The 228556-nt window shown below is 67.9% G+C and carries 218 protein-coding genes, 7 pseudogenes and 1 riboswitch (1 of these 226 cut by a window edge); of the genes and pseudogenes, 106 read left to right on the top strand and 119 right to left on the bottom strand.

All coding sequences use genetic code 11. The features are described from left to right. On the top strand, positions 1–253 hold the final stretch of the coding sequence (locus HGB39_RS10375; protein WP_005573685.1) for a GMC family oxidoreductase. 1370 nt of this gene lie to the left of the window's left edge; only the last 253 of its 1623 coding nucleotides appear in the window; the start codon falls outside the window, past its left edge; its stop codon occupies positions 251–253. Here HGB39_RS10375 and HGB39_RS10370 read toward each other — a convergent pair. Beyond that, on the bottom strand, positions 162–1337 hold the full coding sequence (locus HGB39_RS10370; RefSeq protein ID WP_064080653.1) for an alpha/beta hydrolase family protein: 1176 nt from the start codon (positions 1335–1337) through the stop codon (positions 162–164). The two genes, HGB39_RS10375 and HGB39_RS10370, sit on opposite strands and share 92 nt — an antisense overlap. 105 nt (positions 1338–1442) lie before the next feature. On the opposite strand from HGB39_RS10370, the gene HGB39_RS10365 reads away from it, so the two are divergent. The 3 genes from HGB39_RS10365 to HGB39_RS10355 are packed head-to-tail and all read left to right on the top strand — an operon-like array spanning position 1443 to position 4376. Beyond that, the gene (locus HGB39_RS10365; RefSeq protein WP_005252409.1) at positions 1443–2297 is read left to right on the top strand and encodes a tryptophan 2,3-dioxygenase; all 855 of its coding nucleotides are present in this window, start codon (positions 1443–1445) and stop codon (positions 2295–2297) included. Continuing rightward, positions 2294–3529, top strand: a complete 1236-nt coding sequence (locus tag HGB39_RS10360) for a kynureninase (RefSeq protein ID WP_043790132.1) — start codon at positions 2294–2296, stop codon at positions 3527–3529. The genes HGB39_RS10365 and HGB39_RS10360 overlap by 4 nt, the downstream gene beginning before the upstream one ends. Continuing rightward, on the top strand, positions 3513–4376 hold the full coding sequence (locus HGB39_RS10355) for a PaaX family transcriptional regulator (protein WP_005567327.1): 864 nt from the start codon (positions 3513–3515) through the stop codon (positions 4374–4376). Before HGB39_RS10360 ends, HGB39_RS10355 begins: the two co-directional genes overlap by 17 nt. A 4-nt stretch (positions 4377–4380) precedes the next feature. On the opposite strand, the gene HGB39_RS10350 is transcribed toward HGB39_RS10355, so the two are convergent. The 10 genes from HGB39_RS10350 to HGB39_RS10305 all read right to left on the bottom strand — a co-directional run bounded on the left by HGB39_RS10350 (position 4381) and on the right by HGB39_RS10305 (position 19959). After that, positions 4381–4830, bottom strand: coding sequence for a flavodoxin domain-containing protein (locus tag HGB39_RS10350; protein WP_005253993.1), 450 nt, complete (start codon positions 4828–4830; stop codon positions 4381–4383). Between the two features lie 34 nt (positions 4831–4864). Beyond that, on the bottom strand, positions 4865–6634 hold the full coding sequence (locus tag HGB39_RS10345; protein ID WP_005567329.1) for a sulfite reductase subunit alpha: 1770 nt from the start codon (positions 6632–6634) through the stop codon (positions 4865–4867). Further along, positions 6631–12123 carry a glutamate synthase-related protein gene (locus HGB39_RS10340; protein ID WP_064080746.1) on the bottom strand — a complete coding sequence of 1831 codons (5493 nt, stop codon included), beginning with the start codon at positions 12121–12123 and terminating at the stop codon, positions 6631–6633. The genes HGB39_RS10345 and HGB39_RS10340 overlap by 4 nt, the downstream gene beginning before the upstream one ends. A 326-nt stretch (positions 12124–12449) precedes the next feature. Continuing rightward, a complete protein-coding gene (locus HGB39_RS10335; RefSeq protein WP_005571262.1) occupies positions 12450–12845 on the bottom strand; it encodes a nitroreductase/quinone reductase family protein in 396 nt (131 codons plus the stop codon). Between the two features lie 43 nt (positions 12846–12888). Further along, entirely contained in the window at positions 12889–14268 is a 1380-nt protein-coding gene (locus tag HGB39_RS10330) for a dicarboxylate/amino acid:cation symporter (protein WP_005253997.1), read from the bottom strand. A gap of 191 nt (positions 14269–14459) precedes the next feature. Continuing rightward, entirely contained in the window at positions 14460–15446 is a 987-nt protein-coding gene (locus HGB39_RS10325; RefSeq protein ID WP_005571264.1) for an isopenicillin N synthase family dioxygenase, read from the bottom strand. Positions 15447–15477: 31 nt separating this feature from the next. After that, positions 15478–15606, bottom strand: a complete 129-nt coding sequence (locus tag HGB39_RS39575) for a GNAT family N-acetyltransferase (RefSeq protein WP_257237506.1) — start codon at positions 15604–15606, stop codon at positions 15478–15480. A 329-nt stretch (positions 15607–15935) separates the two neighbouring features. Beyond that, positions 15936–17432 carry an aldehyde dehydrogenase gene (locus HGB39_RS10315; protein ID WP_210461095.1) on the bottom strand — a complete coding sequence of 499 codons (1497 nt, stop codon included), beginning with the start codon at positions 17430–17432 and terminating at the stop codon, positions 15936–15938. A 35-nt stretch (positions 17433–17467) separates the two neighbouring features. Beyond that, the gene (locus HGB39_RS10310; protein ID WP_005571269.1) at positions 17468–17833 is read right to left on the bottom strand and encodes a cupin domain-containing protein; all 366 of its coding nucleotides are present in this window, start codon (positions 17831–17833) and stop codon (positions 17468–17470) included. 8 nt (positions 17834–17841) lie between these two features. Then, positions 17842–19959, bottom strand: coding sequence for an oxidoreductase (locus tag HGB39_RS10305; protein WP_043792376.1), 2118 nt, complete (start codon positions 19957–19959; stop codon positions 17842–17844). Positions 19960–20346: 387 nt separating this feature from the next. Between HGB39_RS10305 and HGB39_RS10300 the strand changes: the two genes are divergently transcribed. Both HGB39_RS10300 and HGB39_RS10295 read left to right on the top strand, forming a co-directional pair. Beyond that, entirely contained in the window at positions 20347–21888 is a 1542-nt protein-coding gene (locus tag HGB39_RS10300; protein ID WP_005571271.1) for an APC family permease, read from the top strand. A 68-nt stretch (positions 21889–21956) separates the two neighbouring features. Then, the gene (locus HGB39_RS10295) at positions 21957–22883 is read left to right on the top strand and encodes a LysR family transcriptional regulator (protein WP_005254006.1); all 927 of its coding nucleotides are present in this window, start codon (positions 21957–21959) and stop codon (positions 22881–22883) included. On the opposite strand, the gene HGB39_RS10290 is transcribed toward HGB39_RS10295, so the two are convergent. Then, a complete protein-coding gene (locus tag HGB39_RS10290) occupies positions 22880–24088 on the bottom strand; it encodes an enhanced intracellular survival protein Eis (RefSeq protein WP_064080745.1) in 1209 nt (402 codons plus the stop codon). The genes HGB39_RS10295 and HGB39_RS10290 overlap by 4 nt on opposite strands. 119 nt (positions 24089–24207) lie before the next feature. Between HGB39_RS10290 and HGB39_RS10285 the strand changes: the two genes are divergently transcribed. After that, positions 24208–24885, top strand: a complete 678-nt coding sequence (locus HGB39_RS10285; RefSeq protein WP_005571273.1) for a YrhK family protein — start codon at positions 24208–24210, stop codon at positions 24883–24885. Here HGB39_RS10285 and HGB39_RS10280 read toward each other — a convergent pair. Then, the gene (locus HGB39_RS10280) at positions 24843–25748 is read right to left on the bottom strand and encodes a dienelactone hydrolase family protein (RefSeq protein ID WP_064080747.1); all 906 of its coding nucleotides are present in this window, start codon (positions 25746–25748) and stop codon (positions 24843–24845) included. The two genes, HGB39_RS10285 and HGB39_RS10280, sit on opposite strands and share 43 nt — an antisense overlap. Positions 25749–25941: 193 nt before the next feature. Here HGB39_RS10280 and HGB39_RS10275 point away from each other — a divergent pair, with 193 nt between their 5' ends. From HGB39_RS10275 to HGB39_RS10255, 5 genes are read left to right on the top strand one after another with little or no spacing between them, the layout of a single operon-like run. Further along, complete coding sequence (locus HGB39_RS10275) at positions 25942–26562, top strand: flavin reductase family protein (RefSeq protein WP_005254010.1); 621 nt, start codon at positions 25942–25944, stop codon at positions 26560–26562. Beyond that, positions 26559–28019 carry a 4-hydroxyphenylacetate 3-hydroxylase family protein gene (locus tag HGB39_RS10270; RefSeq protein WP_005571278.1) on the top strand — a complete coding sequence of 487 codons (1461 nt, stop codon included), beginning with the start codon at positions 26559–26561 and terminating at the stop codon, positions 28017–28019. Before HGB39_RS10275 ends, HGB39_RS10270 begins: the two co-directional genes overlap by 4 nt. Further along, the gene (locus HGB39_RS10265; RefSeq protein ID WP_005571280.1) at positions 28016–28429 is read left to right on the top strand and encodes a RidA family protein; all 414 of its coding nucleotides are present in this window, start codon (positions 28016–28018) and stop codon (positions 28427–28429) included. The genes HGB39_RS10270 and HGB39_RS10265 overlap by 4 nt, the downstream gene beginning before the upstream one ends. Next, a complete protein-coding gene (locus HGB39_RS10260; RefSeq protein ID WP_005571282.1) occupies positions 28426–29097 on the top strand; it encodes a DUF1028 domain-containing protein in 672 nt (223 codons plus the stop codon). The genes HGB39_RS10265 and HGB39_RS10260 overlap by 4 nt, the downstream gene beginning before the upstream one ends. Continuing rightward, a complete protein-coding gene (locus tag HGB39_RS10255; protein WP_005571283.1) occupies positions 29094–30248 on the top strand; it encodes a M20 family metallopeptidase in 1155 nt (384 codons plus the stop codon). The genes HGB39_RS10260 and HGB39_RS10255 overlap by 4 nt, the downstream gene beginning before the upstream one ends. Here HGB39_RS10255 and HGB39_RS10250 read toward each other — a convergent pair. Both HGB39_RS10250 and HGB39_RS10245 read right to left on the bottom strand, forming a co-directional pair. Beyond that, positions 30245–30652 carry a VOC family protein gene (locus HGB39_RS10250; RefSeq protein ID WP_005571286.1) on the bottom strand — a complete coding sequence of 136 codons (408 nt, stop codon included), beginning with the start codon at positions 30650–30652 and terminating at the stop codon, positions 30245–30247. The two genes, HGB39_RS10255 and HGB39_RS10250, sit on opposite strands and share 4 nt — an antisense overlap. A gap of 163 nt (positions 30653–30815) precedes the next feature. Next, on the bottom strand, positions 30816–32228 hold the full coding sequence (locus HGB39_RS10245) for a purine-cytosine permease family protein (RefSeq protein ID WP_005571287.1): 1413 nt from the start codon (positions 32226–32228) through the stop codon (positions 30816–30818). A gap of 144 nt (positions 32229–32372) precedes the next feature. Here HGB39_RS10245 and HGB39_RS10240 point away from each other — a divergent pair, with 144 nt between their 5' ends. Then, positions 32373–33116 (top strand): DUF429 domain-containing protein, encoded by a 744-nt coding sequence (locus HGB39_RS10240; RefSeq protein ID WP_043792373.1) that lies wholly within the window; start codon positions 32373–32375, stop codon positions 33114–33116. A gap of 112 nt (positions 33117–33228) precedes the next feature. Beyond that, entirely contained in the window at positions 33229–33684 is a 456-nt protein-coding gene (locus HGB39_RS10235) for a tellurite resistance TerB family protein (RefSeq protein ID WP_005254018.1), read from the top strand. A gap of 43 nt (positions 33685–33727) precedes the next feature. Here HGB39_RS10235 and HGB39_RS10230 read toward each other — a convergent pair whose 3' ends face one another. The 3 genes from HGB39_RS10230 to HGB39_RS10225 all read right to left on the bottom strand — a co-directional run bounded on the left by HGB39_RS10230 (position 33728) and on the right by HGB39_RS10225 (position 37900). Next, entirely contained in the window at positions 33728–37000 is a 3273-nt protein-coding gene (locus HGB39_RS10230; RefSeq protein WP_005571291.1) for an arabinosyltransferase domain-containing protein, read from the bottom strand. 111 nt (positions 37001–37111) lie between these two features. After that, positions 37112–37234 (bottom strand): hypothetical protein, encoded by a 123-nt coding sequence (locus tag HGB39_RS39570; RefSeq protein ID WP_257014924.1) that lies wholly within the window; start codon positions 37232–37234, stop codon positions 37112–37114. Positions 37235–37321: 87 nt separating this feature from the next. Continuing rightward, the gene (locus HGB39_RS10225; protein WP_005254020.1) at positions 37322–37900 is read right to left on the bottom strand and encodes a DUF4232 domain-containing protein; all 579 of its coding nucleotides are present in this window, start codon (positions 37898–37900) and stop codon (positions 37322–37324) included. Positions 37901–37922: 22 nt separating this feature from the next. Here HGB39_RS10225 and HGB39_RS39565 point away from each other — a divergent pair. Both HGB39_RS39565 and HGB39_RS10215 read left to right on the top strand, forming a co-directional pair. Then, positions 37923–38864: pseudogene (locus HGB39_RS39565) on the top strand (aldehyde dehydrogenase family protein). 129 nt (positions 38865–38993) lie between these two features. Beyond that, the gene (locus HGB39_RS10215; protein ID WP_005570226.1) at positions 38994–39791 is read left to right on the top strand and encodes an SDR family NAD(P)-dependent oxidoreductase; all 798 of its coding nucleotides are present in this window, start codon (positions 38994–38996) and stop codon (positions 39789–39791) included. Here the strand turns inward: HGB39_RS10215 and HGB39_RS10210 are convergent. The 4 genes and pseudogenes from HGB39_RS10210 to HGB39_RS10195 form a co-directional block, all read right to left on the bottom strand. Further along, positions 39785–41167, bottom strand: coding sequence for a flavin monoamine oxidase family protein (locus HGB39_RS10210; protein ID WP_005570224.1), 1383 nt, complete (start codon positions 41165–41167; stop codon positions 39785–39787). The genes HGB39_RS10215 and HGB39_RS10210 overlap by 7 nt on opposite strands. 211 nt (positions 41168–41378) lie before the next feature. Continuing rightward, positions 41379–42041, bottom strand: coding sequence for a methionine ABC transporter permease (locus HGB39_RS10205; protein ID WP_005570222.1), 663 nt, complete (start codon positions 42039–42041; stop codon positions 41379–41381). Continuing rightward, a pseudogene (locus tag HGB39_RS10200) lies at positions 42038–43058 on the bottom strand (methionine ABC transporter ATP-binding protein). Before HGB39_RS10200 ends, HGB39_RS10205 begins: the two are co-directional and overlap by 4 nt. Then, positions 42955–43725, bottom strand: a complete 771-nt coding sequence (locus HGB39_RS10195; protein ID WP_005570217.1) for a MetQ/NlpA family ABC transporter substrate-binding protein — start codon at positions 43723–43725, stop codon at positions 42955–42957. The pseudogene HGB39_RS10200 and the gene HGB39_RS10195 overlap by 104 nt, the downstream one beginning before the upstream one ends. A 198-nt stretch (positions 43726–43923) precedes the next feature. Here HGB39_RS10195 and HGB39_RS10190 point away from each other — a divergent pair, with 198 nt between their 5' ends. Then, on the top strand, positions 43924–44436 hold the full coding sequence (locus HGB39_RS10190) for an NAD(P)H-dependent oxidoreductase (RefSeq protein ID WP_043791671.1): 513 nt from the start codon (positions 43924–43926) through the stop codon (positions 44434–44436). Beyond that, the gene (locus tag HGB39_RS10185; protein ID WP_005252482.1) at positions 44433–44933 is read left to right on the top strand and encodes a flavin reductase family protein; all 501 of its coding nucleotides are present in this window, start codon (positions 44433–44435) and stop codon (positions 44931–44933) included. Before HGB39_RS10190 ends, HGB39_RS10185 begins: the two co-directional genes overlap by 4 nt. Positions 44934–44943: 10 nt before the next feature. Here the strand turns inward: HGB39_RS10185 and HGB39_RS10180 are convergent, their stop codons facing one another. Then, positions 44944–45504: a P-loop nucleotide/nucleoside kinase family protein gene (locus tag HGB39_RS10180; RefSeq protein ID WP_081276475.1), complete on the bottom strand. Its 561-nt coding sequence runs from the start codon at positions 45502–45504 to the stop codon at positions 44944–44946. Positions 45505–45664: 160 nt separating this feature from the next. Next, the gene (locus tag HGB39_RS10175; RefSeq protein WP_005570213.1) at positions 45665–46492 is read right to left on the bottom strand and encodes an alpha/beta fold hydrolase; all 828 of its coding nucleotides are present in this window, start codon (positions 46490–46492) and stop codon (positions 45665–45667) included. A gap of 245 nt (positions 46493–46737) precedes the next feature. Here HGB39_RS10175 and HGB39_RS10170 point away from each other — a divergent pair, with 245 nt between their 5' ends. Then, on the top strand, positions 46738–47334 hold the full coding sequence (locus tag HGB39_RS10170; RefSeq protein WP_043791664.1) for a C40 family peptidase: 597 nt from the start codon (positions 46738–46740) through the stop codon (positions 47332–47334). 70 nt (positions 47335–47404) lie between these two features. Here the strand turns inward: HGB39_RS10170 and HGB39_RS10165 are convergent, their stop codons facing one another. Both HGB39_RS10165 and HGB39_RS10160 read right to left on the bottom strand, forming a co-directional pair. After that, a complete protein-coding gene (locus HGB39_RS10165; protein WP_005570209.1) occupies positions 47405–48994 on the bottom strand; it encodes a GMC family oxidoreductase in 1590 nt (529 codons plus the stop codon). A gap of 48 nt (positions 48995–49042) precedes the next feature. Continuing rightward, positions 49043–50788: an aldehyde dehydrogenase family protein gene (locus HGB39_RS10160; protein ID WP_005254033.1), complete on the bottom strand. Its 1746-nt coding sequence runs from the start codon at positions 50786–50788 to the stop codon at positions 49043–49045. A gap of 198 nt (positions 50789–50986) precedes the next feature. On the opposite strand from HGB39_RS10160, the gene HGB39_RS10155 reads away from it, so the two are divergent. Continuing rightward, on the top strand, positions 50987–52168 hold the full coding sequence (locus HGB39_RS10155; protein ID WP_005570208.1) for a PucR family transcriptional regulator: 1182 nt from the start codon (positions 50987–50989) through the stop codon (positions 52166–52168). Between the two features lie 27 nt (positions 52169–52195). On the opposite strand, the gene HGB39_RS10150 is transcribed toward HGB39_RS10155, so the two are convergent. Further along, positions 52196–52993, bottom strand: coding sequence for a carbon-nitrogen hydrolase family protein (locus tag HGB39_RS10150; RefSeq protein ID WP_005570206.1), 798 nt, complete (start codon positions 52991–52993; stop codon positions 52196–52198). A gap of 52 nt (positions 52994–53045) precedes the next feature. On the opposite strand from HGB39_RS10150, the gene HGB39_RS10145 reads away from it, so the two are divergent. Further along, a complete protein-coding gene (locus HGB39_RS10145; RefSeq protein ID WP_005254036.1) occupies positions 53046–53708 on the top strand; it encodes a GntR family transcriptional regulator in 663 nt (220 codons plus the stop codon). Here the strand turns inward: HGB39_RS10145 and HGB39_RS10140 are convergent. Beyond that, positions 53680–55050 carry an MFS transporter gene (locus HGB39_RS10140; RefSeq protein WP_005570205.1) on the bottom strand — a complete coding sequence of 457 codons (1371 nt, stop codon included), beginning with the start codon at positions 55048–55050 and terminating at the stop codon, positions 53680–53682. The genes HGB39_RS10145 and HGB39_RS10140 overlap by 29 nt on opposite strands. Positions 55051–55250: 200 nt before the next feature. On the opposite strand from HGB39_RS10140, the gene HGB39_RS10135 reads away from it, so the two are divergent. Next, positions 55251–55940, top strand: coding sequence for a DUF2848 domain-containing protein (locus HGB39_RS10135; RefSeq protein ID WP_005254038.1), 690 nt, complete (start codon positions 55251–55253; stop codon positions 55938–55940). Positions 55941–56046: 106 nt separating this feature from the next. On the opposite strand, the gene HGB39_RS10130 is transcribed toward HGB39_RS10135, so the two are convergent. Genes HGB39_RS10130 through HGB39_RS10110 form a run of 5 tightly spaced genes read right to left on the bottom strand, consistent with a single transcriptional unit; the run spans position 56047 to position 62375 of the window. Further along, positions 56047–57243, bottom strand: a complete 1197-nt coding sequence (locus HGB39_RS10130; RefSeq protein WP_005570204.1) for an acetyl-CoA C-acetyltransferase — start codon at positions 57241–57243, stop codon at positions 56047–56049. Then, complete coding sequence (locus HGB39_RS10125) at positions 57240–58034, bottom strand: enoyl-CoA hydratase/isomerase family protein (RefSeq protein ID WP_005254040.1); 795 nt, start codon at positions 58032–58034, stop codon at positions 57240–57242. Before HGB39_RS10125 ends, HGB39_RS10130 begins: the two co-directional genes overlap by 4 nt. Further along, the gene (locus HGB39_RS10120; RefSeq protein WP_005570203.1) at positions 58027–59421 is read right to left on the bottom strand and encodes an MFS transporter; all 1395 of its coding nucleotides are present in this window, start codon (positions 59419–59421) and stop codon (positions 58027–58029) included. The genes HGB39_RS10125 and HGB39_RS10120 overlap by 8 nt, the downstream gene beginning before the upstream one ends. Positions 59422–59464: 43 nt before the next feature. Beyond that, positions 59465–60214, bottom strand: coding sequence for an SDR family NAD(P)-dependent oxidoreductase (locus HGB39_RS10115; protein WP_005570202.1), 750 nt, complete (start codon positions 60212–60214; stop codon positions 59465–59467). 40 nt (positions 60215–60254) lie between these two features. Beyond that, on the bottom strand, positions 60255–62375 hold the full coding sequence (locus tag HGB39_RS10110) for an acetate--CoA ligase family protein (protein WP_005570201.1): 2121 nt from the start codon (positions 62373–62375) through the stop codon (positions 60255–60257). A gap of 131 nt (positions 62376–62506) precedes the next feature. On the opposite strand from HGB39_RS10110, the gene HGB39_RS10105 reads away from it, so the two are divergent. From HGB39_RS10105 to HGB39_RS10095, 3 genes are all read left to right on the top strand, one after another. Then, entirely contained in the window at positions 62507–63397 is an 891-nt protein-coding gene (locus HGB39_RS10105) for a LysR substrate-binding domain-containing protein (protein WP_005254044.1), read from the top strand. A gap of 82 nt (positions 63398–63479) precedes the next feature. Next, complete coding sequence (locus tag HGB39_RS10100; protein ID WP_064080066.1) at positions 63480–65423, top strand: acyl-CoA thioesterase/bile acid-CoA:amino acid N-acyltransferase family protein; 1944 nt, start codon at positions 63480–63482, stop codon at positions 65421–65423. Next, a complete protein-coding gene (locus HGB39_RS10095; protein ID WP_064080065.1) occupies positions 65423–66718 on the top strand; it encodes a type I glutamate--ammonia ligase in 1296 nt (431 codons plus the stop codon). Before HGB39_RS10100 ends, HGB39_RS10095 begins: the two co-directional genes overlap by 1 nt. 1 nt (position 66719) lies before the next feature. Here HGB39_RS10095 and HGB39_RS10090 read toward each other — a convergent pair whose 3' ends face one another. Beyond that, complete coding sequence (locus tag HGB39_RS10090; protein ID WP_005252532.1) at positions 66720–67940, bottom strand: fatty acid desaturase family protein; 1221 nt, start codon at positions 67938–67940, stop codon at positions 66720–66722. Positions 67941–68134: 194 nt separating this feature from the next. Between HGB39_RS10090 and HGB39_RS10085 the strand changes: the two genes are divergently transcribed. The 6 genes from HGB39_RS10085 (at position 68135) to HGB39_RS10060 (ending at position 73126) form a co-directional block, all read left to right on the top strand. Beyond that, positions 68135–68539, top strand: coding sequence for a hypothetical protein (locus HGB39_RS10085; RefSeq protein WP_005564495.1), 405 nt, complete (start codon positions 68135–68137; stop codon positions 68537–68539). Then, positions 68536–70887: a WXG100 family type VII secretion target gene (locus tag HGB39_RS10080; RefSeq protein WP_005564497.1), complete on the top strand. Its 2352-nt coding sequence runs from the start codon at positions 68536–68538 to the stop codon at positions 70885–70887. The genes HGB39_RS10085 and HGB39_RS10080 overlap by 4 nt, the downstream gene beginning before the upstream one ends. Positions 70888–70904: 17 nt before the next feature. Next, complete coding sequence (locus HGB39_RS10075) at positions 70905–71627, top strand: hypothetical protein (protein WP_005564498.1); 723 nt, start codon at positions 70905–70907, stop codon at positions 71625–71627. Between the two features lie 99 nt (positions 71628–71726). Continuing rightward, positions 71727–72206: a MaoC/PaaZ C-terminal domain-containing protein gene (locus tag HGB39_RS10070; protein ID WP_005564499.1), complete on the top strand. Its 480-nt coding sequence runs from the start codon at positions 71727–71729 to the stop codon at positions 72204–72206. A gap of 96 nt (positions 72207–72302) precedes the next feature. Beyond that, positions 72303–72626, top strand: a complete 324-nt coding sequence (locus tag HGB39_RS10065) for a hypothetical protein (RefSeq protein WP_043788671.1) — start codon at positions 72303–72305, stop codon at positions 72624–72626. Positions 72627–72793: 167 nt separating this feature from the next. Further along, positions 72794–73126, top strand: coding sequence for a hypothetical protein (locus HGB39_RS10060; RefSeq protein ID WP_005252545.1), 333 nt, complete (start codon positions 72794–72796; stop codon positions 73124–73126). A gap of 55 nt (positions 73127–73181) precedes the next feature. On the opposite strand, the gene HGB39_RS10055 is transcribed toward HGB39_RS10060, so the two are convergent. Continuing rightward, positions 73182–73544 carry a VOC family protein gene (locus tag HGB39_RS10055; RefSeq protein WP_054245693.1) on the bottom strand — a complete coding sequence of 121 codons (363 nt, stop codon included), beginning with the start codon at positions 73542–73544 and terminating at the stop codon, positions 73182–73184. Between the two features lie 224 nt (positions 73545–73768). Between HGB39_RS10055 and HGB39_RS10050 the strand changes: the two genes are divergently transcribed. The 3 genes from HGB39_RS10050 (at position 73769) to HGB39_RS10040 (ending at position 76355) form a co-directional block, all read left to right on the top strand. Continuing rightward, positions 73769–74737: a glycoside hydrolase family protein gene (locus HGB39_RS10050; RefSeq protein WP_240482693.1), complete on the top strand. Its 969-nt coding sequence runs from the start codon at positions 73769–73771 to the stop codon at positions 74735–74737. Positions 74738–75179: 442 nt separating this feature from the next. Continuing rightward, the gene (locus tag HGB39_RS10045) at positions 75180–75881 is read left to right on the top strand and encodes an alpha/beta fold hydrolase (RefSeq protein WP_005254054.1); all 702 of its coding nucleotides are present in this window, start codon (positions 75180–75182) and stop codon (positions 75879–75881) included. A gap of 33 nt (positions 75882–75914) precedes the next feature. Further along, on the top strand, positions 75915–76355 hold the full coding sequence (locus tag HGB39_RS10040) for an SRPBCC family protein (protein ID WP_005252560.1): 441 nt from the start codon (positions 75915–75917) through the stop codon (positions 76353–76355). Positions 76356–76396: 41 nt separating this feature from the next. Here the strand turns inward: HGB39_RS10040 and HGB39_RS10035 are convergent, their stop codons facing one another. Continuing rightward, positions 76397–78157 carry a plasmid pRiA4b ORF-3 family protein gene (locus tag HGB39_RS10035; protein ID WP_005564505.1) on the bottom strand — a complete coding sequence of 587 codons (1761 nt, stop codon included), beginning with the start codon at positions 78155–78157 and terminating at the stop codon, positions 76397–76399. Positions 78158–78286: 129 nt separating this feature from the next. On the opposite strand from HGB39_RS10035, the gene nhaA reads away from it, so the two are divergent. Beyond that, positions 78287–80155, top strand: coding sequence for a Na+/H+ antiporter NhaA (gene nhaA / locus HGB39_RS10030; protein WP_005564506.1), 1869 nt, complete (start codon positions 78287–78289; stop codon positions 80153–80155). On the opposite strand, the gene HGB39_RS10025 is transcribed toward nhaA, so the two are convergent. Next, on the bottom strand, positions 80156–80503 hold the full coding sequence (locus HGB39_RS10025) for a GNAT family N-acetyltransferase (protein WP_005564507.1): 348 nt from the start codon (positions 80501–80503) through the stop codon (positions 80156–80158). It lies immediately after the preceding gene. Between the two features lie 110 nt (positions 80504–80613). On the opposite strand from HGB39_RS10025, the gene HGB39_RS10020 reads away from it, so the two are divergent. Continuing rightward, positions 80614–81522 (top strand): LLM class flavin-dependent oxidoreductase, encoded by a 909-nt coding sequence (locus tag HGB39_RS10020; RefSeq protein WP_005564508.1) that lies wholly within the window; start codon positions 80614–80616, stop codon positions 81520–81522. Between the two features lie 16 nt (positions 81523–81538). Here the strand turns inward: HGB39_RS10020 and HGB39_RS10015 are convergent, their stop codons facing one another. Then, positions 81539–82726, bottom strand: coding sequence for a serine/threonine-protein kinase (locus tag HGB39_RS10015; RefSeq protein ID WP_005564509.1), 1188 nt, complete (start codon positions 82724–82726; stop codon positions 81539–81541). Between the two features lie 61 nt (positions 82727–82787). Here HGB39_RS10015 and HGB39_RS10010 point away from each other — a divergent pair, with 61 nt between their 5' ends. The 3 genes from HGB39_RS10010 (at position 82788) to HGB39_RS10000 (ending at position 85970) form a co-directional block, all read left to right on the top strand. Continuing rightward, positions 82788–84185, top strand: coding sequence for a plasmid pRiA4b ORF-3 family protein (locus HGB39_RS10010; protein ID WP_052023945.1), 1398 nt, complete (start codon positions 82788–82790; stop codon positions 84183–84185). A 223-nt stretch (positions 84186–84408) separates the two neighbouring features. After that, on the top strand, positions 84409–84861 hold the full coding sequence (locus HGB39_RS10005) for a hypothetical protein (protein WP_005564514.1): 453 nt from the start codon (positions 84409–84411) through the stop codon (positions 84859–84861). A 65-nt stretch (positions 84862–84926) separates the two neighbouring features. After that, on the top strand, positions 84927–85970 hold the full coding sequence (locus tag HGB39_RS10000) for a DNA polymerase IV (protein WP_005564516.1): 1044 nt from the start codon (positions 84927–84929) through the stop codon (positions 85968–85970). 42 nt (positions 85971–86012) lie between these two features. Here the strand turns inward: HGB39_RS10000 and HGB39_RS09995 are convergent, their stop codons facing one another. From HGB39_RS09995 to HGB39_RS09985, 3 genes are read right to left on the bottom strand one after another with little or no spacing between them, the layout of a single operon-like run. After that, positions 86013–86387 (bottom strand): hypothetical protein, encoded by a 375-nt coding sequence (locus tag HGB39_RS09995; RefSeq protein WP_259465692.1) that lies wholly within the window; start codon positions 86385–86387, stop codon positions 86013–86015. A gap of 26 nt (positions 86388–86413) precedes the next feature. Beyond that, positions 86414–87136 carry a hypothetical protein gene (locus tag HGB39_RS09990; protein WP_043788679.1) on the bottom strand — a complete coding sequence of 241 codons (723 nt, stop codon included), beginning with the start codon at positions 87134–87136 and terminating at the stop codon, positions 86414–86416. Further along, the gene (locus HGB39_RS09985; protein ID WP_005564520.1) at positions 87136–87453 is read right to left on the bottom strand and encodes a type VII secretion target; all 318 of its coding nucleotides are present in this window, start codon (positions 87451–87453) and stop codon (positions 87136–87138) included. Before HGB39_RS09985 ends, HGB39_RS09990 begins: the two co-directional genes overlap by 1 nt. A gap of 349 nt (positions 87454–87802) precedes the next feature. Between HGB39_RS09985 and HGB39_RS09980 the strand changes: the two genes are divergently transcribed. Then, a complete protein-coding gene (locus tag HGB39_RS09980) occupies positions 87803–88096 on the top strand; it encodes a hypothetical protein (RefSeq protein ID WP_005254066.1) in 294 nt (97 codons plus the stop codon). A gap of 57 nt (positions 88097–88153) precedes the next feature. On the opposite strand, the gene HGB39_RS09975 is transcribed toward HGB39_RS09980, so the two are convergent. Further along, complete coding sequence (locus HGB39_RS09975; protein ID WP_043788682.1) at positions 88154–89152, bottom strand: MBL fold metallo-hydrolase; 999 nt, start codon at positions 89150–89152, stop codon at positions 88154–88156. Positions 89153–89383: 231 nt separating this feature from the next. Between HGB39_RS09975 and HGB39_RS09970 the strand changes: the two genes are divergently transcribed. Then, complete coding sequence (locus HGB39_RS09970) at positions 89384–90262, top strand: glycine-rich protein (RefSeq protein ID WP_052023946.1); 879 nt, start codon at positions 89384–89386, stop codon at positions 90260–90262. Between the two features lie 101 nt (positions 90263–90363). Here HGB39_RS09970 and HGB39_RS09965 read toward each other — a convergent pair whose 3' ends face one another. Beyond that, entirely contained in the window at positions 90364–90879 is a 516-nt protein-coding gene (locus tag HGB39_RS09965) for a CarD family transcriptional regulator (protein ID WP_043788687.1), read from the bottom strand. A gap of 109 nt (positions 90880–90988) precedes the next feature. On the opposite strand from HGB39_RS09965, the gene HGB39_RS09960 reads away from it, so the two are divergent. Next, positions 90989–91624: a TetR family transcriptional regulator gene (locus tag HGB39_RS09960; RefSeq protein WP_005564526.1), complete on the top strand. Its 636-nt coding sequence runs from the start codon at positions 90989–90991 to the stop codon at positions 91622–91624. 26 nt (positions 91625–91650) lie between these two features. Here the strand turns inward: HGB39_RS09960 and HGB39_RS09955 are convergent, their stop codons facing one another. The 7 genes from HGB39_RS09955 to HGB39_RS09925 form a co-directional block, all read right to left on the bottom strand. Beyond that, a complete protein-coding gene (locus HGB39_RS09955) occupies positions 91651–92061 on the bottom strand; it encodes a YjbQ family protein (RefSeq protein ID WP_005564528.1) in 411 nt (136 codons plus the stop codon). 95 nt (positions 92062–92156) lie between these two features. Then, on the bottom strand, positions 92157–92453 hold the full coding sequence (locus HGB39_RS09950; RefSeq protein ID WP_005564530.1) for a hypothetical protein: 297 nt from the start codon (positions 92451–92453) through the stop codon (positions 92157–92159). After that, positions 92450–92677 (bottom strand): hypothetical protein, encoded by a 228-nt coding sequence (locus HGB39_RS09945; protein WP_241769473.1) that lies wholly within the window; start codon positions 92675–92677, stop codon positions 92450–92452. Before HGB39_RS09945 ends, HGB39_RS09950 begins: the two co-directional genes overlap by 4 nt. A 139-nt stretch (positions 92678–92816) precedes the next feature. Next, complete coding sequence (locus tag HGB39_RS09940) at positions 92817–94181, bottom strand: WXG100 family type VII secretion target (protein WP_005564532.1); 1365 nt, start codon at positions 94179–94181, stop codon at positions 92817–92819. Further along, the gene (locus HGB39_RS09935; RefSeq protein ID WP_248949695.1) at positions 94181–94474 is read right to left on the bottom strand and encodes a hypothetical protein; all 294 of its coding nucleotides are present in this window, start codon (positions 94472–94474) and stop codon (positions 94181–94183) included. Before HGB39_RS09935 ends, HGB39_RS09940 begins: the two co-directional genes overlap by 1 nt. Positions 94475–94660: 186 nt before the next feature. After that, positions 94661–95350, bottom strand: coding sequence for a TerD family protein (locus tag HGB39_RS09930; protein ID WP_005564542.1), 690 nt, complete (start codon positions 95348–95350; stop codon positions 94661–94663). A gap of 113 nt (positions 95351–95463) precedes the next feature. Next, entirely contained in the window at positions 95464–95883 is a 420-nt protein-coding gene (locus HGB39_RS09925) for a CoA-binding protein (RefSeq protein WP_005564543.1), read from the bottom strand. Positions 95884–96071: 188 nt separating this feature from the next. Between HGB39_RS09925 and HGB39_RS09920 the strand changes: the two are divergent. The 3 genes and pseudogenes from HGB39_RS09920 to HGB39_RS39840 all read left to right on the top strand — a co-directional run bounded on the left by HGB39_RS09920 (position 96072) and on the right by HGB39_RS39840 (position 97840). After that, a pseudogene (locus HGB39_RS09920) lies at positions 96072–97184 on the top strand (tyrosine-type recombinase/integrase). Further along, positions 97181–97509: pseudogene (locus tag HGB39_RS39845) on the top strand (helix-turn-helix domain-containing protein). Before HGB39_RS09920 ends, HGB39_RS39845 begins: the two co-directional pseudogenes overlap by 4 nt. Before the next feature lie 112 nt (positions 97510–97621). Then, positions 97622–97840 (top strand): hypothetical protein, encoded by a 219-nt coding sequence (locus tag HGB39_RS39840; RefSeq protein WP_043788690.1) that lies wholly within the window; start codon positions 97622–97624, stop codon positions 97838–97840. An 853-nt stretch (positions 97841–98693) separates the two neighbouring features. Here the strand turns inward: HGB39_RS39840 and HGB39_RS40175 are convergent. Next, a pseudogene (locus tag HGB39_RS40175) lies at positions 98694–99785 on the bottom strand (NHL repeat-containing protein); the annotation flags it as partial. 565 nt (positions 99786–100350) lie between these two features. On the opposite strand from HGB39_RS40175, the gene HGB39_RS09900 reads away from it, so the two are divergent. Continuing rightward, on the top strand, positions 100351–101484 hold the full coding sequence (locus HGB39_RS09900; protein WP_081276474.1) for a BTAD domain-containing putative transcriptional regulator: 1134 nt from the start codon (positions 100351–100353) through the stop codon (positions 101482–101484). A 197-nt stretch (positions 101485–101681) separates the two neighbouring features. Here the strand turns inward: HGB39_RS09900 and HGB39_RS09895 are convergent, their stop codons facing one another. Both HGB39_RS09895 and HGB39_RS09890 read right to left on the bottom strand, forming a co-directional pair. Then, the gene (locus HGB39_RS09895) at positions 101682–102035 is read right to left on the bottom strand and encodes a DUF732 domain-containing protein (protein ID WP_005562623.1); all 354 of its coding nucleotides are present in this window, start codon (positions 102033–102035) and stop codon (positions 101682–101684) included. 266 nt (positions 102036–102301) lie between these two features. Next, positions 102302–102754, bottom strand: coding sequence for a hypothetical protein (locus tag HGB39_RS09890; RefSeq protein WP_005562625.1), 453 nt, complete (start codon positions 102752–102754; stop codon positions 102302–102304). A 478-nt stretch (positions 102755–103232) separates the two neighbouring features. Here HGB39_RS09890 and HGB39_RS09885 point away from each other — a divergent pair, with 478 nt between their 5' ends. Next, positions 103233–105092 (top strand): serine/threonine-protein kinase PknD, encoded by a 1860-nt coding sequence (locus tag HGB39_RS09885; RefSeq protein ID WP_005562629.1) that lies wholly within the window; start codon positions 103233–103235, stop codon positions 105090–105092. Between the two features lie 25 nt (positions 105093–105117). Here HGB39_RS09885 and HGB39_RS09880 read toward each other — a convergent pair whose 3' ends face one another. Both HGB39_RS09880 and HGB39_RS09875 read right to left on the bottom strand, forming a co-directional pair. Next, positions 105118–106362 carry an LCCL domain-containing protein gene (locus tag HGB39_RS09880; RefSeq protein ID WP_120661433.1) on the bottom strand — a complete coding sequence of 415 codons (1245 nt, stop codon included), beginning with the start codon at positions 106360–106362 and terminating at the stop codon, positions 105118–105120. Between the two features lie 552 nt (positions 106363–106914). After that, positions 106915–107586, bottom strand: coding sequence for a hypothetical protein (locus HGB39_RS09875; protein ID WP_005561927.1), 672 nt, complete (start codon positions 107584–107586; stop codon positions 106915–106917). A gap of 362 nt (positions 107587–107948) precedes the next feature. On the opposite strand from HGB39_RS09875, the gene HGB39_RS39835 reads away from it, so the two are divergent. Further along, positions 107949–108086 (top strand): hypothetical protein, encoded by a 138-nt coding sequence (locus tag HGB39_RS39835; protein ID WP_005561925.1) that lies wholly within the window; start codon positions 107949–107951, stop codon positions 108084–108086. Positions 108087–108318: 232 nt separating this feature from the next. Further along, entirely contained in the window at positions 108319–108723 is a 405-nt protein-coding gene (locus tag HGB39_RS09865; protein WP_005561924.1) for a hypothetical protein, read from the top strand. Here HGB39_RS09865 and HGB39_RS09860 read toward each other — a convergent pair. Then, positions 108710–109519, bottom strand: coding sequence for a HugZ family pyridoxamine 5'-phosphate oxidase (locus tag HGB39_RS09860; protein ID WP_064079918.1), 810 nt, complete (start codon positions 109517–109519; stop codon positions 108710–108712). The genes HGB39_RS09865 and HGB39_RS09860 overlap by 14 nt on opposite strands. A gap of 139 nt (positions 109520–109658) precedes the next feature. Between HGB39_RS09860 and HGB39_RS09855 the strand changes: the two genes are divergently transcribed. The 3 genes from HGB39_RS09855 (at position 109659) to HGB39_RS09845 (ending at position 112062) form a co-directional block, all read left to right on the top strand. Then, positions 109659–110126 carry an NfeD family protein gene (locus tag HGB39_RS09855; RefSeq protein WP_005570922.1) on the top strand — a complete coding sequence of 156 codons (468 nt, stop codon included), beginning with the start codon at positions 109659–109661 and terminating at the stop codon, positions 110124–110126. Further along, positions 110123–110995 (top strand): slipin family protein, encoded by an 873-nt coding sequence (locus HGB39_RS09850; RefSeq protein WP_005570923.1) that lies wholly within the window; start codon positions 110123–110125, stop codon positions 110993–110995. Before HGB39_RS09855 ends, HGB39_RS09850 begins: the two co-directional genes overlap by 4 nt. A 137-nt stretch (positions 110996–111132) precedes the next feature. Then, positions 111133–112062 (top strand): phosphodiesterase, encoded by a 930-nt coding sequence (locus HGB39_RS09845; RefSeq protein WP_005570924.1) that lies wholly within the window; start codon positions 111133–111135, stop codon positions 112060–112062. Here HGB39_RS09845 and HGB39_RS09840 read toward each other — a convergent pair whose 3' ends face one another. After that, positions 112063–112416: a helix-turn-helix domain-containing protein gene (locus HGB39_RS09840; RefSeq protein ID WP_005570925.1), complete on the bottom strand. Its 354-nt coding sequence runs from the start codon at positions 112414–112416 to the stop codon at positions 112063–112065. Positions 112417–112472: 56 nt separating this feature from the next. On the opposite strand from HGB39_RS09840, the gene ppk2 reads away from it, so the two are divergent. After that, the gene (gene ppk2, locus HGB39_RS09835) at positions 112473–113417 is read left to right on the top strand and encodes a polyphosphate kinase 2 (RefSeq protein WP_005570926.1); all 945 of its coding nucleotides are present in this window, start codon (positions 112473–112475) and stop codon (positions 113415–113417) included. Here the strand turns inward: ppk2 and HGB39_RS09830 are convergent, their stop codons facing one another. Next, positions 113418–115112 carry a stealth family protein gene (locus HGB39_RS09830; protein WP_248949628.1) on the bottom strand — a complete coding sequence of 565 codons (1695 nt, stop codon included), beginning with the start codon at positions 115110–115112 and terminating at the stop codon, positions 113418–113420. It abuts the gene before it with no gap. Positions 115113–115151: 39 nt separating this feature from the next. Here HGB39_RS09830 and HGB39_RS09825 point away from each other — a divergent pair, with 39 nt between their 5' ends. After that, positions 115152–115679 (top strand): flavin reductase family protein, encoded by a 528-nt coding sequence (locus HGB39_RS09825; protein WP_005570929.1) that lies wholly within the window; start codon positions 115152–115154, stop codon positions 115677–115679. Then, on the top strand, positions 115679–116416 hold the full coding sequence (locus tag HGB39_RS09820; protein ID WP_005570932.1) for a pyrimidine reductase family protein: 738 nt from the start codon (positions 115679–115681) through the stop codon (positions 116414–116416). Before HGB39_RS09825 ends, HGB39_RS09820 begins: the two co-directional genes overlap by 1 nt. Before the next feature lie 8 nt (positions 116417–116424). Here HGB39_RS09820 and HGB39_RS09815 read toward each other — a convergent pair whose 3' ends face one another. From HGB39_RS09815 to HGB39_RS09805, 3 genes are read right to left on the bottom strand one after another with little or no spacing between them, the layout of a single operon-like run. After that, complete coding sequence (locus HGB39_RS09815; RefSeq protein ID WP_005570933.1) at positions 116425–116856, bottom strand: hypothetical protein; 432 nt, start codon at positions 116854–116856, stop codon at positions 116425–116427. 44 nt (positions 116857–116900) lie between these two features. Next, on the bottom strand, positions 116901–117317 hold the full coding sequence (locus tag HGB39_RS09810; RefSeq protein ID WP_043792190.1) for an acyl-CoA thioesterase: 417 nt from the start codon (positions 117315–117317) through the stop codon (positions 116901–116903). 46 nt (positions 117318–117363) lie between these two features. Beyond that, entirely contained in the window at positions 117364–120576 is a 3213-nt protein-coding gene (locus HGB39_RS09805) for a DEAD/DEAH box helicase (RefSeq protein ID WP_005570935.1), read from the bottom strand. Positions 120577–120711: 135 nt separating this feature from the next. Between HGB39_RS09805 and mddA the strand changes: the two genes are divergently transcribed. Then, a complete protein-coding gene (gene mddA, locus HGB39_RS09800) occupies positions 120712–121494 on the top strand; it encodes a methanethiol S-methyltransferase (RefSeq protein ID WP_005570936.1) in 783 nt (260 codons plus the stop codon). Between the two features lie 2 nt (positions 121495–121496). Here mddA and HGB39_RS09795 read toward each other — a convergent pair whose 3' ends face one another. After that, positions 121497–122225 carry an SDR family NAD(P)-dependent oxidoreductase gene (locus HGB39_RS09795; RefSeq protein ID WP_005570937.1) on the bottom strand — a complete coding sequence of 243 codons (729 nt, stop codon included), beginning with the start codon at positions 122223–122225 and terminating at the stop codon, positions 121497–121499. A gap of 95 nt (positions 122226–122320) precedes the next feature. On the opposite strand from HGB39_RS09795, the gene HGB39_RS09790 reads away from it, so the two are divergent. Then, a complete protein-coding gene (locus HGB39_RS09790; protein ID WP_043792193.1) occupies positions 122321–122803 on the top strand; it encodes a VOC family protein in 483 nt (160 codons plus the stop codon). Between the two features lie 6 nt (positions 122804–122809). Here HGB39_RS09790 and HGB39_RS09785 read toward each other — a convergent pair whose 3' ends face one another. Both HGB39_RS09785 and HGB39_RS09780 read right to left on the bottom strand, forming a co-directional pair. Next, a complete protein-coding gene (locus HGB39_RS09785; RefSeq protein ID WP_005570940.1) occupies positions 122810–123286 on the bottom strand; it encodes a hypothetical protein in 477 nt (158 codons plus the stop codon). 87 nt (positions 123287–123373) lie between these two features. After that, positions 123374–124885 carry an ATP-dependent DNA ligase gene (locus tag HGB39_RS09780; protein ID WP_064079919.1) on the bottom strand — a complete coding sequence of 504 codons (1512 nt, stop codon included), beginning with the start codon at positions 124883–124885 and terminating at the stop codon, positions 123374–123376. A gap of 92 nt (positions 124886–124977) precedes the next feature. Here HGB39_RS09780 and HGB39_RS09775 point away from each other — a divergent pair. Continuing rightward, a pseudogene (locus HGB39_RS09775) lies at positions 124978–126184 on the top strand (LLM class flavin-dependent oxidoreductase); the annotation flags it as partial. A 15-nt stretch (positions 126185–126199) separates the two neighbouring features. On the opposite strand, the gene HGB39_RS09770 reads toward HGB39_RS09775, so the two are convergent. Both HGB39_RS09770 and HGB39_RS09765 read right to left on the bottom strand, forming a co-directional pair. After that, positions 126200–126982, bottom strand: a complete 783-nt coding sequence (locus HGB39_RS09770) for a DUF427 domain-containing protein (protein WP_043788226.1) — start codon at positions 126980–126982, stop codon at positions 126200–126202. Positions 126983–127026: 44 nt separating this feature from the next. Next, positions 127027–127767: a DUF998 domain-containing protein gene (locus tag HGB39_RS09765; RefSeq protein WP_043788221.1), complete on the bottom strand. Its 741-nt coding sequence runs from the start codon at positions 127765–127767 to the stop codon at positions 127027–127029. Between the two features lie 57 nt (positions 127768–127824). Here HGB39_RS09765 and HGB39_RS09760 point away from each other — a divergent pair, with 57 nt between their 5' ends. The 5 genes from HGB39_RS09760 to HGB39_RS09740 all read left to right on the top strand — a co-directional run bounded on the left by HGB39_RS09760 (position 127825) and on the right by HGB39_RS09740 (position 134695). Continuing rightward, entirely contained in the window at positions 127825–130734 is a 2910-nt protein-coding gene (locus HGB39_RS09760) for an FAD-binding and (Fe-S)-binding domain-containing protein (RefSeq protein WP_005563529.1), read from the top strand. A 1-nt stretch (position 130735) separates the two neighbouring features. Then, positions 130736–131164 carry a pyridoxamine 5'-phosphate oxidase family protein gene (locus HGB39_RS09755; RefSeq protein ID WP_064079920.1) on the top strand — a complete coding sequence of 143 codons (429 nt, stop codon included), beginning with the start codon at positions 130736–130738 and terminating at the stop codon, positions 131162–131164. 141 nt (positions 131165–131305) lie between these two features. Beyond that, positions 131306–132901, top strand: a complete 1596-nt coding sequence (locus HGB39_RS09750; protein WP_005563533.1) for an FAD-dependent oxidoreductase — start codon at positions 131306–131308, stop codon at positions 132899–132901. Next, entirely contained in the window at positions 132898–133236 is a 339-nt protein-coding gene (locus HGB39_RS09745) for a 4Fe-4S dicluster domain-containing protein (protein WP_043788228.1), read from the top strand. The genes HGB39_RS09750 and HGB39_RS09745 overlap by 4 nt, the downstream gene beginning before the upstream one ends. Positions 133237–133333: 97 nt before the next feature. Further along, positions 133334–134695: an MprF family protein gene (locus HGB39_RS09740; RefSeq protein ID WP_043788223.1), complete on the top strand. Its 1362-nt coding sequence runs from the start codon at positions 133334–133336 to the stop codon at positions 134693–134695. Between the two features lie 9 nt (positions 134696–134704). On the opposite strand, the gene HGB39_RS09735 is transcribed toward HGB39_RS09740, so the two are convergent. The 3 genes from HGB39_RS09735 to HGB39_RS09725 form a co-directional block, all read right to left on the bottom strand. Continuing rightward, positions 134705–134857 (bottom strand): hypothetical protein, encoded by a 153-nt coding sequence (locus HGB39_RS09735; protein WP_005254109.1) that lies wholly within the window; start codon positions 134855–134857, stop codon positions 134705–134707. Positions 134858–134982: 125 nt separating this feature from the next. Further along, the gene (locus HGB39_RS09730) at positions 134983–135393 is read right to left on the bottom strand and encodes a YybH family protein (RefSeq protein WP_005563539.1); all 411 of its coding nucleotides are present in this window, start codon (positions 135391–135393) and stop codon (positions 134983–134985) included. Then, complete coding sequence (locus HGB39_RS09725; protein ID WP_005563541.1) at positions 135386–136837, bottom strand: purine-cytosine permease family protein; 1452 nt, start codon at positions 136835–136837, stop codon at positions 135386–135388. The genes HGB39_RS09730 and HGB39_RS09725 overlap by 8 nt, the downstream gene beginning before the upstream one ends. A gap of 121 nt (positions 136838–136958) precedes the next feature. On the opposite strand from HGB39_RS09725, the gene HGB39_RS09720 reads away from it, so the two are divergent. Next, the gene (locus HGB39_RS09720) at positions 136959–138470 is read left to right on the top strand and encodes a PucR family transcriptional regulator (RefSeq protein WP_064079921.1); all 1512 of its coding nucleotides are present in this window, start codon (positions 136959–136961) and stop codon (positions 138468–138470) included. Positions 138471–138473: 3 nt separating this feature from the next. Here the strand turns inward: HGB39_RS09720 and HGB39_RS09715 are convergent, their stop codons facing one another. Then, a complete protein-coding gene (locus tag HGB39_RS09715; protein ID WP_005252717.1) occupies positions 138474–139529 on the bottom strand; it encodes a 2,3-butanediol dehydrogenase in 1056 nt (351 codons plus the stop codon). Positions 139530–139720: 191 nt separating this feature from the next. Between HGB39_RS09715 and HGB39_RS09710 the strand changes: the two genes are divergently transcribed. After that, positions 139721–140362 carry a restriction endonuclease gene (locus tag HGB39_RS09710; RefSeq protein ID WP_054248182.1) on the top strand — a complete coding sequence of 214 codons (642 nt, stop codon included), beginning with the start codon at positions 139721–139723 and terminating at the stop codon, positions 140360–140362. A 66-nt stretch (positions 140363–140428) separates the two neighbouring features. Here HGB39_RS09710 and HGB39_RS09705 read toward each other — a convergent pair whose 3' ends face one another. Further along, positions 140429–140890 (bottom strand): 6,7-dimethyl-8-ribityllumazine synthase, encoded by a 462-nt coding sequence (locus tag HGB39_RS09705; RefSeq protein ID WP_005252720.1) that lies wholly within the window; start codon positions 140888–140890, stop codon positions 140429–140431. Between the two features lie 23 nt (positions 140891–140913). Next, on the bottom strand, positions 140914–141426 hold the full coding sequence (locus tag HGB39_RS09700) for an Lrp/AsnC family transcriptional regulator (RefSeq protein WP_005252722.1): 513 nt from the start codon (positions 141424–141426) through the stop codon (positions 140914–140916). Between the two features lie 138 nt (positions 141427–141564). On the opposite strand from HGB39_RS09700, the gene HGB39_RS09695 reads away from it, so the two are divergent. Both HGB39_RS09695 and HGB39_RS09690 read left to right on the top strand, forming a co-directional pair. Continuing rightward, positions 141565–145077, top strand: a complete 3513-nt coding sequence (locus HGB39_RS09695) for an indolepyruvate ferredoxin oxidoreductase family protein (protein WP_310794457.1) — start codon at positions 141565–141567, stop codon at positions 145075–145077. Between the two features lie 6 nt (positions 145078–145083). Further along, positions 145084–146178, top strand: coding sequence for a Glu/Leu/Phe/Val family dehydrogenase (locus HGB39_RS09690; protein ID WP_005570551.1), 1095 nt, complete (start codon positions 145084–145086; stop codon positions 146176–146178). A gap of 68 nt (positions 146179–146246) precedes the next feature. On the opposite strand, the gene HGB39_RS09685 is transcribed toward HGB39_RS09690, so the two are convergent. The 7 genes from HGB39_RS09685 to HGB39_RS09655 all read right to left on the bottom strand — a co-directional run bounded on the left by HGB39_RS09685 (position 146247) and on the right by HGB39_RS09655 (position 151762). Then, on the bottom strand, positions 146247–146660 hold the full coding sequence (locus HGB39_RS09685; RefSeq protein WP_037203123.1) for an ester cyclase: 414 nt from the start codon (positions 146658–146660) through the stop codon (positions 146247–146249). Between the two features lie 83 nt (positions 146661–146743). Continuing rightward, positions 146744–147217 (bottom strand): winged helix-turn-helix transcriptional regulator, encoded by a 474-nt coding sequence (locus tag HGB39_RS09680; protein ID WP_005570550.1) that lies wholly within the window; start codon positions 147215–147217, stop codon positions 146744–146746. 85 nt (positions 147218–147302) lie between these two features. Further along, complete coding sequence (locus HGB39_RS09675) at positions 147303–147878, bottom strand: TetR/AcrR family transcriptional regulator (RefSeq protein ID WP_005252730.1); 576 nt, start codon at positions 147876–147878, stop codon at positions 147303–147305. 54 nt (positions 147879–147932) lie between these two features. Further along, on the bottom strand, positions 147933–148517 hold the full coding sequence (locus HGB39_RS09670; protein WP_005254118.1) for a TetR/AcrR family transcriptional regulator: 585 nt from the start codon (positions 148515–148517) through the stop codon (positions 147933–147935). 4 nt (positions 148518–148521) lie between these two features. After that, complete coding sequence (locus HGB39_RS09665; protein ID WP_005254119.1) at positions 148522–149715, bottom strand: acetyl-CoA C-acetyltransferase; 1194 nt, start codon at positions 149713–149715, stop codon at positions 148522–148524. A 72-nt stretch (positions 149716–149787) separates the two neighbouring features. Continuing rightward, on the bottom strand, positions 149788–150975 hold the full coding sequence (locus tag HGB39_RS09660; RefSeq protein WP_005570549.1) for an acyl-CoA dehydrogenase family protein: 1188 nt from the start codon (positions 150973–150975) through the stop codon (positions 149788–149790). 43 nt (positions 150976–151018) lie between these two features. Then, positions 151019–151762 carry an SDR family NAD(P)-dependent oxidoreductase gene (locus HGB39_RS09655; RefSeq protein ID WP_005570547.1) on the bottom strand — a complete coding sequence of 248 codons (744 nt, stop codon included), beginning with the start codon at positions 151760–151762 and terminating at the stop codon, positions 151019–151021. Between the two features lie 300 nt (positions 151763–152062). Here HGB39_RS09655 and HGB39_RS09650 point away from each other — a divergent pair, with 300 nt between their 5' ends. The 6 genes from HGB39_RS09650 to HGB39_RS09625 all read left to right on the top strand — a co-directional run bounded on the left by HGB39_RS09650 (position 152063) and on the right by HGB39_RS09625 (position 159750). Then, positions 152063–153352: an MFS transporter gene (locus HGB39_RS09650; RefSeq protein WP_005570545.1), complete on the top strand. Its 1290-nt coding sequence runs from the start codon at positions 152063–152065 to the stop codon at positions 153350–153352. Then, positions 153352–155019: an AMP-binding protein gene (locus tag HGB39_RS09645; protein WP_005570543.1), complete on the top strand. Its 1668-nt coding sequence runs from the start codon at positions 153352–153354 to the stop codon at positions 155017–155019. Before HGB39_RS09650 ends, HGB39_RS09645 begins: the two co-directional genes overlap by 1 nt. After that, on the top strand, positions 155007–155981 hold the full coding sequence (locus tag HGB39_RS09640) for an NADPH:quinone oxidoreductase family protein (RefSeq protein ID WP_005570542.1): 975 nt from the start codon (positions 155007–155009) through the stop codon (positions 155979–155981). The genes HGB39_RS09645 and HGB39_RS09640 overlap by 13 nt, the downstream gene beginning before the upstream one ends. 83 nt (positions 155982–156064) lie before the next feature. Next, complete coding sequence (locus HGB39_RS09635; RefSeq protein WP_005570541.1) at positions 156065–157198, top strand: methyltransferase; 1134 nt, start codon at positions 156065–156067, stop codon at positions 157196–157198. Positions 157199–157277: 79 nt separating this feature from the next. Continuing rightward, on the top strand, positions 157278–158864 hold the full coding sequence (locus HGB39_RS09630; protein WP_005570540.1) for a glycosyltransferase family 39 protein: 1587 nt from the start codon (positions 157278–157280) through the stop codon (positions 158862–158864). Between the two features lie 331 nt (positions 158865–159195). Beyond that, positions 159196–159750: a TIGR03086 family metal-binding protein gene (locus tag HGB39_RS09625; RefSeq protein WP_005570539.1), complete on the top strand. Its 555-nt coding sequence runs from the start codon at positions 159196–159198 to the stop codon at positions 159748–159750. Between the two features lie 118 nt (positions 159751–159868). Here HGB39_RS09625 and HGB39_RS09620 read toward each other — a convergent pair whose 3' ends face one another. Beyond that, the gene (locus tag HGB39_RS09620; RefSeq protein WP_005570538.1) at positions 159869–160465 is read right to left on the bottom strand and encodes a helix-turn-helix domain-containing protein; all 597 of its coding nucleotides are present in this window, start codon (positions 160463–160465) and stop codon (positions 159869–159871) included. On the opposite strand from HGB39_RS09620, the pseudogene HGB39_RS38535 reads away from it, so the two are divergent. After that, positions 160465–160545, top strand: a pseudogene (locus HGB39_RS38535) (citrate/2-methylcitrate synthase); the annotation flags it as partial. The gene HGB39_RS09620 and the pseudogene HGB39_RS38535 overlap by 1 nt on opposite strands. A 51-nt stretch (positions 160546–160596) precedes the next feature. Here HGB39_RS38535 and HGB39_RS39560 read toward each other — a convergent pair. From HGB39_RS39560 to HGB39_RS09595, 5 genes are all read right to left on the bottom strand, one after another. Beyond that, on the bottom strand, positions 160597–160731 hold the full coding sequence (locus HGB39_RS39560) for a hypothetical protein (protein WP_005254130.1): 135 nt from the start codon (positions 160729–160731) through the stop codon (positions 160597–160599). 95 nt (positions 160732–160826) lie between these two features. After that, complete coding sequence (locus HGB39_RS09610) at positions 160827–162185, bottom strand: T3SS (YopN, CesT) and YbjN peptide-binding chaperone 1 (RefSeq protein ID WP_005254131.1); 1359 nt, start codon at positions 162183–162185, stop codon at positions 160827–160829. Between the two features lie 70 nt (positions 162186–162255). Continuing rightward, positions 162256–162921: an ESX secretion-associated protein EspG gene (locus HGB39_RS09605; RefSeq protein ID WP_037203156.1), complete on the bottom strand. Its 666-nt coding sequence runs from the start codon at positions 162919–162921 to the stop codon at positions 162256–162258. A 14-nt stretch (positions 162922–162935) separates the two neighbouring features. Continuing rightward, a complete protein-coding gene (locus HGB39_RS09600) occupies positions 162936–163853 on the bottom strand; it encodes a PPE domain-containing protein (RefSeq protein WP_005570537.1) in 918 nt (305 codons plus the stop codon). A gap of 126 nt (positions 163854–163979) precedes the next feature. After that, positions 163980–164534: a hypothetical protein gene (locus HGB39_RS09595; RefSeq protein ID WP_005570535.1), complete on the bottom strand. Its 555-nt coding sequence runs from the start codon at positions 164532–164534 to the stop codon at positions 163980–163982. A gap of 289 nt (positions 164535–164823) precedes the next feature. Between HGB39_RS09595 and HGB39_RS09590 the strand changes: the two genes are divergently transcribed. Genes HGB39_RS09590 through HGB39_RS09585 form a run of 3 tightly spaced genes read left to right on the top strand, consistent with a single transcriptional unit; the run spans position 164824 to position 166543 of the window. Beyond that, entirely contained in the window at positions 164824–165927 is a 1104-nt protein-coding gene (locus HGB39_RS09590) for an FAD-dependent oxidoreductase (protein WP_005570533.1), read from the top strand. Then, positions 165924–166202, top strand: a complete 279-nt coding sequence (locus HGB39_RS40505) for an L-aspartate oxidase (RefSeq protein WP_005570531.1) — start codon at positions 165924–165926, stop codon at positions 166200–166202. The genes HGB39_RS09590 and HGB39_RS40505 overlap by 4 nt, the downstream gene beginning before the upstream one ends. After that, entirely contained in the window at positions 166199–166543 is a 345-nt protein-coding gene (locus HGB39_RS09585) for a 4Fe-4S dicluster domain-containing protein (protein ID WP_005570529.1), read from the top strand. The genes HGB39_RS40505 and HGB39_RS09585 overlap by 4 nt, the downstream gene beginning before the upstream one ends. 14 nt (positions 166544–166557) lie before the next feature. Here HGB39_RS09585 and HGB39_RS09580 read toward each other — a convergent pair whose 3' ends face one another. Then, positions 166558–167547: an alpha/beta hydrolase gene (locus HGB39_RS09580; RefSeq protein WP_043791921.1), complete on the bottom strand. Its 990-nt coding sequence runs from the start codon at positions 167545–167547 to the stop codon at positions 166558–166560. Between the two features lie 177 nt (positions 167548–167724). Between HGB39_RS09580 and HGB39_RS09575 the strand changes: the two genes are divergently transcribed. Continuing rightward, positions 167725–169080, top strand: a complete 1356-nt coding sequence (locus HGB39_RS09575) for a WS/DGAT/MGAT family O-acyltransferase (RefSeq protein ID WP_039952828.1) — start codon at positions 167725–167727, stop codon at positions 169078–169080. Positions 169081–169093: 13 nt separating this feature from the next. On the opposite strand, the gene HGB39_RS09570 is transcribed toward HGB39_RS09575, so the two are convergent. The 5 genes from HGB39_RS09570 to HGB39_RS09550 all read right to left on the bottom strand — a co-directional run bounded on the left by HGB39_RS09570 (position 169094) and on the right by HGB39_RS09550 (position 173269). Beyond that, on the bottom strand, positions 169094–169906 hold the full coding sequence (locus tag HGB39_RS09570; protein WP_005570526.1) for an ABC transporter ATP-binding protein: 813 nt from the start codon (positions 169904–169906) through the stop codon (positions 169094–169096). Then, the gene (locus HGB39_RS09565) at positions 169899–170720 is read right to left on the bottom strand and encodes an ABC transporter permease (RefSeq protein WP_005570525.1); all 822 of its coding nucleotides are present in this window, start codon (positions 170718–170720) and stop codon (positions 169899–169901) included. Before HGB39_RS09565 ends, HGB39_RS09570 begins: the two co-directional genes overlap by 8 nt. Further along, positions 170698–171738 carry an ABC transporter substrate-binding protein gene (locus HGB39_RS09560; RefSeq protein WP_005570524.1) on the bottom strand — a complete coding sequence of 347 codons (1041 nt, stop codon included), beginning with the start codon at positions 171736–171738 and terminating at the stop codon, positions 170698–170700. Before HGB39_RS09560 ends, HGB39_RS09565 begins: the two co-directional genes overlap by 23 nt. Beyond that, a complete protein-coding gene (locus HGB39_RS09555) occupies positions 171723–172445 on the bottom strand; it encodes a TenA family protein (protein ID WP_005570523.1) in 723 nt (240 codons plus the stop codon). Before HGB39_RS09555 ends, HGB39_RS09560 begins: the two co-directional genes overlap by 16 nt. Further along, positions 172439–172534: riboswitch (TPP riboswitch) on the bottom strand. (Overlaps the previous gene by 7 nt.) Before the next feature lie 57 nt (positions 172535–172591). Next, the gene (locus tag HGB39_RS09550) at positions 172592–173269 is read right to left on the bottom strand and encodes an NUDIX hydrolase (RefSeq protein ID WP_054248573.1); all 678 of its coding nucleotides are present in this window, start codon (positions 173267–173269) and stop codon (positions 172592–172594) included. Positions 173270–173381: 112 nt separating this feature from the next. On the opposite strand from HGB39_RS09550, the gene HGB39_RS09545 reads away from it, so the two are divergent. Then, complete coding sequence (locus HGB39_RS09545; protein ID WP_005566683.1) at positions 173382–174935, top strand: carboxylesterase/lipase family protein; 1554 nt, start codon at positions 173382–173384, stop codon at positions 174933–174935. On the opposite strand, the gene HGB39_RS09540 is transcribed toward HGB39_RS09545, so the two are convergent. The 6 genes from HGB39_RS09540 to HGB39_RS09515 all read right to left on the bottom strand — a co-directional run bounded on the left by HGB39_RS09540 (position 174928) and on the right by HGB39_RS09515 (position 180315). Further along, positions 174928–176169, bottom strand: a complete 1242-nt coding sequence (locus tag HGB39_RS09540; RefSeq protein WP_005566684.1) for an MFS transporter — start codon at positions 176167–176169, stop codon at positions 174928–174930. The two genes, HGB39_RS09545 and HGB39_RS09540, sit on opposite strands and share 8 nt — an antisense overlap. An 83-nt stretch (positions 176170–176252) precedes the next feature. After that, positions 176253–176780, bottom strand: coding sequence for a DUF3558 domain-containing protein (locus tag HGB39_RS09535; protein ID WP_005566685.1), 528 nt, complete (start codon positions 176778–176780; stop codon positions 176253–176255). Next, the gene (locus tag HGB39_RS09530) at positions 176777–177319 is read right to left on the bottom strand and encodes a DUF3558 domain-containing protein (RefSeq protein ID WP_005566686.1); all 543 of its coding nucleotides are present in this window, start codon (positions 177317–177319) and stop codon (positions 176777–176779) included. Before HGB39_RS09530 ends, HGB39_RS09535 begins: the two co-directional genes overlap by 4 nt. Next, positions 177303–177578 (bottom strand): GNAT family N-acetyltransferase, encoded by a 276-nt coding sequence (locus HGB39_RS09525; protein WP_005252788.1) that lies wholly within the window; start codon positions 177576–177578, stop codon positions 177303–177305. The genes HGB39_RS09530 and HGB39_RS09525 overlap by 17 nt, the downstream gene beginning before the upstream one ends. 65 nt (positions 177579–177643) lie before the next feature. Beyond that, positions 177644–178759, bottom strand: coding sequence for a glycoside hydrolase family 183 protein (locus tag HGB39_RS09520; protein ID WP_043943812.1), 1116 nt, complete (start codon positions 178757–178759; stop codon positions 177644–177646). A gap of 182 nt (positions 178760–178941) precedes the next feature. After that, a complete protein-coding gene (locus HGB39_RS09515; RefSeq protein ID WP_005566688.1) occupies positions 178942–180315 on the bottom strand; it encodes an FAD-binding oxidoreductase in 1374 nt (457 codons plus the stop codon). Positions 180316–180828: 513 nt separating this feature from the next. Between HGB39_RS09515 and HGB39_RS09510 the strand changes: the two genes are divergently transcribed. Further along, complete coding sequence (locus tag HGB39_RS09510) at positions 180829–181158, top strand: hypothetical protein (protein ID WP_005566689.1); 330 nt, start codon at positions 180829–180831, stop codon at positions 181156–181158. A gap of 29 nt (positions 181159–181187) precedes the next feature. On the opposite strand, the gene HGB39_RS09505 is transcribed toward HGB39_RS09510, so the two are convergent. Together HGB39_RS09505 and HGB39_RS09500 are read right to left on the bottom strand one after the other, a co-directional pair. After that, a complete protein-coding gene (locus HGB39_RS09505) occupies positions 181188–181871 on the bottom strand; it encodes a Type 1 glutamine amidotransferase-like domain-containing protein (RefSeq protein ID WP_005566690.1) in 684 nt (227 codons plus the stop codon). Between the two features lie 5 nt (positions 181872–181876). Continuing rightward, positions 181877–182695, bottom strand: a complete 819-nt coding sequence (locus HGB39_RS09500) for a maleylpyruvate isomerase family mycothiol-dependent enzyme (protein WP_005566691.1) — start codon at positions 182693–182695, stop codon at positions 181877–181879. Between the two features lie 167 nt (positions 182696–182862). On the opposite strand from HGB39_RS09500, the gene HGB39_RS09495 reads away from it, so the two are divergent. Next, the gene (locus tag HGB39_RS09495) at positions 182863–184404 is read left to right on the top strand and encodes an AMP-binding protein (RefSeq protein WP_005566693.1); all 1542 of its coding nucleotides are present in this window, start codon (positions 182863–182865) and stop codon (positions 184402–184404) included. Positions 184405–184414: 10 nt separating this feature from the next. Here HGB39_RS09495 and HGB39_RS09490 read toward each other — a convergent pair whose 3' ends face one another. Beyond that, entirely contained in the window at positions 184415–184579 is a 165-nt protein-coding gene (locus tag HGB39_RS09490; RefSeq protein WP_005566695.1) for a hypothetical protein, read from the bottom strand. Next, positions 184576–184977, bottom strand: a complete 402-nt coding sequence (locus HGB39_RS09485) for a DUF488 domain-containing protein (RefSeq protein ID WP_005566697.1) — start codon at positions 184975–184977, stop codon at positions 184576–184578. Before HGB39_RS09485 ends, HGB39_RS09490 begins: the two co-directional genes overlap by 4 nt. A 269-nt stretch (positions 184978–185246) precedes the next feature. On the opposite strand from HGB39_RS09485, the gene HGB39_RS09480 reads away from it, so the two are divergent. The 3 genes from HGB39_RS09480 to HGB39_RS09470 are packed head-to-tail and all read left to right on the top strand — an operon-like array spanning position 185247 to position 188110. Then, entirely contained in the window at positions 185247–186359 is a 1113-nt protein-coding gene (locus HGB39_RS09480; RefSeq protein WP_005566699.1) for a Re/Si-specific NAD(P)(+) transhydrogenase subunit alpha, read from the top strand. Beyond that, positions 186360–186686 carry an NAD(P) transhydrogenase subunit alpha part 2 gene (locus tag HGB39_RS09475; RefSeq protein WP_005566701.1) on the top strand — a complete coding sequence of 109 codons (327 nt, stop codon included), beginning with the start codon at positions 186360–186362 and terminating at the stop codon, positions 186684–186686. It begins immediately after the preceding gene. Next, the gene (locus HGB39_RS09470; RefSeq protein WP_005566703.1) at positions 186686–188110 is read left to right on the top strand and encodes an NAD(P)(+) transhydrogenase (Re/Si-specific) subunit beta; all 1425 of its coding nucleotides are present in this window, start codon (positions 186686–186688) and stop codon (positions 188108–188110) included. The genes HGB39_RS09475 and HGB39_RS09470 overlap by 1 nt, the downstream gene beginning before the upstream one ends. Positions 188111–188177: 67 nt before the next feature. On the opposite strand, the gene HGB39_RS09465 is transcribed toward HGB39_RS09470, so the two are convergent. The 6 genes from HGB39_RS09465 to HGB39_RS09440 all read right to left on the bottom strand — a co-directional run bounded on the left by HGB39_RS09465 (position 188178) and on the right by HGB39_RS09440 (position 194071). Then, positions 188178–188810, bottom strand: coding sequence for a hypothetical protein (locus HGB39_RS09465; RefSeq protein WP_007300562.1), 633 nt, complete (start codon positions 188808–188810; stop codon positions 188178–188180). An 86-nt stretch (positions 188811–188896) separates the two neighbouring features. Next, on the bottom strand, positions 188897–190045 hold the full coding sequence (locus tag HGB39_RS09460) for an MFS transporter (RefSeq protein WP_005566706.1): 1149 nt from the start codon (positions 190043–190045) through the stop codon (positions 188897–188899). 61 nt (positions 190046–190106) lie between these two features. Next, positions 190107–191351 carry a dihydrolipoamide acetyltransferase family protein gene (locus tag HGB39_RS09455; protein ID WP_005566707.1) on the bottom strand — a complete coding sequence of 415 codons (1245 nt, stop codon included), beginning with the start codon at positions 191349–191351 and terminating at the stop codon, positions 190107–190109. Between the two features lie 30 nt (positions 191352–191381). Next, positions 191382–192365: an alpha-ketoacid dehydrogenase subunit beta gene (locus tag HGB39_RS09450; protein ID WP_005262606.1), complete on the bottom strand. Its 984-nt coding sequence runs from the start codon at positions 192363–192365 to the stop codon at positions 191382–191384. Then, positions 192362–193459 carry a pyruvate dehydrogenase (acetyl-transferring) E1 component subunit alpha gene (pdhA, locus tag HGB39_RS09445; protein ID WP_043789858.1) on the bottom strand — a complete coding sequence of 366 codons (1098 nt, stop codon included), beginning with the start codon at positions 193457–193459 and terminating at the stop codon, positions 192362–192364. The genes HGB39_RS09450 and pdhA overlap by 4 nt, the downstream gene beginning before the upstream one ends. A gap of 243 nt (positions 193460–193702) precedes the next feature. After that, complete coding sequence (locus HGB39_RS09440) at positions 193703–194071, bottom strand: DoxX family protein (protein WP_005262604.1); 369 nt, start codon at positions 194069–194071, stop codon at positions 193703–193705. Between the two features lie 115 nt (positions 194072–194186). On the opposite strand from HGB39_RS09440, the gene HGB39_RS09435 reads away from it, so the two are divergent. Continuing rightward, positions 194187–195215 (top strand): phosphotransferase family protein, encoded by a 1029-nt coding sequence (locus tag HGB39_RS09435; protein ID WP_037206299.1) that lies wholly within the window; start codon positions 194187–194189, stop codon positions 195213–195215. A gap of 22 nt (positions 195216–195237) precedes the next feature. Here HGB39_RS09435 and HGB39_RS09430 read toward each other — a convergent pair whose 3' ends face one another. Then, a complete protein-coding gene (locus tag HGB39_RS09430; RefSeq protein ID WP_043789860.1) occupies positions 195238–195699 on the bottom strand; it encodes an acyl-CoA thioesterase in 462 nt (153 codons plus the stop codon). 58 nt (positions 195700–195757) lie between these two features. On the opposite strand from HGB39_RS09430, the gene HGB39_RS09425 reads away from it, so the two are divergent. Genes HGB39_RS09425 through HGB39_RS09415 form a run of 3 tightly spaced genes read left to right on the top strand, consistent with a single transcriptional unit; the run spans position 195758 to position 198739 of the window. After that, positions 195758–196948, top strand: a complete 1191-nt coding sequence (locus tag HGB39_RS09425) for a benzoate/H(+) symporter BenE family transporter (RefSeq protein ID WP_155755992.1) — start codon at positions 195758–195760, stop codon at positions 196946–196948. A 7-nt stretch (positions 196949–196955) separates the two neighbouring features. Then, positions 196956–197465 (top strand): O-acetyl-ADP-ribose deacetylase, encoded by a 510-nt coding sequence (locus tag HGB39_RS09420; RefSeq protein WP_005566675.1) that lies wholly within the window; start codon positions 196956–196958, stop codon positions 197463–197465. Continuing rightward, a complete protein-coding gene (locus HGB39_RS09415) occupies positions 197462–198739 on the top strand; it encodes a cation:proton antiporter (RefSeq protein WP_005262594.1) in 1278 nt (425 codons plus the stop codon). The genes HGB39_RS09420 and HGB39_RS09415 overlap by 4 nt, the downstream gene beginning before the upstream one ends. 44 nt (positions 198740–198783) lie before the next feature. Here HGB39_RS09415 and HGB39_RS09410 read toward each other — a convergent pair whose 3' ends face one another. From HGB39_RS09410 to HGB39_RS09385, 6 genes are all read right to left on the bottom strand, one after another. Beyond that, positions 198784–200217, bottom strand: a complete 1434-nt coding sequence (locus HGB39_RS09410; RefSeq protein ID WP_005566673.1) for a nucleobase:cation symporter-2 family protein — start codon at positions 200215–200217, stop codon at positions 198784–198786. A 10-nt stretch (positions 200218–200227) separates the two neighbouring features. Beyond that, a complete protein-coding gene (pucL, locus tag HGB39_RS09405) occupies positions 200228–201121 on the bottom strand; it encodes a factor-independent urate hydroxylase (RefSeq protein WP_005566671.1) in 894 nt (297 codons plus the stop codon). A gap of 2 nt (positions 201122–201123) precedes the next feature. Then, positions 201124–201468 (bottom strand): hydroxyisourate hydrolase, encoded by a 345-nt coding sequence (gene uraH / locus HGB39_RS09400; protein WP_005566669.1) that lies wholly within the window; start codon positions 201466–201468, stop codon positions 201124–201126. Then, positions 201465–201974 carry a 2-oxo-4-hydroxy-4-carboxy-5-ureidoimidazoline decarboxylase gene (gene uraD / locus HGB39_RS09395; protein ID WP_005566668.1) on the bottom strand — a complete coding sequence of 170 codons (510 nt, stop codon included), beginning with the start codon at positions 201972–201974 and terminating at the stop codon, positions 201465–201467. Before uraD ends, uraH begins: the two co-directional genes overlap by 4 nt. Before the next feature lie 197 nt (positions 201975–202171). After that, the gene (locus HGB39_RS09390) at positions 202172–202639 is read right to left on the bottom strand and encodes a DUF6328 family protein (RefSeq protein WP_005566666.1); all 468 of its coding nucleotides are present in this window, start codon (positions 202637–202639) and stop codon (positions 202172–202174) included. Position 202640: 1 nt separating this feature from the next. Continuing rightward, the gene (locus HGB39_RS09385; RefSeq protein WP_005264949.1) at positions 202641–203456 is read right to left on the bottom strand and encodes a shikimate 5-dehydrogenase; all 816 of its coding nucleotides are present in this window, start codon (positions 203454–203456) and stop codon (positions 202641–202643) included. Between the two features lie 85 nt (positions 203457–203541). Between HGB39_RS09385 and HGB39_RS09380 the strand changes: the two genes are divergently transcribed. Further along, the gene (locus HGB39_RS09380) at positions 203542–205116 is read left to right on the top strand and encodes a molybdopterin-dependent oxidoreductase (protein ID WP_005566663.1); all 1575 of its coding nucleotides are present in this window, start codon (positions 203542–203544) and stop codon (positions 205114–205116) included. Between the two features lie 20 nt (positions 205117–205136). Here HGB39_RS09380 and HGB39_RS09375 read toward each other — a convergent pair whose 3' ends face one another. The 3 genes from HGB39_RS09375 to HGB39_RS09365 form a co-directional block, all read right to left on the bottom strand. Continuing rightward, on the bottom strand, positions 205137–205841 hold the full coding sequence (locus tag HGB39_RS09375; RefSeq protein ID WP_005566660.1) for an HNH endonuclease family protein: 705 nt from the start codon (positions 205839–205841) through the stop codon (positions 205137–205139). Positions 205842–205905: 64 nt separating this feature from the next. Continuing rightward, positions 205906–206223: a hypothetical protein gene (locus HGB39_RS09370; protein WP_005252838.1), complete on the bottom strand. Its 318-nt coding sequence runs from the start codon at positions 206221–206223 to the stop codon at positions 205906–205908. A gap of 71 nt (positions 206224–206294) precedes the next feature. After that, positions 206295–207197, bottom strand: coding sequence for an NADP-dependent oxidoreductase (locus HGB39_RS09365; RefSeq protein ID WP_064080126.1), 903 nt, complete (start codon positions 207195–207197; stop codon positions 206295–206297). A 373-nt stretch (positions 207198–207570) separates the two neighbouring features. On the opposite strand from HGB39_RS09365, the gene HGB39_RS09360 reads away from it, so the two are divergent. From HGB39_RS09360 to HGB39_RS09330, 7 genes are all read left to right on the top strand, one after another. Then, positions 207571–210402, top strand: coding sequence for a DEAD/DEAH box helicase (locus HGB39_RS09360; protein WP_120660597.1), 2832 nt, complete (start codon positions 207571–207573; stop codon positions 210400–210402). Then, on the top strand, positions 210399–211172 hold the full coding sequence (locus tag HGB39_RS09355) for an SWIM zinc finger family protein (RefSeq protein WP_005563047.1): 774 nt from the start codon (positions 210399–210401) through the stop codon (positions 211170–211172). Before HGB39_RS09360 ends, HGB39_RS09355 begins: the two co-directional genes overlap by 4 nt. 59 nt (positions 211173–211231) lie before the next feature. Beyond that, the gene (locus HGB39_RS09350) at positions 211232–214255 is read left to right on the top strand and encodes an ATP-binding protein (RefSeq protein WP_054248055.1); all 3024 of its coding nucleotides are present in this window, start codon (positions 211232–211234) and stop codon (positions 214253–214255) included. Positions 214256–214304: 49 nt separating this feature from the next. Continuing rightward, entirely contained in the window at positions 214305–215738 is a 1434-nt protein-coding gene (locus HGB39_RS09345; protein ID WP_005563045.1) for an FAD-binding oxidoreductase, read from the top strand. 10 nt (positions 215739–215748) lie between these two features. Beyond that, complete coding sequence (locus tag HGB39_RS09340) at positions 215749–216180, top strand: YkvA family protein (RefSeq protein ID WP_005563044.1); 432 nt, start codon at positions 215749–215751, stop codon at positions 216178–216180. A 69-nt stretch (positions 216181–216249) separates the two neighbouring features. Beyond that, positions 216250–216729, top strand: a complete 480-nt coding sequence (locus HGB39_RS09335) for a DUF1990 domain-containing protein (RefSeq protein WP_005563043.1) — start codon at positions 216250–216252, stop codon at positions 216727–216729. A gap of 113 nt (positions 216730–216842) precedes the next feature. After that, positions 216843–217586, top strand: coding sequence for a GntR family transcriptional regulator (locus HGB39_RS09330; RefSeq protein ID WP_005563042.1), 744 nt, complete (start codon positions 216843–216845; stop codon positions 217584–217586). A gap of 19 nt (positions 217587–217605) precedes the next feature. On the opposite strand, the gene HGB39_RS09325 is transcribed toward HGB39_RS09330, so the two are convergent. Both HGB39_RS09325 and HGB39_RS09320 read right to left on the bottom strand, forming a co-directional pair. Continuing rightward, positions 217606–218070 carry a PTS sugar transporter subunit IIA gene (locus HGB39_RS09325; protein WP_005563041.1) on the bottom strand — a complete coding sequence of 155 codons (465 nt, stop codon included), beginning with the start codon at positions 218068–218070 and terminating at the stop codon, positions 217606–217608. After that, positions 218067–218297 (bottom strand): PTS sugar transporter subunit IIB, encoded by a 231-nt coding sequence (locus HGB39_RS09320; protein WP_005563039.1) that lies wholly within the window; start codon positions 218295–218297, stop codon positions 218067–218069. The genes HGB39_RS09325 and HGB39_RS09320 overlap by 4 nt, the downstream gene beginning before the upstream one ends. A 249-nt stretch (positions 218298–218546) precedes the next feature. Here HGB39_RS09320 and HGB39_RS09315 point away from each other — a divergent pair, with 249 nt between their 5' ends. The 10 genes from HGB39_RS09315 to HGB39_RS09270 all read left to right on the top strand — a co-directional run. After that, positions 218547–219812 carry a PTS transporter subunit EIIC gene (locus HGB39_RS09315; protein WP_052023922.1) on the top strand — a complete coding sequence of 422 codons (1266 nt, stop codon included), beginning with the start codon at positions 218547–218549 and terminating at the stop codon, positions 219810–219812. Beyond that, entirely contained in the window at positions 219809–220084 is a 276-nt protein-coding gene (locus HGB39_RS09310; protein WP_005563035.1) for an HPr family phosphocarrier protein, read from the top strand. Before HGB39_RS09315 ends, HGB39_RS09310 begins: the two co-directional genes overlap by 4 nt. Beyond that, on the top strand, positions 220084–221763 hold the full coding sequence (gene ptsP / locus HGB39_RS09305; protein WP_064080700.1) for a phosphoenolpyruvate--protein phosphotransferase: 1680 nt from the start codon (positions 220084–220086) through the stop codon (positions 221761–221763). Before HGB39_RS09310 ends, ptsP begins: the two co-directional genes overlap by 1 nt. After that, positions 221760–222944 (top strand): N-acetylglucosamine-6-phosphate deacetylase, encoded by a 1185-nt coding sequence (locus HGB39_RS09300; RefSeq protein WP_064080701.1) that lies wholly within the window; start codon positions 221760–221762, stop codon positions 222942–222944. The genes ptsP and HGB39_RS09300 overlap by 4 nt, the downstream gene beginning before the upstream one ends. Continuing rightward, on the top strand, positions 222932–223711 hold the full coding sequence (nagB, locus tag HGB39_RS09295; protein ID WP_005265206.1) for a glucosamine-6-phosphate deaminase: 780 nt from the start codon (positions 222932–222934) through the stop codon (positions 223709–223711). The genes HGB39_RS09300 and nagB overlap by 13 nt, the downstream gene beginning before the upstream one ends. Beyond that, a complete protein-coding gene (locus HGB39_RS09290; protein ID WP_005563032.1) occupies positions 223712–224425 on the top strand; it encodes a copper homeostasis protein CutC in 714 nt (237 codons plus the stop codon). Between the two features lie 299 nt (positions 224426–224724). Then, on the top strand, positions 224725–226017 hold the full coding sequence (locus tag HGB39_RS09285; RefSeq protein WP_064080702.1) for an HNH endonuclease: 1293 nt from the start codon (positions 224725–224727) through the stop codon (positions 226015–226017). Positions 226018–226053: 36 nt separating this feature from the next. Beyond that, entirely contained in the window at positions 226054–226545 is a 492-nt protein-coding gene (locus HGB39_RS09280) for a pyridoxamine 5'-phosphate oxidase family protein (RefSeq protein ID WP_005564062.1), read from the top strand. 113 nt (positions 226546–226658) lie between these two features. Further along, complete coding sequence (locus tag HGB39_RS09275) at positions 226659–228161, top strand: CoA-acylating methylmalonate-semialdehyde dehydrogenase (RefSeq protein ID WP_005564060.1); 1503 nt, start codon at positions 226659–226661, stop codon at positions 228159–228161. A gap of 10 nt (positions 228162–228171) precedes the next feature. Beyond that, a partial coding sequence (locus HGB39_RS09270; protein ID WP_210752633.1) for an acyl-CoA dehydrogenase family protein occupies positions 228172–228556 on the top strand: 385 nt, incomplete at its 3' end.

Below are 228556 nucleotides of genomic sequence, written 5' to 3'. Positions count from 1 at the left end.
CAACACGGTGTATCACCCCGCGGGCACGGCACGTATGGGCGGTGTCGACGATCCGATGGCGGTGCTCGACCCGGAACTGCGGGTCAAGGGGGTTCGAGGACTGCGAGTGGTCGATGCGTCGGCGATGCCGAAACTGCCGCACGTCAACCCGAACATCACGGTCATGACGATGGCCGAGAGGTGCGCGGATCTGCTCCGCGGCCGGGCCGGGGCCGGGCTGCGGGCGGCGGAGTCGGCGTTGTCCGAGGTCTGATCCGGGCGTCGATCGCCTCGGCGGTCCTTCGCCAGATCTCGCTCTCCGGATCGACGACGGTGAAGTGATCGCCGGGCCCCTCGATCCGGACGATGTCGTCGGGGGTCGCCGCGGCGGCTTCGTGGTACTCCCTGCTCATCTCCAGCATGTCCGGCTCGTCGTCGACGGCGCACACCACCAGCTGAGGGATGCCCAGCGGCAGTCGAGCGATCGGCGACGACCGTTCGTACGTCGCACGGTCGCCGGCCCAGTCGCTGCCGACGGCGTCCGCCACCGCGCCCTCACCGAGGTGGCGTTCGCCGGCGAGTCGCAGATTCAGCACCCCGGCGAGGCTGACGGCCAGTGCCGGACGAACCGCTGCCTCCTCGGCAGCGGCGTCGGCGGCGGCGCGGAGCGCGAGCTGAGCACCGGCCGAGTGGCCGAGGATCACGAGACGCTCCGGGTCCGCCGACGGGACGGTCGCGACGGCCTGCACAGCGTCGGCGACATCGGACGCCATTGCGGCCCAACGGTTCTCCCCGCCTCGCCGGTACTCGACGTTGCAGGTGACGTACCCGCGGGCCGTCAGGTCGACTGCCAGCGCGTCCATCAGGTCGGACTCCCAACGAGGACGCCAGAATCCGCCGTGGATCAGCACGACGACGGGGAAGGGGCCGTCGCCATCGGGGATCCGCAGTTCCACTCGCTGATCGGGGTGGTCGCCGTACCGGACGATCCGCCCGGGGTGGAAGCGGTGGTGGTACCAGCTGTCGACGGCGTAGCGGAGTCCGTCGAGTCCCCGCCCCCGGATGTGGACCCGGGCGCCCGCCGAGCGGTCGGCCTCGCACTCTCCGAAATCGACGCGGATCGCCCCGCCGGCCGGGGCGGTGAAGGATGCCCCGGCGCCGGGCACGACGACGAACTCGCCTCGCCGCGCCGCCGACCGCACGGCCCGCTCCAGCCCGGCGGTGTCCGCGGCGAACGTCAACTCACCGGTCAGGCCGCGTGCATCCAGCGCCCGGCCCACGAGTTCCTCCGCGGTTCCGCGGTGTGCCACCACGCCGGGGGCGAAGACGATGTCGACTCTGCGCGCTGGTTCGGTCACGAGCCCACCGTACTTTTCGCTGATGACATCTGTATAGCGGTCGCCACGATTATGTAATATGAAGGTCGGGAGCCCGGTACTCGAATACCAGCAGTGAGGACGGTCATGGGCGTGCAGGCCAACACCAGAGCCATCGAGAAGGACATCGTCACCGACTTCAGCGAGCGGATGAGCTACGGGTCGTACCTCGACCTCGACACCCTGCTCAGCGCGCAGAAACCCGTGAGCCGTCCGGAACATCACGACGAACTGCTGTTCATCATCCAGCACCAGACCACCGAACTCTGGCTGAAGCTCGTCCTGCACGAAACACTCGCCGCCCGAGCCGCTTTCGACGAGGACGAGATCGGCCGGGCGCTCAAGTGCGTGGCGCGCGTCAAGCACATCCAGAAGACGCTGACCGAACAGTGGTCGGTCCTGGCCACCCTGACCCCCACCGAGTACTCGGAGTTCCGCCAGTTCCTCGGCAATTCGTCCGGGTTCCAGTCGTACCAGTACCGCGCCGTCGAGTTCGTGCTCGGCAACAAGAACGCCGGAATGCTGACGGTGTTCGACGCCGATCCCGCCGCCCACGATCTGCTCGAACGGCTCCTCACCGAGCCGAGCCTGTACGACGCGTTCTGGCAGTGCCTGTCGCGGCTCGGGTACGACGTGCCGGCCTCCGCACTGGACCGTGACGTGACCACCGCCTACACGCTGAACGAAGACCTGCTGCCCCTGATCAAGTTCGTCTACGAGAACCACGACGAGCACTGGGCCGTCTACGAGGCCTTCGAGGAGTTCGTCGACCTCGAAGAGAACTTTCAGCTGTGGCGCTTCCGCCACATGCGCACGGTGCTGCGGACCATCGGGATGAAATCCGGAACGGGAGGATCCAGCGGAGTGGGTTTCCTGCAGAAGGCACTGGACCTGACGTTCTTCCCGGAACTGCTGGCCGTGCGCACCGAGATCGGACGATGATGACTACCTCGACCGATGTGCCGGCCGCCCGCGCCGCCGAACTCGACGCCGCGGACCCGCTGCGCCCGTATCGCGACCTGTTCATCGGCGCCGACGACCCCTCGGTGCCCGCCTACCTCGACGGCAACTCGCTCGGACGGCCCACCAAGGCGAGCGCCGAGCAGGTCACCGCCTTCGTCACCCAGTCGTGGGGCGGCCGGCTCATCCGCGGGTGGGACGAGGAGTGGTACGACCTGCCGATCACAATCGGTGACACCCTCGCAAGGGTGGCGCTCGGCGCGGCCGCCGGACAGACCACCATCGGCGACTCGACGACGGTCCTGCTGTACAAGCTGGCACGCGGTGCGCTCGCGTTGCGCCCGGACCGCACCGAGATCGTCGTGGACCGCGACAACTTTCCGACGGACCGCTACGTACTCGAGGCCGTCGCCGGAGAACTCGGGCTCACGCTCCGGTGGATCGAGTCCGATACCCGGGGCGGCGTCACCGTCGACGACCTGAAGTCCGTGGTCTCCGAACACACCGCGCTCGTCGTGCTCAGCCACGTCGCCTACCGCTCGGGTTACCTGGTCGACGCCGCCGGCGCCGCTCGCGTGACACACGAGACCGGTGCGCTCCTGCTGCTCGACCTGTGCCACTCCGTCGGCTCGGTTCCCCTCGAACTCGACACGTGGGGTGTCGATCTGGCGGTCGGGTGCACGTACAAGTATCTGAACGGCGGGCCGGGCTCACCGGCGTTCGCCTACGTTCGTGCAGACCATCAGCAGGACTTCGTGCAGCCGATCTGGGGCTGGATGGGCCGCGACAACCCGTTCGCGATGGAGCAGGGCTACCGACCGGCGCCCGGCATCCGGCGCGTGATCAGCGGAACGCCGTCGGTCCTCGGCATGATCGCGCTGCAGGACACCCTCGCACTCCTCGACGACGTCGGCATGGACGCCGTGCGCGCCAAGTCGATCGCGCTCACCGAGTACGCACTGGACCTCGTGCGCGAATTTCTGGTGCCGCTGGGTGCGGAGATCGGGTCGCCGGAGGATTCCGCCGAACGGGGTGGTCACGTCATCATCGACCACCCGCGGTTCGAGGCGGTCGTCGAGCGACTGTGGACGAAGGGTGTCATCCCCGACTTCCGGGCCCCGCAGGGCCTGCGGCTCGGCCTGAGCCCGCTGAGCACGAGCTTCGGTGAGGTGTGCACCGGGATACTCGCGATCCGTGATGAACTCACCGACTGAACCGGCGAGCGCGATCCTCGACGACTTCGATTCGCGGCCCGGCAGCGCGACGTCCCTGATCCGCACCGTCCTCGGCGCGTATGTGCGCGACCTCGGCGGGTGGGTGGCGATCGCCGACTTCGTGGAACTGATGCACGCCGTCGGTATCCCGTCCGAATCGACGCGCATCGCGGTGGCCCGCCTCAAGAAGAAGGGGGTGCTGCGGCCGCTGACCCGCGACGGGCGGAGCGGATACGAGGTGACCGAGCAGGCCGAGGCGATGTTCAGACGCGGCGATCCGCGGATCTTCGGCTTCCGTCAGATGGCGGACACCGATCCCTGGCGGCTGATCTCGTTCACCATCCCCGAATCCCAACGGGCGGTGCGGCACCAGTTGCGCAGACGGCTCGGCTGGATCGGTTGCGGAACCGTGTCGCCCGGCCTGTGGATCGCCCCCGAGTACCTCGCCCGCGAGGTCGACGACATCGTCGCCGCGCTGGGCCTGTCCGAGTACGTGACCACGTTCGTGTCCACGTCGGTGTTCGTCCCCGATTCGATGGGGGACGCGGCGACGCGGTGGTGGGACCTGGATGGCATCGCCGCGCGGCACCGCGACTTCCTGGACCGCCACCGGGCCGCTCTGTCTGCCGCAGAGGAGGTGTCGCCGCGCGACGCATTCGTCCGCTTCGTCCCGTTGCTCGACGAATGGCGCATCATCCCGTACATCGACCCGGGCCTGCCTGCCGGGATGCTGCCCGGGGCCTGGCCCGGCGCCGACAGTGTCCGCCTGTTCGCGTCGGCGCGGGACCGCTACCTCGACGGGAGCCGCGACTGGGTGCGGAGCGTGCAGTCGCGGCTACCCGTGTGAGGTGCTATCCGAGGAATTCCTCGCCGATGTTCTTGGCCCACTCCTCGGCCTGATCCTTCGGGCGGATCGAGCTGGACCCGTCGTGCCTGCCGTGTTCGCCGACCTGGACCGCGCCGAGGGAGACGAGCTTCTCCGCGATGATCTCGCCGCCGCGGTTGTAGGTCTCCTCGTACACCTTGTCGCCGAGGCCGAACAGCGCGAACTGCATCCCGGTGAGGTCGGGTTCGTCCTCCTCGAGGCCCTCGAAGAAGGGTTCCGCGCCGGTGGGCAACTCGCCCTCACCGTAGGTGGAGCACACGATGACGTGGAAGTTCTCGGGGTCGAGGTCGCCCGCGTCGAATTCCATCATGTCGTACAGGGACGTGTCGCCGTAGTCGCCGAGCACGTCGGCGATGTTGTCGGCCACCAGTTCGGAGGTTCCGCCCTCGCTGCCGTACAGAATCACCACTGCCATTGTTCTTGCTCCTCGTGGGTTGCTGCCGACGTGGTCAGTACACGTCGCGCAGGTAGCGCTTTTCCTTCTTGAGCGTGGTCACGTAGTCGGCGGCCTGCTCGGGGGAAAGGGTGCCATGGGTGGCGATGACCTCGTGCAGGGCCCGGTCGACATCCTTCGCCATCCGCGTGGCGTCGCCGCAGACGTAGAAGTGGCCGCCGTCCTCGAGCCAGGCGAACAACTCCGCGCCGTTCTCGACCATCCGGTTCTGCACGTAGATCTTCTCCGCCTGGTCGCGGGAGAAGGCGAGGTCGAGGCGGGTGAGGAGACCGCTGTCGCTCATCGCGGCAATCTCGTCCTCGTAGATGTAGTCCGACGCGCGGTGCTGGTCGCCGAAGAACAGCCAGTTGCGTCCCGACGCGCCCCGCGCCTGCCGTTCCTGCAGGAACGCGCGGAACGGCGCGATGCCGGTGCCGGGGCCGACCATGATCATCGGTGCGTCGTCGTTCGCGGGGACGCGGAACGACTTGTTCTTCGACAAGAAGATCCCGCCGCTGCCGCCGTCGGCGATCCGATCGGCGAGGAACGTGGAGCACACGCCGCCGCGGTCGCGTCCGGCCGAGCTGTGGCGGACGCTGGCGACGGTCAGGTGCACGCTGCCGGGGTTGGCGAGCGGGCTGGACGAGATGGAATACGCCCTGTGCTGCAACGGCTTCAGCAGCCCGACGAACTCGTCCGCGGTCAGGGTCACCGACGGTTCGAGGAGCAGCAGGTCGAGCACGTCCTTGCCCCACAACCAGGCGTCGAGGGCTTCCTTGTCGCCGTGCCGCAGCACGTGGCTCAGTTCTTCGTCGCCGGCCCGCTTCTCGATCTCGTCGATGAATTCGTGGCTCGGCGTGGAGATCTCGTAGCCGTGCAGCAGGAGATCGCTGAACGGCCGCTCCTTGCCGGTGACAGCGGCATCCGCCGGGATGCCCAGCCGGGACACCAGAGCGTCGACGAGCGCGGGATCGTTGATCGGCATCACACCGAGCGCGTCACCGGCCTCGTACTCGAGACCGCTGTCGGCGAGCGCGAACTCGTAGTGCCGGATCTCCTTCGCGGACGTGTCGCTCGACAGCCGACGGTTCACGGAGAGCGTGGACGCGTAGGGGTTCTTGCGGTTCCACTGCGACCGCTTGCGGGCCGGCTTCGTCTCGGGCTCGGCGACATCGGCGACGGGGGACTCGCCGCGAATGCCCTCGACGGCCGCGAACAGGGGGAGGGTGTCGGCGACCCACGCGGCGGCCGTGTCCTCGTAGTCGACGTCGCAGTCGACGCGCGGAGTGACGCGGCGGGCACCGAGCTGCTCGAGCCGGGTGTCGATCATCTTGCCGGCCTGGCAGTACCCGTCGTAGCCGGTGTCGCCGAGCGCGAGCACGGCGAAGTCGGTGTTCTCCAGTCGTGGCGCGGTCTCCGCGGACAGTGCCTGCCAGAACAGTTCCGCGTTGTCGGGCATCTCACCCTCACCGTAGGTGGAGGTGACGACGAGGACGCGGTGCATGGCGGCGAGGGCGTCCGTGTCGACGTCGTCGAGGGCGCTCACGACCGGCGCGAAGCCCTGTGAACGTGCCGCGGCCGCAGCGTCCTCCGCGACACCCTCGGCGTTCCCGGTCTGGCTGCCGTACAGCACGTGCATGGCGGGCAACTGCCCACCGCCCGCCGCGGCGGGCGCGTCGGAGCCGCCGACGACCAGACGCGAGCTCATGCCGGCGAGGAAGCCGGTGAGCCACACGCGCTGGTCCTCGCTGAACGGGGCGTCCTGGGGGATGTAGGGCAATTTCATGAGGGGACCACGTCTCTCGTGGGGATCAGATCGGGGAGAGCGTGCTGCGCGAACAGCTCCTCGAAACCGGGCAGCCGGCCGATCTTGTCGACGTTCTTGGCGTCCTGGTGCAGGATCCAGCCGTACGTGCCGGGGGCGTCGATGGACCGCACGTTGCGGCGGCGCAGCGCATCCTTGTAGTCGGCGAGACGCTTGGCCGCCACCATCACGGCCAGGTCCTCGTCGCTGTAGTCCTTCAACGCTTCCCGCGCGTACCGCTGCAACCGCTGCACGAGGAAGAAGTCCTCGGTGAGCAGCAGGTTGCGGACCGCCTTGTCGACCGCCGGATCGGACGGATCCGCGGCACCCGGCAGCTTGGACAGCGCCATCTCCTGCGCCGCGTTCAGCACCGTGTAGTTGTTCAGCAGCGCGAACATGGCTTCGGTGTCGGCCTCGCCGTAGCCGGGCACGGCGCCGTCCAGCACCGCGTGACCGTCCCGGTAGTCCAGCTTGAACTTGCGCACCTGGTGCGCGACCAGTGCGGCGGCGAGTTCGTCGGCGAGCTCCTTGCGGGGCTTGGCCTTCAGGATCTCGTCGCTGTCCTGGTACTGCAGCAGTGCGCGCGGCATGCCGTACACGAAGTGGTGCTGTTCGGTCTCCCAGTTCTCGAGCAACCAGGCCGCCTTGGCGGAGCCGGTGGCCTCGAGGTGCCACCCGAGCAGCACGTGCACGGCCTGACGGTGCAGCGCCGCGTGCTCGTCGTCGCCGGTGATGGAGCCGAGCAGGATCGAGTCCGCGCTGGCCTTGCCGGGCAGCTTGCCCTCGGGGTCGTACTGGTAGACGAAGCCACCGCTCATGCCGTTGCCGACGCCCTTGCCGAAGCCGCCGAGGTTGAGGACGGCGCCGTTGGTCATGTACTCGCAGGCGAAGTCGCCGACGCCCTCGACCACCGCGGTGGCACCCGAATTGCGGACGGCGAAACGGTCACCCGCCTGGCCCTCGACGAACGTGCGCCCACCGGTGGCGCCGAACAGTGCGAAGTTGCCGATCAGCACGTTGCCGCCGTGCAGGTCGGAGCCGCCACCGGGCGAGCGCACGACGATGCTGCCGCCGTTGGCGCCCTTGCCGACGCCGTCGTTGGCGGTGCCGGTGTGGACGAGGGTCATGCCGTCGTTGCAGAACGCACCGTAGGACAGGCCCGCGGACCCGGACGTGGCGATCCGGACGCTGCCCTCGCGCAGATAGCCGCGGCCGCGCTCGTCGCGGAGCACGGCAGGCAGCTCGACATCGGTGAGCTCGTGGTTCAGCATCCGCTCGATATCGACCGCCAGCTGGGCGCCGACGCTCTTGTTGCGGTTGCTCAGGTGCACCCCGTCGCCGAGCTCGATCGTGGCCTCGCCCTGCTCGATCAGAGCGGCGCGCAGCTGCACGAGCCAGCCGTCGTCGAGGGTGTAGTCCTTCTCCAGGTACACCGGATCGCCGATGGTCACTTCCTCGACCACGGCGAGCATCGCGCGCAGGTCGAGCTGGCCGACGCTCGACGGGTGGTCGAGGAGCTGCAGCAGATCCGAGCGGCCCCGGGCCTCGCGCAGCGAGGACATTCCCAGCTCGGCCAGCACCTCGCGGGTCTCGTGCGCGATGTTCAGCAGGTACTGCGCCATCGCCCGCGGATCACCGTCGAACAGCTCGGGATTGGTGGTCAGACCGGCCGGGCACTTGACGTTGCAGTTCTTGGCCATGACGCACTTGAGCATCATCAGCGCGGTGGTGCCGAACTCGAAGCTGTCGGCGCCGAGCAGCGCCGACTTCACCACGTCGCTCGCCGTCTGGTGCGCACCGGAACACCGGAGCAGCACCTTCTGCCGCAACCCGTTGGCGCACAACGCCTGATGGACCTCGGCGACACCGATCTCCGCCGAACGTCCGGCGTACTTGAGGCTGGTCACCGCGGCGGCACCGGTGCCGCCGGTGTTGCCCGCCACGTTGATGACGTCGGCGCCGGCCTTCGCGACACCCACCGCGATGGTGCCGATGCCCTCCGAGGACACGAGCTTGACGATGACGCGGACCCGCGCCGCCTTGCAGTCGTGGATCAGCTGCGCGAGGTCCTCGATGGAGTAGGTGTCGTGATGCGGTGGGGGAGAAACGAGTTCGACACCGGGGGTGCCGCCACGCGCGGCCGCGATCTCGACGGTCACCTTGGGTGCGGGCAGCTGCCCGCCCTCGCCGGGCTTGGCGCCCTGCGCGATCTTGATCTCGAGTTCCTCGAGCATCGGGTCGGCCAGGTACCCGGCCCACACACCGAAGCGGCCGGACGCGAACTGCTTGATCTTGGAACCGCGGATGGTGCCGTAGCGGGAGATGTGCTCGCCGCCCTCACCGCTGTTCGACATGCCGCCGGCCATGCTGGTGCCGTGCGCGACGGCCTCGTGCGCGTTGGAGTTCAACGCGCCGTGGCTCATGGCGCCGGACGTGAGGAACGGGGTGATGTCGCTGGCCTTCTGCACCTTCTCGATCGGCAGGCTCGCCGGAGCGGTGCGCAGCAGCGACAGACATCGCAGCGCCTCACCGGACGTGCGCACGACAAGAGCGTCGCCGTCCACGCTGTGCTCGCGGAGGTCGTCGCCGAACCGCATCGCCAGCGATTCGCCGAGCGCCGCCAGCACGCGGGCCTCGCCCGCGTGGGGGCCGGTGAGCCGGAGCCGGAACCGGTCCTCGCCGACGGCCTCGGATTCGAGTCCGCGCACCGCGAAGCTGTTGTTGCCCTTGCGGGAGAAGCGGCCCATCTGCTTGCGGAACTCGGCTGCCGTGGTGAGGAACGTGACGTCGGCAGGCAGATCCAGCACGTCCCGCAACGCTGCGGGACGACGGGTGCGCTCCTCCGCCATCGTCCGCGCGAAGGCGCGGTAGCCGGGGGTGATCTCGAAGCGGTCGATCGCCTCGGGGGTCAGCTTCTGGAAGCCGGCGTTGCGGTAGGCGTCGTCGTCGAGACCGAACGCGTCCTCGAGCCGGTTCAGCGGCAGCAGTCGCAGCGATTCCGTGTGGTCCTGCGTGCCCGCCGTGTCGAACGAGATGGGCTCCTCGGTGAGGTCGACGAAGCCACGCACGGCCGCCGTGCCGTACGAGTGACCGGCGCCTTCCGCGCGCTCCTTGAACAGGCCGAGCAGCGGGACGTCCTTCTCCCCGGTGACCGTCAGGGCGCGCTGGTGCCAGTCGGCGACGGCCTGCGCGATGACGGCGAACCCGACACCACCCACCGGCGTCTTCACGTTCGCGAAGTAGCGGCGCAGCACCCGGTCGTCGGTGTCGAGGTAGTTGGGTTCGAAGAACTCGCCGCCGATGTAGCTTTCGGCGGTGCACAGGCCGACCCGGCCCATCGTCTTCATCAGCGACTTCTCGGCGGCCTTCGCGAACCGCTTGAACGCCACATCCGCCTCGTCGGCGAACTTCTCCTCGGCGCGCAGACGGACGGCGAGCGGGTAGATCGCGGCGGCGCCGAAACCGAGGGCGGCGGCCACATGGTGCGACGACGAGATCTGACCGCTCTCCGCGACGACGGACACCCGCAGGCGCAGGCCCTCCTCGATCAGCCGCTGGTTGACAGCGGAGATCGCCACGATCATCGGCAGCGCGGCGCGGTCGGTGGCCACGTGACGGTCGGTGACGATCGCGATGCCGCCCTGCTCGCGGGCGAACGCCTCCACCTCGTCGCAGAGCCCGTCGACCGCGGCCTCGAGTGCGGCCGCGTTGGCGGCGGAGTCACCGTGGACGGGGGTGTACAGCATCGGGAAACGCTGCACCGGCGTCTCGGACTGCTTGCGGATCCGCAGCATGTCCATGTGGGTGAGAATCGGCGACGGCACCACGATCTGCGGCGCCGACCGCGCCCCGCTGTTCGGCTTGGCGCCCAGCGCGACGCGCAGCGTCATGCCGTCGGCCTCACGGATGCTGTCGAGCGAAGGGTTCGTGACCTGAGCGAAACGCTGCGAGAAGTACTTGGCCACCCCGCCTTCCTGATCGGAGAGCGCGTTGATGGCGTTGCCGTAGCCCATCGCGGAGATCTTCTCCTGACCCGACGCGAGCATCGGGTCCATCATGAACTTGAAGCTTTCCTGGTTGTGCGAGTACGCGACGTAGCGCTGGGTGCGCTCGAGGTCGCCGTTGTAGCGCAACGGTCCCGGCTCGGCCTCGACCTCGGGCAGCGCCTCGATGGTCCGGCGAGCCTCGGCGACGAGCGTCGGGTAGTCGTTCCGGGAGGCGAGCAGCTCGAGTGCCTCGTCGGTCGAGTACGAGCGGCCCTCGCGGTGGTCGAAGTACAGCATGCCGCCGGCCTCGATGCGTCCGCGACGCAGGACGGTGTCGGGGTCGAAGTCGATCTGCCCGGCCTCGGACGTGACGCACAGGTACTCGTCCGTCTCCACCGAGCGCAGCGGACGCAGTCCGAGCCGGTCGAGGCGGGCGCCGACGACGGTGCCGTCACCGAAGATCAGCGCCGCCGGGCCGTCGTTCTTCTCCTCGTACAGCGAGAAGTACTCGAGCATCGCCCGGACCTCGGGCGACAGGGTGGAGTCGTTCTCCCACGCCGGCGGCATCATCGACACCACCGCGGTCACCAGGTCGAGTCCGTCCTCCACGACACGGCTCTGCAGCGTCTGGTCCAGGCGGCAACTGTCGGACTGGCCGTGCGGGCGGACGATCTCCCGGTTACGGGCACGAGCGAGCGCCGTCTCGGACAGGCGGTTCTTCTTGTCCGTGTTGAGCTCGCCGTTGTGCGCCATCAGACGGAACGGCTGCGCCATCGTCGGGTGCGGGTCGGTATTCGTCGAGAACCGGGTGTGGAAGTACAGGGTGTGCACGGCGTGGGCCGGGTCCACCAGGTCCTGGAAGTAGGGCATCACCTCGTTCGAGTTGAGACGGCCCTTGAGCACCTGGGTGCGGGCGCTGAGCGACAGCGGGTACAGCCCGGCCAGATCCGGCTGGGTGTACGCGACGGCCTCGATCGCGAGCAGGGCGTCGTGGATGCGACGGTCGAACTCGGTCTCGTCGGCGCACGCGTCGGGCGCGGTGAACACCCACTGCCGGATCGGCAGCTGGTGCCGGATCGCGGCGGGCCGGAGCACGGTCGCGTCGACGGGCACGTCGCGTTCGAGCAGCACCTCGAACCCCTGCTCGGCGAGAGCCCGCTCGATGACGGCCTCCGCGTCGCCGTGGAACGCCACGTCGGTGGGGAGGAAGAAGTTGCCGACACCGAAGCGGCCGGCCTCGAGATCACCCTGACCGGTCAGGGTGCGGAAGAACGGCACCGACAGGTCGACGCAGACACCGGCGCCGTCGCCGACACCCTCGGCCGACATGCCACCACGGTGAGGAACCGCACACAGGGCCTCATGGCCCCGGGTGAGGACGTCATGGGTCTGAATGCCGTCCTTGCGGGTGATGAAGCCCACGCCGCAGCTGCTCTTGTCGAGCGTCCTGTCGTACAGGCCGGACTCGGTGGCACTCGTGTTCAACCGACTGTCTCCTCGCGATACTCGCCGAATATGGGGCCGTGCTGGGCGCACGGGTGGCGTCGGCGAGAGGATCACGGCAGAGAACCGGCCCCGAACCGATACGCCGGTGAGGCAGACGTCGTTGTCTGAGGTGCGGAACTGTCGCAGGTCCGCGCGAAATCGCAGATTAGCCGAGGCTAAGTCTCGAGAGCAAGTAGCTCGATCCGCAGCCGACGAGCGGTACCAAATCCGCGCCGAGCGTGCAGGCAGAACGCGTAGTCGCGAACATCACACCTGGCCAGGCTGGTATGTGACGTTGTTCATCCGGGCGTGTGCGGGGGCTGATCTCAGTCGGTGAGATCGATGCGGACGGTCAGCAGGTCGGTGCCGACGGCCCGGACGGCGGCGCTGTTCATCCGGGGGAGCTGCGCCAGGCGGGCGCGGGCGTCGTCGTCGGGCAGCAGCGTCGCGGTGCCCGTATGCCACGTGCCGTGGATCCGCAGGCGAACGGCATTGTTCGCGCGGATGTTGCGGATGTAATTCGACCGCTCACCGAACTCGGACACCAGCCAGAATTCGGTGCCCGTGCGCCGGCCACCGATCGGGGTGAGGCGGGGCTGCCCGCTGACGCGGCCGGTGGTCTCGAGGAGTGTCTGGCTCGACAGTCGCCTGGAGAGCGGGTTGGCGACGTGCCGCTGGAATTGCATGACGATCCGTCGTTTGATCGCGTCGAGGTCGGCCATGACGAGAGCCTTCCACGTGGGAAGGCTCTCGTCGAGCGTTTCGCTACTTCGCTGCGACCGGTTCGTCGTCCTGGAACGGGTCGCCGGTCCGTTCGGCGTTGTAGCGGGCTTCGTCGAGGATGCCTTCCCGCTTCGCGACGATCGTCGGGACGAGAGCCTGGCCGGTGACGTTGACCGCGGTGCGGCCCATGTCGACGATCGGTTCGACGGCGAGCAGCAGGCCCACCCCGGCGAGGGGCAGTCCCAGCGTCGACAGCGTGAGCGTGAGCATGACCGTCGCGCCGGTGGTGCCCGCGGTGGCCGCGGATCCGATCACGGAGACGACGATGATCAGCAGGTAGTCGGTGAACGACAAAGGCACACCGTAGAACTCGGCGACGAAGATCGCGGCGATCGCGGGATAGATGGCAGCGCAGCCGTCCATCTTGGTGGTCGATCCGAGCGGCACCGCGAACGACGCGTACTCGCGGGGGACACCGAGATTGCGTTCGGTGACCCGCTCGGTGAGGGGCAGGGTGCCGATCGACGAACGGGACACGAAGCCGAGCTGCGTCGCGGGCCAGACGCCGGAGTAGAAGGCGCGCACCGACAGTCCGTGCGCGCGGATCAGGACGGGGTAGACGACGAGGAACACGACGGCCAGGCCGATGTAGACGGCGGCGGTGAACCAGCCGAGCGAGCCGATGGCGTCCCAGCCGTAGGTGGCGACGGCGTTCGCGATCAGCGCGGCGGTCCCGATCGGTGCGAGGCGGATGATCCACCACAGCACCTTCTGCACGATCGCGAGGAGTGACGCGTTGAACTGCAGGAACGGTTCGGCCTTTGCCCCGACCTTCAGTGCGGCGATGCCGATCGCGGCCGCGACGACGAGCAGCTGCAGCACGTTGAAACTCAGCGACGTGCTGGCGGCGCCCTCGGTGAGGGTGGTCTTGGCGTTCAGGCCGAGGAAGTTGCTGGGCACGAGGCCGGTGACGAACGCCCACCACGACCCGGTGGTGGCCGGTTCCTTGCCGGCGCCGGTGACGGTCGTGTGCGATCCGGGCTGGGTGACGAGTCCGATGACGATTCCGATGACGACGGCGATGAACGCGGTGATCGCGAACCACAGCAGCGTCTGCACGGCGAGGCGCGCGGCGTTGGCCACCTCACGCAGGTTGGCGATCGAACTGACAATGGCGGTGAACACCAACGGGATCACCGCGACGGTAAGCAGTTTCACGTAGCTGGAGCCGATGGTGTGGACGGTTCCGACGAGCCAGTTCTCGTTGCCGTCGGCGGCGACGGGCATGGCGCGGGCGACGAGTCCGAGGATGACGCCGACGACGAGTCCGGTGACGATCTGGGGGCCGAAGGAGGTGGCCCACTGGGGTAGCCGGCGTCGAGAGGTGGTCTCGGCGCGCGTGGACAGCGCGGGACTGGGCATGGGTGTGCCTTTCGCATGGGGGCCGTGGAACGTCGCCCGGTGGGGCGGATACGGCGAGAGAGAGTCCTGAGTGGAGAGGTGCGTCAGCGCGAGCGCGGACAGATTGCGCTCGCCTGCAGGCGGAGGTCGACGTAGCGCCGAGAGGTCAGGAACAACACTGCGGGAACAATACTCCCGGCGGCGGCGCGCGTTTACTCCGGTTCCGCCTCGCCGGGATACCAGCGGGCGTAGACGTCGGGGTGCGCGCGGGTCCGGCTCTTCCACGCGTTCTCGCCGTACGTGCGATAGAGCGGATTCGCCGGGTCGAGTTCGATGCCGCGGGCACGTTCGGCCAGGTGCGGCGGCAGCTCGATGGTCGGGACCGTGGCGTCGAGAGCGGGATTGAGGAAGTACGGCACCGACAGTCGCTCGGGCGCACCGGCCGGGGTGAGCACCCGGTGCCGGGTGGCCCTGAGGTACCCGCCGGTCGCGACCTCGAGCAGTTCGCCGATGTTGACCACGAACGAGCCGGCGCGGGCCGGTGCGTCGATCCAGTCGCCGTCCTCGGTTTCGACCTGGAGTCCCGACGAGCCGGGTTCGAGGAGCAGCATCGTCAGTACGCCCGAATCCTTGTGGGCGCCGACGCCCTGCTCGCCGGTGTGGTCGGCGCTCGGCCGTTCCGGGTAGCGGACGACCTTGATCAGCGTGGCGGGGGCGTGCGCGAAGGCGTCGTCGAAGATCGCCGGATCGGCGTCGAGTGACGCGGCCCAGTGCCGCAGGAGCCGCATCCCGACGTCGGTGAGCGCGGCGTCCAGGGCCTCGATCGTCTTCTCGAGGTCGGGGAGGTCCGCGGGCCATTGATTGGGACCCTGCAGTCTCAGGTAGCCGTCGGCGCCGGGGATCGGTTGCCGTTCGGGGCCGATGTCGATCTGTTCCCGCCAGTCGGTCTCGCCGTTGGTCAGTTCACCGCCCACCCGGTTGTAGCCACGGAAGTGGGGGCTGTTCAGCATCGCGATCGACTGCTTGGAGTCGTCGGGCAGGGCGAAGAACTCCCGGGCGACGGTGAATACCCGATCGAGCAGCTCCCGGTCGACGCCGTGCCCGTCGAGGTAGAAGAACCCCACGTGATGGGTGATCTCCCGCAGCCGTTCCCGCCCGGCCGGTGTGTCCAGTTCGGCGAAATCGATGACGGGGAGCATTCCTCCACGGTATCCCCGGGTGGTCGCAATGTCAGGTGTCCCGGCGGCGCTCGAGTAGCACACTGTCGTGCCAGACGCCGTCGATCTGCGCGAGGCGTTGCCGCACCCCGACCGTCCGGTAGCCGACCGCGTGGTGCAGTGCGATGGACCCGGTGTTCATGGCCAGCACCGACGCGCCGCGAGGACACGGGGGACAGGGCCGCCCACCCGGCGACCGTTCCGTCCACCTCGACCACCCACCGGTGGCCGTCCAGCCAGCGCGCGTCCAGTTCCGACTGCGTCGGGGTCTCGGTATCGAAAGTGGCTAGCCCGCCGACGATGCCCTCCGAATAGATTCGGAGCACCAACCCCCAGTCCCTCGCTTCGAGCCGGCGCACGGTGATCGGCGAAATCGTAGAAGTATCGCCATGAAGTGCTGTTTCGGGGCGAATGTACCTTCGGGCGCCTCGGCAGCGCCGACGGGTACATTCGCCCGGCGAGGTCGGGAGCTCACTGTCGTAGCCGGATCCACGTCGTCTTCAGTCCGGTGTACTTGTCCAACGCGTGTACGGAGAGGTCACGGCCGAACCCGGACTGTTTGAACCCGCCGAACGGGGTCTGCGCGCTGATGGCGTCGACGGTGTTGACGGAGACGGTTCCCGCCCGCAGTGCCGCGGAGACGCGGTGCGCCCGGTTCAGGTTCTCGGTCCACACCGAGGCGGCCAGCCCGTAGATGCTGTCGTTGCCCATCCGGACGGCGTCGGCCTCGTCGGTGAACGTCTGGACGGTGAGGACGGGTCCGAACACCTCCTGGGTCACCACCTCGGCCGTGGGTGCGAGGTCCGCGAAGATCGTCGGTTCGACGAAGGATCCGCGGCCGTCGACGGTGGTCCTGTTGCCGCCCAGCAACACCCGGCCGTCGGACCGGGCGCGGTCGATGAACCCCGCCACGGTGCGAGCGTGGTTCTCGTCGACGATCGCGCCCAGCGTGGAGGCGGGATCGAGCGGATTGCCGGGGCGGATCGACGACGCCCGGCGGACGAGGGCCTCGGTCACCTGTTCGGCCACCGACTCCTCGACCAGCAACCGGGAGTTGGCCGAGCACACCGCACCCTGGTTGTAGAACGCACCGAAGACGGCTTTCTCCACCGCGTCGTCGAGGTCGGCGTCCGCGAAGACCAGGTTGGGACTCTTGCCTCCGCATTCGAGCCAGACCTGCTTCAGATTCGAGTCCGCCGCATACCGGAGGAACCGTTTCCCGGTCTCGGTCGAGCCGGTGAAGGCGACTACGTCGATGTCGGGATGCAGGCCCAGCGCCGCCCCGGCGGTGGCGCCGAGCCCCGGGACGACACCCAGGACGCCATCGGGCAGCCCCGCCTCGGCGGCGAGCTCGGCCAGCCGGAGCACCGACAGCGGAGCCTGCTCGGCGGGTTTGAGGACGACACTGTTGCCGGCCGCGAGGGCCGGCGCCAGTTTCCACACCGCGAGGTCGAGGGGGAAGTTCCACGGGACCACCGCCCCGACGACCCCGAGGGGTTCACGGGAGACGAGCGCGAGACTCCCGGGATCGGTGGGCGCGATCTCCCCGCCGATCTTGTCGAGGGCCTCGGCGTAGAACCTGAAAAGCTCGGCGGCCGAGGGGACGTCGACGGTCAGCGCCTCCACCACGAGCTTGCCCATGTCGAGGGAGTCGAGCAGGGCGAGCTCGTGCCGGTGTTCGAGGATCAGCTCGGCGAGCCGGAGCAGGACCCGCTTGCGGTGGGACGCCGGGCTCCGCGACCAGACGCCCGAGTCGAACGCCTCGCGCGCAGACCGTACCGCGGCGTCGACGTCCGGGGCGTCGGCGGCCGCCACCCGTGCCAGCAGCTCACCGGTGGCCGGGTTGATCGAGTCGAACGTCTCGTCCGACTTGGCGGGACGGAACGCGCCGTCGATGAAAAGCTCCCGGCGCAGCGTGATCGTCGCGGCGAGCCGGGTCCAGTCGGCGAGTGTGGTCGGATCAGGCATCGTCATCCCTCGGGCTCGAAAGTGGTGGTGTGCGATCAGGGAACATAGATGGCGAACTGTTTGAGCAGGGGCTCGTCGACGCGGTACTCGCCGCGCCACCCCTTGGTCAGGGTGAACGCGTCGCCGGGTCCGAAGGTGTGTGCGACGCCGTCGTCCGCTGTCAACGTCACCGAACCCTCCAGCACCCGGGTGTATTCGTCGCCCGGGTACGACTCGATGTACTCGCGATACGGCTCCGCACGCCACGAGCCGATGGTGAACTTCTCGTCCCCGCTGCTCAGGTGGACCATTTCGTGTTCCTTCGGATCGCCTGCCTGGAGCGTGTCCGCGGTGACGTAGGCGCTGGGTGTCATCGCCGCGATGTTCCGGGCGTCGGTCGGGATCGGGTGCACTGCGGTCATGGTGTTCCTCAGTTCTGTGCGGTGGCGAGCGGGGCGACGGAGAATTTCTCGACGGGTTCGATGGACAGTCCGGTGACTTCGCGTCGGAAGGCGACCGGACCCGGGGCGGGTGGTTCGTCCAGTTCCTCGGCGTACCGGTGCCCGGACCAGACCGCCGCCGCGATGGTGGACGGCGCCCAGGCGTCGCCGATGCCGCGGACACTGCGCAGGTCGGCGTCGGCCCATTCGGATTCGCGGGACTGCAGTTCGTGGAACAACCCGTCGTGCGGGAGTCGGGCGGTGACGAGGACGACGCTGTCCGCGTCGACGAACTGCTCGTCGCCGGTGAACGCGCACACGGTGCGCACGCCCTGGGGGGTGACCGCGGTGACGGCGCGGTTGACCTGAACGTGCACGCCGGCCTTGATGATTCGCTTGCGGATTCGGACCACCTCCATGGTGTTCGTCGTCCATTGCGACACGTGCGCGGCCGGGGTGATCAGGGTGACGTCGAATCCCTCCTTCGCGAGGAGTTCGGCGACGACCGCGCCGAGGTAGTAGTGGTCGTCGTCGAAGAGCACGACCTTGTTGCCCCGGGGGCGGAGCCCCGCCATCACGTCGTCGGGGGTCAGGACGTCGGCGTGCTCGTCGACGGGGACGGCGTGGGTGTGCCACCGGCCGACGCCGTCGCGGCGCCAGTGCGAGCCCGTGGCGACGACCACGTGATGGAAGTCGTTCTCGATGACGTCGTCCGCGGTCATCTCGCTCTCCATGAACACGTCGACGTCGGGGAGCTTGCGGAGTTGCTGTTCGCGGTAGTCGACCACGCGGATCCACGCGGACAGGCCGGGCAGCTTGGACTCGCGGGTCACACGGCCGCCGAGTTGCCTGCTCGCCTCGGCGAGGCTGACGTGGTAGCCGCGTTGCCCGAGCGCGCGCGCCGCCTCGAGTCCGGCGGGGCCGGCGCCGACCACGAGGACGTTCGAATCGGTCGAGCGGACCTTGATCCGCTCCGGGTGCCAGCAGCGCCGGAACTCCTCGCCCATCGTCGGGTTCTGGGTGCAGCGGATCGGGGACATCGTGAAGTCACCGGACACGCAGATGTTGCAACCGATGCACTCCCGGATGTCCTCGAGGTTGCCCTCCTCGATCTTGCGGGGAAGGTACGGGTCTGCGATCGAGGGGCGGGCCGCCCCGATGAAGTCGAGGATGCCGCTCTTGACCTGGTGCAGCATCGTGTCGGGCGAGGTGAAGCGGCCGACGCCGACGACGGGTTTCGTGGTGAGTCGCTTCAGCCCGCGGACATACGGTTCCTGCTCCGCCTCGGGACCGAACCGCGAGGTGACGGAGTCGTCCTCCCAGCTGCCCAGCACGAAGTCCCACAGATCGGGGGTCTCGCCGAGCAGGCCGATCACGTCCTCGATCTCGCTGCGGGTGATCCCTTCGTCGCCGAGGAGTTCGTCGACCGAGATGCGGCACGCCACGGCGGCCTTCCCGTCGGCGACCTCACGCGAATCCTCGAGGATCTCGCGGAGCAGGCGAACCCGGTTGGTCAGGCTGCCGCCGTACTCGTCCGACCGGTTGTTGTAGCGGCGGGACAGGAAGTGGTGCAGGCCGCCGATCGCGTGCCCGGCGTACACGTAGACGATGTCGTATTCGGCCTTCAGCGACCGGCGCACCGCCTCCTTGTGCCAGTGCCGGAGGTCGGCGATGTCCGACTTGGTCATCGCCCTGGCCTGGACGGGGTCGTAGTTCCAGGAGACGACGGGCAGATTCTGCGGGCCGAGTGGGGTCTCGCGGCTGATCAGGTTGGGGCTGTTCAGGCCGTTGTGGGCGAGTTCGATGCCTGCGAGGGAGCCGCCCTCGTGAATCTTCTCGGAGATCCGGGTCAGGGCGGGCAGGTCCTGGTCGTCCCACAGGCGTAGTTCGATGAACGGGCCGATGTCCGAGGTGGGGTGGATCTCGACCTGCTCGGTGCAGACGACGGCCCAGCCGCCCTCGGCCTTGACGCGCCGCATGTACGCCTCCCCGGAGGGGTCGCGGTAGCCCATGCCGTTGCAGTGCGGGACTTGGAAGAATCTGTTGCGGGCGGTGACCGGTCCGATCTTGACCGGTTCGAAAAGGATGTCGTATCGCGGATCACGCACGGTGGGTTCCTCACGCTGTTCGGGTTCGTGCAGTGCCAGAATCGTCGGTCCGCCCGACCACAACAGTCAACAGGATCTTTCCGTGCCACTGCATCAGTTATTCAGATGCCAACCCGGCGGCCTCCGCATCTGGAGAACTGATGCAGTACCCCGGATCTTTGTGCTGTACAGATTTGCCGGGTGCGGACGACAGTAGTGACCGGCATCACTGCAACGAGAGAGACGTCATGACCACAGATTCGACCGCAGCCGCTGAAACAGGGTGCATCTTCGGCGCCGCCGACATGGTGGAGGGGCGGACCGTCTACCGCGCCGACTGAAACCGGCCGACTGAAAACCGGCAGCGCGCAAGCACATTCCCATCGGCTCCAGCAACGAGGTACATCGATGAGCGACAACACCCCCACCGCCCTGGCGGACGAACAGACGCAACATCTCCAGAAGTCACTCGGCCGTTTCGACATCGTCTTCCTCATCGTCGCGGCGGTCGTGTCGGTCGAGGTTCTCGGTCAGGTCTCCACCTTCGGCGCGGAGACATTCACCTGGGCATTGGTTCTCGCGGTGTTCTTCCTGCTGCCGTACGGCCTTATCTTCGCCGAGATCGGCAGCACGTTCACCGGCGAGGGCGGTGTGTACGTGTGGGTCCGGAGAGCGTTCGGCCGGCCCCTCGCCGCCCTCGCATCGCTGCTGACGTGGGTGACCCAGCCCGTGTGGGTCGGCGGGTCCATGGCGTTCATCGCCGCGGAGACCTGGAACCACTACGTCACCGCGTTCGAGGAAGGATCGGTGACGGACTACCTGTTCAAACTCGTCTTCATCTGGCTGACGGTGCTCGCGGCCGTCGTGAGTCTGGCCCGCGGCAAATGGATTCCGACGGTCGGTGCGTTCCTCAAGATCGTCTTCCTGCTGTTCTTCCTCGTCACCACCGGCATCTACGCCGCGAAGAACGGATTCGCCGGCATCTCGGCGGGCGACTTCAGCCCCACCCTGACCGGGCTCCTCGGCGTGACGCCGCTGCTGCTGTTCTCCTACCTCGGGTTCGAATCCGGAAACAGCGCCGCCGGGGAGATGAAGAACCCCGCCCGCGACGTCCCGATCTCGATCGCCCGCGCCTGCGCCATCGCCGCCGCGTCCTACCTGCTGCCGATCTTCGCCATCCTGCTCGTCGTCCCCGCAGACGACATCACCGGTGTCGGCGGACTTCTCGAGGCGGTCGCGACCGTGTACAGCGTCTACGGTCCCGCCGCACCCGCCATGCTCACCGTGACCGGGGTGATCTTCGCGGTCATCCTGATGACCCAGGGCGCGGCGTGGATGATCATCAGCGACCGCATGCAGGCCATGGCCGCGGCCGACGGCGCGTTCTTCGGCGGGTTCTTCGGCCGCTTCCATCCGCGTCTCGGAACGCCGGTGCGCGTCAACTTCCTGTCCGGACTCGTCGCCACCGTCTTCATGATCGCGGCCATGCAGATCACCGGCTCCGGTGGTTCCATTTTCGCGGTCGTGCTCACCATCTCGATCTCGACGTTCCTGCTCAGCTACCTGATCGTCATCCCTTCGGCGGTCCGCCTGCGCACACGATTCCCGGACGTCGTGCGGCCCTTCCGGGTTCCCACCGCAAACGCGGGCTTCCGCGTGCTCGGCATCCTCTGCTTCGCATGGGTGCTGCTCGGCTCCTGGGTGGCCGTCTTCCCCGGAACCCTGGAATCGGTGTTCGGCCTGGACTACGACTTCGAGGAGATCTGGGGAGTGAGCCAGGGGACGTTCGAACTGTTCACCCTCGGAACGCTGGCCGTGCTCGCGCTCCTCGGCGCCGTCGGATACGTGCGCGGCAAGTCCGTGCGGTCCGCGAGCGGCCCGCGCCCCGCCCGGGAGGACGGCCCCGGATCGGAGCAGGACCCCGACCTCGTGAAGGCAGACATCCGCTGACGGTGTCGCGGGTGGCTCCCCGGTCGGAGACCTGCGATCCTGGTGGCCTCAGATCCCGAGGAGAGCGCATGCAACGACGACCCGACGTGACGTTCACCCAGCTCAGGTATTTCGTCGAGGCCGCGAACTTCTCCAGCATGACGAAGGCAGCCGACGAACTGATGGTCGCGCAGTCGGCGGTCTCCTCGGCGATCTCCCAACTCGAGCACCAGATCGGCACTCAGCTCTTCATCCGGCAACGGTCCCGCGGACTGGTCCTCACCGCGGCGGGGGAGGAGATGCTCCGCGACACCCGCAGCGTCCTCGCCCACCTCGGTGAGGTTCTCGACGCGGCCCGCGGCCACGAGGACAACGTCCGGGGAACGGTGCGCCTGGCCTGCTTCGTCACCCTCACCCCGTTCATCCTCCCGACACTGATCTCGGACCTGCGTGATCAGCACCCCGACCTGGAGGTCGAGGTCGTCGAGACGCAGGCGGAGGCGGTGCGGGCGGCGCTGCGCAACGGCACCGCGGAACTGGCCCTGACGTACGACCTCGCGCTGGGCGACGACATGGAGACGGAGACGCTCGGGGTCGCCCGACCGCACGTCATCCTTCCGCCCGACCACCGGCTCGCCGGCCACGACGCGATCACGCTCGCCGAGCTCGAAGGCGAACCCATGGTGTTGCTGGACCTGCCGAGCAGCCGCGACTACTTCCTGGCGATGCTGTCCGCCGCGGGGGTCACGCCGGTGGTCCGGTACCGGTCCGCAAGCTACGAAACGGTGCGCGGGCTCGTCGCCCGCGGCCACGGCTTCTCGATCCTCAACCAGCGGCCCGCCGAGGGCCGGACCTACGACGGCGGACGCGTCGCGACGCTGCCGATCGCCGACGACGTTCCCGGCCTGCCCGTGGTGCTCGCCCGGCTGAAGGGTGTGCGGAGCACGGCGCGGGCCCGGGCCGTCGCCGAACGGGCGCGGGCGGTGTTCGCGAAACAGGCCGGTTCGGGCCGTTAGAACGGCCACCCCATCTGGGCGTCGCGGTCGGCGCCGAAGGCGTGATCGACACGGTCGAGGACGTCGGGGTCCGCAGCCTGCAGCCGGTTCGCGGCCGCGAACGTGCGTGCCCGGTGGGCGCCGAGATACAGGCTGCCCAGCACGTCATGGTCGAGCACCACCTGCGGGGCGGAGTCGGTCGGGGTGCACATCGCGGTGCCGTCCCGCACGGTCAGCGCGAACCGCCCACCGGCGTCCAGGAATCCGTCGTCGACCTGGATCACGACGTCGATGTCTGTTCGGTACCTGCGGGCCTCGAGCGCGGCGGGCACGTCCATGATCCGGACCCACAGCTCGTCGTGGCGCGAGGTGGTGCGCACCAGCCGGCCGTCGGTCAGCAGATACGGCAGCGGGTCCTCGGGGGTGAGGTGCGCCTCGATGCGGCGCACGAGGTCCAGGCCGAGCAGTGCCCGCCACAACGCCGCGTGCGCGTCCCGCGTGACCGTGCGGATCTCCTCCACCCGGGCGACGGTTCCGTTGTCGCCGGACACGCGACGGTAGAGCACGTAACCGTCGTCGTGCACGAGCCCGAACAGGCTTGTGCCGCCGCCGCGCTCGCTCTCGCGGTCGGCGAAGATCCGATTCCACACGATCCCGGGCCGGACCTGCGCCCCCGGGGTCACCCGTTGCCAGCGGTCGTAGAGGTCGGTGAACGCCACCCGGGCCTCCGCGGGATGGACCATCCGCACACCACCCGGGTCCGGTGCCTTCGGGTGCGGCACGGCGAACCGGCGGTCGATGCTCGACGTGGTCTCGACGGTCGCGGGTCCGTACCCGAAGCGTCCGTAGATCCCGCCCTCGCTGGCCGTGAGGAGTGACAGCGGGACACCCGACGTCCGGATGCGGGCGTGATGTTCGGCGTAGAGCGCGCGCAGGAGGCCGCGGCGTCGATGGGTGGGCGCGACCGTCACCGCGGTGACACCCGCCGCGGGAACGCCTTCGCCACCGGGAACGGTGACGGTCATGGGGATGTCCATGGTGGCGCCGACCACCGAGTCCTCGTCGAGCGCGATGATCGGCGGCGCGCCGCTGACGAGTTGCTTCCAGTGGGCGGTGAACTCCTCGGTCTGCGGTGTCACGAAGCAGATCTCGTTGAGCAGGGTGATCTTCGGCCAGTCCTGTTCGGTCGCCGTTCTGATCGTGATGCCGGCGGTGGTCGTCGTCATGTCCCGACACTGGCACACCCCACGTGGACTCGCAGCCGAATTTCGGCGTCCGACCTTGACCCGGTGCGTGTCTTCGGAGAGTCTGAGACCTTGCCGACCGGTGAGGGGGTGACGTCACGGTGTCGAGTGACCACACCTCGTCCGCACCTCGCCGAACGCTCCGGCTGCGCCGGGAGTCCTGGGGATTCGTCATCGGCTCCTTCCTGTTCGGGATGGCGGCCACGCGGGTGTACGGGCAGGCGGTCGGCCCCGAGATCGACAACATCACCTACTTCGTCGGGTCGCTGTTCTTCACCACCGCCGGATTCATCCAGTTGCGGCTCAGCGGCAGGCCGGTGCCCGGGGAGGAATCCGCGACGGTCGAACGCTACGACTGGTGGGCGGCGCTGATCCAGTTCGTCGGCACCCTGCTGTTCAACGTGAGTACCGGGGTCGTGCTGATCCAGAGCCTCACCGTCGAAGAGGACCGGGTGTGGGGGTGGCGTCCCGACCTCTTCGGGTCGACGGCGTTCCTCGTCGCCAGCGGTCTGGCGGTGGTGGCCACCACCGAAACCGACAAGCTGTGGGATCCGCATGCCCGCAACTGGCGCAGCACCTGGCTGAACATGATCGGGTCGATAGCGTTCGGGGTGTCCGCGGTGGGCGCGTACATCGTGCCCGGCACCGACGCGCTGAAGAACGCGACGATCGCCGATCTGGGCACGTTCGTGGGAGCCGTCTGCTTCCTCGTGGCCGCACTGCTGATGCGCCCGCCTCACCCCAGGTATTCGCCGAACCAGGCGAGGACACGTTCGTAGGCCTCGGCTGCCGCGGTCGCGTTGTAGCGGGGCCCGGTGTCGTTGAAGAACGCGTGATCGGCGCCCGGAACCGTGACGATCTCGTGCGGTAGCCTCGCCTTCGCGAGTGCGGCGGCCGCGGCGTCGCGGGACGCGTTCACCCGGGCGTCCAATTCCGCGTACAGGGCGAGGACCGCGGCCTTCGACCCGGAGAAGTCGGCGCCCTCGGGCAGGGGACCGTAGAAGGGGACCGCCGCCGCCAGCCGCGGCTCTCCGGACGCGAGGAGTCGCCACACCATCCCGCCGCCGAAGCAGAACCCCACCGCCGCCATCTTCTCGTCCGGCACCCGACGCCCGAGTTCGTCGATCCCGGCCTTCATGTCGGCGACGAAGCGTGCCGGCGGCACGGTGGCCAGCGCGGCGGTGGCCTGCGCTTGATCGGTGAACGTCGCGGTCCCGCCCTCTTCCGAGAGCAGGTCGAGGGCGAGCGCGGAGTAACCGGAACCCGCGAATCGTCCCGCCACCGAACGAATGTGGTCGGTGAGGCCCTTGTTCTCGTGTATGACGAGGACCGTTCCGCGGGGCGCGGCGGCGTCGGCCCACGCGCCCTGCAGGACCCGGCCGTCCGGGCCGGGGAACGTGACCGCTTCGGTCTCGACTGCCTCGGCCGCTCCCGGTGGCGGCGGCGTCGCCCCGCCCGGCGTCACCGGCGCCGAGGTCGGCGACTCGTCGCTGTCGGTGGCGCACGCGGCGAGCAGCGAGGACGCCGCCGCCACGCCGAGGCCGATGAGTCCGAGTCTTCGCAACGCCTCCCGGCGGGACAGCAGCCCGTCGGCATGGTCGATCGCGATCTCTTCGGCGATATAGCGTTGCAGTGGCGTCATGATCGTCCCCGTCCGCATCGGCTGATGTAGGGAATTATCCCTGGTCGAAGCCGTGATCGGCATCGGTTCCCACTTCATCACTTTTCCTTATGCAGTGCGCCACTTATCTGTGTTGTACAGATTTCGCCGGGCACCTCAAGATTGGTGCAACGGCACGAACTCCTCGCTCACCGCACACAGAAAGGAGCCCGTCATGCCGATCGCTGACCGTCACGCCGCCGTCGAAACGACGGCCCGAACATCGGTGGCCGCACCGATGCCGGACAGCTCGACCGTCAACTTCGTCGCGGCCATGGGCGCCGTCGCCACCGGAGTCACCGTCGTCGCGACCGACGGCCCCGGCGGGCGCGCCGCGCAGACCGTGAGCGCGATGTGCTCCGTCTCGGCCGACCCGGCGCTGGTGCTGGTCTGCCTGCACGGACGAAGCCCGGTCAACGACGCGATCTCCGAGAACGGCGTCTTCTGCGTCAATGTGCTTGCCACCCAGCACGATCACGTCGCCGACACCTTCGCCGGCCGCCCCTGGCCCGGCAAGCAGCGGTGGGACTTCACCTGCGGGCACTGGACCGTGGCCGAATCCGGCTCACCCCGCGTCCACGACGCGATCGCGTCGTTCGACTGCACCGTCCACGACGTCATCGAGGCCGGCACCCACCGCGTCTACATCGGGCGCGTCGCCGCCGTGGAGGCGCACCCCGGTGAACCGCTCGTGTACGCCTCCCACACCTACAGCAAGCCCGCAGCGTTCGAACCTTCCACCTTCCCCGACTACCCGGACGCACACCCCGCGCCGAGGACCAGGAGCACGAAATGATCCGCACCGGAGACGAATACAGGGAGTCCATCAGGGACGGCCGCGAGGTCTGGGTCGACGGGGAACGCGTCAAGGACGTGGCCAACCATCCCATGTTCAAGCCGATCGTCGACGTGCGGGCACGCATCTACGACCTCGCACACGACGAGGCCACGCAGGACGCGATGACCTACGTCGATCCCGAATCCGGCGAACGCAACGCCATCGCCAACAAGCTTCCCCGCACGCAGCAGGACTGGCTCGACAAGCGCGCCGCCGTCGACCTGGTACTCGAGGACACCCGGGGCGTGGTCACCCGCGTCGGTGACGAGACCATCGGTGAGATGTGGTCGCTGTTCGACGGCCAGGACGTCCTCAACGAGGTGGACCCGCGATTCTCGGAGAACATCCGCCGCCACCTGGACCGGTCGGTCCGGGAGGACCCGTTCCACGTGTCGGCGAACACCGACCCCAAGGGCGACCGGTCCAAGGCGCCGCAAGATCAGGACCCCGACATGCTCCTGCACGTCGTGAAGGAGACCGACAACGGCATCGTCGTGCGCGGCGCGAAGTACGAGACCGCCGCCGCCTACTCCAACCAGGCGTTCACCAAACCCACCATCGCCAACTGGGGCAACAGCGAACTGTCCGACTACGCCGTCGGATTCGTGCTCGACATGGGTGCGCCGGGGCTGAAGTACATCTCCCGCAACGGGTTCGCCGGCCGTGCGCCGTCCGCCGACTACCCGCTCGCCAACCGCGTCGACGAGGTCGAGTCCCTCGTCGTGTTCGACAACGTCGAGATCCCCTGGGAAGGCGTGCTGTTCTACCGGCACACTCGGGCGGCCACGTTCATCCGCTCCACCCTGCACCGCTACAGCGCATTCCCGTTCGTGCAACGCACCCTGCACCTCGCCGATCTGATGATCGGATCCGCACTCTGGAACGTCAAGCAGAGCGGGCTCGAGAAGCAGCAGGCGGTGCAGGAGAAGCTCGCTCAGCTCGCCTGCTACCGGGAGACGATCAACGCCCACCTCACCGCGGCCATCTCCCTCGCCGAGCCCAGCCCCGGCGGCCTGCTCATGCCCAACCAGTCCCTGCTCTACACCGGCCGGGTGATGGCGCTCAGCCAGCTGCCCGCGATGATGCACATCGCCCGCGAGCTGTGCGGCGGCCAGATCTGCATCACCCCGGACGCCGCCACGTTCGCCGACCCCGACGTCGCGCCGTGGCTGGAGAAGTTCTACTCCATCAACGACAACTGGGTGGCCGACGACCGTCGCAAGCTCCTCGCGTTCGCCCGCGACCTGCTCAACAGCGATTACGCGGGACATCGCCTGACGTTCCAGCTCTTCGCCCAGTCGCCGCCTTTCGCGCAGCTCGCCGCCGTCTACCGCAACTTCGACTTCGACGGTCCGCTCGGGCTGGTCAAGGCCGCAGCGGGACTGTCGGACAACGTCGACGGAGGTGCGGCATGACCACCCACACCCGCATCCGCTCGTTCAACACCCGCGACACGTACCCGGAACAGAACCTCGACAACGACCTCGCCCAGGCCGTCGTCGCCGGCGGAGTCGTGTATCTCCGCGGGCAGATCGGACAGGACCTCGACACCCGGGAGTCGGTGGGAATCGGCGACGTCGAGGCCCAGGCCGAGAAGGCGATGGCGAACATCGCGATGCTGCTGAAGGAATCGGGCAGCCGGCTGGAGGACGTCGTCAAGGTCACCATCTACCTGGTGGACGTCCGGTACCGCGAGACCGTCTACCGAGTGGTCGGACGCTGGCTGAAGGGCGTGCACCCGGTGTCCACCGGCATCGTCGTCGACGCCCTCGCCCGGCCCGAATGGCTCGTCGAGATCGACGCGACGGCCGTGATCAGCTCATGACGTTCTCACTCGTCGCCCGTGATCCCGGGGGCGCGTTCGGGATGGTCGTCTGCTCCTCGAGCCCCGCCGTGGCCGCACGCTGCCTGCACGTGCGGTCCGGGGTCGGCGTCGTCGCCTCCCAGAACGTGACCAACCCGCAGCTGGGGCCGATCGGTCTCGACGCACTCGCCTCGGGTGCGAACGCGGAGACCGCACTGAAAACCGCACTCGCGCAGGAGAAGTTCCCGGACTACCGCCAGGTCGTCATCGTCGATGCGGACGGCGGCACCGCGGTGCACTCGGGCGCGCAGACGCTGGGCATCCACAGCAGCGCGCAGGGCAACGGCGCCGCCGTCGCCGGCAACATGCTTCGCGACGAAGGCGTCATCCGGTCGCTGCTGTTCGGCTACGTGTCGAGTACCGCCCCGACGTTCGAGGGCAGACTGCTCGACGGACTCACCGCGGCCGTCACCGCGGGCGGGGAGGCGGGGCCCGTGCACTCGGCGGGAGTCCAGGTGGTCGAGGACGTGCCCTGGCCCGTCACCGATCTGCGCGTCGACTGGCACGACGACCCGGTCGGCGAACTGCGCCGGCTGTGGACGGTGTGGGAACCGCAGAAGCGGGACTACCGGGTGCGCGGTGTCGACCCGACGGCCGCCCCGTCCTACGGCGTGCCGGGGGACCTGTGAGCGCCGACGCCGCGGTTCGTGACGGAGCCAGGAGGGCGGAAGACCGGATCCTGGCTCTGTCGCACGACCTCCACGCCCACCCCGAGGTCGCGTGGGAGGAGGAACGCTCGTGCGTCCGGGTGGCCGGGGTGCTTTCGGACGCCGGTTTCACGGTCGAGCAGCAGTACGTCGGACTGCCCACTGCGTTCCGCGCACACGTCGGCTCCGGACCGCTGCACCTCGCGGTCTGCGCGGAATACGACGCGCTCCCCGGGCTCGGACACGCGTGCGGGCACAACGTCATCTCCGCCATCTCGGTGGGGACGGCGTTGGCCCTCGCCCCGCTGGTCGACGACCTCGGCATCACCCTGTCGGTGCTCGGCACCCCCGCCGAGGAAGGCGGGGGCGGCAAGATCGACATGCTGAAACGCGGTGCGTTCGAGGGCGTCCATGCCGCCGTCATGGCCCACCCCGGCCCGGTCGACGTCGCCCGGGCCGAACCGTACGCGGTGTCCCACAGCCACATCCGGTACGACGGCAAGGCGGCACACGCCGCGGCGTACCCCGAACGGGGTGTCAACGCGGCCGACGCGTTCACGGTGGCGCAGGTCGCCATCGGGCTGCTCCGCCAACAGCTTCCGTCGAGCACGCGAGTGCACGGAATGATGACCCGCGGGGGAGAGGCGCCCAACGCCATTCCCCAGCGCACCGAAGGTCGCTGGTACGTGCGCGCGGAGACGCTGGAGGAACTGGCCCGCATCGAGCCCCGCGTGGCCCGCTGCTTCGAGGCCGGCGCCGTCGCAACCGGCTGTGAACTGACCATCGCCCCGGAAAGCGAACCGTACTCGGAGTTCCGCACCGACGAGGCGCTGCTCGCGTCGTACGTCCGGCACGCGGAGGGACTGGGCCGCGTGTTCCGCACCGGCGCGGACTCGCTGATGAACCGGGCCTCCACCGACATGGGCAACGTCTCGCAGGTGATTCCCGCGATCCACCCCTATATCGGAATCGACTCGGCGCCCGCGGTCAACCATCAGGCCGAGTTCGCCGCGGCCAGCGCCGCGCCCGCTGCAGACCGGGCGGCCGTCGACGGCGCGCTGGCCCTCGCCCTGACACTGCTCGACGCCTGCGGCTCCGCCGCCCGTGAGTACTTGTTAACCGCCCGACGTTAAGAAGTACTCACGGGTGGGGCAAAGAATTCGAGCGCGATGTTGTCGGGGTCACGGAACGAGATGCCCGAACCGTAGTGCGCTGTCTTGATGCCCCCGTGCTCGATGCCGAGGGCATCGAGCCGCTCCACCCACCGGGGCAGTGTGTCGGGGGAACACTGGAACGCGATGTGGTCGAGTCCGACCTGCCGTTCGTCGAATCGTGCGGGAGCGCCGGCGTCGGGGTGCGTGTGCAGGCCGAAGAGCATGCCGCCGTCGAGCGCGAACACCGTGTGGTGGAAGGTCCCCGATTCCTCGTCCTCGTCGAGGACGGGGGCCGATCCGAACAGTGCGGTGTACCAGGCGGTGCTGGCCGGTAGGTCGGACACGGTGATCGCGACGTGGGTGAGGCCCGGGAAATTGGACATCTGCGACAACTCTCTCTCCGGCGGAACGGTCTCTTTTTTCGACCCTAACGAGCAGGCACCGCCGGGTGGTGGACAACGGCGAATCCTGCCCGAGCGGACAGGGGCGGTCGCCACGCAGACCGCCCGAGCCTGTAACAGGCTCGGGCGGTGCGGTGTTCGGGGACTACTGCCGGGCGGGCACAGGTGTGGCGCCGGAGGTGGTCTTCGCTCCGGTCGAGCCGCGCCGCGCGAGGAGCAGGTAGATGGGCCCGGTCACCACCAGCCCGGCGACCCAGGACAGGTCGGCGCCGCCGAGGAACGCGGACACGGGCCCCGTGTAGAGGGACGTGGCCATGAACGGAATCTGGACGACGATGCCGAGCAGGTAGGCGGTGACGGCCGTCCAGTTGAAGCGGCCGTAGATGCCGCCGTCGAAGCGGAAGATCGACTCGAGGTCGTAGACGCCCTTGTGGATGAGGTAGAAGTCGATGAGGTTGATCGCCGTCCACGGCACCAGCACGACGAGAAGCACGACCACCAGATCGACGAAGTGCGACACGAAGTCGGCCGACAGCGCGATGGCGACGACGGAGGCCGCGACGAGGATGATCGTCGAGAGGATCACCCGGGCGCGGGCGGTCGGAATCCAGCGGGCGCGGAATGTCTGGACGGACGTAATGATGGCGAGGACGGCGCCGTACAGGTTCAGCGCGTTGTGGCTGATGACGCTGAGCAGGAACAGCACCAGCATGATGCTGCCGAGGCTTCCCGTCGTCGCCTTGACGCCGTCCATGGTGCCCATGCCGATCGGTGCGGCGAGCGTGACGACCGCACCGAACGCGAAGGCGAGGAACGAGCCGAGGGTGCAGCCGAGGTATGTCGCCCAGAACGTCGACGGCACGCCGACGTCCTTGGGGAGGTACCGCGAGTAGTCGGACACGTAGGGCGCGAACGCGATCTGCCAGAGCGCGCCGAGTGACACGGTGGCCAGCCAACCGGCGAAGTTGAAGTCGCCCCGCGTGAGGAAGTCCGACGGCAGGTCGCCGGTGAGGATGGCGAAGAAGCCCACCAGGATTCCGATTCCGAGGACCCAGGTTCCGATGCGGTTGAGGATGTGGATCAACCGGTAGCCGATGACGCAGATGACGGCGGAGCCGAGAGCGCCGGCCACGATCCCCACGTCCACGGGTATGCCGTTCACGATCCCGTGCATCGACTGGCCGGCCAGGACGATGTTCGACGAGAAGAAGCCGAGATACATCACGGCGGCGATCACCACGATGATGAGCGCCCCGAACGTGCCGAACTGTCCGCGGCTCTGGATCATCTGGGGGATCCCCATCTGGGGTCCCTGCGCCGAATGCAACGCCATCAGGGCGCCCCCGGCGAGATGTCCGACGACGAATGCGACGAGGCTCCACCACAGCGAGAGTCCGAACAGGCTGGGGCCGAGGGCACCGGTCACGATCGGTAGCGGGGCGAGGTTGCCGCCGAACCACAGCGTGAACAGATCGCGAACCTTGCCGTGGCGATCGGATTCCGGGACGAACCCGATGGTGTGCTTCTCCAGCATCGGGGCGACGTGGGTGTCGGGCATCAATCCTCCGAACGGCGCAAGTGCGCCACTTCTAGGTCGAGTAGTGGAGACCACAATGGTCGGAGGCAGTGAATCTGTACAGAACAACTAACTGATGTGTTGCATCACTTATTCTGATTCAGCAGGTCGGACTAGCCTGGGTCGATGCGTACCGTGGGAGTCGACCTGGCGGCCGAACCGAAGAAGACCGCCCTGGCGATCATCGACTGGTCCGGCGGTGTGGCCCGCGTCGAGTCCGTCCGGCTGGGAGCCGGGAACGACGCCGTGATCGAGGCCGTGCTGGCGTGCGACAGGACCGGTATCGATGCACCGTTCGGCTGGCCCGACGCGTTCGTCCGGATGGTGTCCGAGCACCACGCCGGCCGACTGTCCGCGGCCAACGGTCTCGCCAACCGCGACGGGCGTCGACCGCTGACCAAGCGGCGCACCGACCTCGTGGTGCAAGCCGCGACGGGGATATCCCCGCTCAGTGTGTCGGCCGATCTCATCGCGCACGTCGCGTTACGCTGCGCCGGAATCCTCGCGGAACTCGGTGACCTCGGCGTCGATGTCGGACGCGTCGACGGCCGCGTGGTCGAGGCGTATCCGGCGGCCGCGCTGCGCACCTGGGGCCTGGTGTCGCGCGGATACAAGAGCGCGCAGAATCGGGTGACGCTGGGGGAGTTGGTCGACGCGCTCCTGGCGGCCGCGGACTGGATGGATCTCGGTGCATTCCAGCCGATCTGCCGCGAATCGGACGATGCTCTCGACGCCGTGCTGGCCGCCGTCATCGCGCGGGCAGCGGCCGTCGGCTGCACAGCGCTACCCGAGGGCGACGACCGCGCCATTGCCGAACGGGAGGGGTGGATCCACGTGCCGACGGGAGGCCTGCAGGCGTTGCGGCCCTAGCGGCGGATTCCTGTGACTGCGCTGGTAGACCGACCGCGGCGACGCCCTCGGGTGAAACCTGGCAAATTGGACACCACACGCACCGTGCGTGGGCACACGAAGAAGGAGTCCAATGGCTTTCTGGGATCAGCTGAAGGCAAAGGCGTTCGAGATGAACGGCCAGCTCAAGACCAAGACGGCACAGTTCCAGAACAAGGAGTTCGCCAACGCCAGCATGGCCATGTGCGCCCTCATCGCCGCGGCGGACGGGACCATCGACCCGTCCGAGCGTCAGAAGACTGCGGCGCTGATCACCAGCAACGAGGCGCTGAGTGTGTTCCCGTCGGACGAGCTGAGCCAGAAGTTCGACTGGTACTGCAGCAAGCTGCAGTCCGATTTCGAGTTCGGCAAGATCGAGGCCACCGCCACCATCGCGAAGCTGAAGTCCAAGCAGGATCAGGCACGTGCCGTCATCCAGATCGGCATCGTCATCGGTGGCGCCGACGGCAACTTCGACCAGCACGAGCGAAACGTGGTGCGCGACGCCTGTTTCGCCGTCGGCATCGCTCCGGCGGAATTCGAACTCTGAGGTGATCGGTGACGCGCCCGGCTCAGGGGCGCGTCACCGACGCTCAGTAGGCCGTGATGATCGGCGCCGGGTTCCACATGCCCGAACGCTGAATCCGGGTGGTGTCGATCTCCGCGGTCTTCGCGTCGGGGTCGAGCGGGGAGTACTGCTCCACTCCGCCCCAGTCACGGTCCCAGTCGTCCCTCAGGTACGACGGTATGGTGCGGCTCGCCCGGGTCATCTCGATCCAGCCCAGCGGGCCTCCGCCGTACCGGTCCTGCCACAGGCTGGTCATGATCGCGCCGGGACGGTCGGGGAGGATCCGGTATTCGGGCGCCTCCGCGACACCCGTGCGGTGGTCGAACGGTCGCTGGCACGGAAATGCAAGTCCCACAGCCCAGTCGATCATCACGGGCGAGTCGGATCCGATCACGTCGTTCAGTGTCTGCGTCCGGGGAACACGCGGCGGCGTCACCGCCAGCCACTGCTGCGGATCACTGTCCGAATCCGACGCCACGAGTCGGATGACATCCGAATCGTCCGGCAGGGAATCGAGCGGGACGCGCAGATTCCGCCAGGACGGTGCCGGGCCGATATCGATCGGCGTCACGCGTCCCGACACCGCGACCGCGCCGTCCGGTTGTGCGGTGCCGTACTCCACCTCGAGGTTCTGCCCGTAGGTGACGACGCCGTCCGCGTCGACGGAGCGGATGCGGCCCGCTGCGGCGATGGAGACGATGTCACCCGCCCCCGCGTCCGATTCGGGGTTCGGCAACCGGTACCAGCCCGTGGTCAGTGACGCGTCGCCGTCGCTGCCGTCGCTGCCGAGGACGGGCGTGCGGTCGGGGTCGAGGCCGAACGGCAGAGCCACGGCGCTGCCGTTGACACCCACCGCGCCGGCGCCGCCGCCGGTGCCCGCGGCGTTGCTCGACGCCGTCTGCTCGGTGTTGTCGGTCTTGACGGAGTTGGCGACGCCCGCATCCGACGATTCCTCGTCGGCACTGAGGTCGCCGGCGACGCCGTTCGGCGTGAAGCCGACGGTGCCCGTACCCGCGAGAGCGGTCGCGGCGTCACCGGACAGTGGTTGCAGCAGCGACGCGTTCGGATCGGTTTCGAGCAGGACGTCGTTGGCGAGACCGCACGGTGCGCCGGTGACGGCATCGACATTGGAGCGGGCGAGGGAGAACGCGGGGTACTGCGCGACCGCGCCCTTCGCCATCGACAGCACCTCGAACAGCACCATCGCGGCGGCCGCCACCGTCAACGGCGGAATCGCCCACAACCGGCGTCGCCGCACGGATTCGGTCCGGGTGTAGGGCTCGCGGAAGTAGCACCACGCCGCGATCAGCAGCATCACCAGCGTGGCGCCGAGCAGGATGGTGCCCGCACCGAGGCCGGCGATCGACACCGGCTTGTCCCACCACGGGACGCTGTAGCTGGACACGTACCACCACCCGTTGGTGCTGGTGAAGCACATCGCCAGCAGGAACAGCACGGCGGCCGCGAACAGGGCGCGGTTGCGCGGCGAGCGCACCACGGCGGTGCTCACCGCCACGGACGCCAGGACGGCGAGCGACCCCGCGAGGCCGGCGTAGATGCCGAAGTGATGCGTCCACTTGGTGGGCGTGAACATCATCAACCCCATCGCGGCGAGCGTGATGCCGATGAGCCGCCGCGACGGTCCGGCCGCCGTCCCGGGAATCCGGCCGCCCTTGCGGAGCATCACGAAAACCGTCACGGCCAGGCTCAGCACCATCACGAACACGCCGAACCGGCGCGACAGCGAACCGTCGACGGAGATGTTCAGCAGGTACTGGTAGCGGAGGTATTCGTCGAACCAGGGGACGTTGGGGCCGATCGCGTGAACGTGCTGCATCTCCATGACGGCGGCGAGGGTCTGGTCGGCGAACACCGCCACCAGGATCACGGTCCCCGACGCGACGAGCGGAGCCAGCAATGCGATGTATCCGACCGTCTTGGCCCGCGCGATCACGATCTGCAGGATCGGCCGGGCGCCCGCGACCAGGGCGCCGAAACAGATCAACCCGGACGGGCCCGCGGTCAGCGTGGCCGCACCGACCAGAATCGCCACCGCGGCGGGCAGCAGTCGCCGGGTCGCGACGGCACGTTCCACCGAGCACCACGTGAGCAGCACGCCCACCGCGACGATCGGCTCGGGCCGCAGACCGTTGTTGTACGGAAGCCAGAACGCGAGGAACACCAGTCCGCCGGTCCACAGCGCGAGCCGGTTGCCCCGGACCGCGGCGCCGAGTCGCGGTGCGACTTCACGGCTGATCACCAGCCACGCGACGACGCCGGCGAGCAGCGCGGGCAGACGCACGAACGGGCTCGCCGGGGTGATGTTCGCCAGCACCGCGAGGACGTCGTAATACGGAGACCCGAACGGCGCCTCCGGGACGCCGTACCAGCGGAAGTAATTGGCCATGTAGCCCGCCGCCGCGGACGTGCGGGCCATGTTGAACTGATAGCCGTCGTCGGAGGTGGAGGCGCCGATGAAGTGCCACAGCACCAGCGTGCCGATGACGACGGCGTCGACGACCCCGAACGACCACCAGCGGGTGGGAAGGAATCGTCGTGCCCGGCGCCCGTCCACGTTGTCGAGACGGTGCAGCGCCACCAGCGCCAGAATCGTCGCGAGCGCGCCCACCACCATGGCGACGAACTTGAGGGTCGAGGGCGTCGACGAAAAGCGGCTGTCGATCTGGGCCGTCACCTGCAGTCCGTCGGGCGCCGCACCGTCGAGGTCGCTGAAGATGCCCACCATCTGCGGGCGGAGGTCGCCGTCGACGACGGTCGGTGCGTCCTGGCCCGCCGCGACGAAACCGGCGCTGGTCCGCGTGGAATCCGACGACACCACGAGCGCGCAGTCTGCGGGTAGCTGGTCCAGCGGCGACGACAGCAGCACCTTGTTCCGCAACAGCACCTCGACGCCGGCGGGACCGTCCGGGGTCGCGGGATTCACCCTGGCGACCAGTCCATACCTCCCGGCGTCGGCGGCGCCCGCGGGGGCGGTGGAGGTCAGGATCCCGCCGCGGTCGGCGAGTTCACCGACCGCCGAACAGGGGATCTGCACGTCGAGGCTCAGCGGCGCGTAGGTGACGAGCGGTGCCTCGACGCTTCCGGTGCTGCCGTTCTGCGGCCAGGTGAGGGTCGCGCTGTCCTGCTCGACCGGAAGGAACGGGAGCGACAACGTGAGCAGCACTCCGACGACGGAGGCGATGATCGCGAGAAGGCGGGCGGAGCGGACCGACTGATCGAGGCGAGACGACTGGGGCGGGGTCCCGATCGGCGACTCGTCCGAGTCGTCTCTGGACACTTTCGCCGATTCCAGCCTGCTGTCAGTCACGACGTCGGATAGTACCCATCCGCGCCAATTGTTAGCGAAGGCAAGAACAGGCCCGGTCGGAGGGCCGGCCGCCCCGGCGGATCACATGTGGAAGTGCTTCAGGATCCGCGACCGGCGCTCCGCTCGGGTGAGGAGATGGTGGTGGTGCCGCGGACCGCGGCGGTGCCGAACCTCGGAATGCACTTCGCGAATGATCTCGAACATGCCTCCGCCTTCCTCCGACGCGAGCCGATAGCCCGACGGTAGGCCGCGAACAGGGTGAGCCGACTCACCCGGGGCGGGTGAACCAGGTCACCCGATCACGGGCTGTACCGACAGCTGTTTCACGCCGGTCTGCGAACAGCCGGTGGTGGGGTAGGGGAGGAATACCGACCCGGTGTCGTCGGGTGGGTACACCCGGAATCCCGCTACCGGAGTGGGGCCACACGTCTCGGCGGGATAGTTCTGCACCACCGTGGCACGCACCGCTGCGGTGGCCCGTGCGCCCGGGGCGACCGTCACCGGTTTCTCGGTGCCGCCGTCCCGATCGGCCGCGGCACCTACCTGCGGACCGTCCGGGGCGGCGACGTACGAGACCCCCGGGTATCCGTGGAGAACGCAGCTGCGGGTGCCGGTGTTGGTGAAGACGAGCGGGATCTCCTGAGATCCGGCGGCCCCACTCGCCTGTCCGAGCGTCACCTGCAGTTCGCCGATCAGGCAGCGGTCGGGGTGCGGTGCGGTCGTCTCGGTGGGCGCGGATCTCGTGAAGGTGATGTCACGCGAGGGTTCGGCGGTCCCCGTGTCGTCCGTCGAGCCGCACGCCGAGGCGGTGAGCACGGCGGCGATTCCGAGTACGCCGAGAAGGGTGCGTGCCGGTGACTGCGTGCGCATCTGATCGCTCCTCTTCGCCGATGTGCTGCCGTACGTCGATGGTCCGCGATCGGTGCCGTCCCGGTGCGTGGTTCGGGGAGATCTCATTCGCCCTTGCCGGAGGAATCCGGTCGTAGGCTGCGGGGCGCAGGTGGTCGCCGAGGGCACCGCCGACGACGTCGATCGCGCCGCGAAGGCCGCGCGAGCAGCCTTCCCCGCATGGTCCGCGCTCAGCGGCAAGGAACGTGGCGAGTACCTCCAGGAAGCGGCTGCCCTGATCCAGGAGCGCCTCGACGACTTCACCGCCCTGATGTCCCGCGACATGGGCATGCCGCTGGGATTCGCGAAGCCCATCCAGATCGGCATGCCGCTCGCGAACCTCGCTGCGTTCGCCGAACTGGCCGCCACCTCCGACTTCGACGTCCACGAGGTGGGCAACTCCCTGATCGTGCGCGAGCCGGTCGGTGTCGTCGGGGCGATCACCCCGTGGAATTTCCCGCTCCACCGGGTGGTGCTCAAGGTCGGCGGTGCTCTGGCCGCGGGATGCACCGTCGTGCTCGAGCCGACCGAGGTGGCACCGCTCGCCACGTAGGCGCTCACCGACATCTTCGACGAAATCGGTCTGCCGGCAGGCGTGTTCAACCTCGTCAGCGGATTCGGGCCCGTCGTGGGCGAGGCGATCGCCGGACATCCCGAGGTGGTCGCCAAGGAGGAGATCTTCGGCCCCGTCCTGTCGATCATCGGGTACCGGGACGAGGACGACGCGGTGCGGATCGCCAACGCAACGGAGTACGGACTCGCCGCCGGCATCTGGTCCGGGGACCAGGACCGCGCCGACCGCGTCGCGCGACAGTTGCGCGCCGGCCAGGTCGAGGTGAACGGCGGGAGGTTCGACACCAACGCCCCGTTCGGCGGGTACAAGCAGTTCGGCATCGGCCGCGAGGCCGGCGTAGGCGGCTTCGCCGCCCGTGCGCCTTTTTGGTAGTGACTGCTACCAAAAAGGCGCACGGGCGCGGAGCGCAATTGGCCTCACGCTGAACCGAATCGGTGACTCCCGACCGTCGCGGTCCTACCCTCGAACCGAGGGGCGGACAGCGGAGATGAGGAGAACGACATGGATCTCGGTCTGGGCGGCAAGCGGGCCGTCGTCACCGGCGGCAGCCGCGGAATCGGTTTCGCGATCGCGCGCAGCCTCGCGTCGGAGGGGGTCGACGTGGTGCTCGCGGCCAGGGGCGTCGAGGCGCTGGAACTGGCGGCGAAGACGCTGTCGCAGGAGACCGGGCGGCGGGTGATCGGAGTACCCACCGACACCGGCGACGATGATTCGGTGCGCGCCCTCGTGCAGCGGACGGTGGACGAACTCGGCGGCGTCGACATTCTCGTGAACGCCGCGGCCACACCGTGGAGCGCGGGCAAGCCGAGCGACTTCGCGTCCACCACCGACGACGTGGTGCGCGCCGAACTCGAGATCAAGGTGCTCGGCTACCTGCGGACCGCCCGCGCGGTGGCACCGCACCTCGTGGAGCAGGGGTGGGGACGGATCATCAATATCAGCGGGCTCGGTGCACGCCAGGCCAATTCCATCGCGCAGACCGTGCGGAACGTCGGTGTGTCGGCGCTGACGAAGAACCTCGCCGACGAACTGGGACCGCACGGAATCAACGTGACGGTGGTGCATCCGGGGCTGACGCGGACGGAACGGCTCGTCGACCGGCTGGCGGCGCAGTCCGAGGCGGAAGGTGTGCCGGTCGCCGAGTTGGAGTCGCGGCTGGCTACCAACTCGATCCACCGGTTGATCGACGCGAGCGAGGTCGCGGACGTCGTCACGTTCCTGGCGTCACCGCGCAGCGTCGGGATCACCGGCGACGCGGTTGCCGTCGGCGGGGGTGCTCCGGGCGCCGTCTATTACTGAGCGCGGGCGGGTGACAGCGCGCCGTCGTGTTCGGTGACTTCCCGGGCGGCGCGCTCCCCGGACCGGATGGCCCCGTCGACCCAGCCGCACATCACGGACGAACTCTCCGTGCCTGCCCAGTGAATGCGACCGCACGGCTTGCGGAGGGCGTGGCCGAACTGGGTGAGCACTCCCGTCGGCGCATGGCTGAGCATGCCGCCGCCGGAGTACCGCTCGACGCTCCAGTTCTGCTCGATGTAGTCGACGGGGGAGGCAGCTTTGGCTCCGAACCTCGCGGTCAACTCGCCGAGCACCGCTTTCTTCCGTTCCGCTTCCGACAGCGTCCCCAGCGTGCGGGCGATCGGTCCCTCGACGATCACGCACAGAACACCGGGGCGCCCCGTGTCGGTGCTCGCGTCGATGGTGACGGTCGCGGGGGAGTCGGGTGCCGCGGACTGCCCGGACAATCCGTCCGCGCGCCAGAAGGGTTCGTCGTAGACGACGGCGATCTTCATGACCGCGCCGCTCGGCATCCTCTGGTGCAGGAAGGACCGATCCATCGGCAGGAGCGGCTCGTAGAGGATCTGGCTCGCGATCGCGAGGGGGACCGCGACGATGGCCCTCCGGGCCCGCACCGCCATATCCGCGGATCGGACGGTCACGCCGTCGCCGTCCTGCGCGATGTCCCGGACGGGTTGTGACAGATGGAGTGCGTCGCCGATCGCGGCCGCCATCGGACGGTAGACGGCACCCATTCCGCCGACCGGCCGCGCGTCCTCGGCCGCGTCCTTCACACCGAGAACGAAACTCGGACCGCCGCCGGACGCCATCTGGTACAGGACGAACAGCATCGACACCTCGGACGCCGCGGACGTGTAGCAGCCGGCGATGGCGGTCTCGAGAAGGTCGTGGGCCGGCTTGGACAGCGTGTTGTCGCCCAGCCATTTGGCGAGGCTGATCGCGTCCCACTTCGCTGCCTTCTTCGCCTCCCACGGCGCCTCGAGCGGAATCGTCTTGCACATCTCGCCGAGTTCGACGAACACGGCGCCGAGATTCGCGGCCGCCCAGGGACTCATCGTCAGGGGAATCGTCCCCTTGTACCGGTACTGCTTGCCGTCGACGACCATCATCGCCTCGCCGTCGGTGTACTGCTTGTAGCTCTTGACGCCGAATTCGTCCATCAGGGCGTAGATCCGGTCCTGTCCCGGCCCGATCCACGCACCGCCCCGATCGATCCACGAACCGTCCTCGCGGACCATGGTGAACGTCCGCCCGCCGATCCGGTCACGCGCCTCCAGCAGCGCGACCGATTGTCCGGCCTGTTTCAAGCGCAGTGCCGCCGTCAGTCCGGCGAATCCGGCGCCTACGACGCAATAGTCGACTTCGATGTCTGCCATGACACATCCCCTCGCGCTCTGCGCGCGGCCCTCGTGCGGCCGTAGGTAACGGGTGCGCCGCCATTGGTCATGGGGGTGTGAATTCCTCTCTCCGGGAATGACATCGCCGCGCACAGAACATATTCATCCTTACTCGCGGCGAGTATCCCGGTCAAGGGCGTCCCGCCCGTGAGTACTTGTTAACCGCGGGCGGTTAACAAGTACTCACGGGTCAGCGGCGCAGCACCTTTCGCGCCAGCCAGTTGCCGAAGAACTGGGAAGCCTGGACGAGCAGGATGATGACGAGGGTGGCGACAAGGGTCACCTGCCAGTTGAAGCGCTGATACCCGTAGACGATGGCGAAGTCGCCGAGCCCGCCGCCGCCGATCGTCCCCGCCATCGCGGACATGTCGACGATGCCGATGAGGACGAATGTGTAACCGAGGATCAACGGGCCCAGGGCTTCCGGGATCAGCAGGGTGACGATGATCCGCAGGGGTCCCGCGCCCATCGCGCGGGCAGCCTCGATCACGCCGGGGTCGACGGTCACCAGATTCTGTTCCACGATGCGTGCGATGGCGAACGACGACGCGATGATCATCACGAAGATCGCGGCCTCGGTTCCGATGGTCCGGCCTACCACGGCAAGGGTGACGGGCCCCAGTGCGGCGAGCAGGATGATGAACGGAATCGGCCGGACGATGTTCACCAGGATGTTCAGCACCGTGTAGGCCGCCGTGTTCTGGAGAATCCCGCCCTTCCTCGTGGCGTACACCAGTGTTCCCACCACGAGCCCGATCAGCCCGCCGACCACCAGCGTGATCACCACCATGTAGATGGTCGTGCCGATGGATTCGAACAGTACGGGGCGCAGCTTGTCCCAGTTCGTGGTCATGCCTGTACTTCCTCGACGTCGGTGACGGTCCGCAACCGGCGGATCACGTCGTCGATGCCGTCGTCCGGACCGACGAGCTCGAGCGTGAGACTGCCGAACGAGCGGTCCTGCAGGGTGGTGATGCCGCCGTAGACGATCTCGAACCGCACACCGTGCCCGCCCGCGTCGGAGAGAACGTCGCCGATCCGGCTGCCGTCGCGCACGTCGGCGGTGACGATCCGGCCGCCGAAACGCGAGCGCAGCCGTTCCAGGTCGGCGGGCTCCGGGCGGTTGCGCAGGATCGTGCTCACGAAGCTCTTCGACGCCGGCGCCTGTGGTTCCGAGAAGACGTCGAACACCGTGCCGAGCTCCACGACGCGACCCTCCGCCAGGACGGCGACACGATCCGCGACGGCCCGGACGACGTCCATCTCGTGCGTGATCACCACGATCGTGACCCCGAGTTCCCGGTTCACCTTGCGGAGCAGACTTAGTACGTCCCGCGTGGTTTCCGGGTCCAGGGCGCTGGTGGACTCGTCGGCGAGCAGCAGGTTCGGCGACGTCGCGCGCGCGGGCGATCCCGACCCGCTGCTTCTGCCCGCCGGACAACTGGTCGGGGTAGACCCGTGCCTTGTCGGAGAGGCCCACGAACGTGAGCAGTTCGGCGACGCGTTCGCGGCGCTTCTGCCGCGGCCACCCCGTCACGACGAGGGGGTATGCGACATTCCCGGCGACGGTCCGCGAGCGGAACAGGTTGAACTGCTGGAAGATCATCCCGATCTTCGCGCGTACGTGTCGGAGTTTCGATTCCGACAGCGCGGTGATGTCGACGTCGTCGACGACGACGCGCCCACTCGTCGGGCGTTCCAGGCCGTTGATCAGCCGAACCAGCGTGCTCTTCCCGGCGCCCGAGTAGCCGATGACCCCGAAGATCTCACCCCTCTCGATGGTGAGATCCAGGGCGTCGACAGCGGTGAGCGTCTTCTTTCCCGACTGGAAGGTTTTCGTGACGGATTCGAATCGGACGATCGGTGTCATCTACGGCGGGACTCGACGGGTCGTCCTTGTAGAGAGCGGATGTGGGGTCGATGCCCGAACGCTCGAGGAATGTGTTGTTGACGATCGCGCCGTCGACGGATGCGAGCGACAGCGCCGTCTGCGCGGCGTCGACCGGGGTCACCTTCACCTTGGACGCAGTCGTGTCGATGTCGGCGGGCGTGGGGGACGGGTTGTCGCCGGTCAGCGTGAGCGGGCCGGCGCCCTTCAGCACGAACAGGGCACGAGCCTGGTTGCTGGGGTCGTTGGGGATTGCGATCTCGCCGCCCTGCGGAATGTCGGCGAGGCTCCGGTGCTTCTGCGAGTACAGGCCGAGGGGCACGATCTGGGTGGCGCCGATCGGGGTGAGGTCGTCGTCGGCGCCGGTGTTGTACTCGCCGAGGAACTGCAGGTGCTGGAAGAGATTGGCGTCGATCTGCCCCTGTGACAGGGCGATGTTCGGCTGCGAGTAGTCGGAAAAGTTCACGACGTCGAGCGTGATACCCGCGTCCTTCGCCTTGTCCTCGAAGATTTCCCACGAGCGGTCGCTGGCCTCGGTGGTTCCGATCCGGACCGTGTCGCCATCGGCGCCGCCGGATCCACCGGAGCACGCTGTCAGTGCCGCCAGGAGAGGAACGGCGGCAAGGGCGAGAGAACGGCTGAACTTCACGGAAAATCCCCACGATCGATCGAATGGCCACGGAGTGCGGCCACTGGCAAGGTAGCGCCTCCGGGCGCCGCGCGGAATGGTTTGGATCGCCCTGATTCGAAGGACCGTGTCTCGACTTCCGTTCCTGCCCTACAGTATTCGACCGGAACCACCGAGTGCTCTAGGGTGGCGGGAAAGCATGCGAGAGGTGATGAAGCAATGAAGGTAACGGTAGTGGCGGGCAATCCCAAGCCCGGTTCACGGACGCTGGACGCGGCCGGTCTGGTCGCGACCGCGGTGACGGGTGCCGCCGCGGATTTCACGGTCGATGTGATCGAGCTCGGGGCGGGACTGCTCGGGTGGGGGGACGAGAAGGTGGTCGCGGCGGCCGTGGAGACGGTGGCGTCGTCGGATCTCGTCGTGTTCGCCAGCCCGACGTTCAAGGCCTCGTACACGGGCGTGCTGAAGCTGTTCCTCGACCAGTTCGCGACCGGCGACGGCCTGAAGGACGTCGTGGTGGTGCCGCTGATGCTCGGGGCCGGGCCCGCCCACGCCATGGCGCCGGACCTGCTGCTCAAGCCGGTGCTCGTCGAACTCGGCGCGACGGCCCCGGCGCCGGGCCTCTACCTCATCGACACCACTTACACGACCGACACACGTATCGCCGACTACGCCGAGCGGTGGGGTCCGATCCTCACCGCGGCGGCCCGGACCCGGACGGAACTCTCATGACGCAGGCAGACGGCACACTGGACAAGACTTCGCTCCGGGAGGCGTTCGGACATTTCCCGAGCGGTGTCGTCGCCGTCTGCGCCGAAGTCGACGGTGAGCGCGTCGGGATGGCGGCGAGCACGTTCGTGCCCGTGTCGCTGGAGCCGCCGCTGGTCGCGTTCTGCGTGCAGAACACGTCCACCACGTGGCCGAAACTCGCGGGCCTCGCCCACGTCGGGATCAGCGTGCTCGGTGAGGCGCACGACGCGGCCGCCCGCGTGCTGGCCGCGAAGACCGGCGACCGGTTCGCGGGCCTCGACACCGAAACCACCGACGGCGGTGCGCTGTTCATCGACGGAGCGTCGGTGTGGCTGGACACCACCGTCACCCAACAGGTGCCTGCCGGGGATCACGCGATCGTGGTCCTGCGGATCAACGAACTGAGGGTGCAGTCCGAGATCGAGCCGATCGTGTTCCACCGCAGCCGGTTCCGCTGGTTGCGCACCGTCGCGTCCTGACCCGGTCCCGCTACCGCGGGCGCCCCACGGCGCTGACCACGGCCAAGGCTTCGTCGATGCACGCGGTCGCGTCCCGGCCTGCCGTGTCCAGGACGTGCACGGAAGAATCGACGGGCTGGTATTCGCGTCGGACGACGTCCGACCAAGTGGGAACCCGCAGACCTGCCACATCGACGACGCGGGTCTCGACGCGACGCCGGTGTTCCTGCTCGTCCGAGCAGACGACCTCGATCTCGGCGAGTGACGCATCGAGGTCGCGCGCGACTGTCCGCCACGCATCTCTGGTCACGTCGATCGGATTGACCGAGTCGGCGACAACGGAGACGTTGCCGCGCAGGATGTCGCGGGCCACGGCGTATCCCACCCGGTAGCCGGCCTCTGCGACCGACGGTGCTGCAAGAGACGAGTCGAGAATGGCCTGTTCGATGCTGTCGATGCGCACGTGTGCTGCACCGAGTGATTGCGCCAGCCCCCGTGCGATCGTCGACTTTCCCGATCCCGGCAGTCCGGCAAGGACGACGAGAACTGGACTTCGCCGCGCAGAACTGCGGCGGGGTTCGCGCGGGGTCATGGAGCGAGGTTACGGCCGACGCGGAGGCTTGTGGCACCACGCGTCGAAATCTGCGTACTCGCAGTTCCCATGGCGGCCGAGCGCTTCATCGACCCGGCTGGTCCGACCGGTGGCTTCGTCGCCCGTGCGTGGTTAGCGAGTCTCTGGACTCGTCAACCACTCACGGGCTGCGGAGTGCCCGGCGGACGGTGTCGGCGAACGAGGTGGGGTCGTGGATCAGCCAGCCGTGACCGCCCGGCACGGTGAGGACGGTCGGATTGCGGAGTGCCTTCCGCATCGACTCGAAGCTGGCGAGCGGAATAGTCCGGTCCCCGCGACCCCAGACGAGGGAGACCGGTAGGCCCCGGTCGGCGAGGACGCCGAGTTCGTGGCGCAGGTCCGCCTGTCTGGCCAGGTGCGCGGTGCGCCAGACCGCACGCGGATCCCGCAGCGTGTTGGGCAGGAACCCGTTGACGAGCGACGCCGTCGTGTGCGCGATGGTCCGGATCGACAGCGCCTCACCCAGCGCCGAAGCGCCCCAGTCCCACAGCGGCCTCTCGCCGATGGGCCGGATTCCCCAACCGTCGGACGACCAGGCGCCACCGCCGACGGAGTTGACGAGCACCAGGCGCGCGACCCGCTCCGGAAGGTCGTGGGCGGCCTGAATGGCGACGCCCCCGCCGAAGGAGTGGCCGACCAGTGTCACCGGTTCGCTGATTCCCGCCTCGTCGAGGAACCGTCCCAGCCAGGCCGCGTAACCCGCGAAGGTGCGGGCCTCGGGCGGATGGTCGGGAGTTCCGCCGAAGCCGGGGAGCGTCGGAGTGACGACGCGATGCCCCTGCTGGGCGAGCATCGACAGGCTGCGGCCGTACACCCGCGGGGTGAGCCCCCATCCGTGCAGGAAGACGACGGGTGAGCCGCGCCCTACGACAGTGAGGGTCGCGGCGTCCGCATCTGCGGGTTCCCCGAAGATCTCGGGTTCTGAATTCTGGATCAGTGACACGCCCAACAGCGTGGACGACGCGCATGCCTTCGGTAACGGGCCGAATTGCCTGAAGGCATACCTGTTTCTGAAGTTTCGTGACTGACCGGTCGGTTCGAGATCTGATCGTTATATACCTGGATTGCGAAAATAGGTATGTGTATGGGCCATTCGGCCGTTGTCCGCTGAGTCCGTGACCGGGATGTTATCTAACGTCTCGTCCGAGCGGCGCTGATGTCGCCGGAACCTCATGAATTGAAGGACTCAGCTCAATGGCCAAGCATAGATTGCGTCGGGGCAATCGTCTGCAGTTTTCGACCGGCGGTCTTCTGATCGCCGCCGGTGTGGGAGTGGGAGCATTTCTGCTTCCCGTTGCTCCCGCTGCAGCGGAGCCGATCACGATCCCAGGGATTGGGACGTTCGAGGTACCAGGCGTGCCGCCGGTGCCGCCGGCTCCGGCTCCGGCTCCGGCTCCGAACCCTGGGCCTCTCCCGGGACCGTTGCCTGCCCCGCCGGCGTTGCCGTCCACCCACGGCGCGCAGGCTCTCGCGGCCGCCGAATCGAAGATCGGATCGCCGTACGTCTGGGGCGCAACGGGGCCGAACGCCTTCGATTGCTCGGGTCTGGTGCAGTGGGCGTACAAGCAGGCGGGCATCTCCGTGCCTCGCACCACCTACGACCAGGTGAACGGTGGATCGCCCGTCGACAAGGGCAGCCTGCAGCCGGGTGATCTCGTCCTGTTCAACGGGGCGAACCACGTCGGGCTCTACGCCGGGAACGGCACGGTCGTCCACGCGCCCACCGCCGGGCAGCCGGTGAAGGAGGCGCCCCTCGATTCGATGCCGTTCTACGCGGCGCGCCGGTACTAGGCGGCTCCGCCGCCCGTGCGCCTTTCTGGTTGCCAGCGCTACCAAAAAGGCGCACGGGGCGCGAAGCGCCCTACGAGTTGCGGATCAGATCCGACGCCCGCTCACCGATGAGGACGGAGGGTGCGTGGGTGTGCCCGCGGATGATGGCCGGCATGATCGACGCGTCGGCGACGCGCAGTTTGTCGACCCCTCGCACCCGCAGGTCGGGCGTGACGACGCTGGCGTCGTCGTTGCCCATGCGGCACGTCCCAACCGGGTGGTAGAGCGTGTGGGCGTTCTCCTGCAGTGCCCGGGCGAGAATCTCGTCGAGTGGCGTGCTCGGCGTGACGGCCGGGCGAATCATGTTGCCGAGCCGCGACTTCAGCGCCGGAGCCGATGCGAGGGTGTCGCACAGGCGCAGTCCTTCGAGCATCGCCCGCCGGTCGACTCCGCCGCTGTCGCTGAGGTAGCGGGGATCGATGATCGGCTTGGCGAGGGGATCGGCCGACCGCAGCGAGATCTCGCCTCGACTCTCGGGTTTCACGAGGATGGTGCCGATCACCGCGGCGTGACCGGTTGCCGGGATGAGGCCCTCGTCGAAGAACGGCGCGGGCCCGAAGATCATCTCGAGGTCGGGCAGTGCCAGATCGTCCCGACTGCGCGTGAAGCCGTACGCCTCGGCCACGTTCGACGTGAGCATGCCCCGGCGACGGGTCAGGTAGTTGAGCAGCTCGGGGATCTTCTCGGCGGCGAACAGCGAGTCCGAGTCGACGCTGTAGCCGAGGAACGACACCAGATGGTCGAGCAGATTCTTCCCGACCTCCGGCAGGTGCTGCTGCACCGCGATTCCGTGCTCGCGCAACTGTGCCTCGTCGCCGATGCCCGACAGCATGAGGAGTTGCGGGGAGTTGATCGCCCCGCCGGCGAGGATCACTTCCTTTGCGGCGCGGATGGTGCGTCGCACCCCGTCCTTCTCGTACTCGACGCCGACGGCCGCGGAGCCCTCGAACAGAACCCTGGTGGCCTGGGCGCCGGTGAGGACGGTCAGATTCTTCCGTTTCAGCGCCGGTCGGAGGTAGGCGTCGGCGGTACTCCACCGAGCACCCCGCTTCTGCGTCACCATGGTCTGTGAGAAACCGTCGGGTCGAGTGGCGTTCGCCCGCTCGACGGGATAGCCGGTCTCCTCGGCCGCCGCCAGGAACGACCCGGTGAGAGCGCGCGGGCTCCGCTGCTGCGAGACGACGATCGGTCCGCCGGTTCCGCTGTCGGCGTCCGACGCGTCCTGCACGTTCTCGATGCGGCGGAAGTACTTGACCACTTCCTTGAACGACCAGGAGTCGTCGGTGAGTTCGGCCCACTCGTCGTAGTCGGCGGCGAATCCGCGCACCCACATCATCGCGTTCATCGACGACGAGCCGCCGAGCATCTTGCCGCGCGGCCAGTAGATACTCCGCCCACCGAGCCCGGGTTGCGGCTCGGTCAGGTAGTCCCAATCCATCTCGCTGCGAAACAGTTTCGAGAACGCGGCGGGGATGTGCGCGAACTTGTCCTTGTCCTCACCACCGGCCTCGAGGACCGCGACCTCGCTGCCGGAGTCGGCGCTGAGCCGGTCGGCCAGCACGGCACCTGCCGAACCCGACCCCACGATCACGTAGTCGGCCACAGACAGTTCCTGATTCATCGTTCATCTCCACTTCGACGGGGGTGAGGGATAGAGGACACGCAGCCCTCATCCACGCAGCGCGGACGCGAAGATCGCCGGCAGCCGGGTCCATGAGGGTGCACCGGCAAATCCTGTCAGCAATCGGCCTGTCGTGGCCGCGGTTCGGTTGGTGACGAACCACGGGGGTTTGGGCGAGATGGACATCTCACGGTTCAGGATCGACCGCGGCGACGGACGGAACGGGCCTCGGACGACGGTGCGCTCCGGCCGGTCGATGAGCAGGGCGTTGTGCACCACGCCGATGCCGCTCTGGACGTCGTTGAGGGTGTGGCCGGGGAAGGCTCCCCAGGTCGCGGTGGCGGTGAGGTACCCGACGCCGGTCCACGCGTTCACGGCGATGGTTCCGTAGCGGAGGCTCTCGAGCAGTGAGTCGAACTCCGCGCCCAGCTCGCGGATGGTCTGCGGGGCGGCGACGATGTTGACCCCGAGGGTGCCGATGAAGTCCTCGTTCACGAGGTCCGCGGCGTGTGCCGCGAACTCGGCGCCGCCGTGGGGAAGGTCGATCACGCCGAGCACCGGGGCGAAGTACTCGGTCTGCAGGAGCGGGGCATATGCGCCGGGCTCGAGATCGGTGACCAGGACGCGTCCGCCGTTCTCGCCCAGGCGTGCGGCGGTGGGGAACGACGCTTTGGCGCCGGCGACCCGGGAGTCGCTGCCGGGGTAGTACGCGGCGCGGTCCGGTGCCGTGTCGAGGGCCTCCTTCAGGGCTGCGACGAACTCGTCGCGCTGCTTCCACTCGGACGACACGACCACCGCCTGCGCCGCGACACAGTTGTAGCCGCCGTTGTGGAGTCGTTGCGTCGCAATGTGTTCGGCCTGGAACTTGATGTCGGCGCGGCTCCATTCACCGGGCAGCACGATGGTGGGGGACACACCGCCGAGTTCACTGGAGATGGCCTTGCCGAGGATCGGCTCGTTCGCAGCCTTGCGCCGCGCGCCCTCCTCGCCGGTCCCGAACACGATCGCGTCGTGGGTGAGCGCGCTGCCCGTCATGTGCACGTGGTCGACGAGGTCGTGGTGCACCAGATACGTCCCGACCTCCGCGCCGCCGGTCAGCAACCGGACCGCGCCGATCGAGATGAGCGGTTCCAGGACACGTGTCAGCACGGGCAGCAGGCGGTCGGTGATGGGGTTGAGCTTGAGCGCGACGACGCGGTTGTGCGCGATCAGTTCGTACAGGGTGTCGAGCGGGGCGATCGAGGTGATGTTGCCGGCGCCCAGGACGACGCCGATGCCCTGTGTCCGCGACGGGTCACGCTGGGCGAGGCCGGCGTCGCGCTGTGCCGTCGCACGATCGATTCCCGGCTGCAACCACACGTCCGCGCTGAATCCGCTGAGCAGCAGCTTGTCGAAGATGTTCAGGGGCAGCGCCTTGACCGTGGTGCGGCCGCCGGGGGCCGTGCCGAATGTGGCACCGTCCAGCGGGCTGGTTCCGGCCTCGAGTTTCGCCAGGCTCGCGGACAGCGCCGCGGTGCCGGTGGCCAGCGGGTACGGTCCGGACATCCATTCCTCGCCGACCAGCGGCGACTTCGGGTCCAGGCCCTTGATCGCGACCGCGGCGTCCACCCAGTCGGCGGCGTGCTGCACGGTGAGGTCGTGCACCGTGTCGAGAAGTTTCCTGCGATCGGCGAGGGAGAGGTCGGCCCAGGTCTTCTCGCCCTCGGCGAGGTCGGCGAGGGCCGCGTCGACGTCCGGATGTGGGGAAGTCGCGCCGGGGGTGTTGGAGGTGGCCTCGGGTTCTGAAGTGCTCACTGTGGACAGCTCCGCTCGGGTCGAGTGCATGAAGGACCGCGCCGCAGAAAGGACAAACTACTGTGGCGTAGATTACTGATTCTCGTCCCAGTTCCGGGCGCCGCGCCATAGGCAGCGGCTGTCAATGTGAACATCCGGGCTATGCCGTCGCACAAAAAGGGTATGGCGCGGACCACGCCCGGTGGATAGTCTTGCCGGATGACTGTCAGCTCGGATGTCGCGCCGTCGCCCACCGATCTTCTGGGATCGATGCTGGAGTCCGTGGACCAGTTGTCCGAGGAACTCGTCTCGCGCATCCTGTCGGCCGAGCACGGCTACGTGGAGGCGACCCTCCTCACCCCCGAGCAGTTGTACGCGGCGTGCGTCGACAATCTGACGGCGATGCTGGGCAACCTCGCGGGTAGCGCTCCGGTACGGCTCGAGGCGGCGCGTGCGGCCGGACAGTTGAAGGCCGAACAGGGTGTGCCGCTCGCGGCATTGCTCCACGCGTTCCGGCTCGGCGGCCGCCTGATCTGGGACGAACTGATGGACCGCTCGGAGGGTCGCGCCACCAACGCCCTGCTCGACATGGCCGCCCAGGTGTGGGCGCTCGTGGACGTCTACTCGGACAGCGCCGCGGAGGCATACCGGGAGACCGCCGACCTGCGCGCCCGTGAGGACGCCGAGTCGCGCGGTCGGCTGATCAGAACGCTGTTCGGTGACCACACCGCCAACCCGGCCGGCGCCGCCGACGCGCTCCGCACGTTCCGGATTCCGGAGAACAGCACCTTCCTCGTCGTGTCCGTGGAAGCGGCGGCGTCCCCGTCCGCCGCGGACGTCGTCCAGTCGGACCTTCGCGGTGTGGGTGTCGACTCGGTGTGGGACACGGAGGTCGACGGCCGGATCGGACTGCTGTGGGCGGCCACCGCCGAGGTGCTCGAATCCGCGCTGGACCTCCTCGGCCGCACCGGTCACGGATGGATCGGGGTCAGCTCGGTGTTCGGACGTCCCGGCGGGACGGGACGGGCCGTCGAGCAGGCACGGATCGCCCGTCGCTGCGCCGGACACGGCGGATGCACCGTCACCCGCTACGAGTCGGTGCCGGTGTCGCTGCTGCTGGTCAGCGTGCCCGACGCCGGCAAGCTCGCATCGAACCAGATCCTCGGACCGGTGCTGGCCCTACCCGCCGAGGAACAGGAGAGTCTGCTCGCCACCCTCGACGCGTGGTTCTCCTGTCGCGGCTCCACCACCGCGGCGGCCACCCAGCTGCACTACCACCGCAACACCGTCCTGTACCGGCTACGCAGGATCCACACCCTCACGGGACGCGATTTCTCCGATCCCATCGACGCCGCCGAACTGTACGTCGGTCTGCGGGCGCATCAGCTGCTCGGACGGTAACCGCGCCGATCGCGCGACCCGGGTGTATCAGAACTGCCGATTGGCGAGGACCGGCAATGCCTTTCGCACCTGCGCGACGACGTCCGTGTCGATGTCCACCGTGAGCATCCCCGGGCCCGAGTCGAGTTGGCCCAGAACAGCTCCCGTGGGTGATACGACGATGCTGTGCCCGACGCCGAGCGGCGTCGTGCCGTGGACTTCCTCGCCGGATGCTGCCGGGTCGGCCTGATCGCAGGCAGCGATGAACGTCGTGGAGTCGAGGGCGCGTGCCCGGGCGAGGAGTGTCCACTGGTCGACCTTGCCGGGGCCGCTGCCCCAGGACGCGGCGACCACGGTCAGGTCCGCACCGCGATCGGCGAGCGTTTGGAAGAGCCCGGGAAAGCGGATGTCGTAACAGGTGGCGATGCCGACTCCGACGCCGTCGACGGTCACGACGAGCGGCTCGGTTCCCGGTGCGACCGTGTCGGATTCTGCGAACCCGAAGGCGTCGTAAAGATGAATCTTGTCGTAGTGCGTGTCGACGCCGCCGCCGGTGACGAGCAGTGTGTTGCGGACCCTGCCGTCGTCGGAGGGGGTGAACATACCGGCGACCACGGTGACGCCGGCTCGGGCGGCGCACTCGCGGACGGCGTCGGCCCACGGCCCGTCGAGCGGTTGCGCGACGTGGGTGAGCGGTCCGCCGAACCGTTGCATGGCGGCCTCGGGAAACACCACCAGACGCGATCCCGCGTCCATGGCGGCCGCCACCTGCTTGTCGATCACTGCCAGGTTGGCCTCGGGGTCCATCGAACTGGTGATCTGGGCGAGGCTGATGCGTAGCGTCACTATATTGCTCCTAGCTGCTGGTGATGTGGTGTATACATGTTGTATGCAAGAAATGGGTGGGACCGAGGGTCCAGCTGTCGAGTTGTCGGGTCGAGAGAAGGCCTATCTGTACGTCAGGGATCAGGTGCTGACGTCGCCGGCGGCAACCGGTTCCTTTCTCAACGAGCAGGAACTCGCGACGCGGGTCGGCGTGTCCCGCACTCCCGTTCGTGAGGCGCTGCTCATGCTTCAGGCGGAGGGCCTCGTCGAAATGGTGCCCAAGCGCGGGGCGCACGTCCCCGCGATGTCGGGCCGGCAGATCGCGGAACTGATGGAGTTGCGCGGTGTCCTCGAACGTCACGCCGCCAGCCGCGCCCTGGAGGAGGGGCGGGTACCCCTCGAAGTGATGCGTTCGGCGCTGGCGGAGCAGGAAGCGTTCGCGACCGATCCGAGCGCAGAAGCGGCCCGTGCCTTCATCGACTGGGATGGCCGTTTCCATCAGTTCCTCATCGATGCGGCCGGGAGCGAGTTGCTGTCGCGCACCTACTCCGGACTCCGGGCGCGCCAGCTCCGTGTCGGTCTGACGGCGCTCTTCAGTGCGTCCGATCGGCAACATCGGGTGTGCGCCGAGCACCAGGCCATCATCGACGCGCTCGAAGCCGGCGACGAGAGCCTGGTGCACGAGAAGATCAACACTCATCTCGAGGTTACGCTTCAGATTCTCTTGCGTGCCTAGCGTTCTCGCTGGCCAGTAGTGCGTAGTGCTCGTCCTCGGTCGGGTCGGGGTTGCGCCCCAGCGCGAGACCGATCAGGGTCAGCACTCCGACGATCAGCACGTAGACGGCGATCGGCACCCAGCTGTCGGTCCTGCTCAGTAGGTAGGTGAAGATCAGCGGTGCCATCGCACCGCCGAACACGCCGGCAATCGTGTAGGCGAGTGAACTGCCGGTCGAGCGCAAGGCGACCGTGAACTGTTCGGTGACGAACGCCGCCTGGGGTCCGTACATGAACGAGTGGAACGCGAGCCCGACGACCACCCCGACGATGAGCAGCGGGAATGAGCCGCCACCGATGACGAGGAAGAAGAGGGCGCTCCAAACGACACCGCCGACAGCGGCGACGGCATAGACCAGGCGGCGGTTGATGCGATCCGAAAGTGCCCCGGCAAGGGGGATCAGGCCCAGCTGGAATGCCGAGCCGACCAGGATTGCGGTGAGTACTTCGCCACGCTCGAAGCCGAGTTCACGGGTGCCGTACGTGATCGCGAAGACCGTGAAGAGTGCGTAGATCACGTCCGGGGCGATACGCGACAGGATCGCGGCGACGAGTGGCCGGGTCTGCTTTGTGAGTACGTCGCGGATGGGGGCTTCGGCGCGGTCGCCGGACTCCTGCAGGGCCTTGAAGACAGGGGTGTCTTCGAGCTTCAGGCGAATCCACAGGCCGAAGCCGACGAGTAGCGCGGACAGAAGGAAGGCGAGACGCCATCCCCAGGACTCGAATTGGGCCTCGGTCATGGAGATGGTGAGGAGGGCGAGCGCTCCGTTGGCCATCAGGTTGCCTGCGGGAGGTCCTATTTGAGCTGCGGATGACCAGAAGCCGCGTTGGCGTGGGTTGCCGTATTCGCTCGACAGGAGGACGGCGCCGCCCCACTCTCCGCCGACCGCCACGCCCTGCGCGAACCGCAGGATCACGAGAATGGCGGGTGCCGCGATACCGATACGGTCGTAGCCGGGAAGCAGGCCGATCGCGAAGGTCGTCACACCGATCAGGAGCAGGGTGATCACCAGCAGTTGTTTGCGTCCGATGACGTCGCCGAGGCGTCCGAAGACGAACCCTCCGATCGGCCGCGCCACGTAGCCGACGGCGTAGGTGGAGAACGCGAGCAAGGTTCCCGTGAGGGGGTCGCTGTCCGGGAAGAATATCTGCGGAAAGATCAGGGCGGCCGCCGCCGAGTAGACCGCGAAGTCGTACCACTCCAATGCGGTACCCGTGAGACTGGCGGCGAAAGCTTTCGCCAGTCCCTTCCTGTCTACGGGTGCCGACCTGCCGGCATCGACGGAGGTGGACTCTCCGATCATGACAACTCCTTGTGGGTTGAATTCTGGTCCCGCACGGCCCGGTTCTTCTGTGGTTCAGCTCACCGCTGCCGTTGTACTAGACATATACTTGCTGTATACAAGACGTATGCGCAAGCCCTCGGCGCAGAAAAACCAAGAAAGTAACAAAACGCCCTGATCTCGAGAGGGAACCGGGGCCAGAACTTCAGGAGACTCTCCAAATGTCGCAGCTCACGTTCACCCTGCCGGACGGCACCGTCGACACCGTTGAGGTCACCACCCTCCTCAACGCCGGTTATGCCGGACGCAACCAGGAAGAGGTTGCGTCGCACATCGCCGAACTTGCAGAACTGGGCGTACCGGCGCCTACGACCATCCCTGCGATGTACCCCATCTCGCCCTACCTTGCGCAGCAGACCACCGAGGTCTTCGTCCAGCACGACCGGACCTCCGGAGAGGCCGAGTGGGCCCTGGTGATCACCGAGGACGACGTACTGCTGACCGTCGCCTGCGACCACACTGACCGCGACCTCGAGGTACACAGCGTGGCGTGGAGCAAGAACGCCGCACCCGACGTTCTCGGGTCCCGCGCCTGGCGGTTGTCGGATATCGCCGACCGCCTCGACGACATCACCCTGTCGGCATGGGTCGGCGAAGGCGACGGCGAACCGTCCACCCTGATCCAGACCGGGACGCTCGCCGACCTGCTCGCACCGAAGTACTGGCTCGACGTCCTTCGCGAGAGGGGACTGCACACGCCGGGCACCGTTCTCGTGTCGGGGACGATCTCGATGCGGCACGGCGTGAACCAGTTCGCCGACTCCTGGAAGGTCGCTCTGCGTGATCCGTCCACCGGTGACGAAATCAGCTGCAGCTACCGAACAGTCCGGATGCCGCAGCCGATCGGCTGATCGAGGGGCGAGTTCGCCGAGACCCGGCGCGCATCGTCGATCCGGGGCGAGACCGTGAAGCTGTCCCCGGTATGCGCGCCGAGTTCAGGACGACGAGCGCGAATGCTCACGCGGATTCGAAGACGGCGGCGATGCCCTGCCCGCCGCCGATGCACATCGTTTCCAGTCCGTAGCGTCCGCCGCGACGCTTCAGTTCGTGGAGCAGTGTTGTCATGATCCGGGAACCGGTGGCGCCGACGGGGTGGCCGAGGGAGATTCCGGAGCCGTTGACGTTGACCTTCGACTCGTCTTCGTACCCGAAGCCCTGCAGCACGGCGAGGACCTGAACTGCGAAGGCCTCGTTGACTTCGACGAGGTCCATGTCGCCGAATCCCAGTCCGAGTTTTCGGAACAGCTTCCGCACCGCCGGGACCGGGCCGATTCCCATTTCGGCGGGTTCGCATCCGACGGCTGCCCACCCGTGCAGGAAGCCGAGAGGTTCGAGATCGAGCCGGCCCAGCTGATCCTCGGCGACCACGAGACACGCCGCGGCGGCATCGTTCTGCTGGCAGGCGTTGCCTGCCGTGACGGTGCCGTTCGGCATGACGGTGCGCAGCGTCGCGAGCTTCTCGACGCTCGAGTCGGCCCGGATTCCCTCGTCTCGGTCGAAGATCACGGGCTCGGCTCTGCGCTGCGGAACCTTGATCGGCACGACCTCGTCCGTGAAGCGTCCCTCGTGCCACGCGGCGGCGGCACGGTGATGACTCTGAGCGGCGAAGGCGTCGGCGGACTCGCGGGAGATGCCGTATCCGGTCGCGAGGTTCTCCACCGTCTCGATCATCCCGGAGATGTAGCCGAATCGTTCGACGGGCTGAGACCGTTCCCGGCCGCGGTCGAGGCGGTCGTGCAGTTTCACCGTTCCCTGACGGGAACCCCAGCGCATGTCGGTGGTGTAGAACTCGACGTTGCTCATGCATTCGACGCCGCCGGCCATCACCACGTCTGCGGCGCCGCTCTGCACCATCATGGCCGCGGTGGCGATCGACTGCAGGCCGCCACCACATCGGCGGTCCAGCTGCATTCCGGCGACGTCGACGGGGAAGCCCGCCTGTAGCGCGATCCAGCGTCCGACGCACGGTGTCTCACTGTTCGCATACGACTGCGCGAACACCATGTCCTCGATCAGTGCGGGGTCTATGCCGCTGCGCTCGACCACGGCTGTGGCCACCGCGGCACCGAGATCCTCCACGGTGACGTTCTTCAGGGCACCGCCGAAGGCGCCGATGGCGGTCCGGGACGGGGCGACGATCGCGGCTCTTCTCATGAGTGCTCCTGAATTCGAAAATCGGGGGTCGTCTTGGCGAAGAAGGCACGCACCCCTTCGCGGCATTCGGGGGAACTGAACACACGGTCGCTCGCGGTCAGGGATTTCTGCACGAGCTGATCCTCGTCCAGGTCGCCGGCCGCATTGATCACCGATTTGCACAGCTCCAGAGCGAAAGCGGGTCGACGGGTGAGGATCCCGGCCCAGCGCCGCGCCTCGGCAAGTGCGGTGCCCCGGGGAACCACAGCGTCGACCAGACCCCAGTCGAGTGCGGTCGGGGCATCGATCGGGTCACCGAAGAACATCATCCGCTTGGCACGGCCGATCCCGATCCGCCGTGTGGTGCGGAACGTTCCGCCGCTGCTCGGGAAGACCCCGAGCTTGATCTCCGGTAGCGCCAGCGAGACGTGTTCCTCGGCGATCAACAGGTCGCAGCAGCAGGCGATTTCGAGTCCGCCGCCGAGGGTGAGACCGCCCAGGGCCGCCACCGTGGGCTTCGGGAAGTGTGCGAGGAACTGGAAGATCTCATTCTGCCGTCGCAGCTTCTTCTCCACCACCTGGCCCGGTTCCATCATCTCGTGGAACTCGGAGATGTCTGATCCGGCGCAGAACGCCCGGCTTCCGGCACCGGTCACGACGACGGCGCGCACCGTGTCGTCGATCGCGAGGGCGTCGAGGCGGTCGCCGAGCTGCCGTGTCAATTCCAGGGTCACGACGTTGAGCGGTGGATTGTCGAGGGTCAGTATCGCGACACCGTTCTCGATCGTGAGATGCACGTGCACGTCAGGCATGGCGGACTCCGTTCCGATCCGGAGTCAACTCGACTCGGGTGATCTTGCCCATGATGAACAGGAAGCTGCAGACCGCCAGTGCCGCACTGACACCGACGAAGATCAGCGCTCCGTCGTACGAGCCGGTGGTGTCGACGATGTAGCCGATGGCGATCGGGGTGGTGATACCCGCGGCATTCGCGAATGTGTTGAACAGGCCGCCCGACAGTCCGGCCGCCTCCTTGGGGGAGGTGTCCGAGACGATGGTCCAGCCCAGGCTGCCGAGTCCCTTGCCGAAGAACGCCAGCACCATGAAGAGGATGACGGCGGTCTGCGAAGTGGTGAAGTTGCACAGGACGATGACGGTCGACAGCGTGAGACCGGTGATGATCGGAATCTTGCGGGCCCATGTGAGGGACACGCCCCGGGTGAGCAGGCGGTCCGACAGGACTCCGCCGAGGATCCCGCCCAGGAAGCCGAAGATCGCGGGGATGGACGCGGCGAGTCCGGCGTCGAGCAGGGGCATGCCGAGTTCCTCGATGAGGTAGATCGGGAACCAGGTGAGAAAGAAGTACACGATGGTGGTGATGAAGAATTGGCCGGCATACAGCCCGAGCATCATCCGGCTGCCGAGGAGCTGACGAATCGCTTCCCAGGTGTTGATTTTCGGGGCGTCCGGTGCCGAACTCGCCTCCTCGATGTCGACCAGCGCACCGCCGTCGGCGATGTACTCGATTTCGGCGTCGTTGGCCATTCTGTGCTTGCGTGGCTGGTCGTAGAACTTCAGCCACACTGCGCTCAGCGCCATGCCGATGGCGCCCATGACGAGGTACGCGGAGTGCCATCCGTGCGCGTGCGTGAGCCACGCCATGAACGGGGTGAACACCACCGCCGCCGCGTACTGAGACGAATTGAAGATGGCGGACGCGGTGGCCCGTTCGGACGACGGGAACCAGGTGGCTACCACGCGGCCATTAGACGGGTAGGCGGGCCCCTCCGCGATGCCGACACCGATGCGCAGGGCGAACAGCGCGGCGACCGCGGCGCCGAGCCCCATGAGCGGGACGAAGCCCTGCAGCAGGGTGAAGAGTGACCAGACGAAGATGCTGATGGCATACATCCGCTTGGCGCCGAAGCGGTCGACGAGCCGTCCGCCGGGGATCTGCGCCAGCATGTACGCCCACGCGAACGCGGAGAACAGGTAGCCGAGGGTGATGGCGCTGATACCGAGATCGGCCTTGATCTCGGTGCCGGTGATCGACAGGATCGCACGGTCGGCGTTGTTGAGTGTCGACACGATGAAGAGCAGTGCGACGATCAGGAAGCGGATTCTGGTGCGGCCGGGTGGGGGTGCGTCGGTGTGGCGCGTGCGGCTCGCCGAACTGGGGTGGGTCTCCGAGAGGGGCATGGTGTCTCCGAGGTCGAGGGGTGGGGGAGGAAGTCGAGTCGGGTCAGCCGAACCGGCCGCCGGTCACGTGCAGCGTTTCGCCGCTGACGAAGCTCGCGCGTTCGGACGCGAGGAAGGCGACGGCGTCGGCGATGTCCTCGGGCGTCCCCACGCGGCGCAGGGGTGTGCTCTCGATCGCCTTGTCCTTGATCTTCTCGAAGTGTCCGAGCGAGCGGACCGCCTCCGTGGCAACGAAACCGGGCGCGACGGCGTTCACGGTGATTCCGAACCGGCCCTCTTCGAGTGCGAGTGCGCGGGTGAGCCCGAGGAGGCCGGCCTTCGCGCTGGCGTAGTTGGCCTGACCGGGGTTGCCGAAGTGGGCGCGTGAGGAGATGTTGACGATCCGGCCCCACCGCTGCTCGATCAGATACGGCAAGACCGATTTGCAGGTGAAGTAGGCGCCTTTGAGGATTACGTCGACGACGTCGTCCCAGTCGCTTTCGCTCATCTTGGTGAGAACGCCGTCGCGCGGAAACCCGGCGTTGTTGACCAGGATGTGGATTCCGCCGAAGCGGTCGACTGTCTCCACGACCAGAGCGTCGACGTCGGTGGACTTGGTGATGTCGCCGCGGATGCTGTGCGCGCTGTGGCCCTGCGCGACGATATCCTTGGCGGTCAGTGCCGCTGCCTCCCCGTCGATGTCGGTGACGACGACGTGCGCGCCCTCCGCGGCGAGCCTTCGGGCGGTGGCTTCGCCGAGTCCGCGGGCCGAGCCGGTGACGATGGCGACCTTGCCGGTCAGTTCCAGATCCATGGGATTGCTCCTGCCTTCGTTGTCGGGGTGATGCCTGTGATCACGAGGTGGTCCGCACCGTGATCAGTGCGTCGAGGGCGAGCGCGCCGCGGCCCTCCTCGAGAATCAGCACCGGGTTGAGGTCGAGGGAGTCGAGTTGGTCGGCGTGGGTGACGGCGAACCTCGACACGGCGACCAGGAGGTCCGCGAGCGCGTCGACATCCGCGGGGGCAGCACCGCGAAACCCCGTGAGAAGGGGATAACCCTTGATCTCCCGGATCAGATTCACAGCTTCGGCGTGGTCGAGTTCACCGACGCGGAACGCGACGTCGCGGAACAATTCGGCCTGCATGCCACCGAGCCCGAACATGACGGTGGGGCCGAAGGCGGGATCGTTGGTCACGCCCACGATGGTTTCGACACCCTTCGGGCACATCACGCCGAGGAGCACACCCTCGATGCGGGCACCGGGCACCGCTGCGTTCGCGCGTTCGAGAAGCGTCAGATAAGCCGCGCTCGCCTGGGCCTCGTCCTCGACGTCGAGGATGACACCACCGATCTCCGTCTTGTGTGCGATGTCGGGCGAGACGATCTTCATGACCAGGGGGAAACCGAGATCGGCGGCCGCCTTCGCGACGTCGTCGGGGTGGGTGACCACGGTCGAGGCGGGGAAGGGGATGCCGGCGTCGGCCAGGATCTGCTGGGCGGCGTGTTCCGACAACGGCTCTCCGCCGAGGTCGACTCGCGTGGTGCGCTTTCGGTGGCTGGCTATCGGGGTGTCGAAATGCTCGACGAAGTATGCGAGGGCGGCGAGCGCGGTGACGGCACGCTCGGAGTCGTCGAAGACGAGGAAGCCGTCGCTCTCGTACGCCCGGACCACCTCGGGGCGCGCCTCCATGCACAGCGCCGTCGGACGGTCGAGGAATTCCCTCGTCCCCGCTCCGATGGCCGTGCGGATCTCCGCGCCGTAGGTGAGGGAGTCGGGCAGCATGGTGAACGATCCGATGATGCTGTCGTAGCCGCCGTCGGAGTACATGACGTCGAATGTCTTGGTGATCAGGCTCATGTCGTTGAGCCAGCCGGCGGTGGTGTCGCAGGGATTGTCGTCGCTGCCCATCGGATTGAGCGCGCGGAGTTTCGCCCGCCCCGATTCGGCGAGGGGCGTGACTTCGAGGACGCCGCGTTCGGCGGCGTCGCACAGCTGCACACCGAAACCGCCCGAGACGGTGATGATTCCGAGGCTGCGGCCGGACGGAAAGCGTCCGCGGACGGCGGCGTAGGCGACATCCACCTGTTCCTGCGTGGTCTGCGCGCGGTAGACACCGTATTGCGCGCAGAGTCCGTCGAACACCGCGTCGGCGCCGGCGAGACTCGCCGTGTGGGATTGTGCGGCGGTCGCGCCTGCCGCGGACTGCCCGACCTTCATGAACACGACAGGCTTGCGGTGATCGTGTGCGGCGCGCAGTGCGGCCCGGAACGAGTCGCCGTCGCGGATTCCCTCGGCGTATGCCAGGATCACGCTCACGTCGTCCTGGAGGGCGAGCCAGTGGATGCAGTCCGCGACGTCGGTGCCCGCCTCGTTGCCGGTGGACACCCAGTAGCCGACACCGATTCCACGCTTCTCGCACAGATACGCGAGATGCCCCCCGTAGGCGCCACTTTGGCTGACGATGGCTGCGCCACCCGGAGTCGGCAGGGCTTTGTCGAACGCGCTGCTGAACGTGCCCGTGAATCCGCTGTCGGTGTGGAGCAACCCGAGGCAGTTGGGGCCGAACAGCCGGATGTTGCCCGCCGCTGCGATGGCGGCGAGCCGGTCCTGCAGCGCACCGCCGTCAGACCCGGTCTCGGCGAAGCCCGCCGCGTAGACGACCGCCGCGCCGACGCCGTGTTCGACGCAGTCGGTGAGGGCGTCCTCGAGCAGTCGCGACGGAAGGGCGATCAACGCGATGTCGGGGGTCCGGGGGACGTCGGCGAGGGTGGGATAGGCGCGGAGCCCCTGCACCGTGGCGCGGCGGTGGTTGACCGGGTAGATCTCCCCGCGATAGCCGGCGCGGATCAGGTAGTGCAGGGCGCGCCCGGAGATGCGAGTCGCGTCGTCGGACGCGCCGATGACCGCGACGGATCGGGGGCGGAACGCCTTCTCGAAATTGGCGAGTGCGGGAACGTTGTTCGCAGGTGTCATAGAGGGCCTCGGCGGTGATGTGGGGGACGAATGCTCGAAGACTGTTGTCTGAGTCACAGTGCCGACGGGGATGTGTTTAATACAAGGGAAGCGCATTGATCGGCATCACTTGATTCGGATGGGATATCACCGTGGACCTACGTCAGCTGCAGCAATTCGTCGCCGTCGCCGACACCCTGAACTTCCGCGCGGCAGCGGAACGCCTGCATATGACGCAGCCGCCGCTGTCCGTGTCGATCCGCAAACTCGAAGAGGAGATCGGCGCGGAACTGTTCGTCCGGTCCACCCACCGGGTGCGGTTGACCACGGCGGGAGAGGCAGCGCTGACCGATGCCCGGGCCGCGCTCTTCCACGCCGAGGAAGTGGCCAGGGTCGCGCGGTCCACGGCGCACGGATTCAGCGGCGGGCTGCGCGTGGGCTTCGTCGGTTCCGCCAAGAACATCCTGCTCCCGCGGCTGCTGCCGGCATTCCAGAAGCAGTATCCGGACATCGTGTTGAAGTTCTCGGAGCTCACCAACGCCGAACTGATCGACTCGCTCGAGCAGAATCACCTCGACGTCGGGATCGTGCGCTCACCGCTGTCCCGGCGCAGCGACATCCGCAACATCACCGTGGAACGTGATCACTTCGTCGTCGCGCTTCCCGTGCGACACCGGTTGGCGGCAAAGGAGGGGGTCTCGCTCGACGACCTGCGCGACGAGCCGTTCATCGACTACACGACATCGGGGCTGCCCGGGCTGCATGCGCTGACCTCGATCCTGTTCGAGGAGGCGAAGTTCTCGCCGCGAGTCACCCAGGAGGCAGTGCAGGTGCAGACGGTGCTGTTTCTGGTGGAGAGTGGCTTCGGCTGGGCGCTCGTCCCGTCGAGTTCGTCGAAGCGTGCCGGCTCCGGTGTGCGGTTCCGGCCGCTCGTTCCCGCAGCGCTGCGCCCGGCGATCGGTTTGGCGGTGGCGTACAACCCGACGTTCGCCGGGGTCACGGTGCAACGCTTCTGCGAACTGGCGGAATCGCTCGCGCATTGACCCGCACCGACCTTCGGTGAATCGGCATCCCGCGCCCGCCCGAGGGCCGACAATATGGTGAGTCGACCAGTGGGGCAGGGCAATGGGATTCATCATCGGATTCGCACCGTGGATCGTCTACTGGATCCTGGTGGGCAACACGGGATTCGTCGCTGCCGTCGCGATCGCGTTCGGAATTGCGGCGGTAGGCCAGGTGTTGCAACGGTTGCGGGGCCAGCCGTGGCGGACCCTCGAGGTCGGCACCGTCGCCGTCTTCGCACTGTTGCTGATCGCGGCACTCACCCTGGACGACGCCGTCCTCGAACGCTGGCTTCAGCCGCTGAGCAACTTCGGGTTGTTCGCGATCGCGGCGGTGGGCGCTCTGATCGGGCGGCCGTTCGTGCGCGAGTACGCGGCGGCAACCGTGGACGCCCGGACGGCGGCGAGCGGCGGATTCCGATACATCACCACGGCCATGACGTGGATGTGGGTGGCCGCGTTCGGACTGATGACCGTGTTCTCGCTGATCCCACCCATCGTCGACGGCGACGCCACCATGCGCGACGCCGGCGACACCCTGTCCGTCGTCTGCTACTGGGTGCTGCCGTTCACCCTCATGGGCGTCGCGGGCCTCGTGTCCGCGGTGTTCCCCGGATGGTTCGAGAAGCGGTCGCAGCTGCTGGAGACCCACACTTCGGCGGAGCCCGCGGTAACCGAGCAGCCCGCGCCGGCCGCGGACCTGTCGGCAGGGTCCCTCGAACTCGACGTTCCGGCGTCGTCGCGTCACGACGAGGCGTTCTCGCTGATCGTCCGCGGCGCCCGGCCCGGATCGTCGGTGACCGTCCGCACCACCGGAACCGACCTGTTCGGTGGACAGTGGCGGGCGGAGGCCACGTTCACCGTCCCGGCCGACGGAATCGTCGACGTCGCCGGACAGGTTCCGGACCACGGTGACTGGGACGTGGCGGACGCCGACGCGCCGCTGTGGGCCATGCGTTTCGTGTCCGAAGGCCGGGTTCCCGACCTCTTCGTGCCGCCGCCCGACGCCTGGCTGGTCACCGTCGAGGCGGGCACTCCGGACGGAACGTCGCGGCGGACGGTGACGCGTCACGTGAGCGCCCCGGGAGTGTCCGTCCGTTCCCTCGATGTCGGCGACCGACCGGCGCTGCTCGCACTGCCCGCCGGCGACGCTCCGAGCGGCGGTTGGCCGGGCGTCGCCTGCTTCGGCGGCTCGGAGGGCGGCGTCGACTCCCAACGTTCCACCGTCGGAATGCTGGCTGCCAACGGGTATGCCGCACTGGCCTATTCGTGGGTGGACGAATCGAACACCGACGCGACGCTGGTGAACGTTCCGCTCGAGCGGTTCACGTCCGCGGTCGAGGCTCTCGGTGCGCAGCCGTCGGTGGACGCGAATCGCGTGACCGCGATGGCCATTTCGCGGGGTGCGGAGGGCCTGTTGGCGTCTGCGTGCGTCGGCGACCTCCCCGTCGCCGGGCTGATCCTGATCAGCCCGAGTTCGGTGTCGTGGCAGGCGATCGGCCCCGACGGCGAGGTCGCCGACACCCCGTCGTGGACGTGGAACGGCCGGCCCGTGCCGTGGGCGCCGCTGCCGGGTGGGATGCTGATGCCCCAGCTGATCCGCAACGCGTGGCGGGCGCACCAGGACGTCACCGCGCACCGCCCGAGCCTGCTGCGCCTGGGTGCCGCCTACCGGGCCGGGCTCGCGGCCGCACCGGCCGAGGCGACGCTGCGGTCCGAACGGGCGACCGCGCCGGTGCTGTGTCTGACCGGTGCGGACGACCAGTTGTGGCCGTCGGACGAGATGGCCACGGCAGTTCTCGGGCGTCGATCCGGCACCCGCGACGAACACCGGACGTTCGACGGCGCCGGCCACCTCCTCCGCCTCGGAATGTTCCCCGCCGACGCGCAATGGACCGGCGGCATCGCGTTCGGCGGCGGGGGCGCAGGTCAGGGCCGTGCGCAACGCGAATCGGTGCACAGCGTGCTCGGGTTCCTCGCGCGGACCACCGCAGTGGCGAGGGCCTGATGCCCGGCGCGGAGGATGGTTTCTGCCACACGGACCGCATCGTCGGCTCGATCGTCGACATGGCCGGGGTCTCCCGGGCGAAGGTGCTGCCGATCTCGAGACTGCCCACCTTCGTCGACTCCGGAGCAGGCGCATCGCCGAGCTGGACTGTGTTCTGCGTCGACGACCACCTCGCATTCACGCCATCCTTCTCCGTCGTCGGCGACCTCCGGCTGCGGATCGACGGCGACGACGTGCGAGACCTGGGCAACGGCACGTACTGGGCGCCGGCGTGCCTGACCGAGCAGGACGGGACGCCGTCGCTCGCCTGCACCCGGTACGCGCTGCGGCGGGTGACGGCGCGGCTGGCGGAGTCCGGGCTGACCGCACGAATCGGCCACGAGATCGAGTTCGCGCTGTTCGACGCGGCGACCACGGAAGAATGGTCCGCCTACGGCCTCAATGCCGTTCTCACGCAAGAAGAATTCATCGAGCGCCTGCTCGCGGCGGCGTCGACGGCCGCCCTGCCGATCGAACAGGTCCACGCCGAGGCCGGGCTCGGCCAATTCGAGGTGTCGCTCGCCCCCGCGGATCCCGTCGAGGCGGCCGACAACGCGGTGCTGGCCCGCGCCCTGATCAGCCGGATCGCACGCGCCCAGGGACTGCGGGCGTCGTTCTCACCCATGCCCGTCGCGGGCGGGGCGGGTAATGGTGCCCACCAGCACGTGTCGTTCACCGAGGGTGACCTGCCGATCCTGTCGGGAGGCCCGGGCCCGCACGGACTGACTCCTGCCGGTGGCGCCGCGGTCGCCGGGATTCTGCGGGCGCTACCCGAGTTCACGGCCGTTCTCGCCGGATCGGCGCTGTCGCACCTGCGGTTGCGCCCGGGCATGTGGTCGGGCGTGTTCCGCTGCTGGGGCCTGGAGAACCGCGAGGCAGCCGTTCGCCTCTGCGCGGACACCGCCGGGAACCCGCACGGCGCGAACCTGGAGATCAAACCCATCGACCCGTCCGCGAACCCGTATCTGAGCAGCGCCGCCATTCTCGGCGCCGCGCACGACGGCATCGCCGGTGCGCTTCCCCTCCCGGACGAGGTGTCGGTCGATCCCGCGGACCTGACCGGCGCCGTGGATCTCCTCCCGACCCTGCCGTCCGACGTGCTCGGAGCGTTCGAGTCGTCGGCGCTCGCGCGCGACCTGTTCGGACCGCTGATCATGGAAGCGCTCGCGGCGGTCAAGGGTTACGAGCACGCCGAATACCGGGAGAAACCGGTCGACGAGGTCGCGCAACGCTTCCGATACGCGTGGACGTCCTGAGTCAGTTGCGGATCATCGCCAGCGCCGTACGCAGTCCGCGCCGCTTCCCGGTCGCAGGGTCGACGCCGAACACTTCCTTCATCCCGCCCCGGATGCGGAAGCGGAGTTCCGAGGCCGTCTCCGGTGCGTCGTCCGCGGACGCCGACAGGAAGCGGTTGGGCAGGGCGAGCTTGAAGATGGTGCGGAGGGTGAGTCCGTACTGGTGGGGCAGCGAACCCGTCGTATAGGGGAGGTCGTACTTGTCGCACAGTTCCCGCATCTTCACGCCGATCTCGGCGTAGCGGTTACTGGGCAGGTCGGGAAACGCATGGTGCTCGATCTGGTAGCAGAGGTTGCCACTCATGAACGCCAGCACCGGGCCGGCGTTGAAGTTGGCGGAGCCCAGCATCTGGCGCAGATACCACTCGGCCTTGGTTTCCTTCTCGAATTCCTCCTTGGTGAACTTCTCCGCGCCGTCCGGGAAGTGGCCGCAGAAGATGACACCGTAGGCCCACAGGTTGCGGATCACGTTGGCGGTGATGTTCGCTGTCAGCGTGCTCTTCCATGCCGGGCCGGTGAGCGCCGGGAACACCACATAGTCCTTGCCGACCTGCCGCGCGATCTTACGTCCCACCTCCTTCGCGTTGCGGAGGGTTTCGGCGCGGTCGTAGTCGCCGCGCCGGATGCTTTCCACGTCGAGGTGGTGCAGCGCGACACCCCACTCGAACAGCAACGCCAGCAGCACGTTGTAGAACGGCTGCGCCAGGTACACCGGCGACCACTTCTGGTCGCGGGTCATGCGCAGGATCCCGTAACCGACGTCGCTGTCGAGACCGACGATGTTGGTGAACTTGTGATGGACGTAGTTGTGCGAGTGCTTCCACCCCGACGACGGGCACGTGTTGTCCCACTCCCAGTTCGACGAGTGGATCTCGGGATCGTTCATCCAATCCCATTGGCCGTGAATGACATTGTGGCCGAGTTCCATGTTCTCGATGATCTTCGCCGCACCCATCAAGGCGGTACCCAGGATCCACGCCGGTCTCTTCCGGCTGCCGAACAGGACGACCCTGCCCGCGATCGCCAGCGACCGCTGCAGTTTGATCGTCCGGTCGATGTACCGCGCGTCGCGGGCGCCGCGGGACTCCTCGATGTCTGCCCGGATCGCATCGAGTTCCGCGCCCAGCGCCTCCACATCCGCATCGGTGAGGTGGCTGTACTCCTTGATATCGGTGATGGCCATCTGGTCTCGATACCCGGTTCACCCGATTCTCAATCTGCGAATCCGCCCAACCGTTGCACAACCGTGTTGTGGTCACACGTCCGTGTGACGGCGTCCGCTATTCTCTCCACGGTCGCCGAGCGTGTCGGTGACCCGGATCCGGGGGTGGATCTCGATGCGGCTATCAGGGGGAGATGTAGATGTCAGAGGGCGATATGACGTGGCCGGAAAGTGTCATTGCGTCGCTGGACGGGACCGGTGCGACGCAGCCTCCGCTGGCCGCCGTCCCCGGGCTGGCGCCGGTGCTCGGTGGACCGGACGTCGCGGTCGTCAAGGTCGATCCCGACATGCTGCGTGCGATGTCCACCGCTCTCGGCGCCATTGCGCGTGAGGTCGAGGCGTTGGGCGGCCGCCGGAGCTTCGAACACGCGGTGCGGGCCGTCGAGGGGTCCGACACCGCGGCGGCGTGCCAGGAAGCCGGCGACATGCTCGCCTCCGCGCTGGGAGTCGCGGCCAGTCGCATCGACGAGATGGCGTTCATCGCGGGTGGCGGGGCCGAGAACTACGAGGTCACCGACACGTCGTTCGCGTCGCAGCTGTCGGCGATGGGGGAGATGTGATTCCGCGTCGGTCGCAACTGCACGTCTGGAACCCGCGGGATCTGACACTGGCGGGCGAGGAGATCGGACGGACCGCCGAGGACACACGGGGCCGGGCGGACGACGTCCAGCGTGCTGTCGCAGATCTGGGCCGACACGACGACTGGCGCGGTCCGGCGCAGGCGGCCGCCGAGCAGAGGGCGAACAGTGAGCGCATGGAAATCCGCCGGCTCGCAGACGATCTGGAGGATCTGTCGAACGCGCTCGTCGGTGGGGCCGATCGCCTCGGCCATGCGCGGGACTACGTCGCCACCGTGATCGACAAGGCGGCAACCGACGGATTCACCGTCTCCGACGACTGGCAGATCGTCAGCCGGCCGACGACGATGAGCGAGGCCGAGGCCGCCGAGCATGCCGAGCTGATGGAGTACTGGCGCAGCCAACTCGGTGGAGCACTGACGGAACTCGACAATGCCGATCGGGACATGGCGACGGCGATCCGGGACGCGCTGCGCGCCGTGGCGGCGAGTGCCCCGGCGACCACGGGTCTGTCGGGGCACGAGGGCACCGCGCTGGGCGAGCAGGTGGTGCGAGGCGGTTCCGACATTCCGCAGGACGTCCGTGACCGTGTCGCCCGGGAGATCGCGGCGGCGGGACTTACTCCCGCACAAGTGCAGACGCTGGCCGACGGCGGCAAGGTCACCGATCTTCCACAGGGAACGATCGACTTCCTGCAGCAGTTCTATACCGCGGCCGGCAAGGACGGCTTCCTCGCCCTGTCCGAGCAGTACAGCGAGAACGGACGCACCGAGGCCGCGAGCGCGCTGTCCAACGGCCTCGCTGTGGTGTCGAACTACAACGTCGGCAGTGCCAGCGGCGACGTCGGCGGTCAGAGCCACATTCCGGAAAGCCTTCGAGGACTGTTCGAGGGACCGGTGACGTCGACCGGCAACCTGACGAAGGGCGCGCACGACGCACCGCAACCGTCGGTGGTCGTCAACAACGGCGACGACCTGGCACGATTCACCAAAGCCTTCGGTCTGGCGGACCCGGCCGTGCAGCAGGGCAGTGAGCTGAGCGAGAGCCTCCTCTCCCGTGCCGGGGAGATCGCCTCGGCCACCAACGACAAGAGCCTCCTGATCGGGGACTCCTTCGACCACAACGCTCTGGGCCGCGACAGCGTCGACACCCTCCTGCAGGACATGGTCGGCGTCGGTGGCCGCGACCATGCCGCCGTCCACAACATCCTGTCCGGCGACGGCATGCCGGCCGGCTACAACCGCGACGACGTCATCATGCCCCTGCTCCAACGCGATTGGGCCGACGGCGGCGAACAGAACGTCGCCGCGATGTTCGACTGGATCGCCGACGACGCCCGGCCCTCCGATCCGTCCGATCCCGGAGAAATGTTCCGGTCGCGACAAGCCGGCGAATCGGCATTCGGGCTCGCACAAATCCTCGCTGCGAAAGACGCCGAGCTACTCGACATCCCAGGGACGAAGGGGCAGGCAATCGGTGAAGTGAACCCCGACATCACGCAGGCGTTGGGCACAACGCTCGCCCCGTACATCGGCAATATGGTGGGGGTGCCCGAGTCCTTCACGGGAACCAACTCTTTCACCGGCCTGACGGGCCATGAGTACCTCCGACTCGAGGATGCGCCGAGAATATTCTCGGTGATCGATTCCAACGCCGACGGTGCCTCGTATTTCAATGCGCACGCCTTGGGGCTGTCTGCTCAATTGGAGCAGGCGTGGGCTGTCGACGGCCAGACACCGCAGAACCCCCACTACCAGTACGGGACGTGGGCAGGCAATCTTCAGGGCGTTGTGGACAAGGGGCTCGACCTCGAGTTCGCCGACCGACTCGGCGACGAAACATCCCAGAACGCTGCTGGTTTCGAAAGTAAGGGCGTTGCCTACGACACCATCAGAACAGTGATCGGCAAGGGCGTCGAGTTCATTCCTGTAGCGGGCCCTCTGATTTCAAGTGGTATCGATCTCGCCGACCCGTCGTTCAAGAGCGCGGTCATGGGTTCAATACCGGACAGCACGCTGCAGGCGAATGCGGATTTCGCCGACAACGCGTTGTTGACCAATCAGTACTACCAGATTGCATTGGGCCTTCAGGCTGCAAATGGGGGAGTACTGGATTCATATTCAGGGCTCGATCTATTTCGAGACGGTACTGACGGACCGCTGCTGCCATACGATCAAATTGCGGCTGAGAATCCGTATCAGCGGCTCCCTCTCCTGCAGTCGGGCTTGGCCGGATACTTGACGGACTCGGGATTGACGGGGCTGGGCCATTTTATTGATGCCTTGAACGCCGGCCGTGACCAAGTGAAAGACATGAGGTACGGGCAGTGAGGCGGCCGGTCTTCCCTATGATCGCGGCGATGTTGGTCATGTCGGCCTGCGGGACCGATGCAGCGAGCGAAGCACCGGAGCCGCCGGTGGTCGCGTCAGCGCTGTACTCCGTGCCCGGCAATGCCGCTTATAACTATCGCTGGTCGGCAGATCCGGGTATCGATTTGTTGACTCCCGAAGTGACGGTAATCAGGGCGTACGTCGAGTCCTACTACCTCACGGTCCGGGCGCTCACACCGGCTGCGGGATACCCGGGTTTCTCTGAAGCCGTGGACGAGCGTCTCCTGACCGACTACGGCAACCCCGATCAGCTGAAGAAGAGCCACTTTGTGGGAACGCAGTTTCAGCATCTGCTGTGGATGACGCCGACCGAGCGCGGTTGGTTTGCGACCGTGTGCACGGGCGATTATTCGGTAATGCGCGAAGGCCCAGACGGACGGTTCTTCAACGTCGGATCGACGAATATTGTTGCGGAAACCGTGGAGATCGAGGCGCCCGACGCGAGAGCTTTCAGTCAGTCGTCGGAAGGCCCCGAACGCGCTCCGGTCGCCGATGTCTTCGGGGGCTGGAAGGTGGTCGACCACGTATACAGTGCACGAAACCAAACGGCGTTCCTCGAATGTCGAAACCGGATGCCGGACGAGGCGTCGAATCGGCCGGCGAAGTGGGACCTCCCGCACGACACCCCCTACCCGACGCTTGCTCCGTATCCGGGCTGGCCGCGCTACGACGAGAACTGACGCCCTCTTCCCACCGTCGGCGGAAGGGCACTGTCACCGCCGCCGTCGTCCGGTCATATCCTCGACGTCAGCCTCCGTGTTCGGTGGAGGCGTGGGCGAATGATCGGACGGTTGGTAGTGGACAGCAAATGTGACGTCGTGTATGCGGACGACCTCCGGGCGGGCGAGAAGTTCGAGCTGGGCTCATACACGGTGACGGAGGAGGAACTGGTCGAGTTCGCGGGGCAGTGGGATCCGCAGTCCTTCCACATCGACCGCGAGTCTGCAGATGGCGGCTATTTCGGTGGGCTCATCGCGAGTGGTGTGCACACGATCGCGGTGTGCCAGCGACTGTCCGCGACCACTCTTTATGCAGGCTGGAGCGTTATTGCGGGGGTGCGGATGCGCGACGTCAACTTTCTCCGGCCGGTGAAGCCGGGTGATGTGCTCACCGGAAAGCTGGTCGTGGAGGATGTGGTGCCCGACGATCGCGGACGGGCCTTGGTGACCGTCGCGGCGGAGATTTTCAACGGATCCGGCAAGCAGGTCTTGACCTCGGTGACCGAGATGTACATGCGCTGCCGACCGGAAACCGACTGATCGTCGAATTTCTTGGACGAAACGCTCTCTTCGAGGATTGTTTTCCGGGTTTCTGGGTACCGCCCCGAAAGGCCAGGTAACCAACGGAGGGCAGTCATGAGAATGGGCAGGAGAGTGGCCGCGGTGGCGGTATTCGCGGCTTCGATCGGATTGGGAGCATCCGGTGTCGCCTGGGGCGGCAGTCTCGACTCGGCCGTGCCGGTGCGCCGGCCGGATGTCGTTCAGCCGATGCCACCCGGATTCCCGCAGAACGGTCCGATCGGATGCGACGACTGGGCGGAACCCTACGAGAACAACGTGCCGCAGTGGGGCACCGATCCGTACAACCAGTTCGACAACTGGTGCGACGGCCCCGAGGACAGCCTTTCCGCGCAGCAGCCGCCGGTCAATGACGAGCAGGGCCGGATCGTCAATCCCTGATTCGACGGTGAGTGTTCGCACGAGGCATGTGGGCGTCGTGTAGCCCGGTCGTGAACTGAAACCGACCGTCGGCCGAATTTCATTCACGAAATTCGCTCTTCGAGGATTGTTTACGTTGTCTTTGGGTACAGCCCTTAGGCAGCGTTATTCACCTATGGGAGGCAACGATGAAGGTCGGCTCGAGATTGGCTGCGGTCGCTGTGTTCGCGGCCTCGATCGGTTTGGGAACATCAGGTGTCGCCTGGGGTGACGCGCTCGACTCGGCAGTCGTACCGGTGCGCGCACCGGACACGGTTGCACCACTGCCTCCTGGTGTTCCGCCGACCGGCCCGGCCGGTTGCGACGACTGGGCGGAACCGTACGAGAACAACGTCCCGGCGTGGGGCACAGACCCGTACAACCAGTACGACAACTGGTGCGACGGACCCGAGGACGGTCTGCCGCAACCGGCCACCTACAGCGGTGACGAGGGTGGAGGCGACTCGCCGAACGAGCCGTAAACCGACCGATCCGAATCAGCGCGCCCCGGGAGTCTCCGTTCCGGGGCGCGCTGATTCAGTTGCCGGAGGGCGGTTCGTGCAGTCCGAAGGAGGAACCCTGGTCGTCGTGGCACAGCTTGAACCGCCCGAACTTCGCCACCGAATCGGGGTCTTCGCCCAGCTCCACGGCGTCGACAGTGCCGCCCAGCGCCAGTACCTGCTCGACCGCGGCGTCGAGGTCGGGCACCCGGAAGAAGACATACGGGCCGGCGCCCTCGTCGCCGCCGTGGATCCCGCCTGGGACGTTCGGTGTGTTGATGGAGTAGCCCGACCCGCCGGGCCCGGATTCGAATTCCCAGCCGAACAACGCCGAGTAGAACTTTCGGCCCTGCTCGGTGTTGGCCACACCCAATTCGAAGAATGACAGTTCGCCCGACATGAGCACTCCTCCGTCGACAGTGTCCCCGAGACGCTACGCCGAGATGCCGTCACGCATAAGGCTCGCGCGTAGACCGACCGCGCCGCAGGAGTATTGATCGCCGCTGCTGCGGGTGGCGCCCTCGGGTTCGTATACGGCGTCACTGCACGGCCGTCGATAACGATCCGCTGCCTGCGGCCAAAGTTACGCATGGTGCGCCTGCTGTGATAGATACTGCACCGGTGATGCTGCCCAAACGAACCTGCTTTTCCGCCATATCGATGGTGATGCTCGCTGTCGCAGGCTTGCTGGCCGCCGCCCCGGGGAGCAGCGGCGCCGCACCGCTCGCCTGGCGAACCACGATGGTGGCGTTCAGCAACGTCAGCGACCGCGACCTGGATGTATACGAGTCGGAGGACGGCACGGGGTTCCAACCCCTCCGACTGTCTGCATATCGGCCTCCGTCAGGGGTGGTGCGTGACCCGAGCATCTTCCGGCACACGGACGGGTTCTACTACCTCACCTACACGACGATCGACGGGGCGAACATCGGCTTCGCACGCAGCAGTGACCGCATGGACTGGAAGTTCCTTGGGGCCTGGCCGGTCCCGTTCTGCTGCGCCTTCCTGCCGGGCACGGGAGACGGAACGGGCTCAGCGAGCCCGCCGGGTTCCTCGGGGTCGGCCGGGTTCAGCGACGGACCGTCGCTGTCGCCGTTCACCACCAAGGCCTGGGCACCCGAATGGTTCGTGGACGGCGACCGGGTCAACGTCATCCTGTCGCTGTCGACCGGTGGTGGTTTCGTGCCGTATCTGATGACGGCGCTGGAACCATCGCTCAGGTTGTGGAGCCCGCCTGTTCCGCTCGCCGGGATCGGCGCGGACCATATCGACACCACCGTGGTCAAGGTGGGATCGACCTATCATGCGTTTACCAAGAACGAGACGAAGAAGGTCGTCGAGCATGCGGTCGCGTCGTCGGTGACGGGGCCCTATTCATTCGTCCCGCCCGGAAATTGGGGCTCGCTGGTGGAGGGTCCAGCCCTGGTTCAGTTGCCGAGTGGCGCCTGGCGGATCTATCTCGACGCCTATACCGAAGGAAAGTATCTCTATTCCGACAGCACGGATGGGCTGCGCACCTGGTCGCCTGTGCAAGAGCTTCCAGGCCTTTCCGGGACGGTGCGCCACGTCGGCGTGATGAGAGAGCCGGCATAACGACGACTCCCGCGACGCCGCCGATGGCGGCAACCTCGAAGCGCAACGACACCGATACCGCTGTGCGGAAGGGTTCACCGGGCGACCGGTGTTGAGCATGAACGTAACTCGTAGGTGAGTGGCGCAGCGTGCCGGGGTGCACATCGCCACTCGCGTGCGAAGGAGCTACCTCAGGCCGCCAGCTCGTCGGCGATCTCGATGTCGATTTCCTGTTCGGTCATTCCGCCGAAGAGATGGTTGGTGAACATGTCAGCTCAGTTCTCGTAACGTGTGGTGGATCCCGGCACGGTCGGACTTTCTTGTCCGACCTACTGGGTGTATCGCCCTCGGCGGCGCTTCCGTTTCACGACGAGCAGGTGAGGGGGCGCGCATTCGCGCGCACGTAGCGCTTAGGCTCGACTCGACCGTTCGTTCGTGTCCCGGAAACAGGAGATGAGTCGAGATGCCCGCAACCTTCGTTCTGCTGCCCGGCGCCGGCTCGGACTCGTGGTACTGGCACCGCGTCGCCCCGATCCTGGAGGGAAGCGGGCACTCGGTGATCGCCGTCGACCTTCCGTACGGCGACGACGACGCGGGCCAGTACGAGTTCGCCGACGTCGTCGTCGATGCGGTCGAGGACGTCGAGGGTTCGATCGTGCTGGTCGCGCAGTCCATGTCCGCGTTCACCGCGGCGATCGTCTGTCAGCGCGGTGAGGTCGACGTCGACCTGCTGGTTCTCCTGGCACCGATGCTGCCCGCGCCGGGGGAGGCACCCGGGCAGTGGTGGGAGACCACCGGTCAGCCGGAGGCGAAACGGGCGTTCGACGTGCTGGAGGGTCGCGACCCGGATGCGCCCGACGACCTGCGGGTGCTGTTCTTCCACGACGTGCCCGACGACGTCACCGAGGAGGCGTTCAGCCAGGAGGAGCCCGTCATGTCGAACACCCCGTTCGAGACGGTGTGGCAGGCGGACGGGTGGCCGCACGTGAAGACGCGGGTCGTCGCCGGGAGGCGCGATCGGCTGTTCCCGCTCGACTTCATGCAGCGGATCGTCCGGGAGCGGCTGGGCATCGCACCGGACGTCATCGACACCGGTCATCTGGCGGCACTCGCGCGCCCCGGCGAACTTGCTGCCATGCTGGAGCGCTACGCGTCCGAACTGTAGGGCATGTACAACCGACGAGAAGGAGAGCAATCGATGGCGTTGTCGGTATCGGGCGAGTTCGAGATCGAGGCGCCCCAGGAGCAGGTGATGGCTGCGCTGGCGGACGTCGAACGCATCCCCGAGTGGTCGGTGGTGCACAAGAAGGTGGTCGTCGAGTCCCGATTCGACGACGGACGCCCCCGCACCGTGCGGATGACGCTCGCCGTCCTCGGGGTCGCGGACACGCAGCTGGCCGAGCACAAGTGGCTCGGGGACGAGCAGATGTCGTGGACGCTCCTCGAGAGCGAGAAGCAGAAGTGCCAGGAGGGCGAGTATCGGCTGACCCCCACCCCGCGCGGGACGTCGGTGCACCTCACCATGTCGGTCGAGCCGAAGGTGTGGGTGCCGAAGTCCGTGCTGCGTCAGGGGCAGAAGCAGGCCGTGCGATTGATCCGCAAGGGATTCACCAAGTTCGTTCTCGAGAACTATGTCTGAGTCGGGGTCCGCGCGTGCTGCGCGGACACCCGCCAGACGCTCTACCCGAACAACGTCGCGAAGGCCTCATTGATCCCGTCTCGATCGAACGATGTCGGATCGAGTTGCTGATCGGGGCGCAGACCCAGCCAGTCCCGAATCTCCGAGTGTTCCTGGTGATGCGGATCAGCGCTGGCTTCGATCATGTTCGCCCAACCCCACGAACCGCCGGAATCTTCGTACGGCGCCATATTGCGCCCGTCGAGGCATAGCGCTACAGGGGATTCGGGAGCGGGGTTGTCGACCGATTCGACGACGATGTGATGGATCCAGTCGTCACCGAAATCGTACAGGTAGGTGAGACGGTCGCCGACCGAGCTGAGCAGCGAACCGACGGGGACCTCTTCCTCCGCGACGGCGGGGCCTACGAGGTCGCGGTGCGCGAAGTCTTCATTCGGAATGAATACCCTACCGCCTGAGTACGCGGGCCCGGCAGAGAACTCGTGTAGATGGCAGTCTTCCCAGCCGAACGCGGACTGGATGATGTCGTGGAGAGCGGAAAGCGGTAGTGAGGCGTCGAGTCGAACGCGGCGCCAGACGGGAATGTGGGTGCCTTCCAATGAAATCCGCAATGTAACGTGCGAATCCACCATGTCGGATAGTGCGTACTCGCTCTCTGCGCCAGCGAGTTGGACGGCACGAAGAACGGCAGGCTGCAGCGCGGCCGGAACCCGGTATGCGTCATCCTTGGTCAGCCACTTCTGTTCCACCAGCCTGTCCAGTCGGTCATAGACGAAGGCATCCAGGAGCGATTGCTCGTCGCCGGATGGCGCGTCTTCCGAGTCGGCGACAGGCGGCTCCGATGTCATCCCCGCCAAGATCACCTGCGTCACGACCACATCGGTCAATTGCGTGAGGTCGAGTGGGTGATGTTGCGTCGATACGAGTTGGCTGCGGACGAATTCGGTGACAGCTGCACGAATCAACGGCAGCGCCCGGGTCGTCCGGTCGGCGATCAGCTCCGCGTTCGGTCCGCGGACCGCGCGTGTGGAGTTGACGGTGATGAGGCCGATCTCTTCCGCAGTTTCCCAGTAGGTCAGCATCTCGGGCACGTCGCGCATCGAGCGGATTCGGCGCGCACGCGGAAACCCCTCCGAGTCGAGGTCGAGATCGACACCCAACGCGTCAGCGAGACCGGGGATAGAGGCGGGTTTGGGCACCTTGGTCGAGGTGACGGCCGCACCCTTCCCAACCCAGTCCACGAGTGCGACGAGGGAGGCGATCAGCGGAAGGGAGCTGAGTGCGCGTAGTTCGTCCTTCTCGTCCACGGCGGGTAGTGCGATGTCTTCGGGAAGGACGACGGGTGGTTGCGGCTCGACGAAATGGATGAGGTCCTCGATGCAATGTATGAGGTTCTCTTCGGTGCCGGTCCACAGCCGATTTTCGTCGAGAAAGTTGAGGAACGTCAGTGCCGAGGCGACAATCGTCAATGCGATGTCATCCATGTCCTCGGAATTATCTGCGGTTAGCTCGTCAGCGGCATCGAGGAGGGTATGCGCGTCCGCGGGGAGCCAGCCGGTGGCACGGAAACCGGGGTGGGCGTGCGCGAGGTTCGTGAGTGTCGACTCCACGAGGTGTGCGAAGAGTTCCGCGTCCTCGGTCAGATCGCCCCTGCGCAGCCACTGAACGAAGCTGTCGATAAGCGCTGGGTCGACGGCGGAAGCGGGAAACAGCGGTGCGACTGTTGAGCGGTTCCTTCGTTGGCGTGCCTGCTGTTTTGCCGCACGCTTCTGGCCCGGATTTCTACTCCGCTTCGATCCCATGGCGAGATGATAACGCGACCGAGAACAGGTGCCTGGGCGCCGCCGGATCGGAGTTGATCGGACAGCGGGGCGGCTCATGTGCAGGGGCATTAGGCTGACCTGCGGCAGAAACTGTGAGCGAGGGGACAGATGACGGTCGAGCAGAGCAGCCCCACCACACTTCGGCGACTGTCGGCGCGGTTGGCCCTGATCCGCGACGACACCGACGACGACAAGCTGTCGGCCGGTTTCCTCCTCGTCGCCACGATCCTGGCGTTGGTGTGGGCCAACATCGGTGATTCGTACGAGTCGTTCTGGCACACCCCGGTGACCATCCAGATCAGCGACTACGGCATCAGCCTCGACCTGAAGCACTGGGTCAACGACGGGTTGATGACGCTGTTCTTCTTCGTCGTGGGGCTCGAGGTGAAACGTGAGCTGACGATGGGCGAACTCACCGATCGCGCCCATGCCGCCGTCCCACTTCTCGCCGCGATCGCGGGTCTGGCGCTGCCCGCCGTCCTGTTCCTGATCCTCAACCCCAGCGGCGCCGAGGCCAGTGCGTGGGGCGTCGTCGTCTCCACCGACACGGCGTTCGTGCTGGGCGCACTGGCACTCGTCGGACCCCGATGCCCCGCCCGGTTGCGCGTGTTCCTCCTGACCCTGGCCGTCGCCGACGACATCGGTGCCCTGGCCATCATCGCCTTCTTCTACACCGACAACCTCCGGCTCGGACCGCTGCTCCTCGGGTGCGTCGGACTGCTGCTGATCATCCAGTTGCGCAAGCTCGAGGTGTGGCGTGGCGTCGCCTACTTCATCGTCGCGGCGGGCACGTGGGTCGCGTTCTACGAGTCCGGCGTCCACCCCACCCTCGTCGGTGTGCTGATCGCGCTGATCCTGCCCGTGTATCCGCCGCGGCGCAGCGAGGTGGAGCGGGCGGGTGAACTCACGCGCGCGTTCCGGCAGTCACCCAACTCCGACTACGCCCGCGCCGCCCAGCTCGGTGTGCTGCGCGCGGTGTCCGTCAACGAGCGGTTGCTGCGCTTCTACCAGCCCTACACGGCGTTCCTCGTCGTCCCGATCTTCGCGCTCGCCAATGCCGGTGTGGTCATCACCGGGCAGACCCTCGCGGACGCGGTCCGGTCTCCGCTGGCGTGGGGCATCGTGCTCGGCCTGGTGGTCGGCAAGCTCGTCGGCATCACCGCGGCCACGGCCCTGTTCTCGAAGCTGCGGCCCGGCAGCCTGCCGCGCGGGCTGACGCTGTCCCAGATCGCCGGTGGCAGCGCGCTGGCCGGCATCGGCTTCACGATCTCGCTGTTCATCGTCGACCTGGCCATCGACTCACCCGAGCTCGCCAACGACGCTCGGGTGGGTGTCCTGACGGCGGCGGTCATCGCCACCGTCCTCGGTTGGGCACTGTTCCGGCTGTCGGACTGGGTGCACCCGCCGACGGAGGCCGTCGGGCGCACCCTGCTCCGGCCCGTCGACACCGGCCGCGATCATCTGCGCGGGCCGGTGGATGCGCCGCTCACCCTCGTCGAGTACGGCGACTTCGAGTGCCCGTTCTGCAGCAAGGCCACCGGCAGCATCCGGGACGTGCGGGCGCATTTCGGGGACGAGCTCCGCTACGTCTTCCGGCATCTCCCCCTCGACGCCGTGCATCCGCACGCGCGTTTCGCCGCCCAGGCGAGCGAAGCGGCGGCCGCGCAGGGACGGTTCTGGGAGATGCACGACCACCTGTTCGCCAACAGCGACGCCCTCGCCGAGGACGAGATCTTCGGTTACGCCGCCGAGCTGGGGCTCGACATGGACCGGTTCGAGGAAGACATCCGCAGGGGCACCTACGTTCACCGCATCGACGACGACGAACTCGACGCCGAGTCGAGCGATTTCCGGGGGACCCCCACGTTCTACCTCGGCGCGACCGGCACCGACCTCGCCCGGCACAGCGGCCCCTACGACGCCGCCACCCTCATCCGGCAGCTCGAAGAGGCGCGCGCTGCCGACGGCGCACCCTGATCAGCCGCGCGAATCCTTCACAGCATGGATCGCGGCCGGCGTGACCGGGTCGACGTCGTCGGCGAAGTCGTCGTGCTTCTTCAGGTAGCCGGCGACGAACGGGCAGATCGGCACGATCCGTTTGCCGTCCGCGACGGTCTCGGTGAGTGCGCTGCGGATCAGGGTGCTGGCGAGGCCGCGCCCCGCGAACTGGTCGCCGATCTCGGTGTGGAAGAAGATCCGTTGATTCGCGTCGTCGAGGTACTCGGTGAACCCGGCGAGTTCACCATCGACGCGGACCTCGAATCGGTGTAGTTCGGGGGCGTTCCGGACGTCGGGTGCGGGGCCGGCTTTCGTGTCGTCTGTCATGAACCCACTATGCCGCCCGGCGGGGTTCCGGCTGCGCGGCGGGTGTTCCCGGACGTCGCGGAGGTGGATGATCGAAGGAGTTCAGCGATCCGAGAGGGGACGCGACCGCCATGACCGATTACGGCAGGGCCGTGCAGTTCGGGGCGTTCGTGACCCCGTCGGTGGAGTTGCTGGCCAACACGTTCGAACTCGCCGCCCTCGCCGACGAGACCGGACTCGACCTGATCGGCGTGCAAGATCACCCGTACCAGGCGAAGTTCCTCGACTGCTGGTCGCTGATGGGTATGTTGCTGGCCCGGACCGAGCGGGTGCGCGTGTTCCCCGACGTCGCCTGCCTGCCGCTTCGCCCGCCGGCGACGATGGCGAAGGCCGCGGCCAGCCTCGACGTGATGTCGGGAGGCCGATTCGAACTGGCGTTGGGTGCGGGCGCGTTCTGGGAGGCGATCGGGGCGATGGGCGGTGACGTGCGCACGCCCGGTCAGGCCGCGACGGCGTTGGAGGAGGCGGTCGAGGTGATCCGCCTGATGTGGTCCGGTGAGCGTGCCGTGTATTCCGAGGGTGAGCACTATCGCCTCGCGGGCGTGCATCCCGGACCGGTCCCGGCGCACCGGATCGGGATCTGGCTGGGCGTCGGCGGCCCCCGGCTGCTGCGGGCGCTGGGACGCTCGGCGGACGGGTGGGTCCCGTCGAGTTCGTACTTTCCGCCCGAGGTCCTGCCCGGCATGCACGCGCGGATCGACGCGGGCGCGGCGGATGCGGGCCGGGATCCGAGCTCGATCGTCCGCGCCTACAACGTGTTCGGCCGGGTGAGCGACACACCGTCGGACACGTTGTTCCACGGAACCGCCGAGCAGTGGGTGAGCCAACTGACCGAACTCGCGGTGGACGCGGGCATGGACACGTTCGTCTTCGGCACCCACGGCGACGATCTCGCCCAGGTCCGCACGTTCGCGACCGACGTCGCGCCCGCCGTTCGGGCCGCCGTGGATGAGCGCCGTGGAACGGGTGCCCGCGCTTGACCCGACCGCGACTCGCTCAGTTGCCGTCCTTCTCCTTGTCCTTGTCCTTGGGCTTGTCGTTCCCGTTGCCGTTGTTGCCGTTGTTGTTTCCCGGGCCGGTCTTCGGTGCCGGGGCGCCGGTCGGTGGGGGAGGCGCAACCGGGTTGACCTCGACCGCACTGCTCGGGACGGAGACGGGCGCCGGAGCGGGGACGACCGCGGTGGTGCTCGGCCCGGGACCGACCGTGCCGTCCCGATTCTGAGACGCGATGGCCAGCGCCGCCACGACCACGGCCACCAGCACCGCGGCGATCGCGGCGACGATCAGGCCGGTCCGCCGTGGTCGCCGTGGCTCGGGCGGCAGCTGAGGGACGGAGGTGGTGGGTGTGAATGCTCTCGTCGGCGGCGGATGCGGGCCGGACGCTCCGAGGACGGCATTCCGCATGGCTTGGGCGTCGGCGTACCGCTGCTGAGGGTCGCGGGCCATCGCCCGCTCGATCGTGTCGGCGAGGTTCGGATCGGCGTCCGGACGGGCTTCGCGCAGCGGTCGGGTCGCGCCGTCGATGATCGCCCGGGCGAGGGACAAGATGTTGTCGCCGGCGAACGGCCGGTGCCCGGCGACGGCTTCGTAGCCGACGACGCCGACGGCATAGAGGTCGTCGGAGGTCGTGGCGGGTGTGCCCATGATGCGGTCCGGGCTGAGGTAGGCCACGGTGCCCAGCACCTGTCCCGTCGCGGTGTGGTCGGACGCGGCGCTCTTCGCGATGCCGAAGTCGGCGACCTTCACCGTGCCCGCGGCGGTGAACAGCACGTTTCCCGGTTTGATGTCGCGGTGCAGGATTCCCGCTCCGTGGGCGGCGCCGAGGGCGGCGAGCACGTCGGCGAGGATCGACCGCACCCGCGCGTCCGGGACGGGACCGGCGGCGATCTCGTCGGCGAGGGTCCGCCCGGGCAGGCGCTCCATCACGATGTACGCCATTCCGGCGTCCTCGCCGCAGTCGTGCACCGCGACGACGTTGGGGTGATTCAAGGTGGCGGCCAGCCGGGCCTCGGCCTCGAACCGGCGGCGGGTGTCGGGGACGGAGGCGAGCTCCGAGCGCAGCACTTTGATCGCCACGGGTCGCTGCAGGCGCAGGTCCCATCCGTCGTGGACGTCGGCCATTCCGCCGCGCCCCAGCACTCCCCGCAACTCGTACCGACCTGCGAGAACTGCGGACACCGACATGAGCTCACGCTATCGTCAGCACTTGTGCCGGACACCGCTGCCTCCCACCTAACATGACGCCATGACCGCTTCAGGTAAACGCCGACACCTGTCCGTCGTTCCCGACGTGCCGGTGATCGTCCGGCCGTCCGAGCGACCGGGTCGCCGAGACGTGGCGAGTTTCCACCTGCGGATCGAGCTCGACGACGTGTCGCCGGCCATCTGGCGGCAGTTCGTCGTGCCCTCGAACTTGCGGCTGAACGAGCTGCATCCGATCGTGCAGACGGTCATGGGCTGGCAGGACAGCCACCTGCATTCGTGGGTCGGCGGCGAGCCCCCCGCCTCCGAGCGGTACGAGATGCGCGAGAGCATCGAAGAGGGCTTCGCCGGCGAGGACGACGAGCTGTGCGAGGACGCGGTCCGGCTCGATCAGGTTCTGGCCGAACCCGGCGAGCTCCTGTCGTATCAATACGACTTCGGCGACGGCTGGGACCATACGATCGTCCTCGAACGGATCGAGGCCGACGGGCCCGCGCCGACGGTGACCTGCCTCGCCGGCGCCCGCGCCTGCCCGCCCGAGGATTGCGGCGGACCGGGGGGATACGCCGACCTGCTGACGGTCCTGGCCACCCCGTCGCACCCCGGTCATCACGACGCCGGGGCATGGGTCGGGCCGGGGTTCGCGCCCGAATCGTTCGGCGTCGACGCCGTGAACCGTAATCTGCGGATCGAAGTCGTGATCCGTGACCACGGTCCGGTGACGGATTCGAAATTCGCCGAACTGCTGCGACGAATTCCCCATCAGGCTGCCCCGCACGTCTTTTCGCTGCTCGAGCATGCCCAGCTCACCACGCGGAAGGGTGACTTTCCCGCGGCCCAGGAAGCGGCGACGTTTCATCTGCGGTGGTTGTTGCAGCGCATCGGATCCGACGGCATCACGCTGACTCAGGCGGGCTACCTGCCCCCGGCGGTGGTGGCCGAGATGCGGCAGGCGCTACCGGGCTTCGACGACTGGCCCGCCACCAGCAACCGCGAGACGGATCAACGGCCCGTCCACCTGCTCCGTGAGTACGCCAAGACACTCGGACTGGTGCGCAAGTACAAGGGAAAACTCGTTCGAACCAATCTCGGAACGGCGATGGCGGACAACGCGACACAGATGTGGCGTCTTCTGCTCGATCGCCTGCCGCTGGGCACCGAGCAGATCGAGCGGGAGGCCGGATACCTCGTGCTTCTCACCCTCGCCGCGGGCACGTCGTCGGACGAACGCAGGGACGTGATCGCCGAGGGACTCGCCGCCCTCGGCTGGCAGACCAGCGACGGGACGATCGTCGGCCGGGAAGAAGTGTTCTGGATGGGACGTCCCACGATCTCGTTCCTCGAACTGATCGGCGCAATGGTCGAGGGCTACGTCCAACGCGACCAGCCCATGGACCCCGAATGGGGTCGACTCTTCGCGCAGATGGTGCTGTCGATGTAGGTCGGTGTCACCGCAGCAGCACCGGACTACGGCCGAACCTCCTTGGGCGCAGCTGCTTTCGACCCGCACGGCAATCGCGCGGTGCCGATTCGTCCAGGACTCGCCGGACGGTCACGCAAACGACACTCTTCGATGCAGAACGATTTCGGGCCACATGTGTCGGAATCTTCTGCTTTGATACGTCCATGCAATCGTCGGTCGCGAGCGAGGGAGGTTGACGACGATGGTCGATTCCACCGAGGTGCCCGAGGTTTCGTGGGCGGGAATGGTCGAGTGGTTGACGGGTTCGCTGGTCGATCAACCGGTCGCGCTCATCGTCGAGATCGGCCCGAACAGCTACGTCAGTGAGGACGACGACGAAGAGGTCGTCTGCGCGCAGATTCAGGTACTGGCCGACGGTGTGTTGATGCTAAGGCGATCACGCGTCGAACTCGGGCACCTGCTGCTCGCCGACTATTCGGCCGAGCACCTGACCCTCGACAGGTGGCATTTCGACGGCCACTTCGAAGACTGTACGGACGGCTATCTCTTCAGTCGCGATGTGAACCTGATCGCGAACACCTGCGTGGCCTGGTTCCGGGACAATTGGGGCACCCGGTCCACCAGTGAACTCGGATGCTCGTATCGGTTCCCCGACGAGTTGATTCCGTCTGTCGACGCCGACGACGTGTTCTGACCTCCGCCGCCGCAGAAGTCGAGGATTCGAGGGTCGCGGTACGACGATTCCGGCACACTGGTTCCATGAGCATTCCGCCGCGTCGTCGGTGGGTGTTGCATGTCGATCTCGACCAGTTCATCGCCGCCGTCGAGGTGCTGCGGCATCCTGAACTGCGGGGACGTCCCGTCGTCGTGGGCGGTCGCGGGGATCCCACCGAGCGCGCGGTGGTGTCGACGGCGTCGTATGAGGCGCGTGAGTTCGGTGTCGGTTCCGGAATGCCGATGCGGATTGCGGCGCGGAAGATCCCTGACGCAGTGTTCCTACCTGTCGACGCCGAGGTCTACACCGAGGTGTCGGGCGTCGTGATGGACACGTTGCGAAAACTGGACGTCGTCGTCGAGGTGATGGGCTGGGACGAGGCGTTTCTGGGTGTCGAGACCGACGACCCGGAGGCCTTCGCGCGAACCGTGCACGACGCCGTCCTCGACGCGACCGGGCTGCACTGCTCAGTAGGTATCGGCGACAACAAGTTACGAGCCAAGATCGCGACCGACTTCGGCAAACCGCAGGGCATCTATCGGCTCACCGAGGAAAACTGGTTCGCCGTCATGGGGGAGCGCCCCACCGACGCGCTGTGGGGGATCGGAAAGAAGACAGCGAAGAAGCTTACCGCGCTGGGCATCAGCACCGTGCAGGAACTCGCCGACGCCTCGGATCAGGAATTGGCCGCGACCCTCGGTCCGAACATGGGACCGTGGTACGCCAGGATCGGTCGCGGCATCGACCTCTCCCCGGTCTCGGCGGAACCCTGGGTGGCCCGGTCGCACAGCCGGGAGACGACCTTCCAGCAGAACCTCGCCGGCCGGGAGGCCGTCACCGAGGAGATCCGTCGTCTCGCCGCCCGGGTCCGGGAGGACATCCTCGCGGAGAACCGCCGGGCGGTGCGAGTGGCGTTGAAGGTGCGCTACGCCCCGTTCGATACCCACACGACGAGCAAGCCGCTGCCGGAGCCGACATTCGACCCGGACGTGATCGCCGATGCGGCAACAGCATTGGTCGACAGGCTCGACCACGAGCGGGAAGTGCGACTCCTCGGTGTGCGGCTGGAAATGACCCCGCCGACGTGAGTGGCAAGGCGTGCTCGGGCACGCTTTGCCACTCACGTGGGGTCACCAGTCGGAACTCAGAATCCCGCCCTGCTGATTCCAGTCCTCGTCGGCCGGTTCATCTGGGTTCGCCCCCTGCGCCACTGCGTCGTCGCGAGCGCCCATGGAGCCGGCGAGAGAGTCCATCCGCTCGCGAGTTTCTGCGGCAAGTCGCTCGCGCTGCTCGTCAGAAAGTGATTCGAGGTCGGCCAGGGCCAATGGGATCACCCTGTCGAGAGTGGCGTTGAAGGCCTCTGATGCTACGAGGTCGCGCACGCCCAAGGCACCCGACAAGACGTCTGCAGCGAGGCGGCGAAAATCCGGATCCGGCGACTTCGCCGCGAGGACGGTCAACGACTGCTTCAGGTGAAGGGACACCCCGAGGTCGTCCCGTGCCACGTCGAATGTGCGTTCAGGCTGATCCATCACGCCCCCGGATGGTCGTAGGAAGTTTCGGGAAGGCTGGGCAGATCGATGAACTCGCTGCCGGCAAGTGATCCGGTGATACCACTCATAAGGGCCTGGACGACGGACCATGTTGTTGTCCAGTACTGGAGGACCTCACCCCACTTTTCGAGGATCATCAGAACCTGCAGCGTGGCCGCGCCCATCGCTGCGCCTGAACCGACAACGCCGACACCAGTCAGTGTCAGCGCCTCTGCGGCGGCAATCTCGATGAGGGCGATGATTGCCATGTCGGTAATGGCGGAGAGGGCATCCCCTACGGCCTTCGACAGCTCATACATGGCAAGGGAAATCTGGTCGATCTGTTCTGCAATGGAACGAAGCGGTGACGCCTGGCTACCGACCGCGTCACCAAACTTCTGAAAGTAGCCGCGCGCGTTGTCGGCCGCGATGCCTCTCCACGGCTCGACGCCACGAAGACTCTCGTGGATTGCTGCGGAGAAGTGGTCGTTGTAGTCGGCCAGATTCTGGACGCTGTTCCCTGCGCGCTTCACGCCATCCCAGTCGCCCGAGAGCTGTTCCGCCGCCCAGTCCCACGGATTGGACTTGATCACTGAGGTGCAGAACTGCTGGATGTAGAACGAGGGACTCAGGAACGACAGCCCAACGGCGTTCTCGAGCATGTCGGGAACAGGGTCGGACCCATCGGGTTCGGTCAGTGCATCGACTGGATTGCTGCTCATCACTTCTCCCCGACAAGAGTGCGATCGAGCTCAGCCGCGTATGCGTGATCGGTCGTCCTGTACATAATCGCGGTCGACTCCAACTCCGTCGCGGAGCGATCGGAGAGGCTCCCCAGCGCCGCATAGTTCGCATCGAGTCGATCACGAACCTCTGCAATGGACTTCGTGACCTCGAAGAACGCCCGACCACTTGCTGTCGATAGACCTAACCACCTGTTGAGGTAGGTCCTGGCCGGTTCAGTCTGGGCCGACAGTTCCATCAGGTTGCGCGCAAGCCCGTCCAGAGTGGCCGGATCGACCTGCAATTCCTCTGACATGGTTCCCCCCGAACGATTCTTGGATGTGCGCCAGAATTACAACACACGATCCGTCCACGCCGGCCCGTCGGGTGAATCGGCCGACTGCGATAATCCGCGCATGAATAGTTCGGGGAGGGTTGACGTGTTGCTCGGCGTGCGGGCGGGCGAAATCGATATCGACAGCGCCGGTCCATTGACCGCGAACTGGGCAGATCACCTGCTTCAGTTGGAGCGACCCGTTCCGCATGTGTGTGCCGTACACGGTGAGCCGGAGGTAGATCGCAGGGAGACGACTCTACTGTCCGGCAAGAAGTCGAGGTCGCTAACGGGCGGGGATGTCGCCTCGGCGGGAAGATACACAGTGTCCATGGACTGGCCTGTCTGCGCGCAGTGCATCGAGCGCCAGAGGCGATGGCGCGGGGCGGCACTGGCAACCCTCGTGGGGTTTCTTGTTGCGGTCGTCGTCCTCTTCATCGCGGCCCAATCTGCCGAGAAGAACGAAGCGGTGCTGTCTCTCACCTTCTTCGCCGCCTTCGGGCTGCTGCTCGGTGCAGCCAAACTCAACCAGCGTGCGACTCTGTTCACCGGTGCCACGCTGAACGCCGACGGGACCGCGGTCGTTGTGGCACAGGCGCATCCAGAGTTCGCACGTCAGGTATAGCCAGGCTAACCCACGTGAGTGGCAAAGTGTGCTCGGGCACGCTTTGCCACTCACGTATCAGCGGCGGGCGAAGACGGCGGGTTCGCTGTCGGGGACCTGGGCGACGAGGTCGCGGGCGACGAGGTGCCGAAGGTGGGCCGCCGCCTCGGACAGGGCCATGCCCTTGCCCATGGGGGAGATGTCGGCCCACGGCTTGTACCACTTCATGCGCTCGGCGACCTGCCACACGGTGATCTGATCGTCGCCGAAAGCCTTGTACAGGTGGTCGAGTCGCTCCTCGTGGTGCTCGATCAGTTCGCCGGCGCGACCCGCGACGTCGTCGATGGGGATGCCGTGGGCGCCGAGTCCGCGGGTGATGTTCATGGTCTGGACGCGGCGCAGCGAGTCCATGAACTCTGCCAGGCCGTCGCGCTCCTCGAGCGGGTACACGAAATTGCCGACGTGCGGCGTCGTCTTCTGCAGGACGTGGTCGCCGGTGAACATCACGTCGGCGTCTTCGAGGTAGAAGCAGACGTGGCCCGGGGTGTGCCCCGGGGTGTAGACGGCGCGCAGGTTACGGCCGGCGAGGGCAATGAGTTCGTCGTCGACGAGAACACGATCGGGCGCCGACTCGGGACCCGCCGGCGGCTTCCCGCTCGATGCGTTCTCGAATGCCTCGAGATCTGCCGGGGCGGCACCGGCGCGCGTCATGTTGGCCTTCTGGAAATCCAACCACTCGGGTCCGTGACCGGTCGACATGTGCTCGAACATTTCGTGATCGGATTCGTGCATCGCGATCCACGCACCGGACGCCTCCCGGACTCGCCCACACAGACCGGTGTGGTCGGGGTGGAAGTGGGTGAGTACGACGCCTTCCACATCCTTGACCGAGTGCCCGATGGCCTCGAGTCCGGAGGTGAGGCCGTTCCAGGCGTTGTCGTCGTCCCAGCCGGCGTCGACGAGGATCAGACCGCCGGGTGATTCCATCGCGTACACCAGGGTGTGACCGAGGGGGTTGTCCGTGATCGGCACCGGAATCTGGAAGATCCCGTCACCGATGGGTGCTGCGTCGCTCATGTGCATACCTCGTTGCCTAGATGAACAAATTAGTTCTACTTACCTTCATACTGACCTTTCGGCGCGCATTGCGATACCGCGGGTCCCGATTAGCGGAACGGCATGCCCCGTGACCAGGTGCTTTGGTGTGTAAGCCGACCGCGAGACCGGAACACTCACTGGACGCCGGACGCTGTGGAATGCTCCACTCGGACCAGCTTTCACGTGCTCGCTCTGCGACAGGAGACTGCTTTGACCACGAACCTCGTTCGATCACGCCGCCGGTGGTACACGACCGGGATGTGTGGCTTTGCCGTAGTGGGTGCCTCGGGACTCCGTGCCCCCAGTGTGGCGGTTGCCGCGCCGGCGGCGTTGCCTGCCGGCTGTGTGCAGGGCGCCGGCACGCAGGTGACCTGCACGTTCACGTTTACCGGCAGTGCGCAGTCGTTCACGGTTCCCGAGGGCATCACCAGCCTGTCGGTGACGGCAACGGGCGGTCGTGGTGGAAACAGTGAAGACATCCTCGGCGGTGCCGCGGCCGTCGCGACCGGGCAGCTGACTGTCGCCGCAGGTGACGCGCTGTACATCCAGGTCGGCGGCAACGGTGGCGACGGCAACGGCCAGGCCGGATACAACGGCGGTGGGGCCGGCGGCACCGGCGCAAGTGGCGGAGGCGGTGCCGCCGACGTTCGCACCGGGACGGGTGAGCTGGCGGATCGTCAGATCGTCGCCGCGGGTGGAGGCGGCGCGGGTGACCTCTATATCGGCGGCGCGGGCAACAACCTGATGGGACCTGCCGGCGGACCCGGTGGCGGGGGTGGCGGTGGTGGTGGCGGCACGGACGTCGCTGGCGGCATCGGAGGCAACGGTGGATCGGAACCACATGGCTCGCCGGGTGAGGCCGGTGTCGGTGGTGCCGGTGCAGGAACGGGCGGCGGTGGCGGCGGAGGCTGGTTCGGCGGCGGAGGTGGCGCCGAGAACTACGGCGGTGGCGGCGGCGGTGGCGGATCGTCCTACGCGCCCGGCGGAACGTTCAGCGTCGCTGGGGCGGATGCTGTTTCGTCGGTAGTCATCACGTACGGAGCCGGTTCGGGAACAGGGTCACTCGGAAACCTCTTCGGCAGCAGCTGATCTCGACTCCCGCGCTGGAGACGTCGTCACGGGCCGCGAAGTGGCACACGAAATCGGCAGCAGCCCCGAACTTTCGTCCGGGGCTGCTGCCGATCGTGTCGTCAGACTGCGACAGCCACCGGCGCAGAGGCGGCGGCGGATTCGTAAATCGCTTCGATGCGGCGCCGAGTCTCGTCGGGGTCGGACTTCATCGCGAGGACGAGTTCAGATATGACGAGCTGCATTGCGTGCTCGAGCTGCCGCTTCTCGCCGGCCGACAGTGGCTTGACCTGCGAACGCGTCATCAGATCGCGGATGACTTCACTTACCGTGAAGATCCCGCCCACGGTCAGCTTTTCCTGGTTGGCCTTGAATCGCCGAGACCAGTTCGACGGGTCGTCGACCGTCGGACCGCGCAGGATGTCGAAGACTCGACCGACTTCGTCGTTGTTGATCGCATTCCGCACGCCGATGGATTCGGCTTTCGCTACCGGAATCTCGATGGACAGCCCGTTCTGGGCGACTTCGAACTGTACGTATTCGGTGGGCAAATCGTTGAACATCCGGGTCGTGAGCTTTGTGACAGTCACCGACCCATGGTGCGGGTACAGAAAAATATCACCGATATTGAGATTCATAGATTACCTACCCTTCCCCAACATTATGGCACACGCTGCCATATTGACAACCGGTGACCACGTGAGGACCATCGCGGGGGTGTGCTCCTACCGATAACGAAGGCCCTTGATGACCAGACCCGAAGCGTTCTCCGTGTCGCCTGACCTGCCCGCCGGCCCGCTGGGGCTGCGGGAGCGACGACGCGAGCAGACGAATGTCGAGATCAGCGAGACCGCACTCACGCTTTTCGAACACAAGGGTGTCGAGGGCACGACCGTCGGCGAGATCTCGCAGGCTGCGGGAGTGTCCCAGCGAACCTTCTTCCGATATTTCGCTACCAAGGAAGAGGCCGCGCTCCGGGACCACTGGGCGTTCGAGGCGGTCTTGGCGGGCGGGCTCGACCAGCTCGACTCGGAGGTCTCACCGAGGCTCGCGCTGGAAAGGGCCTTCGCTGCTGCTCTGACGATGTACCAGGACAGTTCGTCGATCGCGTGCCGGCGATTGCTGCGGGTGAACCGTCTCATCAAGAAGGAGCCGGCGCTGCGGGCTGAGCTGGCGCGCGAGAGTGTGCGTCGGACCGCGGCGCTGGTCGAGGTGGTGTCGACGAGGTTCGACTGCCCCGACTTGCAGATTCGACTGGCGGTCGATGTGTCGATCGCCGTGCTCCGGGCGGCGTTGGAAACGTGGGTGGACCAATCGTCCACCGACGAGACGGCGAGTCTGCCCGAAATCTATTCCTCGGCAAGGGGACTCGCGAAGGCCTGATCGGAGATGACTCCGCGGGCGCCGGTTCAGCCTTCCAGGAAGCTGAATCGGACGTGTCGCACCGGGTTGTCGACATTGGTGTCGACGAGGCACACGGATTGCCAGGTGCCCGTCGCGAGTGCGCCGTCGAAGACGGGCACGGACGCGTAGGGCGGCAGGAACGCCGGCAGTACGTGGTCGCGGCCGTGCCCATGGCTGCCGTGACGATGGATCCACCGGTCGTCGCGCGGAAGCACTTCGTCGATCGCGCGCAGCAAGTCGTCGTCGCTTCCCGCGCCGGTCTCGATGACGACGAGTCCCGCAGTGGCGTGCGGCACCCACACATGCAACAGGCCGTCACCGGCGCCTGCTGAGGCGAGGAACTTCTCGATCTCACGGGTCAGGTCGTACACCACCGGCTCGGCGCCGGTCCGCACCTCGATCTCGGTACTGAACATAGTTCCGACGGTAGCGCCATGCCCCGTGACAGTCGATCGGAACGTGTGCGGCCTTCGCCGACGCGGCTGTGCCAGTCGGTGACATGTGCCGGTGGCTATCCGAAGACTGCACCCAATACGTAACCTATCCCTGCCACGATCGGAATCGCCAACAACGCACAGAGCGGAGTCAGCAGCCCGATGAGTACTCCAAACGCGATGCGCCGATAGATCTGGCCGGCAACAAAGAACGCAATCATGATGACGAGCCCGACAACAAGAGCGGCCCATGCCCAGGCCGGTGTGCCCGAATCGGTCGACGGATTCACGATTCCGACGACAAGGAGCACGAGCGTAATCGCCATCGACAGATAGGTGGCGGCACCGAACCAGGTGTCAGTCTTCTCGGTCACGGAGCCACCGCATACTGTGCATCAATGTTGATCGCGAAGTGAATCGCCGCGAACTCCACGCCGACTATCGCCGCGGTGACAATGCCCAGTGCGAGTCCACGCCGGGCCGCCGATCCGCTCGCAAACAGCGCGACCGCAACCAGAATGCTGATGACAGCTTCGGTGCCGATGGCGGCGAACTCGACGGCAACGTCGGCCGGATCGCCCGGGAAGAGGGCACCCACGATGGGAGCCACAGCAAAGAACCCTGCGACGACGAGTGCGAGCCACGACGGAGTGCCTAGAGTCGCAGCTCTCCAATAGCCGGGGCCGGTTGTCGTGGCCCTTCTCAACACATTCATCAACCTTCGACCCGTCTCCTGGTCACTTCACGCGTGGCGGATTGTCGGTGCTGCCCAGGGACGTGCTGGGAAGATCGGACACGGTGGGAGGGATGCGCCCAGCCCATTCCTGAACGTGCTGAAACTGTTCCAGCGCACGTTCGCCGCTGCCGATGTCATGGTCGGTCCAGAGGTTGAGCGCCGGACCCCATGGTTGACCCGAGGCCGCGGGATCAACCGCTACCGTGTGCGTCGCGCCGGTGGGATCGTCTTGATACACCTCGAAAGACGGATAGTCGGCGCGCGTTCCATTGACCGTCACACCAGTGGAACCGGGCATCCCGGGCTGCCCCTGCCCTGGCGTGATCACCACATCGCCGTGCACGGTGGGCATTGCATCGCCGGGTGCTTCGAATGGTCCGACTTTCGGATGGAAGGGGTTCGCTGCTTCATACTTCAGGCGCACTGACCCGTCGTCCGCCTGCCACACCTCGGCGTCCGGAGACCCGACCTTCACCTCACCGTTGGTAGCGACCGACGGGTTCTGCCGCATGACGACGATGCCGTTCTCATAGTCGACATATGTGGTTACTCTGCTGTTTTCGGGATCGAAGTCGAGACTGTTCGGGCGATTGTCTCCCAGGTCGTAGTACGGCCGGTTGAACACCGAGTACTGCTCGATGAAGCTACTCGTCCGAACGACCCCCTGGCCCGGTACCGGATCGATGTGCACAACCTTGATCTCCGGCTGCACTCCTTGGTACCTCTCTGTGTAGCTGTTCGGGTTCAGCACGGTGGCGGTTTGCCAGTCACTTGGCGAGAGCGGGTATCGCCCGAACATGTCATTGAACGCTTCAGCTGAAACTTGATCGCGGGCTTCCTGCGTGCCGACAACATGTTCTGCGCCCGAGGGATCGAGTCCCTCAGGTAGTTGATCTCCGCACGCCCGGATCTCGACGGCGGCGTCGCGAATCTTCTTCGCGGTGTCATCCGCGACCACCATGAGCTCGCGCAACGCGACAGCGATGGCGGATGAATGTTGCTCGGCTTTAGCGGTATCGCCGGAAACGGACCAGTCATCGGCCACAGTGCACTGGTCTGCCTCGGCCTCAGCTGTTCTGGTGTTGACAACAGTCAGATGAGAAACAAGATTGTTCGCACCCTGATCGAGCACATCGATGAGCTCCAAGATCTCGCGTGATGTCCGTGCACCGATATCGCAGTCGGTTCCGATGCGGTCGTATGCCGCATCGTACGATTCGCCGTGCCAGTGACTTCCCACATTTTGGATCCCCGAGCGCATTCGATCGAGCTGACCTGCGTAGTCGGCGTCCCCGACGCGCAGGCGCGCGGCGACATCGAGGAGTGCGGCCGGCTTCCATCGTTCGATCTCGCTGCGGGTCGGCATCAGGGCCGAGCTCCGATTGCGTTCAGTTGCGACCGGAAGTCGTCCTCCGAAACTTCGAACTCGTGCGCGTTTCCGGTCGCGACAGCCGCGATTCGCCTCGCTCGCTGCGCCATTCGCAGATATGCGCCTTCGATGAACTCGCCGGCCTCGTCGAGTGCAGCAGGGACATCGCAGCCCGGCATGAAGTCGCCCACCGTGATGATCGAGCCACGGAGCTCGATGTCATCGATCGCTTCACCTACGTCATACATAGATGAAGCGAGCACGCGCAGTTCTGTTGGATCGACCTTCACAATTCCCCCCGAAGCGTCCCCTCACCTCACGCTATCTGGATCCCCTCGATCCGACTCCGCAAGGCCGCGAAGAGTATATTCGACGCCCACCTCCGGCGCCGACTGCGGGTGGACGCGGCACCTGGTTACGAGTACACGTGCGCGCCGTTCAGCATGAGGCGCCAACGTCTGCCGCCGCAGGCGCCGTTACTTGCGGCCGGCCGCCCACTTCATGCCCCAGCTGTAGGTCTTGTCGAGATCGGCCTGGCTGCCCTCGATGTACTTCACCTCGCGGGTGACGGTGATGCCCTGCCCGGTGTTCTGCAACATCGCGATGGCGCAGATGCGAGCGGAGCTGTTCGACGAGTCCAGTCGTACCTCCACCTCGGGGCCGCTGGTCGGGTAGAGGGTGACGACGCCGTCCACGGCCGCCCAGTTGGGTGCGCCGTCGTAGATCATCGCGAAGATGAGGATCCGCTTGAACATCTCCGGTCGGTCGAGATTGATATGCATATTCTCGCCCCCGGTCACGGTGCCGGTGCGGTCGTCGGCGTCGAGCTTGACGAATGGCGGGTCCTGCAGCGATCCGAAACTGTTGCCGAGTGCCTGGACCACACCCTTCGACCCGTCGGCCAGTTCGTAGAGGCAGCCGAGGTCCAGGTCGATGCCGTTGGTGCCGCCCGCGGCTGCCGCGAGCTTCGCGAAGAAGCCGGTCTTCTTCGGTTGCGGTGTCGCGCCCGTCGACCAGTTGAGGTTGACCCGCATCGCGCCCTGTCGCTCACCCGACTTCGTGAGGCTGACGGAAGGCGCGGCCTTCGACAGGGTCACCTTGCTCAGGTTGACTCCGTCCTGCGGTGCGGCAGGAGTGGAGGGGCGTCGGGTGTAGTCGATGGCCACAGGTGGGAACCTTCCGATTGGCTGAGCGGCTCGCGTCAGACCGTTGTCCGATTTGCACGATTTCGGTCCAGAGTAGCGGCAGTCGCGCGCGGCGGACTACAGCCCGACCATGGTCACGCTGAATCCCGTGCACTCCACTCGATCGCTGGGCAGGTGTCCATCACCATCGCGACGCCCGTTGCGATCGTTCGCTGGAAGGCGGCCTCGTCGATGACGCCCAATTGGAACCAGACACCCTTCGCACCGATCTCGACGGCCTGGTCCGCAAACTCGCCGGCGGCCTCGGACTTGCGGAAGACATCGACGACGTCAATGGCGAACGGGACGTCCGCGAGGGTGGCGTAGCCCTGCTCGCCGAGCACCGTCGGGGCGTCAGGATGGATCGGGACGATGCGTTTCCCGCGGCGCTGCAACAGCTCCGCGATCCGGTACGCCGTCCGGTCGGGATTGCCGGAGAGCCCGACAACTGCCCACGTGTCCCAGTCGTCGAGCATCGACGACACGGCCTTGGAGTCCTGCCACTTGGTATCCACATCGCCAAACTACTACTGACCGAACTAGGCGGAATTGCATTCGATGACGCACTCGACGCGCTGCGAAGTAGGACGCAGTCGCAGCGTACTTGCTCGGGTTCTAGGCGAGGAACCCAATGGCGTTGTGGCCGTTCGACCTTGCATTTCGGGTGTTGCCTTACACGCCGCAATGATGCATCCTATGCATCGTGGCCGACACGGCGGACCGCCCCGGTGTCGCCCACCGCGTCCTCGCAGACGGCGTCGCGCATCTGGATCCGGAGACGGCGGTGTTCGATGCGATGTTGGACGGGTGGGCGGTGCAGCAACGCGCCCGGTTCCTCCAGCCCGCGATGATCGAGTCGCGGCAGACGTTGCTGCGGTGGCTTGCCGAATTCACCAACGACTATCCGTAGAACTGGCAGTGTGCGGACATCGAGGACATTCATCACCAGCCGCCGCCAGGGTGCGAAATCGATCGTGGTGTCGACGGCGTGGATTTACGAGATCTCGCTGCGACAGTTCCTCGCATTTGTCACCGATCCCCGCTACGGATGGCCGCCGGAATGCCGGGAGCGCTTCGGTGTGACACCGACACAACTGCTGCACGAGTCGAACTCGATCGTGCACGTCACCGAACACGAGGGCAATCCGCACCGGCGGCCGCTGACCTATGACGAGATCCACGCCCTGTTCGACGCCGCCGACGCTCGCGTCGAACAGATCCGCGCGCACCACCGCAAGGGTGTGACGGCCGCGATGCGGGATGCCGCCCTGCTCAAGACGATCTACGCGTTCGGGATTCGTCGTCGCGAAGCCTGGGGTCTGGACCTGGCCGACCTGCGGCACAACCCGACGGTTCGGCCGGTTCGGCCGGTTCGGTGCGCTGTTCGTGCGCTGGGGCAAGTCCTCCCGCGGCAGCCCACCGAAACGCCGCACGGGTTCTCACCGTCCCGGAGATGGACTGGATCGTGCCCGTGCTCGAACAGTGGTGCAGCGAGGTACGGTCGCGCTTCGGCGCCGACAGTCATCCGGCGGTGGGTGACCGAACGCGCCGACCGGATGTCGCTGCGCCGGATCAACGACGCCTTCACCGCCGCCCGCGCCGCCGGCCTCGACCCGTCCCTGGATCTGCATTTCCTGCGGCACTCCTAATCACCCACCTCGTCGAGTTCGACTATCCGGAGAAGTTCGTCTCCGCCCAGGTGAGACATTCCTACGCGGCGTCGACCGCGATCTACACCGGGGTCTCCGACGAGTACCGCAACCGGCTGCTGCAACGATCGCTGGCGAAACTTCCCGACCTCTGGGGGCAGACGTGACCAAGAAACTGGGCTGCCGTTGGCACCTGCGCAATGTCATGGCCGAACACGACATGTTCGCCACCACCGATCTCGTTCCCCTCCTCGCCGAGCGCGGGGTGCACCTGTCCCGCGAACAGGTCTACCGCCTCGTCACCAAAACCCCGCAACGGCTGAGCCTAGAGACCCTCGCCGCACTGTGCGACATCTTCGACGTCGGAGTCGAGGACCTCATCGAAGTTGCTGTTACCGAGGAACCGGTTCACAAGAAGGCCCCGGCTCCCATGCCGCGGCACCGCCGCCGCCCGTGCGGCGCAACACCATCCGACTGCCCCGGCGACTGTGACCCCCCGCGCCGACACCGAGAAGCGGCAGGAGGCGGTCGCCGACCTCGCCGCAGTCCTTGCGGCGCGGCTGCACGATGCGACCTCGAGGAGTTCACCGAACAGGTCGCGGACGTGCTCGATCCCGGTCGGCTTACCCTCCTGCTGCACGGCCGGGTTCGCGGTGCGGTCCGCCCGTGGGGCGGCGCTGGGGCACTGGCCGTCGACCTGCCCGCGCCGGTGCTCGCCGACCTCCTCGGCATCTCCGTCAGTGCCGCGACCCGGTGGAGTGCACTCGCCGCCCGCGACCACGCCGACTACCACGCCGCGCGCATCGCACACCCGCCCCAGTGACATCACCTGCGGCTCAGGGTCTTCACCCGATGTTTTGTGTCGGGACCTCCCCTTGGCCTCACCGGTAACAGCACCGACGAGCCCGAGACCGGAGGTACCTCATGGTCACCGCCGCGCCGATGCTGCCCGGGATGCCCGCCTCCACGACGGGCCGCGAGGTCGAGCAACTCGCCCTGATCGGCCAGCCGCTACCGATCCGGGACCCCGAACGGCTGTGACCGGCCCTGGCTCGACGACCCCGCGGTCGTGGCGCGGTTCGAAGCGAAGACCTACTGACACGCCCGGGTCGTCGGGGCACGGTTGTCTCGGCAGTGTCTCGTCCGCCGGGCACGGCTCCTTCCGGCCGGCCGGCCTGCCCGGCCCGTCCCGCCGCGGCATCGTCCCCGCGCACCTGTTCGCGTACCAGCTCGAATACGGGATCATCCCGCGGCTGGGGTGGTCCGGGGCCGACGACACGGTGCTGTGCCACCAATCCGACTTCGCCGGCTGCACCAACCCCGCGCACATGCGGTTGGGCACCAACGCCGACGACCGCACCGAATACAACCTGCGCCGGCGCAACCTGACCAGCCCCCTCGCCGACGTCCGCGGCCCCGCCGGCCGCATCCGCGCGGTCGCCGCCGTCATCCGCACCGGACTCGCGCTCGGCGGATGCCGAGGCAATCGAAACCCCGGATCCACGGCGCCGAGGACGAGGGCTTACCCCTGGCCCTGTGGTAGATCGACTCTGAACGAGTCGAGGGAGGTCGCAGCGTCTCAAATGTCCCGGCAGCGAGACCTAGGAACCAGGTTGCGGCAAGCTCACCTGTCTACCCGGCCGCCAGCTTCAACACCCGGCCGCCGTTGGCGGTGCGGTGACGTACACGTTTCCCGCGGTGTCCACCGCCACCCCTTCGGGGCCGAGGAGGCCGGTGAAGGGCAGCTCGACGTGGGTGGTCGACCCGGCGGCCAGCTTCAGCACCCGGTTGTTGTCGCTGTCGGCGACGTACACGTTTTCTCTCGCGTCCACCGCCACCCCCCCGGGGGTGGTCGAAGCCGGTGAACAGCTCGGTCTGCGAGTTCGACCCGGCCGCCAGCTTCAACACCCGGCCGTTGTCGGAGTCGGCGATGAACACGTTGCCCGCCGCGTCCACCGCCACCCCCGTGGGGGCATTGAGGCCGGTGAACGGGAGGGTGGTCTGGGTCTGGGTCGCGCTCTCGGTCTGGGTCGCGCTCTCGGTATGGGTGGGGGTCCGGGTCTGTTTGTACACGACCACTCCGACGGCGACCACCGCCAGGAGGGTCAGGAGCCCGGCGATCACCATAGTGGACGTCCCGCGCCACCAGCGGACTTGCGCGGGCGGGTGCCAGAGCCGGTCGAGGGTGGAGTCGGCGGCCCCGGCCAGTTCGGGCGGTGCGGCATGGGGTGCGCGCTGGGTTTCTTCCTCCTGCCATGGCGCGGGCGGGGCGGCGGGCCGGGGGGACGGTTCGGGCTTGACGGGTGCGGGTGCCGGGCGGTCCGTCTCCGGTTCCTCCCGCACCGTCGGGATGTCGGCCTCCACCGCGTCGGGATGACGGCCTCCGCCGGCCCGAGTGCGTGCTGCGCGGCCGCCGCCAGGGCCCCGCAGCTGGGGTAGCGTTCCTCCCGGTCCTTGGCCAACGCCCGCGCGATGACCTCGTCGAACCCGGCTGGCAGGCCCGCCCGAAGGGCGGCGGGTCGGGGGATCGGCGAGTTCAGGTGGCCGGCCATCAGCGGGGCCAGGGGCGATCCGGGATACGGCTGCTGGCCGGTCAGCAGCCGGAACAGGGTGCAACCCAGCGAGTACACATCGGCCCGGGCATCCAACGGGAGGTTCGCGAACTGTTCCGGCGCCGCGTACTGCAGGGTCGCCACCAACATCCAGGTTTTGGTCACGTGCTGGGTCTGCTCGAGCGCCTTGGCGATCCCGAAATCGGCGAGCAGCACCCGCCCGGGATCACCCCGGTGACCCGGCCGGGGGTGTTCGACGAGGATGTTCGCCGCCGAATCGAGGGGACCACCCTCGCCGGCGGTCGCGGCGTCGGTGCCCTCGACGTATTGCATCGCGATCCACAACCGGTCGCCCTCCCGGCCGCGGTCGTACACCGCGACGATGTTCGGGTGCTCGAGCCGGGCCGCGTGGTCGGCCTCCCGCTCGAACCGGGCGCGGGCGTCGTCGTCCTCGGCGAGGGCCGGGTGCAGCACCTTCAGGGCGATCCGCCGCGGCAACCGCGGATGCGCCGCCGCATACACGGTGCCCATCCCCCGACCCCCAGCACGCGTTCGATGGTGTACCCGGCGAACACCTCCCCCGGCCTCAAGATGCCGTGCTCGCCCATGCCGTCACCACCTCACCCGGATGCCTCGCCGACCTCAGTCAACACCGACCACGTCAGGGCATCAGCCAACCGTTGTCCGCGGGTCAGGGCGGACAGGCTTTGTGTCAGCGCCGCGACGGTCCCCGACGACGGGACGGCACCGGAGGGGCCACCGGGGTAGGGTCATCGGTGTAGTGGACGGCACACAGCCCGGGACGGGACTGCACTTCGACGTGCTCGGACCGGTGCAGATGACGATCGACGGGATCGCCCCACCGCTGGGTGGCCCCAAGCAGCGTGCCGTCCTCGCGGCCCTGATCATCAACCGCAACCACCCGGTGTCCGCCGACGCGCTCGCCGACCGGGTGTGGAATCATCGGCCGCCACCCGAGGCCCGGGCGAGCCTGCAGGTGTTCATCTCGAATCTGCGTCGAATTCTGCGCCATGCCGGGATCGATGCCCGGGCGGTGCTGGCCAGCGCGCCGCCGGGGTACCGGCTCATCGTGCCGGACCAGGGTTGTGATCTGGGACGATTCCTCGCCGAGAAGAGGGCCGGGATCCAGGCCGCCGCCGCGCGGCGATTCGAGGAGGCGAGCGGGCACCTGGCCGCCGCGCTCGCCGAGTGGAAGGGCCCGGCACTCGACGATCTCCGGGATCTGGAGTTCGCCGAGACGTTTGCCGCCGCGATCGAGGAGGAGAAGGTGTCGGCCCTCGCCGCCCGCGCGGAAGCCGAGATCGCGTGCGGACGAGCCGAGGCGGTGATTCCCGAGTTGGTGTCCCTCGCGTCCGTCTACCCGCATCGCGAGCCGTTGTGGGGTCAGCTGATCACCGCGCTGTATGTGTGTGGCCGGCAGTCCGACGCCCTCGAGGCGTGTCGCCGGCTGCGCTCGAACCTGGCCGAGGAACTCGGCATCGATCCGGGCCGTGACCTGCTAGAACTGGAGGGCCGCATCCTGCGGCAGGAATCATTGGCGGTGGCCGAGACCGCGCTGGCGACCGCCGCCCATACGGTCACCGTCCTCGAGACGCTCGAACGCGCCCTGGCCGCGCAGCTGCGGGATCGTCAGGGCCGTGTCTTTCGGATCGGATCGGCGGGGGTCAGGATCGGCCGGATGCCCGACAACGACATCGTGCTCGCTCAGGGCAAGGTCAGTCGCCACCACGCGATCATCGTGGATACCGGGATGAACTTCGTGTTGCGGGACCTGCGTTCCTCGAACGGTGTATACGTGGGCGGCAACCGCGTCGTCGACAGCGTCTGGCTCGTCGATGGTGACATCATTCGGATCGGCGACACCGAGCTCGAATTCCAGATCGTGGTCGAATAGCGCAGCGCCTCCCCACCCCCGACACGTGCGTCGTCGTGCTACCGACCGATGTTCCGCCTCGTCGGCATCACCACCGGGCCCAGACGCTCCGGGTGCCGGTCGCGGAGCCACCGTGGGGACCGCACCGACGGGCACACCCCACCGACCGGTTCGTCTCGGGTGCGGCAACCGACTCGGTGGGGCGTGTGGCGGGTGAATCAGGCCGGGAGCGCGTAGGTGTATTGCGGGCAGTACACCGTCACGGCGTCGGCGATGATGAAGCCCGCCTCGTACGGCGAGTGGGAGGACTCGCTCAGGAAATCCAGTCCGATGTCGTAGAAGTCGTAGCCGCTCTCGAAGTCCCCGCAGACCGCGTAGCCCAGCGCCACCGCGTAGTAGGCCGAGTCGTAGGGGATGCCTTCTTCGTCGAGGGCGGTGAGGTAGACCTCCTCCGGCGCATAGCTGGTGGCGTTGGCGACCCCGACCCCACCCATGGCGGCGACGCCGAGCACGGCGGTGACGGCGGCGACGCGAGCGGCGGACTTGACGGACTTGACGGTCTTGGGGAACATGGCGGGTCCTTTTCTTTGAGTTGCCATTGGCTGGTATGAAAAGGATCTGGGATGTCGCTTGTCGGATTCTGAACGAAATCTTGTGATGGTCTCCGCGAGCTCGACGCGGCCTGGCGCCGGTCACAGCGGGAGGACCGCTGCATCGACGGGTTCGGGTGTGATGCCGCCTCGGCTCCGCGGACTCGACGGTCTCGGAGGATCCCGAGCCGATCCGACCCGGGTCGGATGTCCCGCTCGGCCGGGTCGGTCTAAGTGAAACTGGCGGCCTAAGTGAAACTGGCGGCGCGCGTCCACTTCATGGTGCGCAATGCCGACGACAACGCCGGGACGATCGGACCGATTCGTTTCGAGAAGGACACGATTTGGTCGTCGTAGTCACCTTTAAGTTGGAAGTGTTTGCAGCGGTAAGGGATTCGCGTTGCCAGGGCGGCGTACACGGCGTCCGTGTCGGTGACCGCGCATCCCTGACCGCGCGGATGGGAGGCGCGAAGGCTGGACTCGGCCCGCTCGCGGAGTTCGGCCAGCAGTTCACGCTGCTGTTTGCGGGGGAGGGACTTGGCATCGTCCGGCAGCATCGACAGGGCGCCCTGCGCGACGCGTGTGATGGCGTCGTGGTCGGGCTCGTCGGCTTTGGCCGCGCGCAATGTGTCCTCGACCGCCGCCCGCAGCCGTGCCGTCAACTCCAGGTCGGACGCCCGGTAACTCGTATAGGGGACCATGCCGAGGGCCCGGCGCCGTTTCGTGGTCGCCCACGAGTTGGTCCCGGGCCAGCCTCTCGGTGGGCCGCGGGTCGGTGCCGATCCAGTGTTCCCAGGTGCGCGGGCATGAGGCGGAGATCTGCGTGATCAGATGTTGCTCCAGCGCGCCCGGAAGCACCGGGGTGGACTCGATGACCGCGCGGCCTTGCGATCGGTACCGCGCCGGTCAGGTAGAGCTCGGCAAGAACCCCCGCACGGACGAGTGCACCGAGTTCGTCGTACTCGGCGATCAGGCCGTCGGGGCGTGTGCAGAGCAAATACAGGCGCTTCCACAGCGGGAGGGGAGGCACATAATCGATGCTAGCCCGTTGCGGCCGAAGGTGGATGGCGTGGACGACCGACTCTGCAGCCCCATGAGTGTGCCCCGTGAGTCTGCGGAGTCATACACTCCGATTGGCTCACAGACGGCGTAGCGGTCCGACCGAAGGCGGTGTTGCCGATGGGTCGTGCGGAACTCGAGCCGGGTGACGTGTTCGCCGGCTACACCATCCAACGTGTGTTGGGCGTCGGTGGGATGGGCGCTGTGTACCTCGCTCGCGATCCTCACCTGCCCCGGAACACCGCCCTCAAATTGCTGGACCGCAGCCTGACCACCGACGACTGCTTCCGCTCCCGCTTCGAGCTCGAGGCCGACCACGCGGCGCGCCTGGAACACCCGAACATCGTGTCCGTCTTCGACCGAGGCCGGGAAGCACATCAACACTGGATTGCGATGCAATACGTTGCCGGAACCGATGCCGCGGTGGCGCTGCGTGAGGGTCCGATGGACCCATCGCGCGCCGTGCACATCATCGCCGAAACGGCGAAGGCCCTGGACTATGCACACGAGAACGGCGTGCTGCACCGCGACGTCAAACCGGCGAACATTCTGTTGGGCACGTCCGGCGCCGAGCAACCCGAGCGGGTACTGCTCACCGATTTCGGTATCGCCAAGGCCCTCGACGAGACACAGCACCTGACCAAAACCGGGTCGCTGGTGGCCACCCTGCAGTACTCGGCGCCCGAGGCTTTCCAAGGCATCCCACTCGACCCCCGCGCAGACGTGTACTCGTTGGGCTGCACCCTATTTTGCCTGCTCACCGGCCGCCCACCGTTCACCGGAAGCACCCAGGAGGTCATGCGCGGTCATCTCAGTGCACCCGTACCGCGGATCAGTGCTGTGCGCGGTGATCTTCCGCCGGCCATCGACGACATCGTCTCCGCCGCTTTGGCGAAGCGGCGTGAAGACCGGCTGCCGACCTGCCGCGCACTCGCGGCCGGCGTTCAGCTTGCCCTGTCGAACGCGCAGTCCTCGCACACGGCCCAGCCCACCAGTTTGCGGTCGCAGACGACAATGCACGGCGCACCCCATGCCCAGACGACTCGGCAGCCCACCTCACCACCGCATGGGCGGCCGCCGCCCCGGCCGGTACCGCAACCGCCCCCGCCGCAGATGTTCAGCGTTCCGCGTCGGCGAAATCCGGCGCGTGTTCTGCTTGCGCTCGCCTTCCTCACAGTCTTGGCCGTCGGTGCCGCAGTGGCGTTCGTGTATTGGGGCAACCGGTCATCGACGCAGACCACGTTGCCGTTCAGTGGCCTCAACTCTCCCGTCGGGGTGGCCGTCAACACTGCCGGAGATCTTCTCGTCGCCGACACCAACAACAATCGCATCCTCAAGCTGGCCGCTGACTCCGACGCCCAGGACGTCCTCCCGTTCACCGATCTCGACCACCCCGCGGGGGTCGCGACCAATGACGCCGGCGACGTCTTCGTCGCCGACACGAAGAACAATCGGGTGCTGAAACTCGATGCCGGAGCCACAACCCAGACGGTGCTCCCGTTCACCGACCTGGCCGGGCCCGCCGGAGTGGCGGTCAGCGACGCCGGACACCTTTTCGTCGCCGATAACAACAACAACAGGATTGTCGCGCTGCCCGCCGGCGCCGCGAGCCAACAGGTGCTGCCGTTCACCGACCTGCACGGACCGGTCGGCGTGGCGGTCAACTCCAGTGAAGACGTATTCGTCACCGATACCGACAACAACCGCGTGCTCTTCCTTCCCGCCGGCGGCACCGACCAGACCGTGCTGCCGTTCACAGAGCTGGCGTCCCCCACCGGTGTGGCGGTTGATTCCACGGGCGATGTGTTCGTCGCCGACTACCGAAACGGTCGCGTTGCCGAACTTCGAGCGGGTGCGGACACCGCCACTGTGGTGCCGTTCACCGGGCTGCACCGCCCGATCTGGGTAGCGGTCAGGGCCACCGGAGACCTCTACGTCACCGAGGGCAACACGGTCCTACGACTGCCGGGCGACCCTTGATGCCGTCCGTCCCGACCGGTCACGGTCAACCGCCACCGACGACTTGGAACGAGCCATACCAGCTTCCATAACCCACGGACGTGACGCCGTTCGATGTCGAACCTTCATACGAGCTGAGGCCCGGGGAGATCACGATGACCACCACGCCGCCGCCCCGCTGGGAAATCACTCCCGCATGCACACCAGCCGTGCACACGCTGGAATCATCCGTGTAGGTGCCCGAGCCCCACACGGTGCCGAACGCTCCACCCGGCGGGCACTCGAACGACGCTCGTCCTCCGTCCTGACCCCGGAAAGCCTCGGCGGTCGTACTCCAGTCGGCGGGCGGCAGCGCCTGCGTTGTCGGCGGCTGCGTTCGCGGGGGTGGCGCCACCGTGGTCCGCGGCGGCGGTGGCGCGACCGTGGTTTGGAGCGGTGGGCGTGGCGCGACCGTCGTCCGGAGCGGTGGCGGTGGCGCGACCGTCGTCCGGAGCGGTGGCGGTGGCGCGACCGTCGTCCGCGGCGGTGGGGGTGGCACCGTCGTGGTCGGCGTCCTCGTCCGCGTCGTCGTCGGTTGCTGCGGTGTCCCGCTGCCGACGTTGATCACCACAGGAGCCCCGGTGACAACGTTGATGACCGTGAACTGGGTAACCGGCGCGGGTGCGGGCTGCACGACGATGATCTTGTCCGGCGCGAAACCCGGCCACCGCTGCCCGCTGTACGTCGGGGCTGCTTTGGTGGGCTGCGGCGGCAACAGCGGGTTCCCGCACTGGCACCGAACCCGCGGCACACCGCGGTCGTCGACGAGGACTGCCGTCCCGGCCTGCAGCACGGACTGCAGCGCGGTCGGTCGGCCATTCTCGTACCCGTGATTCGTCACCCGGGTATCGGAACCGAGAATCACCGACGTGAGCGACTCGACATAGGCGCGGACGTCGGAAACACCCAACACCTCGCCGAACGCGGCCCGCTGCCCCGGATTCTGTTCGAGGAATCCGATCAGTTTCGGCTTGTCGCAGACCGACAACTCGAGGGAGCCACCGTAGATTCCGGTTCGGTCGCCCGGCACGGCGATCAATCCGGGCCGGCCCGGATCCGGCGCACCGGCAGCCACCGTCGGCATCGACTCCGGCAGCGTGGTCGGCGCATCGGGGGGCACCACCGGCGGCGTCCACGGAAACGGCCCCTCGGATGCGGCCGCCTCGAGCAACACCTCACCCTCATCCGCGTCGCCCCTCACGAACAAGAGATAGCCGCCGACGAGCACTCCGATCAGCACGGCGGCGAGCAACCCGAACAGCAGAGGCCAACGGCCACCGCCCCGCGAACGCGGAGGTGGAGGACCCGGCGGCCCCGGGGGCGGCCCATCGGCGGGCGGCCATTGTTGGGCGTGCGGTTGCCACTGTTGGCCCTGAGGTTGCCACTCGGGGCCGCGGGGTTGCCAGTGCGGACTGCCTGGCGTACCCGGATCGTCGCTCATGGTGCACCGCCGTCGACCATGTCGCCGGATTTTCGTCAACGATACCCCCGAAAACCGGGCCTCACGAGACCCGGTGGCTGTCCGGCTTGCGCAGAAGGGAAGCGACAACCCGGTCAACGGGGGTCCCCACGGTCCCGTTGACCGCGCCTTATCCCTGATTTCCCTGATTCCTGCTTCAACGACGCCGGCGGGGTGACGCGTTCACCGGACTTTGCGGCGAGGTACTCGACGTACTGGACGAACGCCTCCCGGCAACCCGTCGCTGCGGGCGGACAGTCAGGCAAGGACATCGTGTTCGGCGACGAAGGCGTCGGCGGGGATATGGGTGACCGACTGCACACCAGAATCTGGTGATGCCACCTGTCAGGTGACCGTGATCGATTGGGCGACGGCTCCACTGCTGTCGCACACCACAGTCACGGTCTGGTCGCCGGGAGGAGTACCGAAATACAGAGTGAGAGAGCCGGTGCCATCCACCACTCCGTCGAGGAAGAGTGCCTCGTTCGCATCGGTGGTGGCTATGCATGTCTCCCCGGGCGCGGCGCCCGTAATGAATATGTCGGCACCGCCGGGGCCGCCATAGATGTTGGCGTAGTAGCCCTGGGCGGGTCCGGGGGCGGGTGCTGGGGCTGGTCCCGGACCGGGGCCGGTGGGTGCGACCGTGACCCATTTGCCGTAGCCCCCGCTGCTGTCGCACGCCAGAGTCACCTGGTGGTCGCCGGGCTCAGCTGGAATAAAGATAGCCAGAAACCCCGCATCATCCACCACGTCACCAAAGGTGTAGCCGTTGTCGGTGACCAGGCAGTTCTCCCCGGGCGTACCGTCGGTTACATACACTTCGACCTCGTCGGCGCCCCCATAGACCTCAATAGTTGCGGCCGAGGCTATCCCGTGACCGAGCAGTACCAGGGGAACCGTAGCGCCGACACACATCGCGGCGCGAAGGCCGGTGTGTTTCATGATCGAACCGGTGATTCGGGGCGCCGGTGTGGCGGTGGCGACGCGAGCGGCGGACTTGACGGTCTTGGGGAACATGGCGGGTCCTTTTCTGTGAGAGCTTTTGCGGGTACGAAAAGGATCTGGGATGTCGCTTGTCGGATTCTGAATGAAATCTTGCGATGGTCTCCGCGAGCTCGACGCGGGCCCGGTGCCCGGCCCAAGCGGTGGCGACGGGCTTGGGGGTCGATGCCGCCTCGCATCGGCGCCGTGGGCTGGAAGGTCTCGGCGAAGATCCTTGACGTCAAGGATCTTCTCTGTCCGGACCACGTATGAGACGTCAATGCCACCAATGCGACTTCGCCGGCTGCACAAACCCGCGCACATGCGGTTGGGGACCAACGCCGTCAACCGCACCGAATACCACCTGCGCCGCCGCAACCTCGCCTGTATCCTCGCCGATGTCCGCGGCCTGCCGGCCGACCCGCGCCATCGCCGCCGCGATCCGCACCGGCCTCGCCCGTGGCGAAGCCATCGAGGAGATCGAGGAACGGATCCGCTGCGCGGAAGCGGCCGGGTTACCCCTCACCCTCTGGTGACTGGTCGCCGAATCGAGTACCCGCGTGAATCCACACCTCAGAGCGGAAGCTGACCACCGCGGCGTAGCGTGCGAAAGGTGTCGCGCACGGGGGCTTCTCCGCGTGCATGCGTTCATCGACGAATCGAAGCGGGGCGAGTACGCCCTGTGTGCGGTGATGGTCGCGTCCGGCGACCTCGCGGCTCTGCGGAAGCAGATGAAGGTGCTCCGCCCGCCGGGCACTCCTGCATTCAATGACCGGCGTCGGGAAGAAGCTGGCACCGAAGATAGTCGCCGAGGTCGCGCGATTGGAGGCGACCAGCCGGATCTATGTGATGAGCTCGCGGAAGGTCAACGAACGCCAGGCCCGCGACGTCACCCTGGCAGCCGCGCTGCGCGACTTGGCGCAGATGCCGGTGACGAAACTTGCACTGGTCACCGGGCTCGGCGCCGTCGGAACCGACACCTATCGGCTGCTGCAGTCGGCCGTCACCGGTCACCTGGATTTCGCCGGACGCCCGCTCGGTGCCCGACTCGCACCCGAGGTGTTGCGCGCAGGCTGGTCCCGAGAGCGGCGAGCACGAAGCTCGCCGCTCTCATCCGGGCTGGTCGGTCGGGGAGGTCGTCGCCCCAGCTGTTACGTGCTCACCGACCGGTGAGTGCCCGGGCCTGATCTGTCAAAGCGACTGTCGCCGCGCGCAACTGGTCGGCGGAGTCGAGTGGCTCTGCGTATCCGACGCGGGTCACGGCCACGCCGCGGGGGGTGATGACCCGCAGGTCCAGTCCGTAGCGATCGGCGCCCTCACAGGTGACCGTCTTCGCATCGGGGAATCCACCGAGCGCCTGGGCCATGGCGCGCAGGGCGTCCGCGTGGTCGGCGTTGAGGTGCTCGATCGCCGGGCCGGCATGCGGGGTTACGGGGTCTGCTGTCGCGGCGGCGTAGGACTCTTCGCTCGCCGAGTCCATTCGCCCGTAACCGCCGACCCAGCGCACACGCTGCACCCGCAGCACCCAGAGCGAGAAGTCGCTGAAGTCGATGTAGACGTGCGCCGCCGGGACGGCCGCCAGGTGCGCCTCCCGCGCGGCGGCGAGCTCGTCGCCTTCCGGGCGATAGACGTACCCGGCGAGGGTGATGCGGGTGCTGGCCAGTGGATCGGCGGGCGGGTTCGGCGCGACGATCGCGATGCTGGCGCGAGGATCGTGCGCGAGGTTGCGGCCGTGCTCGGCCATCTGCGACACACACAGCACTGGCGAGCCGTCGAGCAGACCGTAGGTGACGAACGACGCCCACGGGTCGCCGTCCCTGGTCAGGCTCGCGAGGGTGCCTACGTTCGTCGTGGCCGCGACCGTCCGGGCCTCCTCGGCAGCGGACGGGCGGGCCGGATTGACGACCTCCTCCAGCGGCGGCGGCACGGTCGGGGCGTCACCGGGATCTCCGTGATCAAGGTTGGTCATTCGTTGAACGGTACCCCGCCGGAAATTGCGGGTGGCATTGCCGTCGACCTGCGCTTACCGTTGAACTGAGGGCTCGATCGCGAAGAGGCTATGCGAGTGCGACCGGGTCCTCGCAAAGCGTGATCGTGGGTGATGCGAGATGACCGCGTTGGGCGTGCTGGCGCTGGTGCTGGGTGTGCTGTTGATCGTCGTCGAGGCACACGCACCCACCGCGGGTGTGCTCGGCGGGCTCGGGGCACTGTTCGTCGGGGCCGGCGTGTGGCTGCTGTTCACGTCCAGCGACACCGCACAGATGATCGCCATCCCGGCGGCCGCCGGAGTCGCGGTGGTCGGAGTGGGTCTCGCGGTGGTGGGCGGCCGGAAGGCGCTCGCCGCCGGGCACGCGCCCGTGCGCACCGGGATGCAATCCCTCGTCGGATCCGACGCCACCGTCCGCAACTGGAAAGGACGGCAAGGTCAGGTCGAGGCCGCCGGAAGCCTCTGGAAGGCGCAAACACTGTTCGGGGACGACGAGACACCGACCGCCGGCGACTCCGTCATCGTCGAGCAGATCCGCGGACTCACCCTCACCGTGCGCCGCCGCGAACCATGGGAGCTGGAGATATGACCACAATCATCGTCATCCTGTGCGTCGTCATCACCCTCCTCGCCGTCCTCGCGAGCAGCTCGATCCGGGTGCTGCGCGAGTACGAGCGGGCCGTCGTGTTCCGGCTGGGCCGGTTGGTCGACCTGAAGGGTCCGGGACTTGTGCTGCTGATCCCGGCGATCGACCGGATGGAACGGGTCAGCCTGCGGACCGTGACCCTGAAGATCCCCGTTCAGGAAGTGATCACCCACGACAACGTGCCTGCCAAGGTCACCGCCGTCGCCTACTTCCGGGTGGTCGACGCCGACCGGGCGATCGTCGAGGTCGAGGACTTCCTGGCCGCCACCCTGCAGATCGCCCAGACCACCCTGCGCTCGATCCTCGGCAAGGCCGACCTCGACGCCCTGCTGGGCGAGCGGGAACGCCTCAACGAAGACCTGCAGAAGGTCATCGACCAGCAGACCGAACCGTGGGGTGTGAAGGTCACCACCGTCGAGATCAAGGACGTCGAGATCCCCGCCAACATGCAACGGGCCATCGCCCGGCAGGCCGAGGCGGAGCGTGAGCGCCGCGCCAAGATCATCAACGCCGAAGCCGAGTTCCAGGCCTCCGCGAAACTCGTCGAGGCCGCCGACGTCATCAGCCGCAACCCGACGACGCTGCAGCTGCGTTACCTGCAGACCCTCAGCGCCATGGGCGGCGAGAACAACTCGACCGTCGTCTTCCCGATGCCCCTCGACCTGGTCCGACCGTTCCTCACCGCGGCCAAGGACGCGGCAGCGGCGGACGACGGCGACGAGCGGGTCCGGTTCGAGGCGCAGGCCAACCTCGCCGCGATGATCCCGCCCGCCGGCCCGGAGGCGCGCGCACCGCACCACGCACGAAACTGACGTCGTGCCCCACCGTTCACCGTCCGGCCACCGCGCGTGCCCCGGGAGGTGACCGGAGTGCGCTTGGCTAGGGTGGACAAATAGTGGCGTCCACCCGGGCACCTGCCCCCGTCGGGGCGAGCGGAAGCGAGAGACCGATGAGCGGCACCGAGGCAGCCGACATACGGACGGCCGAGTATCCGCGACCGTCACATTTCGTGCTGCACCTCAGCGACACCCATCTCGTCGACGACGACCTGCTGTACGGGGCCGTCGACAGCGAGGCAACCCTGCGGCAGATCTTCACCGAGATCGAGTCGTCGCACGCCCGCCCGGACGCCCTGGTGTTCACCGGCGACCTCACCGACCGGGGCCAGCCGGGCGCCTACGAGAAGCTGAGGGCGATCGTCGAACCGGTCGCCGCGTCGCTTGGTGCGCAGGTAATCTGGGCGATGGGCAACCACGACGACCGCGGCCACTTCCGGACGGAACTGCTCGGGCAGGAACCGTCGTACGAGCCGATCGATCACGTCTACGACGTCGACGGACTGCGCATCGTCACCCTCGACACGACGGTGCCGGGACATCACCACGGGGAGATCTCCGAGAGCCAATTGATCTGGCTGGCACAGCAGCTCGCGGTTCCGGCACCGCACGGAACCATCCTGGCGCTGCATCACCCGCCGGTGCCATGCGTCCTCGACCTGGCGGTGCTGGTGGAGTTGCGTGACCAGCCGCGCCTCGCCGACGTGCTCAACGGCAGCGACGTCCGGTCGATCCTCGCGGGACATCTGCACTACTCGACGACGGCGACGTTTGCGGGCATCCCCGTCTCCGTCGCGTCGGCCACCTGCTACACCCAGGACCTCAACGTCCCTGCCGGGGCGTTGCGCGGGCGCGACGGCGCCCAGGGCTATAACCTCGTGCACGTGTACCCGGAGACGATCGTGCATTCGGTGGTCCCGATGGGCAGCTACGACACCGTCGGCGAATACGTCACCGCCGAGGAAACCGAGCAGCGGCTCGCAGCCGAGGGCGTGCGGATCCCGGACGCCGGTGAACAGGCCGTCATGCGGGTGCGGGTGTAGTCAGCCCCTGCGCGGGAACTTCTCCCGGTACGCCATGACGTCGGAGAGCCGGAACCGGCGGTGGGTGCCGCGCATCTCGATGGGCAGGGCGCCGGAGTCGGCAAGCCGGCGCACGTAGGTGTCGGAGACGCCGAGGATCTCCGCGGCCTGCGACGTGGTGAGCAGGTCCGCGACCGCACCGAGCGCCACACTCTGCCCGTCGGCGAGCAGGGTGAGCAGTTCCAGCACCGCGTCGCGCGCGGGGTCGGGCAGCACCGTTCCGTCGAGGGTGACGATCGGCGACCCGTCGAGGGCGGTCCCAAGCTCGGCCGCGACCGTCGGGTCGAGCGCGGAAACGATGTGGTCGATGCTCATGGATCCACGATCTCATGAGCCCGGACGGCGACGCCTCGCGGCGGTAGTCTTGCTGTGTGGACGAATTGCACGATCCCGACGCCTTCGAACTCGCGCGTGCCGGTCAGATCGACGTGACACCGGAGATAGACGAGATCGGGGAGCTGCTGCGCAAGTCCGGCCGCAAACACGCCATCGACGACATCGACGAACCGTGGCGGCACGGGTACCCGTACGACGAGAAGATGACGCGGCGGCAGTACGAGAACCGCAAGCGCAAACTGCAGATCGAGCTGCTCAAATTCCAGGCGTGGGTGAAGGAGAACGGCGAGAAAGTCGTCGTCATCTTCGAGGGCCGGGACGCGGCCGGCAAGGGTGGCGCGATCAAGCGGTTCACCGAACACCTCAACCCTCGTGGCGCGCGGGTGGTGGCGCTGGAGAAGCCCACCGAACGCGAACGCACCCAGTGGTACTTCCAGCGGTACGTCCAGCACCTGCCCGCCGGCGGGGAGATCGTGATGATGGACCGCTCCTGGTACAACCGCGCCGGCGTCGAACGCGTCATGGGCTACTGCACCCCCAACGAGTACCTGGAGTTCACCCGGTCTGCGCCGGAGTTCGAGCGGATGCTCGTGCAGTCGGGCATCCACATCGTGAAGTTCTGGTTCTCGGTGGGCCGGGAGGAGCAGCACGCCCGGTTCGTCTCCCGCAGCACCGATCCCGTCAAGCAGTGGAAGCTGTCACCCACCGACCTCGCGAGCCTCGACAAGTGGGACGCCTACACCGAGGCCAAAGATGCGATGCTCTTCTACACCGACACGCCGCAGGCGCCGTGGACGGTCGTGAAATCGAACGACAAGAAGCGGGCCCGGATCGAGGCGATCCGCTGGGTGCTCCACAAATTCGATTACAGCGGCAAGGACCTGCGGGTGGTCGGCACCCCCGACCCGCTCCTCATCGGCTCTCCCGCAACGGTCTACGACGAGGGCGAGCGTCCGAACGACGCGTTTCCCGCCGTCTGATCAGACGCCGGTCTCCCACGGCGCCGGGATGGGGAAGTAGTTCTCCAGGAACTGCGTCACCTTCCTGGTCCGCAATTCCAGGTCGATCTCGGGTGCGCTGCCGTCGTTGAGGCAGAAGAAGTCCATCGACCGCTTCGCGAGCAACGAGTCCATGTCGCGGAGCCCCGACTTCATCGTCGTGTCGACGTACTTCACCCGCGCCGCCGTCTGCACCACCGCGCGGCCACTCATCAACGCGTAGTAGTGATACAGCGAATTCGTCACCGAAATGTTGGTGCTGGCGCGGAAAGTGCTTGCGGCCGTAGCGGCGAACTCGTCGGGGAACTCCTTCTCCATCTCCTCCATCACACTCTTGCGGAGCGGGGTGGCGGCGTGTTCGAGGTGCCGGGTGGTCATCAGACCGAAGCGGTCCTGCAGCAGCCGGCGGTTTACGCGGGCCGCGTTCTCGAATCCGCTGCGCTCGTCGTCGTTGTGGCCCAAACCGATTCGGGTGGTCGCCTCGATGAACATCGTGATGCCGCCGGGGGAGAAGAACATCTGCGGACCCACCGAGCGGCCGAAGAACATGTCGTCGTTGGAATACAGGAAATGCTCGGCGAGACCGGGGATGTGGTGCAGCTGGCTCTCGACGGCCTGCGAATTGTGGGTGGGCAGCACCGACGGGTCGGCGAAGAACTCCTCGCTCGGCATGAACGTGACCCGCGGGTCGTCGGCGAGCCACGCGGGACGGTCGGAGTCGGTGGCGACGAAGATGCGGCGGATCCACGGCGCGTACATGTGCACCGAGCGCAGCGCGTACTTCAGCTCGTCGATCTGCCGGAACCGGGCGGCGGAATCGTCGCCCTCGCCGACCACGTAGCTCTGCATCCGCTTGGCGCGCTGCGCCTGGAACTCCGCGGACGACCCGTCCACCCAGGAGAACACCAGGTCGACGTCGAAATTGATGTCCGACGCATGGTCGGCGAACATGTTCTCGATGGTGGGCCACACCCGTCCGAACCGCTCGACGGTGCCGCGGACCGCCTCCTCCGAGCGCACCACACGCCGGGTCAGGGAGTTCTCCATCGGCAGCACGATCTCGTCGTCGCTGATCGACCACAGCTCGATCTGCACCCCCGTCGACGCCCCGTAACTCAGGCCGCTCGCCAGGTGCACGCGCGGACGGAACAGCCGGAAGATGCGGGCCTTCGACGTCGCGGACAGGCTGCCGTCGGAGACCAGGACCGCGGGACCCTTGGCGTCGACGGTCTTGGAGTAGAACGGACGGTCCTCACACGCGGCGACCAGGGCCGCCCGCAACGCCTTCCGCTGCGCCCAGTTGACCGCGATGACCGGGCGTTCGTCGTTGCCCCGCACCAGCAGATACTCGATTCCGGCGCCATCGAGGACGTCGCGGACGAACAGCAGGTCCTCGACCATCGCCTCGTGCGGCGTGGTGTGCGTGATCGGCAGCGCGAAGCGGCCCTTGAACCGGACCACGTCGGCGCGGTCGCGCAATCTCGACGCCGCGGCGGCGGAGGCATGGGCGACGGCGTCCGCGGTCTCCTGCTCCGGGGGTACGAAGTAGACGTCATGCGGAGCGGAGGATTGCGTAATGTCGGGCCTTTCGGTGGCTGTCGCGAGTGCGATCCTGCCCAGTCTAGGCGCTGCGGTGCGGCTACCGCCTTCGAGTAAGCGTCGGACGCGAAGTACCACGTCGGACGCTTCCCGGCCGGAATCTGTTAGGAAGGACCCATGGCCGATCGCACCGGGGACATCGACGCAACTGATCGGGATGCCTGTCAGGCTTTCGAGGACGTCGTCGCGCTCCTGAACTATCCGATGTTCGTGGTGACCACACGGTCGGAAGACGAGATGTCGGGGTGCCTCGTCGGGTTCGCGTCGCAGGTCAGCATCAACCCGCCGCGCTTCCTGGTCGGACTGTCCAACAAGAATCACACCTTTTCGGTGGCGTCGCACGCGGAGCGTCTGGCGGTGCATCTCCTGACCCGTGACCACGTCGCGCTCGCGACGCTCTTCGGCGCGCAAACCGGGGACGAGATCGACAAGTTCGCCCGATGCGACTGGCATCCCGGCCCGCACGGGCTGCCGATCCTGGAGGACTCACCCGCATGGTTCAGCGGCCGAATCCTCGAACGACTCGAACTCGGTGACCACGTCGCGTTCCTCCTCGCCCCGGAGACCGGATCCGCCCCGGACGACCTCGGGCAGCTGGTCACCTTCTCCGACGTGCGCGACCTCGAACCCGGGCACGAGGCGTGATGCCGCAGATGCGCAAGCTGAGCAGCGGTGCCGACGAGGTGTCGGCGGAAGAGTTCTACCGCGACCCGCCGGACGGGGTACGGGTGAACATGGTTGCCAGCCTGGACGGTGCGGCGGCGTTCGGCGGACGCGTCCGGCCCCTGTCCGACCCGGTGGATCACCAACTCCTGCGTGCGATGCGTGCGTATGCCGACGTGGTTCTGGTCGGGGCCGGCACCGTCCGCGCCGAAACGTACGGACCGGTGCAGCTGACGGAGGAACAGGCTCGCTATCGACTCGAACGGTGGGGACACGACACACCACCGCCGATCGCCGTCGTCACACGAACGGGGAATCTTCCCCCCGGTTCACCACTGTTCGCGGGTGGTGTCAGGCCGATCGTCGTCACCACCCGACGGGTGGCAGAAACGCGCGGGGCAGCACTCGGGGAGTCGGCGGACATCGTCGTGGCGGGTGACGACAGCGTCGAGATGCCTGCCCTCATGGCCGCTCTGCGGGACCGCGGGTTCGGCCGAATCCTGTGCGAGGGCGGCCCCACCCTCCTCCACGATCTCGTCACACACGATCTGGTGGACGAGATGTGCTTGACCCTCGCCCCGCGATTGGCCGGTCCGCAAACACTGCCCGCATCGTCTGGCCCGACAGTGCAAGCGCCGCGCACACTTTCACTCGAGCACGCTCTGATCAACGACGACTTTCTCTACCTGCGCTACGGCCGGGGAAGGCAGCGCGGCTGACACTGCCGTCAGTCCAGGACGGTGAAGAACGAGTCGCCGTCCTCCGCGGACCCGTCGATCTGCCCCCGGTCGGTGCGCGAGTCCTGCACGATGACGCCTTCGACCACGTCGGCGTGCTTGTTTCCGAACACCGGAATGTCGATGTCCTCCTCGTCGATGACACGGTCGACGTCCTCGGTCAGCTGGTCGTCGGGGAGATCCGCCAACGACACCTCGCTCTGCTCCTCGAGCATCACGTCGGGCTCTTCCTCGGACAACTTCTCGTCGAGGGACTCACCCTCCCGCTCCTCGCGCGCCGTGGTGCCGAACTTGTCGGCCTCACTCCACCCGTCGGGCGGATCGACGACGTCGTCGCCGTCGTTGTTGCGCACGTCGTCGGAGTCCAGGCTCTCGCTGGGGCTCAGCGTGTCACCGGGCCCGTCTTCGATACTCATACGCATCAAATGCCCAGATCAGGCTTCGTTGAAACTTCGATCGATCGAGGTCAGGCGACGACCGGAGCGCTCCGCAACGCCTCGAGCGCCGCGATCTGCGCCGGCGACCACGGCGCCGAGTTCACCCGGCTCGAATCGAGGTGCACGAGTACGACGGTCAGCTCCGCGGCCGGCACGCAGTCCTGGTGGAGGGTGATCAGGAAGGTCAGCGAGGTGGTGCCGATCCGGTCCAGGGCGACGACGACGTCCGCGTCACCGGTGAACAGTTCGCGTCCGAAGTTGCTGACGACGTTCACCACGGCGGTCTGCGTGACCGGGTCGAGCAGGTCGCCGCACGCCTCGTCGAGCGCCCGATTCCACGCCGCCCCCGCTGCCTCGTGCGCGCAGTAGAACGGCACATGGCGGCTCACGGACGCCGGCGCATCAGGTGTGGCGTTGTTCCGCAGGGCGATCGTGTAACGAGGCATGGATCGGACATTACCCAGACCCCGGCGGACCGGCATGCGCAGGGGACTATTCGAACAACCCGCGGAGGTCGTCGGCGTCGAGGCTGGAGCTGAGCAGGGAGTCGGCGTCCATCACGCTCGCGAACAGCGCCGACTTCTTCGCCTTCAGTGCCATCACCTTGTCTTCGATCGTGTCCTTCGCGATCAGCCGATACACCATCACGTTCCGCGTCTGCCCGATGCGATGCGCCCGGTCGACGGCCTGAGCCTCCGTTGCCGGGTTCCACCACGGGTCGAGGATGAAGCAGTAATCGGCCTCCGTGAGGTTCAGCCCGAAGCCGCCGGCCTTGAGGCTGATCAGGAACACCGGGGCGGCGCCCTCCTTGAACTCGCGGAGCACGTCGCCGCGACGCCGGGTGCTGCCGTCGAGGTAGCTGTGCGCGATCCCGGCGTCCGCGAGTCGGTCGCGGATCTTGCCGAGGAACCCGGTGAACTGGCTGAACACCAGCGCCCGGTGACCGCCCGCGACGACGTCGGCGAGCTGCTCGAGCAGGGCGTCCACCTTCGCGGACGGAACGTCGTGGTATTCGGCGTCCACCAGTCCGGCGTCGAGGCTCAGCTGCCGGAGCAGGGTGAGCGACTGCAGGATCGTGAAGCGGTTCTTGTCGACGTCGGCGAGCAGGCCGAGGATCTTCTGCCGCTCACGCTGCAGGTGGGTGTCGTAGACCTTGCGGTGCCGCGGGTGCAGTTCGACGTCGAGTACCTGCTCCTGCTTGGCCGGAAGATCCTTCACCACTTGCTCTTTGGTGCGGCGCAGCATCAGCGGCTTCACCCGGCGGCGCAGCTGCGCCAGAAGTTCGGTGTCGCCCTGCTTCTCGATCGGCTTGCGGTAGTAGTCGGTGAACCGGGCCGGATGCGGGAACAGTCCCGGGGCGGTGATCGACAGCAGCGACCACAGCTCCATCAGGTTGTTCTCCATCGGCGTGCCGGTGACCGCCAGCTTGAACGGAGTCTCCAGCCGGCGAACGCACTGGTAGATCTTGGACTGATGGTTCTTGGTGAACTGCGCCTCGTCGAGGATCAACCCCGACCACGCGGACTCCGCATAGGCCTCGAACTCCAAACGGAACAGGGTGTACGACGTGACGACGATGTCGGCGCCCTCGACCAGCTCGTCGAAGGGAACGCGCCGCCGGGATCGGGTGTCGGAGATCGCGACGACGGTCGCGTCCGGAGCGAAGCGGGCCGATTCGGACTCCCAGTTCGACACGACGCTGGTGGGGGCGACGATGAGGAACGGCGGCGCGGCCGGATTCGACTGCCGCGCATGGCAGATCAGTGCCAGCGCCTGCAGTGTCTTGCCGAGCCCCATGTCGTCGGCGAGGATGCCGCCCAGCCCGTGCTCCCACAGGAAGGCCAGCCAGCGGAACCCCTCCAGCTGATACGGGCGCAGCTGGGCGTCCAGCGTGCTCGGGGCGTCCGCGGGCCCGATGGTGGTGGGCGCGAGCAGGCCGTCCACCTGCTGCCGCCACTGCGTCGCCTGACGTTCGACGGTGCCGAGCGCGGCGAACTCGTCCCACAGACTCGCCTGGAAACGGCTCAGCCGCAACGTCCCGTCCGCGCGGTCGCGGAGGGCGCGCGCCTCGTCGATCAGCTTGCGCAGCGTGTGGAGTTCGGGTTTGTCGAGGGAGAAGTAGGCGCCGTCGGGCAGCAGCAACTCGGTCTTCCCCGCGGCCAGCGTCGAGAAGACCTGGTCGAACGGCACGTCCCGGCCCTCCACGGTGAGGGTGACGCCGAGATCGAACCAGTCGGTGCCGCCCTCGGATGCGGTGACCGACACTCCGATGGCCAGGGAATCGCCGGCCTCCCGGTAGTCGGCCGGTTCGCCCGAAACGTCGATCGACACGTCGGACTTGCCGTGGAGCAGGGGCAGGACCTCGGTGGTGAACCGCATCGTGTCGAGTCCGCGCAGCGCCGTCGCTTCCGGACTGCCCGACCCCAACCCGTATCTGTCCCAGGCGATGTCGAGCTCGTCGAGAAGTGCGCGCTCGCGGGCGTCGTCCCGGTACTCGTCGCCGGGGGTCCGGGCAGTCAGCGGCGCACGGTGCTCGTCGTCCCCGACGGTGTACAGCCATTCCCAGTCGACGGCGACCTCGTGGTCGGGGTGATACGACGCCCGCATCACCAGAGTGGGCTCGGAGATCGCGGGTGGGACGAACGAGCCGTCCGAGGAGATCACGGTGGCCAGGTTGCGCAGCTTCGGCAGGAAGTCCGCCAGGAAACGGGGCTCTTCGGCGGCGGGCACCTCGATGGGCGTGCGGCGGCGCACCAGATCCTGCAAGGGGCCGGGTACGACGGAGTCGAGGCGCGCGAGGTGTATGCGGTCGTCCGCGTCGACGTAGAACAGGCCGTGGGCCCGGACTCCGATGAAGCCGACGGTCACTGCGTCGACGGGTTCGCCGTCGACGCGGACCACCGGCCGTACGACGAGAGCGCCGGTGGCGTCGTCGCGGGTGGCGTCGAGGCAGACCTCGGCCGAGCGGTAGGGGGCGAGTGCGCCCAAACGCTTGGAGGAGTGGATGAGCTCCACGCCGACCCGGGTCGCCTCGTCGAGCAGCGACCACAGCTGGCGGCTGGGGAAGACGCCGAGGTCGAGATCGGTGTGATTCTGGCGGCGGTAGGTCAGACCCCCGACAGACAGCAGATGGATCTCGTGCAGCATCCGGATCTGCTCGGCCGGATGCTGGAACTGGCTGCCCAGCTTGTTCCACGCCAACCCGCCGACGATCCAGCCCTTGCTGCCCGGTTGGACGGGCCGCACCAGCAACTGGGGTGCCGCGTCGGCGGCCGACGCCTGGACCCGGAACTGGATGGCGAGCGGCGAACGCCCGCCGGAGTCGCCGAAGGGATCGGCGGTGAGCAGGGAACCGAGCGAGCGTTCCCAGGTGGGCGCGACCGCCGCCTGCGCCTGGGACCTCGCCTGTTTCATCGCGGTGATCAGCAGGGCGGCGACGTGCTTGCAGTTCATGCCGACCGGACACGTGCAGATCCCGTACCGGTACACGGTGCGGGATCTGCTGGAGACGATGAACGCCGACGTGGAGTACGGCTCCCTCGCCGTGCCCGCGACCTCGCCCCACAGCTCCTTGGCTGCCGGATCCCACGACATCTGGATCACCGCGTGGTCGCGGGCGTACTGCTCGCCGCGGGTGTAGGTGGTGGTGCCGAGGACCGCCTTGATCGACGCCACGTCGATGTCGCGCAAGTCCCCGGGAAGCATGGCCACAGAGTAGTCAACCGATCCGACACGGTCGCCGGGGTGCGGTGACTCCCACCCCAGGGTTCCTTGTTCCGCACCTCGCCCGATCGGAGACTTCGGAGCGTCGGGGGAATCCCAGCGATCGGAGAGAACAGCATGGCCGAGATGGTCGAATCACCCCAGGCGCACCGCACAGGTGGTGTCGCCCGAACACTGATCACCGTGTACGGAATGGTCGTCTACGCGACGTTCCTGATCGTGTTCCTGTACGCGATCGGATGGGTCGAGGGGCTCGTGGTGCCCCACACGATCAACGATGGTCCCGACGCCCCCGTAGCCGTCGCCGTGGTCATCGACGTGGTGCTGCTGACGGTCTTCGCCATGCAGCATTCGGTGATGGCCAGGCCCTGGTTCAAGAAACGCTGGACCAGGATCGTCCCGCAACCGATGGAGCGCTCGACATACGTCCTGTTCGCCACGGCCGCGCTGGCGCTGCTGATGTGGCAATGGCGTCCGCTACCCGAGCAGATCTGGGACGTGGAGACCGACTGGGTCCGCGTGGTGATCTACGTCGTGTCGCTCGGCGGGTGGGCCCTCGTGCTGGCGGCGACGTTCGCCATCGACCACTTCGACCTGTTCGGGCTGCGCCAGGTGCTGCGGAACCAGAGCGGAAAGTCGGCTCTGCCCAGTCACTTTCGGACACCTGTGCTGTACCGGGTGATTCGGCACCCGCTGTATGCCGGTTTCATCATCGCGTTCTGGGTGGCGCCGACGATGACCTGGGGCCGATTGCTGTTCGCCGTCGGGACCACCGGCTTCATCCTGGTGGCGGTGCGTTTCGAGGAGCACGACCTGGTCGACACGTTCGGCGACGACTATCGGACCTACCGCTCGCGGGTGCCGATGCTCGTCCCGAGGGTCGGCTCGCGAGGGCGGTAGCGTCACAGACCGCCGGAAACGTCGATGGTCGTGGCGGTGACGTAGGACGCCTGGTGCGACAGCGCCCACAACACCGCTTCGGCGATCTCCTCGGGCTCCGCGACCCGGCCGAGTGGCACCTTTCCGGCCACTCGCCCGGGTCGTCCGGGATCGCCGGCGGCGGCGTGGATGTCGGTGTCCGTCGTACCGGGCGCGATACCGACGACGCGGATGTTCGCGCTCGCCAGTTCCCGCCCGAGCCCCGTCGTGAAACTGTCCACGGCCGCCTTGGAGGCCGCGTACCCGACGTATTCGCCCGGCGCGCCGGTGCGGGCCGCGATCGAACTGAGATTGACGATGACGCCGGAACGCCCTGTTCGGATCCAGTGCTCGGCCGCCGCGCGGGCGTAGGCCATCGCCCCGAAGACGTTGACGTCGAACACCTCCCGCATCACCTCGTCCGGGGTGGTGAGGAACGTGCCGAGTGGGCCGGTGGTCCCCGCGTTGTTGACCAGCGCGACCAGCTGACCGCGTTGGTCGGCCGCATCGACGACGGCGACGGCCTCATCCGCGTCGCGGACGTCCGCCCGCACGGCGGTGGCGCGGACACCGCAGTGGTGGACGAGTTGCGCGGCGGCCTCGTCGTCGTTCTGGAACGTGAACGTCACCTGATAGCCGCGATGGACGGCGAGACGCACCACCGCTGCGCCGATGCCGCGGGATCCACCGGTGACGAGGATGTGTTCGGACACGATACGAGCGTATCCGGGCGATCAAATGCGGACCGAAAATGACCGCTATCGGTTCTACGGTGAGAGAAACCGATTCGCCGACGCAGGAGGACCGCATGACCGTCGATCCGATTCCCGAGGGCTACGCCACCGTCACGCCGTGGATCATCTCCCGCGACACCGCCGCACTCATCGACTACGTGAAGGCGGCGTTCGACGGCGAGGAACTCGGTCGGATGGTGGGCGAGGACGGCACCATCGGGCACGCCGAGGTGAGGATCGGGAACGCCGTTGTGATGATGTTCGACGCGCGACCCGATTGGCCGCCGACGCCCGGGTTCCTCCGCCTGTACGTCGAGGACGCCGAGGCGGTGCTCGCGCGGGCCGTCGCCGCCGGGGGCACGCTGGTGACGAAGGCGACGCACCTGTTCTGGGGCGACGTCGTGGGCCGCGTCCGCGACCCGTTCGGCAACCTCTGGTGGGTCCAGACCCACATCGAGGACGTCGACGAAGCGGAGATGACCAGGCGCATGAGCGACCCGACGTTCACCGCCGCAATGGACTACGTGCAGAGCGCGGACTTCTTTCCCGGGCGATAGCCCGGATCAGCGATTCGGCCTGCCGAACGTGATGCTCGGCGCCGTCACGGTGACGGACGCGATCCGGACCGCCACGCCGGACGGCTTCGGCGGCTCGGCGTCGATGATCGTGGGGTGATAGTCGACCTGCTCGGACGACGGACGGGCCGGCGCGAACACGCTCCGGACGACCCCGATCGGGGTGCGGGCAATCGCGTCGGCCGACTGCTGGATCTGTTCGAGCGTCCGGAACACCGTGTCGAAATTGTCGGACTGCTGGGTGGTGCTCACCGCCTCGACCACCGGCCGCATCGTCCGCAGCAGGAACACGACCTCCTCGAGCAGTTCCTCGGTGAGCCGGAGGATGTGGAACGACGTCTTCGCGACGTCGATCGGCACGGTCACGGCGCACACGGCGACGCGGACCGGTCCCTCGGCGGCAGTGGCCACTTTCCGGACAGTGCGCTCGACGGGGGACGGCACGAAACGGAAAACGAAGTTCACCAGTCGACCCCCTCACAGCACGGCGTCCTTATCTGTGCCGGGGAGGTTACCGCGCACACGCCCGCCACGCAGGTCGAGCGAGCGCAGTCAGCCCGGCAGCAGGGCCCGCACGGCGTCGATGGTGTCGGCGTCGGCGGCGGTCTTGTCGGGGCGGTAGCGCAGGACCCGCGCGAATCGCAGCGCGAGCCCGCCGGGATAGCGCGTGCTGACCTGGACGCCGTCGAGTTCGATCTCCACGACGAGGTCGGGGTGCAGGTACACGGTGTGATCGTCGCGGCTGCGTTCGTGGCGTGGGAATTCGTCCGTCTGCCACTGCAGTAGCGCGTCGGTGAGGCCCTTGAACGTCTTGCCCACCATGATCGGTTCGCCGCCGTCCGGATCCCGCGCACCGAGGTGCAGGTTGGACAGGTAGCCGGTGCGCCGCCCGTAACCCCATTCGGCGCCGAGCACCACCAGGTCGAGTGTGTGCTCCGGTTTCACCTTCTGCCAGGCGCGGCCGCGACGTCCCGCCGCATACGGCGCGGCGAGCGATTTGACCATCACACCTTCGTGACCGGCGGCAAGGGCGTCGTCGAAATGGGTTGCGGCGCCGTCGCTGTCGGGGCGGATCAGTCCGGGGATGCGGTGTTGTGGGGCAACGCGTTCCAGGGCGTCCAGCCGCTCCTCCAACGGCGCGTCGAGAAGATCGACGCCGTCGAGGTGCAGGCAGTCGAAGAAGTAGGGGTGCAGCAGCAGGTCGCGGGCGGACTCGGCGCCGAAGCGGCTCATCGTCTCCTGGAACGGTCGGGGCCGGCCGCTGTCGGTGAGCGCCAGCGTCTCCCCGTCGAACACCGCCGACGTGCAGGGCAGGCCTGCGACGAGTTCGACGAGTTCCGGCACGCTGCCGGTGATCTCGCGCAGGGTGCGGGTGAAGATGTGCACCTCGTCGCCGTTGCGGTGCACCTGGATCCGTGCCCCGTCGAGTTTGTATTCGACGCTGACGTCGCCGTCGAGTTCGGTCCACGCGTCGGTGAGTGATTCGGCAGGGGAGGCGAGCATGGGCCGGACCGGTCGGCCCACCTCCAGCCGGAACGCGGTGAGGGCGTCCACGCCGCCGTCGAACGCCGCGACCGCGGTCGCGGGCAGCCGTCCCGACAGCATGAACGCCCGGCGCACCGGTTCGACGGGAAGGTCGGCGGCCGCCGCGATCGCGTCGGTCATCACCCCCTCCAGCGCACCCTGGCGCAGGTCGCCGGTGAGCAGCCGCAGCAGGAAGTCCCGCTCGTCGGCGGTGGTGCGGGCGAAGAGGTCCGCGAGCAGTTCGCGTCGGCGGGCGGCGGATCCGGAGCCGGAGATCGCGGCGACGGCGGTGACGGTCCCGTCGAGTTCCGACACCGTCACGGACGGCACGTCGGCCGGGGTGGCGGGGATGTCGGCGATCGTCCGCCAGCCGATCCCGATCCGGCCCTGCCGAAGCTCCCCGGACAGCCACGCCACCACCGGTTCCACCTCGGCCGGCTCCAGTTGGGTGAGGACCTCGCGCAGCGCCCCGATCTTCACCTTGCGCGACCGGGTGGCCCCCACGTCCCGGGACGTCGCGACGATCTGCGAGAACAGCACACCCCGACGGTAACCGGAACGTCCCGTGGGCGGTCAGAATCCGCCTGATCGAAACGCTGGGCCGACCCGGCCGTCGTTCCTAGGCTTCGACGATGAGCACCCCACGTCGCCGGCCGCTGAAAACGGTCACGGGAGTCAGCGGCGCCGTGAGCACCTATGCCGCCGCCATCGATCCGCAGCAGTCGACCGTCGCGGCGTCGATCGAGATCGCGAAGATCGCCGAGGCCAACAAGTTCGACGCGCTGTTCGCCGCCGACCTCCTCACTTTCGGGGCGCAGGGCGCGATCGGCGCGCAGGAACCGCTGATCTTCCTGTCGGCGCTCAGTGCCGTGACCTCGCATGTCGGGCTGATCGCGACGGTGACCACCACGTTCCACCACCCCTACAACCTCGCGCGGCTGTTCGGCACCCTCGACCACGTCAGCAACGGTCGCGCCGCCTGGAACGCCGTCACGTCGTCACTGGGCGAGGAGAACTACAGCAACCGCGACCTGCCGAGCCCCGAGGAACGCTACGCCCGCGCCACGGAATCCCTCGAGGTGATCAACGCGCTGTTCGACAGCTGGCGACCCGGGTCACTGACGTCCGACGGTGCCGGGGGAACCACGCTCGACGCCGATCGGGTGCGGCCGATCGACCACGCGGGCACGTACTTCACGGTGAAGGGACCGTTGAACATCCCGCCGCTGCCGCAGCGCCGTCCCGTGCAATTCCAGGCCGGCCAATCCGCGGCCGGCGTGGAACTCGGTGCCCGCTTCGCGGAGGTTGCCTACGGGCTGCCGCTGATCATGAGCTCCTTCCACGCAACCTACGGCGCGTCCGAGGAGGAAGTGCGCCGGCTGGTCCGGGAACAGGAGGAGGCGACGGACCTCGACGCCGGCCGGATCCGGCTGGAGGACATGCTCGGTGGCGACCTCGACCTGTCCGGGCTGCCGCTCGACAAGCCGATCCCGGCCGACATCCTGCCCGACGTCCGGTCGGTGAACCGCCGCCGCGGCCGGGTCGAAATCTTCAGCCGGCTCGCCGCGTCCGGGCGGACCCTGCGCGAGCTGATCATCGCGTCCAAGGACACCGGCCACTGGGCGGTCGCGGGAACACCCGAGCAACTCGCCGATGCCGTCCAGGAACGCTACGACGCGGGCGTCCTCGACGTCATCTCCCTCGGCGGACTCGCCGAGGGAGATGACCCGGGACTTCGTCGTCAACGGCCTGCTGCCCGAACTGCGGCGTCGCGGAATCGTCGGCAACGACTACGTGGGCGGCACGTTCCGGGACAATCTGGAACTACCCCCGCTGCCCCCCTCGGGACTGACGTCAGTTCTCCAGCTCTGTGCCGTCCACGACGATCCGCACGCGGTCGGGGTAGAACGACACGTGGTCGTCGATGCCCGACGCCTCCGCGGTGGTGAACGGGTAGAACCAGGCGGCGTCCTCGACCGGCGCGGAGCCGCCCGACCCGGTGAACGACAGATACGACGCCGTCCCCTTGTACGGGCAGGACGTCCTGGTGTCGGAGGCGGTGAAGAACTCGGACCGCACGTCGATGCGGGGCACGTAGTAGCGCACCGGCAGCGACGTCTCGAACAGCAGTCGCGGGCGGACGGTGTCGGCGACGAGCGTGTCACCGATGAACACCTCGACGTGCCGGGAGGACGGCAGCACGTCGACGCGGACATACGGGTCGCGGGCGTGGACGAACACCTGCTGATCCTCCTCGTACCAGGCGTCCATCCTGTGCCAGTAGAACGCGACGTACGGGCTGAGGTCGAGGGAGTCCTCCAGTTTGGCGTCGTATCCCCACACGGATTGCTCGGCGCGACGGTCGCCGACGACGAGATCCCAGTACCGGGCCTTGCCCTTCCACGGGCAGGTCGTGGTGGCGTCGACGGGCTCGAGGAGGTCGAAGTTCACGTCGTCGCGGGGAATGTAGTAAACGGGCAGGTGCCCCTTCTCGAACAGGTACACCGAACGGGTGGTGTCGGCAACCACCTGACCGCCGAACAACACCCGGATGCGCTTATGATTGGGTTCGATCGAGATGCGGCCGTTCTCCGCGAACTGCTGGGTGGCGGCGGCATGCGTGAGAGCTGTGGACATCACTCCATGGTGCGCCTTCGGCGGCCCGTGCGCCTTTTTGGTAGTCAGGGCGACCGGAACGGCGCACGGGTGCGGAGCGCCGCGACACCGGCGGTCACGACCCACACCGTGAACGGGTAGAGGGCCAGGCGTTCGGTGAGGCCGAACGGTTCGCCGGGGAGGAGGATCGCCGCCGTTCCGACGACCCCGACGAGGCAGCACAGACCGGTCCAGAGCGCGAAGATGCGCCAACGCGGATACAGCGCGATCGCGATGACGATCATCGCGGCGTTGCGGGCGACGAACGTCGGGGTCGCGACCAGTTGGTGCAGATGGGCGTCCACATCGATCGGAACGACTCCCGTCAGGGCCGCACTGACGGCCGCCAGACCGAGCAACGTCAACGCTGCCCGGCGCAGGCGTCCCGGTGGCAGGAACTCGCGAAGGCCCACCGCTCCCGCGAGAATGAGCACCCCGGTCAGCACGAAAGCGCTGTTGATCACTGTGTGCAGCGGTGAGCAGAGCCGGGCGGCCGCGGCCTGGGCCGCGGAGCCGTCGCAGCCCGTGACACCCAGATTGCTGACCGAGTTGGTTCGCACCTCGTACGGCCGCGGCCAGGCGCGCGCGGTCACGACCTCCGCGAGGAAATACAGGGCGATGAGTACCCAGGCCGTGGCTCCGACCCGCACAGCCAACAGTCGCTGGGCGGGTGACGGCGTTCGCACGACGCTCACCCCTCCGAACCGTACCCGGCTCACCGAGTGGATTGTTGACAATCTTCGGGAGCGGCTCGACCATGTAGCCATGGCCGCGCTGACGAGAATTCCGGTAGCTGACTCCGAAGAGACGGGACAGATCGACGCGTGGCTGAGCTGACACGTCCCGCGGCCGACCTGCATGCCGAGCTCGCCGAGCTGGGCATCGACCTCGACATCGGATCGCGGCGGCGCGCCGAATACTCCTTCGACGCCTCCAACTACCGGGTGCCGCCGCTGGCAGTCGCATTTCCGCGCAGCGCCGGCGACGTGGTGACGATCGTCCGGGCCTGCACCGACCGCGGCATCCCCATCACCAGCCGCGGCGGCGGCACGTCACTCGCAGGCAACGCGATCGGCAGGGGAGTGGTACTCGACTTCTCCCGGCACATGAATCAGGTGCGGGCCGTCGACGCGTCCGCCCGAACCGCCGTCGTCGAACCCGGGATCGTCCTGACGGACCTGCAGAAAGACGTGCAACTGGCGACGGACGGCGCGTTCACCTTCGCGCCCGACCCGTCCAGCAAGTCCCGCGCGACCGTCGGCGGTGCGATCGGCAACGACGCCTGCGGCAACCACTCCGTGCGGTACGGCCGCACGTCCGATCACGTCGTCGCGCTCGACCTCGTGACGGCGAACGGGCACCGGCTGACCGCCACCCGCGACGGGCTGCGGGCCACCGACCCGGAAGACTCATCTGCGGTGAGCGAGGCCGAACGGATCGCCGCCGGACTCGACGAGCTGACACAGGAGCATCTCGGCGACTTCCGGCTCGAGCTGGGCCGCATCCCACGACAGGTGTCCGGATTCCACCTCGCGAACCTGTTGCCCGAGAACGGCTTCGACGTGGCCCGCGCCCTGGTGGGAAGCGAGGGGACGTGCGCCGTGATCGTGGCCGCGACCGTCGCGCTGGTGCCGGTGCCGCCCGCGGCCATGCTGCTGTGCCTCGGATATCGCGACCTGGTGGACGCCGCCCGCGACAACGCGCTGATCCTCGCGTACTCGCCCGCCGCGATCGAAGGCATCGACTCGGCGATCGTCGACACCATGCGGCACCTGCGCGGCGCCGACTCCGTTGTCGGGCTGCCCGACGGCGAGGCCTGGCTGTACGTCGACCTCGACGGCGAGGACCTCGCCGAGGTGAAACTGCGCGGGGCCGAACTGGTCTCGAAGCTGCGGGCGGCCGGACGCCTCGTCGACTCACGGGTGGTCGGAGACCCGGCGGAACGTGCGTCGCTGTGGCGGGTACGCGAGGACGGCGCCGGACTGTCGGCCCGCCTCGTCGAGGGCGGCGAATCATGGACGGGCTGGGAGGATTCCGCCGTCGCACCCGACCAGCTGGCCGACTACCTCGTCGACATCAAGGCCCTGCTCGCCGAATTCGGTCTCACCGGTGTGATGTACGGGCACTTCGGCGCCGGCTGCATGCACATCCGCATCAACTTCGACCAGCGCACCGAGGAGGGCCGGGACGTGATGTCGCGGTTCATCCACCGCGCCGCGGAACTGTGCGTGCGGTTCGGGGGATCGATGTCGGGGGAGCACGGCGACGGTCGCGCGCGGTCGGCGCTGCTGCCGATCATGTACACGCCCACCATGATGGCGGCGTTCGCTACGTTCAAACGGCTCTGGGATCCGGCGGCCGTGCTGAACCCGGGCAGTATCGTCGACCCCGAACCGCTGCTGGGCAGCCTGGCCCTCGACGGCGTGAACCCGCGGGCGTGGCAGACCACATTCGACCTCACCCCCACCAGCGACGTCCCCGTCGCACCGTTCGTCCACGCCGTCCAGGGGTGTATCGGAGTGGGCCGCTGCCGGGCGTCGACGGGCGGGGTGATGTGCCCCAGCTTCCGGGCGACCGGCGACGAGAAGGACTCCACCCGCGGCCGGGCCCGCGCCCTGCAGGAGATGGTCCGCAACTCGCCGACCGTCGCCGACGGATGGCGCTCCGAGGACGTCAAGGAATCCCTCGACCTCTGCCTGTCCTGCAAGGCCTGCTCCACCGACTGCCCGGTGGGCGTCGACATGGCCACGTACAAGTCCGAATTCCTCGACCACCACTACCGCGGCCGGGTGCGTCCGCTGTCGCACTACTCCCTCGGCTGGCTGCCGGTGTGGCTGAAGATCGCCGAACGCTCCGCCCCCGTGGTGAATCGGCTCACCGCGGGCCGGCTGGCGAAGGTCGCGGCCAAGCTGGGTGGTCTCACCCCGCACCGGTCGATGCCGGAGTTTGCTTCCCGCAAGCAGATTCGACGCGAGGTCGGGGAGACGTCGCAGAACGGCACCGCGGACGTCGTGGTGCTCGCCGACACGTTCACCCGCGGATTCCGCCCCGAGGTGGTCGGCGCCGCGTCGCGGGTACTCGCCGAGGCGGGCCTCAGCTCGCAGTGCCGCAGCGACGTGTGCTGCGGGCTCACCTGGATCTCCACCGGACAGCTGAAGCAAGCGAAAAAGACGCTCGCCAAGGCGGCCGAACTCCTCGACGACGGCACCGACCGTCCGATCGTCGTTCTCGAACCGAGTTGCGCCGCCGCGTTCCGCAAGGACTTGCCCGAACTCGTCCACACCGACGCCGCCCGCCGCGTCGCCGCCCGCGTGCAGAGCTTCGCCGGCGCGGTCCTCGAGCGCGCACAGGCGGGCTGGACCCCGAGCGCGGCGCTGCCCGAGGACGTCACTGTGCAGACCCACTGCCACGAATACGCCGTGTTCGGCGCGGCCGGTCAGCGGAAGGCGCTGCAAGCGATCGGGGTCGAGCGTGTACGCGAAGCCACCGGATGCTGCGGCGTCGCAGGAAACTTCGGGTTCGAAGCCGACCACTACGACCTCAGCATGCAGGTCGCGGAACAGGCACTCGCCCCCGCACTGCGCGACAGTCCTGAAGACGCAGTCGTGCTGACCGACGGATTCAGCTGCCACATGCAGGTGCGGCAACTCGACCCGACCCGATCGTCGCAACACCTCGCCCAGCTGCTCGACCCCGCACCACCTTCGAAACCCGAACACCAGAGCGGAGACTGACATGTCGCAGTTGTCGATGACCAGTGAACAGCGCGAGAAGTTCCTCGCCGACGTGCACGTAGGGGTGATCGCCGTCGACCGCGACGGACGGGCACCGCTCGCCCTCCCCATCTGGTATGGCTATGAACCCGGCGGCCACGTGTACGTCTGGACCGGTCGCGGCTCGCTGAAGGAGCGGCTGATCCGCGCTGCCGGCCGCTTCAGCCTCGTCGCCCAGGACGAGAAGCCGCCCTACCGGTACGTCAGCGTCGAAGGTCCGGTGGAGTTCGACGAATCACCCACCGCCGACGTCGTCCGCGAACTCGCCACCCGCTACCTCCCCGCCGAGGAGGTCGACAGTTTCGTCGAGCAGTCGTACGACGACAGCGCAATCGTCATCCGAATGCGGCCGGAGCACTGGCTGAGCGTCGACTACGGCAAGGGCGCGTAGCGCCCGTGCGCGGTTGGCGAGTCCCCGGACTCGTTAACCGCTCACGGGCGTTCAGCTCACGCTGATTCTGACGATGGCGGCGCGGGCCGATGTGCGGAAGCGTTGAAGGGTAGTTGTTCCGCCTCGACAGGAGCGCCCTTCATGACCGAACTTCTCGACCTGAGCACCGACGTCGTCGTCATCGGCGGCGGCCCCGCCGGAACGTGGGCGGCGCTGCGCGCACGGCAATCCGGGGCGGACGTCGTCCTCGTCGACAAGGGGTATTGCGGAACCAGCGGCGCCACCGCGCCTTCGGGCACCGGCGTCTGGTACGTCGACCCCGACCAGTCTGCGCGGGCGAAGGCCAAGGCCAGCCGTGAAGCGCTCGGCGGCCATCTCGCCGACCACCACTGGATGGACCGCGTCCTCGACCAGACGTACGCGAACATGAACCTCCTCGCCGAGGAAGGCCGGTACCCGTTCCCCGTCGACCCCGACACCGGCAGGCAGATCCGCACCGGACTCCAAGGGCCCGAATACATGCGGCGGATGCGGGCGTGGGTGAAGAAGGCGGGCGTCCGGATTCTCGACCACTCGCCGGCCCTCGAACTGCTCGTCGACACCGACGGCCAGGTGCGCGGCGCGGCGGGCTACCAGCGCCAGGACGACCGCGACTACCGGATCACCGCGGGCGCCGTCGTGATCGCGAGCGGCGGCTGCGCGTTCCTGTCCCGCGCCCTGGGCACGAACGTCGACACCGGCGACGGCGCGCTGATGGCCGCCGAGGTGGGTGCGACGTTCTCCGGCATGGAGTTCTCCAACGCGTACGCGATCGTCCCGGCCAACTCCACCATCACCAAGACCGCCTACTACGGCTACGCCACGTTCTTCCACGCCGACGGACGGGTCCTCGAGGGCGCCGGCTCCACCAAGGGGCGTTCGGTGATCGCGAAAACGCTGCTGTCCGAGCCGGTGTTCGCCCAACTCGACCGCGCGGACGACGACGTGCAACGCCAGATGCGACTCGGCCAGCCCAACTTCTTCCTGCAATTCGACCGGCGCGGCATCAACCCGTTCACCGACCGCTTCGAGGTCAGCATGCTCGCCGAGGGGACGGTGCGCGGCACCGGCGGCATCGACGTGGGCGACGACACCTGCGCCACATCCGTCCCCGGCCTGTTCGCGGCGGGTGACGCCGCGACCCGTGAACGCATCTGCGGCGGCTTCACCGGCGGCGGCAGCCACAACTCGGCGTGGGCGATGTCGTCCGGCAGCTGGGCGGGCACGGGGGCCGCGCGGTTCGCGCGAACCGAACGTCGGGTCCGGGCGGGCGAACTGCGTCCCGCCGGCCGGGCCGGACTGCGGCCCACGGGGCGGTCGGGGCTGGAGGCATCCGCCGTTGTCGCGGCCGCGCAGGCGGAACTCATCCCGTACGAGAAGAACTACCTGCGGGACGGTGTGCGTGTGCAGGGTGCGCTCGACGAGCTGGAGTCGTTGTGGACGGCGTTGTCGCTGGGGCTCGGCGGCGACTCCGGCGACGAGCGTGTCCGGGCCCGTCAGGCCGCGGCGATCACCGCGGTGGGTCGGTGGATGTACCACTCGACGCTCGCGCGGACGGAAACCCGTGGAATGAGCAAGCGCGCCGACTACCCGGACCTCGATCCGGCGCAGCACCACCACGTGCTCACCGGTGGGCTGGACGACGTGTGGACCTCGACCGGCGCGGCACGCAGTGGGCTGTTGCGGGTGGCCTCGTGATCGAGGTGCTGCTGGCCGAGGCGTGCATCGGCTGCGACAAGTGCGTCGACGCGTGCCCCACCAACGTGTTCGACCGCACCGACACCGGGATCCCCGTGATCGCGCGGCAATCGGACTGCCAGACGTGCTTCATGTGCGAGGCGTATTGCCCGGTCGATGCGCTGTACGTGGATCCGCAGTCCACGCCGCTCGTCGACGGGCAGGACATCCCGGAGGACCACATCGGCCGGTACCGCGAGAAGCTCGGCTGGGGGAAGGGGCGTGCCGCAGGCTCACTCACGGCCATCGGGCCGTCCCTGCCGCACGGGGCACCGCCGCCCAGGCTTCGCCCGTGAGTGCGTAGCGAGTCCAGAGACTCGTCAACCACTCACGGGTGGCGGAGCCGCTAGATTGGAGGCACCGGAACAGTCGTCACCTGGGGCAGGGGTGCGGATGCAGAATTCGAAGTCGACACCGATGACCGTGCCCGGGCTGCGGGTGTACCGGCCCGAATCGCCCGCGGCGCGGATGGCGCTCGTCGGCGCAACCGTCGTGGTCGGCCTCGTGCTCCTGTGGATGGCCGGGCGGTCGGGGCCCGTTCGCACGTGGATGGTGGCGGCCGGAATCGCCGTCCTGCTGGTGGCCCGGGGTCTGCACCTGCGGCGGCCCGTCACCATGACACATTCGGCGGCCGCGGTGCTGTTCGTAGCGGCAGCGGATGTGGCGTACACCAGCGCACATTCGACTCCCGGGTTCCTCCTCCTCGTGGCCACCGGACCCGTCCTGATGCTGCCGGTGCGCAGTGTTCCGCAGCCCGAGGACCGTGCCCGTGTCTTCTCGCTGATCCAGCAGACCACGGACGACCCGTTGTCGCCGTTCGCCCTCAATTCGGCGAAGTCGTACTACTTCAACGCGTCGGGCACCGCGGCGATCGCCTACCGGGCGCGGTCCGGAATAGCGGTCGTCTCCGGCGATCCCATCGGCAACGCGTTCGAATTCGGTGCCCTCCTCGACGAGTTCTCCGAGTTCGCCGCCGAACGTGGTTGGCGCGTCGCGGTGCTCGGCGCGGGGGAGCGCGTCGCCCGGCTGTGGGAGATCGGCGGCGACACCCGGAAGCCGTTGACGGCGGTCCCGATCGGCCGCGACGTGGTGATCGACGTCGGACACTTCACCCTGCACGGCAGAAAGTTCCGCAACCTCCGGCAGGCCGTGCAGCGCACCCACAACGCCGGGCTGACCACCGAGATCGTTCCCGAAACCGCGCTCGACGAACCGACGCGGCGGGAGTTGACGGATATCGTCGACGACGCCCGTGCCGGACATCAGCGCCGCGGGTTCTCGATGATCCTCGACCACCTGCTGGACGGCGCACTCCCCGGTGTTCTTCTCGTCGTCGCCCGCGACTGCACCGGGCGCGCCGTCGCGTTCCAGCGTTACGGCACCGCCGATTCCGCCCGCGAACTGAGCCTCGACGTTCCGTGGCGCGGCGAGGGCGCGCCGAACGGCACCGACGAACGCATGACCGTCGACGTCATCCGGTACGCCGAGCGGACCGGTGCGCGATACGTCTCGCTGTCGTTCGCGGCGTTCCCCGAACTCCTCGACCCCGACGCATCCGGCGCCGGTGCCCGGCTCTTCCGTCGTGTCCTGCATCTCGGCGACGTGCTGATCTCGCTCGAGTCGCTGTATCGCTACCTCGGCAAGTTCCATTCCGTGGGGAACCGGCGCTACGTCCTCCTGCGTTTCCGTTACCTGCTGCCCGTGGCGTTCGCGTGCCTGACGTTCGAGTTCGTGCCGCACCGGGAACGGGCCTGAGGAGCGAGGTCAGAAGTCGAAATTCTTCTCGTTCGTCGCGGTGAGCGCATCGACGACGGCCGCGAGGTCGGTCTTGGAGACGTCCGGGGTCGCCTCCTTCGGTGTCGGTCGCGTCGTCTTGTCCGGTGGGGTCTGGTTCTTGCCGGGCCGTTCGTCCGTCATCTGTGCACCTTCGCGATAGGCCGAGCCGGGCAGGTTTACTGACCAGTACACCGTCGGGCGTCTGCCTCCGCAACTCGACGGGGTCCTGATGTGACGCGGTCCACGTCAAACCAGCTATCGTTCAGCTAACAGGCGGTGATCGACTGGGGCGACAAGTGCTCGTGGACGGCGATCCAGCTCGACTCTTCGCCACGCCGGAACAGGATCGTCTCCCGTTCGTCGAGCTCGACCGTTCCCGTCGAATCCCGCACGGTGGTGCCGACCCGATGCGTCAGCACCGCGACATCCGGGGCCGGGAACGTGACGATCTGCTCGCTGGAGCGGCACGCCAGGACGCGGAACCCGTCCGCCTCCCACTCGGACCACAGGTCGCGGTAGGCCTCGCGACTGGGCAGCGGCACCGGGTGGGTGTAGAAGACGAACGTCGCGTCCGGGCTGAACGCCTCGAAGTAGGCCGTCGTGTCGTGCTCGCCGAATGCCCGGATCAGCGCGTCGATCGCGTGCTGGACGTCTGCTCGCGTCGCCGTGTCAGCCATGAGCCGGGGTCTCCTCGACTGCCAGTGTGGCTTCGCTGTCTTCGATGAACCGTTCCTCGGTGTCGAGGTCCAGCGACCGGGACAGGACCCAGTACACGATCCCGGACACGGCGAGTCCGACCGCGAACGCGACGTCGACGTCACCGAGGGCCGCGGCGATCGGTCCGACGTAGAACGGCAGCACCATGAACGGCACGGACGCGACGATGCCGGCGAAGAAAGCGGTCATGCCCCGCCACGACCACATTCCGTACAGGCCGTCCGGCGTGAACAGGTCGGTGATGGCGTAGTGCCCGCGGCGCACGAAGAAGAAGTCGGTGAGATTGACGGCGGTCCACGGCACGAGGAGGTACAGCATGATCAGCAGCGTCGTGTTCAGGACGGTCGTCGAATCGGTGAACAGCAGGCTCAGCACCAGCCAGACCGCCGCCAGCGCAAGGACGGTCACCACCCGGATCCGGCGGGACGGGGTGACCTTCCGGAAGGAGTCGATGCCGGTGATCACGGTCAGCATGCCGCTGTACGCGTTCAGGCCCATGGTCGCCACCAGCACGAGCGTCGCGACGAGGGCGAGCACGCTGCCGAGGAACGGCACCACCGAGTTGCCGGCGTCGTGGATGCCTGCAAGCGCATCCGTGGCTCCGAGACGGGTGGCCATCCACGCGCCCACCGGGATCAGCCAGACCGGCGAGGCCGAGGCGCCGAGGAACACGGCCGACACGATGGCCGACGTGCGCGTGTTGCGCGGCAGGTACCGCGAGTAGTCCGACACGTACGGCGCGTAGGTGATGTTGTAGGAGGCCGCGACACTGAACTGGGCGATGAACGCCAGCAGGGTGAACCCGCCTGTCGCCGCGCCCGCGTCGCCGCCGGCGTGCCCGAACACGACGCCCCACGTGAGGATGGCCCACAGCGGCAGCGACAGCCAGAACAGCACACGGAACGACAGGTGCAGCAGATCGTGACCGTAGATCGCGAGCAGCGTCGCGACCGCGGTGATCACCACGGCGATGACGGCCGCGTTCCACCCGAAGATGCTGTGCAGGCCCGCCTTGATGATGACGACGTCCACGACGTTGAACCCGACGTACGTGAACAACGTCCCGATCAGCGCGAGGACGACACCGCGATAGCCGAACTGCGCGCGGGACTGCACCATCTGCGGGAGTCCGAGCACCGGTCCCTGCGACGCGTGGAACGCCATGAACAGCGTTCCGAAGAAGATGCCGAGAATGCCCGCGACGACCGTCCAGCCCAACGACAGGCCGAGGGCGGGGCCGACGAAGCCGATGGCCACCGTGAAGGGCTGGAAGTTTCCGACGAACCAGAAGGGGCCCTGGTCGCGGACCTTCCCGTGACGTTCGTCCTCGGGGACGTAGTCGATCGAGCGGGTCTCGATGGTGCCACCGAGGGTCGCGGCGGTGTCGCCGGAGTGATCTGACACTGAAACTCCTAGGAGGTGCTGTGGCTCTGATCACCACTCTGCGCACTGCGCCGCCCCGGCACCAGAGGCGAGATGTACAGTTCGTCTATTACGGTTGGGCAATTCGTACAAGAGGTCGCCGGTGATCACCGTCCAGGACGTCCTGTCGGCTCCCACGCTGCGGCTCACGTCGATGAGCGGGACGGCGGGAGTCGGCAACCCCATCACCGCAGCGCACGTGTCCGAACTGACGCGTCCGCGGGACTGGCTCCAGGGTGGCGAGTTACTGATGACCGTCGGCCTGATGCTTCCCACCACCGAATCCGGGTGCCGCGACTACGTGCGAGATTGCGTCGCGGGCGGGGTCGCCGCACTGTGCCTCGGTCTGGGGCACGGGCTGCCCTACCAGGCGCCACCGGCGCCCCTCGTCGCGGCGGCGCGGGAATTCGGCGTCCCGCTGCTCATCGCCCCCGACTCGGTGCCGTTCATCGCCATCACCAAGTGGATCTTCTCCCGGATCGCCGAGGAGGAGAAACGTGCGCTCGAGGACGCCATCGAACTCAGCTATCAGCTCACCGCGGTCGCGGCCGGACCGTCGCCGCTGAGCGGACTGCTCGACAAATGGCGGTCCGTCAGCGGCTCCCTCTGCGCGGTGCTGGACGCGTCCGGCGGGGTGGTCCAACTCTCCGACGGCGTCGATGCGGCGTTCCTGCAGGACGCCCAGGACCAGGTGGGTCGCTACACCACCCGGGCGAAGGGCTGGACGGCGTTCGGCGGTGCCGGTCGGCGGGAACTCGAACTGCACCCCGTTCGCATCGAGAACCCGCTCGCGTTCGTCGTGCTCGAGCGGTCGGCGGGCAACGCGCTGCGGCACGCGTCCAATGTTCTCGTCTCGCTGCTGTCGCTCGAACTCGAACGGCGTCACGTGGCCGGCGAACCCGAGCGGCAGCGGCGGGCGGCGGCGCTGGCGCAGCTGCTCAGACCCGGCCTCCGGAGGGAGCGCGCGCACCAGATCGCGGCCGGCATCGGGCTGTCCCGCGACCCCCTGCAGATCGCCGTCGTGCGCTCCACTCCCGAGGCGGTGGCCGACCTGACCGTCCGGATCGGTTCGGCCCTCCCGGATTCCGTCCTGAGACAGCGCAACTCGGACATCGAGATCGCGCACCCCGAGGTCGCCGGGCTGGCGGACCTGCTGTCGGGCGTGGCAGAGGGATGCGCGATCGGGATCGGTGCGCTGGTTCCCGTGGACGCGCTGGCCGTGTCGGCGATGCAGGCGCGATCCCTCGTCGCCGTCAGCGCCCGACTGGGCCGCGCTGTCGACGCCAAGGAAGGGGAGACCGTCCAGTTGCTGCTCCGACTCGGCTCGGCCGACGTGCTCAGCGGCTTCTCCACCGCCGTCCTCGCACCCCTCGATCAGCTCGAGCCACGCGAACGCGTCGAACTCCAGCGAACGCTCGAGGAATGGCTGCGAGCCAACGGGGCATGGGACCCCGCGGCGGCAGCCCTCTCCGTGCACCGCAACACCGTCCGGAACCGGATCGACAAGATCGCGGCACTGACCGGGCGGAACCTCGACCAGGCCGACGACCGCATGGAGCTGTGGCTGGCGCTCAAGGCCAGGGCGGTGACACCGTCTTCGGACGAACCCGACTGACGGTCACGCCCGGACCAGGATCTTCACCGCCGTGTCATTGTGCTCGATCAACGTCGTGAGGCCCTCCGAGACCAGGTTGTCGAGTTCGATCCGCCCGGTGATGAACGGGGCGAGGTCGATCACGCCGCTGCGCACCATCTCGATCACCGCCTCGTGATCGCGGACGTACGCGATGGTGCCGCGCAGGTCGATCTCCTTGAGGACGAGCTTCTGCATGTCGACCGTCGCGGGCTTGCCCCAGATCGACACGTTCACCACCACGGCTGCGGGCCGAACGGCGTCGAGGATGGTGTCGAGGACGACGTCGACCCCGGCACACTCGAACCCGAGATCGGCGCCGACACCGTCGGTCAGCTCGAGCACCCGGGCCTTCACGTCCTCCGACGACGGGTCGATCACGTGATGCGCGACGCCGCTGGACAGCGCCTTCTGCTTCCGGGCGTCACTGAGTTCCGTGACGATCGTGGTGACACCCAGACCCTTCAGCACCGCGGCCACGAGGAGTCCGATCGGCCCCGCACCGCCGACCAGCGCGACGTCGCCGGCCTTGGCCCCGCTGCGGACGACCGCATGGTGCGCGACGCTGAGCGGTTCGATCAGGGCTGCCTCGTCGAGCGGGATGTCGCCGATCTTGTGCACCCACCGGCGGTCGACCACCACCTTCTCGCTGAGTCCTCCTCCGCCACCGGCCAATCCGATGAAACCCATCTTCGTACACAGGTGGTAGTTGCCTGCCTTGCAGGACGCGCACTCGTTGCACACGAAGTACGGCTCCACCACCACGTTGTCGCCCACGGCGACATCGGTGACGCCCTCACCGACCTCCTCCACCGTGCCGGAGAACTCGTGGCCCATCGTCACCGGCGCGTTCTCGTGCGAGAGCGGATGCGGATGTCCCGGCGGGGAGATGAAAATCGGGCCCTCCAGGTACTCGTGCAGGTCGGTGCCGCAGATGCCGCACCACGCGACCCGGAGTTTCACCGCGCCCGGCCGCAATTCCGGCTCCGGGATGTCGTCGATCCGGATGTCGCGTCGCCCGTGGAAGCGTGCTGCCCTCATGTATCCGCCCTCACTACGTTGTGAACGTGCTGATTCGGGGAACGGTACGGTCGCGCGGCCGGGAGCGGGAAGAGTTGCAGTGTGTTGCAATTCGATGGCGCCGGTGTGACGTTCACCGGCGGATAGCTGGTTTCGCCCGATCTGCGGGTACCTTCGAGGGGAAAGACTGGTTCGATCTGGGGGAGTGAGGCATGGCACGCATACGCACGGCGGCTGAAGCTGAAATCAACGCCGCCGAGCAGATGCAGAAGCTCGGCTACGGCGACGCCACAGCGCTACTCGGAGGCGCGGACGGCGGCATCGACGTCTACTCGTCACGCGCATACGCGCAGGTGAAGTGGCGTGGCGGCAGTGCAGGCAAGTCGGACCTCGCGAACCTCTACGACACCCGCGGAACCAGCCACGCCCGGAAACTCCTGTACTTCTCCGGCCCCGGATACACCGACGAGGCCGTCGACTACGCGGACGCGGTGGGTATCGCCCTGTTCCGGTGCGAGCCCGACGGCGAAACCCCGCCGGTCGGCGCCCACGCCCCGACACTGGTGGCCGCCGCGCGTAACTCGACGGTTGCCGTGGCCCCGTCCCCGCCGCCCCCACCCGAGCCCGAATCGCCGGCGCGCATCGTCGCCCGCAACGCACGGGCGATGGTCGCAGGCTTCTTCGGCGCGCACTGGCGACTCCTCGGCGCCGTCGTCTGCACGATTGTCCTCATGATCGCCCCCTTCGGCGAAGGGAACGTCGGGCTCCGCGTGTTCGCGACCATCCTCGCCGTCGTCGGCGCGCCCGTGTTCTGGCTCCTCTACGTCCAGCACCGGCACGCGAACGACCGGTAAGACGAGAAACCACCGTCAGCATGTACTGACGGTGGTTTCTCGTATCGGGTTCGGAGTGGGCGAATCTCAGTTCGCGGTCGGGAGCGACTTCAGCGACGTGACGGTGGCGACGCAGGCGCGAGCGGCCTCGGCGCCCTTCTTCACGAAGTGATCGTGGAAGTAGTTGAGGTGCTCGTCGTGCTCGTGGAAGTGGTGCGGCGTCAGCACAACCGAGAACACCGGCACATCCGTGTCGAGTTGCACGCGCATGAGGCCGTCGATCACCGCGGTCGCGACGAACTCGTGCCGGTAGATGCCACCGTCCACGACGAGCGCGGCGGCGACGACGGCGTCGTAACGGCCGGTGAGGGCGAGGCGGCGTGCGTGCAGCGGGATCTCGAACGCGCCCGGCACCTCGAAGAAGTCCAGTTCGTCCTTCGAATACCCCAGCGTGTTCACCTCATCGGTGAAGCCCTCGCGTGCGCGGTCGACGATGTTGCGGTGCCACGTGGCCTGGATGAACGCGATTCGTCCCTGACTCTCACTCATGGTCTGAAACTACTGCACCGGAGCTAGCGCTGTGAACGGGGCAGTGCCGTGGACCGGCCCCACCCGGAGTCGTCGGTGAGGTGCTCGAGCAGCGGCTGAATCCGGTACGGCAGCGGGCTGGTCAGCGCGATGGTGGTGGTCGAATGCGTGATGCCGGGCAGGTTCGCGATCTTCTCCAGCAACTTCTGCAGCTCCGCGTGCGTGGACGTGGCCACCCGCACCAGCAGGTCTTCGCGGCCGGTGGTCGCGTGGATCTCGATGACCTCCGGCAGGTCGACGAGGCGGTTGCCGACGGCGGTGAGCTTGCCCTGTTCGAGTTCGAGCCCGACGAACGCCTGGATGGGAATCCCGACCTCGGCGAGGTCGAGGTTGGGGCGGAAGCCGGTGAGCAGTCCGCTGGTCTCCATGCGCTTCATCCGGGACTGCACGGTGTTGCGGGCGACGCCCAGCGAGTTGGCGAGTTCGGCCACGCTCATGCGTGAGTCCTTGCCGAGCAGTCCGAGCAACTGCACGTCGAGCTTGTCGATGCTGAGCACTTTGGGTACCTCCGGGAAGTGACGACCGTCACCTGTTGCGTGAACTGATCAGTTGATCCGATTTGCGTTGACCAAATCTTAGACCAGATACAGGATCAAGCTCACGAAATGCTCAACGCGACGGATCGGGAATCGCAGATGACTCAGCTAGACGACGCTCGCACCAGTGCAGCATCCTTTGATCTCGCCGACCGATACCGGGCCGACTCGGGCCCGGTGTTGATGACCGGTGTCCAGGCCATCGCCCGCCAGCTGGTGGAGCAGCACGAACGCGACCGCCGCGCGGGACTGAACGTCGCGACGTTCGTCTCCGGCTACCAGGGCAGCCCCCTCGCCGGCCTCGACCGCACCATCGCCGCCATCCCCACGTTGAGCACCGACCACGACGTGAAGTTCGTGCCCGGCATGAACGAGGAACTCGCCGCGACCTCCGTCTGGGGCAGCCAGGTCGACCTCCCGCAGGGCGAGCGCACCCACGACGGCGTCGTCGGCGTCTGGTACGGCAAGGGTCCCGGCCTCGACCGCGCCAGCGACTCCATCCGGCACGCCGCCATGTACGGCGCCAACGCCCGCGGCGGCGTCCTCGTCCTCGTCGGCGACGACCCCAACGCCAAGTCCTCCACCATCCCCTGCGCCAGCGAGCGGTCCATGGCCGCGATGGGCATGCCCGTGTTCTTCCCGCGCAACGCCGAAGAGGTCATCACGTTCGGCCTCTACGGTGTGGCGCTGTCGCGGATCTCCGGCTGCTGGTCGGGCATGAAGATCGTCGCCGACGTGGCCGACGGACTGTGGACCCTCGACCGGAACTTCGCCGACCTCGACATCGTGCTCCCCGAGATCGAGTGGAACGGCAAGCCGTGGTCGTACCGGCAGCGCGTGCTCGCGTCCCCGCCCGACAGTGTCTACGCCGAGGCCGACCTGTACGGGCCGCGCTGGGCGATGGTCGAGGCGTTCAACGCCGCCAACGAGATCGACAAGATCGAGGTCAACCCGCGCACCGCGTGGCTGGGCATCGCCGCCGTCGGCACCGCCTACGACTCGCTGCGCCAGGCCCTGCTCGACCTCGGGCTCGGCGACTCCCAGCTCGAGGACGCCGGCATCCGCATCCTCCGCATCGGCATGCCCTACCCCCTGGGCGCCGACAAGGTTCGCGAACTCGCCGACGGCGTCGAGCAGGTCCTCGTCGTCGAGGAGAAGATGCCGTTCGTCGAATCGCAGCTCAAGGACATCCTCTACGGCGGCGCCAGTGCGCCCGCGGTGCTGGGGAAGAAGAACACGCAGGGCAAGAACCTGATCCCCGTCGACGGTGAACTGACCGCCGCCCGTCTCACCGGACCGTTGCGCCGCGTCCTGAAGGACCGGGTCGCGCTGACGCCGGCCCCACCGCCGCGCCTCGAGCTGACCGTCCTCCCGACGTCGCGCACCCCGTACTTCTGCTCCGGCTGCCCGCACAACCGCTCCACCGCGGTGCCCGAGGGATCGATCGCGGGCGGCGGCATCGGCTGCCACACGCTGGTCACGATGTCCGGTCGCACCGACAGCGCCGTCACGATGCTCACCCAGATGGGCGGCGAGGGCGCGCAGTGGATCGGGCAGGCCCCGTTCAGCGACGTCAAGCACATGTTCCAGAACGTCGGCGACGGCACCTACTTCCACTCCGGTCAGCTCGCCGTGCAGGCGTGCGTCGCCGCCGGCGTCAACATCACGTACAAGGTGCTCTATAACTCCGCCGTCGCGATGACCGGCGCGCAGGACGCCGAGGCCGGGCTGACCGTGCCGCAGCTGACCCACAAGCTGGCGTCCGAGGGCGTCAAGCAGATCATCGTGTGCGCCGAGGATCCCAAGCGGCACAAGGGCGCCCACTTCGCCGCCAACACGCTGCTGTGGGACCGGACCCGGCTCGACGAGGCGCAGCGCGTCCTGCGCGACATCGAGGGTGTCACCGTGCTGATCTTCGACCAGCAGTGCGCCGCCGAGGCCCGCCGCAAGCGCAAGCGCGGCAAGCTGCCCGCCCGCCGCACCCGCGTCGTCATCAACGAGGCCGTCTGCGAGGGCTGCGGCGACTGCGGCGTCAAGTCCAACTGCCTGTCCGTGCAGCCCGTCGACACCGAATTCGGCCGCAAGACCAAGATCGACCAGACCAGCTGCAACACCGACTACTCCTGCCTCGAGGGCGACTGCCCGTCGTTCGTGACGGTCGAGCTGCCCGAGGAAGGCGCGCCGAAGACGTTGCGCGAGATCCCGGTTCCGCCGGAGGTCGGCGACCCCGATCCCGCCGTGTGGACCGGAACGCACAACCTGTTCATGGCCGGTGTCGGTGGTACCGGCATCGTCACCGTCAACCAGGTGCTGGGCATGGCCGCGCTGCGCGCCGGGCTGCACGTCGAGGGACTCGACCAGACCGGTCTCAGCCAGAAGGCCGGACCCGTCACGTCGCACCTGCGGCTCAGCGATCAGAAGACGCGGTCGGGGAGCTCGGCGCCGTCCAACCGGATCAGCCCCGCGACCGCCGACTGCGTCCTCGCATTCGACCTGCTGACCGCGGCCGACGCCAAGTACGCCGGCTTCGGCAGCTCCGACCGCACCATCACCGTCGCGTCGACCAGCCAGACCCCGACCGGCGACATGGTCTACGACCCCGCCGTCCGCTACCCGGAGGAGGACAAGCTGCTCGAGCGTCTCGACGTCTCGGCCCGCGAACTGACCGCGATCGACGGACTCGCCGCCGCCACCGCACTGTTCGGTAGCACCGCCGCCGCCAACTTCCTGCTGGTCGGCGCGGCCTACCAGGCCGGCGGACTGCCCGTCCCCGCACGGTTCATCGAGGAGGCCCTCGAGATCAACGGGGTGGCCGTCGAGTCCAACAAGGCCGCGTTCCACTGGGGACGCGTCGCCGTCGCCGACCGGGAGGCCTTCCTGGCCGCCACCAGCTCGGCCGCCGTGGCTCAGCGCAGCGACACCGTCGTCCCGACGCACCTGTTCGCCGGATCCACCCTCGACGGCACGACGCTCGAACTCACCGAACGCCGCGCCGCGAACCTCGTTGCGTTCCAGGGTGACCGCGTCGCCGCCCGCTACATCGCCCTGGTGCAGCAGGCATGGGACGCCGAGCGCGAGCTGGGCAGCCGGACCGAGTTCAGCGAGGCCGTCGCCGCCGGCCTGCACAAGCTCACCGCCTACAAGGACGAATACGAAGTGGCCCGGATGCTCACCGACCAGGCGTTCCTCGACGCCGCCGCCGGCGAGGTCCCCGGCGCGGGCAAGCTCACCTACAAGCTGCACCCGCCCGTCCTCAAGGCCATGGGCCGCAAGACCAAGATCGGTTTCGGCCCCCGCTCGCACGTCGCGCTCAAGACCCTCGCCAAGGCGAAGTTCCTGCGCGGCACCGCGTTCGACCCGTTCGGCTACGCCAAGGTCCGTCGTCTCGAGCGTCAGCTGCTCGCGCACTACGAGACCACGGTGGCCGGCCTCGTCGCCGACCTCTCCGCCGACACCTACGACACCGCAACGCTGATCGCCGCGACCCCCGACCTCGTCCGGGGCTACGAGGACGTGAAGCTGCGCAACGTCACCGTCTACCTCCAGCGTCTCGCCGAACTCGGCGTCGACACCTCCACCATCACGATTGCCACCACTCCGGAAAGGTCCTGAGAAGACATGACTCTCACCGCGGAACGTCACGACACCGCACTGCCCGAAAACGCTGGAGTGTTCGAGCGCACCGATTTCCCCACCGACACCGCCCACGAGCAGGTGACGTTCTTCCAGGACCCCGCCACCGGGCTCAAGGCGATCGTCGCGATCCACGACACCACCCTCGGACCGGCGCTCGGCGGCACCCGCTTCTACCCGTACGCCGACGAGGCCGCCGCGCTCAAGGACGTGCTGCGCCTGTCGCGGGGCATGACCTACAAGTCGGCGATCGCCGGAGTCGACCTCGGCGGCGGCAAGGCCGTCATCATCGGCGACCCCGCCACCGGCAAGTCGGAAGCGCTGCTCGAGGCGTACGCCCGCTTCGTCCAGACGCTCGGCGGCCGGTACATCACCGCCGGCGACGTGGGCACCAACTCCGACGACCTCGACGTGATGGGCCGCGCCACCGACTACGTCGTCGGACGCAACACGTCCGCCGGCGGGTCCGGCGACAGCGCCCCGATGACCGCCCTCGGCGTGTTCCAGGGGATGCGCGCCGCCGCCCAGGCGAAGTGGGGCACCCCGAGCCTCGCCGGCCGCACCGTCGGCGTCGAGGGCACCGGCAAGGTCGGCTACCAGCTGATCAAGCTGCTGCTCGCCGACGGCGCATCGGTGGTCGCCACCGACGTCGACGCCGCCGCACTCGACCGCGTCGCCCGCGACTTCCCCGAGGTCAAGATCGCGTCCACCGTCATCGACCAGGAACTCGACGTCTACGCACCCTGCGCGATGGGCGCCACGCTCACCGACGAGTCCGTCGCCGCGATCACCGCCCAGGTGATCTGCGGGGCCGCGAACAACCAGCTCGCCCACCCCGCGGTCGAGCACGACCTCGGCGAACGCGGCATCACCTGGGTGCCCGACTACGTCGCCAACGGCGGCGGACTCATCCAGGTCGCCGGCGAGCGGCTCGGCACGTCCGCCGACGACGTCCGCGCGCAGGTCGAGAAGATCTTCGCCACCGTCGTGCAGATCCTCGACGTCGCGAAGCGGGACGGCATCCTCGCCGGCGCCGCAGCCGACGCCGTCGCCGAGGCCCGGATCGCGGTAGCCAAGTAGGCGGCTCCGCCGCCCGTGAGTGGTTAGCGAGTGCCTGCACTCGTTAACCACTCACGGGCGCGAAGCGCCTAGGCCGTCAGCCGCCGGTGCAGTTCCCAGGCATTGCGCTCGACGCGGTTGGATTCGAGCATCCCGTCGGCCCGGACGTTCCACACCGCGGTACCCGTCAGATGGATCGGTTGCCCGTCCGGTTCGGTGCCCATGAATCCGCGATTGCGGCCGGTCATTTCCCACAGCGACGCGACGCGGGAACCGTCCTCGTTCTGGAACGTTTCGACGGGGATGAACTCCAGATCCTCGACGGTCGACTGAAACTTCAGCACCCATTCCTTGAAGGTGTCGCGGCCGCGGATGGCCTCCCCACCGGTGACGATGACGAAATCGTCGACGACGAGCTCGTCGATCGCGTGGGGATCCTGGGGTGACTGCCACACCCGGGCCCAGAAATTCTCGACTGCGTGAACTCCGTGTTGTACAGACATGGTTGCCTTGCCTCTCACTAACTTGGAATTTCCAAGTTAGCATGGATACGACGAGGTCGCGCCCCGTTCCTCACGAGTTCCGGTTAACCCTGCGGATTGCCGGCCGGGGCCGGAGCGCCCTGCTGTACATGCAGAGTCGATGCCGGAACGCGGCGACCGTCGTCGGTGACGAAGGCGAGGGACACGGCCTCGCCGGTGGTCTCGTCGGTGTACTCGGGGGAGGTGCTACCCGGCCGCGGCAGATGGTCGCGCCCGAACTGTCCCAGCGCCCCGATCACGACATGCAACTGCTTGCCCTTCTCGGTCAGCACGTACTCCCGACGTTCCCGCGACCCCTCCTGGCGATAGGCGCGGCGTTCGAGGATTCCTTCGTCGACGAGCATCGCCAACCGTGCGGTGAGCACGTCGGACGCCACCCCGAGACTGCGGGTGAACTCCGAGAACCGGCTGTGGCCCCAGAAGGCGTCGCGGACGATGAGCAGCGTCCACTTGTCGCCCAGGAGTTCGAGGGTGCGCGCGATGGAGCAACGGGCAGGGGTGGCCGACGACGGACTCATGTGACGAGGATACTCAGCGGCTCCGCCGCCCGTGCGCGGCGAGCGAGTGCAGAGACTCGCTCACCGCGCACGGGTGCGAAGCGCCTCACGCCCGCATCCCCGTGACGACGGCGTCGAGGAACTCGTCCGCGATCTCTTCGGGTGTCTCGGCGCCCGCGGGGGTGATCCACAGGTAGCTGTAGTTGAACATGCCCAGCAGGCCCTTGACCATCAGCCGCGGGAGAGCCCGGAACTGTCCGTCGCGGATGCCCTGCTCCAGCGCGTTCCGCCAATGCGATTCGTAGCGTTCACGTTCGGCGATGATGCGATCACGACGCTCGTCCGTCAGGGCGTGGTACTCGCGGAAGAACACCGTCCACTCCGCACGGTGCTCGGCGATGTTCCGCATGAGGGCTCGTGCAAGACCGCGCAGCCGTTTCTCCGGATCGGCCTCGGACAGCGCGAGTTCGTCGGCCACCGTGTTCATCTGCGCGAGTTGCCGGCTGCTGATCTCGTAGAGGATTGCCTCCTTGCTGCCGATGTAGTGGTACAGCGCGCCCCGGCCCAGCCCGGTGGCCTCACCGATCTCGGCGACCCCGGTGCCGTGGTAGCCCGACTTCGCGAACAATTCGGCGGCCACCTGCAGGACTCGGTCCCGGTTGGCGTCGTACTTGTCGCTCATCGAAGGGCCCCTTTGTCTCCCGGCGGTCGAAGATGTGAGTCTAGACGGCCCAGATCACGGGTTCGGCGCGGCCAGCCCGGTGATCAGGGCGTCGAGAAACCCGTCGGCGATCTCTTCGGGGGTGCGGGTCCCGTCGGCGGTGAGCCAGAGGTAGCTGTAGTTGAACATGCCGAGCACACCCTTGATCATCAACGGCGGCAACAGTGTGAACACCCCGTCCCGGACGCCTTGGTCGAACGCGTGCCGCCAATGCGATTCGTACCGTTCGCGGGCCGCGACGACCCGCACACGCCGATCACCGGTCAGGGCGTGGTACTCGCGGAAGAACACCGTCCACTCCGCGCGGTGTTCGGCGATGTTGCGGAGCAGGGCGCGCGCGAGACCGCGGAGGCGGCGCTCCGGATCCGGTTCGGTCAGGGCGAGTTCGTCGGCGACCGTGTTCATCTGCGCGAGTTGCCGGCTGCTGATCGCGAACAGGACCTCCTCCTTGCTGCCGATGTAGTGGTAGAGCGCCCCGCGGCCGAGCCCCACCGCCGTGCCCAGGTCTGCGATCCCGGTGCCGTGGTAGCCCGACCTCGCGAACAGCTCGGCGGACACGCGCAGAATTTCGGCGCGGTTGAGGTCGTACTTGGTGCTCATCGAATCACCGTTCGACGTGCACGATCAGGGCCTGCCCCTGGCCGCCGCCCCCGCACAGCGCGGCTGCGCCGACGCCACCTCCGCGGCGTCGCAGTTCGAGCGCGAGGTGCAGGACGATCCGTGCCCCCGAGACGCCGATCGGGTGGCCGAGCGCGATCGCGCCGCCGTTGACGTTCACCCGGTCCGCGTCGAGACCGAGGCGTTCGGACGAGACGAGTGTGACGGCGGCGAACGCCTCGTTGATCTCGACGAGATCGAGGTCGCGAGGCGCGATCCCCTCGCGTCGGCACGCGGCCTGGATGGCGTTCGACGGCTGCTCGTGCAGACCCGAATCGGGTCCGGCGACCACAGCGCGTGATCCGATCTCGGCCAGCCACGACAGTCCGAGCCGGACGGCCGTCGACTTCCGTGTGACCACGACGGCGCAGGCACCGTCGGAGATCGGTGACGAGTTGCCCGCCGTCAGCGAGCCGCCTGCGGCGAAAGCCGGAGGCAGACCGGCGAGGTCGGCCGCCGAGGTGTCGGCCCGGATGCCCTCGTCGTGGCTCACGTCGGTCGACTCACCCCGCCCGGATCTGATCGGAACGGGAACGATCTCGGCCGCGAAGACGCCGTCCTTTCGTGCGCGTGCGGCCGCACGGTGCGAGCGCGCGGCCCACTCGTCCTGGGCCTCGCGGCTGATCCCGTACTCGGGATTCCTCGACTCGGTCAGCGCCCCCATCGACGACCCCGTGAAGGCGTCCTGGAGCCCGTCGAACGCGAGGTGGTCGATCAGAACCGTGTCGCCGTACCTGTGTCCGCGACGACTGTTCGTCAGCAGGTGCGGCGCAGTGCTCATCGATTCCTGACCGCCGGCGACGACGATGTCCGCGTCGCCGGCGGAGATCATCTGGTGCGCCAGCGTTATCGCGTCGATTCCGGAGAGGCACATCCGGTTGATGGTCAGTGCCGGTGCGGTCATGGGGATTCCGGCGGCTGCCGCCGCGACGCGCGCCGGCAGTTGGCCACTGCCCGCGGTGAGCACCTGGCCCATGACGACGTGGTCGACGGCGCGTGCGTCGACGCCGGCCGATTCCAGCGCACCACCGATCGCGTGGCTACCCAGTTCCTGGGCGCTCAGGCTCGACAGGGATCCCATGAAGCGTCCGAACGGGGTTCGCGCCCCCGCGACGAGGACGGTGGGGTCGTGGTCCGTCATTGTTCTTCTCCTTCGAGAGCGTGGTGCCGCCCTGTGGCCGTTCCCGGCCGCAGGGCGGCTGTCGTGCGGATGTCAGGGCTGACGCGACGTCTCGAAGGCGTCGGAGAACGCGTACCCGTCGAGCAGGCGTCCCGCCGTGACCAGGTACTGGATCGTCGGGGTCCCCTCCTCGAGCCAGTTGAGGCGGGCGTCCCGGTAGAGGCGCTCGATCGGATGCGCGCGCGTGTATCCGATTCCGCCGTGGATGAGCAGAGCCCGGTCGGTCACCCGGCCGACGGCTTCGAGGCCGAACAGCTTGCACATGCTGGCCTCGGCGGGAATCCGTTCGCCGGCATCCCACTTCTGTGCTGCGTCGGCCAGGATCCCGCGCAGGGCGTAGACATCGGTGGCCATCTCCGCCAGGTAGCGCTGGATGGCCTGCCGTGTGCCGATCGGCTTGCCGAATGTGACACGGCTCTTCGCGTGGGCGATCGACAGTTCGAGGGCGCGCTCGGACGTGCCGAGGGAGCTTGCCGCGATGAACACCCGGCTGATCTCCAGTGCGCGTTCGAGGTGCTCGTTTCCCTGCCCCTCCACGCCGACGAGGGCGGTGGCGGGCACCCGGACGGAGTCGAGGGTGACGCGTCCGTGCTCGGTGCCCTTGCATCCCATCGTCTCGGGAAGTGCTGCGATCGAGAGACCGTCGGTCGCGCGGGGAACGAGGAACGCGGAGACGTCGGTGTCGGATGTCTTCGCGAAGACGATGAAGTGAGACGCGATGTCCGAGTTGGTGATCAACCACTTCTCGCCGTTCAGAATGTAGTCGTCGCCCTCGCGCACCGCGGTCGACCCGAGGTCGGCGCCCGTCCCGAAACCCGGCTCCGTCAGCGCGAACGCGACCGAGTTCCGGCCCGTGGCCGTGCCCGGCAGCACGTCCGCCTTCTGCCGGTCGCTGCCGATCTCGGAGAGTGCGTGGGCGAAGGAGTTGTGCACGTGGACGATGACCCGGAGCCCGCCCTGCACCTTGGCGAATTCGGCGATGATCGGCAGGTACTGGGCGATCGAGAGACCGCTGCCGCCGTACTCGCGGGGGACGAGCAGGCCGAGTGCGCCGATCCGCTCGAGGATGGGCATGACGATGTCGTGCGGAACCTGCTCGTCGTCCTCGATCCGCTGTTCGAGTGGATCGAGTTCGGACCAGATCGCTTCGACAATGCGGTCCCGGAGCGCCAGGTACTCCGACTCCGGAATGCCGACCGAATGCGTGAGTGTCGCGGTCATGGTGTTGTGTCCCTTCGTTGTTGGTCGTTGCAGTCGTGGTGTGTCACAGCGCCCAGCCGCCGTCGGCGGTGAGGACGGAGCCAGTGCAGAATGTGGCGTCTTCGCTGAGGAAGACTGCGGCCTTGGCGATTTCGTCGACGGTGCCGAATCGGCCGAGGACGGTTTCTCGTTCGATGCGCCTGCGTGCGGAGTCGGGCACCGCGTCGGTCATGTCGGTGGTGACGAAGCCGGGGGCCAGCACGTTGACCCGGATGCCGTCACGTGCGACCTCCTTGGCGAGTGAGCGACCGAAGCCGATCATCGCGGACTTCGCACTCGCGTACGCGGTGTCGCCGGCGTGACCGATCAGGCCGACGACCGACGACACCAGAACGATGCTCGGTGACCTGCCGTGCGCGAGGTGGGGTAGCGCGGCCCGGGCGAGGGCGACGGTGCCGCGGAGGTTCGTCTCTATCACGCTCCACCAGGCGTCCGGGTCCGTCTCGACGAGCCGCCCGCCCGACCACTGGCCCGCGTTCAGGACGAGCGAATCGAGGTGTCCCCAGTGCGAGACGACGCGCTCCACCGCCGTGGGCGCCGTGGTGTCGTCGTGCAGGTCGAAACGAATTGGGAGTACCTGTTCGGGGGCGTCCGCGGCGAGCTTCTCGGCGTCGTCACGTCTGGTCCGGTACGTGCAGCCCACCCGGCAGCCGCGCTGTGTCAGGGCTGTGGTGACGGCGGCTCCGATGCCGCGGGACCCGCCGGAGACCAACGCGACGCGGGGGGCGTCGTGATCGTTCTCGTTCATTCCCAGGAATGTACTGATCGATCCAAAAATAGTCCAGGGTGTTCGTGAAACTCGCGCTAATCGCTGTTTGAGCTCGATATTTGGGCGAAGTCCCAAGTGGATCGATCGGTACAAAAATGCTTGCTATCAACGTCAGGGATGTGCTAGACCTGTGACCGTGGCCACACGGGGTGACGGTGCTGATGCGATGTCCGATCGGCGAACCCCGGGCGAGGCCCGACGGCCCGATCACAACCGCGGTGGCACCGGATCGACACGGCAGCCGCACCGCCCCACATCAGCAGCGATGGGAGATTCGATATGAGAGTCATCGACGACCTGGAGGTCACTCGGGTCAAACCGCGGAAGGTTGCCTTCGCGTCCTTCGTCGGAACGGCAATCGAGTGGTACGACTTCTTCATCTTCGGGACCGCGGCCGCCCTGGTATTCGGGAAGGCGTTCTTCCCGTCGTTGAGTCCGCTGTCGGGAACGCTGGCCGCATTCGCGACGTTCGGTGTCGCGTTCGTGTCGCGTCCCGCAGGCGCGATCGTCTTCGGGCACTTCGGAGACCGGATCGGCCGCAAGAAAATGCTGGTGTTCTCCCTGGTGCTGATGGGGTCGTCGACGGTCGCGATCGGACTCATTCCCACCTACGGAGCGATCGGTCTCGCAGCGCCCGTGCTGCTCGTCCTCGCGCGCCTGGCACAGGGCTTCGCGGTCGGCGGAGAATGGGGCGGCGCGGTGCTGATGGCAGTCGAACACGCACCGCGCGAGAAGCGGGCGTTCTACGGCAGCTGGCCGCAGGCCGGCGTGCCTGCCGGACTCGTGCTCGCGACGCTCGCGTTCCTTCTGGTCGAGCAGCTTCCCGAGGACAAGGTGCAGGCGTGGGGATGGAGGCTTCCGTTCCTCGCCAGTGCCGGGTTGGTCGCGGTCGGCATGTACGTGCGACTGAAGGTCGTCGAATCGCCGGAATTCGAGAACGTCAAGCGCAACAAGAAGATCGCCGACTTCCCGATCCTCGCGGTCCTGCGGGGTGAGAAGCGCGCGCTGGGCGTCGGAATTCTCACCCAGGCCGCCTCCCTCGTGCCGTTCTACCTCGTCACCGTCTTCGTGCTGTCGTACGGTCCGAAGGAACTCGGCATCTCGCGGCAGACGATTCTGTTGAGCATCCTCGTCGCGTGTGTTCTCGACATCCTGTCGGTGCCCTACGCGTCGATGATCGCGGACCGGATCGGAGCACGGAAGATGTTGATCTACGGGTCCCTCTACATGGCCGCGATCGCGTACCCGTTCTTCTGGTTGCTGTCGACCGGCGTGGGTGTCGCCGTCCTGCTGGCGATGATTCTGATCATCACCATCGGTCACGCCGTCACCTATTCCGCGGTGGCCGGCTACGTCACCGGTCTGTTCCCGGCCGAAGTCCGGTACACCGGCGCGTCCGTCGCCTATCAGTTCGGTGGTGTCGTGTTCAGTGCTCCCGCACCGTTCATCGCGGTGGCGATCGCTGCCGAGGCGGACGGTTCGTGGGCCCTGGCCGCGTACATCGCCGCGGCGTGTGCCATCACGGTCCTGGTCCTGACCCTGACGAAAACTGCAAAGGTGAATCACTGATGTCTCCCGACAGACTCGCATCGTCCGCACTCGCCGGTGCCTGGCAGGACATCGAATCCCTGCTGGACCGCGACCCGTTCGGTGGCGACTTCAACACGGCCCACGAAATCTGCACCCGCTACGCGGCCGATCCGAACCGGGTGGCGCTGACCGTCCGGCACGAGGACGGCTCGGCCGACCGCTGGACGTACCGCGAACTCGACAGGCTCGCCGCCAAGGCGGCACGGGTGTTCGCACGCGCGGGGCTGAAGCGGGGAGATCGCGTCGGCGGACTGCTCTCGCGACAGGTCGAGAGTTGGATCACCGCACTGGCGGCGTGGCGCTCCGGGCTGGTGTACGTGCCGCTGTTCGGCGGGTTCGCCCCGGACGCGATCGGTCTGCGCCTCGACGCGGCGGGAGTCCGCGCGGTCGTGGTCGATCAGCGGTACCGGCCGGCCCTCGCGGCAGCGCAGGCGACCCACGGACTCGACCCCGCGGTGTTCGTCGTCGGCGACGTCGCAGCCGGCACGGACGACCGGTCCTTCTGGACCGAGGTCGACCGGGCCGACGCCGACGGCCCGCTCGCGACCACGGCACTCGGGGACACCGCCACCCTGCTGTTCACCAGCGGAACATCCGGAACACCGAAGGCGTGCACCATGACCCACGCCACCTTCGTCTCGGTCATGCCCTACGCGAAGGCCGTTCTCGGGGCGACCCGCGACAGCGTCGTCTTCTCGACGTCGGACCCGGCGTGGGCGTTCGGGCTGTACAGCACCGGTGCCGCCGTCATGGCGCTGGGCGTGCCGCGGGTCATGTACTCCGGGAAGTTCGTCCCCGAGGCCTGGCATCGCGTCATCCGGGAAGAGAAGGCCACGATCCTCACCACCGCGCCGGCCGCCCTGCGGCGACTGACGACGACGTTCGCGCAGGAGGGAGTGCCGCCGACGCTCCGCACCGTCGCCGCTGCCGGCGAACCGCTCACCGCGGCGGTCGCCGCGGACTGGGCCAGCACCGGTGCCCCCGCCGTGCGCAACGGGTACGGACTGTCCGAGGTCGGCATGCTCCTGGGCGACACCCAGGGCACCGAAACCCGGTCCGGTCCGGGCTGGATGTCCGCCACGATTCCGGGTTTCGACACCTTCCTCGCCGACCGGGACGGGCAACCGGTAGCCGACGGCCAACCGGGATTGATCGCGGTACGGAAGCCCCGGCACCAGATGTCCAGCGGCTACGAGAACACCCCCGACCTGTGGGCCGACCGCTGGCGCGGCGACGTATTCCTCACCGAGGACCGAGCCGTCACAGACCCCCAGGGACGGTGGCAGATTCTCGGCCGGGACGACGACATGATCATCGCGTCAGGGCACAACATCAGCCCGGTCGAGGTCGAGAACGCGCTGTTGCAGCACCCGGCGGTCGCCGACGCCGCGGCAGTCGCGTACGACGATCCGATCCGCGGCGGAGTGGTCCGGGCCGTCGTCGTCCGCGCGGACACCCGGGCCGGCGACGGCGACCTCGTCACGCAACTCACACATCTCGTCGCGCAGCGCGTCGGACCCTACGCGGCACCCAAAGTCGTCGATTTCCGGCCCGACCTCCCGCGGACCGAAGTCGGCAAGCTGCGCCGGGCGGCCGTCCGCGAACTCCCGATCACATCAGCGGGGGCAACCGCATGCGCGCACTGATGGTCACCGCGCTCGACGGTCCCCGGGCGCTCGCCCCGGTCGAGGTCGACGAACCCGTCGCGGAAGAATCCGCGATCCTGGTCGAGGTTCATGCGGTCGGGGTGTCGTTCCCGGATCTTCTCCTCACCCAGGGCCGGTACCAGTACAAGCCGGAACTTCCCTTCGTCCCGGGCGGCGAGGTCGCCGGGATCGTGCGGTCAGCGCCTGACGGCAGCGGATATTCTCCGGGCGACCGGGTCGTCGGATTGACAGGGGTGGGCGGCGCGATGGCGGAACTGGTCGCGCTGCCGCCGGAGACGACTTTCTCCCTCCCCGACACGATCTCGATGTCCGCGGGCGCCGCCCTGCTGTTCAACTACCTCACCGTGCATTTCGCGCTGGTTCGTCGCGGGCGCCTCGAGAAGGGGGAGTCGGTGCTCGTCCAGGGCGCGGCCGGAGGCATCGGCACCGCCGCGATGACCCTGGCGCCCCACCTCGGCGCGTCGCGGACCATCGCGGTCGTCAGCAGTGAGGAGAAGGCGGAGTACGTGCGGAGCCTCGGCGCCTCCGACGTCGTGACCACCGGGAATTGGCGGGACGAGGTCCTCGCGATCACCGACGGCCGCGGGGTGGACGTCGTGGTCGACCCCGTCGGGGGCGACCGTTTCACCGACAGCGTCCGATCCCTGGCGACGGGCGGGAGGATTCTCGTGATGGGCTTCACCGGCCGGGACATCCCCTCGGTGAAAGTGAACCGGCTGCTCCTGAAGAACGCGTCCGCAGTCGGAGTCGCGTGGGGCTCGTGGTGGGCCGAGGACCCCCGACGACTGTCCGCGCAGTGGAGCGAATTATGTCCCTTGCTCGCGTCGGGCGCGTTGAAAATACCGGAGCCGACGCGGTACCCGTTCGAGGCGGCGGCCGAGGCCCTGCTCGATCTCGAACACCGCCGAACCGTCGGGAAGAGTGTCCTCACCCTCCGGTGAGGCGGCTCCGCCGCCCGTGCGCCTTTTTGGTAGTTGCAGCTACCAGAAAGGCGCACGGGCGCGAAGCGCCTAGGCTCTCCCTCATGGAAACCGAGTTCGTCCGCTGGACCGAGGACGGCACCGAGCATTCGGCGGTGTGGCGGTCCACCAGCGGGGCGACGCCCCCGAAGAAGATTCGCGTGGCCGACGACTCGATGACCGCCGACGAGGCGTACCGCCTGGCGTGCGAGGGGACGGCGCTGCTGTGGCGCGGCGACTTCCACAACGCCCGCCAGCTCGGCACCGCCGTCGCCGCCCGCACCGACCGTAAGACCCGCAAGACGTCCACCGACCCCACCACCGCGTTCCACCTGCACCGGCAGACGCAGTCGCGGAGGGCGGGGATCCTCGGGATGCTGCTGGTGCCGTTCGACGCCGACCAGACCGTCCCGCTGCGACGCGCCCCCGACGTACGGCAGGCGGTGCTCGAGGCGTACGGACCCACGGACCAACCCACCGTCACCACCCTGCGCGACCTGCTCGGGGCGATCGGCGCCCACGAGTGGCAGAAGAAGGGCGTCGAGATCCCCGCCCTCGGGGCGCGCATCCACCCCGGCTACGGCGTGTTCTCGCCGATTCGCGGCGAATACGTCGACCTCGTCGCCGACGCCCCGCTGCCGTCGCACACGCAGGCGTTCGACATCGGCACCGGCACCGGAGTGCTGGCCGCCGTCCTCGCGCACCGCGGCGTCGAGAAGGTGATCGCGACCGAACTCGACGCGAATGCGCTCGCCTGCGCCCGGACGAATCTGGACCGGCTCGGCTACGCCGGTCAGGTCCAGGTGGTGGAAAAGGATCTGTTCCCCGACGGCCGGGCACCGCTGGTCGTGTGCAACCCGCCGTGGATTCCCGCCCGCCCCACCTCGCCGATCGAGTACGCGATCTACGATCCGGACAGCCGGATGCTCCGCGGATTCCTGGCCGGGTTGGCCGAGCACCTCGAGCCCGGGGGAGAGGGCTGGCTCATCCTGTCCGACATCGCCGAGCATCTCGGACTGCGGACCCGCGACGAATTACTGACCTGGATCGACGACGCCGGACTGACCGTCCTCGGACGCCGGGACGTGGCGCCCCGGCACGGCAAGGTCGCAGACCGATCGGATGCGTTGCACGCCGCGCGCAAGCGGGAAGTGACGTCGCTGTGGCGGCTCGGTGCGCAGGACTCGCCCGCCGGGTAGCAGCCGGACGTAACGGCGACGCGGTCCGGAACGGTCTCCATGTAGGTCACTGATTTCACCTACCTCGAGGAACCGCGGAATGACGTCGCCCCTGCCCGTGCTGGCTTCCGAGCCGCGGCGCAGCGGTGCGGAGCGGGGGACCCTCGGGTGGACGACATGGTGCGACCCGCTCCTGCTCGGACTCGTGGCAGTCGCGATCTCGGGATTCCGGTCCTGGTCGCCGTCGTTCTGGCACGACGAGGCGGCCACCGTCTCGGTCGCCGGGCGCGACATCCCCGACACGGTGCGGTTGCTGTTCGACGTCGACGCCGTCCACGGCGCGTACTACCTGGGCATGCATGGCTGGCTGCGCGTCGTCCCGCTCACCGAGTTCTGGCTGCGACTGCCCAGTGTGCTGGCCGTGGGGATCGGCGCCGCCGGCCTCGTTGTGCTCGGAAAGCTGGTGTCCACGCGACGGGTGGCGTTGGTCGCGGCGCTCGTGTTCGCGATCCTGCCGCGGGTGACGTCCGCCGGAATCGAGGCACGCTCGTACGCGCTGTCCGCGGCGCTGGCGGTGTGGGTGACCGTCGTGTTCGTCGTGGCCGTGCGCAGGCGGACGGGCACCGCCTGGGTGCTGTATGCGCTGCTTGTCGCGGTCTCGACCACGGTGTTCCTCTACAGCATCCTGATCGTTGCCGCGCACGTCGTGACGCTGGCGGTGACGAAGACCGGACGTCGCTGCGTCGGGTCGTTCGTCCTGGCTGCCGGCGCGGGCATCGCGATCGCGGCGCCGGTGATCGTGCTGGTGCAATCGCAGGCGGATCAGGTCTCGTGGATCGCCGGCCGGAATTTCGATCTCGTGTGGATCGTGCTCGTCGAGCAGTACTTCGACAACACCCTCCCCGTCGCCGTCGTGTCAGGACTGCTCGTCGTCGCCGGAGTGACGGTCGGCATCGTCCGGGAGCGTGACCGCCGGGACGGCGACCACGCCGGGCTTCTCGCGACCGCGGTGCCCTGGCTCGTGGTGCCCACCGCGCTGGTGCTGCTGTATTCGCTGACGTCGCAGAACGTGTATCTGGGTCGCTACTTCACGTTCACCGCCCCCGCGTGCGCACTGCTCCTCGGACAGTCGATGGTGTGGATCGCCGGCCTTGCCGGACGACGATCGCTGCCGCTTCTCGCGGTGATCCTCGCACTGTTCGGTGCCATCGCCCTGCCGCACTACCTCGTCCAGCGCGGACCGTACGCCAAGCCGAGCGGCATGGATTACAGCCGCGTCGCCGACCTCGTCGAATCCGAGGCCGGACCCGGCGACTGCGTGCTCTACGACCTGAAGAACGTCTGGAATCCCGGCCCGATGCGCACCGTCGAGACCGTCGATCCGCCCGCCTTCGCCGCTCTCCGCGACATCTCGCGGGGATCGACGGCCGCGGAACTGGGCGAGTTGTGGGACGAGACGCTGGCGCCCGACCGCATCGCGGACCAGATCAGGAGTTGTCCGGCGATCTGGCTGCTCACCGACCGATCCGCGGGGGTCGACAGCCACACCGGGGCGGCCGTCGATTCCCGTGATCCGGTGGCGCTCGGCGCCAACTTCCGCGTCGTGCGGTCCTACGGTTTCGACGTGGACGAGCGGTGGCAACTCAACGTCAGCCAGGTCGTGCACTTCGTCCGGCGCGGCACGTAGCGCGCTTTTCCGTTCCGGTGGCGGATCCTCGACCACCACCTCATGCCTGGGCTTTCGCAGGGTGGGCGACGCACGCTGGCGTCAGATCGCGGCGAGCACCCTGATTGCCGCCGCCGCCGCAGGGCCCCCGGTCAGATAAACCCACCGATCCAGTCGCCTCGTTGATCGACGGAGCACAATCTCGACGGCACCGCGGGCCGGACTCGGGCGCTTGCCGCCGCCGCTAGTTGACGAGCCCAGCAAGCAAACCCGGCCGTACGCCGTTCCCGAGAAGGACATCCGCGACGTCGCACCTTCCCGGAGCAAGTCCACGACCGCTACCGTGCGAGAGGTGGAACTCATTCTCGCTGCCTCGGCCGAATTCGAGCGCGTGGTGCGCCACCTGCCGGTGGACTCATGGGACCTGCCCACACCGTCACAGATGTCGGTGCGTGACCTGGTCGAGCACGTCGTGGTGGGAAACCGCTTCACTGCGCTCCTGCTTGCCGGCGTCGGTCGTGAACAAGCCCGGAACATGCTCACAGACGACCAGCTCGGAGACGACCCGGTCGCCGCGGTGGCCGAATCGTGGCGACACCAGGCCGAGGCCTTCGCCGCCGCACCACCGGAACAGCCAGTTCCAGGCCCGAGGGGCGACGTCCCTGCCGAAGCGTTCCTGCGCTTCCGGCTCGTCGACCTTGTGGTTCACGCGTGGGACCTCCTCCGCGCGGCGGGCCTCGATGAAACTCTCGACCCGCCTGTGGTCGCCGGGCTGTCTCGTGTGGTCGAACCACATCTGGACGACATGCTCGCGTTCGGCGCGTACGGCGAGGGCCCGAGTGGCACAGTGCCTCCCGACGCTTCGCAGCAGACCCGACTCCTCGACTGGTTCGGGCGACGGCCCTAGCCGCACTGCTCGCAATCCACGCCGATGCCACCGACAGGGCGGAGGCGATGGCCGAGGTTCAGGTGCGAGCAGCGTTACGCCCGTGAGTGGTTGACGAGTTCCTGGACCCGTCAACCACTCACGGGCGCGGAGCGCCTACCGGCCCAGCTGCGGGAACGCGCGTTGCGCGCACGCGTGAGTAGACCAACCGATCGGCGTACCCGATGTCGCAGCCGAGGCCGATCGCGAAATTGCGTTCTGGGGCGAGATATCCGAGACCGCCGCTGTGGGTGGTGCGCGCGATCCACAGGTAGGCGCGCCCGTCCGGCATCTTCGACACCTGCGTGAGGATCCGGCCGGGATTCGCGAACGCCTCGTGGACCACCCACAGCGGGCAGCTGCCGCCGACTCGGGAGAAGTGGAATGCGGTGGCGGACTGGCGCTTCGAAATGTTCCCGGCGCCATCGGTGCGGACGAAGAAGAACGACACGCCGCGCTGGCCCGGCCGTTGCAGCGTCGACAGCAGGCGACAGATCGTCTCGAACCCCACCTCGAACTTCAGGCCCAGCAGGTCGATGTCGTAGTGGAGTGATTCGGCGGCACCCAGGAACAGCGTGTACGGCAGGATGAGCGCCCCGGCGAAGTAGGAGCCAACCCGATTCGCGCGAGCGCGGCGGACTCGGCGGTCAGCGACTCGTCCTCCGCGGCGATCGGGGAGTTGAAGGGCCCGCTGCAATCGAGCAGGGCGCGTCGAACAGTTTGATTCGCCCGCTCAGCGAGTACTCGGGCGTCCCCCAGCGCTCCGTCGTCGCCTGACGGCTTGTGCGCCTTTGTGGCTGCTGCCGCTACCAGAAAGGCGCACGGGCGCTAGCGCTTCTTGACGTGCGAGACGATTTCCGGATCGCTTTGTCCGTTGGTCTTCATCTTCTTGTCGGCGCGCTTCTCCTTCAGCGACTTACCGGACTTCTTCGACATGGAATTGCGGGGCGATTTGTCAGCCATGGACCATCCCTGAATGCGGAACCTGGACGGCTCCGATAGTGCTGACAGTACGCCACATCCCGGGAAACCCGGACCGATCGTCGAAAGGGCGGCTTCTAGGACGACGGATCGTCGAACAGGGTCTGCTCCTCGGGGTTGGTGAACAGCCCCATCTGCTCGGGCCGCGGCTTGGTGTCGGGAGCGCTCGCCGTCGGTGGCAGCACGACGGTGCGGAGGGCGTGGCGCAGGGCGCCGACGATGCGCTCCCACTGGTCCGCCGACGCATCGTCGGTTTCACGCAACCGGGTCACCCAGGCGATGCCGGTGTCCAGGAGCACGAGGATCCGGTCGCGGTCGTGACCGCAGACGTCGGTGACGACAGCCGGATCGGTGTCGCCTCCGGGCCCGGCATGGAGATGGAACAGCGTCTGGAGTTCCTTCGGCAGGTCGGTGGACGACATCCGGTTCTCGGTGCGAGGTGCCGCATCCGCCTCCGGTTCGGCGTCCGGGCCGGAGTCGCGGTGGAAGAACAGTTCGCCACCGAACCGCGACGCGAACTCGTTGTCGACGGTGCTCAGGAAATCGGAGAACGCCTTGCAGCTGTCCGTGAGGTGCTGCGGGACGAACGGGTTGCCCGACACTTCCAGGAACGCCGACAACCGGTCGTCGACCAGCACGAACTTGATCCGTGACCACGTGCGGTTGAGGTCGGCGGTGACCTCGGCCGCGCGGGTGCGGTCGCTGATGTCGTGCACGAGCGGCGCGAACAGTTGCACGTCGACGGTGTCGGCGAGCGGGCCGACGAACAGGATGGTGTTGCCCATCCGGATCGGGACGTCGCCGTCCGGGTCGCGTTCGGGCAGCAGTCCGAGCATCGGCACCAACGCGAGCGTGATCAGTTCGTGGAGATGCTCGACGTCGCGGGGGACCACGGCGGCCGCGGGGTCGAGTTGCGCGACGAGCGGCGGCCGCACCGCAACCGGGTCGAACGTGGCCTCGGGATCCGTACTCGACGTCTCGGTGCTCAGGAACGCGGGATGCGTGATTCCCCAGACGTCGCGGAACGCGGCCACGGCCATCGCGGCCAGTTGATCCGACCACGACAGCTTCTTGTCGACGTAGAACGCGGGGGAGCCGTCGTCGGGTTCGTCGTCCGGGCCGCGCGTCGGCCGGTTCCAGCCCAGCTCGGTGAGGTACGTCTGCTCGGCCTCGGTCAGTGCGCGGTCGGGGTGCAGGTAGTGGTTCGACGGCACCTCGCAGCGCACCGTGTCACCGTCCCACACGACGAACTGAATGCACGGCATCAGTCCCTGGGATTCGTCGAGCTCCTCGAATCCCGATTCGAGGACCAGAAGGTCCTCGTCCTGCATCGCTGCCAGATAGTCCGCGAGGCGCCGCTGGAACTCGGCCCAGTCGCGGTTCACACTCGAATCCAGATCGAAGTCCTGCATGTCTGCTCCGTCCGGGTCGACCACGAATCACCTACTTCCGCTCTATACGGTAGCGGCGATCGCCGAGACCGCAGCGCAGGAGGGGGTGGCGCGCTCAGACGGGGTGACCGGCCGCGATCCGTCCGGTCAGCCGGGTGACGGCGTCGAGGAGGTCCCACGACGTGCCCGGTTCCACCGCCACGGCGGAATCGCCCCACACGAGGTACCGGCCGTCGCCCTCGATGTCCCGCCACGCCAGACCGCCGACGGGGCGTGGTGAGTGCCGCGCGCCGCGGATCACGGTGACGACCCCCTGGCTCGTCGACGGACGGTCGAGGATCCGGGCGGCTCGTGCGCTCCCGGCCGGTGTCGGCGGGACCACGACGCCCGCCGCCGCGCCGGCGTCGGTGTCGGGGAGCTGAGCGATCAGCTGCCGGCTGACGTCGTACGGTTCGCAGCTCCGGATTACCACTTCGGCGCCCGGATGCTGCACCGCCGCGATCCCGTGCCCGCGTGCAAGGGCTCCTGTCATGCGGACCGGGGTACCGCCGTCCGCATCTGCCGAACCGGAGATCTCGATTCGGAGGTCGGGTTTGGCGAGCACCAGCAGCGCCGACTCGAGCGCGTCGTGTTCGGGTCCGGAGAAGGCGGCGCGGATCCGGCGCTGCTCCGCCGCGTACTCGTCGGCGGTGGCCAGCGTGCTCGTGACCCTGAACGGATACGGAATGCGGTCCTGGCCGGTCCGGGCCCACAACGCCGAGAACTGCGGGCCGGTCAACACCCAGTGCCCCACGACTATCGGCCGATCACCGCGGGTGTCACGAGAGGCAATCTTCCGACGAGTTCGCTTCCCTCGTCGATGCTTTCGAGGTACGTCGGGGGCTCCGCCTCGTCTTCCCGCGCGGCTGGCAGGGCGGGAGCGCCCGGCCGTTCGGGGGTGGTCGTCCGGTGAGAGGACACGATGCTGCGCGCGTACTGCGCCACCCCGCCGCCGACGGCCCCGGCCAGCGCCGCACCCGCGATCGAACCCGGCGCACCCTGTGCGGGCGCCGGCGAGTCCTCGAGCAGCACCTCGCCGCTCTTGCGGTGCTCATTGCGCGGGACGGATTCGGATTCGGGCTCGGCCACCTGCTCATCGCTGGGTATGCCGTGCACCCCGTTCGGTCCGATGTCGAAGCCCACCGGCTGACCGTTTGCCGTTGCCGCGGCATCGGTCGCGGCGAGGCCCGCAGCGGGGAGTTGTTCGTCCGCGACCCGATACGCCGAGGTGTAGAAGGTGTCCATGGCGGCCTTCGCGTTCTGTTCTGCGGCGTCGGCGTCGGCTTCCGCAGTCCAGTTGACGGGCAGCACCTGGGTCCAGTCGGTCGGGTGTTCGCCGGGCCGACCCACCGCGCCGCGGACCGCTTCGGCTCCGGTGGTCGCGTGCCGCAACGCATCCGCCACATCGGTGAATCGGTCGCCGACCTGCCCGGCTTGGGCGGCGTAGTCGTCGAGCGCCGACGCCACCGCGTCCGCGGTCGGCCCACGCCAACCGGTGTTGACGGCGGCACGGGTCGCGTCGTGGAACTCGGTGACCGACTCCTGGAATCGGCGTCCGAGGTCGTCCCAGGCCGCGGCCACCGCACCGGACTCGGCGGGCCTCAGCGCGTCGACCGCACACCTGATGGCTCGGTGATCCCACTCGCCCGACCGAAAATTCTCCCCGCCACTCATCCCCGACCTCCGATGCTGGACACTCACGGTCCCGGAGTGGACCCCCCAATCCGGCGGGAAGCCACCTTACCGACTCCTGCACCGGGCTTGTCACCGCTCCCGATCTCGGAAAGGCTCGGGTGGGCCTCAGCCCCGCGGTCTGGTGGTGACGGGCGGGATGGTGATCACCGGACGCGTCGTCGTCGTGGTGGTGACCGGCGGCAGTGTCGGCTCCGCGGGTGACGCCGTCGGCGGGGCCGCGATCCGGGGCACGGTCTGCTCGGTCGTCGTGATGACGGGAGGCCGGGTCACGGGTGTGGTGACCGGGGCCAGGCTGATCGTCGGGGGAGGCGGCGCGACCGTGGTCCGGACGGGTGGCGGCGGTGGCGGGGCGGGGGTCGTCGAGGGCGCGGGCGGCGGCGCGGTGGTCACCGGAGCCGGTTCGGTGGTGAGCGTGACGGCCCGTGGGGTGGTGAGGTCGGCCATCTGCCAGGTGGGGGTCGGCGGGACGAACACCTGGAAGGTGGCCGGTGCGGCGCTGTAGGGCCCGGCGGCCTGCAGGCCCTCCGACGTCAGCGGTGGCGGCACGACGTCCGGCCCGCGGTTGCCGAACGCGCCGCCCGCGGCACCGATCATCAGGCCGGAGACCGCCGACACGGTGGCAATCGCGAGTGCCCCGATCGCTACAGTCCTGTCGTCCATGTGCTACCCGTCCTCGGCGTGCAAATGCGTCCACCATAGAGGGCGGTGCCGCCGGCTGCCGCATGTGTCCGGAAGACGAGTCGTCCGGGCGGGTTCGCTGGATGGTTGCCGGGGTTCGGCGCACGCTGACGAGAACTCTTGTTCGGGCGAGCCGGTCAGCCGACGATCGAGCGGTGTCCATACCGCTCCGACCGGGGGTAACGATGTCTCTGCTCGACTGGTTGTTCCGCCGTCCGCTGTCCGAACGAACCGGGGCGGCCGTCGCCGCGTCGGCGATGCTGTTCGCTTCGTGAGCCGGCTCGAGATCGACGCCGACGTCCTCGTCCTCGGCGGCGGACCCGCCGGAACGTGGGCGGCACTGGCGGCGGCCCGGGCGGGCGCGCGGGTCGTCCTCGCCGACAAGGGCTACTGCGGCACCAGCGGCCCCACCGCGTCGGGCGGCAACAACCTGTGGAACGTCCCGCCCGGGCCTGCACGCGAACGGTCGGTGCAGGCCCGCTTCGAGGGCGGCGGCAGACTGTCCGAGCCGGCCTGGATGTACCGGGTGCCCGAGGAAACCCACCACCGGGTGGATGAACTGGCAGGCGCCGGCTACCGGTTTCCGTCCGGCGACGACGGCCGGGAGGTGCGTACCAGCCTGCAGGGGCCGGAGTACATGCGCCGGATGCGCAGGCGCGTGCACCGCGCCGGGGTCACCATCCTCGACCACAGCCCCGCCCTGGAACTGCTCACCACCGGCGACGGCATCGTGTCCGGTGCCGCGGGTCTGCAACGGCAGAACGGATACGCCCCGTGGTCGGTGCGTGCCGGGGCAGTGGTCGTGGCGACCGGCGGCTGCGCATTCCTGTCGGGAAGCTTCGGAACGAACGTCGACACCGGCGACGGACTCCTGATGGCGGCCGAGGTCGAGGCGTCGTTCTCGGGCATGGAATTCTCGACGGCCTACGCGCTGGCACCGGCGTGGAGTGGGCACAGCAAGGGTTTGATGATGCAGTTCGCCACGTACTACGACGCGGACGGCCGGACTCTCGGGGACGGCGGTTTCTCCGCACGCGGCGCCGCGATGGCGCACCTCGCCGCCGGCCGCCCCGTGTACGCGCGTCTGGACCGAGCCAGGCCCGACATCCGCGCGGCCATGCGCACGTCGCAACCGAATTACTTTCTGCCGCTGGACAAGGCCGGCATCGACCCGTTCACGCAGAAGTATCCCGTGCGGGCAGTCCTGGAGGGAACGGTGCGCGGAACCGGAGGCATCCGGGTCGCCGGCACCGACTGCGCGGACCGTCGGCCCGTCGGCAGGCGTCGCGCTCCATCGTCGGACTCGTGCAGGAGCACACCTTGCCGCTGCGACGCAGCTACCGGCGCAGCGCGACGAGTCTGCAGGACAGCGTGACAGCCCTCGACGAGGCGTGGTCGGGTGCCGCCGATCTGCTCGGCGGCACCGAACGGGAGCTGCTGCAGGCACGGTCGGCCGCCGCGATGCTCGCCGTCGCGCGGTGGGCGACGCACTCCGCGCTGGCGCGGACCGAGACCCGGGGGATGCACGTGCGCACCGACCTACCGGACGCCGATCCGGCGCAGACCCGCCGACCGCTGTCGGGCGGACTGGGCGAGGTGTGGGTGCGGCCGGAACGTGGCACCGCCGAGGCCCGGACGGTCGCGTCGTGATCGAGGTCGTCGTCGCCGACCGCTGCGTGCGATGCGACATCTGCATCAAGGTCTGCCCGACGGACGTCTTCCGTCGCGGCGCGGACGGGGTACCCGTCGTCGCGCACCAGGAGGACTGTCAGACGTGCTTCATGTGTGAGGCGAACTGTCCCACCGACGCGCTGTACGTCGCGCCGTTCGACACCCCGGTTCCCGAGGACTCGACGCACACCGACGCCGAGGGTTTGGCGGAGTCGGGGGCGCTCGGCGCCTACCGCGCCGTGATCGGGTGGGGTGGCCGTCGCACGCCGGGTTCCACACTCGACCGGAACCACCTCTTCACCCCGGTGAGTACTTGTTAACGTCCGGGGGGCGGTTAAGAAGTACTCACGGGTGTGGCTTTGCGGATGAACCGGCCGATCTCGCGGATGGCGCGGGTGCCCTCGGGAAGCAGACCGGCGGCGGCCTGGAAGACGTGCACCTGCCGTTCCCACACCTGCAGTTCGCACGGCACACCCGCCTGGGACAGCCGCTCGGACATCAGTTCCGCGTCGACGTACACCATTTCCCGCGAGCCGGTCTGGATCAGCGCCGGCGGCATGGAGGCGAGGGAGCCGTCCACGGGTGACGTGGACGGCTCGTGCCCGCCCCTGGTGTCCAGTCTTTCGATCAGCCTGGACAGGGCACCGACCGCGCGTTTGGGGAAGACAGCGCAGAGGTCGGCGTTGGGATGGGCCAGCTTGTTCACCGGGTCGAGGTCGGTCAGCGGCGACAGCGCGACGTCGGCGGCGGGACGCGGCAGCCCCTGGCGCAGGGCTTCGAGCGTCACCATGAACGTCAGGAATCCGCCTGCCGAGTCGCCGGCGATGACGATGCGGTCGGCGGTGTACCCGTGCGAGAGCAGCCACCGGTACCCGTCGACGCCGTCCTCGACGGCCGCCCTGATGGGGTTCCGCGGGATCATCCGGTACGCGACGTTCAGCGTCGACGCCTTCGACTCCGCCGAGATCCGGGACACCATCTGGCGGTGGGAGTTGATCCCGCAGCACAGGAACGCCCCGCCGTGGAGGTAGAGGATCGCCCGGTCGGCGAGCTCACCCGGGGGCCGGATCCACTCGGCGCGGCAGTTCGGCAGCCGAATGGGCCTGCGCACGGTTCCGCTGATGGGACCGAGCGAGTATCCGAACAGGTCGACGACTCCCGCGGGCCACGGCAGTTCGGGGTAGCGCGCCCACCCGTCCAGGAACGGCCGGACCGTGCGGCGGAGTGTGTGCGCGAGGGCCGTCGACTGCAGGCTGGTCCCGGCGAACTCCCGCCGCGTCACCGGGAGGGGTGACGGGCAGAAGTCGAAAGTCGCAGTGCTCATAGCCTGCCTCCGATCCGGCCTCGGTGCCCATCGACATGCTGCCTTTAGGTTTCCACCTCTTTGCGCCGTACGGTCTACATCGAAGTTGGTCGCACGGACGCTACGCCCGACGTAGCATCCAGGCAAAAGTCGTAATGGGATAGTGACCGAGCGGGGGTGAACGTCCAGGTGGGGATCATGCCGGTTACCGATTCGATATTCCTTCTCGGAGAATCGCGAGAGCATCCGATGCACGTGGGATCGCTCGAATTGTTCACACCGCCGGAGGATGCCGGCCCCGACTACGTGAAGTCGATGCACGAAACTCTGCTGAAGCACACGGACGTCGACCCTACTTTCCGGAAGAAGCCCGCGGGCCCCGTCGGCAGTCTCGGGAACCTGTGGTGGGCCGACGAGTCGGACGTCGACCTCGAATACCACGTGCGTCATTCGGCCCTCCCGGCCCCGTACCGCGTCCGGGAACTGCTGACGCTCACGTCCCGGTTGCACGGCACGCTCCTGGACCGTCATCGCCCGCTGTGGGAGATGTATCTGATCGAGGGTCTCGGCGACGGCCGGTTCGCCATCTACACCAAGCTGCACCACTCGCTGATGGACGGGGTCTCCGGGCTGCGGCTGCTGATGCGGACGCTGTCGACCGACCCGGATGTGCGCGACGCACCGCCGCCGTGGAACCTGCCGCGAAGAGCGTCGGCCAACGGAGCCGCCCCCGACCTCTGGTCGGTGGTGAACGGGGTCCGTCGCACGGTCGGTGAGGTGGCCGGTCTCGCACCGGCGTCGCTGCGCATCGCCCGCACCGCGATGGGGCAGCACGACATGAGGTTCCCGTACGAGGCGCCCCGCACCATGCTGAACGTCCCGATCGGTGGCGCGCGCCGGTTCGCCGCGCAGTCGTGGCCGCTCGAACGCGTCCACGCCGTGCGGAAGGCGGCGGGGGTCAGTGTCAACGACGTGGTGATGGCCATGTGCGCCGGGGCGTTGCGGGGGTACCTCGAGGAACAGAATGCGCTACCGGACGAGCCGCTGATCGCGATGGTTCCGGTGTCGCTGCGCGACGAGCAGAAGGCCGACGCCGGCGGCAACGCGGTCGGGGTCACGTTGTGCAACCTGGCGACGGACGTCGACGACCCGGCCGAGCGTCTGACGGCGATCTCCGCCTCCATGTCCCAGGGGAAGGAACTGTTCGGCAGCCTCACCTCGATGCAGGCGCTGGCGTGGTCCGCGTTCAACATGTCGCCGATCGCCCTGACGCCCGTGCCGGGGTTCGTCCGCTTCACGCCGCCACCGTTCAACGTGATCATCTCCAACGTCCCCGGGCCGCGGAAGACCATGTACTGGAACGGGTCCCGGCTCGACGGCATCTACCCCACGTCGGTGGTGCTGGACGGGCAGGCACTCAACATCACACTCACCACCAACGGCGGCAACCTCGATTTCGGTGTCATCGGGTGCCGCCGCTCGGTGCCGAGCCTGCAACGCATCCTCTTCTATCTCGAGACGGCTCTCGGCGAACTCGAGGCGGCACTGCTCTGAGAGGCCGCGTATTTCAGCGCCGGGCCGACTCCTGCTCGACGAGTGCCCGGCGCGATTCCTCGTGGAGCACCCCGAGCAGTTCGTGTTCGACGTCCGCGAACTCGGGCGACGTCATCATCGACAATTCGCGGGGACGCGGCAGGCCCACCGTCACCTCGCGCCGCACGGTCGCGGGCCGCGCGGACAGCACGACCACCCGGTCCGACAGGTAGACGGCCTCCCGGATGTCGTGGGTGATCATCAGCACGGTCCACCGGTAGCGCTGCCACACGTCCTGCAACCAGGTCTGCATCTCGGTGCGGGTCAACGAATCCAGGGCGCCGAACGGCTCGTCGAGCAGCAGCACCGGACGGTCCTGGACGACGGTCCGCAGCATCGCGGCCCGCTGTCGCATCCCACCGGACAGTTGGCTGGGGCGGGCGTCCTCGAACCCGCCGAGACCGAACACGGAGAACAGTTCCCGAGCCTTGTCCCGCGCCTGCTTCCGGGGCACGCCCTGCACCTCGAGTCCGAGGGTGGTGTTGTCGAGGACGGTGCGCCACGGGAACAGCAGGTCCTTCTGCGGCATGTACGCGCACTTCGCGGGGCCACTCCCCGCGGGACGCACCGGTTCGCCGCCGATCGTGACGGTGCCGGCGTCGGGTTGGTCGAGACCGGCGAGCATGGAGAACGCGGTGCTCTTCCCGCACCCGCTCGGGCCGATCACCGACACGAACTCACCCGGTTCGACGGTGAACGAGACGTCGTCGAGGACGGGCCGGATGCCGCCGCGGACCGGGAACCCCTTGCTCAGACCGGACAGTGCGACGCGCGCGGTCTCACTCATGCCGGGCCCTTTCGTTCTTGATCCACGGGGCGACGACGCGCTCGACCGCGAAGGTGAGCAGGTAGAGGCTGACGCTGATCACGGCGGTCACGAGCACCGCCGCCAGCACGAGGTCGGTGCGGAAGGAGTTCTTCTGCGTCGCCATGTAGATGCCGAGACCGGCCGTGGCCCCGACGTATTCGGCGAACACGGCGCCCACCACGGCGTACGTGATGCCGATGCGCAGGGCGGTGAAGAACCGGGGGATCGCCGACGGAAGCCGCACGTAGCGGAATTCTTGCCATCGTGAGGCACCCATGCTGCGCAACAACGCGCCCGCCTCCCGGTCGGCCGCGGCGAAACCCTCGATCAGACCGATCGTCATCGGGAAGAACGTGGCGAGGGCGATCACGAGAATCTTCGGCAGCAGACCGAATCCGAACCAGATGATCATCAGCGGCGCGATCGCGATGATCGGCAGCGTCTGCGACACGACGAACAGTGGAACGAACGCGCGTCGCAGCCACGGCGAGAAGTCCACGAGCACGGCGAGCGCCCACGCGAAGAGCAGGGAGACGGCGAACCCGATCAGCGTCACCTGGAGTGTCGCGGAGGCGTGACCGGAGATGGCGTCCCGCGCCCGCCAGCCCTGTTGGACCACCCGCAGCGGCGACGGCAGCACCTGCGGCCGGATACCGCTGACCGTCACGTACACCTGCCATGCGACGACCAGCAGCGCCACGACCACGACCGCGGGCAGCACCCGCCGCAGCAGCGGGGACGCGCCCGGGGCCGTGGTGCGGAGACTGGGGTCAGGGCTGAGCGAGGTACTCATTGGTGAAATACGTCGACCAGTCGGGTTCCGTGGTCAGCGGTGCCCCGTCGGGGCCGGTGAGCAGGCCGTGCTTGAACAGGAAACCGGAGTAACCCGCCCACTGCTCGGCCGTCTGTGTCCCGACCTTTCCGGAACTGTCCTTCATGTACTCGGAGGACAGCATCTGCTGGCTCTCTCGCACGAGGGACTCGTCCGTGAAGGCGCCGGGGTTGGCGTCGATCAGTATCTGTGCGGCCTCGTCCGGCCGGTCGGCGGCGAACTGATATCCGCGCTGCAGGGCCTGGACGAACTTGCGGGCCTGCTCGGGATGGTCGGCCATCCATTGCTCGTTGCCCTCGATGACGAGCGCGTACGCATCCGGGAAGCCGTAGTCGGTGTAGTGGAAGTAGCGCATCGGGGTGCCCTGGTGCTCGGCCTCGATGCCCTCCCAGCCGAAGAACGAGACGGTGAAGTCGGCGGTGCCGGAGTACACGGCCTCGTACGCCGAGGTGCCGAGCGTGACGGTGGTGAATTCGCCCTTGCCGCCGTCGTTCCGAATGATCTGCTTCAGCGTCTCCTCGCCGTCCGGGTCCGCGAACCCGGCGTAGATCTTGCCGTCCAGATCCCGGGGGCGGGTGATGTCGGCGCGATCCGCCTTCACCGCGATGCCCGTCGCCCAGTGCTGCAGCGGAGCCATCACCGACGTGGTCTGTGCGCCCGCGGCCTTCGAGAACGTCGCAGAACTCTGGAAGCTCACCCCGAACTCCGCGTTGCCGGCGTCGACCAGGGTGTCGGGCGAGGTGTCGTTGTAGGGCAGCACCTGCACGTCGAGTCCGGCGTCCGCGAACCAGCCTTCCTGCTGGGCGACGAACAGACCGGTGTGGTTGGTGTTCGGTGTCCAGTCGAGTGCGAACCGGATGGTGTCGCCGGACTGCGAGTCACCGGCGCAACCGGTGAGCAGCGACAGGGCGGAGACCAGGACGACGGCTGCGGTGGCAGCGCGCTTGGTACGAGAGAAGAGTGTCACGATGCCGGCCATTCCTGCTTGTTGAGAGCGGTGTCCCAGAACATGTGCTCGTAGCGGCTGGCGATCACGAATGCCTCCGCCATCGCCTCACGCTGGGCATCGGTCGCGGCCTCGGCCGCGGCGTCCACGAGTTCGCGGGCCGTCGCGACGGCGGCGTGGAACTCCTCGGCGTCGTAGGTGGTCACCCACTGTGCGTAGGGGTGCGACGGGTCGGCGGAGAGCACCTCACGGGCGCTCGCCGCGAGCCGGTGCCCGACGTCGGCGTAGATCCAGAAGCACGGCAGCACCGCGGCCGCAGCCACCGCGTACGGCTCGGTGGCGGCGACGGCCGTCAGGTACGAGATGTACCCGAGGCAGGCCGGCGAATGCTGCGGCTCCACGTCCGACTCGGGGAGTCGTCCGCTGGTCAGCAGATTCTGGTGCAGCGTCGCCTCGACCGTGGCGGCCTCGGCGGCCGAGCCCGCCCAGAACCCGGCCTCGACCGGGCCCGGCGCATGCGCGGCGACCAGCGAGAGAGCCTTCGCGTACCCGGTCAGGTACAGGAAATCCTGCTCGATGTACGTGCGGAACACGTCCAGCGGCAGCGTTCCGTCGCCGAGGCGGCGCAGGAACTCGAGTTCGTCGATCGCCTCGCGCAGCACCTTGGTCCGGTCCCACAAGTGGTCCGTGAATCGGGCGTGCTGGCCGGTGCCGGCAGCATCGTGGACAGAGCTATTCACAACGTTGACATCCCTTCGTCAGCATTACCTGAGCAGGTTCCCGGGTGTGTTCTCAGCCCCGCCTGTGCGGAGCACCCCGTGTCAGAACAAGCCGACCCTAGCACCGGCCGTGCCGCGGGCGGAAAGGCCCGGGTCGGTCGACGGGCTCAGCCGGCGAGGAACGCGGCCGCGGTCGGCGGGAGAGACGCGGGGCCGCGCCGGTAGATCTCCGCGGGCCGGCCGGTCCCGACGACGGCCATGTCGCCGGTGTTCTCGAGGGCCGGCATCATGTGGCGCCGGAACGAGTCCTTCGGCAGGGGACGTCCGAACACCACCTCGTACACCCGGCGGAGTTCGAGCACCGTGAACGTGTCGCCGGCCAGGCCGGACGGGTCGACGGCCCGCGCGTACCGCTCGCGCAGGTCGGCGACGGCGAGGGCGACGACGTCCGCGTGGTCGAACGCCATCTCCTGCGTCACCCGGTCGTCGTCGACGGTGATCAGCATCGTGTCGCGGGGGAGCGCTGTGCGGGGCAGCGCGGCGCCGTGCGTCATCGACAGCACCCACCCGCGATCGTCGCGGTCGGGGTCGTCGAGCATCGCCAGCTGATGGAATTCGGTGCCCGTCAGCCCGGCCGTGGTGTGCAGGCACCGCTCGGCGGCGTCCCGCAGTCGTTCACCCTCGTGGAGGAAGGTGCCGGGAAGGGTGAAGTGGCCTGAACGGCGTGGAACCACAATCACTTTCAGTTCCGTTCCGTCGACGGTGAGGACGGCGACGTCGACCGCCACGGAGGGGCGCGGATAGTCGAGGAGGCTCTTGCCGTCGGAATCGGTCCATGCGGCCACGCAGGAATGTTAGCGCACGGTTGATCTATCTCGCGTTCGATCGGTCCTGCCTGCTCATCGTTGGTAGTTTGGCGAGAGATTCCCGGTACGTGCTGCGTGAGGAGATTCGTCCGTGGAGGTCGACAAGTCCGGCGACACGCTCGTCGTCCGTGCCCGGGACGGCGACGTGCGTGGCTATCCCGAGGGCGACGTCTACGCGTGGAAGGGCATTCCGTTCGCCGCGGCGCCCGTCGGCGACCTGCGGTTTCGCGCGCCGGTCCCGCCCGCACCGTGGGAAGGTGTGCGCGACTGCGTCGACTTCGGCCCGATGGCGCCGCAGGGGCACGGAACCGCCGTCCCCATCGATGCGGGACTCGAGATGGACGAGGACTGCCTGTCCGTCAACGTCTGGGCCCCGAGACCCGACGGCACTCCGCGGCCGGTGATGGTGTGGATCCACGGCGGTGCCTACTGCCTGGGAACCGCAGCCCAGGGCATCTACAACGGGCGCATCCTGTCCACCCTCGGCGACGTCGTGCTGGTCTCGTTCAACTACCGGGTGGGAGCGCTCGGCTTCCTCGACCTGTCGTCGTTCTCGACGGCCGAGCGGGTGTTCGAGACCAACTGCGGGCTGCGTGACCAGGTCGCGGCCCTCGCATGGGTGCGCGACAACATCGCATCGTTCGGCGGTGACCCGGACGAGGTGACGGTGTTCGGCGAGTCGTCCGGAGCCGGGTCGATCACCACGCTGATGACGTGTCCGAGCGCCGAGGGGCTGTTCCACCGCGCGATCGCCCAGAGTCCGCCCGCCACGTCGGTCTACGGGAGTGAGCGGGCGGCCACCGTCGCGAAACAGTTCCTCGACATCCTCGAGGTGGAACCCGGGCAGATCGACACACTGCTGCACCTTCCGTACCGCACGGTGATCGAGGCCAGCGACACACTCGTCAACGAGGTTCCGACGAGGATCCCGGGCACGCTCGCCATGGCACCCGTGGTGGACCGCGACTTCCTGCCCCGCTACCCGGTGGCCGCGTTCCAGAAGGGCTACTCGCACCGCATCCCCCTCATCATCGGTTCCAACAAGGACGAGTCGTCGATCTTCAAGTTCATGAAATCGCCTCTGCTGCCGGTCACTTCGGATTCGGTGCAGGAGATGCTGAGGGCGATCGCGACCGATCACCCCGAACTGCCCGCCGCTCGCCTCGCCGACATCCTGTCGGCGTACCCGGACCGCGGAAAAGCGAAGGGCGCGCTCGCGATGTCGCGGGACGCCGCGTTCCGGATGCCCGCCCTGTGGGTGGCCGACGCCCACAGCCGGCACTCGCCGACGTGGATGTACCGGTTCGATCAGGCCACGCCGATGCTCAAGGCCGCACGGATCGGAGCCGGCCACGCCACCGAACTCCCGTACGTCTTCGGCAATTTCGACACCCTCAACATCGACCCGACGTTTTGGCTCGGCGGCCGGAAGACGGCGCTCGAGGTGTCGGGCCGGATCCAGCGCCGGTGGCTCGCGTTCGCGCGGCACGGTGTCCCCGCCGCGCTGGACGGGTCCAAGCACTGGGCCCCCTACGACGAGGAGAACCGCTCGACGTTGCTGATCGACGGCGCGGACACCCTCGTGAAGGACCCGGACCACGAGATGCGGATCGCCTGGGGCAACGACGTCATGGGCTTCAACTGACGGGCACCTTGTCGTCGAGTTCCTTCAGGACGGGCAGCGCGAAGCAGGCCAGCCCGATGATCAGGACCGGGATCGCGAGCACGAAGAACGTCGGCTGGATTCCCCACTTGTCGAGGAGGGGACCGGCCAGCAGGTAGCCCAGCGGGCCCGCGGCGTACGCGGTGGACGTCATGACGCCGGTGACCCGACCACGCATGTGCTCCGGGCTGCGAGTCTGCATGGCGTAGTTGGCGATCGGGCCGACCGGACCGAACACGAGACCCTGGAGGAGGGCCAGCGCCAGAATCGCCCACAGCGGCGGCAGGAAAGCCATCGCGACCATGGCCGCGCCCAGCACCGTCACCGCCACCACCATCAGCGTCCTGCGCGACACGAACGGCGCGAGCGGTCCGTACGCGAGGGCGCCCACCACGCCGCCGATACTGAGCGCCATCAGCACCGAACCCAGCTGGGCGGGCTTGTCGAGTTCGGTGAAGTACACCGGGAACACCACCGATTCGACGGGCATGTACAGCGCGACCACCGCCATGTCCACGAGCGCGATCGTCCGCAGGAGCCGGTTGTGCCACACGAACTTCAGCCCCTCGAGCGTGCCGTGCCAGATGGACGTCGGGCGCGTGGACGTGTCGGGTCTGCCGGCGTTCTCCAGTCGCAGGAACGCGATGGTGACCACGGACAGCACGAAGCCGACGGCGGTGACCCACAACGTGTTCACCGCACCCACCGTCGCGATGAGGACACCGCCGATGCCCGGACCGACGAGATACGCCACGTTGTAGTTCGCCTCGTAGAGGCTGTTCATCCGGTCGAGGGACCACCCCGCCGACTTCGTGGCGGCGGGCAGCATCGACTCCCGCGCCGCGATCCCGGCCGGATCGAACGCGGCGCCGATCGCGGCGAGGACGGCGATCACCGTCACGGTGAGGCCCGTCGTGTTCGCGATCACCGGGATGGCCGCCACGGACAGGGCAGACAGGCAGTCGGAGATCATCGACGTGCGGCGACGTCCGAACAGGTCGACGAACGTGCCCGCGAACAGGCTCGACACCAGCAGCGGGAGGGTGGCCGCGCCCGCGACGATCGCGGCGTCCGACGCGCGACCGGTCCTCTCGAGCACGAGCCAGGGCAGCACGACGATCGCGATGCCGTTGCCCGTGGACGAGAACAGCGTCGCGAGGTTCAAGAGGATCAGGGGCCCGAACCGGCGAGTCACAGCCGTCTCGGTGGCGGTCACGGCAAGGGTCCTCTGGTCGGCTCGATCGGTGGTCCTTCGACGCTAACAGCGAGGTCGTGGCCACCGCGAGCGAATTTCGGCCGCTACTGGTTGCGTTGCAGGGTCAGTTCGGCGAGGGTGCGCGCACCGTCGCACGGGTCGCCGGTACCAGACCGCTGCTGCACCCACCACGTGATGACACCGGAGTAGGCGGCGGTGATCCCGCACGTCGCCGAATCACCCGGACGCCGGGCGCTGAACGCCGACGTGCCCGCGATCGACGTGGTTTCCACCTGATAGCCCAGCTGGTCCGCCACACTCCGCTCCCGTTGCAGCGAGTTGTTCTCGAACCAGCCGAACGTGACGTCGATGGATCCGGCGGCGGACGACACCGTCCACATGCACACCGCGCCGAAGAAGTACTGGTCGATGCCGGCGCCGTGGAGGGTCTCCGCGATCTTGTCGTTGGGGACGGCGTCGCACTCGCGGAGGAGCTTGTCGAACTGCGGTGAGCCGCCGTCTTCGGAGGCGGCCGCGCCCTCGGGCAGGGGACTGCCGGTGACGGAGGTGCCGCAGCCGGCGAGCACCACCGCGGACGCCACCGCCGCGGCGAGCCGGCGGGCGGCGCTCACCTGACCTTCTCCAACGTCAGCCGGCCGAGCGCGGTCGGGGCCGCGCACGGATCGGAGGGCGCGTTGCCCGTGCCGTAGCGGACCAGCCAGTGCACGAAGTCGGAACCGGTGCCCAGCGCGACCTCGCAGAACCCGACGTTCTGCGAGGAGAACCCGCGGTGCCCGGCGATCTCGAGGTCGTGGACCTCGTGACCGATGCCCTTGGCCACCGACCGTTCCCGATCGATGGGGCTACCGCGGTACCAGGTGAACATCACGTACCGTTCGCCGCCGTCCGCTTCCCACCGGCACTTGATGCCGTTGCGCGACACCGGGGTGAGCCCGGTGATCCCGGCCCGCTCGTACACCTCGGCGTCGGTCAGCGAGCCGCATTCCCCCACGAACGCGCCGGGCTGCGCGGACACCGACGTCGTCGGCGCGGACGCCGCCGGAGCGGTCTCGGAACGGTTGCCGGCACCGCAGCCGGCCAGTACGACCGCCGCGGCGACCACACATGTCGCGCGGACGGTCAGGCGGACCGGATCAGACGAGCTCCGCATAGCTCGGATTCTCGGCGATGTACTTCTCGACGTACGAGCACGACGGAATCACGGTGAGCCCGCTGGCCTTCGTGTCGTCGAGGGCGGCCTTCACCACTTCCGCGGCCAGACCCTGACCACGGAACTGGGGGTACGTCACGGTGTGGTGGAAGTCGCGGGCACCGTTCCGCTCGAAATAGTCGGCGTATCCGGCCAGCTGACCGTCGAGGTAGATCTCGAACCGGGATTCCGACACGTCGTGCTCCACCGTGGCCGCCACAGACCGCTCCTCTGCTCGTGTGGCGTGCGCGCTGTCCCGCGCACGCTGTCACCCGCAGATTACCGTCAGTCCGCGAGGTTGGTGCGCAGCAGCATGACGTTGTAGTCCGACCAGGTGGTAGCCAGGAAATACAGATCGGATCCCTGCGACCACGGGTGCATGTACGCGCCGTACAACTCGGGCACGTCCCGGCTGCTCACGAGCACCTCGGGTTCGCTCCAGCCGGATTCGAGATGGTCGGACCGGCGCATGACCACCGAATTGCCGGCGTCGGTGTACATCGCCACGAACTGACCGAGGTACTGGTTGAACTGCACCGACAACTCGCTGACGGGTCCGGGGATGACCGGTGCGGCGACGGTGGCGTTGGCCTTCACCCACGCCTTGCCGTCCCAGTACTCGTACAGCGTGAGGTTCCGGATGTCCGCTTCCTTCACCCGCGACAACCGGGCGTCGCCGGAGCGACCCGACGGCGTGCCGAACGCGTAGACGAATCCGTCGTGCTTGACGTACGAGCCCATCTGGAAGTTCTCGGCGCCCGTGCCGGGCACGTTGGGCCGCAGCGTCAGCGGGTCGGTGACCCAGTTCTCGCCGTTGTCCACGGAGTATGCGATGCCGGACGCGTTGGTGTCCCACTCGCCGGGGGCGCCCCAGCTCCGCACGGACATGTAGTTGATGTACTGCGTCGCGCCGGGACCCTCGCCGACCGAGATGCCGGTGGTGGGGATGACGGTCTGCTCCACACCCGGGATCTTCTTGCTCTGGATGATCTCCTTGGAATGGTTCGGGGTATCGATCGGGGAATTGTCGATGCCCATCCCGTCGGTGAGGTCCTTGTCGGAGCTGCGCAACAGGATGTTGCTGCGCCAGTCGCCGACCAGACCGCACAGCGGATTGTCGCTCAGTCCGACGGTGTCACCGAACGCGGTGAGGATCTCACCTCCGCCGTTGTCCCACATGATGCCGAGGTCGGTGCCGAGCACCCGGAACCTGCCGATCGTGTCGTTGGAGCTGCGCGGACCGGTGATGTGCGCGATAGCCTGAGTTTTGCCACGTAGCTCGGGAAGGCGACCGTCGCTTCCGTTGAGCCAGGGAATGGGGTTGATGCCCTGGTTCGAGCCGCTCGAGCCGAGGCTGCCGGTTCCGAGGCACGGGGCCGCCGTGGCAACAGGGGGCGTCATCGTGAAAAACGTGCAGGTAGAAGCGAGTAAGGCGGGCATCGCCAGGGAGGCGACACGGCGGAGTCTGGTCACGAGCGCACCTCTCTGCGAGGAATCGAGTCGGGTCCGGTCACGCTAGCAATACCTCACCTGTCACACCAGCCCCTAGGGTAACCATTGGGTATCGCACCCGGCCCGAGTAGCTACAGGATCGCTCCGGGGTTGAGGATCCCCAGCGGGTCCAGTGCGTTCTTGATCCGCTGCGTCAATTCCATGACGTCCTCGCCCAACTGGTCGGGCAGCCAGGCCTTCTTCAGCCGGCCGACGCCGTGCTCGCCGGTGATCGTGCCGCCGAGAGAGAGTGCGAGGTCCATGATCTCGCCGAAGGCGAGATGAGCACGCTCGGCCATCGCGGCGTCCTCGGGGTCGAACACGATGAGCGGGTGCGTGTTTCCGTCGCCGGCGTGCGCGATCACCGCGACCATCACGTCACGCTCGCGGGAGATCGCCGCGATTCCCTCCACCAGCGCAGGAAGTTTCGGGAGCGGGACCCCGACATCCTCGAGGAGCAGGCTGCCGAGACGCTCGACCGCGGGGATGGCGAATCGTCTTGCCGCGGCGAAGGCTTCGCCCTCGTCTGGGTCGTCGGTGGTGAAGACCTCGGACGCGCCGCTCGCCGTGCAGGCGTCCGCCATCACGGAAATCTCTTCGGCCGCAATCGCACCGGGCGCGTCCGAGCGCGCGATGAGCATCGCCTCCGCCGTCCGGTCCAGGCCCATCTTCAGCGCGTCCTCGACGGCGCCGATGGAGGTGCGGTCCATGAATTCGAGCATCGACGGCCGCAGCGTGCGGGTGATGGCCAGTACGGTGTCGGCGGCGGCCTGGACGGAGGCGAACGACGCGACGAGGGTGCTCGACGGCGGCTGGGCCGGGATCAGCCTCAGCGTCGCCTCCGTGACGATGCCGAGAGTTCCCTCGCTCCCGACGAACAGCTTGGTCAGCGACAGGCCTGCCACGTCCTTCAGTCGCGGCCCGCCCAGGCGCACGTCCGTCCCGTCCGCGAGAACGACGCGCAATGCGAGGACGTAGTCGGTGGTGACGCCGTACTTGACGCAGCACAGGCCGCCGGCGTTGGTCGCGACGTTGCCGCCGATCGAGCACATCTCGAACGACGACGGATCCGGTGGATACCAGAGCCCGTGCTCGGCGGCCGCGGCCTTGACCTCCGCGTTGAGCAGTCCCGGTTCGACGACGGCGATCCGCGTCACCGGGTCCACCTCGATCCGGCGCATTCGCTCGGTGCTGACCACCACGCAGCCCGCCACGGCGGTGGCGCCGCCGCTGAGCCCGGATCCCGCACCGCGCGGGATCACCGGTACCCGGTGCTCGGTCGCCCAGCGCATCACCACCTGGACTTCCTCGGTGGTCGTCGGACGGGCGACGGCGAGGGGGAGGACGGCGTCGGGATCGCGCGCCCAGTCCTGGCGGTAGGAGACCAGGATGTCCGGATCGGTGACGAGGCATCCCTGGGGGAGCGCGGCGGCGAGCGTCGCGAGTACGTCGTCGGTGACCGTCATCGTGACTCCTGAAATGCGGGTGTCGGAGGCCCCGACGGTAACCCAGCGGGCCACGGGTGTCCTCGAATTGGTCAGGCGTCCAACTGAACCGATTCCGACCCGATTGTTCGGATATCGCTCCAACCTGGACGTTCGGCCTGGAAGCGAGACCCCAATAGTCCATCTGTTAGTTACTTACGCGTAGGAGTCTCACGATGTGGGATCAGGGGGGTGAATTTTTTCCGGGGTCCCGGCGGTGGGGTATGCAACCGGGCCCGGGGGAGAAAATGCAGGTAGGGGCGCCCCCTGAACCGCGTGGAACCGGACGAATCGGGTGTAACAGAGGTCACATTCGTCACTCTGTTACCGGATCGTATCGACCAGGCAATGCAAAAACTCACTTCTACGGGTTAGCGTCTTGCATCGTCAAACACCGGCGAGGCGTTACACCCAAACGGAGATTCTCACGAAATGTGAGCTAGAACACGGTTGGGGCCGGGTTTTGCCGCACCGACCCTGGAAGGACCCGCACCGATGAATGCACTCCACCGAGATCCCAGCAGCTACATCTCCGCGATGTTCTCGTACGAGTTCCTCGACGGTGGCATCGACTACGATTCCATCGAACAGATCCACCGTGGCGAGTTCGACGAATGGATCTTCGCACTGGCCGGTTCGGGGTTGTTCACCAACGAGGAAGTTCGGTCCATGGTGCAGGAATGGCGCCTGAACCCGAAGGCCCTCCTGAACACGCTCCTCGCCGACGCGGACGAAGTCACCGCCAAGCGCTGCGAGGTCACCTGGGCCGCACTCGACCGCGTCGCCCCGTTCGCTCCGTCCGTGCCGGTCGCCGTCTTCGGCTGAAGGCCTTCCCGCCGCAGGGCTCGCCGTCGTCACACGAGTTCGGTTCGATCCCCGTTCACGACGATCGCCTGATCGTCCGTCAAGGTGCGGTACTCGATGCCGGCGAGCCTCAAAGCGTTGACAGTCCGCCGAACGGCGGCCGCGTCCTCCAAGGGCACGGCGTCTTCGGCCCCTGGAAGCTCCGCAGGCGGGTGATGCGGCACGATCGCGAAGCCCACCACGCCCAGGCCGTCCCAGAGCGGCTCCATGCCGCAGGTTGCGACCACCTCCGCCGGGTCATCGGAGGAGTCGAGACCGTGCAGCGTCGGAGTCATCACACACGCCCCCGCGCTGTAGCCGGCGTACACCAGCGAATCGCTCAGCAGTCTTTCCGGGATCACCCGGTCCGCCCCACTCCGGGCCATCTGCGCGCGCAACACGAACGTGTTCCCGCCGCGCACCCACAGCATGCCGAACCCCTCCAGCCGCTCCTTCAGCGCGGCGGACCGCGCGTGCCCGTCGCTGCCGATGTAGTCGCGCAGATCCACCTCCTCCGGGGTGAAGCCCAGCCGCGTCAGCGGCATCACGTCACTCACGACCGCGGACGTCCGCGCTGTCCGCGGCCACGCGTCCGCAGCCGCGGCGATCACCCCCACGCGCCCCGGACGGCCGACGAGAGACAGCAGAGGCGCGGGATCCGCACCGAACCGATACGAGGACAGGAACAGGCGCACCGCGGTCAGATCGTGAACGCGAGGTTGTCGACGATCCTCTTGCCCACGGCGGTGTCGCCGCTCAACGCGATCTCGGCGCGGTGATCCGCCGCCGTCGTCCGCCCGCCCGCCAACCGGGTGAACAGCCGGGAGTCGAGAGTCACGGTCGTGGTGGCCTCGGACGGTAGTTCGTCGACCACCGCGGCTCTGCCGTCGACGGCGACGTGAATGTTGCGCGCGAGCGGTCCCGTCAGCTCCAGGGTGATCCTCGACCCGTCCGGGGCCTTGCCGCGCTTGCCGACGAGGAACGCGACAGCGCCCGCGATCTCCTCGAACGCGGTCTCCCCGCGCAGGCCGCCCTCGTTGCCGGGCAGCGCGAGGGCGTCGCGCAGGTCGAGCTCGTGCATCCAGCAGTCGAACACGCGGATGCGCATGAACCGGAGGTAGGGCGCCGGACCGACCGGTGTGGTGGTCTCGGCCTCGAATGCCTCGTCGGTCATCTCGCTCAGCTCCGACCGCCTGCGGGCCACGATCGCCCGGAAACGCTCGAGCATCTCGGGGCCGGAGCACCCCCGGAGTCCCTCGACCCACTCTTCGTTGAAGGCCCCGATTTCGTTGCGCACGTGCGCGAGGCCGCGGACGTCGATGCTGGTGTGCGGTGCGGAGATTCCGGCGAGCAGCGACTCCGTGCCGATGAGATGCGCGGTCACGTCGTGGACGGTCCACCCGGGCAGCGCGGTGGGGGTGAACCACACGTCGCCGGACAACGAGGACAGCACCTCGTCGAGTACATCCCACTCCTCGAACAATGCGTCGAGGATCGGTTCCTTCTGCAGGGCATTCACGGGTGGTACGCCTCCTTTTGCCTCAACTCTAGGACCTCCCGCCGGAGCGTCCGAGCGTTTTCGCCGCGGGCGGACGAATGCGCCGGTGACGGCGTCGAAGACCTCCCCGTCCCGGGTTTCGTGTGGTAGACCGATGGTGAGAATCTCCATTAACAAAAGGAGTGCGGATGTTCCCTGGAAACTTCGTGGCGACCACCCCGGACAAGCCCGCCGTCATTCGTCCCTCGACGGGGGAGCGGCTGACCTACCGGGAGTTGGACGAGCGGTCCACCCGCCTCGCACGGCACCTGCGCTCGCTCGGCCTGAAGGTCGGCGACCACCTGGCGCTCGTGTCGAGCAACGATCTCCGGGTCCTCGAGGTGTACTGGGCGGCGCTGCGATCCGGGCTGTACATCACCGTGGTGAACTGGCACCTCACCCCGGAGGAAGCCGGTTACGTCGTGGACGACTGCGGAGCCGAGGTGCTCATCGTGTCCGCCGACGCGGGCGGCGCCGTGCCGCGCGACCCGAATAAGCTTCCCCGCGTCCGGCACCGTCTCGTGTACGGCGGCGAACTCGACGGATTCGACAGCTACGACGACGCCGTGGCGGCGCAGTCGGCCGAACCGCTCGATTCGCAGCCCCGCGGGCAGGACATGCTGTACTCGTCGGGCACCACCGGCAGGCCCAAGGGGATCAAACCCGCTCTGCCCGAGGGCGAAGTGGACGCCACGATGGATCCGTACACCGCGGTGTTCGCCCCGATGTACGGATTCGATTCCGACACCGTGTATCTGTGTCCCGCACCCCTGTATCACGCTGCGCCGCTCCGCTTCTGCGGCACCATCACCTCCGTCGGCGGCACGATCGTCCTGATGGACCGCTTCGACGCCGAGGAATCGCTGCGGCTCATCGAGGAGTACCGGGTGACCCACAGTCAGTGGGTGCCGACGATGTTCGTCCGGATGCTCAAGCTGCCGAAGGATGTTCGCGACAAATTCGACGTGTCGAGTCTGAGGGTGGCCATTCACGCGGCGGCGCCGTGCCCGCCCGACGTGAAACGCTCGATGATCGAGTGGTGGGGTCCGGTGATCCACGAGTACTACGCGTCCACGGAGGGTGCCGGTGCCACGTTCATCGACAGCGCCCAGGCCCTTGCCAAGCCAGGTTCGGTGGGCCACGACGGGGTCATGGGCATCGTGCACATCTGCGACGACAACGGTGCGGACGTACCCGTCGGTGACATCGGAACCGTCTACTGGGAGAGGGAGGAACGGCCGTTCGAATATCACAACGACCCGGCCAAGACCGAATCCGCGACGCACCCCGACCATCCGACCTGGACCACGAGCGGCGACATCGGGTACATCGACTCCGACCGCTTCCTCTACCTCACCGATCGCGCCGCGTTCATGATCATCTCGGGTGGGGTGAACATCTATCCGCAGGAGTCGGAGAACGTTCTCACCATGCATCCCCAGGTGTTCGATGTCGCGGTGATCGGCGTGCCCGACGAGGAGATGGGCGAACAGGTCAAAGCCGTCGTGCAACTCGTCGAAGGGGTGGAACCGTCGGATGCCGTCGCCCGCGAGTTGCTCGATTACGTCCGCGAGCGGGTGAGTCACTTCAAGGCGCCGCGCAGCATCGACTTCTCCGACGACCTGCCGCGCACCCCCACGGGCAAACTCGTCAAGCACAAACTTCGCGCCCGGTACCTGAACGCCGGCTGAATTCCCGACGTCACCTGTCCCGCGCCGAACCGCAGCGCGGGCAGGTGCTCGCGGTGTGATCGGAGAGGAACAACCCGCAGTCGGGGCACACGCGGTCGAGCCAGCAGACGGGATCTCCGCCGAGGTCGTCGTCCGGTTCGGTGACGGGCGCGGCGTCGTCGGGGTGGGTGGTCACAACCGTTCCAGCATGTATTCGGCGAGCACCTCGGCGTGACTGTGACTGACGTCCTTCGTCGCGGTCAGGAGAACGATCGGCCGCCCCTGCGCGAGTTCCTGCACCCGCGCGACAGCCTTCCGTCCGCTCGGCGAGTCGAGCTCGTGGACGTACCGCTCCCGGAACTCGCTGAACGCGGCGACGTCGTGCGAGTACCAGTGACGCAGCTCCGTCGACGGCGCGAGGTCCTTGGCCCAGTCGTCGAAATGGAACGCGTCCCTGCGGAGCCCCCGCGGCCAGAGCCGGTCCACGAACAGTCGGAGTCCGTCGCCCTCGGTCGGATGGTCGTAGACCCGCTCGACGACGACCGGTGGATCCGCGGTGACGTCCTCCGCGCTCCGTTCCTTCGATGTGCTCATGGCCGAACCTCCGCTTCCGTGCGGCTGTCTACCGTCAGACTACGACCAAACACCCTGTGACCGGGTTCACAAACGAGCAGAAAGATCTGTGAGAACGACTGTTCGGACTCGATTCAGACGCCTACCCACGGACTTCTCTGTTCCCTACGTCACGCATTCTCTGGCTACTATCAGCTAACTCAGTCGAGTCGGGGGAAATATTTCCGCTCATCATCGGTTGATCGCCGCTCGTCGCGGCACATACACCATCTACCGCAGGAAGTCGATACATGGATACATCGCAGAGCGCGTCCACTGCGCGCCCGACGGTCGGCGTCGTTCGGGAGTCGAACGACGGTGAGCGTCGGGTGGCGTTGGTGCCGAAGATCGTGGCGTCGTTGATCGCCAAGGGCGTCGACGTGGTGGTCGAGTCGGGTGCCGGGTTGGGCGCGCTGATACCGGACGAGTCGTACAAATTGGCAGGAGCCGCCATCGCCGATCCGTGGTCGGCGGACGTCGTGGTCAAGGTCGCGCCGCCGTCGGACGAGGAAGTGGGCCGGTTGCATGCCGGGCAGACCCTGATCGGGTTCCTCGCCCCCCGCAACCAGGACAATCAGGTCGGCGCGCTGAAGGCGGCCGGGGTGCAGGCGTTCGCGGTGGAGGCGATCCCGCGTATCTCCCGCGCCCAGGTGATGGACGCGTTGTCGTCGCAGGCGAACGTGTCCGGCTACAAGTCGGTGCTGCTCGCGGCGTCGGAGTCGACCCGGTTCTTCCCGATGCTCACCACCGCCGCCGGCACCGTCAAGCCGGCGACGGTGCTGGTGCTCGGTGTCGGTGTCGCCGGCCTGCAGGCGTTGGCGACGGCGAAGCGTCTCGGTGGCCGGGCCACCGGTTACGACGTGCGCCCGGAGGTCGCCGATCAGGTCCGCTCGGTCGGTGCCCAGTGGCTCGATCTCGGGATCGACGCCGCCGGTGAGGGCGGCTACGCCCGCGAGCTGACCGAGGCGGAGCGGGCGCAGCAGCAGCAGGCGCTCGAGGATGCGATCAAGGGCTTCGACGTGGTCATTACCACCGCCCTGGTGCCGGGCCGTCCGGCGCCCCGGTTGGTGACCGCGGCCGCGGTGGAGGGTATGAAGCCCGGCTCCGTGGTGGTCGACCTGGCCGGTGAGACCGGTGGTAACTGTGAGCTCACCGAGCCCGGTCAGACCGTGGTCAAGCACGGGGTGACGATCTGCTCGCCGCTGAACCTGCCCGCCACCATGCCCGAGCACGCGTCGGAGCTGTACTCGAAGAACATCTCCGCGTTGCTCGAGTTGATGCTCGTCGACGGGGCGCTGGCCCCCGATTTTTCGGACGAGGTCCTCGCCGCGTCCTGCGTCACCCGTGAGGAGGGTGTGTCCTAGATGTATACCGAATTGTTGGCGAACATCGCGATCCTGGTGTTGTCCGGGTTCGTGGGGTTCGCGGTGATCTCGAAGGTCCCGAACACGTTGCACACCCCGCTGATGTCGGGCACGAACGCCATCCACGGCATCGTCGTGCTGGGTGCGCTGGTTGTGCTCGGCAAGGTCGAGAACCCGCCGTGGGGTCTGCAGGTGATCCTGTTCGTCGCCCTGGTGTTCGGAACGATCAACGTGGTCGGTGGTTTCGTGGTCACCGACCGGATGTTGGCGATGTTCAAGTCCAAGCCCACCGCCCCTGTTGCTGCTGAGAAGGGTGGGGACCGGTAATGGAGTACTTGGTCAACGTGTTGTACATCGTGGCGTTCGCGATGTTCATCTACGGTCTGATGGGCCTGACCGGCCCGAAGACCGCGGTCCGCGGTAACCAGATCGCCGCGGTCGGGATGGGTGTGGCGGTGGTCGCCACCCTGATCGCGATCCGGGACACCTCCAACTGGGTGCTGATCGTCGCCGGTCTGGTGATCGGTGTGATCCTGGGGGTGCCGCCGGCGTTGCGGACGAAGATGACCGCGATGCCGCAGCTGGTGGCGTTGTTCAACGGTGTCGGTGGCGGCACGGTCGCGCTGATCGCGTACGCCGAGTTCCTGGACTCGGACGGGTTCACCGCCTTCCAACATGGTGAGTCGCCGACGGTGCACATCGTCATCGCGTCGCTGTTCGCGGCGATCATCGGGTCGATCTCGTTCTGGGGGTCGGTGATCGCGTTCCTGAAGCTGCAGGAAACCCTGCCGGGCCGGCCGATCGGCATCGGCCGGTTGCAGCAGCCGCTGAATGCGGTGCTGCTGATCGGGGCCGTCGCGTTGGCGGTGATCATCGGGGTCAAGGCGATCGAGCCGACCGGACCCACCAGCCAGTGGTGGATCGTGGGTGTGCTGGTGCTGGCGGCGGTGCTCGGGTTGATGGTGGTGCTGCCGATCGGCGGCGCCGACATGCCCGTGGTCATCTCGCTGCTGAACGCGTTGACGGGTCTGTCCGCGGCGGCCGCGGGTCTGGCTTTGAATAATCAGGCGATGATCGTGGCCGGGATGATCGTCGGTGCGTCGGGTTCGATCCTGACGAACCTGATGGCGAAGGCGATGAACCGGTCCATCCCGGCGATCGTGGCCGGCGGGTTCGGTGGCGGCGGTGTCGCGGCGGCGGTCGGGGACGGGACCGTGAAGACGGCGAAGTCCACCTCGGCGGCGGATGCGGCGATCCAGATGGCGTACGCCAATCAGGTGATCGTGGTTCCCGGGTACGGGTTGGCGGTGGCGCAGGCCCAGCACGCGGTCAAGGACATGGCCAAGATGCTCGAGTCGAAGGGCGTCGAGGTCAAGTACGCCATCCACCCGGTGGCGGGCCGGATGCCCGGGCACATGAACGTGCTGTTGGCCGAGGCCGACGTCGAGTACGACGCGATGAAGGAAATGGACGACATCAACGACGAGTTCGCCCGCACCGATGTCACCCTGGTGATCGGTGCGAACGATGTCACCAACCCCGCCGCCCGCAACGATCCGTCGTCGCCGATCCACGGGATGCCGATCCTGAATGTGGATCAGTCGAGGTCGGTGATCGTGCTGAAGCGGTCGATGAACTCCGGGTTCGCCGGCATCGACAACCCGCTGTTCTTTGCCGACACCACCTCCATGCTGTTCGGGGACGCGAAGAAGTCGGTCGCCGAGGTCACCGAGGAACTCAAGGCCCTGTAGGCCCTCCGGGCCCGTGCGCCTTTTTGGTAGCGCCAACTACCAGAAAGGCGCACGGGCGCGAAGCGCCTCAGAGGCGCAGACTGCCGCGGTGCCGGGAGAAGGCGATGGCCGCGGTGTCGGGCCGTCGCTCTTCACGCTCGGCGGCCACGGGGGAGTAGAGCATCAGGGTGGACGCCAGTGTCCACCAGATCGCCAAGATGATCAGGCCGGCCGCGAGGCCGAAGATGCCGACGGGTTCGACCAGCGCGGCGGCCCCCGCGACACCGAGGACGACGGCGAAACCCAGGCCCGCGATGACGGGCCGGAACCGCGGTGCCGACACCAGCAGCGCCGAACCGTACAGCGCGGTGACGGCGACGACGTGCCCGCTCGGCAGGAGCACCGACGGCGCATCCGATTCCCACGCCCGGACTGCGGCACTGGTGAGGTTCGCGCCGATACACAGCAGCAGTACCGCACCCATGCCGTACGAAAGTTTTCGCATCGCCGCGACGATGGCGAGGACCACGGTCGCTGCGAGCACCGTGGTGACGTCGATCGCCTGGATCACAGGTTCGGCGACGGGTCGGAGTGCCTCCGGGAGGACGAGACCCGACGATTCGGGGCGGATGAGGTAGAGCGCGCACAGTGCCACCACACCCGCCGCGGCGAAGGCGAGGCGACGAACACTGCGACGCAGCCTGCTAGTCGATTCGGTCACGCCACACAGTGTGCCAACCGACGCTGAACGATCGATGAGAGGCCGCTGTGAGGTCGGTGAACGGTCCTGTTCGTGCGGCGAACGTGTCAGGTGCGCCGGACCGCCCCCGCGAACGTGGCCGCCACCAGCACGCAGGTCAGCGGCACCACCATCGCGACGGTCAGCGGAACCACCTGGGTGATCCAGCCGATGGTGGCCGGGCCGGCGAGGAATCCGACGTACCCCAGCCCGACCACACGGGACATGTTGGTGCCCGCGGAACCCGCGCCGAGGTTGCCCGCGGCGGTGAAGATCTGCGGCACGCAGCCCGACAATCCCAGGCCGAACAGCGCCCAGCCCAGGATGGTGAGCGGGAGCAGTCCCGAGACGACGACGAGCAGCATTCCGACGGCCGCGATCAGGGTGCCGTAGCGGACGACGGCGACGGGACCGAGCGCGCCGCTCACGCGATCCGCGGTGAACCGGCCCACCGTCATCATCACCGAGAACGCTCCGAACGCGAGGGCGGCGACGGAATCGGACGTTCCGAGGTGCTCCTTGACCTGCAGGGTGCTCCAGTCGTTCGCGACCCCTTCCGACAGCATGAGGACGAAGGCGATGCCACCGAGTGCGAGGACCCGCGTGGACAGCCGGCCCTGTGCCTTCTCGGCGGGAGCGGTGTCGTGCCGAGAGCGGGGACGGTCGGCCATCAGCCACCGCGAGCCCGCGGCGACGGTGACGACCCCGACACCGCCGGCGACCAGCAGCGCCGTCACGGGTGCCCATCCGGCGGCGAGCGTCGCGGCCCCGAGCAGCGATCCTGCCACCCCGCCCACGGAGAACAGGGCGTGGAACGCCGACATGATCGGCCGCCCGTACCGCTGCTCGACTTCGACGGCCTGCGAGTTCATCGACACGTCCAGTGCGCCGTTCGCGAAGCCGAACACGAGCAGGGCGAGACCGAGTTGCCAGGCCGCGGAGGCCAGCCCGGGACCCACGGTGGCGGCCGACAGTACGAGTCCGGCGATGATCACCATCCGCCTGCTGCCGAATCGGTCGGCCAGCGGACCGCTGACCTGCATGCCGCCGATCGCACCGACCGCCAGCAGGAGCAGCAGCGAACCCAGCGTGGAGTGGCTGATACCGGTCCGATCCTCGATCGCCGGAATGTGCACGACCCACATGCCGAGCAGGAACCCGTTGATCCCGAAGATTCCGAACGTTCCCGCACGAGCCCGGCGGAGCGGCTCGTCCACTGGTGCGCGGGTGTCGACCGCGGACGCTCGGGAAGTACTCACCGACCAAACGTACCGAGGATCAGAGGTGCGCGAGCAGTGAGGCGGGATCGTGCAGCATCGCCGCGACGGACGACAGGAACCTCGACCCCTGCTCGCCGTCGACCACTCGGTGATCGAACGACACGCTCAGGGTGGTGACCCACCGCACCGCGAGATCGTCCTCGTGCACCCACGGTCGCCTGGTGACGCTGCCCAGGCACAGGACGGCCGATTCGCCGGGGTTGAGGATCGGCGTGCCCGCGTCGACACCGAACACTCCGACGTTGGTGATCGACACCGTCCCGCCGGTGAGCTGCGCGGGTTCGGCTCTGCCGCTGCGCGCGGTCGCGGTCAGTTCGGTGATCGCGCGGCACAGTTCGAGCAGACTCAGCGACTGCGCCTCCTTGATGTTCGGGACGACCAGACCGCGGGGTGTGGCCGCGGCGATGCCGAGATTGACGTAGTGCTTGGTGACGATCTCCTGGTTCTCCTCGTCCCACGACGCGTTGAGGCTGGGGTTCTCCCGCAACGCGACGATCATCGCCTTCGCCACCAGACTCAGCGGTGTCACCGACAATCCTTCGAATGCGGGGAGGTCCCGCAGGCGCTCGAGCAGTTCCACCGACCGGGTCACGTCGACGGTCACGAATTCGGTGACGTGCGGGGCGGTGAACGCGCTGCGGACAATCGCCGCCGCGGTCTGCTTCCGGATGCTGCGGATCGGGGTGCGGGTCTCGCGCTCCGACGGCTCCGGCGAGTCCGGTGTCGACGGCACCGCCTGCCCGACCGAACCCGCATGGGATTCCACGTCAGTCCGGGTGACGGCACCGGACGGCCCCGTCCCCGCGACGACGGCGAGGTCGACTCCGAGTTCACGTGCGGCGACCCGGGCTGCCGGCGAGGCGTCGGGGCGCCGACGGTCCGGGCCGGGCGTGCCGGTTTCCGGAGCGGTCACCAGCTTCCGCCGGGCCCGTTTGCTCTCGGCAGCGGCCTCGGGCCCGTATCCCACCAGAACGGGCGTGCGCGTGGGAGGTTCCTCGGTGGCCGCATCCGTCGCGATCCGGATGATCGGCGTCCCGACCGGCACGGTCGCACCGGCCGAAACCAGCAATTCCTCCACGACACCCGCGTACGGCGAAGGCAACTCGACGAGCGCCTTCGCCGTCTCGACTTCTCCGATCACCTGATTGAGTTCGATGGTCTGGCCCACCTCGACGGCCCAGGAGACCAGTTCGGCCTCCGTCAGGCCCTCACCGAGATCGGGTAGGCGGAATTCCTGCGCCAACGGACGGCTCCTCTCCTCCGATGGGTGCGATCAGGCCGCGAGGCTGCGATCGACCGCGTCGAGCAGGCGGTCGGCGTCCGGCAGATGGTGCAGTTCCAGCTTCGCCGGGGGATACGGAACGTCGAATCCGCCGACCCTCAGGACGGGCGCGTCCAGCTGGTAGAAGCACCGCTCGGAAATGCGGGCGGCGATCTCCGCGCCCAGGCCGAGGAACGTCGGCGCCTCGTGCGCGACGACGAGTCTTCCGGTCTTGCGTACCGACTCCTCGATGGTGTCGAAGTCGATCGGCGACAGGGAGCGCAGGTCGATCACCTCGAGGGAGTGCCCCTCGTCGGCGGCGATGGACGCGGCCGACAGGGCCGTCGGCACGACGGAGCCGTACGCGACGATGGTGGCGTCCGTGCCCTCCCGGGCCACCCGGGCCCGATGCAGCGGCAGGTCCGGTTCGGCGTCCACGTCGAATTCGGCCTTGTCCCAGTACCGCCGCTTCGGTTCGAAGAACACCACCGGGTCGTCCGCCGCGACGGACTGCTGGATCATGTGGAACGCGTCCGCCGGGTTGCTGGGTGTGACGACGCGCAGTCCGGCGGTGTGGGCGAAGTATGCCTCCGGCGACTCCGAATGGTGCTCGACCGCACCGATGCCGCCGCCGTACGGGATCCGGATCGTGAGGGGCGCGGTGACCCGGCCCTGTGTGCGGTAGTGAATCTTGGCCACCTGGGACACGATCTGGTCGAACGCGGGGTAGACGAAGCCGTCGAACTGGATCTCGCAGACGGGCCGGTAACCGCGCAGGGCCATGCCGAACGCGGCGCCGATGATGCCGGATTCGGCGAGTGGGGTGTCGATGACCCGGTTGTCGCCGAAATCCTTCTGCAGGGTGTCGGTGACGCGGAAGACACCGCCGAGGCGTCCGACGTCCTCACCCATGATCACGACCTTGCGGTCGTGTTCGAGGGCGCGTCGGAGGCCCGCGTTGAGTGCGGCGCCGAGCGAGAGCGTGGTGGTGGTCATGACAGTGCCTCCTCGATGCCGGCGAAGCCCGCGAGGTACGCGGCGTACTGCTCGCGTTCCTCCTCGATGAGTGGGTGGTCGGTGGAATACACGTGCTCGAACAGATCGAGCGGCTGGGGATCGGGCGCATCGATGGTCCCGGACCGCAGTCGCGCCGCGACGTCGTCGGCGGTGGCCTGCACCTCGGCGAGGAACGTGTCGTCGAGCAGGCCTTCCCGGTCGAGGAGGCGCCTCATCCGGTCGATCGGGTCGCGGGCCTTCCAGACCTCGGTCTCGGCCGCCGCCCGATACCGGGTGGGATCGTCCGACGTGGTGTGGGGGCCCATCCGGTACGTGACGGCCTCGATGAACGTCGGCCCACTGCCTTCGCGCGCCCGCTGAGTGGCTTGGCGGGTGACCGCGAGGACCGCGAGGACGTCGTTGCCGTCCACCCGGAGGGCGGGCATGCCGTAACCGGCGGCGCGCTGCGCGATGGGGACGGGACTCTGCAGGTGGACCGGTTCGCTGATCGCGAACTGGTTGTTCTGGCAGAAGAATACGACCGGCGCGTTGTAGCTCATCGAGAAGCCGAGGGCCTCGGCGAGGTCGCCCTGACTGGTGGCGCCGTCGCCGAAGTAGGCGATCGTCGCGATCTCCGCGCCGTCCAGGTGGGCGCCCATGGCGTACCCGGTGGCGTGCAGCCCCTGGGAGCCGACGACGATCGCGGGATTCGTCACGTTCACGGAACTCGGATCCCACGCGGAATGGGCGCATCCCCGCCACATGCGGGTCATCACCCCCGGGTCCACACCCCGGCAGTAGGCGACGGCGTGTTCGCGGTAGCTGATGAACGCGTAGTCGTCGGGGCGGAGGGCGCGGGCGGAGCCGACCTGTGCGGCTTCCTGCCCGAGCAGGGGAGCCCAGAGTCCCAGTTCGCCCTGGCGTTGCAGCGCGACCGCTTCGACATCGATCCGACGCGCGACCACGAGGTCTTCGTAGAGGCCGCGCAGTTGTTCGGGTCCGATGTCGCGGACCAGGCTCGTGTAGTCGGGTCTGAAGACCCGTCGGCCGTCCGGCTGGATGAGCTGGACCGGATAGGCAATCTTGTCGACCATCGGGGTCACCTCGTGTTGTCGAGTCCGTGAACCTTGTGGGTCCGTAGGAGACGGGTACTGCGGTAGGGCAAGTGTGTGTCCTACTTCACAGCATCCACGAGAACGCGAAGTGCGCAAGTGGCACCGCTGACGTCGAGCAGAATGCCCAGTTTTGGGGGTGGCAAGGGTGTCATGCTGCGTCTAATGACCAATTCGGACATCACCGACGCCAGGTTGTTGCTGCAAGGGTCCGAGAACCTCGGATCACCCCGCGAACACGAACCCGATCGAGGCGAGGACGGCCAGCATCGCGAGGTAGACCGCGGGCATTGCGACGGCCCGGGTGTCGGGGTTGCCGTAGTCACCGTGTCGGACGTGAAAGGCGATTGCGCACAAGAGGAGAATCAGCAGCGCCACCGTCGAGATCACTCCCAGGGGAGTCCAGTAGAGGCCGGCGAGAACACCGACACCGCCGGCGAGTTCCGCCACGCCGATCAGCCGGACTTGTTGCCTGCTCAGGCCCCGGGATTGCAACCCCGTCCACGCGGTTCCCTTCAGTCTCAGCTTGGGAATGCTCACGGCGACGGCACTCACGGCGAGGAGCACGCCGCACACGATGAGGAAAACTTCCACGTCGGTCCCTCCAGTTCCGGCCGAATCGGCCTCACTGTTGCCACCCTAGGGCCGCGACCTGCGGCGCGGACCGGTTCCCTCCGCATCGGGCTTCCGAGCGGTTAGCATCGAGCGCGTGAATGCTGTGGGGCTGAACGAAGATGCCGTTTCTGCGTGGATTGCCGGACTCGGTGTGGGAGCGATCGCGCCGCTGAGCTTCGAGAGGATCGGGAACGGTCAGTCGAATCTCACGTACGCGGTCAGTGACGCGGGTGGTGGTCGGTGGGTGTTGCGGCGGCCACCGCTCGGACATCTGCTCGCGTCGGCGCACGACGTGGTCCGCGAACACCGGATTCTGTCCTCTCTCCAGGGATCCGACGTTCCGGTGCCGAAGATCCTCGGGCTCACCGACGATCCGGAGGTCACGGACGCGCCGCTCGTGCTGATGAGCTATGTCGCAGGGGTGGTGATCGACAATGTCGGTGTGGCGAAGAAGCTGACACCCGAGCAGAGGAATGCCGTCGGGCTGGCGATGCCGAAGGCTCTCGCAAAGATCCATGCGGTTGATCTCAAAGATGCCGGGCTGGAGGATCTGGCCAGCCACAAGCCTTACGCGGCACGGCAGTTGAAGCGCTGGAGGGATCAGTGGGAGAAGTCCCGTACCCGTGACGTCCCGGCGATCGAGGACCTGGCGGGCATACTCGAGCGCAACATGCCGGAGCAGACCGAACTGTCGTTGGTGCACGGTGATTTTCACCTGAGCAACGTCATCACCTCGCCCGAGGAGGGTGAGGTGGTCGCGGTGGTCGACTGGGAACTGTGCACGCTGGGCGACCCCCTCGCCGACGTCGGCGCGTTGCTGGCCTACTGGCCCGAGGCGGGCGACGCGGACGCCGGACCGTTCCCCGCCTCCACTCTGGAGGGATTCCCCACCCGGGCCGAACTCGTGGAGGCCTACGTCCACCACACGAAACGCGATGTCACTCAGGTGGGGTACTGGCACGTTCTGGCGTTGTGGAAGCTGGCGATCATCGCCGAAGGCGTCCTGCGCCGGGTGATCGACGACCCCCGGAACAAGGCCGAGACCGGTGCGCCCACGGTCGCGCTGATCGACGGCATCATCGCCCGGGCGGTGGCCACGGCGGAGGCCGAGGGACTGCGCTGATCCCCCTGGTGGTGCCGGACGTTCAGACGGCGTCCGGTGTCACCAGAAGGGTTGCAGCGCTCCGGATTTCGGCAGGAATCGGCACCGGCCTGCGGGTCTTCGCGTCCACGTACACGTGCACGAAGCGGCCGAGAGCTGCGAGTTCGAGCGCGTCGTCGTTCTCGCGGAAGATCGCGAGCGCATACACGATGCTCCGGGTGCCCAGCTTCTCGATGGACAACCCCACCTGCAGACGGTCCGGGAAGGTGAGTTCGCTGACGTACTTGCAGGACGTCTCGGCGACCACACCGATGGCGGGCAGATCGCGGATGTCGGTGCCCGTCGTCGCGATCAGCCAGCCGTTGACGGCCGTGTCGAAGTACGAGTAGTACGTGACGTTGTTGACGTGCCCGTAGTGGTCGTTGTCCTCCCAGCGGGTCGGCACCGGCCACAGGGCGGGGAAGTCGGCGGCGGTCGGCAAGGCGGGGGCGTCGTCGTGTTTCACCGTGCCGACCCTAATGCCACGGATCGCCGGGACCACGCGTCGGGCAGAATCGCGTCCTATGTCTGTGCCCGACAGCGATGTGCGTTCACCCGATTCCGCGGCCCAGCCGATCAGCGCCGGAATCGTCACCGCCCTGGTGGGCTTCACCAGTTCGTTCGCGGTCGTACTCACCGGATTGACGGCGGTGGGCGCGAATTCCGCCGAGGCCGCGTCGGGACTGCTGGCGCTGTGTGTGACGCAGGCGCTCGGCATGTTGTGGATGTCGCGGCACTACCGCATGCCGATCACGCTGGCGTGGTCGACGCCGGGCGCCGCTCTCCTCGCCGGCGCGGGGACGGTGAGCGGCGGCTGGCCCGCCGCGGTCGGGGCGTTCGTCGTCGTGGGGGCGGCGGTGATTCTCACTGGGCTGTGGCCGCGGCTGGGGCGGCTCATCGCGGCCATCCCTCCGGCGTTGGCGCAGGCGATGCTCGCGGGGGTGCTGCTGCCGCTGTGCCTGGCGCCGGTACTGGCGCTGCGTGACGCACCGCTGGCCGTCGCGCCCGTGGTTCTCGTGTGGCTGGTTCTGCAGCGGTACTCGCCGCGGTGGGCGGTGCCGGCGGCGTTCGCGGCTGCCGCAGTGGTGATCGCGATCGGTCTCGCCTCCGGCAGCGACGGACTGGACACCAGCGCGCTCCTGCCGAGACTCGACGTCACGGCACCGGCGTGGACGTGGCAGGCGATGATCGGGATCGCGATCCCGCTGTACATCGTGACGATGGCGTCCCAGAACATCCCCGGGACCGCCGTCATGAATTCCTTCGGCTACCGGGTGCCGTGGCGGCCGGCCATGCTGGTGACCGGTGTCGGGACCCTGGTGGGCGCGCCCGCGGGTGGTCACGCCATCAACCTCGCCGCCATCAGCGCCGCCCTCGCCGCCGCGCCGTCCGCACATCCCGATCCCAGGAAGCGCTGGGTCGCGGCCTTCACGGCAGGCTGGGCCTACCTGGTGCTCGCCGCGTGTTCCGCAGCGGTGGCCACGCTCATCGCCGCGGCCCCCGAGGGCGTCGTGGAGGCGGTCGCCGGCCTCGCCCTCCTCGGCACCCTGGGCGGGGCACTGGCCTCCGCCCTCGACGACGTCCGCGAACGGGAAGGCGCCGTCGTCACCTTCCTGATCGCCGCGTCGGGGGTGAGCATCTTCGGCATCGGGTCCGCGTTCTGGGCGCTGGTCGCCGGATTGATCGTGCGGGTGGCGGTGAGCTCGCGGCGATAATGGGGTGATGACCACCATCGAGGTAGTGCACGGTGACATCACGACGATCGAGGTCGACGCGATCGTCAACGCCGCCAACTCCGGACTGCTCGGGGGTGGTGGAGTGGACGGCGCCATCCACCGGGCCGGCGGACCCGAGATCCTCGCCGAATGCAGGCACCTGCGGGCCACCACGTTCCAGGATGGACTCCCGGCGGGACAGGCGGTCGCGACGACGGCGGGCCGGTTGCCGGCCCGATGGGTGATTCACACCGTCGGCCCCGTGTATTCCGCTACGGACGATCGGTCGGCCACCCTGCGCAGCGCCTACATCACCAGCCTGGCGGTGGCATCCGACCTCGGTGCCCTGTCCGTTGCGTTCCCGCTGATCTCGTCCGGGGTGTACGGCTGGCCCGCGGACGACGCCGTCCGGCAGGCGGTCGGTGCCGTCCGTGAGTCGGACGCCGGAATTCCCCGGGTGCTGTTCGTGGCGTTCGACGCACGGATGGCGTCGCTGCTGCGCGGCGAGGTGGGGTGACGGCGCTGAACACCGATCTCGCGTATCTGACGGCAGGACTGGCTCTTCTGCTGGCCGCCACCGTTCCGCGCCTGTTCCAGGACCGTGCCGTCTCGGCGCCGCTGATCGTCCTGGCGGTCGGAGCGGGGGGCGGCCTGCTTCTCGGCGAGTCGGGAACGGACACCCTGTCGCCGGCACTGCATCCCGCCGTGACGGAACACCTGAGCGAAACCTGCGTCATCGTCGCCTTGATGGGCGTGGGACTGGCGATCGACAGACCACTGGGCTGGCGCACGTGGAATTCGACGTGGCGTCTGCTGCTGATCGCGATGCCTCTCGGTATCGCCGCTGTCGCGCTGCTCGGCTGGTGGGTGGCGGCATTGACCCCCGCCGTCGCGATCCTGCTCGGGGCAGTCCTCGCGCCCACCGACCCGGTTCTGGCGTCCGACGTGCAGGTCGAAGGTCCCACGTCGGGCGGCGAGTCCCATCAGGAGGACGACGAGGTCCGGTTCGCGCTCACCTCGGAGGCCGGGCTCAACGACGCTCTCGCCTTCCCGTTCGTGTATCTGGCGCTGTTCATGATCGGCAAAGGGCCGATCGAGCAGTGGATCGTGCAGTGGGCGGCCTGGGAACTGATCGGAAAGGTCGTCATCGGCGCAGCCCTGGGGTGGATTGCCGGTGATCTCTTCGGCCGCGCGGTCTTCCGCTTCCCGATCACACACATGCGCCTGGCCGAACGCAGCGAACCCATCTTCGCGCTCGCCGCCACGTTCGCCGTCTACGGACTCACCGAACTGGCCGGGGGATACGGCTTTCTCGCCGTCTTCGCCTGCGCCGTCGCCATCCGTCGGACGGAGCGGGCCCACGACTACCACGCCGAGATGCACAGCCTGATCGAACAACTGGAACACGTGCTCACCCTCGCCGTCCTGCTCCTGCTGGGGGTGGCACTCACTTCCGGTCTGCTGACCGGACTGACGTGGGGCGGGGTTCTCGTCGCGGCAGCCCTCGTGTTCGTCATCCGGCCGGTGGTGGGATGGCTTTCGCTGCTGGGCTGTGAGGAGATGTCCGGTCCCGAGCGCCGGGTCACCGCATTCTTCGGGGTTCGCGGAATCGGGTCGATCTACTATCTCGCCTACGCCGCTGCGGAAGCCGGCGTGGACGACGAGAAGTGGTTGTGGTCGACGGTGGCCTTCACCGTCGTCCTCTCCGTCCTCGTCCACGGGGTGAGTGCGACGCGGGTGATGCGCCTGCTCGATCTTCGCAGGGAAGGCGGTGCAGTCGCGGACCGATAGCGTCGCGACTGCACCGCTCGACCAGGGTGGCCTGTTCCGGCTGTTTACTCATTGCGCACGGCGGAGGTGCGCGCCGTGTCTGCCGGGTGCTCCGAGTCCTCGGCTGGGTGGACGAGGACGGGCGGCGCCGCCGAGACCACCGAGGGAGTGGGCCGGTTGCCGGCCTTGATCTCGTTGAACAGGATGTTGAGCAGCACCGCGACGATGCTGGCCGCGCTGATTCCCGAGTCGAAGACGATGTGCACCCATTCCGGGAAGGCCGAGTAGAACTCGGGCACCGCGATCGGTATCACACCGAATCCGAGGGCCACCGCGACGATCACCAAGTTGAGGTTGCCGTCGTACGACACCTTGGACAGGGTCCGGATTCCGCTCGCGGCTACCGAACCGAAGAGGACGATCCCCGCACCGCCGAGGACGGGCAGCGGCACGGAGGCCACCAGCCGGCCCAGGACGGGGAACAGTCCGAGAGCGAACAGAACCGAACCGCCGGCCGCGACAACGTATCGGCTCTTGATCCCGGTGATCGCGACGAGCCCGACGTTCTGAGCGAACGCGCTGGCCGGGAACGTGCCGAACACCGGTGCCACGGTGGTGGCGAGCATGTCGGCGCGGAGACCGTCGCCGACCCGGCGAGCATCGACCTTCGTTTCCACGATCTCGCCGACCGCGAGGATGTCGGCCGTCGTCTCGGTCATGATCACGAGGATCACCACGGTCATCGAGATGATCGCGCCGATCTGGAACAGGGGAGTGCCGAACGAGAACACCTGCGGCAGTTCGAAGATCGCGCCCTTCCCGACGGCGCCGAAGTCGGCCTTGCCGATCAGTGCGGCGAACAGGGTTCCCACGACGATGCCGATCAGGATGGACAGCCGCGACAGGGTTCCCTGGACCAGCCGGCTCACCAGCAACACGACGAACAGGCTGAATCCGGCGAGCCCGATGTTGGACATCGACCCCCAGTCCGGGGCCTTGGCGTTGCCGCCCATCGCCCAGCGCACCGCGACCGGCAGGAGGGAGATGCCGATGACCGTGATGATCGACCCGGTGACGACGGGCGGGAAGTAGCGCACGATCCTGCAGAAGAACGGGCTGATCAACAGGCCGATCACGCCGGCGACCATGATGGCTCCGAACACTGATCGCAGTCCGCCCGGACCGCTGGCCACCGCCACCATGGTGGACACCGAGGCGAAGGAAATGCCCTGCACCAGGGGAAGTTTTGCCCCGAAATAGGGGACGCCGAGGGTCTGCAGCAGTGTGGCCGCGCCACTGACGAACAATGCCGCCGACACGAGCAGCCCGATCTCGACGCCGGTCAGACCGGCGGCGCCGCCGACGATCAGGGGAGGCGCGATCACGCCGCCGTACATCGTCAGGATGTGCTGCAACCCGTAGACGTACGACTTTCCGAGCGGCAACCGCTCGTCCTCGGGTCCGGGAGTTCCGGCAACCCGGTGTCCGATCCGTTTCATCGCCGCGCTCCTAGCAGAATCCGGGAACGGAATCCCAGGCGCGGCCGGCGTCGGGAGCGTCCTCGCGCTCGACGGTCGCCTCGATCAACCCGTAGGGGCGGTCGGCCGCGAAGAACACCTCGCCGGGGTTGTCGAGTCCGAACGGTTCCAGGTCGACGAGGAAGTGGTGTTTGTTCGGCATCGAGAACTTCACCTCGGCGATCTCGGGGTGCGCCTCGAGCACCGCCGAACCCATCTGGAACAGGGACTGCTGCAGCGCGAGCGAGTGCGTCGTGGCGAACGCCTCCAGCATGACTGCCCGCACGTTCTCGAAGGTCTTGTCGAAGTCGACGTCGGTGGTGAGGTACCGCCACCGGGCACTCACCGACGTCGCGAGGATCCGGTCGGACGTTTCCTGCAGGGTGGTGTACTTGTCCTTCGGGTAGCCCCGGAACTCCGAGCCCGTCGACTTCAGCACCACCATGTTGCTGAGCCCGGACACGATCCATGTCCGGTCGCCGTCGATGGTGACCACAGTGTTTCGCCGTTCGTCGCTCGATCGGACGAAGGAATGGTCGTGGCCCTCGCCGTCGACAGTGATCCGCGCCCACGAGTACTGCTCGATCTCCCATCGGCCGCCGGTGATCCACTCGAATTCCCCGGTGAAGTGCTGACCGAGTCGCATGGCGAACGTCTCGATCGAGCCGACGCCGTCGCGGGCGAACGCGTACACCGTGTTCTTCTGGGTGTCCGTGGCCACGACGTGCGCGTTGTCGCCTTCGGTGTGCACCGCGTCGAGGTCGCCGCGCAGTTGCGACGTCACGGTGACGTCTTCGATCTCGTGTCGCTTCGTGTCCCGCGTGATCTTGACCAACCGGACTTCTGCCTTGCCGTACTGGTTCTGGCCGAGCACGATCTTGCTCATGATTAGCTCCCTCGGTAGGTCGAGTATGCGAACGGGCTGAGAAGGACTGGTACGTGGTAGTGCTGTTCGCTGTCGGTCAGGGCGAACGTGATGGTGATGTCGGGGTAGAACGCCGGACGGCCCTTCGCGGCGAAGTAGCGTCCGGTGTCGAAGACGATCCGGTAGGTGCCCGGCTCGAGTCGGGCGGGGCCCAGGGTTGTGACGCGTCCGTCGTCGTCGGTGACGGCGTCGGCCACGGTGATCCATGCGGAGTCGCGCTGGACCGTCAGCGATACCGGCACTTCCCGCGCGGGCACGCCTTCGGCCGCATCCAGCACGTGGGTGGTGACCTGGCTGACGTCGCTCATGCGTCCAGCATCCCGGCGAGACGACGTGCGGCGATGTCGCGCAGTTCCTCTGCAACAACGGCTAATTCGCCGGCCTCGTCGTTGAGAAGCCGACGGTCGAGTGCGGTGAGGATGTCGGACGTGCTCCGGCCGGCGGCGCGGACCAGGAAGACCCGTCCGAATTTGTCCTCGTAGGCACGGTTGCCGTCGGTGAGCCGTTTCCGCGCCGCCGCGTCGGACGAATCGACGTTCGACTGCTCCGAACGTGCCAGGTGCGCCTCGGCGTCGTCGCCTCCCGGGGGTTCACCGATTCGGGGATGGCGGGCGAGGGCTTGCTCGATCTCGTCCGCGGAGAGCGGGCCGGCCCCCGTCCTGGCTGCAGTGAGAAGTGAGGCGCGATCGGTGTACGGCCGGGCGGACACGAGTTCGTCTGCCCACCGGGGAATGTCCAGGCAGATCCGCGCCAGTTCCGTTGCCTCGGACTGTGAAGCCTCGTTGAATCGTTGGAGTCCTGCATCGAGATCCATGCGACCCTTCTTCCACAATGCGAAATAATGATTCCGTATAGAGAAGCGTGACAGGGGTCACAATTCATGTCAAGACCCAAAATTGAATTGATCCAGATTCGGATGCGAGTGCGATCCGTGGCGTGCTGGAGTCTCGACATGTGAAAGCTGTTGTAGAACAACAGTGTACGAACGCGGTCGCGCCGAATTGCGGGTCTCTAGTCCGCGCCGCCCGTATCGTGATCGAACAGGCGGGGAAACACGAACCACAGCGTCGCGAACATCAGCGCGGCCACCACGCCGATCACGATCGCGACCGGACCGCCCACTGCCACTTCGGCAATCAGGAGCACGGTTCCGGTCATGGCTGCGGCGAGAAATCCGACACCCCACAGTGCGAACAGGTTGGCCCTGCGCAGGATGTCGACCCGGCGGCCCTGGCGGAACAGCACCCGGTGCCAGACCGCCGGGGCGATGAGCAGGGCCGAGGACACCGTTGCCAGGAGCACCGTGACGAGATGGAGCATGCGCAGGCCGAACGGCTGCTCCGCGTACGCCTCGGTGAAGGCGACCGCGAGGAGGAAGGCGAACAGGATCTGCACGCCTGCCTGCGCGACACGGAGTTCCTGCAGCAGCTCGCTGAAGTTGCGTGCGAGCCGTTGCGCGGGTGTCTCGGCGGTGCTCACCTCACGACCGTGAGTACTCGGAGGCCCTGCGGATCTCTTCGGGGGACGGGCGCACGCCGGTGTAGAGGACGAACTGCTCCGCGGCTTGCAGTGCGATCACCTCGGCACCGGTGATGACGGTCTTGTGGCGTTCGGCCGCGGCACGGATCAGCGGCGTCGCGGCGGGCATGGCAACCACGTCGAACACGGCCTCCGCCGCGTCGATCGCGTCGAGTTCGAACGCCAGATCTTCGGCCTCGGGACCGCCCGCCATGCCGACGGGGGTGGCGTTGATCAGGAGCCCCGGCCGTGCCGCGCCGAGTTCGGGTTGCCAGTCGAATCCGTACTGCTTCGCGAGGGCGCCGCCCGTCGTCTCGTTGCGGGCGACCACGGTGACGTCGGTGAAGCCGTAGTCGCGCACGGCGGCGACCACAGCTTTGGCCATTCCGCCGCTCCCGGCCACCGCCACGGACAGCGAGTGGTGCAATGCGTTGTCGCGCAACAGGTTCGCGATGGCCTGGTAGTCGGTGTTGTAGGCGTGCAACACCCCGTCCTCGTTGACCACCGTGTTGACGGATTCGATGACCGACGCCGATTCGTGCATCACGTCGACGTACTCGATGATCCGCTCCTTGAACGGCATGGAGACACCGGCACCGCGGATCCCCAGCGCGCGGATGCCGCCGACCGCAGCCTGGAGGTCGTTGGTGGTGAACGCTTTGTAGACGAAATTGAGGCCCAGCTCGCCGTACAGATAATTGTGAAACCGGGTGCCGATGTTGCTCGGTCGGCCGGAGAGCGAGATGCAGAGAAGAGTGTCTTTGTCGAGCTGGTTCATCCGGTAAATACTAGTAGTGGGCTCCCATCCGTGCGCGTTCTCAGCTCCGAATACACGGTGACGACGACAAAGGAGCAGGGCTGCGATGACGACGACGATCGGTGACCGGCACGAGGCGGCGCGGACGCCCCGGAGACGGCGGCACCTGCTCTCCCGCGCGCTCGCCGGAGTGATCGCCGCCGGCATCGTGCTCGGGGTGGGCGAACTGCTGTCGGTGCTGATCGACCCGAACTCGTCGCCGTTCTATGCGGTCGGATCGACGACGGTGGACCGCAGTCCCGCCTGGGCTCGCGAGTTCGCGATCGACACGTTCGGAACCAACGACAAACCCGCCCTGTTCGTCGGCATGACGATCCTCATCGTGCTCCTTGCCGCGATCGCGGGCATCGTCGAGCGTCCCCGCGCCCCGTTCGGCAGCGCGATCCTGGCGGCTCTCGGGCTGGTGGGAATCTACGCCTCGACCCAGCGCCCCAGCGCCACGTGGATGTGTGCGCTGCCGACCGTGGTGGGGGTCGTCGCCGGCATCGCGGTTCTGCGGGTGCTGACGGCCGCCGCGCGGGCACCCGAGCACTCGGACGCCGAGGATTCGTGGTTGCCGCGCCGAACTTTTCTTCTGCTGACCGCGACCGCCGCCGCGACCGCCGCGGCCGCGGGAGCCGCCGGCCGGTACCTCGGGCAGCAAGCCGCGGGAGCTCTGGACAACCGCAGCGCCTTCACCGTTCCCGAGGTGACGGACCGGGCGGCCCCGATCGCTCCGGGCACCGACATCGACGTGCCGGGCGCCACCCCGTTCGTCACGTCGAACGAGGAGTTCTACCGGATCGACACCGCACTACGGGTCCCACGGTTGACGACGGACGACTGGAAACTGCGCATCCACGGCATGGTGGACCGCGAGGTCACGCTGACGTGGGACGACCTGGTCGCGAGGACGCCCGTGGAACGGGTGGTCACGCTGACGTGCGTGTCCAACGAGGTCGGCGGAAACCTCGCCGGCAACGCCACGTGGATCGGCTACCCGATCAAAGACATCCTCGACGAGGCCGGGGTGCACCCCGACGCCGACATGCTGCTGTCCACGAGTAGCGACGACTTCACGGCGGGCACCCCGGTCGAGGCCTTGCGGGACGGACGCGACGCGATCCTCGCGGTGGCGATGAACGGTGAGCCGTTGCCGTTCGAACACGGTTATCCGGTGCGGCAGGTGGTCCCCGGTCTCTACGGCTACGTGTCGGCCACCAAATGGGTGGTGGATTGGGAACTCACACGCTTCGACAAGGCGGAGGCCTACTGGACGAAGCGCGGATGGTCCGCGAAAGGTCCGATCAAGACCGCGTCCCGGATCGACGTGCCCGCATCGTTCACGCCCACCGCGCCGGGGCCGGTTCTCGTCGCCGGAACCGCCTGGGCACAGCACCGCGGCATCGAGAAGGTGGAGGTGCGGGTCGACAACGGCGAATGGCAGACCGCGACCCTCGCCCCGCAGTACACCATCGACACCTGGCGGCAATGGACCTGGGAGTGGCAGGCCACATCCGGACTGCACACCCTCCAGGTGCGGGCCACGGATCTGGACGGCAACGTTCAGGTGGAGGAGCGGACGCCGCCGATCCCGGGTGGCGCCACCGGCTGGCACACGCGTTCCTTCACCGTGTCCTGAGGCACCGTCTTCTGAGGTGCTCACGGACACCGCTCCGCCACCTCGGCGAGCGCGTCGCGGTCCGCCAGCGTCACCGGAAGCCCGTACTCCACCGCCACCGACAGGTACTTGCCCGCGTAGAAGCAGTGGTACGCCGGATTCGGCGGAAGCCAGTCCTGCGGGGTCCGGTCGCCCTTGTCCTGATTGTCCGCACCGTTGACGGCCAGCAGGTTGAACGTGACGTCGTTGGCGAACCGCAGCCGACGCTCGGGCGACCACGTCGACGCGCCCATGTCCCACGCCGCCGCCAAGGGGTAGACGTGGTCGATCTGTACGGCTTTCGCGTCGGCTCGGTCGAATTGGAGCACCTCGCCGGAATACGGATCGGCGAGGACCCCGCTCAGCACCACGCAGCCGCGGGTGCCGTCGCGGAACGCCACCGAGCGGAGATCGAGCGCGAGAACGTTGTTGCGGGTGTCGCACCCGTCGTGGCCGGCGGCGGCGTCCTGGTCGTCGGTCCAGGCCGGGCCGAAGACGCACAACTCCTTGCCGGAACACCCGCGCTGATATCCGCCGGGGTGCGGACGGGACTCGACCGTCGCGACCCGGCCGAGCAACTCCTCGATGTGTGCGCGGGGCGGACTGCCCGGTGCCGGGCCGGGGCCGCTGAGGTCGAGAAGCGACACCCCGCAACCGCAGACCGTCAGGATCGCCACCAGCCACGCGGCCACGTACAGAAGTCTCATGCGTCCCCCGGCGCTCGACCCATCTCCCCCTACCACCGGGAGTATGCACCGGGCCCCCGACACGTCAAGTGAAGGGGAGGCGCACCGCGGCGATCGACGACAGGTGCGTGCCATCGTGGCCGATCACCCAGGAACCGCCGCTCTGCCGGCATTCCGCGAGCAGATCGAGGGTGCGGAGGAGGAAGAAGATCGCCTCGCTGGGGGTGGGGGTAACCGCAAGCCTGTGTGCCTCACCGTGTTTCATCCCGTCGAGCCACACACCCGACTGTCCGTCCAGTCGAATCGTGACGATGTGCGTGGCATCGACGAAGGCGTACTTCCGTTGCTCCCACGGAGTGGTGAGCGCGTACCCCTGTTCGAGAACCTGGATCAGGATGCTCATGACCGACTCCCGAGTGTCCGGCAGCTACGTCTCTCCAGCATCTACCTCGGAACCGGTGAAAGCCAGACCTGCTAACCGAACTCGATCACGACCTTGCCGCTCGTGTGACCGGACTCGACCATCGCGAGAGCGTCACCGGCGTGCGCGAACGGGAATCGGTGAGCGACCCGCGGATCGAGGGTCCCGTCGGCCACCAGCGCGGCCAGCTCCGCGAACACCGCGGACGTTCGGCGCCGTTCCACCCCCGAGCCGCCGAGATCCCGCGCGGCGAGCGGATCGCCGGTGCTGAGGATCGCCGCCGGATCCGCGACCACCCGCGCCGCCTCGGCGAGCGCGTCACCCCCGACGAGGTCGAAGACGGCGTCGACCGGGCCGGGTATGCGTGCGGCCAGGCCGTCTCCGGACGCCACCCAGGTGGCACCGAGCGATTCGACGATCTCCCGCTTGCTCTCGCTCGCGACTCCGATCACGGTGACGTCCCACGCCGCGGCCAACTGCAGCGCCGCCACCCCCACACCGCCGCCCGCGCCGACGACGAGCAACCGGCTGCCGGGCGCCAGATCCAGGGTGGTCAGCGCGTCGTACGCGGTTCCCGCCGCGACGGGGAGCGTGGCCGCGTCGGCGAACGAGACCGGCTCGGGCTTGTGCGCCGCAGAGGCCGTGTTGACCAGGGTGTACTCGGTGTAGCCGCCGAAGCCGGTGGCGGTCGCGCCGAACACGGCATCGCCGACCGCGAAGCCGGTCACCCGGGGCCCGACATCCGCGACCACACCGGCGACCTCCCGGCCGAGAACGGCGGGAAGGGTGACGGGGACGGTGTCCTTGCGCGTTCCCGCCCGCACCTTCCAATCGGCGGGATTCACGCCGGCCGCGTGGACGGCAACCAGCAACTGTCCGGGGCCGGGGGAGGGAACGGGGACGTCGAAGAACTGCTGCGTCTCGGGGCCGCCGTACTCGCTGAAGCCGTATGCCATGCTCACGCCCACAGTCCTATCACGAACCGGGGTCGGGATTCGGGCACGACGAAGGCCCGCCGACGTGGAGTCGGCGGGCCCTCTCGTGAGAACTCAGGAGCCGAACAGGCCGCCCAGGGAACCTGTGCCTCCGCCGCCTCCGCCGCCACCCATCAACGGTCCGAGAACCTGGATGAGCTGAACGAGGACTTCCAAGATCTGTTCCATGTCCATTTTGTCTTCCTCCGATCACTGCGATCACGTACGGCAGCGATCCCGGTGAGTTACCGGCGTGGACAGCCGCCAACTCGTTCATCGGTGGAATATGGTCGAGGGTTACATGTCACGAGCAGGGATTTCACGCGCTGTCGGTCGCACCTGCTTGGATGGGTGCATGCTGCACGGCCTCTGGACACCGGGTTCGGGTCTCATGCTGTGGGCGGAGGACCGGAATCCGGCCGCCTCGGAGCCGACGGATGCGGTCGGGCGGGTGCTGGCACGGAAGTTCCGGCATCACGTGAAGGTGCCGATGCCGACGCCGTCGGGGCCGGAGATGCTCGAGTGGGCCGCGGTGGCGCTCGCACCGCCGGACGCGACGGAGTTTCTGCTGTCGGTGTCGGCCCGCGACCCCCGGGTCGCCGGGGATCTGCGCTACCTCGCCCACGTCGCCCGCGGTGTCGAGCGGTGGGCACGCGCCGGCCGGGTGGTGCCCGAGGTGCACCGCGCGGAGGGCGGCTGGTGGCCGCGCTGGCGGCTGCTCGGCGGTGAGCGGCAGCGTGCGTGGCTCACGGAGATGGCCGTCGCGATGCCGCCGGTCCAGCGTCACGGCACGACCCCCCGCGCCGTGCTCGACGACATGGTCACCGAGCTGACCGACCCCGTCGCCCGCCGTGTCCTCGAACGCCGGCATCCGGACGATTCCGCCACCGACGGGGATCATCCGCTGATCGAAGCGCTGCTGCGCGGCGACCAGTTCGACGAGGGCACCGCCCAGCTGTCGGGTTCGCTGGACGGGTGGCGCGACAGCCTCAAAGTGGACGAACCCGAACTGGTGCTGCGGCTCCTCGAGCCGGAAGACGTTGACGTGGAGGGGGACTGGGATCCGGACACGGTGCTGTGGCGACTGGAGGTCTGTCTTCGTCCGGAAGGCGAAGCGCCGGTGCCGATTCCGTTGCATCACACGGAGGCGAGTCGCCTGCAGATCGGGGTGCGCAAGCTGACGGAGGCCGTGGCCGCCTACCCGCGACTGCAGGACGTCCCCAGTGATCCCGACAGCCTGGACCTGATGTTGCCCACCGCCGTGGTCATCGACCTCGTCGGACACGGTGCGGTGGCGTTGAAGGAGAAGGGCATCAGCCTGCTGCTGCCGCGGGCGTGGAGTGTGGCGTCGCCGTCGATGCGCCTGAGGGTGAGCTCGCCGAGCACTCCGGCGAGCGCGGAGAACCGGGCCGTCGGCAAAGACCAGTTGGTGCAGTACAACTGGGAACTGGCACTCGGCGACACGGTGCTCACCGCCGCGGAGATGAATCGACTGGTCAACTCGAAGAGTGATCTCGTGCGGTTGCGCGGCGAGTGGGTGCGGGCGGATCAGGAGGTGCTCTCCCGCGCCGCGCGGTACGTGGCGGAGCGGCACGCGAGCGGCGACCGGGCCATCGTGGACCTGCTGAAGGACCTGATCGCGGACGATCTCTCCGACCTTCCCGTCGAGGAGGTCACGGCCACCGGCTGGGCGGCCGCGTTGCTGGACGGCGACACGAAGCCGCAGGATGTGCCGACCCCGGACGGGTTGGACGCGACGCTGCGCCCGTATCAGAAGCGGGGACTCGACTGGCTGGTCTTCATGAGCCGCCTCGGCCTCGGCGCCGTCCTCGCCGACGACATGGGTCTCGGCAAGACGCTGCAGTTGCTCGCACTGCTGGCACACGAGAACGCCGCGACACCCACCTTGCTGGTGTGCCCGATGTCGGTGGTCGGCAACTGGGAGCGCGAGGCGGCACGCTTCGTTCCCTCGCTGCGGGTGCTCGTCCACCACGGTCCGCAGCGGCTGAGCGGTGAGGACTTCACCGCCGCCGTGACGCAGAGCGATCTGGTGATCACCACGTACGCGCTGCTGGCCCGCGACGTCGCGCACCTGAAGGAGCAGGACTGGCGGCGTGTCGTGCTGGACGAGGCGCAGCACATCAAGAACGCGAAGACGTCCCAGGCGCGGGCGGCGCGGAGCATTCCGGCGGCGCACCGCGTCGCGCTGACGGGCACTCCGGTCGAGAACCGGCTCGACGAACTGCGCTCGATCCTCGACTTCGCGAACTCGGGCATCCTTGGCTCGGAGGCGATGTTCCGCAAGCGCTTCGTGGTGCCCATCGAGCGGGAGCAGGACGAGGCGGCCGTCGCCCGGCTCCGCGCCGTCACGTCGCCGTTCGTGCTGCGCCGCGTCAAGACCGATCCCGCGGTCATCGCCGACCTCCCGGACAAGTTCGAGATGACGGTCCGTGCCAACCTCACTGCCGAGCAGGCCGCGCTGTACCGGGCGGTGGTCGACGACATGATGGCGCAGATCAAGGACAAGAAGGGGATGAAGCGCAAGGGGGCCGTCCTCGCCGCCCTGACGAAACTCAAGCAGGTGTGCAACCACCCGGCACACTTCCTGCGCGACGGGTCGGCGGTGATGCGGCGCGGACAGCACCGCTCCGGCAAGCTGGGGCTCGTCGAAGACATCCTGGACTCGGTGGTCGCGGACGACGAGAAGGCGTTGCTGTTCACCCAGTTCCGGGAATTCGGCGACCTCGTGACCCCGTACCTCGCGGAGCGTTTCGGTACCCCCGTGCCGTTTCTGCACGGGGGCGTCTCCAAGCAGAAACGCGACGACATGGTGGCCTCGTTCCAGCGGGACGACGGGCCGCCGATCATGATGCTCTCGCTGAAGGCGGGCGGGACGGGCCTGAACCTCACCGCGGCCAATCACGTCGTTCACCTCGACCGGTGGTGGAACCCGGCGGTCGAGAACCAGGCCACGGACCGGGCGTTCCGGATCGGTCAGCGGCGGGACGTGCAGGTGCGCAAGCTCGTGTGCGTCGGCACCCTGGAGGAGCGGATCGACGCGATGATCGCCACCAAGCAGGAGCTGGCGGATCTCGCCGTCGGGACGGGCGAGAACTGGGTGACGGAAATGAGCACCGAGCAACTCGGTGAACTGCTGCGGCTCGGCGACGAGGCGGTGGGCGAATGACGAATCGGCGACCCGGGCCGTACTTCGGCCAATACGGCAAGCGTCGACCGGTGACGGGCGGGCTGGAGGCACGATCCCAGCGCGGATCGTTCGGGCGCACGTGGTGGGGCCGCGAATTCGTCGACATCATCGAGTTCGTCGCCGACAAGGGCCGGATGAGCCGCGGGCGGAGCTACGCGCGCAGCGGACAGGTGATCTCGCTCGAGATCGCCGGGGGGATGGTCACGGGAGAGGTCCAGGGCAGTCAGCTCCAGCCGTTCGTCGCCACCGTCTCGATCGATCGCCTCGACGACGCGGAGGTCGCGGAACTCGTCGCGCTGGTGCGTCGGCAACCCGGCAGTCTCGCGATGCTGGCGGGCGGCGGAGTTCCGGAGGTTCTCGGACCCCTGCTGCTGCCCGCCGGGGCGTCCGCGCTGAACTACGACTGCACCTGCCCGGACGACGGCTGGCCGTGCAAGCATGCGGCGGCGGTCGCGTACCTCACCACCGAACGCATCGACGAGAACCCGCTCGAGATCCTGACGCTGCGCGGCGTCGACCTGGACATGCTGATCGACGGCGTCGGCGGCGACTCCTCCGACGCGGACGTCGACGACTGGTTCGGTGACGAGTCCCAGCTGCCCGACCTGCCCGACGCCGACTTCCGGGCGGCGATCGACGACCTCGACCCGCTGCTGCTGCGGAAGGCGATCCGATCGGTCAGCGAGGACGAGCGCGCGGTGGACGCCGCGATCCGGGAGCTGAAAGCGCTGTACCAGCACTTCCGCTGACCGTGCGATGATGAGAACGCGGAAGTTCGCCTCGTTCCGCGACCGGGAGCTGGTCAGTCATGTTGACGGTCTACCTGCTCGGCGAACAGCGCGTATCGAACCCGGAGGATGTCAGGGTCGGCCCCATCTCGTCACGGGCGATCGCGTTGCTGGCCTACCTCGTGCTGCACGCCGGTCTCGCTCAGTCCAGGACCCGCCTCGCGGGGCTGTTCTGGCCCGAGTCGAGCGAGCAGCAGGCCCGCACCAACCTCCGGCGGGAACTGCACAATCTCCGCGGCCTCCTCGGATCGGACGGTGCGCTCGCGGCGGACGGGCCGACGCTCACGTGGACGGACTCGTCGTCGTGTCGGGTGGACGTCGACACCTTCCGCAACGAGCGGTCGGCCGCCGTCGCGGCCCTCGTCGATTCCGACCCGCGGGCATTTCTCGATCACGCCGACCGCGCGATCGACACCTATCGCGGCGAACTCATGCCCGGAACCTACGAAGACTGGGTCCTCGAGCACCGCGAGGTGCTGCGCAGGCAGTGCGTCGAACTCTGCGAGGCGACGGTGCGGGTGTTGCGGGAGTCAGGTGACGTGGAGACCGCCACGGCGTGCGCGCGCCGACGTATCCAGCTCGACCCCCTGGAGGAGGTCGGGTACCGGACTCTCATGGAACTGCAGGCCGCGTCGGGCGACCGGGCGGCGGCGATGACCACCTACCACCGATGCGCGGCCGTTCTCGAGACCGAACTCGGCGTCACGCCGAGCGCGGCGACCAGCAGGCTGTTCGACAACCTGCTGGGGGAGCACCCGAGGGTCGGTGCCGGCGCGGCTCGCCGGCCCGAACGCGTCCGGACCGCGGTGCCCGCTCTGATCGGGCGGGAGCGTGAACGCGGGGAGTTGCAACGGCGGTGGCAGCAGTCCCTCGACGGCAGGCAGGGACTGCTGCTCGTCTCGGGGGACGCGGGTGTCGGCAAGACCCGGTTGACCACCGAACTCGCGGAGATCGCTCGCGCAGACGGAGCGGTGGTGGCGACCACGAGGTGTTTCGGACTGCCGGGCCGCGTCGCGCTGGCGCCCGTCGCCGAGTGGCTGCGCAGCCCGGATTTTCGGTCCGCGATCGGGTCTCTGAATCCGTTGTGGCGGGCCGAGGTCGAACGGCTCGTCCCGAGCGCCGAGCCCGGGCCGCGACCGTCGACGTCCCGGGCGATGGTCGACGCATGGCAGCGTCACCGCTTCTTCGAGGGAACGACGCGTGCGGTGCTGTCGTCGGGCCGGCCGGTCCTGCTCGTCCTCGACGATCTGCAGTGGTGCGACGCGGAGACGACGGCCTGGCTGGCCTTCCTGCTCTCACTCGACACCCACATGCGGGTACTGGTGGCTGCGACCGCCCGCACGGACGAGGCGCGGTCGCGACACGATGTGCGGGAAGCGCTGCGGGCCCTCCGGTCGGCACGGCTGGTCACGGACGTCGAGGTGGACCCGTTGACCGCGGACGGGACCGCGGAACTGGCGCGGTCCCTCGGCGGCCGGGCGCTGGACCCGTCGGAGGAGGCGGTCCTGTACGCCGCGACCGGGGGCTACCCGCTGTACGTCGTGGAGGCCGCCAGGATGGTGCCGGGCATGAATGCGACCGGGCGGGGCGGGGCCGCCGACGACCTCGGCGAGGTGCTGCAGCGGCGGCTCGAACAGTGCTCGGAACCCGCGCGGGACGTCGCCGGCCTCGCCGCGGCGCTCGGCACGGATTTCGATCTGGACCTGCTCAGCGAGGCGAGCGACCTGAACGCAGATTCCCTCGTCCAGGCGGTGGACGAACTGTGGCGGCGGAGGATCGTCCGGCCGGCGGGCACCGGCTACGATTTCGTGCACGACCTGGTCCGGGAGGCCGCGTACCGTTCGGTCAGCCCGCCGCGACGCTGGCTCCTGCATCGGCGGCTGGCGCAGGGACTCGAACTTCTCCACACCGGCCGCACCGACGACGTGGCAGCACACCTCGCAGAGCAGTATCGGCGCGGCGGCCGCCCCGACCGCGCACTCCACTATCTGCAGCGCGCCGCCGAGGTGGCAGCCAGCGTGTTCGCGAACGCGGAGGCCCTGCGGCATTTCCGGGACTGCCTCGACCTCCTCGAGGCGATGCCGGTGGGCCGCAACCGGGACGCTCACGAGGTGGATGTGCGGCAGGGCATGTCGGCGCCGCTGACCACCCTGTACGGGTACTCCTCCACCGAGCTCGAGCAGACGCTGGACCGCACAGTGGAGCTGGGGCAGCGTCTGCGCCGGCCGAAAGTCGTGCTCGGTGCCCTGATCGGATTGTTCGCGGCACACTTCGTGCAGGGGCACACCGCGCAGGCCCACGGCATCGGCGTGCGTGCCCTCGAACTGTCCGCAGCCGATCCCGAGTTCGAGGGTCAGGCGCAGTTCGCCGTGGCGGGGGCCGCCCTCGGTCTCGGCCGGCCGAGGGATGCGATCGAACATTTCGACGTCGCGCTGCGATCGTTCTCCGACGACTATTCCTTCATCCTCGGGACCAGGCTCGAGGTGCATGCCCACGCCTGGGAGTCGCACGCGTACTGGATGATCGGTGACGAGCAGAAGGCGGCGCGGTCGTGTGCGGAGGCCCTCGCATTGGGCAGGACCTGCGGCCACCCCTACAGTCTCGCGGTGGCGTTGGGATACGCGGCGGTGCTGTATCAGATCCGCGGCGACGACGCAGCGCTCCTCGCCTCGCTCACCGAGTTGCGGGAGCTGTGCGAGCGCTACCACTTCGCCTACTACAGTCAGTGGTCGCAGATCCTCGAAGGCCGGCTCCTCGGCGGCGAACCGGGAATCGCGAAGATCCGCGAGGGGCTCGCCGAGTTGCGCCGGCAGCGGGCGTTCGCGCGTATGCCGTACTGGCTCTCACTGCTGGCGGAGGTCCAGATCGACGTCGGGTGGAGGGACGCGGCCCGCGCCACGCTCGATGCCGCCCGGATCGCCGCCGAGCAACACGACGACCGCTGGTGGTTGCCGCAGGTGCTGCGACTGCGTGCGGACGCCGGACCGTTCGCGGGCGGGGCGCCGGCGCGAACGGTGCGCGAACGCCGGATTCCTACGGTGTGAATTACCAGGTACGGCCCGTTCCGGGGCCTACCGATCCGAGGAGAAGGCTATGAGTACCACCACCACGAATTCGACGCCGTCGACGACGACACCGCCGCCCTACGCGGAACTGGCCGCATCGCTACGCGGAGAGTTGATCACCCCCGACGACGCCGGCTACGACGACGCGCGTGCGGTGTACAACGCGATGATCGACCGTCGACCCGCGGCCATCGCGCGGTGCGCCAACGCCGCGGATGTCGTCGCGTGCGTGAAGTTCGCGCGGGAGCATCACGTCGAACTCGCGGTTCGCGGCGGTGGACACAACGCGGGAGGTCTCGGCGTGTGGGACGGTGCCCTCGTGATCGATCTGTCGGGGATGCGCGGAACCACGGTGTCGCCCGCCGACCGGACCGTCCGGGTGGACGGCGGGTGCACCTGGAGCGACGTCGACCATGCGACCGTGCCGTTCGGTATGGCCACCCCGTCCGGGTTCATCGCGTCCACCGGTGTCGGCGGACTGACGCTCGGCGGCGGAATCGGCTACCTGACCCGCCGTTTCGGTCTCACCGTGGATAACCTGCTCAGCGCCGATGTCGTCCTCGCCGACGGCACGCTGGTGACGGCGAGCGAACGATCCCATCCGGACCTGTTCTGGGCGCTGCGGGGAGGCGGCGGAAACTTCGGTGTGGTCACATCGTTCCAGTTCGCGTGTCACGACATCGGCGACCACGGCACCGTCGTCGGCGGGCCGGTGCTGTACGACCTGGAAGACACGCCCGACGTGATGCGGTGGTACCGCGAACTCCTGCCGTCGCTGCCCGAGGAACTCAACGGCTGGATCGGGCTGCTGACCATTCCGCCCGCGCCGCCGTTCCCGGAGGAACTGTGGGGACGCAAGGCGTGCGGCGTCGTCTGGTGCTACACCGGCGACCCGAACAAGGCCGACGCGGTACTCGAACCGATCCGCGACTTCGGAAACCCGCTGCTGGTCGGACTCCACGAAATGCCCTTCACCGCATTGCAATCCGCCTTCGACGGACTTTACCCGGCCGGATTGCAGTGGTACTGGCGCGCCGACTTCGTTCGGGAGATCTCCGACGACGCCATCGACATCCATCTGGAGTTCGGCCGTCAGCTGCCCACCGGTCATTCGACGATGCACATGTATCCCATCGACGGCGCGGCGACGCGGGTCGCCGAGGATGCCACGGCGTTCGCGTACCGGGACGGCGGCTGGGCCGGGGTGATCGTCGGTGTCGACCCGGATCCGGCCAACGCCGACGTCATCACGGACTGGGCCAAGCGGTACTGGGAGGCCCTCCACCCGACGACCGCGGGCGGGGCGTACGTCAATTTCATGATGTCCGAGGGTGAGGACCGCGTGCGTGCCTCCTACCTCGGCAACTACGACCGGCTCGCGCAGGTGAAGGCGAAGTACGATCCGGACAACCTCTTCCATGTGAACCAGAACATCCGTCCCGCGGTCCGGTCGGAGCACTAGGCGCAGCCGTATGGATCCGGGGCAGGTGTGGGCGGCTGCATGGCCCGTCCTGATCGGCGCGGCAACGGGCCTGCTGGCCGTCTGGGTGGTGCTGGCGCTCGTGCTGTGGCGATCGAGACCCGACAGCACCCGGATCGGGGAGACGATCCGGGTGCTCCCGGACGTGCTCCGTCTCCTGCGCCGCCTCGCAGCCGATCCCGACCTGCCCCGGGGGGTGCGCGTCCGGCTCGTCCTGCTGCTGGTCTATCTCGCGGTTCCGATCGACCTGATACCCGACTTCGTCCCCGTCATCGGATACGCCGACGACGTGATCATCATCGGCATCACGCTTCGCTCGGTGATTCGCCGCGCAGGTCCGCAGGTCGTGGCTCGGCACTGGCCGGGCACCCCTGAAGGCCTCGAGGCCGTGCGCCGGGTAACGTGCCTTCCCACCTGCTCGTGACGTCCGGACCGAGAGGATCCCGCCATCAGTACCTCCCGAGACGACCTGCCCGCGTTCACGTACCCCGAGGTGGGGGCGAGCCGCGACGTTCCCTTCCCTGCGGGATATCACCATCTGACCGAGCAGAAGGTGATCGGCTCCGGGGCAGACGCATTCGCCGCAGCCGCCGCCCACCTGTGTGCCTGGGGGATGCACCGCGACGCCGGGCTGGACGTGCGGGCCGACGCTCCGACGGCCTCGCCCGGCACGGCGGTCGAACTGCGATGGGGCATCGGTCCGCTCCGGCTGACGTTCTCCTGCCGCGTCGTGTACGTCCTCGACGAACCGCATCGCAAGGGATTCGCGTACGGGACGCTGCCGGGTCACCCCGAGCGCGGCGAGGAGAGCTTCGTCGTCGAACAGCGGCCGGACGGCACCGTCCTCGCGACCATCTCGGCGTTCTCGAAACCGGATCGGTGGTTCACCCGGCTCGGCGGGCCCGCCGGCCGGGTCGTGCAGAGGGTGATGACGCGCAAATACCTCGAGGCGTTAGCCGAGGCCGCACGGTAGGCCGGAGCGCCCGGATCACGTATTCTCGTGGTTGGACCGGACCGGACGGGACCTTTGCAGCCCGACTGCCTGATCCGATGTGTCTCACCCCTGACAGAGCTGGAGCTGCCGGAATGATGCCCGTACATCTACGCGACAGCGTGATTCCGAAGCACGAGCAACTCCGTGCCATCCTGCTGCACAAGTGCACCAAGGAACTTCAGCCCGGCGACCTGATGACGAGTGAACGAAAACTGATGCAGGACTACGGCGTCAGTCGCATCACGGTTCGTGAGGCGATCGGGCAGCTCGTCAACGAGGGCCACCTCGTGCGGGTGCGTGGCAAGGGCACGTTCGTCGCGCATCGTCCGGTGCAGTCGAAACTCCACCTGGCCTCGTTCACGGAGGAGATGCGGGCGCAGGGGCACAAGCCGACGACGGTGGTGCTCCAGAGCGAGGAGGACGCGGCGCCGGAGGCCACCGCGAAGGCGCTGCGCATCGCGCCGGACACCAGCGCCTATCACGTCAAACGGCTGCGGCTGGCGGACGGCGAACCGGTCAGCGTCGACGACGGCTGGTTCAACGCCGCGCTGCTTCCCGGCCTGCTGGACCTCGACCTCACCGGCTCGATCTACCGGGCGACCGCCGACAAGTACGGCATGCCGATCGACCGGGCGGAGCAGACCGTGAGCGCCGACGGGGCGAGCCAGGAGATCGCGACCCTGCTCGGCATCAAGAAGGGCGCCCCGGTGATGTACTTCGACCGGGTGTCCTTCAGCGGTCCCACACCGGTCGAGCACACCCGCAGCTGGTACCGGTCCGATCGCTACCAACTGCAAATGGAAGTTCAGGGGGAGCGGACTCAGCGCAGCGTCTGAGCCCGGCCGCCCCTCCGTTCTACGGCGCCGTCCAGTCGAACAGGGCGTCGCCGGTGGTCACGTCGGATCCGATGGTGTCGGTGGACACCGAATCCGGCTTGGAGTCCATGACGACGATCGGGCAGATGGCGGAGTATCCGGTGCCGTCGATCTCGGTCGGATCGAATCGCACCACGGGATCACCCGCGTCGACGTCATCGCCCTCCGCTGCCAGCAGGGTGAACCCGTTGCCCTTCAGCTTCACGGTGTCGATTCCCAGGTGCACCAGCACACCGCCGCCCGCCGAGCCCAGGATGACGAACGCGTGCGGGTGCAGTTTGAGGATCTTGCCCGGGATCGGCGCGAGCACGTCGAGGGCGCCGCGGTCGCGCGCCGGTTCGATCGCGACTCCGGAACCCACCATCTGGCCGGCGAATACGGGGTCGGGCACGTCGGCCAGGGCGAGCACGCGGCCGGGCAGTGGAGCCTGCACGGACAGGCTCACAGGATGTCCTCGATGTCCTCGGCCAGCGTGTCCGCCTCGGGGCCGACGATGACCTGGACGACGCTGCCCGCCTTGAGGACGCCGTGGGCGCCTGCGGCCTTGAGCGCGGCCTCGTCGACCTTGGCGCCGTCCTTGACCTCGGTGCGCAGGCGGGTGATGCAGGCCTCGATCTCGACGATGTTGTCGGCACCGCCGAGGCCGCTGATGATTGCGTCCGCTTTGGACATCGGTTCTCCCTCGTAGTTCGTGTTCGAGCTGCAGGTGATGGTGCCGGATGGGTTAGCTGGATCACATTTGCCTGTTGACATCCTGTGCTCACCTGGTCAAACTAGCAACTGGTTATGACCGGACAGTACCCGTTGGGGGTGCTGGTCCACAATAGTTTTCCCGAAGCCGTACGACGCGCTCGCCGCCACCGGTTTCGGGACTCGCCAGACGCCGATTCGGCGACCGAAGCGCACACAGAGAAGGCCGATATGACTGTCGTAGACAGCCCGAAAAAGGAATCAGCGGTGTTTGCCGGGTTACAGCGCCTCGGACGCAGCCTGATGCTGCCGATCGCGGTACTTCCCGCGGCCGGCATCTTGCTGCGGCTCGGCCAGGACGACCTCCTCGGCCGATTCGACTCGATGCACACCGCCGCGTCCGTCATCTCCGCAGCCGGCCAGGCCGTGTTCACCTGGCTGCCCCTCATCTTCGCGGTGGGCATCGCCATCGGATGGGCCAAGAAGGCCGACGGTTCCACCGCCCTGGCCGCCGTGGTCGGATACATGGTCATCAACGGCGTGTTCGAGGCCATGTCGCCGGTCGTCCTCGAAGGCAAGACCGATCCGAACGGCGACCAGGCGCTGATCAACTACGGTGTGCTCGCAGGCATCGTGATGGGTCTGCTGTCCGCGATTCTGTGGCAGCGGTTCTACCGCACCAAACTGCCCGACTACCTCGGATTCTTCAACGGGCGCAGGCTCGTTCCCATCCTCACCGCCGTCACCGGTCTCGTCGTCGGCGTCCTGATGGCGTTTCTGTACCCGGCCTTCAACTCCGCACTGACGTGGGTGGGCGAGACCGTCGCCGAGAACTCCGTCGTCGGTGGCGGCGTCTACGGCATGGCTAACCGCCTGCTCATCCCGACCGGACTGCACCACATCCTGAACTCCACCGTGTGGTTCCTCGTCGGCGACTACCAGGACGCGAGCGGCGAACTGGTCCGCGGCGACCTCAACCGGTTCTTCGCCGGCGACCCGAGCGCAGGCATCTTCATGACCGGCTTCTTCCCGATCATGATGTTCGCCCTTCCCGCTGCCGCACTGGCGATCTGGCGCAACGCCCGGCCGTCGCAGAAGAAGGTCGTGGGTGGGATCATGCTTTCCACCGCGCTGACGGCGTTCCTCACCGGCATCACCGAGCCCCTCGAATTCGCGTTCATGTTCGTGGCTTGGCCGCTGTACCTGATCCACGCGTTCCTCACCGGCACCTCGATGGCGCTCGTCAACGCGCTCGGCATCCACGACGGATTCACGTTCTCCGCAGGCTTCTTCGACTACGTGCTCAACTTCGGCAAGGCCACCAACGCGTGGATGCTGATCCCCATCGGGCTCGGGTACGCGGTCATCTATTACGTCCTGTTCAGCTTCGTCATCAAGAAGTGGAACCTGCGCACTCCCGGTCGGGAGGACGACGCGGAAACGAACACCGACACGAACGCCGACACGAACGCCGACACTGAGAAGGCAGGTCAGTGAGCATGGCTACACGAACGGTCCTCATCGGTTCCAAGGTCGGACTGCACGCCCGTCCCGCTGCGAAGTTCACTCAGGCCGCCGCGGCGGTACCGGTCGCAGTGCAGATCGCGGTCGGCGAGTCCGCGCCGGTGGACGCAGGCAGCATGCTCGCGGTGATGACCCTCGGCGCCGAATTCGGTACCGAGGTGACGATCACCGCGGAAGGGGAGGGCAGCGAGGAGGCCCTCGACCGCCTCGCAGACTTGCTCGCCTCCGACCTCGACGCCGCCTGATGTCGACGGCTACGGAAGTTCTCGTACACGGCCTCGGGGTGAGTCCGGGGCTGGTCTGCGCACCCTGGCTCTCGTTCGGGACACCGGTCGCGACGTCGGCCGAAGACCCTGTCGGCGAATCGATCACGGCCGAGACCGCCCGTGTGCGGGACGCCCTCGCGACCGTGTCCGGCGACCTCGAAGCCCGCGCCGCCCAGGTGGACGGCGTCGCGTCCGAGATCCTGCTCGTGTCGGCGGCCATGGCCCGCGACCCGGGAATCGTGTCCGCCGCCGAGGAGAACCTTCGCGCCGGCATGCCGACGGCACACGCCGTGAGCGTCGCGTTCGACGGTTACTGCGCCACACTCGAGGCCCTCGGTGGGTACCTGGCCGAACGCGTCGCGGACCTGCGTGACCTCGGGCATCGCGCGGTCGCGGTGCTTCTGGGAGTGCCGATGCCCGGCATCCCCGATCCCGGGTACCCGTTCGTTCTCGTCGCCAGGGACCTGTCGCCCGCGGACACCGCGATGCTCGGCGGCAGCGACGTGGTCGGTCTGCTCACCGCCGAGGGCGGGCCGACGAGCCACACTGCGATCCTGGCGAAATCCCTCGGTCTGCCGGCGATCGTGAACTGCGCCGACCTCGACCGGTTGGTCGAGGGAAGACCGGTGGTGGCCGACGGGACGACCGGCGAGATCGTCGTCGACCCCGGCGACCTTCGGCAGGCAGAGGTGGCCGAGCAGGTCGCGGAGGCGCGAGCGCGGGTCGCGGCCATGAGTGGACCCGGCCGCACCCGGGACGGGGCACCCGTCGGACTGCTCGTCAACATCGGCACCGTCGACGACGCCACCCGCGCCGCCACCGCGGATTCCGAGGGCGTCGGGCTGTTCCGCACCGAATTCCTATACCTCGGCAGGCAGATCGCGCCCACCCTCGACGAACAGATCGCCACCTACACGTCGGTGCTGGAGCAGTTCGCGGGACGCAAGGTGGTGGTCCGGACCCTCGACAGCGGCTCCGACAAACCACTGCCGTTCCTCGACCTCGGCGCGGAGGAGAACCCGGCACTCGGCGTGCGGGGGCTGCGGGTCGGCACCGTCTACCCGGACGTCCTGGCCACCCAGTTGGAGGCTCTCGGCGCCGCGGCGGCCACCACCGGCGCGGACCTGTGGGTGATGGCGCCGATGGTGGCGACGGCGGAGGAGGCGGAGGGCTTCGCCGCGCTCGCCCGCTCAGCCGGTATCGCCACGGTCGGGGCGATGATCGAAATCCCCTCGGCAGCGCTGCGTGCACGCGACCTGCTCGAGCACCTCGATTTCGTCAGTATCGGGACCAACGACCTGAGCCAGTACACGTGCGCCGCGGACCGGATGGCGGGCAGTCTCGCGCCACTGCTCGACCCGTGGCAGCCCGCCGTCCTGGACCTGATCGGCCTGGTCGGCGCGGCAGGAGCGGAGGCAGGCACACCCGTCGGCGTCTGCGGGGAGGCCGCGTCCGATCCCGCGCTGGCCCCGGTGCTGGTCGGGCTGGGCGTCACCAGCCTGTCGATGGTGGCTCCGTCGCTGGGTGCCGTGCGTGCCAGTCTGGCCGCCACCGGCCTCGGCCTGTGCCGGGAGATGGCGGTCGCCGCACGCGGCGCACGGTCCCCGCAGGCCGCACGATCGGCGGTCGCCGCTCTCACATCCGGAGCGCCTCGATGATCCTGCGGGGCAAGGTCGTCGTGGAGGACGGCGTCATCGCCGACGGTGTGGTGGTCACCGACGGCGACCGAATCTCCTGGGTCGGGTCCGCCGTGCGGTACCGCGGAGAAGTGCCGCTACCGGAACCGAGTTCGTCGATACTGCTGCCGGGCCTGATCGACCTGCACTGCCACGGCGGCGCCGGCGCGGGGTTTCCCAACGCCGACGCCGACGGGGCCCGGCGGGCCGCGGACCATCACCGCGAGCACGGCACCACCGCACTGCTCGGCAGCCTCGTCTCGGCAGGGGAGCAGGACCTGCTCCGGCAGGCCGGAATCCTCGCCGAGCTGGTGGAACGCGGTGAGCTCCTCGGGATCCACCTGGAGGGTCCGTTCATTTCCGGTGCCCGGTGCGGTGCGCAGGATCCCGCGTCCGTGATCCCCGGCGATCCCGGCCTGTTCGAGAGGATCTGCGATGCCGCGCGCGGCACCGTCCGGTCGATGACGCTCGCGCCGGAGACCGCGCACTTCGGAGAACTTCTCGCCGCGATGCGCCGGCGCGACGTGCTACCGAGCCTCGGTCACACCGACACCGACGCGGCGACCACGTCCGCGAGGATCGCCGACGCCGCCGGTGGCCCACTGACCGCCACACACCTGTTCAACGCGATGCCACCACTGCACCATCGCGCGCCGGGACCGGTGGCGGCATTCCTGGCCGCGGCCGGTCGCGGCGACATCGTCGTCGAATTGATCGCGGACGGGGTGCATCTCGCGCCCGAGACCGTGTCGATGGTGTTCGACACCGTCGGGCCCGACCAGATCGTCCTCGTCAGTGACGCCATGGCCGCCGCCGGTGTGACGGACGGCGACTACCAGCTCGGGCCCCTGGACGTGCGCGTCTCGCGCGGTGTCGCCCGGCTCGCGACCACCGACGGGTCCGAGGGGGCCATCGCAGGCGGCACCGCACGGCTGCTGGACGTGGTCCGCACCGCCGTCGTCGACAGCGGTATCCGACTCGTCGACGCCGTCGCTTCCGCCACCAGGACTCCGGCCCGGCTGCTCGGCCTGGAGTCCGAACGCGGCAGCCTCGCCCCGGGCCGCCGCGCCGATATCGTCGTGACCGATCACCAACTGCGCCCCTGCGGCGTGTTCGTCGGCGGAATACCCGCCGAACGGGAAGGACTCGCATGGAAATCGTAATCCGGCAGACGCCGTCGGACGTCAGCTCGACCGTCGCGGACATCGTCGAGGGGTACGTGCGACGCGGTCCGACGACGCTGGGCCTCGCGACCGGCTCGTCCCCGCTCGGAAGCTACCGGGAACTCGCCCGCAGGCACCGTGAGTCCGGACTGGACTTCTCGGACGCGCGCGCCTTCCTGCTGGACGAGTACGTCGGACTTCCGAAAACCCATGACCAGTCGTACTTCTCGGTGATCCGCTCGGAGTTCGTCGACCACGTCAACCTCGACACCGACCGCGTGCTCAGCCCGAACGGCGAATCGCCCGACATCGCCGAGGAAGGTGCGCGGTACGACGCGGCCATCGCCGACGCGGGCGGCGTCGACGTGCAGCTTCTCGGCATCGGGACCGACGGCCACATCGGATTCAACGAGCCGGGCTCCGCGCTGACCTCACGCACCCGCGTCAAGACCCTCACCGAGCAGACCCGCCTCGACAACGCGCGGTTCTTCGACAGCGTCGACGACGTCCCACACCACGTCCTCACTCAGGGGTTGGGCACCATCAGCGAGGCCCGGCACCTGGTGATGATCGCGTTCGGCAAGGGCAAGGCCGAGGCGATCGCCGCCGCCGCGGAGGGACCGCTCTCCGCGTTCTGCCCGGCATCGGTGATGCAGCTGCACCGGCACGTCACCGTCGTGATCGACGAAGCCGCAGCGAGCAAGCTGCAACTCGCCGACTACTACCGGTATGCGCTGGAACACAAGCCTTCCTGGCAGTCGTTCTAGATGACACCCGTACTCGAACTGGCGGTCCAGGACGTCGCGGGCGCCCGGATCGCCCGACACACCGGCGCGGTGCGCGTCGAGTTGTGCACCGCACTCGGCGCGACCGGCGGGTTGACGCCGAGTATCGGCATGATCGAAGCGGTTGCGGCCCAGGGGATCGCGGTGCACCCGCTGATCCGTTGCCGGCCCGGTGGATTCGTCTACGACGCCGACGAGATCGCCGTGATGGCTCGCGACGTTCGGGCCGCGGTGGGCGCCGGCGCGTCCGGGGTGGTGCTCGGTGCGCTCACGCCCGACATGTCCGTCGACCGCGACGCTCTGCGCCGCCTGCTCGACGGCATCGACCCGTACGCGGTGGAGGTGACGTTCCATCGTGCGATGGACGTCGTCGACGACCGGGCGACCGCCGTCGATACGCTCGCGCGGTCGGGCATCATCAGGGTCCTGACCTCGGGCGGAGCGCCGCGGTGCATCGACGGCCTCGACGCCCTGTCCGGCATGGTCGCCCACGCGCACGGCCGGATCCAAGTGATGGCAGGTGGCGGGATCCGCGTCGAGGACATCGCCGCGGTCGCGGGCACCGGCGTCGACGCCGTGCATCTCTCCGCCCGCCGCACCGTCAACGACAGCGGCGGTCCGGGCGGCGGGTCCGGCGGCTACGACGCCGTCGACGAAACCCTCGCGCGGGCAGCGGCGGCGGCGCTGGGGATCTGACTTCGACGGTTCCCTGTGGCCCCCTGTCGAGATCCCTGCGAAGTCTGAATCACTCGCTAGTCCACAATGCCTGCATGGCAGCGACGGGTGACGCCCTTGGCGGCCTTGACAGCGGCGTGTCGCGGGTCGCGACCGTTCTCGATACAGCGTTGTGCCCGTCGGTCGACGGTCCCTTCATTCGGCCCCACCCCAGTACACATACGCGGGCCTTTCTGATGCGTCGACGCGGGCTATTGCCACTGGCAAGGGTTGTTGCTAGTATCGAACAGATATTCGAACAACCTTGGGGGAGGTTTGTTGTGGGGGCAGTACTTCTCGAGGAATTGCGCGCATTCACGGCGCGCCTGCAATGTGCCGAGACAACGAGTGGCGATGCGGGATTGGGCATCGAACTGCTCGATGCGATCGAGACGTTGAAGTCGGTCGGGTGTGCGGTGCAGGCGGTGATCACTGACGATGTCGCGACGAGTATCCGAGAGGACCGTAAAGCTCGGAGGCTCCCGCGATCCGAGTGGGCCCGGGGCGTCGGGTCGCAGATTGCGTTTGCGCGCAGAGAATCCCCGAACCGCGGCGGCCGGCATCTCGGATTCGCGCTGGCGCTGGTGCACGAGATGCCGCACACCCTGGCCCTGCTGCGGTCGGGTCGGTTGAACGAATGGCGCGCCACCCTGTTGGTGCGGGAGACTGCGTGCCTGTCGGCCGCGGATCGGGGCATCGTGGACCGCCGGTTGTGTTCGGACCCAAACAGTCTGATCGCACGGGCGAAGGCGTTGGCGGTGGAACTCGACGCCGCCGCGGTCGTGGCCCGGCACCGCAAGGCCGTGTCCGAACGACGGGTCACAACACGCCCCGCGCCGGATTCGATGGCGTATCTGAGTGTGCTGATGCCGGTTGAGCAGGCGGTCTGCCTGCAGGCGACCCTGGGGCGGGACGCGGACAGCCTGATCGCCACCGGGAACGGCGGTGGCCGCACCCGCAATCAGCTGATGGTGGACTTGTTGTTCGACCGGGGCACCGGAGCCGAAGTGACGTCGGGTATTCCGGTGACGGTGAACCTCGTGCTCTCCGACGAAACGTTGCTGACCGGCGGGCACGAGGCGGCGCAGCTGCAGGGTTTCGGGCCGGTGCCGGCGGGGATCGCGCGGCAACTGGTCGCCGACGCCATCGATGGAGATGCCGAGACGTCGTTGCAGCGCATCTACGCATGCCCACAGTCGGGGTCGTTGACCGCGCTGGAATCCCAATCCCGAACATTTCCGAAAAGCCTGCGAACGCTGATCGACCTGCGGGATCAGACGTGCCGCACCCCGTGGTGTGACGCCCCGATTCGACACCACGACCACATCCGCTCACACCGCGAATCCGGTGCCACCAGCGCGGAGAACGGGTCCGGGCTCTGCGAGGCCTGCAACTACGCGAAGGAAGCACCAGGCTGGACGGCCCGACCGGTGCACAACCCCGGCCGCACCCATCTCCTCGACGTCGGCACCCCGACCGGGCACCACTACCGATCAACCGCGCCACCGCTCCCGGCCGCGGCACGGCAGTCGGGAGTCGAGGCGGTACTCATCGCACAATTGCGTGCGTCTTGATCCGGCGGCCACGGGATTGGTCGTAGGGTCGTGTGCATGGCCAGCTGGAACGAGTTCGCCGAAGCTGCTCCGCGGATTGCCGCTATCTTCTCCCGTCGACATGCGGCGACCGGAAACCTCTGCATGCTCGGCACGCTTCGCTCCGACGGATTCCCGCGGATCAGCCCGGTCGAGCCGAGATTCTTCGAAAATCAGTTGTGGATCGCCGGAATGCCGAACACCACGAAGTTCCGGGATCTGGCTCGCGATCCGCGCTTCTGCCTCCACACCGCGACCGTCGACACCGAGGTGAAGGAGGGCGACGCAAAACTGTGGGGTGTCGTCGACGACGTCCAGGACAAGGCCCTGCACCAGCGTTTCGCGCAGGCGCTGTTCGACGAGACCGGGTTCGACATCCGGGGGGAGGAATTCGATCACTGCTACCGAGCCGATCTCACCGGTGGCTCGGCAGTGGAGGTCGGCGACGGCCACATGGACATCACCATCTGGAAACCGGGCGAGCCCGAGCACGTCGTGCGAAAGCACTGACTGCTCACTCCTGCCGCGACATGACACGGTCTGGACATACATGGACATCCAACTATAGGATGGGCTACATATTCGGAACTCCCTCATCATCGAGTAAGAAACGGGTTCGCACAATGGTTCAAGAGCTATCCCACTTCGTCGGCGGCAAGCGCGTCCCCGGTGCCTCCAACAAGTTCGGCGACGTCTACGACCCCAACACCGGTGAGGTGCAGGCGCGTGTGCCTCTCGCCGACAAGGCCGAGACCGAGGCGATCATCGCGAACGCGGTGGATGCTCAGCGGGAATGGGCGCTGTTCAACCCGCAGAAGCGGGCCCGCGTCCTGATGAAGTTCCTCCAGCTCGTGCAGGAGGAGATGGATTCGCTGGCGCGCCTCCTGTCGTCCGAGCACGGCAAGACGATCCCCGACGCGAAGGGCGACATCCAGCGCGGCCTCGAGGTTATCGAGTTCGCCCTCGGCGCCCCGCACCTGCTCAAGGGCGAGTACACGGAATCCGCCGGAACCGGCATCGACGTGTACTCGATGCGTCAGCCGCTCGGCGTCGTCGCCGGCATCACGCCCTTCAACTTCCCGGCCATGATCCCGCTGTGGAAGGCCGGTCCCGCGCTGGCCGCCGGCAACGCGTTCATCCTCAAGCCGTCCGAGCGCGACCCGTCGGTGCCGCTGCGTCTGGCCGAGCTGTTCCTCGAGGCCGGTCTGCCCGCAGGCGTGTTCAACGTGGTCAACGGTGACAAGGAAGTGGTGGACGTTCTGCTCACCGACGACCGCGTCAAGGCTGTCGGGTTCGTCGGCTCCACGCCCATCGCGCAGTACATCTACGAGACCGCCGCGGCCCATGGCAAGCGTGCGCAGTGCTTCGGTGGCGCGAAGAACCACGCGATCATCATGCCCGACGCCGACCTCGACGAGGTGGCCGATGCCCTTATCGGCGCAGGTTACGGCTCCGCGGGTGAGCGGTGCATGGCCATTTCCGTCGCGGTCCCGGTGGGCGAGGAGACGGCCGATGCGCTCGTTGCCAAGCTGACCGAACGGGTCGGCAAGCTCACGATCGGCCGCAGCGACGACGAGTCCGCCGACTTCGGCCCGCTGGTCAGCAAGGACGCCCTCGAGCGGGTGAACAACTACATCCAGATCGGCATCGACGAGGGTGCGGAGGCCGTGATCGACGGCCGCGGCTTCACCCTCGAGGGCCACGAGAACGGCTTCTTCGCCGGCGCGACCCTGTTCGACAAGGTCACCACCGACATGCGCGTCTACAAGGAAGAGATCTTCGGACCCGTCCTGCTCGTCGCCCGTGCCGCGGACTACGAGGAGGCACTCCGCCTGCCGACCGAGCACGAGTACGGCAACGGCGTCGCCATCTTCACCCGCGACGGCGACACCGCCCGCGACTTCACGAACCGCGTGAACGTCGGCATGGTCGGCGTCAACGTGCCGATCCCCGTGCCGATCGCGTACCACACGTTCGGCGGCTGGAAGCGCTCCGGCTTCGGCGACCTGAACCAGCACGGTCCCGACTCGTTCCGCTTCTACACCAAGACCAAGACCGTGACGCAGCGTTGGCCCTCGGGCAAGAAGGAAGAGACCAACCACTTCGTCATCCCCACCATGAACTGAACGGACCTCCATGTTCACCTTGACCGATGACGAGCGGGCGATCAGCGACACTGCCCGTGACTTCGCGGCCGAGCATCTCGCGCCGCACGCTGTGGAGTGGGATCAGGCCAAGCATTTCCCGGTGGATGTCCTGCGGAAGGCGGCGTCGCTGGGGATGGGTGGGATCTACATCCGCGAGGACGTGGGTGGGTCCGAGCTGACTCGTGTCGACGCGGCCCGCATCTTCGAGCAGCTCGCGAAGGGGTGCCCGTCGATCGCCGCCTATATCTCGATCCACAACATGGTCACCTGGATGATCGACCGGTTCGGCACCGAGGAGCAGCGGCGCGCGTGGGTGCCGGGGCTGTGTTCGATGGATCAGCTGGGCAGTTATTGCCTGACCGAGCCGGGTGCCG

Origin of the sequence: Rhodococcus opacus (assembly GCF_012396235.1) — a bacterium.
Lineage (GTDB): Bacteria > Actinomycetota > Actinomycetes > Mycobacteriales > Mycobacteriaceae > Rhodococcus_F > Rhodococcus_F opacus.
Note: the sequence above shows the minus strand (reverse complement) of the source record. Positions and strands in the feature narration are given on the sequence as shown.

Coding starts and splice junctions, on each gene's coding strand:
- HGB39_RS10365 (WP_005252409.1), top strand. CDS start 1,443: ATGGGCGTGCAGGCCAACACCAGAGCCATCGAGAAGGACATCGTCACC.
- HGB39_RS10360 (WP_043790132.1), top strand. CDS start 2,294: ATGATGACTACCTCGACCGATGTGCCGGCCGCCCGCGCCGCCGAACTC.
- HGB39_RS10355 (WP_005567327.1), top strand. CDS start 3,513: ATGAACTCACCGACTGAACCGGCGAGCGCGATCCTCGACGACTTCGAT.
- HGB39_RS10350 (WP_005253993.1), bottom strand. CDS start 4,830: ATGGCAGTGGTGATTCTGTACGGCAGCGAGGGCGGAACCTCCGAACTG.
- HGB39_RS10345 (WP_005567329.1), bottom strand. CDS start 6,634: ATGAAATTGCCCTACATCCCCCAGGACGCCCCGTTCAGCGAGGACCAG.
- HGB39_RS10335 (WP_005571262.1), bottom strand. CDS start 12,845: ATGGCCGACCTCGACGCGATCAAACGACGGATCGTCATGCAATTCCAG.
- HGB39_RS10330 (WP_005253997.1), bottom strand. CDS start 14,268: ATGCCCAGTCCCGCGCTGTCCACGCGCGCCGAGACCACCTCTCGACGC.
- HGB39_RS10325 (WP_005571264.1), bottom strand. CDS start 15,446: ATGCTCCCCGTCATCGATTTCGCCGAACTGGACACACCGGCCGGGCGG.
- HGB39_RS39575 (WP_257237506.1), bottom strand. CDS start 15,606: ATGAACACCGGGTCCATCGCACTGCACCACGCGGTCGGCTACCGGACG.
- HGB39_RS10315 (WP_210461095.1), bottom strand. CDS start 17,432: ATGCCTGATCCGACCACACTCGCCGACTGGACCCGGCTCGCCGCGACG.
- HGB39_RS10310 (WP_005571269.1), bottom strand. CDS start 17,833: ATGACCGCAGTGCACCCGATCCCGACCGACGCCCGGAACATCGCGGCG.
- HGB39_RS10300 (WP_005571271.1), top strand. CDS start 20,347: ATGAGCGACAACACCCCCACCGCCCTGGCGGACGAACAGACGCAACAT.
- HGB39_RS10295 (WP_005254006.1), top strand. CDS start 21,957: ATGCAACGACGACCCGACGTGACGTTCACCCAGCTCAGGTATTTCGTC.
- HGB39_RS10290 (WP_064080745.1), bottom strand. CDS start 24,088: ATGACGACGACCACCGCCGGCATCACGATCAGAACGGCGACCGAACAG.
- HGB39_RS10280 (WP_064080747.1), bottom strand. CDS start 25,748: ATGACGCCACTGCAACGCTATATCGCCGAAGAGATCGCGATCGACCAT.
- HGB39_RS10275 (WP_005254010.1), top strand. CDS start 25,942: ATGCCGATCGCTGACCGTCACGCCGCCGTCGAAACGACGGCCCGAACA.
- HGB39_RS10270 (WP_005571278.1), top strand. CDS start 26,559: ATGATCCGCACCGGAGACGAATACAGGGAGTCCATCAGGGACGGCCGC.
- HGB39_RS10265 (WP_005571280.1), top strand. CDS start 28,016: ATGACCACCCACACCCGCATCCGCTCGTTCAACACCCGCGACACGTAC.
- HGB39_RS10260 (WP_005571282.1), top strand. CDS start 28,426: ATGACGTTCTCACTCGTCGCCCGTGATCCCGGGGGCGCGTTCGGGATG.
- HGB39_RS10250 (WP_005571286.1), bottom strand. CDS start 30,652: ATGTCCAATTTCCCGGGCCTCACCCACGTCGCGATCACCGTGTCCGAC.
- HGB39_RS10245 (WP_005571287.1), bottom strand. CDS start 32,228: ATGCCCGACACCCACGTCGCCCCGATGCTGGAGAAGCACACCATCGGG.
- HGB39_RS10240 (WP_043792373.1), top strand. CDS start 32,373: ATGCGTACCGTGGGAGTCGACCTGGCGGCCGAACCGAAGAAGACCGCC.
- HGB39_RS10235 (WP_005254018.1), top strand. CDS start 33,229: ATGGCTTTCTGGGATCAGCTGAAGGCAAAGGCGTTCGAGATGAACGGC.
- HGB39_RS39570 (WP_257014924.1), bottom strand. CDS start 37,234: ATGTTCGAGATCATTCGCGAAGTGCATTCCGAGGTTCGGCACCGCCGC.
- HGB39_RS10225 (WP_005254020.1), bottom strand. CDS start 37,900: ATGCGCACGCAGTCACCGGCACGCACCCTTCTCGGCGTACTCGGAATC.
- HGB39_RS10215 (WP_005570226.1), top strand. CDS start 38,994: ATGGATCTCGGTCTGGGCGGCAAGCGGGCCGTCGTCACCGGCGGCAGC.
- HGB39_RS10210 (WP_005570224.1), bottom strand. CDS start 41,167: ATGGCAGACATCGAAGTCGACTATTGCGTCGTAGGCGCCGGATTCGCC.
- HGB39_RS10205 (WP_005570222.1), bottom strand. CDS start 42,041: ATGACCACGAACTGGGACAAGCTGCGCCCCGTACTGTTCGAATCCATC.
- HGB39_RS10190 (WP_043791671.1), top strand. CDS start 43,924: ATGAAGGTAACGGTAGTGGCGGGCAATCCCAAGCCCGGTTCACGGACG.
- HGB39_RS10185 (WP_005252482.1), top strand. CDS start 44,433: ATGACGCAGGCAGACGGCACACTGGACAAGACTTCGCTCCGGGAGGCG.
- HGB39_RS10180 (WP_081276475.1), bottom strand. CDS start 45,504: ATGACCCCGCGCGAACCCCGCCGCAGTTCTGCGCGGCGAAGTCCAGTT.
- HGB39_RS10170 (WP_043791664.1), top strand. CDS start 46,738: ATGGCCAAGCATAGATTGCGTCGGGGCAATCGTCTGCAGTTTTCGACC.
- HGB39_RS10165 (WP_005570209.1), bottom strand. CDS start 48,994: ATGAATCAGGAACTGTCTGTGGCCGACTACGTGATCGTGGGGTCGGGT.
- HGB39_RS10155 (WP_005570208.1), top strand. CDS start 50,987: ATGACTGTCAGCTCGGATGTCGCGCCGTCGCCCACCGATCTTCTGGGA.
- HGB39_RS10145 (WP_005254036.1), top strand. CDS start 53,046: ATGGGTGGGACCGAGGGTCCAGCTGTCGAGTTGTCGGGTCGAGAGAAG.
- HGB39_RS10140 (WP_005570205.1), bottom strand. CDS start 55,050: ATGATCGGAGAGTCCACCTCCGTCGATGCCGGCAGGTCGGCACCCGTA.
- HGB39_RS10135 (WP_005254038.1), top strand. CDS start 55,251: ATGTCGCAGCTCACGTTCACCCTGCCGGACGGCACCGTCGACACCGTT.
- HGB39_RS10130 (WP_005570204.1), bottom strand. CDS start 57,243: ATGAGAAGAGCCGCGATCGTCGCCCCGTCCCGGACCGCCATCGGCGCC.
- HGB39_RS10125 (WP_005254040.1), bottom strand. CDS start 58,034: ATGCCTGACGTGCACGTGCATCTCACGATCGAGAACGGTGTCGCGATA.
- HGB39_RS10120 (WP_005570203.1), bottom strand. CDS start 59,421: ATGCCCCTCTCGGAGACCCACCCCAGTTCGGCGAGCCGCACGCGCCAC.
- HGB39_RS10115 (WP_005570202.1), bottom strand. CDS start 60,214: ATGGATCTGGAACTGACCGGCAAGGTCGCCATCGTCACCGGCTCGGCC.
- HGB39_RS10110 (WP_005570201.1), bottom strand. CDS start 62,375: ATGACACCTGCGAACAACGTTCCCGCACTCGCCAATTTCGAGAAGGCG.
- HGB39_RS10100 (WP_064080066.1), top strand. CDS start 63,480: ATGGGATTCATCATCGGATTCGCACCGTGGATCGTCTACTGGATCCTG.
- HGB39_RS10095 (WP_064080065.1), top strand. CDS start 65,423: ATGCCCGGCGCGGAGGATGGTTTCTGCCACACGGACCGCATCGTCGGC.
- HGB39_RS10090 (WP_005252532.1), bottom strand. CDS start 67,940: ATGGCCATCACCGATATCAAGGAGTACAGCCACCTCACCGATGCGGAT.
- HGB39_RS10085 (WP_005564495.1), top strand. CDS start 68,135: ATGACGTGGCCGGAAAGTGTCATTGCGTCGCTGGACGGGACCGGTGCG.
- HGB39_RS10075 (WP_005564498.1), top strand. CDS start 70,905: ATGATCGCGGCGATGTTGGTCATGTCGGCCTGCGGGACCGATGCAGCG.
- HGB39_RS10070 (WP_005564499.1), top strand. CDS start 71,727: ATGATCGGACGGTTGGTAGTGGACAGCAAATGTGACGTCGTGTATGCG.
- HGB39_RS10065 (WP_043788671.1), top strand. CDS start 72,303: ATGAGAATGGGCAGGAGAGTGGCCGCGGTGGCGGTATTCGCGGCTTCG.
- HGB39_RS10060 (WP_005252545.1), top strand. CDS start 72,794: ATGAAGGTCGGCTCGAGATTGGCTGCGGTCGCTGTGTTCGCGGCCTCG.
- HGB39_RS10055 (WP_054245693.1), bottom strand. CDS start 73,544: ATGTCGGGCGAACTGTCATTCTTCGAATTGGGTGTGGCCAACACCGAG.
- HGB39_RS10050 (WP_240482693.1), top strand. CDS start 73,769: ATGCTGCCCAAACGAACCTGCTTTTCCGCCATATCGATGGTGATGCTC.
- HGB39_RS10045 (WP_005254054.1), top strand. CDS start 75,180: ATGCCCGCAACCTTCGTTCTGCTGCCCGGCGCCGGCTCGGACTCGTGG.
- HGB39_RS10040 (WP_005252560.1), top strand. CDS start 75,915: ATGGCGTTGTCGGTATCGGGCGAGTTCGAGATCGAGGCGCCCCAGGAG.
- HGB39_RS10035 (WP_005564505.1), bottom strand. CDS start 78,157: ATGGGATCGAAGCGGAGTAGAAATCCGGGCCAGAAGCGTGCGGCAAAA.
- nhaA (WP_005564506.1), top strand. CDS start 78,287: ATGACGGTCGAGCAGAGCAGCCCCACCACACTTCGGCGACTGTCGGCG.
- HGB39_RS10025 (WP_005564507.1), bottom strand. CDS start 80,503: ATGACAGACGACACGAAAGCCGGCCCCGCACCCGACGTCCGGAACGCC.
- HGB39_RS10020 (WP_005564508.1), top strand. CDS start 80,614: ATGACCGATTACGGCAGGGCCGTGCAGTTCGGGGCGTTCGTGACCCCG.
- HGB39_RS10015 (WP_005564509.1), bottom strand. CDS start 82,726: ATGTCGGTGTCCGCAGTTCTCGCAGGTCGGTACGAGTTGCGGGGAGTG.
- HGB39_RS10010 (WP_052023945.1), top strand. CDS start 82,788: ATGACCGCTTCAGGTAAACGCCGACACCTGTCCGTCGTTCCCGACGTG.
- HGB39_RS10005 (WP_005564514.1), top strand. CDS start 84,409: ATGGTCGATTCCACCGAGGTGCCCGAGGTTTCGTGGGCGGGAATGGTC.
- HGB39_RS10000 (WP_005564516.1), top strand. CDS start 84,927: ATGAGCATTCCGCCGCGTCGTCGGTGGGTGTTGCATGTCGATCTCGAC.
- HGB39_RS09990 (WP_043788679.1), bottom strand. CDS start 87,136: ATGAGCAGCAATCCAGTCGATGCACTGACCGAACCCGATGGGTCCGAC.
- HGB39_RS09985 (WP_005564520.1), bottom strand. CDS start 87,453: ATGTCAGAGGAATTGCAGGTCGATCCGGCCACTCTGGACGGGCTTGCG.
- HGB39_RS09980 (WP_005254066.1), top strand. CDS start 87,803: ATGGACTGGCCTGTCTGCGCGCAGTGCATCGAGCGCCAGAGGCGATGG.
- HGB39_RS09975 (WP_043788682.1), bottom strand. CDS start 89,152: ATGAGCGACGCAGCACCCATCGGTGACGGGATCTTCCAGATTCCGGTG.
- HGB39_RS09965 (WP_043788687.1), bottom strand. CDS start 90,879: ATGAATCTCAATATCGGTGATATTTTTCTGTACCCGCACCATGGGTCG.
- HGB39_RS09960 (WP_005564526.1), top strand. CDS start 90,989: ATGACCAGACCCGAAGCGTTCTCCGTGTCGCCTGACCTGCCCGCCGGC.
- HGB39_RS09955 (WP_005564528.1), bottom strand. CDS start 92,061: ATGTTCAGTACCGAGATCGAGGTGCGGACCGGCGCCGAGCCGGTGGTG.
- HGB39_RS09940 (WP_005564532.1), bottom strand. CDS start 94,181: ATGCCGACCCGCAGCGAGATCGAACGATGGAAGCCGGCCGCACTCCTC.
- HGB39_RS09895 (WP_005562623.1), bottom strand. CDS start 102,035: ATGTTCCCCAAGACCGTCAAGTCCGTCAAGTCCGCCGCTCGCGTCGCC.
- HGB39_RS09890 (WP_005562625.1), bottom strand. CDS start 102,754: ATGGTCCCCTATACGAGTTACCGGGCGTCCGACCTGGAGTTGACGGCA.
- HGB39_RS09885 (WP_005562629.1), top strand. CDS start 103,233: ATGGGTCGTGCGGAACTCGAGCCGGGTGACGTGTTCGCCGGCTACACC.
- HGB39_RS09875 (WP_005561927.1), bottom strand. CDS start 107,586: ATGTTCCCCAAGACCGTCAAGTCCGCCGCTCGCGTCGCCACCGCCACA.
- HGB39_RS39835 (WP_005561925.1), top strand. CDS start 107,949: ATGTCCGCGGCCTGCCGGCCGACCCGCGCCATCGCCGCCGCGATCCGC.
- HGB39_RS09865 (WP_005561924.1), top strand. CDS start 108,319: ATGACCGGCGTCGGGAAGAAGCTGGCACCGAAGATAGTCGCCGAGGTC.
- HGB39_RS09860 (WP_064079918.1), bottom strand. CDS start 109,519: ATGACCAACCTTGATCACGGAGATCCCGGTGACGCCCCGACCGTGCCG.
- HGB39_RS09855 (WP_005570922.1), top strand. CDS start 109,659: ATGACCGCGTTGGGCGTGCTGGCGCTGGTGCTGGGTGTGCTGTTGATC.
- HGB39_RS09850 (WP_005570923.1), top strand. CDS start 110,123: ATGACCACAATCATCGTCATCCTGTGCGTCGTCATCACCCTCCTCGCC.
- HGB39_RS09845 (WP_005570924.1), top strand. CDS start 111,133: ATGAGCGGCACCGAGGCAGCCGACATACGGACGGCCGAGTATCCGCGA.
- HGB39_RS09840 (WP_005570925.1), bottom strand. CDS start 112,416: ATGAGCATCGACCACATCGTTTCCGCGCTCGACCCGACGGTCGCGGCC.
- HGB39_RS09825 (WP_005570929.1), top strand. CDS start 115,152: ATGGCCGATCGCACCGGGGACATCGACGCAACTGATCGGGATGCCTGT.
- HGB39_RS09820 (WP_005570932.1), top strand. CDS start 115,679: ATGCCGCAGATGCGCAAGCTGAGCAGCGGTGCCGACGAGGTGTCGGCG.
- HGB39_RS09815 (WP_005570933.1), bottom strand. CDS start 116,856: ATGCGTATGAGTATCGAAGACGGGCCCGGTGACACGCTGAGCCCCAGC.
- HGB39_RS09810 (WP_043792190.1), bottom strand. CDS start 117,317: ATGCCTCGTTACACGATCGCCCTGCGGAACAACGCCACACCTGATGCG.
- HGB39_RS09805 (WP_005570935.1), bottom strand. CDS start 120,576: ATGCTTCCCGGGGACTTGCGCGACATCGACGTGGCGTCGATCAAGGCG.
- mddA (WP_005570936.1), top strand. CDS start 120,712: ATGGCCGAGATGGTCGAATCACCCCAGGCGCACCGCACAGGTGGTGTC.
- HGB39_RS09790 (WP_043792193.1), top strand. CDS start 122,321: ATGACCGTCGATCCGATTCCCGAGGGCTACGCCACCGTCACGCCGTGG.
- HGB39_RS09770 (WP_043788226.1), bottom strand. CDS start 126,982: ATGTCCACAGCTCTCACGCATGCCGCCGCCACCCAGCAGTTCGCGGAG.
- HGB39_RS09765 (WP_043788221.1), bottom strand. CDS start 127,767: ATGGCTACATGGTCGAGCCGCTCCCGAAGATTGTCAACAATCCACTCG.
- HGB39_RS09755 (WP_064079920.1), top strand. CDS start 130,736: ATGTCGCAGTTGTCGATGACCAGTGAACAGCGCGAGAAGTTCCTCGCC.
- HGB39_RS09750 (WP_005563533.1), top strand. CDS start 131,306: ATGACCGAACTTCTCGACCTGAGCACCGACGTCGTCGTCATCGGCGGC.
- HGB39_RS09740 (WP_043788223.1), top strand. CDS start 133,334: ATGCAGAATTCGAAGTCGACACCGATGACCGTGCCCGGGCTGCGGGTG.
- HGB39_RS09735 (WP_005254109.1), bottom strand. CDS start 134,857: ATGACGGACGAACGGCCCGGCAAGAACCAGACCCCACCGGACAAGACG.
- HGB39_RS09730 (WP_005563539.1), bottom strand. CDS start 135,393: ATGGCTGACACGGCGACGCGAGCAGACGTCCAGCACGCGATCGACGCG.
- HGB39_RS09715 (WP_005252717.1), bottom strand. CDS start 139,529: ATGAGGGCAGCACGCTTCCACGGGCGACGCGACATCCGGATCGACGAC.
- HGB39_RS09710 (WP_054248182.1), top strand. CDS start 139,721: ATGGCACGCATACGCACGGCGGCTGAAGCTGAAATCAACGCCGCCGAG.
- HGB39_RS09705 (WP_005252720.1), bottom strand. CDS start 140,890: ATGAGTGAGAGTCAGGGACGAATCGCGTTCATCCAGGCCACGTGGCAC.
- HGB39_RS09695 (WP_310794457.1), top strand. CDS start 141,565: ATGACTCAGCTAGACGACGCTCGCACCAGTGCAGCATCCTTTGATCTC.
- HGB39_RS09690 (WP_005570551.1), top strand. CDS start 145,084: ATGACTCTCACCGCGGAACGTCACGACACCGCACTGCCCGAAAACGCT.
- HGB39_RS09685 (WP_037203123.1), bottom strand. CDS start 146,660: ATGTCTGTACAACACGGAGTTCACGCAGTCGAGAATTTCTGGGCCCGG.
- HGB39_RS09680 (WP_005570550.1), bottom strand. CDS start 147,217: ATGAGTCCGTCGTCGGCCACCCCTGCCCGTTGCTCCATCGCGCGCACC.
- HGB39_RS09675 (WP_005252730.1), bottom strand. CDS start 147,878: ATGAGCGACAAGTACGACGCCAACCGGGACCGAGTCCTGCAGGTGGCC.
- HGB39_RS09670 (WP_005254118.1), bottom strand. CDS start 148,517: ATGAGCACCAAGTACGACCTCAACCGCGCCGAAATTCTGCGCGTGTCC.
- HGB39_RS09665 (WP_005254119.1), bottom strand. CDS start 149,715: ATGACGGACCACGACCCCACCGTCCTCGTCGCGGGGGCGCGAACCCCG.
- HGB39_RS09660 (WP_005570549.1), bottom strand. CDS start 150,975: ATGACCGCGACACTCACGCATTCGGTCGGCATTCCGGAGTCGGAGTAC.
- HGB39_RS09655 (WP_005570547.1), bottom strand. CDS start 151,762: ATGAACGAGAACGATCACGACGCCCCCCGCGTCGCGTTGGTCTCCGGC.
- HGB39_RS09650 (WP_005570545.1), top strand. CDS start 152,063: ATGAGAGTCATCGACGACCTGGAGGTCACTCGGGTCAAACCGCGGAAG.
- HGB39_RS09645 (WP_005570543.1), top strand. CDS start 153,352: ATGTCTCCCGACAGACTCGCATCGTCCGCACTCGCCGGTGCCTGGCAG.
- HGB39_RS09640 (WP_005570542.1), top strand. CDS start 155,007: ATGCGCGCACTGATGGTCACCGCGCTCGACGGTCCCCGGGCGCTCGCC.
- HGB39_RS09635 (WP_005570541.1), top strand. CDS start 156,065: ATGGAAACCGAGTTCGTCCGCTGGACCGAGGACGGCACCGAGCATTCG.
- HGB39_RS09630 (WP_005570540.1), top strand. CDS start 157,278: ATGACGTCGCCCCTGCCCGTGCTGGCTTCCGAGCCGCGGCGCAGCGGT.
- HGB39_RS39560 (WP_005254130.1), bottom strand. CDS start 160,731: ATGGCTGACAAATCGCCCCGCAATTCCATGTCGAAGAAGTCCGGTAAG.
- HGB39_RS09600 (WP_005570537.1), bottom strand. CDS start 163,853: ATGAGTGGCGGGGAGAATTTTCGGTCGGGCGAGTGGGATCACCGAGCC.
- HGB39_RS09595 (WP_005570535.1), bottom strand. CDS start 164,534: ATGGACGACAGGACTGTAGCGATCGGGGCACTCGCGATTGCCACCGTG.
- HGB39_RS09580 (WP_043791921.1), bottom strand. CDS start 167,547: ATGAGCACTGCGACTTTCGACTTCTGCCCGTCACCCCTCCCGGTGACG.
- HGB39_RS09575 (WP_039952828.1), top strand. CDS start 167,725: ATGCCGGTTACCGATTCGATATTCCTTCTCGGAGAATCGCGAGAGCAT.
- HGB39_RS09570 (WP_005570526.1), bottom strand. CDS start 169,906: ATGAGTGAGACCGCGCGCGTCGCACTGTCCGGTCTGAGCAAGGGGTTC.
- HGB39_RS09565 (WP_005570525.1), bottom strand. CDS start 170,720: ATGAGTACCTCGCTCAGCCCTGACCCCAGTCTCCGCACCACGGCCCCG.
- HGB39_RS09560 (WP_005570524.1), bottom strand. CDS start 171,738: ATGGCCGGCATCGTGACACTCTTCTCTCGTACCAAGCGCGCTGCCACC.
- HGB39_RS09530 (WP_005566686.1), bottom strand. CDS start 177,319: ATGCGGAGCTCGTCTGATCCGGTCCGCCTGACCGTCCGCGCGACATGT.
- HGB39_RS09520 (WP_043943812.1), bottom strand. CDS start 178,759: ATGACGCCCCCTGTTGCCACGGCGGCCCCGTGCCTCGGAACCGGCAGC.
- HGB39_RS09515 (WP_005566688.1), bottom strand. CDS start 180,315: ATGACGGTCACCGACGACGTACTCGCGACGCTCGCCGCCGCGCTCCCC.
- HGB39_RS09510 (WP_005566689.1), top strand. CDS start 180,829: ATGAATGCACTCCACCGAGATCCCAGCAGCTACATCTCCGCGATGTTC.
- HGB39_RS09495 (WP_005566693.1), top strand. CDS start 182,863: ATGTTCCCTGGAAACTTCGTGGCGACCACCCCGGACAAGCCCGCCGTC.
- HGB39_RS09485 (WP_005566697.1), bottom strand. CDS start 184,977: ATGAGCACATCGAAGGAACGGAGCGCGGAGGACGTCACCGCGGATCCA.
- HGB39_RS09480 (WP_005566699.1), top strand. CDS start 185,247: ATGGATACATCGCAGAGCGCGTCCACTGCGCGCCCGACGGTCGGCGTC.
- HGB39_RS09475 (WP_005566701.1), top strand. CDS start 186,360: ATGTATACCGAATTGTTGGCGAACATCGCGATCCTGGTGTTGTCCGGG.
- HGB39_RS09470 (WP_005566703.1), top strand. CDS start 186,686: ATGGAGTACTTGGTCAACGTGTTGTACATCGTGGCGTTCGCGATGTTC.
- HGB39_RS09450 (WP_005262606.1), bottom strand. CDS start 192,365: ATGACCACCACCACGCTCTCGCTCGGCGCCGCACTCAACGCGGGCCTC.
- pdhA (WP_043789858.1), bottom strand. CDS start 193,459: ATGGTCGACAAGATTGCCTATCCGGTCCAGCTCATCCAGCCGGACGGC.
- HGB39_RS09425 (WP_155755992.1), top strand. CDS start 195,758: ATGTCTGTGCCCGACAGCGATGTGCGTTCACCCGATTCCGCGGCCCAG.
- HGB39_RS09420 (WP_005566675.1), top strand. CDS start 196,956: ATGACCACCATCGAGGTAGTGCACGGTGACATCACGACGATCGAGGTC.
- HGB39_RS09410 (WP_005566673.1), bottom strand. CDS start 200,217: ATGAAACGGATCGGACACCGGGTTGCCGGAACTCCCGGACCCGAGGAC.
- pucL (WP_005566671.1), bottom strand. CDS start 201,121: ATGAGCAAGATCGTGCTCGGCCAGAACCAGTACGGCAAGGCAGAAGTC.
- uraH (WP_005566669.1), bottom strand. CDS start 201,468: ATGAGCGACGTCAGCCAGGTCACCACCCACGTGCTGGATGCGGCCGAA.
- uraD (WP_005566668.1), bottom strand. CDS start 201,974: ATGGATCTCGATGCAGGACTCCAACGATTCAACGAGGCTTCACAGTCC.
- HGB39_RS09385 (WP_005264949.1), bottom strand. CDS start 203,456: ATGAACCAGCTCGACAAAGACACTCTTCTCTGCATCTCGCTCTCCGGC.
- HGB39_RS09380 (WP_005566663.1), top strand. CDS start 203,542: ATGACGACGACGATCGGTGACCGGCACGAGGCGGCGCGGACGCCCCGG.
- HGB39_RS09375 (WP_005566660.1), bottom strand. CDS start 205,841: ATGAGACTTCTGTACGTGGCCGCGTGGCTGGTGGCGATCCTGACGGTC.
- HGB39_RS09370 (WP_005252838.1), bottom strand. CDS start 206,223: ATGAGCATCCTGATCCAGGTTCTCGAACAGGGGTACGCGCTCACCACT.
- HGB39_RS09365 (WP_064080126.1), bottom strand. CDS start 207,197: ATGGCATACGGCTTCAGCGAGTACGGCGGCCCCGAGACGCAGCAGTTC.
- HGB39_RS09360 (WP_120660597.1), top strand. CDS start 207,571: ATGCTGCACGGCCTCTGGACACCGGGTTCGGGTCTCATGCTGTGGGCG.
- HGB39_RS09355 (WP_005563047.1), top strand. CDS start 210,399: ATGACGAATCGGCGACCCGGGCCGTACTTCGGCCAATACGGCAAGCGT.
- HGB39_RS09350 (WP_054248055.1), top strand. CDS start 211,232: ATGTTGACGGTCTACCTGCTCGGCGAACAGCGCGTATCGAACCCGGAG.
- HGB39_RS09345 (WP_005563045.1), top strand. CDS start 214,305: ATGAGTACCACCACCACGAATTCGACGCCGTCGACGACGACACCGCCG.
- HGB39_RS09340 (WP_005563044.1), top strand. CDS start 215,749: ATGGATCCGGGGCAGGTGTGGGCGGCTGCATGGCCCGTCCTGATCGGC.
- HGB39_RS09330 (WP_005563042.1), top strand. CDS start 216,843: ATGATGCCCGTACATCTACGCGACAGCGTGATTCCGAAGCACGAGCAA.
- HGB39_RS09320 (WP_005563039.1), bottom strand. CDS start 218,297: ATGTCCAAAGCGGACGCAATCATCAGCGGCCTCGGCGGTGCCGACAAC.
- HGB39_RS09315 (WP_052023922.1), top strand. CDS start 218,547: ATGACTGTCGTAGACAGCCCGAAAAAGGAATCAGCGGTGTTTGCCGGG.
- ptsP (WP_064080700.1), top strand. CDS start 220,084: ATGTCGACGGCTACGGAAGTTCTCGTACACGGCCTCGGGGTGAGTCCG.
- HGB39_RS09300 (WP_064080701.1), top strand. CDS start 221,760: ATGATCCTGCGGGGCAAGGTCGTCGTGGAGGACGGCGTCATCGCCGAC.
- nagB (WP_005265206.1), top strand. CDS start 222,932: ATGGAAATCGTAATCCGGCAGACGCCGTCGGACGTCAGCTCGACCGTC.
- HGB39_RS09290 (WP_005563032.1), top strand. CDS start 223,712: ATGACACCCGTACTCGAACTGGCGGTCCAGGACGTCGCGGGCGCCCGG.
- HGB39_RS09280 (WP_005564062.1), top strand. CDS start 226,054: ATGGCCAGCTGGAACGAGTTCGCCGAAGCTGCTCCGCGGATTGCCGCT.
- HGB39_RS09275 (WP_005564060.1), top strand. CDS start 226,659: ATGGTTCAAGAGCTATCCCACTTCGTCGGCGGCAAGCGCGTCCCCGGT.